The sequence below is a fragment of the Pseudomonas sp. Irchel s3a18 genome (genome assembly GCF_900187535.1).
Lineage (GTDB): Bacteria > Pseudomonadota > Gammaproteobacteria > Pseudomonadales > Pseudomonadaceae > Aquipseudomonas.
The window spans coordinates 173,015-392,629 of record NZ_FYDV01000004.1 but is presented as its reverse complement, the minus strand read 5'-3'; the positions used below and the strand labels follow the sequence as shown (position 1 = coordinate 392,629).

Genomic DNA, 219,615 nt, shown 5'->3' with positions numbered 1-219,615 from the left:
CTCAGCAATCGTTGGTTACATCTTTGATTTCTCGCGGAGTAACTTGTGATGCTGATAATCTTGTTGACTATCAGTCTGACTGCACAAGCACCCACACGAATTGCTTGATTCAGTTGTTAAAGAGCGGTTGGTTAAGATCTTTCATCTCAACCGAGCGGCGTATTCTACAGCAGCCTCTGTTGCTGTCAAGCGGTTATTTTCAGAAGTTCTCAAAGAATCCTTTGCAACTTCAACCACTTGCGCTTTCGATCTCTCGTCAGCGGGAGGCGGATTGTACAGCGTTACACACTGCTGTCAACACCTCTTTTTCAACTTCCTTTTGGCTTCGATGACCTGAAGTAACCCGCTGCCGAAAACTTCATAACTCATTGTTTACCAAGGAGCTTTCCGTTTCGACTGCGCCGGAAGTGGGGCGAATTATAGACAGATAAAATTCGCCGTCAACTGCTAATTTCATAAAACTGTCATATTGATCAAATACACCCGAAAACACGAAGGCCGGCCCTCCTCTTCCATAAGAGAGGGGCCGGCCTTCTACCCTTCTACTTACAAGCTAGGGAATGCGAACTGCGACGCTTCATGGCTGGCACGCTGTGGCCAGCGCTGGGTGATCGCCTTGCGACGGGTATAGAAGCGCACCCCATCCGGGCCATAGGCATGCAGGTCGCCAAACAGCGAACGCTTCCAGCCGCCAAAGCTGTGGTAGGCCACAGGCACCGGCAATGGAACGTTCACGCCCACCATGCCCACTTCGATCTCGTCACAGAACAACCGCGCTGCTTCACCGTCACGGGTGAAGATGCAGGTGCCGTTGCCGTATTCGTGATCGTTGATTAGCTGCATCGCCTCTTCCAGGCTATTGACCCGAACGACGCACAGTACCGGCCCAAAGATCTCTTCTTTATAGATACGCATCTCGGGAGTGACATTGTCGAACAGGCACCCACCCAGGAAGAAGCCTTCCTCATGGCCGGCAACGCTCAGGCCACGACCATCGACCACCAGGGTGGCACCGGCCACGACGCCGTCATCCACATACCCGCTGACTTTGTCGCGCGCCTGACCGGTCACCAACGGCCCCATGTCCAGGCCGCAAGAGGTGCCAGCACCGATTTTCAGTGCCTTGATCTGCGGCACCAGCTTGGCCACCAGGGCATCCGCCACCTGGTCACCGACGCACACGGCCACCGAGATCGCCATGCAGCGCTCGCCACAAGAACCGTAAGCGGCCCCCATCAGTGCGCTCACGGCATTGTCCAGGTCCGCATCCGGCATCAGCACCGCGTGGTTCTTCGCGCCGCCCAATGCCTGAACACGCTTGCCGCGCTTGGTGCCTTCGGCATAGATGTACTCGGCAATCGGCGTCGAACCGACGAAGCTCAAGGCTTTGACTTCCGGCGCTTCGATCAGCGCGTCCACCGCGGACTTGTCGCCATGCACCACGTTCATCACGCCTTTTGGCAAACCGGCTTCCAGCAACAGCTGTGCGATCAGCAGCGTCGAGCTTGGATCACGCTCGGACGGCTTGAGGATGAAGCAGTTACCGCAGACGATCGCCAGCGGGTACATCCACAGCGGCACCATGGCCGGGAAGTTGAACGGCGTGATACCGGCCACGACGCCCAGCGGCTGGAAGTCGGACCAGGCATCAATGTTCGGGCCGACGTTACGGCTGTATTCGCCCTTGAGGATTTCCGGAGCGGCACAGGCAAATTCGACGTTCTCGATCCCGCGCTTCAGTTCACCCGCTGCATCCTCCAGGGTCTTGCCATGCTCTTCGCTGATCAACTGCGAGATGCGCGCTTCGTTCTGCTCCAGCAATTGCTTGAAGCGGAACATCACCTGGGCCCGCTTGGCCGCCGGCGTGTTGCGCCAGGCCGGGAACGCTGCCTTGGCGGCATCGATGGCCTGTTGAATGGTTTCGCGACTGGCCAATGGCACTTTATGGATCGGCTGGCCGGTGGACGGGTTGAACACGTCAGCGCTGCGACCGTGGTCGGTCACCAGTTCACCATTGATCAAATGCGGGATGAGGCTCATGCGGGGCTCCTGAAAAATTGTCCACACGCGCCCGTCACCGGGCGCCTGCTGTTTGTACTTATATAGAAGGAGGAATCAGTCGATCTTGTTCAGCACTTCGCCGACCGCGTCGAACAGACGATCGAGGTCTTGCGGCTTGCTGTTGAAGGTTGGGCCGAATTGCAGAGTGTCGCCGCCAAAGCGCACATAGAAGCCGGCTTTCCACAGCGCCATGCCTGCCTCGAATGGGCGCACGATTGCATCGCCGTCGCGCCCGGCAATCTGGATTGCACCGGCCAGGCCGTAGTTACGGATGTCGATGACGTTCTTCGAACCCTTGAGGCCGTGCAGTGCATTCTCGAAATGCGGGGCCACCTCGGCCACGCTCTGCACCAGGTTTTCCTTTTGCAGCAGGTCGAGTGCCGCCAGACCAGCGGCGCAAGCCACCGGGTGCGCCGAGTAGGTGTAGCCGTGGGGGAATTCCACTGCGTATTCCGGCGTCGCCTGGTTCATGAAGGTCTGGTAGATCTCGGAGCTGGCAATGACCGCGCCCATCGGGATGGCACCGTTGGTCACTTGCTTGGCAATGCACATCAGGTCCGGGGTCACGCCAAAGCTGTCGGCACCGAACATCGCACCGGTACGGCCGAAACCGGTGATCACTTCGTCGAACACCAGCAGGATGTTGTGCTGATCGCAGATTTCGCGCAGGCGCTTGAGGTAGCCCTGAGGCGGCACCAGCACACCGGCGGAACCGGCCAGTGGCTCGACGAACACTGCCGCGATGTTCGACGCGTCATGCAGTTCGATCAACTTGAGCAGCTCGTCAGCCAGGGCAATACCGCCCTGCTCCGGCATGCCGCGGGAGTAGGCATTGCTGGCCAGCAACGTGTGCGGCAGATGATCGACGTCCATCATTGCCTGGCCAAACAGCTTGCGGTTGCCGTTGACGCCACCCAGGCTGGTGCCGGCGATGTTCACACCGTGGTAGCCACGGGCACGACCGATCATCTTGGTCTTGGTCGCCTGGCCTTTCAGACGCCAGTAGGCACGAACCATCTTCACCGCGGTATCGGCGCACTCGGAACCGGAGTCCGTGAAGAACACATGGTTCAGGTTGCCCGGCGTCAGCGCGGTAATTTTCTCAGCCAGCTGGAACGACAGCGGGTGACCGTACTGGAAGCCTGGCGAGTAATCGAGGGTGCCCAGTTGCTTGGCCACCGCCTCCTGGATTTCCTTGCGGGTATGCCCGGCGCCGCAGGTCCACAGACCGGACAGCGAGTCATAGACTTTGCGGCCCTTGTCGTCGATCAGCCAGCTGCCTTCAGCCCCCACGATCAGGCGCGGGTCACGCTGGAAGTTGCGGTTGGCGGTGTACGGCATCCAGTGAGCATCGAGCTTGAGCTGGCTGGCCAGGGATGTCGGGGCGTTTTCAGGCAAGTTCATGGGCAAAACCTCGCAAGGCAAAAAGCGGCGTAGGGATTAAAAAGCGCTGTTGCAGCTAAATTGCCACGGGGATAAAGTCTGTGAAATCCAACTTTTATAACCTTCAGTCAGCCACCCACTAAACTTTTGAGTAAGCCGCATGAGCAGCCGTCGACCCGATCCACTGGCGCAAGTCAGCGACTTTGATATCCGCCTGCTACGGATCTTTCGCAGCGTGGTCGAATGCGGTGGTTTCTCCGCGGCCGAAAGCGTGCTCGGCATCGGTCGCTCGGCCATCAGCCAGCAGATGAGCGATCTCGAACAACGCCTCGGCCTGCGCCTGTGCCAGCGTGGCCGCGCAGGATTCTCACTGACGGAGGAAGGCCGTGAGGTCTACCAATCGGCGTTGCAATTGTTAAGCGCCCTGGAAAGTTTTCGTACCGAGGTCAATGGACTGCACCAGCACTTGCGCGGCGAGTTGACCATCGGCCTGACCGACAACCTGGTGACCCTGCCCCACATGCGCATCACCCACGCCCTGGCGCAATTGAAGGAGCGCGGGCCGGATGTGCAGATCCAGATCCGCATGATCGCCCCCAATGAAGTCGAGCAAGGCGTGCTCGACGGCCGCCTGCATGTCGGCGTGGTGCCCCAGGCCAGTGCCTTGTCGGGTCTTGAGTACCAGCCGCTGTACAGCGAGCGCTCGCTACTCTATTGCGCCGTCGGCCACCCGCTGTTTTATGTCGACGACAAGCAACTGGACGATGAACGCCTCAACAGCCAGGACGCCATTGCCCCGACCTTCCGTTTACCAGCCGAGATCCAGGCCCATTACCAGGCGCTCAACTGCACCGCCAGCGCCTCGGACCGCGAGGGCATGGCGTTTCTCATTCTGACTGGACGCTACATCGGCTACCTGCCGGATCACTACGCCAGCCTGTGGGTCCAGCAGGGGCGCCTGCGCGCGCTCAAGCCCGACACCCGCTTCTATGACCTGAGCCTGGCATCGGTCACACGCAAGGGCCGACGCCCGCATCTGGTGTTGGAAAGTTTCCTGGAGAGCCTGGCGGCGACACGCTGACGGCCTGGAACTTGCGCGCCTGAGCGCTTTTGTCGCGACAAGGCTTGTCGGATTCCCGTGGGTGCGTTATCAACGCACAGGCGCCCCCACTGACCTGCCCGGAAACGTCCATGACCCTTGAAGTCCCTGCCCACGCCGGTAAACCCGCCAGCCGCATTCGCCAGAAAAACGAAGAAGCGATACTCAAGGCCGCCGAAGTCGAATTCGCGCGCCACGGCTTCAAAGGCACCAGCATGAACACCATCGCGCAGAATGCCGGGCTGCCCAAGGCCAACCTGCATTACTACTTCACCAACAAGCTCGGCCTGTACATCGCGGTGTTGAGCAACATCGTCCAGCTGTGGGACAGCACCTTCAACACCCTGACGGCCGAGGACGATCCGAGCGAAGCGCTGACCCGCTATATCCGCGCCAAGATGGAGTTCTCGCGCCGCCAGCCGCAGGCTTCGCGCGTGTTCGCCATGGAAGTCATCAGCGGCGGCGAATGCCTGACCGAGTATTTCGACCAGGACTACCGCGCCTGGTTCCTGGGCCGTGCACGCGTGTTCCAGGCCTGGATCGACGCCGGCAAAATGGACCCCGTCGACCCAGTGAACCTGATCTTCCTGTTGTGGGGCAGCACCCAGCACTATGCCGACTTCGCCACGCAAATCTGCCGCGTCACCGGTCGCAGCAAACTGACCAAACAGGACATGGAAGACGCCGGCAACAATCTGATCCGTATCATTCTCAAAGGCTGCGGCCTCACGCCTGCCATTTAAGACCCACGCCATGCCTTTTACCCTCGAAGGACTTTGCGAATACCGCGAAGAGATTCGCAAAAGCCGCTTCATTGCTCTCGCGGCGCCGATCACCACCGCCGCCGAGGCGCAGGCCTTTATCGAACAGCACAGTGACCTGAACGCTTCGCACAATTGCTGGGCCTGGAAACTCGCCGACCAATACCGCAGCAGCGATGACGGCGAGCCCGGTGGCACCGCCGGTCGGCCGATACTCGCCGCCATCGAGGCGCAGGACTGTGACCAGGTCGCGGTGCTGGTGATTCGCTGGTACGGCGGTATCCAACTGGGCACCGGTGGCCTCGCCAGGGCCTATGGCGGCAGCGCCAACAAGTGCCTGCAAGGTGCCGCGAAAATCGAGCTGATCAGCCGCGTGCCGCTCAGCTGTGCCTGTGGCTTCAGCGAGCTGGCATTGGTCAAGCTGCGCGTCGCCGAACTGGGTGGCCTGGTGGTGGACGAGACGTTCACCGCAAACGGCGTGGACCTGCAACTGGCCGTGGGCGAAACACAGATCCAGACCTTGCAGGAGCAATTGGCCGGCCTGAGTCGCGGGCGGATTGTGTTACAGCGCTGAACAACCGCCCGCCATGTTTTGGGGCAACGCGGGCATGCCAACTTCGCCAGCACTTGCCCACAGCCGCTGTGCACCCGACTGTGGATAACCTGAGCACACAGCGCTGTAACCCTTCTGACACGTGGCCTCGCGGAGATTGATCGTTTTTTGACCAGAATCATTTCAAACCTTTCAATTCCATCGAAAAACAATGGCTTGGAACGGTTTAGCACCTTTAGAACAAAGCCCTCCAGTGCTTATGCCCAGGCCTTTGGCTTGCGCACAATTACTGTGGAGCAACCTGTGGATAACCCGTTCATGCCTCGCGCAGTGGCATGGCCAGCATAGGCTGCAGCCGAATGATCATTTTTTAACCAAACATTACAGGATCCATCCTGCAGCCAATCTCGCACCTCGCCCCGAAGTGGTGCCACCTGCGGATGCAAAATGCCGCACGCGCTTGAACGAAACCGCGGCGCCGTGCGCACACGTTTGTATGCGCCGGGGCAGGCCGGGCATTCGAAACAAGCCTTGGGTGCCTGCGGTCAGTGTGCCCCTCCAGGCACGAGGCTTGTCCGTGATGCCTGCTTCACAGGCAATGCCTGGGCAACGCCCCACGCCAACTCGAAGACCAGAAAAACCGCCAGCAACAATGTTGCGCCATGGAGCAAGGCATAGACCTGCCAGGCCGAAAACAGAAACCGACCAACTGCGTCATAGCGACCATACAGCGGCTGTGGATCACGAATCCGCAGCACCGACCAGACGCAGACAATCGAGCCCAACAGATTCGCCATCAGCAAGTGCGTCGGTTCGAACGGAGGAAAACTTCCGGGCAGGCCGAGCGCCTGGTTCAGGGCCGACAACAGGCCGTGCAACGCGCTGAAACTCCAGGGCGTGACAAATGCTGCCATCACGATCAGGTCGTACCAGGCGCTGCCGCGTACCAGTCGGCGATACTGTTCAGTCGTCCACATTTCGCTCACTCCAATGATTCAAGGAGCACCAAGGCTAAAGCCTGGACTATGCTCGAAGGTCAACCCCCCTGGAGTCTCGACAATGCGTATCGGTGAACTAGCCCTGGCCAGCGCCGTCAGCCGCGATACCCTGCGCTTCTACGAGCAGCGCGGGCTGATCGCCGCCCAACGCAGCGCCAATGGCTACCGCGACTACCCCGAGGAAATGCTACAACTGGTGCTCTACATCAAGACTGCCCAACGCCTGGGCTTTACCCTTGGCGAGATCGGCAGCAGTGTCGCCGCGCTCTGGCACGCCAAGGATCCGGAAAACGCGGTGACGCAACTCCTCCAGGACAAACTGGCGCTCATCGAAACCCGCATCGCCGAACTCGGTGAGTTGCGTCTTGAACTGCAACAACGGCTGGGACAACCTTGTCCACTGAACCCATGACCCTCTTTTCTCAAGGAAGCCATTCATGTCCACGGCAAAAACCGCATTGATCATCGGCGCCTCCCGGGGCCTGGGCCTCGGGCTGGTGAAGACTCTGTTGGCCGACGGCTGGCAAGTCACCGCCACCGTGCGCGACCCGCACAACGCCGAGGCACTGCAGGCGCTGGGTGACGTACGCATCGAGAAGCTCGACATGGACGATCAACAAGCGGTGATCGCCCTCAGCCAACAACTCAAGGGCCAGGTGTTCGATCTGCTGTTCGTCAACGCCGGCGTCAAGGGCCCCGCCGTACAGACACCCGGTGGCGCGACACTGGCCGAAGTCGGTCAGTTGTTCTTCACCAACGCCGTGGCGCCGATCAACCTGGCCCAGCGTTTTGTCGGACAGATCCGCGAAGGCAGCGGCGTGCTAGCGTTCATGAGTTCGGTACTGGGCAGCGTGACCATGCCTGACGCCCCGGAACTGGCGCTGTACAAGGCCAGCAAGGCCGCGCTGAACTCGATGACCAACAGCTTCGTCAGCCAACTGGGCGAGCAGCAACTGACCGTGCTGTCGCTGCATCCGGGCTGGGTGAAGACCGATATGGGCGGTGAAGGGGCCGACCTGGATGTGGAAACCAGCACCCGTGGGCTGGTGGATCAGGTCAATGACTACGCCGGCAAGGGTGGGCATCACTTCATCAATTACAAGGGCGAGACCATTCCCTGGTAAACATCGCCATCCCCTGTGGGGGCACGTTTGCGCCCACAGGTACTCATCGTCCTGTCGGGCCAGGCTTGCCCGCAACGCACTTTTGATCGAAACTGCGCACCTCGTCCCCCGCGGCGACCCTGGATCAGCAGACAGGGCAACACTGAGCTGGCGAACCTGAACCCAACTTTCAGAGGAGCCGGCAAAATGCCCGCGACCCGTACCTGGTTAAAAAACCCTCTCGCCATCTTCACGGCCAACGACCTCGATGCCCGTGGCGGCCTGGTGCTGCAAGACGGCGTGATCGTCGAAGTACTCAAGCAAGGCCAGCAACCGGCCACTCCCTGCGCACAGGTCTTCGATGCCCGCGAGCACGTGATCCTGCCGGGGCTGATCAACACCCACCACCATTTCTATCAGACCCTGACCCGCGCCTGGGCACCGGTGGTCAACCAGCCGTTGTTCCCATGGCTGAAAACCCTCTACCCGGTCTGGGCCCGACTGACCCCGGAAAAACTCGCGCTGGCGACCAAGGTAGCCTTGGCCGAACTGCTGCTGTCGGGGTGTACCACGGCCGCCGACCACCATTACCTGTTTCCCGATGGCCTGGAAAACGCCATCGACGTGCAAGTCGACGCCGTACGCGAGCTGGGGATGCGCGCCATGCTGACCCGGGGGTCGATGAGCCTCGGTGAAAAGGACGGGGGCTTGCCGCCGCAGCAGACCGTGCAGGAAGGCGAAGTCATCCTCGCCGACAGCCAGCGCTTGATCGCCGAGTACCACGAGCGCGGTGAAGGCGCGCACATCCAGATCGCCCTGGCGCCTTGCTCGCCGTTCTCGGTCACCCCCGAAATCATGTCCGCCAGCGCCGAACTGGCGAACAGGCTCGACGTGCGCCTGCACACCCACCTGGCCGAAACCCTCGACGAAGAAGACTTCTGCCAGCAGCGCTTTGGCCTACGCACCGTGGACTACCTGGACAGCGTCGGCTGGCTCGGCCCCCGCACCTGGCTGGCCCATGGCATTCACTTCAACCCCGACGAAATCGCCCGCCTCGGCGCGGCAGGCACCGGCATCTGCCATTGCCCAAGCTCGAACATGCGCCTGGCCTCAGGCATCTGCCCAACTCTGGAGCTGACCGATGCCGGCGCTCCGGTGGGCCTGGGTGTGGATGGCTCGGCGTCCAACGATGCCTCGAACATGATCCTGGAAACCCGTCAGGCCTTGTACATTCAGCGCCTGCGCTATGGTGCCGAGAAAATCACTCCAGAGCGGGTATTGGGCTGGGCCACCCGTGGGTCAGCGAAACTGTTGGGCCGTACCGACATTGGCGAACTGGCCGTGGGTAAACAAGCGGACCTGGCCTTGTTCAAACTGGATGAGCTGCGTTTCTCCGGCAGCCACGACCCGGTCTCGGCGTTGTTGCTGTGTGGTGCCGATCGCGCGGACCGGGTAATGGTTGGCGGCAAATGGCGAGTGATCGACGGCCAGGTTGAAGGGCTGGACCTGAAGGGCTTGATTGCCAATCACAGCCAGGCCGCACGGCAACTGATCGCCGGCGTCTGACCGCACGCCATCGTTGCGCTGAACCTCGGCGACAGGATGGCGCGCTGAAGCAATGACCGGTACCTGTCCACGCCGTATCGGGTCATCAGCCCGCTGGGCGTGGATCGGTATTCAATGCTCTTCTTCGCCCAGCCCTACCCCGACACTTCGCGGCTTGCCGACACCTGCGCCTATCGGCGGAGACAGGACGCCGTGTGATAAACCTGTTGATCAGGTTTTACCAATTGTTGCGACGTGCCTCTGTAGAATGGCGCCATTGCACCTGATGAGATTCCAAGCATGTACGACTGGCTGAACGCCCTGCCCAAGGCAGAACTGCACTTGCACCTGGAGGGCTCGCTTGAGCCTGAACTGCTGTTCGCCCTGGCCGAGCGCAACAAGATCGCCCTGCCGTGGAGCGACGTCGACACCCTGCGCAAGGCCTACGCCTTCAACAATCTGCAGGAATTCCTGGACCTGTATTACCAGGGCGCCGACGTATTGCGCACCTCTCAGGATTTCTACGACCTGACGTGGGCCTACCTGTTGCGCTGCAAGGCGCAGAACGTGATTCACACCGAACCCTTCTTCGACCCGCAAACCCACACGGACCGTGGCGTGCCGTTCGAAGTGGTGCTCAATGGTATCGCCGCCGCACTCAAGGACGGCGAACAGCAACTGGGTATCACCAGCGGTCTGATCCTCAGCTTCCTGCGCCATCTGAGCGAAGAACAAGCACAGAAAACCCTCGACCAGGCGCTGCCGTTCCGTGATGCGTTTATCGCCGTGGGCCTGGACAGTTCCGAGATGGGACATCCGCCAAGCAAATTCCAGCGCGTGTTCGATCGTGCCCGTGGCGAAGGTTTCCTGACCGTTGCCCACGCAGGCGAAGAAGGCCCGCCAGAGTACATCTGGGAAGCCCTTGACCTGCTGAAAGTCCAGCGGATCGATCATGGAGTGCGCGCAATCGAAGACGAGCGCCTGATGCAGCGGATCATCGACGAACAGATCCCGCTGACCGTCTGCCCGCTGTCCAACACCAAGCTGTGCGTGTTCGATCACATGTCCCAGCACAACATTCTCGACATGCTCGAACGGGGCGTGAAGGTCACCGTGAACTCCGATGACCCGGCGTACTTCGGTGGTTATGTCACCGAGAACTTCCATGCCCTGCATACCCATCTGGGCATGACCCAGGACCAGGCCCGGCGTCTGGCGCAGAACAGCCTGGATGCACGGTTGGTGAAACCCTGAGGCGCACTGCAAGACGTCTGTACCCGTAGCACAGACGCCAGCCTCGGGTATCGCTAGAGCGCCAGTTCCAACTCGGTTTCTCTGGCGAACCGCTCGAGCTCACGCGCACCTGCCGCCGTCACCACCAAGGCTCGGGAGTCGTTGGGCAAACTCAACCAGCCAGACTGTATGAACAGCTGCAACAGTGCTGCACCCAGCGTGCCGCCCAGATGTGGCCGACGCTCGCTCCAGTCAGGGCAAGCGCAGGCCACGTGCGAGTGGCTACGCGCCAATGCCTGAATGAACACCCCTTGGGTCGCCAACTGCCTGGCGCCCTTTGGGGTCACCGTAACGCGCTTGTCCAGCTGTTCGATCCAGCCAGCATCGAGCAGGCGCTGGAACAGGTCTGCCGCCAGGGTTCCACCCAAATGTTCCTCACAGAGCCTGGCACGCAGCAACGAAGCGGGCGCCGCCTGGACACTGGCCAACGAACTGGCGCGCTTGAACACAGGTGCAATCTTGCCTGGCGAGCTGACCAGGGTGGCGCTGGCCAGTGCCTGGACCGCCGCGCCGATCTCGGGAGCGGCCAGCCGGAAGAGCCGCTTTCGCCCTCGCTCCTCGACTTTCAACAGTCCGCCGCTGAACAGACGTCCCAGGTGGGCGTTGGCCGATGACTGGGATAGGCCTGCCAGCAACGCCAGTTCCTCGGATTGCCGTGCAGTTCCATCCATCAAGGCCCACATCATCGCGCTACGCTTTGGGTCGGCCAGCAATGCGGCAATCTGGCTGATGCAAGGTGCATGTTCCATGTATTCACTCCCTGTTGAATCATTTGTCTACTGCTCGGAGGACATCTTGACCAGTAATGTGACGCCGGCCAAGGCGTGATATCCGCCAAAAATCGGGTTAAACAACCAACTAATGCGACAAACTGCTTCAAAAGCCTGAGATCGCGCCGCTAACGAACCGCGGAAGGATCCGGGGACTCGAGCACGGCCTGGTGTGTTCGCTGACAACAGTGCCGACTCTGGCGGGCGCCTAGTATAAGCGCGATGATCGGCGCTTCCTGCCCCCGGGAAACCGTTGAAGGAGATAGCGCCTGCGAGAAATTTCCCTATATGAAGCGGATTACCGTCACTCGACAAATCTTGTCGAAAAATGACCGGTTAATTGCGCGCAACGCCCCTTGAGCATTTCTCGTAACAGGTTCACCGGCTTACTCAATTGAGCGCGATGGGCGCACAGCAAATTCAGCGGCGCGCGTTCGCCCGACAACTCCGGCATCAGCACCTTCAGACGTCCGGCCAAGACATCACCGGCGACATCCAGCCAGGACTTATAGGCAATTCCGGCACCGGCGAGCGCCCATAACCGCACCACATCCGCATCATCACTGAAACGATCACCACTGACCGTCAGGCTCACTTCCCGCTTGCCGTCATGAAAGCTCCAGTGGTCATGAACCCGACTGCCGAGCATGTACAACAGGCAATTGTGCTGCGCCAGTTGCTCCAGTTGACACGGCTCGCCACACCGAGCGAGGTAGGTCGGGGCGGCGCACAGCACGCGGCGATTGTCCGGGGCGATGGGTAATGCCACCAGGCTTGAGTCTTCCGGTTCACCGTAACGCAGGGCAATGTCGACCGGCTGGCGGAACAGATCGGCAATCCGGTCAGCCAATAGCAGGCGCACCGTCAATTTCGGGTGCTCGCGCTGGAACTCGTCCAGCCACGGCAACAGCAGATTACGGCCAAAGTCAGAGGGGACCGACAACTGCAAGACACCGCTGACCTGATCCTGTCCACTGGCGAGCAAGCGCCGCCCCTCATCCAACTGGCTCAGCGCCGCGCGGGCATATTCCAGGAATCCCTCGCCCTCGGCCGTCAGGCGCAGGCTGCGGGTCGATCGCGCCAACAACCGCGCCCCCAGTTGCTGCTCGATACGTTTCAACGCCGCGCTGGCCACTGCCGCCGACATGTCCATGCCGCGCGCTGCCGCTGACAGGCTGCCCAGGTCGGCGGCCCGTACAAACACCTGCAAGTCATCGAAACGCAGCATCCACTCACCCGCATTATCAAAAATTCATTGAAAGAGACTACTCTTTTAGCGGCTTTTATCTTTAAGAGAAATAGCCAATGATCGGTGCCATCTCATGACAACCGAGCCTTCCACGCCATGAAAGCCATCGCCTACTACACCTGCCTGCCCATCAGCGACCCAGACGCCCTGCAAGACATCGAACTACCAGAACCCGTCGCCGGCCCACGGGACTTGCTGGTGGACGTCAAGGCCATCTCCGTCAACCCGGTGGACACCAAGGTTCGCCAGAACGTCTGCCCTGAAGGCGGCGCCGCCAAAGTGCTGGGTTGGGATGTGGCCGGCGTGGTCAGGACCGTTGGCAGCGAAGTGAGCCTGTTCAAGCCTGGAGACAAGGTCTACTACGCCGGCTCCATTGCCCGTGCCGGTGGCAGCAGTCAATTGCATGTGGTGGACGAGCGGATTGTCGGCCACATGCCCCGCTCACTGGGGTTTGCCGAAGCGGCGGCCCTGCCGTTGACCGCGATTACCGCCTGGGAGCTGCTGTTTGAACGCCTGCAGGTGCGTGAAGGCAAGACCGATGAGGGGCAAAGCCTGCTGATCGTTGGCGCCGCGGGTGGCGTGGGTTCGATCCTGACCCAACTGGCCAGCCAGCTCACCGCCTTGACCGTCATCGGCACCGCCTCCCGCCCGCAAACCCGCAATTGGGTAAGCGAACTGGGAGCCGACCTGGTCATTGATCACAGCCAGCCGCTGAGTGACGAACTCAAGCGTGCCGGTCACCCACAGGTGACTCACGTGGCCAGCCTGACCCAGACGGATCAGCATTTCGCCCAACTGGTCGAAGCCCTGGCCCCGCAAGGCAAACTCGCGCTGATCGATGACCCCAAGGCGCTGGACATCACCCAGCTCAAGCGCAAGAGCCTGTCGCTGCACTGGGAGTTCATGTACACCCGCTCGTTGTTCGAAACCGCCGATATGCTCGAGCAGCACAAGTTGCTGAACCGGGTGGCCGAGCTGATCGACGCCGGCATCTTGAAAACCACCGTCGGTGAACACTTCGGCACCATCAATGCGGCCAACCTGCGTCGGGCCCACGCACTGCTGGAAAGCGGCACGTCCAAGGGCAAGATCGTGCTCGAGGGCTTCTGAGAATCAGGCGATCGCCGCCTGCCAGGCGCGGTCGTTTGCCGTCAGTCAGAGAGTTGATCTACATCAGAACGGCGAATGGATTCAGGACTACAATCGTGACCTCTGCAGTGCAATCATTAAGCACGGAGGTCAGCAATGAAGATCCTGATTAAAGAACTGGCGAAATCCCAATGGCAAGTCCGTTTGGACGACCAGACAGTGAACTTCCGCTCTGAAGCAGAAGCCCGCGCCTTTACCTCGACCCTTGAGGCCCGATTGCACGCCCCCCATCGCCTCCCGGAACACCAACAACGCGCGGCTGGCTGACTCACGCCACGGTTTGTGCTACCTGGGCCAGTTGCAGTCGACGGGTGAGCATCGCAACGCTCACCACCAGAATCCCGCACAGGCTGATGACCATCGCCATGGGCACCGCCGTGCCGTCGTGCAGCACCACCACCAACGCTGACGCACCGGCGGCCACGCTGAACTGCAAACAGCCGAGCATCGCCGAGGCGCTGCCGGCGCGCGCGCCCTGCCCGCTCATGGCACAGGCCGACGCATTGGGAATGATGCAGCCCAGGCTGGAGATGCAGATGAACAGTGGAATCAGCACTGGCCATAACTGCTCGGTATGCAGTGAGCAGACCGCCAGCAAGGCCAGGCCCGCCGTCAGGTAGATCCAGACGGTACGCGACAGCAGAAAGGCCGGTCCACGCCGGGACAGCAACCGTGCGTTAAGTTGCGCCACCAGGATGAAGCCCGCCGCGTTGCTGCCGAACAGCCAGCCGAAATGCTCGGGGGGAACGCCGTACAATTTGATGAACACAAAGGGCGAGCCGGCGATGTAGGCAAACATCCCGGCGATGGCAATGCCACCGGTCAAGGCATGCCCCAGGAACACCTTGTCCGAAAGCAACCGACCGTACTGGCGCAACGCGCCTGACAACGGCTGACGCGGCTGGTTGGCCGGCAAGCTTTCCGGCAACCCCAGCGCCACCGCCAGGGCCGACAATGCGCTGAACAGGGTCAATGCGATAAAGATCGACTGCCAGCCATGCAGGTTGACCAGCAACCCGCCCAGCATCGGCGCCAGAATCGGTGCCAATCCCATCACCAGCATCAGCTGTGAAAAGACTTTCGCCGACCCCACCGCATCGCACTTGTCGCTGACCACCGCGCGGGAAATCACCATCCCGGCACAACCGCCCAGGGCCTGGACAAACCGTGCGCCGATCAACCACTCAAGGCTTGGCGCAAACGCACACACCAGCGACGCCAGGGTGAACAAGGCGACGCCCACCAGCAATGGAATGCGCCGACCAAAACGGTCAGCCACCGGACCGTATGCCAACTGACCGATCGACAGGCCGAGGAAGTAGGACGCCAACGTCAACTGGACGTGCTTCTCGTCCGTACCAAAAGCCGCCGCCATGGCCGGAAAAGCCGGCAGATAGAAATCGATGGCCAGCGGCCCGAAAGCGCTCAGGGCGCCAAGAATCAAAATGGTACGGATGTTCATCAGGCGTCCAGGTTACGTCAGTCGGCAGCCCGACAGTCTAGCCGCGCCTGAACGCCTTGAACATTCCGATAGCTCGCTAACTAACAAAAACCTTCAGGCCAGCTTGACCCCGTAGCCTTCTTCGCTGATCAGTTCGATCACTTGGTCGGCGGTCAACTGACTCTCGACCCCAACCTCTTTCGCCGCCAGGTCGACCCGCACGCTCGCCGCTGGATCCTTGGCCTGCAGCGCCTGGGTAATGGCCCGGACGCAGTGACCGCACGACATACCTTGAACGTTGAATACTTGCATGAGGCAGCTCCTTTGATGAGATTGAGGGCAGTCTCGAGCTTGCCACCGTGGCAAGGTCAAGTTCTGCGGTGAACTGCCGGGCTGGCAATCGGCAGCGCGCTCGGCCAAGCTGCGTCATCGATGAATTAACAGCAGGAGATTCAGCCATGCGCTGGTCCGTTTTCAGCCTACTTGGCATGCTCGGTCTTTTCGCCGCCCCCCCCTCGGCCAACGCTGAAGACTACGGCGTGCTGATCATTTCTCGCGAACGCCTGGAAGTCGCGACCTCGTGCGAGATTGGCGTGTACATCCAGGATCAATTGTCGGCGCGCCTGTTCCAGGAACAGAGCACCTCGTTCAACTTGCCGCCGGGCACCTTCTCCCTGCGCCTCAAACTGCTCCCGGGCCAAATGCCGGGCTGCAACCCGGGAATGCTACCCCCCGGTTCGCAAAACATCACCTTGCGCGCCGGCGACATCCAGAAATACCGCATCGCCATGAATGGGCAAGGCGTGTACCTGAAAAAGGCCGGGCTCGGTTATTGAACCCCCCTGTCGCCGCTGCCGGACGACAGTGGCGACAAGGATCGCACCCGTCAAAGATTGGCGCTTGACCTTGCCAGCATGGCAAGGTTGATCCTGTAGGTCATTTCTACAGGGAGTAAGACCGATGTCCGATTCCACCACCTTCGACCTGCCGATCGCCGGCATGACCTGCGCCAGTTGCGCCGGGCGTGTGGAGCGCGCGTTGAGCAAAGTGACCGGCGCCAGCGCAGTCAGCGTCAACCTAGCCACCGAGCAAGCCCGTGTCCAAGCGCCCCCGGACAGCTTGCCGGCGCTCATGGAAGCGGTGCAGCAAGCCGGTTACAGCGTGCCCGCGCAAAGCCTTGAGCTGAGCATTGGCGGCATGACCTGCGCCTCGTGCGCCGGTCGCGTCGAACGCGCCTTGAACAAGGTGGCCGGGGTCAAGAGCGTCAGCGTCAACCTGGCCAATGAGCGTGCCCACCTGGAGTTGCTCGGCCAGGTCGATCCGCAGCAGTTGATCAGCGCGGTCAGCAAGGCCGGCTACACCGCCAGCGTCTGGCAAGCCGAACAGTCTTCCAGCGACGATCAGCAACAGCGCCTGCACCGTGAGCGCTGGAGCGTACTGCTGGCCGTTGTCCTGGCATTGCCGCTGGTATTGCCGATGCTGGTGCAACCCTTTGGCCTGCATTGGATGCTCCCGGCCTGGGTGCAGTTTGCCCTGGCGACTCCGGTGCAGTTCACTTTCGGCGCACGCTTCTATGTCGCGGCCTGGAAGGCCGTGCGGGCTGGTGCGGGCAACATGGACTTGCTGGTGGCCCTGGGCACCAGCGCCGGTTACGGCTTGAGCATTTACCTGTGGGCCACGGCCAGTGCCGGCAGCATGCCCCATCTGTACTTCGAGGCCTCGGCGGTGGTGATCGCCCTGGTGTTGCTGGGCAAGTACCTGGAAAGTCGCGCCAAACGCCAGACAGCCAGCGCTATCCGCGCCCTGGAAGCCTTGCGCCCGGAGCGGGCGATTCAAGTGGTGGCCGGTCGTGAGCAGGACGTCGCCATCAGTGCCCTGCGCCTCGGTGATCTGGTGCTGGTCAAACCCGGCGAGCGCTTCCCGGTGGACGGCGAAGTGGTCGAAGGCCAGAGTCATGCCGACGAGGCCCTGATCAGCGGCGAAAGCCTTCCCGTGCCCAAGCAGCCCGGCGACAAAGTCACCGGTGGCGCCATCAACGGCGAAGGCCGGCTGCTGGTACGCACCCAGGCCTTGGGTGCTGAAACTGTGCTGGCGCGCATCATTCGCCTGGTGGAAGACGCCCAGGCCGGCAAGGCGCCGATTCAAAAACTGGTGGATAAAGTCAGCCAGGTGTTTGTACCGGTGGTCTTGCTCCTGGCCCTGGCCACACTGGTCGGCTGGTGGCTGTACGGTGCGCCCCTGGAAACGGCGGTGATCAACGCCGTTGCCGTGTTGGTGATCGCCTGCCCTTGCGCACTGGGCCTGGCCACGCCGACCGCGATCATGGCCGGTACGGGAGTGGCCGCACGCCACGGGATTCTGATCAAGGACGCCGAAGCCCTGGAGCGGGCCCATGAGGTCAGCGTGGTGGTCTTCGACAAGACAGGCACACTGACGTCCGGCACCCCGCGCATCGCTCATCTGAGCGCCATCGAGGGTAACGAAGCGACCCTGTTGCAACAGGCCGGGGCCCTGCAACGCGGCAGCGAACACCCGCTGGCCAAAGCGGTGCTGGACGCCTGCGCCGAGCGTGACTTGCCGGTGGCTGACGTCAGCGCCAGCCAGTCGCTGACCGGTCGTGGCATTGCCGGCACCCTGGACAGCCGTCGGTTGGCACTGGGCAATCGCCGTCTGCTGGAAGAAAGCGGCTTGAGTGCCGACCCGCTGGCTGACTCGGCCGCCGCCTGGGAAGCCGAGGGCCGGACCCTGTCGTGGCTGATCGAACAAAGCCCCGAGCCACGGGTGCTGGGCCTGTTCGCCTTTGGCGACACCCTCAAGCCCGGTGCTCTGCAGGCGATTGGCGAGTTGAAGGCGCAACACATCGGCAGTCACCTGCTGACGGGCGATAATCGTGGCAGCGCCAAGGTCGTCGCTTCAGCGCTAGGGATCACCAACGTCCACGCCGAAGTGTTGCCGGCCGAGAAAGCCTCGACCGTCACCGAGCTGAAAAAAACCGGCGTGGTGGCCATGGTCGGCGACGGTATCAACGACGCACCGGCGCTGGCTGCTGCGGACATCGGCATTGCCATGGGTGGCGGCACCGATGTGGCCATGCATGCGGCCGGCATCACCTTGATGCGCGGTGATCCACGGCTGGTACCGGCGGCGCTGGAAATCAGTCGCAAGACCTACGCGAAGATCCGCCAGAATCTGTTCTGGGCCTTCGTCTACAACCTGATCGGGATCCCTCTGGCCGCCTTTGGCCTGCTCAACCCGGTGCTGGCGGGTGCGGCGATGGCCCTGTCCAGCGTCAGCGTCGTGAGCAATGCGCTACTGCTCAAGACCTGGAAGCCCAAAGACCTGGAGGATATTGAATGAACATCGGCCAAGCCGCCAAGCACAGTGGCCTGAGCGCCAAGATGATTCGTTACTACGAGTCCATCGGCCTGCTCAAACCGGCCCATCGCACCGACAGCGGCTACCGCCTCTATGGCGATGACGACCTGCACAGCCTGGCATTCATCAAGCGTTCACGCGACCTGGGGTTTTCCCTGGAGGAAGTCGGCAAGCTGCTGACCTTATGGCAAGACCGCCAACGCGCCAGCGCCGACGTCAAGGCACTGGCCCGCCAGCACATCGATGAGCTGAACCAGAAAATCCGTGAGCTGGGCCAGTTGCGCGACACCCTGCAGGACCTGGTGGAACATTGCCAGGGCGATCACCGCCCCGACTGCCCGATCCTCAAGGAACTGGCCTCTGGCTGCTGCGCCGAACCCTCTCGCCCCTGAGTGCCATTCCCCTCAGCACCAGCAAGGTGCCGAGGGGAATCCCGTGAAACAGTGCCACCACCCCACCCGGTGACCACAGGTTATAGAAGGGCGCGGCAATCAACATGCCGACGCCGAACCCGGTCATCTGCAGCAAGGTCAGGAAGCTGAAAATCGGCAACCGCAGATGGTCCGGTTCACGCTGCAGACGCGACATCAGGCCAACCTCGGAAAAGCCGTCGCCCAATCCTGCCGGCAGGGCGAACAGCAGCAAGCCATAGAGGCTCTGTTGCTGGAACATCAGAATGAAGCCGCTGGACATCAACAGCACGCCGAAGAAGAACCGCCGCTCCAGATTGACGTTCTCCGAGCCTGGCAGGCGACTGGCGATGCGCGCACCGATCAACTTGCCGCAGGCCCATACCGCCAGCATCAGGCCCAACGTGGTGCTGGCCGACTCGGGCGTCAACAACCTGGAAATGATCGGAAAGCCGACGTTGTGCGCGGCACTGCCCAGGGTGTCGGCCATGGACAGCACCAGCATCGCGGCAACCACCGGCGTACTGCGTAAACCATCGCGCAAAACCGCCCACTCACCGCTGTTGCGCTCGGGCTGCACGCGGACCTCTGGCACAGGAAAGCGCAACGGCAACACGAACAGCGCCGCCAACAGGTAAGTGACAATGTTCAACGCGAACACCGCTTCAAAACCAACACCCGCCACCAACAAACCCGATACCAGACTGCCGGCAACCATCGCGCCCGAGGACGCCGACGTCAGCCAGGCATTGGTTTTGAGCAGTTGATCGGCACTGACCATGTTCGGCAGTTGGCTGTTCAGACCGATGGCAAACATCGAGTTGCCCAGCCCGAGGCCAAACGCGATCAGCGGCAACAGCTGCGCGTGTTGGGCTACCGGCAGCAGCACCAGCAACAGCAGCAACCCGGCGCGCAGCACATCGAAGGCCACCAGGGGCGAGCGCCCCATGAAGCGGCGGTAGAAGGTCGTACCGATCAGGCTGGCGAAGATCCCGCCGGCCACGCGGCTGGCCAGAAAAATTCCGACGCTCATGGCACTGTTGCTGAGCAGGTAGACGTAAGTGGCCAGCGCCACCATGTTGAGAAATGCACCAAAGTCCGAGACCAGGCGCGCAGCGATGATCAGGTGGGCATTGCGACTGGATTGCCGGGGCGTGGGCTGAGTGTTCACATTCATCCTTGAGTGTGGGTGTTTCGAATATCGTCAGTATGCAGAAGAGCGCCGGGCGCACAGTAAAAACCCGGCCGAGGCCGGGTTCTTGATTCAACCGATCACTGCAGCCACGGTGGAGGCGGCTCTTCGGTCTTGCTTGGCGGTGCATCGTCTGCGGCGCGAACCGCCTGGCGGCGCTCCTCGTCCAGCCGCGCGGCCTCGATCTCACGCATGATACCGCCGACGTCCGCCAGCTCCTCCGGTTCGTCGAACTCACCGGTCAGGACGCTGCCCGGGTGCAGGGTACCTGCTTCATACAGGGCCCACATTTCCTTGGCGTACTTGGTGCGCTTCAACTCTGGGGCAAAACGCCCGAAGTAAGAGGCCATGTTGCCCACATCCCGCTCCAGCATGCTGAAGGCGTGGTTATTACCGGCTGCATCCACCGCCTGCGGCAGGTCGATGATCACCGGGCCGTTTGGCGTCAGCAGCACGTTGAACTCGGACAGGTCACCGTGCACCAGACCGGTACACAGCATCAGCACGATCTGAGAAATCAGGAAAGCGTGATACTCGCGTGCCTGATCGGCGTCCAGCACCACGTCATTCAGACGCGGCGCGGCATCGCCGTACTCGTCGGCAACCAGTTCCATCAGCAGCACGCCTTCCAGGAAGTCGAACGGCTTGGGCACCCGCACTCCGGCGCTGGCCAGACGAAACAACGCCGCGACCTCGGCGTTCTGCCAGGCATCTTCGGTTTCTTTACGGCCAAACTTGGAGCCCTTGGCCATGGCGCGTGCCTGACGGCTGTTGCGCACCTTACGGCCTTCCTGATACTCGGCCGCCTGACGAAAACTTCGTTTGTTCGCCTCCTTGTAGACCTTGGCGCAACGCAACTCATTGCCGCAGCGCACCACATAAACAGCTGCTTCTTTACCACTCATGAGTGGGCGCAGCACCTCGTCAACCAGACCGTCCTCGATCAGGGGTTCAATGCGTTTTGGAGTCTTCATCAGCTTTTATTGTGGGTCCTTTATTACCAAACACGCGAATGTCACTCGTTATACGGCAATCCTCTCACGGCGGGGAGGGGTTGCCGACCTATGAACCGTGTGGATGCACTCAATGTGCCAGATTTATCAGATTAACCCTGTCGGCCGATGGAAATCATAGCCGAGACTCTGCAGCCTGTTGACCACCGTTTCAGAAGGTATTTGCGACAGAGTCGGAGATCCAGCAGCCAACCCTTCGTAGGGTTTTTCTCGAATGGGGTACCGTTTCACGCTCCCGGGCGTTGGGCTGAGCCTGCGGCCGAACATGACGCCAACCACAGCCGCCTGCCGACCGGGCAACCAAACGGCACGGGCCTTAGCGCTCGATAATCGCGGTCACACCCTGGCCGCCGGCAGCGCAGATCGAAATCAGGCCACGTCCCTGCCCTGCCGCCTCCAGCAGCTTGGCCAGGTTGGCGACAATGCGCCCGCCGGTCGCCGCGAACGGATGCCCGGCCGCCAGGGAGCTGCCTTTGACATTGAGCCGGCTGCGGTCGATGGCGCCCAGGGGCGCATCGAGGCCAAGCCGGCTCTTGCAGTAGTCCCCATCCTCCCAGGCCTTCAAGGTACAGAGCACTTGTGCGGCGAAGGCCTCATGGATTTCGTAGTAGTCGAAGTCCTGCAAGCTCAGGCCATTACGTGCCAGCAACCGTGGCACCGCGTAGACCGGCGCCATCAACAGCCCTTCGGCGCCGTTGACGAAATCCACCGCCGCCGCTTCACCGTCGCGCCAATACGCGAGGATCGGCAAGCCGCGCGCTTGCGCCCATTGTTCACTGGCCAACAGCACCACAGAGGCGCCGTCAGTCAGCGGTGTCGAATTGCCCGCGGTCAGGGTGCCCTTGGCGCTTTTTTCGAAAGCCGGATTCAATGCGGCCAGTTTTTCCAGGGTCACGTCCGGGCGCAGGTTGTTGTCGCGGGTCAGGCCCAGAAATGGCGTCAGCAAATCCTTGTGCCAGCCCTCAGCGTAGGCTGCAGCCAGTTTCTGATGACTCTCAAGGGCCAGTTGATCCTGCTCGGCGCGCGCAATGCCCCAGGTCTGTGCCATCAACTCGCAGTGCTGGCCCATGGACAAACCGGTGCGCGGCTCACCGTTGCGCGGAAACTCGGGGATCAAATGCCGGGGACGCAATTGCAGGAAGGCTTTCAGCTTGTCGCCCGTGGTTTTCCCGCGGTTGGCCTGCAGCAGAATCCTGCGCAGGCCTTCGCTGACGCTGATCGGTGCATCCGACGTGGTATCGACGCCGCCGGCAATGCCGCAGTCGATCTGTCCCAGGGCAATCTTGTTCGCCACCAGCAACGCCGCCTCCAAGCCTGTGCCGCAGGCTTGCTGGATGTCGTAGGCCGGCGTCATCGCTGACAGCCGTGAGCCAAGCACGCACTCGCGAGTCAGGTTCATGTCCCGCGACAACTTCAGCACCGCCCCCGCCACCACCTCCCCCAAGCGCAACCCGTGCAGGTTGTAACGCTCGATCAGGCCTTCGAGCGCGGCGGTCAGCATCGCCTGGTTGCTGGCGGTGGCGTAGGGGCCGTTGGAGCGGGCAAACGGAATGCGGTTACCACCAATGATTGCCACGCGGCGCAACTGAGTCATGAAAAGCTCCTATTCTGTGAAAGCCACACCCCACAAGCGTAGGCCTTATCTCGTGGATCGAACGACTGATCACCAGGCAGGGTCCACACGTTGAACCCCTGCTGCCGGAGCGTGTTCCATGTCAGACCGCTATATCGACTTCGCCAACTCGTCCCTCGGCCACCGTGTAGTCGGTGCCCTGGGCCTGCCGTCGCCGGTTCGACTGGAGCGATGGGAAGCCGGTCGTCTCAGGCCGGTCGAGGGTGCGTTGCTGATCGGCGGCGGCCCGCTGGCACAGAGGGTCGGCGCACTGGCCAGCAAACTCACCGAGCAAATCTACGGCTACGGAGCGGAACCGCTGGTAGCCCAGGCCTGGATTCCAGGCCACGGGCCCAGGCTCAAGGCCGTGGTGTTCGATGCCAGTGACCTGCTGCACACCGGGCAACTCAACGCACTGCGCGAATTCTTCCAGCCACTGATGAAAAATCTCGATCACTGCGCGCACCTGGTGATTCTCGGCCGGGCTCCCGAGACTCTGGTCGACCCGTTTGCCGCCAGCGCCCAACGTGCACTGGAAGGCTTCAGCCGCTCGCTGGCCAAGGAGCTGCGCAGCGGCGGCACCCTGCAGTTGCTGTATGTCGGCGACGGCGCTGAAGAACAACTCGAAGGCGCGCTGCGGTTTTTCCTCTCGCCCAAATCCGCCTATGTCTCAGGTCAGGTCGTGCGACTCGACCCCTGTGCGACACAGGTACAGGACTGGACCCGGCCGCTGGCGGGACGCAAGGCATTGGTGACCGGTGCCGCTCGCGGCATTGGCGCATCGATTGCCGAGACCCTGGCCCGCGACGGGGCCGATGTGGTGCTGCTGGACGTGCCCTCGGCCAGAGCCGACCTCGACGCCCTCGCCGCACGCCTGGGCGGCAACAGCATTGCCCTGGATATCTGCGCTGAAGACGCCGCCACCCGGTTGGTCGAGCAACTGCCCGAAGGCATCGACATCCTGGTACACAACGCCGGCATCACCCGCGACAAAACCCTGGCCAACCTGACGCCGGAGTTCTGGGACGCGGTGCTCGCGGTCAATCTCAATGCACCGCAAGTGCTGACCAAGGCGCTGCTCGACAGCGGCACCCTGCGCGATAACGCACGGGTGATCCTGCTGGCATCGATCAGCGGCATTGCCGGCAACCGCGGGCAAACCAACTATGCCGCAAGCAAGGCTGGGCTGATCGGGCTGGCACAGGCCTGGGCTCCGCTGCTGGGAGCGCGTGGGATCAGCATCAATGCCGTGGCGCCCGGCTTTATCGAAACCCAAATGACCGCGCACATTCCCTTCGCCCTGCGCGAAGCCGGACGACGCATGAGTTCACTGGGGCAAGGCGGACTGCCACAGGACGTCGCCGAAGCCGTGGCCTGGCTCGCCCAACCGGGCAGTGGCGCCGTCAGCGGGCAAGCGCTACGGGTGTGTGGGCAAAGCGTACTGGGGGCTTGATCATGGCGACGGACTGGCAATTATTGAACAGCGCCCCCCACTGGTCGGCGCTCTATTGGCGGGCAGCGACGCGCCGCAAAATCACCGGTACCGCGTTGCCTGATGTGGGCGTGCGCTGCTGGCTCAGCGTCGATGCCGGTCACTTGGCGGCCTACCGTAAAGTCTGCGGTTTTCCCGAAAGCGGCCTGCTGCCTCCAACCTACCCCCAAGTACTGGCGTTCGGCTTGCAACTGCAGTTACTCACTGACAAGGCGTTCCCGTTCCCGCTGCTGGGGCTGGTGCACCTGGCCAATCGTATCCGTGTGCTGCGGCCCTTGGGCGGTGTCAGCCGGGTGTGTGTCAGTGTCCGAGTACAAAACCTGCAACCCCACGCCAAGGGCGCAACGTTCGACTTGATCACTCGCGTGGATGACGCGCTGGGGCTGCTCTGGGAAGCCGAAAGCCAGATGCTTTGCAAAGGGGTGAAGTTGGCCAGCGAAGCCATCGAGCCAGCAGCGGATGCCACTGCGCCCATGAGCGAAGTGACCCGCTGGTGGGCTCCCGGCGAGATCGGCCGCCAGTACGCCAAGGTCTCGGGGGACTACAACCCGATACACCTGAGCACCGCCAGCGCCAGGCTGTTCGGATTCCCCCGTGCCATCGCCCACGGGTTGTGGATCAAGGCGCGCACACTGGCCGCACTGAGCGGCCACCTGCCTGGCTCGGCTTATGAGATCGCAGTACAGTTCAAAAAGCCCGTGCGACTACCCAGCGAGGTCGTCTTGCTGGCCAGCGCTGCGGATGCCCATGGCGAGCTGAAATTGATCGGTGCCGGGGAACTTGAGCACATGCTCGGCACTTGGCGGCCGATAGCCCTGCCTAGCCGCGCCGAATGAGAAAAACACCGACCAGAATCAACACCAGGCCGGCGATCTTGCCGGCGCTGACGGGGGCCTCGCGAAACCCCGCCCAACCGAAATGATCCAGCGCCAGGGCCATGCCCAGTTGCCCGGCCAATACCAGCGCCATGAACAGCATCGCACCGATCCGCGGTCCGGCGAAGGCCGCGGTGGTGATGAAAAAAGCCCCCAGCAAACCGCCGCTCCAGTGCCACCAGGTCAAGCTCTTGAGCGCCGCCAATGTCGGCGCTTCACGCTGGATCATCACCAGCAGCAACAGCGCCATAGTGCCGACAAAAAACGAAATCAACGCGGCGGCCAGCACACTGGAGACCTGTTTGGCCAGTTGCCCATTGATACCGGCTTGCAGCGGTAAAAACGCACCGGCAACAAACGGCAGACACAGTAACCACCAGACGGGAGCCGGCATGTTGTTCTCCAGGGAATCGATTGGGGATGCAGTATACGCACTCGACCCCCGACGTGTAGGCACCGTTTAGTCCGGCTCGGCCCTACATGGTTAATTGTATATATATCACTTAAGTTTTTACCCACCCCGCAAACCAGTAGAAACACGCCCCTCTTGATTTAAAGGAATTTTCCACAAGCCCCGATCAGAAACCACACCCTTGGTATTAGCCGTTAGGCAGGGTCTCCACCCTTGTATATAAGTTGTTAATACCAAGTTGAGAATGGCGTGAAACTCGTTGAATATATTGAAAACTTCAGTGCCGATCGGTGAGATAAACAACACCACCAACGTGGCGACCATGCAGCAACAATAGCGTACTCAATCGCTGATGCGCCTTCGGTCCGATCGAAAAGCTGACGGGTTTTGAGTACCAACAAGTGAAAGGTCATCAGGCTTCTCCTTGCGCCAAAGGCACGAATGAACGGAACTACGACATGATTCCTCTGTGCCACCGGAGCATTGTCAACAAAGCCCTCTCCAGCAACTGTAAGAACCAACTAATCACAAAGTAGTAACCCGGCCGTAGACGCCAAAATAACTTAGCTTTACAGGGACCTCATCTTTCGGGGGGGATTTTCAAGTTCAGTAATGGCATTTTGGATTAGCTGCGCTACCTGCAAATAGCCAAATCGTTGCCTGTTCATAGCTGCCTGATTGCGAAGTTATCTCGTCGAGTGTCACGAGCCGATGATGCAGCAGGAAAGGGAGAGCCGTCATGAACAGTCGTGTCACCATGGGGCTGGCTGGACTCTTGTTTGTCGCAGCCATCATTGTCGGATACTGGGGACTGGTCTTGAGCCGGCAACCGGCTCCGATTGCAGAATCGGTTGTTCCGCCTCTTGCGCCCCCCACCGTGATTGAAAAAACCATCGCGAATGCCGAAGACCAGACTCGCCAACCGGTGGTGGTGCGTGATGTGCCGCCATTCATCCCGTTGACGGCCGTCGATGTAGCCCTGGAAAAACTTCGTAGCACTCCTGCTGGCAGTTTGAAACGCGGCGATCAATCCAATCGCCCCACCCTGTCGGGCCGGACCGCAAAACCGCGAACGTGGAGACATCGAGCACTCCGTTGCCGGCACACGGCCAAGCGCTACCTCCAGTAGTGCTCGAAGTGTAGTCAAGGCTCGCAGCCGGCGCCGGCAACTTGCCAGCACCGATCACGGATAGCCGGCCTCACCTTGGGTCGGCCTTTGACCCCGGGCTTACTTCGGTGGGTAGTTGCTCAGGATCCGTCGGGCAGTCTCGCGAATCGCATTGCTGCGATCAGTGGGATTCGGCGAACTGCTGAGCATCTGCTCGTCACTGCCGCGCCAGACCAGCTTGCCGTCCTTGCCGTCGAGCAGGTCGATCTGCAGGGTGGCGACCTTGTAGGTCACATTGCGGGTTTCGTTGTACATCGGCGCGCCATAGTAGCCGTTCCAGGGATTGCCCCAGGCGCCGCCGTAGTTGGTGGTGACCTGTTGCTGACGCTCCTCGACGATCAGGTAAGTCTGCACATTGAGATCCCCCTTGCTGCCGCCGGCGGCAGGACGCAGGCCACGCTGGTCGAGCTGATCGGCCACGGACTGGCGAATGCGTTGCTCAGTGAGGTCACTTTTAATCCGCGGATCATCGGGACGGTATTGCAGGGCAGGCTCTTTCCAGGTCCAGCTGCGATAGGCGCTGAAGTCGCGGCTGGCGTCATAGTCGTGATTGATCTGGTTGGACTGGCAAGCACTGAGCAGCACGACACAGGCCAGTAAAGCGAGGCGGCGAAACATGATTTTTCTCCGGTTCGGACACGCAACCAAATGCGTATCATTAACCGGGAGGATACGCCGCTACCGCCTTTTCTACAGCCTCTCTCAATGATTTCGCGCGCTGGGTTTCGCTGTCGTCGAGGCCGGTCTCGGCGCTGGTGCTCCAGACCAGTTGCCCGGTTTGGGCGTCGTACAGGTTTACCCTGACCACCAGCATTTGCACATTGTAGGTCCGCACAATGGGGACGGTGTTGTACATGCCGTAACCGCTGCCATAGCCGCCACCGTAGCGGTTGTAGCCACCGTAGGCGCCATACCCGTAGTCATCCTGCACCTGTTGCAGCCGGGTTTCCTGTTGCAACTCGGCGCTGACCCACAGATCAGCCGCCCTGTTGTCATGCAACGGACGCAAGCCCCGTTGGTCCAGCGCATTGCTGACCAACTCGGCGATCTGCGCCGAGTCAGCCCAGGTCGAACCGCTGGGCAACTGGCCGTCGAGCCAGGCCCAGCTGCGGTAACGGGCATAATCTCGAGGCGCGGCCGGATAGGCGCTGCGGTCAAAGGTCTTGGCGGCTTGCGGCGGGGCCGGTGGTAACGGGTTGGAGCTGGCGACATACGGATTGCTGCCCTGGCAGGCGGCAAGCCCCAGGCACAGCAGGATCAATCCCGGATGGCGTTTCATGGTGCTCTCCACAGGTGCCGGCTTCAGGCCGGACGACAGATCCAGTGCAGGTAACGCCCGAGCCCGGCGAACGTCGGATGACGACGGTGGGCCAGTTCCATTTCCAGCAGGTCGATCAGTTCGGCGCGGGCCTGGAACTCCACCGGCATGTAGTCATGGAAAACCCGCACACCGCTCTGGGTTTCGACCGTCCACAAGCCTTGCAGTTGCGTCGCCAACTCCCGTGGATCCAGGGGCATTTGCGGGGTCAGGCTTTGCTTCTCCCCCGCCATGTCGTTCTTGCGCATCTTGCGGAAATGGCCCTTGAGCAAGTTGCGGTAAATCAAGGCATCGCGGTTGTAGAACGCCAGCGACAACCAGCCGTCCTGAGTGGTCAGCTGATGCAGCACGGGCAGAATCGCGTGAGGCTCAGCCAGCCACTCCAGTACCGCATGGCACAGCACCAGGTCATAAGGCTCTGTCAGTTGCCCCAACAGTTCCTGCCATGGCGCCTGGATGAAGGTTGCGGTTTGCCCGGCGTCGGCGAATCGCTGGCGCGCGCCACTCAGCATGGGTTCGGCAGGCTCGGCCAGGGTGACCTGATGGCCGCGTTCGGCCAGCCACAACGACATGTGGCCCAAGCCCGCTCCGATATCCAGCACCCGTAATGGACGATCCGGCAGGATCTCGGCCAGGTCAGCTTGCAGCACTGCCAGGCGGATCGCACCTTTGGCCCCACCGTAGATTTTTTCGGCGAAACGGGTCGCCAACTGATCGAAATGACGGTCGCTCATCAGCTGAACCTCCGTTCGCTGTCCGCCAGTTTGCTGCGCACGACCTGTTCCAGGTCCAACCCCAGTTCGCTGCACAACAGCAGTAGATAAAGAACGATATCACCGACTTCCTGACCGGCATGGGCGAGCTTTTCCGGCGGCAGTTGCCGCGACTGGTCCTCGCTCAGCCACTGGAAGATTTCCACCAGTTCGGCCATTTCCACACTGGCGGCCATGGCCAGGTTTTTCGGGCTGTGAAATTGCCGCCAGTCATTGCGGTCGCGGATGCTGTGCAGGCGTTCGGTCAGTTCAACAAGGTTCATCGGGCTCTCCTGAAGGTGTATAGCTTCGGGCGGATGGCCGATGAAGGCAAGCTCGGTCAATCGGCGGGTCAATCGACCACGCTGAACTCGACCCGCGCGGTCTGCCCACCCTCGTCCAGCACGCTCAATTCGACGCGCCCCAGCTGTTCAAAGGTGGCATTGATGCTGTCCTGATTGGCGCTGTCGCCCAATGGGGTACCGTTGACAAACCACCAACGCCGCCCAGTGCCACCCAGTGCCGATAACTTCAACCGCAGCCGCTCCCGGCTGGCCGCGGGCCGGCGCACCTGATCACCGTCGCGCACGCCGACAATCGACAGCGGTGAAGACGCCGCCAGTACCGGTCCCGGGCAATCCGGATCATTGGCCGGCACACGTGCTTCACGGCGTTCGATGCGTGGCAGCCAAGGCTCCAGCGGTGCCGGCCACAAGGCGATATCCCGCGCCACGGCGCCCGGGCATTTGCTGTCGACCCGCAGCCCTTTGCCATTGACCCAGATCTTTTCCACCAGGCCCACGCCCAAGGGCTGGTCCAGGGCCTGCAAGGTCGGTGGCGTGGTGCCGTCCAGCGTCCAGGCGAAGCGCTGGCGTCGGCAGTTCGGGTCACTGCGGCTCATCGGCTGGCCCAGCGGCCAACAGATCGCCGCGACCCCGACATTCGCGGGCACCGCCTGTACCGGTGCGCTGATACCGCGCTGGCTGTCACGGTTGATCAGTACGTCATGCACTTGCAACATCAATGGGGCCGCCGAGGCTAGGCCAAACTGCCCTGGTACCGGCGTGCCGTCCGGGCGCCCGATCCAGATGCCGATCAGGTAACGCGGGCCGACGCCGATGGCCCAGGCATCGCGAAAGCCGTAGCTGGTACCGGTTTTCCAGGCCAGCAGCGGACGCTGCACCAACTCGGCACGCGGGTCACGGTCGGGGCGGGCCTGGCCACTGAGAATCCGCCGCACAATCCACGCCGAGCCCGGCGACAGCAGCGGTCGTTCGCGCAGTTGCTCGTCAGGCTGCAATCGGACAGTGGCGCTCTTGCCGCCACGGGCGAATGCGCTGTAGCCACTGACCAGGTCCTCCAGGCGACTGCCGGCACCGCCAAGGATCAACGACAGGTTCGGCTCGGCCAGCGGCGGCAGGGCCAAGGGCATGCCGCCCATGCGCATTTCGGCGGCAAAGCGTTTCGGCCCATAAGCTTCCAGCAACTGCACCGCGGGCAGGTTCAGTGAAGTCGACAGCGCGCTGCTGGCCGGCACCGGACCACTGAACCCCATGGAGAAATTGCCTGGTCGATAGTCGCCATAACGTCGTGGCACGTCCTGCAACAAGGACTCGGAATGGATCAGCCCGGCGTCCAACGCCATCCCATAGAGGAAAGGCTTGAGGGTCGAGCCGGGAGAGCGCATGGCACTGATCATGTCGACATGGCCAAAGCGTCGGGTGTCGTTGATGTCCACCGATCCCAGGTAGGCACGCACGGCCATGGTTTCTGCCTCGACCACCAGAATCGCCGCCGAGGTGTGCTCCGGCAACCGCGCGCGCCAGCCCAGCAACAAGTCTTCAAGCCGCCGCTGCAGGTTGGCGTCGAGGGTGGTGCGAATCAGCGGCGGGCTGTCCGGGCGGTTCAACCGCCGCGCCAACAGCGGCGCCAGGCTCGGCTCCAGGCGTGGCGCCAGCAACAAGGGTTCTTCCAGGGCCTCATCGACCGCCGTCTGCGGCCACACCCGGTACGCCGCGAGCCTGCGCAACACCTTGTCGCGCGCGGCTTGCGCACGCGCCGGGTGACGGTCCGGGCGCAAGCGGCTCGGCGCCTGTGGTAACACTGCCAGTAGCGCGGCTTCGGCCTGGGTCAGGTGCAGCGGCGACTTGCCCAGATACGCCCAGCTCGCCGCCGCCACCCCTTGCAGCGTACCGCCGAATGGGGCGCGGTTGAGGTACAGGGTGAGAATCTGGTCCTTGGTCAAGTGCCACTCCAGCTGCCCGGTCCGCCACAGCTGACGCAACTTGCCCGCCAGCGTTCGCGAATGAGGATCCAGCAGACGCGCCACCTGCATCGACAAGGTGCTGCCACCGGACAACACCCGCCCGCCGAAAAGGTTTTGCCACGCGGCTCGGCCCAGCGCCAGGGGATTGACCCCCGGGTGTTGATAGAACCAGCGATCTTCATAGGTCAGCAGTGCGTCGAGGTAGTAGGGTGAAACCTGCGACGTGTCGACCGGATAGCGCCATACGCCATTGGCATCGGCGAAGCGCCACAACGGCGTGCCGTCTTCGGCCAGCACCACCCGCGCCAGATCGTCCCCGGGCAAGGGCAGCGGCCAGATCCGGTCGGCCAGCCAGAGCAGCGCAACCACCAGCAACGCCCCGCCCACAACCCAACGGCCAACCCGCAGAAGCCTGCTGGCCGGCGAACGCGCCCTGCCTGGTACACCCCGTCGCGCCCTTCGCTGGCAAGCCCGCGCCCACAGGGAACGCATGTGCTGCGTTATCATCCGCACATTCAACACCGCAAACCTCTAGGCCTCAAGGGAACTCCAGCCTGCACGCAACGGCCAAAGGTTCAGCGCTGGCAACGCCCTTACAGACTTTCATCAGGACGCACACATGCAGGTAGAAAGCTTTTTCGAGTGGCTCGGCCAGGCGCTGGGGTCGGTCATCCGGTTCATCGTCGAGGTGCTCAGTGGGTTGTTCAATACCTTGACTTCCGCCGGTGGCAATTTTGTCGAAGGTCTGTCGCAAGCACTGGGCATGGACACTTCGGTCATCAGCATCATCGCATTGCTCATCGGTTTGATGCTGCTGTACTCGGCCATTCGCGCCTTCATGCGCGCATCGGTTATCGTCGGGATTATCTGGCTGATGCTGGGGCTGTGGGTGCTGAGCTGGGTGATTCACTGATTCGGATCAGCGCCCCAACTTGATCGTTCCCACGCGCGCGCGGGAACGATCAATTCCCCGAGGGTATTCAGCGCCCCTTGATCACCATCTGCGGTACGGTTTCACCCACGGCCTGCCAGTTCGGCCGGTACATCGACTCCACTTGCGGTGGCGGTACGCGGTAGATGCCCGGGGTGACGGCCCGTGCCAGGTACAGCAAGTGCGAGGTATCGCGACCCTCCAGATTCATTGCCGCCACGTAACGGTCATCGCGGAACTCCTGGTGCTTGAGGCTGGCGTTCTGCATTGACTCGCGCCACTCCTTGACCTGGCTGCTGGCGTTTTCCAGGCTCGCGGCGCTTTGTGCCAGGTTCTGGTTTTCCAGCTCCAGGCCCGCCGGCAACAAGTCCACCACCAAGGCATCCGGCACGCGCTGTTTGGCGCTGACGGCAATGTGCACCAGCACCAGATCGCCGCTGGCCAGGTCACTAAGGTCCAACAGCTGGCCGTTCATGCCCAGGTATTCGCGGCGAATCCTCAGGTTCTCGCCACCCGGTACCGGCGCGTGTTGTGGATAACCGGAGATCGTCAGCTGCTGGTAGACCGGCTCGCTGCCTTCGTTGCGCAGGGACAGCGGCGAGGCCAGCAACGGCCCTTCCAGCTTGAGCCCCGGCTGGTTGTTGTTCAGTTCACGGGTTTCGTTGCCACTGCTCAATTGCGCGCTCCAGTTGGCTTCCGGCTTGCCCAGCAAACCACGGCCAGCGAGGAACAACGCATTACGCTCCTGTGTCGACAGATACGGGCTGGCCGCCAGTTGATCGGACAGCTCGAACAAACGCTCTTCGAGCGCCCCCTGGCCCAGGTCGTTCTCCTCCAGCAACGCCAGGATCAACGCCTGATCCCGCAGCGGGCTACCGTAGTCGGCCAGCCAGTCGTTCGGTTGACGTGACGCTGCAAGCCCGGCCAGCAACGCTTGTTTGGCACGGGGTTGATCGCCCATTTTCTGCAAGGCAATCGACAGTTGCACCAACGGCAGGCCGGAGCGGGCATCGCTACGGCGCTCGAACAGACTGCGCAGCGCCCCCAGAGGGGCCTGTTGGCTGCGAGCCAGCACCAGGCCTGCATACGCCTGTACGGCAAAGCGGGTGTGTTCGGCGTTTTCGCTGTAGTTCACTTCGATCAGGTTGCGCTCCTGCAGGTAGCGCAACAGTCGTTCACTGGCCTTTTTCAGGGCCTCGGGCGGTACGGCAAAACCCTGGTCACGCGCACGCAGCAGGAAGTCCGTGACATAAGCCGTCAACCAGTACTCCTCTTCGCCATCGGCGCCCCATAGGCCAAAGCTGCCGTTGTAGCGCTGCATGCCCAACAAGCGCTCGATACCCAACTCGATCTTGCGCTTGCGCTCGGCGTCCGGATCACCTTCCAGCCCCAGACGTTTCAGGCTGGCAGCATCGGCATACAGTGATGGGTAGAGCCCGCTGGCGGTTTGCTCCAGGCAACCGTAAGGGTAAGCCTTGAGCGCGCGAATCTGTTCGCCAAGGTTCAGCGGCGGCCGGCTCGACAGGCTGAGCAAGGCTTCACGCCCGGCCACTTCGAACTGCGACAACTGCCCTTCAGGCAAGCTCCACGGCTGGTCCTTGAGCACCGCGCGATAGTGCTTGAGCATCGCTGGATACGCCGGACGCACCCCCAGGGTCCACTCGCGGGTGAACGGCGGCAGGCTCTCGCCCGGCAGATCAAGACCGTTGACCAGGACCTTGACCTTGCCCTGACCGAAACCACCCAACGCGCGCACAGGAATGTGCAGCGTGGTGCGCTGGCCCTGGGTCAATGCCACGCTGTGCGCCGTCTCGCCCACCACGTCCAGTTGGCCATCGGTGCTCAGTTGCACCTCCAGCTTCTGTGCCTTGCCCGAGAGGTTCGACAGGTCCAACGCCAGGGTGGTCTGGTCGCCACCGGCGAGGAAGCGCGGTGCCGACAGTTCGGCGATCAAGGGCGCGGCGATCACGGTTTTGCCTTCAGCCATGCCGTAGCGTTCATCGGTCCAGGCCTGGGCCATCACGCGCAGTTCACCGTTGAAATCCGGGATGTCGACGCTGACCTCGCCTTCACCCTGCTCGTTCAGGGTGACCGGTGCGCTTTGCAGCGCAACGATGGTCACGCTGGTATCAGGGCGCTTGCCACCCTTGGCCAGTGCCGCGTCGCCCCCGAACGCCAGGCTGGCCAGCCGGCCCTGCCCGGCTTCGATCAATTGCCCGTAAACGTCCAGTTGGTCGGCACCATAGGCTTTGCGACCGAACAGGCTGGAGTAAGGATCCGGGGTCGGGTATTCGGTGATATTGAGGATGCCGACATCAACGGCAGCCAGCAGCACATGCACCTGTTTCGGCACACTGCCATCGGCGTTCTTCGCTTGAATCTTCACGCTCAGCGGTTGTTTCGGGCGCATTTTCTCCGGCACCGTCAGGCTCAGGCCGAGCTTGCGCTGAGTCCGGTCCAGCGGCAGATGCAACACGCCAACCGCGCGCTTGGGGGTGACGTTAGCCTTGCGCTCGCCGGGACGAATCACCAGTGCGCTGACATACAGGTCGTGGCGCGACCACTTCGGATCGAGTTTCACCGCAAAGCTTTTACCTTCGGCCGGCACATCGATGGCCTGCCACCACAACGGGCCATCCGCCGATTCCACCAGCAGATACCCTTTGCCGGCCGCCGGCGGCGTGACCGTGACGTTGGCCGTGTCGCCATCACCATAGGCGGGCTTGTCCAGGGCCAGCTTCACCTGGTCCGGACGTACCGCGCCGCCTTCGGCGTTGTCCTGGGCGCGGTAGCCGGCCCAGAAGCGCAGGCTGCTGACGACGCCGGTCTGCGGGTCTTCGACTTCGACGCGGTAAGGTCCCCATTCCACCGGGAAACTGACCTTGGCCGTGCCACCGGCCTTGATGCTGACGGACTCTTCGGCCAGGTTGAGGAACTTCTCGTTGAAGTGATAGCTCCAGCCATCGTTGTCCGAGTAGTTCCAGTAGTAGTCGCGGCGCTCCTGGATCAAGCGCACCTTGAGGTTGTCGGCCGCCAGTTTCTGGCCTTCAGGGTTGGCTACCAACAGTTCGAATTCGACCGGCCCGTCGCCGCCGGTTTCTGCACCATCGAACAAGGCACGCAGCCCCGGCATGCGGTCCGCCGGCCATACCGGTTGCACCACGCGCCGGGTAATCGGCCGGCCACCGGACTCTTGCAGGCTGGCCTGGACGATCAGTTGCAGCGGCGACTTGACCTCGGCCCACTTGCTGTCCAGGGAGATCAGGACTTCGCCGTCTTCATCCAGGGCGGTTTCTTCCAGCTCCAGGTCCTGGCTCAACTCCTCTTCGGTGACCGAGCCGAACTGATACCCGGGCAAGCTCTTGACCGCTTCACGCAACGGCCGCACGTACACCTGACCGCTCAAGCGATTGCCTGCGGCAGGTGCGCCGTACAGGTAACGACCACTGACCGCGACTTCGGCGGTGTCGGCGGGCTTGATCGGTACATCGCTGCCCTTGAGTTCCAGGGCCAGGCGCTCGGGCAGGAAGTCTTCCACCAGGAACTCGTAGAGCTGCGGTTTGCCGTCACCCAGGTCGAACACCAATTGCCAGCGCCCGGTCGGTGCTTCAGCGGCCAGTTGCAGTTGATACTGATAGAGGCCGGACGCATCGGCATCCCAGACAAACTTGCGGCTGACCTGCTCATCCGGGCGCCGCACTTCAACGCTGACCGGCTGCGGCTTGACCGCGTTGCCGTCCTTGTCTCGCAACAAGGCATTGAGCAGTACGGTTTCGCCGGGACGGTAGAGGTCACGCGGGCCAAACACGAAAAACTGCAACGGGTGGGCCTGCGGGCCGGCAATGTTGAACTCGGCCAGATCCAGTGCTGCACTGTTGAGTCGCAGCAGGCTGGTCTGTTCGCCCTGATGGGCCAGCAGCACTTCGGCCTTTTTCGGCAGCGGCAACTCGGCATGGCCGCCCTGCCCGGTCTTGCCTTGGGCAACCATCCGGCCATCGGCGTCGAGCAGCTCCAGGCTGATGCCGTCGAGGGCCTTGCCGCCATCCAGCGCCTGGGTGAACACGTCCAGGCGATTCTGGTAACGGTGCACCGAGAGGCCAATGTCACTGAGGGTGAACAGGGTAGCCGGTTGCGAGTAGTTGTACGTACCGGAGGCACGCATCACCGCCAGATAGACGCCTGGCTGCTGCAACGGCTTGAGGCCGGAAATCGGCAGCAATAGGGTTTCGCGAGTGTTGCGTGCCGGGTTCAGGTCGAAACGACCGCCATACACTAGCTCGCCCATGGGCAGCAGTTCGCGGGATTCGTAGCTTTGCAGGCTGTTGTTGCGGCCCCACTGGGCGAGGAACGCCGGCAGCGATTCGGATTTGATACGGAAGAACTCGACATCGATCTTGTCGACGTTCAAGGCAATCACAGGTAACCCTTCCGCCAGGCGGGTCGGCAACAAGGTGCCACGACTGGCAAAGCCCACGGTCGGTTGCAGGTCACGGGTTTCCAGGCGGCTGACAAATTCGGCGGCCAGCTTCGCGTCGTTGACCCCCACCAGCCCGGCATCGACGGTGAGTACCAGTTTGCGCTGCGGCTCAAGGTGACGCAGGCGCAGTTCCATCAGGTTGTCGGCAAGCTCCCACGCGCCATCGACCTTGCCGCTCTTGCTGTCCACCAGGTGCAATTTGTCCGCGAATTTCTGCTGCGGGTCCAGCGGCACCGAGAAACTCACCGACAAGGTGCTGGCGCCATCGAGCTGGATTTCCGAGACATCCACCACGCTCAGTTCACGCCCGACATAACGCTGTTTCAGCACGGCCATGTCCTGCACGGCCTTGGGTGCCGTGGCCGTTGCAGCTGGCGCGGCGGGGGCCGCTGTCTTGTCGGGGGTCGATGAATCGCAGGCGCTGAGCAGTGTCAGTACACAAGCCAGGAACAATCCTTTGTTAAGCATGGGGCACTCGCGGGCAGGAGTATCGAAGGGGGTAACTATAGCCCAAGCGCTTGCAGGGCTGATCAGATTGACCGACGGCGGGGGAGATGGGTTCTCAAGCACGACCTGCCCCTTTCCGACTTCCACCCCCTTTCAGGATCTACCGCTACAATACCCGCTCTCGCAAGGAGCCTGAATGTCTACCCTGATCACCGACTGGCGCGATCGTGCCACCCATCGTCGTGTCTGGGCGCTGGCCGCGCCGATGATTCTTTCGAACATTTCCGTGCCGCTGGTGGCGCTGGTCGACAGCACCGTGATCGGCCACCTGCCCCATGCCCATCAGTTGGGGGCGGTGGCGGTGGGTGCGAGCCTGTACACCTTCCTGGCCTGGGCCATGGGTTTTCTGCGCATGGGCTCCACCGGCTTCGCCGCGCAGGCCGCGGGACGGGGCGACGGCGCGGCGTTGCGGCAGATCCTGCTACAGGGCTTGTTGCTGGCGCTGGGCCTGGCCTTGCTACTCGGTGCGCTGGGCGTGCCGCTCAGTGGCGTGGCGCTGCACTTCATGCAACCGTCCGCCGAGCTTGACCAACTGACCCGGGACTTTTTCCATACCCGTCTGTTTGGCCTGCCCGCCGCCCTCGCCAGCTATGCGTTGGTCGGCTGGTTCCTCGGGACCCAGAACGCCCGTGCGCCGCTGGCGATACTGTTGACCACCAATCTGGTGAACATCGCCCTGAACCTGTGGTTCGTCATTGGCCTTGAGTGGGGCGTCGTCGGCTCGGCACGCGCCTCGGTGATCGCCGAATGGACCGGCGCCCTGCTGGGTCTGGCCATGACCCGCAGCGCCCTGCGTGCCTACCCCGGGCACATCGCCTGGGCTGCACTGGCGCTCTGGCAGAGCTGGCGCCCCCTGTTGGCGGTCAACCGCGACATCTTCATCCGCAGCCTGCTGCTGCAATCGGTGTTCTTCATGGTCACGGTTCAAGGCGCGCGCCTGGGCGACGCGACGGTCGCCGCCAATGCCCTGCTGCTCAACGGTTTGCTCCTGACCGCCCATGCCCTGGATGGCCTGGCCCATGCCGTGGAAGCACTCTGTGGCCACGCCATCGGTGCCCGTGACCGTGAGACCTTGCGCCGTTCACTGGTCGTGGCCTGCGGCTGGTCATTGATCGCCAGCCTGGGCTTTGCCCTGCTATTCCTGTGCGCCGGCCATCTGTTCATTGCCCTGCAGACAGACATACCGAGTGTGCGCGACACCGCCTTCGTCTACTTGCCGTACCTCGCGGTATTGCCGTTGATTGCGGTCTGGAGCTACTTGCTCGATGGCCTGTTCATCGGCGCTACCCGCGCGCGGGAAATGCGCAACGGCATGCTCTTGACGGTCATCCTGCTGCTGCCATTTGCCTGGGCGCTGCAAGGGTTGGGCAACCATGGACTCTGGCTGACCTTCCTGCTGTTCATGGTGCTGCGCAGCCTCACCCTGGCTGCCTTCGCCTGGCACTTGCGCAAGCACGACGGATGGTTTGCCGGCCACGCCCACTGAGCCGGCCACAAATACCCGCCAGGGTCCGAGTTTCAGGATGGGCCGTTCTGCCAACGGTTGCGCAAACTGTCGAGCCGCTCCTGCTGAGTGCGTCCCGGCAACGGCGCATCCAGTGCAACTGACGGGTACTGCAAGCGCAGTCGCAGCCAGCCATCCAGCACGGCTCTGTCGCTGAAGCCCTGCTCGAGCCCTTCCTGCACACAGGACCAGATCAAGCCGTAGTCATACCCTGTAGTCTGGCTCCAGCACCAGGCGTGCCGTTCCAGCATGCACGCCTGCAATTGGCCCTGCTGACGCAAGCTGAGGTTGTCTTCGATCGCCAGTTCGCTGACCGACAAGGGCGGACGGCTCAATTGCTGCCACCCCAGGCAGCCCAGCGCCCGGTCCGCCCAAGTGCCGCCGTACCAGTACAGCTTGTCGATCGGCCCCAGCCAGCGGCTCAAATCGCGGGCATCGCAGCCATCAAAGAAGTAGCTGGCAGTGTAGGGGTTGTAGTAACTAAGCAGGCCTTTGTAGTGAAGCCCGAACGTGACCGTGAGCATCCGTCGCAGGTGTCCGAGCAACGGCTGCGCCGAGGCCGATGTCTCCAGCAACAGGCCCGGCCAATCCAGCGGCGCCTCGTGAACGCATTGCGCCAGTGTCGGTTGGCTCGACAGTTCAACCAACTGCGGCCCCTGGTCACGCAAGTCATGCAGATCGGTGTTCTCGAACAACCCATGGCACGGCGCTTCGGCAAAGCACTGCTGCAGATTCCGCCCGGCGTCCGGCGCACCCGGGACATCCAGCAAAAACCATTGAGCCGCCTGGGGCGCACTCATGCCACACCACTTTGACCAAACCCGGTGGCCATGCGACAGACGCAGATCGTTAGCCGGCAATAGCGCAAGCTCCCCCCTCCCGGCAACAGGCAGAGCAGCACCAGCGGTTGACTGCACCGGACCTGTGCCAGCCAATCATGGTGCGCAGCCGGAGTTAGCGCCGCACTCTGCGCAGTCATTACCTTGACCGGTGCTGGCTTCGAAGCCTTGAGATGAATGTTCGGGCTGGACAAGCGAATGTCGGCACCGTCAAAACGCACCTCACTGCACCCTACCTTGAAGTGCCGCTGTGAGTGGGGATCAACAGTCAGCGCCTGACCACCGGAGAGCTGAACCTGCTGCTCGGTGCCCACAAACATCGCCGCGTTGATCTGGAGTTGCAGCAAGGCCTCGCTGCCTGAGGCCGGACGGGTTTCAGAAGGCAGCACTGCGTCCCCAGGTCGTATCGACGGCTGAAATATCCCCGTGATCAATGGCTGGTCAGGATCGCCATCGATGAAGCTCACACAGACCTCCACCCCAGCGGTGAGGCCTGCAACCGCCTCGTCCGACAACAGAGTGGAAACCGGTAGCCAGCAATGACTCGGGCTGGCGCCTTCGCCCTGATACAACCAGTCGAACTGCACCGCGACCCGCCTCGCCGAGTCGCTGTGCGCGCCCTCGACATCGACTATCCAGCCACGCTGGATGCTGCTCATTCGAGGTTTCGGGTGTGGCTCGCCAGGCTCGAACGGCCTGTCAGCAGGTATCGCCCACAGGCGGTTGCAGTAATGTGGCACCGGCATGGAGCGGCCGGTGTGCTCGACCCGGGTCAGCAACCACTGACCGTTCCACGCCGCACAGGGATGCTCCGACAACGCCAGAACCTGACCGCTGCGCAGCGTCGACAGGTCTGTTTCGGCTTCTGCGTGGATCGATGCAGGGTACTGCGGGTCACCCTCCCGTGTTTGCGCATGCACCTTGAAGTGCTTGACTGCAAGTGCGGCACCCTCGACATCAAAGGACTCGCTTGTAACAACGGGTTCGCGACTCAGGGTGTCGGTAAAGACCAGGCAATGACTACCCCTGCAATGCAGGAAGTAGTAATGAATCCGCGCCTGTTCGCACAGGCGCTGAACAAATGCCAGGTCGGACTCACGGTACTGCGTACAGAAATCCAGCGCCGGGTAATCGTCCTGAAGCACAAACCGACAGGCCTCCCCACCGATACCATGCTCCCTCAGGACCTGGGCAAGGATCTGCGGGACCGACTGCCGGCTGAAGATCCGTTGACTGAAACGTTGCCCCAGACAGGTCAGCTTCGGTCCAAGCGACACCCGCCAGAGTCCCGGATTCGCGCCGCTGTGAAGCTGCACCAGGTCATGAATCTGTCCGTGGATACCGACGCCCGCCTCCCCCAAGCACAGATAGGCCGGGCGATACATCAGGCTGGCAAGGTCCAGTTGCTTTTCATCGAGTTGCAATTCCAGCCTGAAAACAAAGGGCGTACTGATGGACTCGTAGCCGGTAAAGGCGACAACCGTAAAGGCTTGGGACTGGCCCGCTATCTCCAGGCGAAATGACGGCTCGTTGACTGGATCGGACATCGACGTATCTCTACAGGAGGGCGGCCGGGGATTCTCGCTGAGAGACATGGCCGAGTAGAGTGCCGAAATACAACTTGGGAAAAAGACTACGCGAAATGAAGAAGCGCCAACATTGATTGTGCGACGCAACTAAATATCTCTATAAAAATGAAGAACCGCCGCACCGGGCTATCTGAAACTTCCGTAGCGTACGGAAAACTTTCAGACAGCCTGGTCACAGCGGTGACTGACCTCAGGAAGACAGGTAAGACGAACGAGTCAGGCCCAGACGCAACGCGTCGAGGAACTGAGTGCGCTCGGAAGCACTGATTCGGGCGCTGGCTACCTTGTCGCGGTAGTGCGTCATCAGTTCTTCTGGCGACAAGTGCACATAACGCAGCATGTCTTCGATGGTGTCGTGGGTCTCGATACCGGCGTGGTAAACACTGCCATCGGCATTCTGGTAGATGTTCACCGAGTCGGTGTCACCGAACAGGTTATGCATATCGCCCAGGATTTCCTGGTAGGCGCCCACCAGGAAAATCCCCAGCAGGTAGTCTTCACCGTCGTTCAGTGCATGCACCGGCAAGCTGGTTTCAATGCTCTGCTCGTCGACGTACTGCTTGATCTTGCCATCGGAGTCGCAGGTCAGGTCTTGCAGCACGGCGCGGCGCAGCGGCTCTTCGTCGAGACGGTGCAGCGGCAGGATCGGCAGGACCTGGCCGATGGCCCAGGTGTCGGGCAGGCTCTGGAATACCGAGAAGTTGCAGATGTACTTGTCGGCCAGCTTGTCATTGAGTTCATCGAGCACCTGGCGGTGCGAGCGCTGACGTGCCTTCAACGAGTTGTGCAGGCGACGGCACACGGCGAAGTAGCATTGCTCGGCCAGGGCTTTTTCGGCCAGGGTCAGCTTGCCATCGGCGTACTGGGTCGCCACGTCGCTCATGTAGTGAGTCGCGCGCCAGTAGGTTTCGGTGACCATCTCGATGTCGGTCGGGCCCAGCAGGTCCACCAGCCACTGTACGGTTTCCGGCAGTTCCTCCTTGTTGGCGATCTTCGGCACGTCGTCGTTGTGCTTCTCGACGTCCGTCACTTGCACCACCAGCATGGCATGGTGAGCGGTCAGGGAGCGGCCACTCTCGGAGAAGATGTTCGGGTGCGGCAGGCTCTGCGCGTCGCAGAATTCCTTGAGCATACCGACCACGACACCGGCGTAATCGTCCATGTCGTAGTTGATCGAACTGGCGTTACGCGAGTGCGTGCCGTCGTAGTCCACGCCCAGCCCGCCACCGACGTCGATGTGATCGACCGGCAGGCCCAGATTGCGCAATTCACCGTAGTAACGGATCGCTTCCTTGAAACCGTGCTGGTAGTCCGCCAGGTTGGCGATCTGCGAGCCCATGTGGAAGTGCAGCAGGCGAATGCCCTGGTCCAGGCCCGCCGCGCGGAAGCGCTCGACCACCGACAGCAGCTGCGCCGCCGACAGACCGAACTTGGATTTCTCGCCACCGGTGTCGGCCCATTTGCTCGATGCCAGGGACGACAGGCGAACCCGCAGGCCGACCTGAGGCTTGACCTTCAGCGAGGCGGATTCCTCGATCACCAGGCCGACCTCGGATTCTTTCTCGATCACGATGAACACGTTGTGGCCCAGCTTCTGGCCCATCAGCGCCAGGCGGATGAACTCACGGTCCTTGTAACCGTTGCAGACGATGGTGCCGCCCTTCGGCGCCAGGGCCAGTACGGCCAGCAGCTCGGGCTTGGAGCCGGCCTCCAGGCCGATGGAAACGTTCTGGGTAGCGATGATGTTTTCGATCACCGCTTCCTGCTGGTTGACCTTGATCGGGTACAGCGCGGTGTACTTGCTCTGATATTCCAGGCGTTCGATGTTGGCATCGAAGGCACCGGTCAACTGGCGGACACGGTCTTGCAGGATGTCCGGGAAACGGACCAGCAATGGCAAGGACAGGCCGCTTTTACGCAGCTGGTCGACTTGCTCGAACAGGTCGATAGGCGAACTGGTCGGACCGTTCGGACGAACTTCGACGCGACCGGCGTCATTGATCGCGAAATACCCGGCCCCCCAATGGCGAATCCCGTAAACACTGCGGCTGTCCGCAACTGTCCATTGGCTGCCATCGTCTTTGCGTGTGCGTCGTACGGACATCGAAGTCCCCTATAAATAAAGTCAGAGAGCGCCTCCCGGGTTGAGGGCTGGCGCAGCTTAAAGAATGTAAATGACGATTAGCCTGCAACGAGGGAATAGACCCCGGATGCAGCGCTGAGTTTAGAAACCGGTCAGAACAGGCTCTGTGAAAACCCTGGAGACGACACCACACCTGAATCGGATCAGGCCTGCATCAAGTCGGAGTGGTCTTCACAGAGGCTGCTAGCCGCCGGATTTCTTCGCTTTGAAACCGTGCTTGATCAGCTCAGCCAAGAGTAGCTCGACATGATCACCCTGGATTTCGATGACCCCGTCCTTCAACGCGCCACCGGTACCACAGCGTTTTTTCAACGTGGTGGCCAACTCCTTGAGCGCGTCTTCAGCCAACGGCACACCGCTGATGGTGGTCACCGTCTTGCCGCCACGGCCCTTGCTTTCGCGACGCACGCGCGCGATGCCGTCGCCGGCCGGGATAACGGTTTGTTTGCAGATGCAGGCTGCCACCGGCTGGCTACAGTCCGGGCAATGTCGACCTGCGTCGGTGGAAAATACCAAGCCACCAAGGGCGGCGAAGGATGCGGCTTTTTTGGCCACCGGCAATCCTCTTGGGAGGACAAAGACTGGTCGCAGCAACGTAGGCACGTGCTATCGACCGCGAAGCCCCACTCAGGCAGGGGCAGCGCTACTGGACCGGTACAACCCTGCAGGAGCGAGCTTGCTCGCGATGGACGTCAACAATAACGCGTGCACTCAGACAGCACCCGTCATCCTTGCGTTCTTCGCGAGCAAGCTCGCTCCTACAAAAAGCAACCCGGTCCAGCTTGAAAAGGTCGCGCAGTGTAACGACAAAAAGCGTACTTGCTAAGAGCCAATCGGCGCCAATTTATACATCTTTTGCGACGTCGGCCCCGATCGAGCGCAGATAGCGTTTCAAGGCCGCCAAAGAGTCCGGGCAGTAAGGCTTTTGGTGGATTTCCTGCATGACCTGTTCGATCGGAATAAAGCGCGCCTGGAGCACTTCCTCCGGCTGCAGGATCAAAGGCCCGTCCCAGACCGCCGAAAATGCCGAACACCAGAGCCGGTTACCGGTGTCTTCGAAGAAAAAGTGGTCGTGGGCGGTCAATGGCACACCACTCACACCCAGTTCCTCCGCCAGTTCCCTGGCCGCCGATTCGGCGTAGGTTTCCGTCGCCAACACCATGCCGCCCGCCGCCACATCCCAGAACCCCGGGTAGATGGCCTTGCTGTAGGTGCGCTGGTGCACACACAGGTCGCCCGCGGAGTTGAACAGCATGATGTAAGTGCCGCGCCCGATCAGGCCGCGCGCGCGCAAATCCGCACGCACCAGGGAGCCGAGCAGATTGTCCTGCTCGTCGACCCAGGCAATCTGCTCGGCATCCGAGGCCGCGCGATGGGCGGCCTCCCGGGAGTTATCGACCATGACTCAGCCCTGGTTGAGCAGTTGGCGCAGGTCGATCACCGCCGCATTGGCCCGCGAAATGTAGTTGGCCATGACCAGCGAGTGGTTGGCCAATGGACCGAAGCCGCTGCCGTTGAGGATCATCGGGCTCCAGAGTGTCTCCTGGGATGCTTCCAGCTCACGAATGATCTGTCGCACGCTGACGGTCGCGTTCTTCTTCGCCAGTACGTCGGCAAAGTCGACTTCAATGGCGCGCAACAAATGCGACAGCGCCCAAGCCTGGCCGCGCGCCTCGTAGAATACGTTGTCGATCTGCATCCAAGGGGTTTCCACCACCTCTTCATCCAGTTGTGGCACCTGGCCCGGGGCCACGACTTCGGTTTTCAACGCTGTGTTGAGTTTGACCCGGCCGACACTGGCCGACAGGCGTTGCGACAGCGAGCCCAAACGGGTGCCCACATCGCCCAGCCAGTTGTTCAGGTTATCGGCACGGGCGTAGAACAGCGCGTTCTTTTGCGTTGGGTCCGACAGGCGTGCCTGGTAGCGGCTCAGGGAGTTGATGCCCTCCTGGTACTCCGACTCACTGGACGGCAGCACCCAGCTCTTGTTGTCGAAGTTGAAGCGCGGCTCGGCCTTGGCCAGGTCGGCGTCTTCCGCCGATTGCGACTGCGAGCGGGCGAAGTCTTTACGCATGGCACGGGTCAGGTCGCGCACCTGCACCAGCACGCCGTACTCCCAGCTCGGCATGTTGTCCATCCACAGGCCCGGCGGGAAACGGTCGTTGGAGATATAGCCACCCGGCTTGTCGAGCAAGGTACCGGCAACGGTCTTGAGGGTTTCCACCGTGGTGTACCCGACAACCATCTGTTTGCCTTCTTTCTCGGCGGCGATTTGTGCGTTCTGCTGAACCGCAAACAAGGCCGGCTCCTTGCTCCAGTACCAACCCAGGGCAATGGTCACCACCAGGTAAAGGCCGATCAACGTGGCCAATGCGCGGCTGAACAGCAAACCACCAAAATAGCTGCGGGTTGCCGACTTGGGTTCGGCGGCACGTTCAGGCGCACTGCCTGCGCGGTTCTTCCAGTCCAGCATGGCGATATCCTTTCAATCACTTGAGTTCATCGGTTCGACCGCAACCCTGCGCCTTCGTGCCTGATGGTGAGCGGATCAATCCTGCCCCGGCACGGCGCTGCATGCATCACAGTCGAGCCGCCACTATAAAGGAAGCGCGGCTCAGAGCCTACGCGACCAGTCGGTCATAAACTGAATAACGTCGCTTTGCAGATTATTGACTTACGACACTCATGCCATCGAAAAGAGGTGCTAGCATAGAGCCACCAGTCGACCTCAGCATGCACCCTCACTAGTAGTCAGGATATGACCGAGCCAGAAGACCCCAGCCGTGAGCGCCTCAAGCAGCACTTTGCCCAGCGGGTAATTCATCAGGCACGTCAGATTCTTGAGATATGGCAGCGCCTGCAACGCAGCGAATGGTCGGCGACCGATCTGTCGGAGCTCAGTGAGGCGAACCTGCGCCTGTTGCGCTTTGCCGAGCGCTTCGAACAGACCGAACACACCCAACTGGCCCACAGCATCACCCAGTCACTGCAAGCCGTCGACGCCAACCGCGGACGCCTGAGCAGTGGGCTGATCACTGACCTGAATCGGTTGATGCAACGCTTGTCACGCACCGGCCTGCGCCAGGGCGACCAGCTCGAACAAACCTTCCTGCCGCCATTGCGCAAGCCAATCTATGTCTTGCTGCAGGATCACGACCGGGCCGAACGCCTGGCCAAACAACTGGAATTCTTTGGCCTCAGTGCCCAGTCCCTGGACAGTGTGGCGGCCTTTCGCTCATCCATGGTCGAGCGACTGCCGGCGGCGATTGTCATGGATGTCGACTTCGCGGGCCCAGGCCTGGGCCTGCAACTGGCGGCCGAAGCCCAGGCCGGACTGGAGCATAAGCTGCCGCTGCTGTTTTTCAGCCTGCTGGAAACCGACACCCCGACACGCCTGGCGGCGGTACGTGCCGGTGGCCAGGAGTTCCTGACCGGCACCCTCGAAGCCTCGAGCCTGCTGGAAAAAATCGAGGTCCTGACCTGCGTCGCCCAGTACGAACCCTATAAAGTGCTGATCATCGATGACTCTCGCGCCCAGGCCCTGCACACCGAGCGCCTGCTCAACAGCGCCGGAATCGTCACCCGCACCCTGATCGAACCGATCCAGGCGATGGCCGAACTGGCCGACTTCCAGCCTGACCTGATCATCCTCGACATGTACATGCCGGCCTGCACCGGTACCGAACTGGCCAAGGTGATTCGCCACAACGACCGTTATGTCAGCGTGCCAATCATTTACCTGTCGGCCGAAGACGACCAGGACAAACAGCTCGATGCCATGAGCGAAGGCGGTGACGACTTCCTGACCAAGCCGATCAAGCCCCGCCACCTGATCACCACCGTGCGCAACCGCGCCGCCCGGGCACGCAATCTCAAGGCGCGGATGGTCCGTGACAGCCTGACCGGCCTGTACAACCACACCCATATCCTGCAACTGCTTGAGGACTGCTCATTCCGCGCACGCCGCGAACAGAAGCCACTGAGCTTCGCGATGCTCGATATCGATCACTTCAAGCGGGTCAACGACAGCCACGGTCACCCCATGGGCGACCGGGTGATCAAGAGCCTGGCGCTGTTTCTCAAGCAACGCCTGCGCAAGACCGATTTCATTGGCCGATACGGCGGCGAAGAGTTCGCCATCGTCATGCCGGACACCGATATCGAATCGGCCTGCAAAGTGCTCGATGAAATCCGCCAGCGCTTTGCCGAGATTCACTACCCGGCCCAGCCGCAGGACCTGTGGTGCACCTTCAGCGCCGGCGTGGTCGACCTGCTGGAAGACTCCGACAGCCTGATGATGGCCAGCCAGGCCGACGCGGCGCTGTACCGCGCCAAGGACGCCGGACGTAATCGGGTTCAGGCGGCACGCCGATCAAAGCAAAGTGCCATCTTTTCATCCGATTCCACTGAATCGGTCATAACGCTGTAACGCAAGCGCAATAACTTCAGGCGCCTCCCTTCTGTCGTTGGTTGCCCACGATGCGCCTGAAGTTGCTGACCAATCTCAATACCCTGCTGTTAGTCGCGGTGTGCATCGCACTCGGCGCCACATTGTGGTGGTCGCAAAAGGCCCTGGAACGCCCTTATCTGTTGATGGAGCGTTACCTGGGCCTGTCGCAGCTGTTCCATAATCATGTGGCGCGCAATGTCGAAGACTACCTGGCCAGCGGCGATGCCCTGCGCCTGAGCGGCGCCAGCCAGGCCCTCGACACCCTGCAAAAAGAGCTGAACGAGATGCCGGTGGACCTGGCACAAAGCCTGCGTCCAAGCCTTGCCGATCTCGATGAATTCAGCAGGACCGAGCTGCTGGCCGCGGGCAAGCTGGCCGGTGACCCGCAAGCCCTACTGCTACAAGCCGAACGCGAACTGGGCGCGAGCCTGGAACAACTCAGCCAATACGCCACCGGCGCCAACACACTCGAGACCGCGGCTTACCTGGTGCCACTGCTGGCCGCCGCGCAGCACCTGGGCAAGCTCTCGCTGGCCCGCGACAAACTGGTCAGCAGCGGTCGTAGCGAACTGGCCGGCGACGTGGAGCGTGAACTCGCCAACATCCGCGCCCAGGCCGCATTGATCGATGCCTTGCCGTTGCTCGGCATCGCCACCCGTCAAGCCTCCAACTCCGATGACTTCGCCGCGATGATGGGCCTGGAAAGCAGCGAAAAAACCGTCGTCGAAGATGCCGGCCCTGGCTTCAAGCGTGAACTGTCCAGCCTGCTTGCCCGCTACCCCGCTGAACTGGCCCGCACCCGCGAGCAGATCCAGAAACGAGCCGACCTCAGCGCCGCCGCCCACGTGAAGCTGGACGCCGTGCAGCAAGCCATTGCGGCGCTGGAGCCGGCCGTCCGCGCACAGCATGGACAAATCCAGAGTGAAGTGCGGCTGATCCAGGGCGTGATGATTGGCCTGATCCTGTTGATTGCGCTGCTGATCGATACCTTGCAACGACGCCTTGCCCGGGTGCTGACCAACCTGGCTCCGGCGCTCTCGACCTGGGCTGAAGGCGACTTCAGCCGGGACATCCAGTTGGGCTCGACCAACCGCGAACTGCACGACATACAGGAGTCGCTCAATCGCCTGCGCGTGTATCTGGTGGACCTGGTGGGGACCATCCGGCAAAACGCCGAGCAAGTGGCGGGCAGCAGTCGCGTGCTGGCCGAACTGAGCCGCGACCTGCACAGCGGCGCCGAGCATCAGGCCGGCGACACCGCGCTGATCCGTGATTCCCTTGGCGAATTGGAGGCGACTATCCAGCAAGTGGTCGGCGATGCCAGCCAGGCTGCCGAAGCCAGCCGTCATGCCGGCCTTGCGGTCGAGCATGGGCAGCAGGTGATCGGCTTGAGCCTGACCGGGCTTCACGCCTTGGTCGGCGAAGTCCAGGGCAATGCCCAAATGATCGAGCACCTGGCCGAGGAATCGGCAACCATCGGCAGTGTGCTGACGGTGATTCGCTCGATTGCCGACCAGACCAACCTCCTGGCCCTGAACGCGGCCATCGAAGCGGCCCGCGCCGGAGAGATGGGCCGCGGCTTCGCGGTGGTCGCCGAAGAGGTTCGCTCGCTGGCGCAACGCACTGCCGGTGCCACGGCCGAGATCCAGACCTTGATTGGCGCACTGCAACTGGCGGCAAGGCAATCGGTGGAGGGCATGCGCGCGCAGGTCGAACACGCCGAGGCCACTGCCAGTCAGGCACAAGCGGCAGACGGCGCGCTGGATAAAATTGTCGGCGCGATCCAGACCATCGCTGACACCGCCGCACGCATCGCCGATGTCACCGCGCAACAAAGCGGCGCGGTCAGCGAAATCCGCGACCACAGCGAACGCATTCACCAACTGGGCGGGGAGAATCTGGTGCGCATCGGAGAGGGCCGCAGCCAGGGCGAGAATCTGCTGGCGCTGGGCGGGCAATTGCATACTGCCGTGCAGGCCTTTCGTGTCTGACGCCTGTTTCGTGGCAAGGGGCTTGCCCCCGTTGGCTCGCGAAGCGCGGCCAAAACCGGCAACCGCATTTCACCTGACAGGCCGCGAGTCCTGAATTTACGGTCGCTGCGCAACCGAACGGGGGCAAGCCCCCTCGCCACAAAGCTCATCGGCACACCCTGGCGCCGTCCGCTATCATGCCCACACTATCGATACGCGAGATTGTCATGCGCCGCCTGCTCTGCCTGATGCTGTTGATCCTGGCCCTACCGGTAAACGCTACCGGCCTGCTGGACAGTCGTCCCAGTTCGACCCTGGGCGCGATCAACAACAGCGCCGATTTCCTGCCAGTGCGCGAAGCCTTCCAACTGAGCCTGGTGGAAGCCACGCCGCAGTCGATCAAGCTGCGCTTCGTCGCCACCGAGGGGTACTACCTCTACCGCCATCGCTTCCAGTTTCGCAGCGAGCCCGCCGATATCGACCTTGGTGCCGTTCAACTGCCCCCGGGCGAGAAGAAGCACGACGAGTACTTCGGCGATGTCGAGGTCTACCACGGCATTCTCGACGTGGAACTGCCTCGCAACAGCGCCGACCCGCAAGCCTTCACCCTGGTCGTTACCTATCAGGGCTGCGCCGACAAGGGTTTGTGCTACCCACCGGAAACCGAGCGCCTGCAGATCGATGGCGCAACCGGCAGCAACGCACCCGGCGCAACCTGGAGCTGGCGTGAGCTGGCGTTGTTCTTCCTCGCAGGCCTGGGCCTGACCTTCACCCCGTGCGTGCTGCCGATGCTGCCGATTCTCTCTGGCGTGGTGCTGCGCGGGCAGGTTGGCGGGCTGCGTGGTTTTAATCTGTCGCTGGCTTACATATTGCCGATGGCCGCCTGTTTCGCCCTGCTCGGTGCCTTGATGGGAATGTTTGGTGCCCAGTTGAACCTGCAGGCACGCCTGCAATCGGCCTGGGTGCTGGTGCCGTTCTCCCTGTTCTTCGCCGTCTTTGCCCTGGCAATGTTCGGGATGTTCGAATTGAAACTGCCCCACGCCATCAGCAGCCGCCTGGACCGCATTGCCGGGCGTACCGAAGGCGGGTCGCTGTGGGGCGCGGCGGTGCTTGGCGTAGTTTCGAGCCTGTTGGTCTCACCTTGCGTGTCGGCCCCCCTGGCCGGAGCGCTGCTGTACATCAGCGCCAGCGGTGACGCACTGGGGGGCGCATTGAAGCTGTTCGTGCTGGGGCTGGGCATGGGCGCACCCTTGTTGCTGGTGGCCACCGGTGGGGCCACCTGGCTGCCGAAGAGTGGGCCCTGGCTGGTCTATGTGAAGAACGCGATCGGCGTATTGTTGCTGGGCTTGGCGATCGGCTTGCTCAGCCGCGTACTGCCAGGACAAGTTACCTTGTTGCTGATCGGCTTGCTGGCGGCAGGAGTGGGGTTGTTCCTCGGGGCACTGGAGTTCGTCTACAAGCCACCACGCAAACGCCTCGGCCAATTGCTCGGAATGTTCCTGATATTTTATGGTCTGGCCTGCTGGTACGGCGCCTTCAGCGGCCAGACCGATCCCTTCAACCCGATTGGCCAGCCCCGGGTCATCAACGCCGCCGGTAGCCCTCAAGCACCAAGCCCCGGCCAGTGGCAGACCATCAACACCCCGGCGGAACTCGACCAGGCCCTCGCCGAGGCGAAAGCCGCCAACACCCCATTGCTGCTCGACTGGTACGCCGACTGGTGCATCAGTTGCAAAGTCATCGAACATGAGGTGCTCAACGATCCCATGGTCGTCGAACGCCTCAACGGCTACCGGCTGATTCGCTTCGACATGACGGCCAGCAACGCCGAACAACGCGCCCTGCTCGACCGCTACCGGCTGTTCGGGCCACCGGCCCTGATGTTTTTTGGCAAGGACGGCAACGAACGCACCGACGTGCGGGTGATTGGCGAGATCACGGCGCGGGAGTTCGCCGAACGTGTCGCCAGAGCGAATGACCAGATTTAATCAGTTGGTCATATAATTCGCGCAATCATCGGTCATTGTGCTGGCTATTGCAGAGAACTGGACAGTCACAAAGGCTTTGCGGCATAGTCGCCGGGTTCTGATAACTGCACATAGATAACAAGGAACAGCAGATGGCGACCCTTTTGGTGCTGCACGGACCCAACCTGAACCTGCTCGGCACCCGTGAACCGGGCGTCTACGGCGCAGTGACCCTGGCCCAGATCAATCAGGACCTGGAACAACGGGCCCGTAATGCCGGCCACCATTTGCTCTACCTGCAAAGCAACGCCGAGTATGAATTGATCGACCGCATCCACGCCGCCCGCGACGAAGGCGTGGACTTCATTCTGATCAATCCAGCAGCTTTTACGCATACAAGTGTCGCATTACGTGACGCGCTGCTGGCGGTGAGCATCCCATTCATCGAAGTGCATTTGTCTAACGTGCACAAACGCGAACCTTTCCGCCATCACTCTTACTTCTCCGACGTAGCGGTGGGAGTGATCTGCGGCCTTGGCGCCAGCGGTTATCGACTGGCCCTGGAGGCCGCACTAGAGCAGCTTGAAAGACCGGCAACGGCTTGAACAACAAGCGTTAAACGCCCCTGACCGACCCTTGGGAGTTGATGATTCATGGATATCCGTAAAGTTAAGAAACTGATCGAACTGCTGGAAGAGTCCGGCATCGACGAGCTCGAGATCAAGGAAGGCGAAGAGTCCGTACGCATCAGCCGCCACAGCAAGACCCCGGCCCAGCAGTACTACGCACCGGCTCCAATGGCAGCGCCTGTCGCCGCACCGGCCGCTGCTGCTCCAGCCGCTGCCGCTGCACCTGCCGCTCCAGCCGCGCCAGTGCTGAACGGCACCGTTGCCCGTTCGCCGATGGTAGGTACGTTCTATCGCAAATCTTCGCCTACCTCGCCGTCCTTCGTTGAAGTTGGCCAGAGCGTGAAGAAAGGCGACACCCTGTGCATCGTCGAAGCCATGAAGATGATGAACCACATCGAAGCTGAAACCAGCGGTGTGATCGAGTCCATCCTCGTCGAAGACGGCCAGCCGGTTGAGTACGACCAACCGCTGTTCACCATCGTTTGAACCGCGGAGAGCCTTTGATGACTGCGAAGTTGGAAAAAGTTCTGATCGCTAACCGCGGTGAGATCGCCCTGCGGATTCTGCGTGCCTGCAAAGAGATGGGCATCAAGACCGTCGCCGTTTACTCCAAGGCCGACAAAGAGCTGATGCACCTGGGCCTGGCAGACGAATCCGTCTGCATCGGTCCGGCATCGGCCGCCCACTCCTACCTGCACATCCCGGCGATCATCGCTGCTGCCGAAGTGACGGGCGCCACGGCCATTCACCCTGGCTACGGCTTCCTCGCGGAAAACGCCGACTTCGCCGAGCAGGTCGAGAACTCCGGCTTTGCCTTCATCGGCCCGAAAGCCGAGACCATTCGCCTGATGGGCGACAAGGTATCGGCCAAGCACGCGATGATCGCCGCTGGCGTTCCAACCGTTCCAGGCTCCGACGGCCCGCTGCCGGAAGACGAAGAAACGGCGCTGCGCATCGGCCGTGAAGTCGGCTACCCGGTGATCATCAAGGCCGCTGGCGGCGGCGGTGGTCGCGGCATGCGTGTGGTGCACAATGAAGAAGACCTGATTTCCTCGGCGCAACTGACTCGCTCCGAAGCAGGTGCGGCGTTCGGCAACCCGATGGTCTACCTGGAGAAATTCCTGACCAACCCACGTCACGTGGAAGTCCAGGTACTTTCCGACGGTCAAGGCCATGCCATCCACCTGGGTGACCGCGATTGCTCGCTGCAACGTCGCCACCAGAAAGTCCTCGAAGAAGCGCCGGCACCGGGCATCGACGAGCAGGCTCGCCAGGAAGTCTTCGCCCGCTGCGTCAAGGCGTGCATCGACATTGGCTACCGTGGCGCCGGCACGTTCGAGTTCCTGTACGAGAACGGCCGCTTCTACTTCATCGAGATGAACACTCGTGTCCAGGTAGAGCACCCGGTATCGGAAATGGTCACCGGCATCGACATCGTCAAGGAGATGCTCAGCATCGCCGCCGGCAACAAGCTGTCGTTCACCCAGGATGACGTGGTCATCCGCGGTCACGCACTGGAATGCCGGATCAACGCCGAAGACCCGAAAACCTTCATGCCGAGCCCGGGCACGGTCAAGCATTTCCACGCACCAGGCGGCAACGGCGTTCGCGTTGATTCGCACCTGTACAGTGGCTATGCCGTGCCGCCGAACTACGACTCGTTGATCGGCAAGCTGATCACTTACGGGACCACCCGTGACGAAGCCATGGCGCGCATGCGCAATGCGCTGGACGAAATCGTGGTCGACGGCATCAAGACCAACATCCCGCTGCACCGCGACCTGACCCGCGACGAAGGCTTCTGCAAAGGGGGCGTGAACATTCACTACCTCGAGCACAAGCTGGCTGGCGAAAAGCACTAAGCTTTAGTCGGTACACGACAAGGCCGCCTTCGGGCGGCTTTGTTGTTTCTGGAGACATCACCCCCTGTAGGCGCGAGCTTGCTCGCGATGGTGGTCAACGATAACGAGGGTAGCTGAAGCATAGCGGCGTCTTGTCGATCATCGCGAGCAAGCTCGCTCCTACAAAGTGCCGCGCCAACCGGAAGGCCGTACGGCGAGCACCGAAGTCAACCCACTCCCACAAAACCTCCACTCTCGCGTAAACTTGCGCGCTTCTCGCAGCCCGCTAGGCTGCAATCAATATTTTTCAAAGGTGCCCGCCATGCCTTGGCTGCAAGTCCGTCTCGCCATCAGCCCAGAACAAGCCGAAACCTATGAAGACGCTTTCCTTGAAGTGGGCGCCGTATCGGTGACCTTCATGGACGCCGAAGATCAGCCGATTTTCGAGCCTGAACTCAACACCACCCCGCTGTGGTCGCACACCCACCTGCTGGCCCTGTTCGAAGGCGGCACCGAAGCCGCCGCAGTACTGGCCCATCTGGAGTTGCTGACTGGCAGTCCACTGCCTGAGCATCAGAGCGAAGTCATCGAAGACCAGGATTGGGAACGCAGCTGGATGGACGGCTTCCAGCCGATGCGTTTCGGCCAGCGCCTGTGGATCGTGCCGAGCTGGCACGCGGCCCCGGAGCCTGATGCCGTCAACCTGCTGCTCGACCCGGGTCTGGCCTTCGGCACTGGCACCCACCCGACCACCGCCCTGTGCCTGGAATGGCTCGACAGCCAGGACCTGAAAGACTGCAACGTGCTGGACTTCGGTTGCGGCTCCGGGATCCTTGCGATCGCCGCGTTGCTGCTGGGCGCCAAACAGGCCGTCGGCACCGACATCGATGTGCAGGCGCTGGAAGCCTCCCGCGACAACGCCGGACGCAACAACATCGCCGAAGCGCTGTTCCCGCTGTACCTGCCAGAAGACCTGCCACAGGTTCCGGCCGACGTACTGGTGGCCAACATCCTTGCCGGCCCGCTGGTTTCCCTGGCGCCGCAACTGTCCAGCCTGGTCAAGGCCGGCGGTCGCCTGGCGCTGTCGGGCATCCTCGCCGAACAAGGCGAAGAAGTTGCAGCGGCTTACGCCAAGGACTTTGACCTGGATCCGATCGCCAATCGCGATGGCTGGGTGCGCATTACCGGTCGCCGGCGCTAAAATGAGCCTCTGCAGACTCCGGATGGCCGCATGACCGATAGCTTCGTCACCCAATGCCCGCATTGCAAGACCAGTTTCCGCGTCAGCCACTCTCAATTGAGCGTGGCCCGTGGCGTGGTGCGCTGCGGCTCGTGCCTGCAAGTGTTCAATGCTGCACGGCAGTTGCTCGAGCAGCGCATGGGCGAACAGGCAAGCGCGCTCAGCACGCCGCCATCGGTCGAACCGGCACCCGAGCAACGGGCCATTAGCCAGAAGCAGTGGACCGCCTCCGAGCTCGACCTGGACCACCTCGACCTCGACGAAGAACTCGCCAAGCTCGAACAGCGGGAAATCCAGCCCGCCAAGGAGTTTGGCCAGGAGCACAAGCCCCGGGAAGACTCGCTCAGCGCACACCGTGATTCCAGCGAAAGTGAAGCGCCGTGGCCCGACAGCTTGTTCAGCGAGCCCGCAGCCGAACGCGCCCTGTCCAGCGACACCTCCCTGACACCTGCGACAAGCGGGAGGCTGGACGAGGACGCGGGCGAATCGGCAAAACCTTCACGCACCGAACCTTCCCTGTCCCTGGAACTGGTCGACCTCGACGACGAACCCGAGACGCCGCCACTGCGCCTGGAGCCCCAGGAAGAGGACGAGGAACTGAGCGCCTCGCACGAACGCTTCAGCGCAACCGACGACGATCCCGAGCCCCCCCCGCAGACTGCCGAACCCGCACGCAAGCGACGCGCGCGGGGCGAACCGGCCAGGCACGACGACGTGCTGCAAGACCTGGTCGACGATCCACTGCAACTGGACTGGCAGCAACGCCGCTCTCCCTGGGGACGCCGGCTGTTCTGGAGCCTGATGGTGCTACTGGCCGCCGCCGCCCTTGCCAGCCAGTACATCGCCCATCACTTTGACGAACTAGCTCGCCAGGACCAGTACCGCCCCTGGTTCCAGCAACTGTGCCCGCAGATTGGCTGCAGCGTACCGTCCAAGGTCGACATCGCCAAAATCAAGAGCAGCAACCTGGTGGTGCGCAGCCACCCGGATTTCAGTGGTGCCCTGGTCGTAGACGCCATCATCTACAACCGCGCGCCCTTCTCCCAGCCGTTCCCCCTGCTGGAACTGCGCTTCGCCGACCTCAACGGCCACTTGATCGCCAGCCGTCGCTTCAAGCCGGGTGAGTACCTCAACGGTGACTTGGCCGACCTTGCGGAAATGCCCCCGCAAACCCCTATCCATATCGCCCTGGACATCCTCGATCCCGGCCCGAAAGCAGTGAATTACAGCCTCAGTTTTCATTCGCCGGAGTGAATCGGTTCAGTCACGCCAGATGGATGGCGACCTTCCGAGCGCCTGTGAGCTGAGTCAAACTGCTGGCAATAACGGATTAACTGTTCAGATTTTATCCAGTTCAGCCTTTATCCAGTCATCGAGAGCGGGTATCATGCCAACCCTTTTTCGAACTCTCATGATCCTACCCCACAACAGGGAAGACCTATGTCGGCGGTACGCATCGGCCCATATACATTGCACAACGGCTTGATTCTCGCCCCCATGGCGGGCGTCACCGACCAGCCCTTTCGTCAGCTGTGCAAGCGACTGGGTGCAGGGCTTGTAGTCTCGGAAATGGTCACCAGTGACATGAGCTTGTGGAACACCCGCAAATCACGTCTGCGCATGATCCACGAAGGTGATCCCGAGCCTCGCTCGGTACAGATCGCCGGCGGTGATGCGCAGATGCTGGCGGATGCGGCCCGGGCCAATGTCGAGCTGGGTGCACAGATTATTGATATCAACATGGGCTGTCCGGCAAAAAAAGTCTGCAACAAGGCCGCCGGTTCTGCTTTGCTCAAAGATGAAGACCTGGTGACCGAGATCCTGCAGGCCGTGGTGGCTGCGGTTGATGTGCCGGTCACCCTGAAGATTCGCACCGGCTGGGACCGGGCGAACAAGAACGGCCTGACGGTGGCGAAGATCGCCGAACAGGCGGGCATCACGGCGCTGGCGGTGCATGGCCGCACCCGCGCCGACCTGTATACCGGTGAAGCCGAGTACGAGACCATTGCCGCGATCAAGCAGGCGGTGTCGATTCCGGTCTTCGCCAATGGCGATATCGACTCGCCTGAAAAGGCCCGGCACGTGCTTGACGCGACCGGGGCCGATGGCCTGTTGATAGGTCGGGCCGCCCAGGGGCGGCCATGGATTTTTCGTGAGATCGAGCACTACCTGCGTACTGGTGAAAAACTGCCGGCGCCGGAATTGATCGAGGTGGAACGTATTCTGCTTGAGCATCTGGCCGCGCTGCATGCCTTCTATGGGGATGTCATGGGTGTACGCATTGCACGCAAGCATGTCGGCTGGTATCTCGCAACCCTGCCGGGCGCCAGGGAGTTTCGCGCCCACTTCAATCGTTTGGATGGTACGGAAGCACAATGCGCCAACGTTCGGGAGTTCTTCGCCGAACGTTACAAGAGCCTGACAGGGGACGGAGAAGGGGTGGCCGCATGACGATGATGACCGAGACTTTAGTGAGTGGAACAACACCCGTGAGCGACAACGTGAATTTGAAACAGCACCTCAATACGCCGAGCGAAGAAGGCCAGACCCTTCGCGGGAGTGTCGAGAAGGCGCTGCACAATTATTTCGCCCACCTTGAAGGCGCCGCCGTCACGGATGTGTACAACCTGGTGCTCTCCGAAGTCGAGGCGCCCCTGCTCGAAAGCGTGATGAGCTACGTCAAGGGCAACCAGACCAAGGCCAGCGAGATGCTCGGACTGAACCGTGGCACCTTGCGCAAGAAACTCAAGCAGTACGATTTGCTGTAAGCATTCAATCAAACCAGAAAGGCGCCCGCGTAAAACCGGTCGCCTTTTTTGCTGACTTCCTTTGCTTTTGATGGAAATTGAGATGACCGACCAGACTACCCGCCTGCCGATCCGCCGCGCCTTGATCAGCGTTTCCGACAAGACCGGGATCCTCGAATTCGCCAGGGAGCTCGAAGCGCTCGGCGTCGAGATCCTCTCCACCGGCGGGACGTTCAAGCTGCTGCAGGACAATGGTGTAGCCGCTGTGGAAGTCGCGGATTACACCGGTTTCGCCGAAATGATGGACGGCCGGGTGAAAACCCTCCACCCGAAAATCCACGGCGGGATCCTGGGTCGTCGCGGCATCGACGATGCCATCATGAACGAGCACGGCATCAAGCCGATCGACCTGGTCGCGGTCAACCTGTACCCGTTCGAAGCCACCATCAGCAAGCCTGGCTGTGACCTGCCGACCGCCATCGAGAACATCGACATCGGTGGCCCGACCATGGTTCGCTCGGCAGCCAAGAACCACAAGGACGTGGCCATCGTGGTCAATGCCGGCGACTACGCCAGCGTCCTGGAAAACCTCAAGGCCGGCGGCTTGACCTACGCCCAGCGCTTCGACCTGATGCTCAAGGCGTTCGAACACACGGCCGCCTACGACGGCATGATCGCCAACTACATGGGCACCGTGAACCAGGCCGCTGATACCCTCAGCACAGAAGGTCGCAGCGAATTCCCGCGCACCTTCAACAGCCAGTTCATCAAGGCCCAGGAAATGCGCTACGGCGAGAACCCGCACCAGAGCGCGGCGTTCTACGTGGAAGCCAAGCCTGCCGAAGTGGGCATCGCCACCGCGACCCAACTGCAAGGCAAGGAACTGTCGTACAACAACGTGGCCGACACCGACGCCGCGCTGGAATGCGTGAAGAGCTTCGTCAAGCCGGCCTGCGTAATCGTCAAGCATGCCAACCCGTGCGGCGTTGCGGTCAGCCCGGACGCCGAAGGCGGTATCCGCCAGGCCTACGAACTGGCTTATGCCACCGACACCGAATCGGCCTTCGGCGGCATCATCGCCTTCAACCGCGAACTGGATGCTGAAACCGCCAAAGCCATCGTCGAGCGTCAGTTCGTCGAAGTGATCATCGCCCCGAGCGTCAGCGAAGAAGCTCGCGCCATCGTGGCGGCAAAAGCCAATGTGCGCCTGCTGGCGTGCGGCGAGTGGTCGGCCGATCGCGCCGCAGCCTGGGACTACAAGCGCGTCAACGGCGGCTTGCTGGTGCAGAGCCGTGACATTGGCATGATCGGCAGTGAAGACCTGAAGGTCGTGACCCAGCGAGCACCGACCGAGCAAGAGATCAACGACCTGATCTTCGCCTGGAAAGTGGCCAAGTACGTCAAATCCAACGCCATCGTCTACGCCAAGAACCGTCAGACCATCGGTGTCGGCGCCGGCCAGATGAGCCGCGTGAACTCGGCACGTATTGCCGCGATCAAGGCTGAACACGCCGGCTTGCAGGTAGTCGGCTCGGTGATGGCTTCCGATGCGTTCTTCCCGTTCCGCGACGGCATCGACAACGCGGCCAAGGTCGGCATCACCGCAGTGATCCAGCCAGGCGGCTCAATGCGTGACAACGAAGTGATTACGGCGGCTGATGAAGCAGGCATCGCCATGGTGTTCACCGGCATGCGCCACTTCCGTCACTAACAGCACAGCTTTTTCACTGTAGGAGCGAGCTTGCTCGCGAAAAACGATAAGACGCCGCGTTGTTTCAGACAGCCAACGTCATCGTTAAACACCTTCGCGAGCAAGCTCGCTCCTACAGAAAAGCATCGCGTTTCCCAGAATTAGCGTCATCCGAGGTTTTTGAAATGAATGTTTTGATCATTGGCAGCGGTGGCCGTGAACACGCCCTGGCCTGGAAAGTGGCTCAGGATCCGCGCGTGCAGAAAGTTTTCGTTGCCCCGGGCAACGCCGGTACGGCCATTGAGGCCAAGTGCGAGAACGTCGCCATTGACGTCCTGGCGCTTGAGCAACTGGCCGACTTTGCCGAGAAGAATGTCTCCCTGACCATCGTCGGGCCGGAAGTCCCGCTGGTGGCTGGCGTGGTCGATCTGTTCCGCGCCCGTGGCCTGGACTGCTTCGGTCCAACCGCCGGCGCTGCCCAGTTGGAAGGCTCCAAGGCCTTCACCAAGGACTTCCTGGCTCGCCACAAGATCCCGACCGCCGATTACCAGAACTTCACCGAGATCGAGCCAGCCCTGGCTTACCTGCGTGAAAAAGGTGCACCGATCGTGATCAAGGCCGACGGCCTGGCCGCCGGTAAAGGCGTGATCGTTGCCATGACCTTGGCTGAAGCCGAAGATGCCGTACGCGACATGCTCGCCGGCAACGCCTTTGGTGACGCTGGTTCGCGCGTGGTGATCGAAGAGTTCCTCGACGGCGAAGAAGCCAGCTTCATTGTCATGGTCGACGGCAAGAACGTATTGCCGATGGCCACCAGCCAGGACCACAAACGTGTTGGCGACGCCGACACCGGCCCGAACACCGGCGGCATGGGTGCTTACTCCCCTGCCCCGGTCGTCACCAGCGACGTTCACCAGCGCGTCATGGACCTGGTGATCTGGCCAACCGTGCGTGGCATGGCCGAAGAAGGCAACGTCTACACCGGTTTCCTCTATGCCGGCCTGATGATCGACAAAGCGGGCAACCCGAAAGTCATCGAATTCAACTGCCGCTTTGGTGACCCGGAGACCCAACCGGTGATGCTGCGCCTGCAGTCGAGCCTGGTGTTGCTGGTCGAAGCGGCACTCGCCCAGGCGCTGGACAAGGTCGAAGCGCAATGGGATCCACGCCCAAGCGTCGGCATCGTACTGGCCGCCGGCGGTTATCCGGGCGACTACGCCAAGGGTGCCGCCATCGAAGGCCTGGATGCAGCCGCAGCACTGGAAGGCAAAGTGTTCCATGCAGGCACCGCCCTGAAGGACGGCAAGGTGGTGACGGCCGGTGGTCGGGTGCTGTGTGCTACCGCCATGGGCGCGAGCGTCGATGCGGCCCAGCAACAGGCTTACAAGCTGGCCGCGAAGATCGACTGGCAAGGCTGCTTCTATCGCAAGGACATTGGCTACCGCGCCATTGCCCGCGAGCGTGGCGAAAATCAGGAATAAGCCAGCCATTCGGCCAGGCAAGGGCCCAGGGCCCTTGCCTGATTATTCCAACGCCGCGCATAGTTATAATCTGGCATCAATCTACGAAGGGATTTCGCCTTGCGCTGGCTCAGGATCGCCATAGGACTCACCGTCACATTGTTGACCCTGCTCTGCATGCTCCCGGCCCAGGCCGTCGCGCAAGGCAGTGGCTGGGCGGTATTGCTCGACGAACAGGGCACCCTGCAACTGGGCGACATTCGCTCGGCGCGCTACACCAACCAATTCAGCCCGATTGAACCCGACCAGATCACCGCCGCCGATCCCGATGGCGCATTGTGGCTGCGCTTTCGGCTCAATCCTGGCAAACACGAACAACTGCTGCGTATCTTTGCCCCCGACCTGTTGCATCTGGATCTCTACGTTCTGGACGGTGACACACTGATCGACCAGACCACCAGCGGCAACGATCAACCACTGGCCGAACGTCCGCTGCCCAGCACCGACTTCATGGTGCCGCTGCCTCAGAGCAGCAAGCCCCTTGAGGTGTATCTGCGGCTGGTTTCCGAACACCAGTTACGACCCTACATCACCCTGCAATCAGCCGTACTGACCGCCGCCAATCAGACCCAGACACTGATCTACGGCTTGCTGTTCGGTTGTATTGCGATGCTGATCCTGCACAACCTCACGCGCTATGCCTATACCCGCTCGCGAAGCTGTCTGTGGCTGGCGGCCTGTGAAGGCTTGTTGTTGCTCGGGGTGCTGTTGCTCCTGAACCTGGCAGGGCCATGGTTACCCGACTGGAATGCCGTACAAGCCCCTGAAGCCTACCTGGCCCTGCTGCTGACGGCGCCTTGCGGCCTGATGTACACCTACTGCTTCTTCAGCCGGCTTGGGCCACACCCGCTCAACAAACTGCTGATGGGCGACATCCTGTTCATTGTCGCCTGCTGCCTGCTGCTATTGTTCGTCGACACCCTGCCGCTGAACATCATGACCTATGGGCTGGTCGCTCTGGCTGGGCTGAGCATGCTCTTCGTCGGCGCCTATCACTGGCATAAAGGCTATCGCCCGGCACGCCTGTTCGTGGCGGCCATGGTGGTGTTCAACGCCGGTACGCTGATCATCCTGCCCGCACTGCTGGGGCTGACTCTCGTCGCGCCACAAGGCCTGATCATGGCCTTGCTCGCGTTCATCTGCCTGAGCGGCCTGTTGATGGGCATCGCCTTGAGCGAACGCCAGCGCAGCATTATCGAGAGCCGCTTCAGCATCAGCCGTGACCTGGCGGCGAGTAATGCCGAGATCAACGCCAAGGCCGAGTTCCTGGCAAAAATCAGCCATGAAATCCGCACCCCCATGAACGGTGTACTGGGCATGACCGAACTGTTGCTGGGCACGCCGCTGTCGGTCAAGCAACGCGACTACGTGCAAACCATCCACAGCGCCGGCAACGAACTGCTCACGCTGATCAATGAAATCCTCGACATCTCAAGGCTCGAGTCAGGGCAGATCGAACTGGACGACGTGCAGTTTGACCTCAATGCACTGATCGAAGACTGTCTGAGCATCTTCCGCGCCAAGGCCGAACAACAGAACGTCGAACTCATCAGCTTCATCCAGCCCCAGGTTCCCCGGGTGATCAGCGGTGACCCGACGCGCCTGCGCCAGACGCTGTTGAGCCTGCTGGAAAACGCCATGAAGAAGACCGAGGAAGGCGAGATCCTGATCGTCGTGGCCCTGGATGACCTGAGCGATACAGCGCGCTTGCGCATTGCCGTGCAAGACAGCGGGCAACCCATGGAAGCCGAAGAACGTGAGGCCTTGCTGCACGCTGAACTCAATAGCAAGAACGTCCTCTCCGCCACTCGCCTGGGGGGCAACCTGGGGCTGGTGATCGCACGCCAGCTGATCCTGTTGATGCACGGTGAGTTTGGCATCAAGAGCGGCAGCAGCCAGGGCAGCACGCTGTGGCTGACCTTGCCACTGGACCCTGACCGCCTGGAACATCCAACCTGCGACCTGGACGGCCCACTGCAAGGTGCACGGGTACTGGTCGTGGACGACAACGACACCTGCCGCAAAGTCCTGGTCCAGCAATGCAGCGCCTGGGGCCTGAACGTCAGCGCGGTGGCATCCGGCAAGGAGGCCCTGGCCTTGCTGCGCACCAAGGCGCACCTGCGGGACTACTTCGACGTGGTCCTGCTCGATCAGAACATGCCCGGCATGACCGGCATGCAACTGGCGGCCAAGATCAAGGAAGACCCTAGCCTGAACCACGATATCCTGCTGATCATGCTCACGGGCATCAGCAATGCGCCGAGCAAGATCATCGCGCGCAATGCCGGTATCAAAAGGATCCTGGCCAAACCCGTGGCCGGCTATACCCTCAAGACCACCCTGGCGGACGAGTTGAACCAGCGCAGCAAAGGGCAGGCCACCGCAACGCACATGCCCTCCCCGGTCCCCGCCGCGATCAACGTCCCCTGCGACTTCCGTATTCTGGTGGCAGAAGACAACAGCATCTCGACCAAAGTCATTCGGGGCATGCTCGGCAAACTCAATCTGTCGCCCGACACCGCGAGCAATGGCGAAGAGGCCTTGAAGGCGATGAAGGCTCAACGTTATGACCTGGTGTTGATGGATTGCGAAATGCCGATCCTCGACGGTTTCTCGGCCACGCAGCAATTGCGGGCCTGGGAAGTCGGCAATCAACGCTCCCGCACGCCGGTAGTCGCACTGACCGCGCACATCCTTGCCGAACACAAGGAGCGCGCACGTCAGGCCGGCATGGATGGGCACATGGCCAAGCCGGTCGAACTGTCGCAGTTGCGCGAGCTGATCGAGCACTGGGTCGCCCAGCGCGACCAACTGGATCGGACCTCGGCCCAACCTTCCTGAGCCGACTGTCCTAACCCCTGATAGACTCCTGACGACTTCCATCGCCAGTGAGCTCGCATCATGCTCCACGTGTTGTTCAGTGTTTACCTGAAGATGCTGGTGCTCTACAGCCCGTTCTTCGTGCTGTCCTGCTTCATCAGCCTGACCCGTGGCTATTCCAACAAGGAACGCCGACGACTGGCCTGGAAGGTCGCTTTCGCGACGCTGATCTCCAGTGTCCTGCTGTACCTGTTCGGTCGAGTGATTTTCAGCGTGTTCGGCATCACCGTAGACGCCTTTCGCATCGGCGCCGGCAGCGTACTGTTCATCTCGGCGCTGGGCATGGCCCAGGGTAAATCGGCGGTGCAGACCGATAACGTGCAGCAGGACGTGACCATCGTTCCGCTGACCATCCCGCTAACCGTCGGCCCCGGCACCATTGGTGCCCTGTTGGTCATGGGCATCGGCCAGCCGCACTGGGATGACAAACTGACCGCCATCCTCAGTATCGCCCTGGCCAGCTTCACGGTCGGCGTGGTGTTGTACCTGTCCAACCGCATCGAGCAGATTCTCGGCGACCAGGGGCTGCAGATCGTCAGCCGGTTGATGGGGTTGTTCGTGTGTGCGCTGGCGGCGCAGATTATCTTTACCGGGGTCAGAGGGTATCTGGTGCCGTAATTCATTGCGCTTGCTCGCGAAAAAAACAAGGCCTTGTGTGTCACTCACAAGGCCTTGCCGTTTTGCTGCAAACCCCATCATTCAAAAAACCAAAGTTCATTCCAACCGTCACGACACCTTCAACGCACACACTTTGTTGTGCGCTGCGTAGCAAAACGTCTATTGCGCGACCTGATCATGCGGCCTCCAGAGGAGGCCGCAGTTATTCAGGAAGCCGGCTTGGTGCCGTACCAGCGCGGTGTATAGACCCAGTCACCGCCTTCGACGCGCGGAAACACGCAGGTCGTGGACGAGCCAATCAATACCATCGTGCGCATGTCCACCTGATCAGGTGTCAACGCACCGAGCGTGGTGACACGCAGTGTCTGTCCGGGACGGCCGATATCACGCCCCAACACCACCGGAGTTTCCGGCGTGCGGTGCTGGGCGACGATCTCCAGCGCACGGCCCAACTGCCAAGGCCGCGAACGGGAAATCGGATTGTAGAAGGCCAGCGCAAGGTCAGCCTGGGCGGCCAGGTCCAGACGTTTCTCGATGATCGACCAAGGCTTGAGGTTGTCCGATAGCGACATTACGCAGAAGTCATGCCCCAACGGCGCACCGGCCTGGGCGGCGGTCGCCAGCGAGGCCGAAACCCCCGGCAAGATCTCCAGATCGACGCGGTGCCACATCGGGTCGCTGGATTCGTGCAAGGCTTCGAGCACCGCGGCCGCCATGGCGAACACGCCCGGGTCGCCGGACGACACCACGATCACTGAACGTCCCTGGGCGGCCAATTCAAAGGCGTGGCGGGCGCGCTGCATTTCTTCGCGGTTGTCAGTGCAGTGCAGCACCTGATCGGGACGGAAAGGACCTGCCATGCGCACGTAGGTTTCATAACCGAGTACGTCGGTGGCCCGTGCCAGTTCGGCTTTCACCGCCGGCACCATCAGTTCGGCAGCGCCAGGACCGAGGCCGATCACCGCCAGACGCCCGCGAGGGCGGCCGATCTGCGCAACATCCAGTGGCTGATCGGCAACGGCGATGGCGATGTCGTGCGTCGTCGCACTGATCGTCGCATCAGGCACCGCGCTACGCGCCAATGCGCCGATGTCGCTCGCCGCCGCGACAAAGCGCAAAGGCACACCCAACTCAAGGGCTGCTTCACGCAAGGCCGGACAGGCCATCCCGGTGTCAGCCGCGACCAGACAGGCCAACGCCTGCACCGCCACTTTCGCTTGTTGCAGCGTCGCACGAATGGTGTCCGGCAAATCCGCCACCCCGGTACTCACCGCCACCGCGACGCTGCGTGGATAGATCTGCAATTCATTGGCGCTTGCCTCACGCTCGCCACTGCCGACATGGATCGAACGCTGCGCCTGCGGATTTTCCGGCAACTGCGCCTGATCCAGCCACGGCGCGACGCCGTCAATGCGCACGCTGTGCCCGGCCAGCAGATCGGACACAAAACGCTTGCCCAGTTCCAGATCACCGAGGGCGTAACCGCTGGGCGGGTTGAGCAGGCAAGTGCCGAAGCGCAGTTCGCCGCTGGTGGTGATGGCTGCTGCGACTTCAAGCGCCGCAGCGATCTCACGGGCCATGACATTCACCCCGCCGAGACCGCCGAGCAATGGCACCACGGCGCTGCCGTCTTCGGCCACGGCCAGCACCGGGGGTTCGGCGCCTTTTTCCAGCAGCAGCGGCGCCAGGGTGCGGATGACAATGCCTGCCGCGCACAAGGCAATGATCGGCGTGCCTTGCTGATAGAGCTGACGCAGGGTCGCGCCGAACTCATGGTAACGACGATCCACGTCCTCGACCCGCTCGGCCAGACCGTGGATCAGTGCATCGGGATAGCGCTGCTGGATCTTGCGCGCGGTTGCAAGGCTGCCATTACCGAGAATGACAATCGCCGGAACGGGACGTGTCATCAACCTTGCCACCTCTCACCGGGAACGATGATCAATGAGAAATATGGCGAAGACATCGGCTCGACCTGATCCAGGGGCACGATCTTCTGATTGGCCATGGTGGCGCGCTCGACGTACAACGCCCGCTGCGCCAGACCGAGTTCTTCCAGCACCTGCCGGACCTTCGCAAAGTTACGCCCCAGCTTCATCACCACCGCAGCATCGGCATCGGCCAGGCGTCGTTTGAGCTCTTCATGAGGCAGCACACCGGACAGCACCGACAGGCTCTGATTGCGATACACCAGCGGCGCGCCAAGCACCGACGCACCGCCAAGCATCGAGCACACACCCGGCACCACTTCGGCCTCATAACGCTCGGCCAGGCGATCATGCAGGTACATGTAGGAGCCGTAGAAGAACGGGTCGCCCTCACAGATCACCGCGACATCGCGACCGGCGTCCAGATGCGCGGCGAGTTCCTGGCCGGCGGCGTCGTAGAAGTCGCTGATCACTTGCTCGTAGGACAACGGTGGCGCCAGGGTCTCGGTGGTCACCGGGTACACCAGTGGCAGCAAGGTTTGTGCGTCCTGCAAATGCGCCTCGATGATGCCGAACGCATTGCCCTTTTTACCTTTGGCCACGAAGTACGCCACCACCGGCGACTCGCGCAGCAGGCGCAGGGCCTTGACGGTAATCAGCTCCGGGTCACCGGGGCCCACGCCAAGACCGATCAAACGTCCAGGTTGCTGCATCATTCAATCTCCGTGGCGAGGGCATTGATCGCTGCGGCGGCCATGGCGCTACCGCCCAACCGGCCTTGCATGATCACAAATGGCACGCCACGGCTGTCCGCCGCGAGCATGGCCTTGGATTCGGCGGCACCGACAAAGCCCACCGGGAAGCCGAGGATCAGCGCCGGCTTGGGCGCACCGGCATCCAGCATTTCCAGCAGGTAGAACAACGCGGTCGGCGCGTTGCCAATCACCACCACGCTGCCTTCCAGGTGCGGGCGCCACAGCTCCAGCGCCGCCGCCGAACGGGTGTTACCCAGTTCACGGGCGAGGTCCGGGACACTGTCGTCACGCAGGGTGCAGATCACCTCGTTATTGGCCGGCAAACGGGCGCGGGTCACGCCTTCGGAGACCATGCGCGCATCACACAAAATCGGCGCACCGGCCGCCAGTGCATCGCGCCCGGCCTTGCCCGCCCCTTCGGAAAACTGCAAACCATCGATGGCCTCGACCATGCCACAGGCATGGATCACGCGCACCGCGAGCTTTTCCAGATCGGCGGGAATCCGCTCAAGGTTGGCCTCGGCGCGAATGATCGCAAAGGAGTTGCGATAGATCTCCTGACCGTCGCGGATGTAATCAAGCATCAAGGGGGCTCCGTGGGTGGGCATCAAGCAATGCGCCGACCGCTTCAATAGTGAGGTTGCGTGCTTGCAGGGCGCCGAAACCCGGCTGCCCCGCATCGCGAAAATAGAGGTCGTAGTGACCGGGGGACACAGCCAGCAAGGTGGCCGGGGCAATGTGGGCCGCCGCGCAGGACCGCGGGCAACCGGACAGGTGAACCTGCAGTGGATCGCCCTTGCCTTGCCGTTGCCTGGCCAGGAGCCGCGCATCCGCCTTGGTATCCGCCAGGCCTTTGCCGCACCCGGCAGAGCCGGTGCAGGCAACCAACTGCGTCAACGCCTGGTCGGCACTCAGCAAAAAGCCCAGGTCTTGCAGGCGCAGGCTGAGCACGGGGGCATCCGCGGCCTGGATGTTCGGCAGCAGCAGGCTTTGCCAAGGGGTCAGCCGCAGGCTGGCGTCACCGAACGCTTCGGCCAGACGCGCCGCGCCTTTGAGCATGGAAGGGTCAAGACGCCCCAGAGGCGGGACAGCCCCCACATAGACCTGACCGTCCTGGCGCTGTGGATAAGTGCCGATAGGCGAACTGGAATACGACAAGGCACGCTGCCGGCCGCAGAACGGAGTCAGGGCCACACGCGTGGCCAAGGCCAGCAGGAACGACTCCTGCGAATGCTCGTCCAACAAATGACGCATGCGGGTTTGATCCGGGCGGGCGAGCTCAAGAAACAGCTCCAGCACCGCCACCACCAAGGCATGCCCATCGCTCAACAGCACAGCCCCGGCGGGCGGGTCTAGCGGGCATCCCGCCAGACCGAACGCCAACTGTTGCTCACCCTCGCCCTCGACAACGCTCAGCCATAGGTCATGGGGGTGCTCAAGCATGGCCAGGGCCTCGCCACCGTCCAGTTGTACCGCGAACTTGGCCGACAAGTCGTGAAAACGGGCGTTGCTCTCCAGCGTATTGAGGATCTGCGCAGCCAATGGGCGAGTGTCGATGCGCAGGTGGCGATCAATCCCCGCCGTCGGACTGAGCATCAGGTTGCGCACATCGTCACCCGCCGCCGAGCGCGGGCCCAATCCAGCCGCCAACAGGCTGTCGATCAGCGCCCCGTGTTGGTTGCCGACCCCGCGTATCTGCAGGTTGGCGCGATTGGTCGCCTCGATCACCCCGCCGGCGAAACGCTCGGCAGCATCGGCGACCGTCACGGCCTGGGCGGTGCTGATCGACCCACCATTCAACTTGATCCGGCAGATACCGCCGTCCAACGCCTGCACGATACGCAGCAACCCCGGGCAGGCCGAGGGGCGTAAGGCAGTATGCTGTTGACGTTTGTTCAAGGGGGCGACCGGTTCAAGAGGTAGAAGCGCTTCGCGGACGAAGGCGCGGTATTATGCCTGCTTTGTCTGACAGCATGAAAAGCCTGCCTGTCGGAACATTCATGTTTGAGGAATATAGATGGCTCCCTGGCTGACAGTAGTAGGCATCGGTGAAGACGGCTTCCAGGGTCTGGGCAAGCAGGCTCGGCGCGCGTTGCTGGGTGCCTCGCGAATTGTCGGGGGCCAACGGCAACTCGATCTGCTGCCGGTGTGCATTCGCGGCGAGCGTCAGTCCTGGCCCAGTCCTTTTTCCCTGGAACCCCTGCTGGCGCGGCGTGGCGACCCCGTCTGCGTGCTGGCCAGCGGCGACCCCATGCTGTTCGGCGTGGGCGCCAGCCTGGCGCGGCAAGTGGCGTGTGACGAGATGCGAGTCCTGCCGGCACCCTCTTCCTGCTCACTCGCGGCCGCGCGGATGGGCTGGCCGTTGCAGGATGTGGTGACGCTTTCGGTGGTCGCCCGCCCGGTCGCCGCCCTCAATGCCCAGCTGTTCAGTGGCGTTCGCCTGCTGGTGCTGAGCAACGACCGGCACAGCCCGGCGGCGATAGCCGCCCTGTTGCGCGAGCGCGGCTTCGGGCCGAGCAGGATCAGCGTGCTGGAACACTTGGGGGGCGAGGCGGAGCGGCGCCTCGAGGGTCTCGCCAGCGACTGGAACGAGCCGTCGGTGGCCGACCTGAATGTGGTGGCCATCGAATGCATCGCCCAGCGGGATACTCCGCGCTGGTCACGCCTGGCCGGCCTGCCGGACTCAGCCTTCAAGCACGACGGCCAGTTGACCAAACGTGACGTGCGCGCCATCACCCTGGCCCGTCTGGCCCCGGTGCCCGGCGAGTTGCTGTGGGACGTTGGCGCGGGCTCTGGCTCGATCGGCATCGAATGGATGCGCGCGCACCCGAGCTGCCGCACGCTGGCCATTGAAGCCGATGAAGGCCGTCAGCAACTGATCGAGCACAACCGCGACGCACTCGGCGTACCGGGCCTGCAATTGATCCGCGGCAGTGCACCGCAGGCGCTGGCCGGACTGGAACGACCCGACGCGATTTTCATCGGTGGCGGGGTCACCCGTGACGGCGTACTGGACAACTGCTGGGAACAGCTCAAGCCCGGTGGACGGCTGATTGCCAATGCGGTCACCCTGCAAAGCGAAATGACCCTGATGGCCTGGCGCGAAAAACACGGCGGCGAACTGACGCGGATTCACATTGCCCAGGCGCAGCCGCTGGGTGACTTCGACACCTGGCGCCAGGCGCTGCCCATCACCTTGCTGGACGTGGTCAAGCCCTTCGATGCGTGACGAAACCGCCGAACAACCCGCCCCCCTGCGCAGCGGCCTGACCACCGGCAGCTGCGCCACGGCCACCAGCCTCGCGGCGGCGCGCTTGCTGCTCGGCGGCGTGAGCAGCGATGCGGTAGAAATCGTCTTGCCCAAAGGCAAGCAAGTGCAGATGCGCCTGGAGTTTTGCCGGCTCACGACCGAAGGCGCCGAAGCCGGGACCTTCAAGGATGCCGGCGACGACCCCGACGTGACGCACGGCGCTCTGCTCTACAGCCAGGTCCGCCTCACCCCTGAGCCAGGCGTTCTCTTTAGCGCCGGCCAAGGCGTCGGCACCGTCACCCGTCCAGGGCTGGTGCTGGGCGTCGGGGAACCGGCGATCAATCCGGTGCCGCGCAAGATGATGACCGACCACCTGTCATCGTTGGCACTGGAGCTCGGCTACAGCGGCGGTTTTGCGGTGACGGTCAACGTCGAAAATGGCGAAGCCCTGGCGCTCAAGACCATGAACCCGCGCCTGGGCATTCTGGGCGGGCTGTCCATACTCGGTACCAGCGGTATCGTGCGCCCCTTTTCCTGCGCGGCGTACATCGCCTCGATCCACCAGGGCATCGACGTCGCCAGGACCAACGGCTACCTGCACATCGCCGCATGCACCGGCAATGCCAGCGAAGACACCATGCGCCGGGTCTATGACCTGCCGGAAATCGCCCTGATCGAAATGGGTGACTTCGTCGGTGCCGTGCTCAAGCACCTGCGCAAAGTGCCTGTGGATAAACTCAGCCTGTGCGGTGGCTTTGGCAAAATCAGCAAGCTCGCCGCCGGGCACATGGACCTGCACAGCCGTCATTCGAGCATCGACCTGCCACAACTGGCCGAATGGGCCGCTGCCATCGGGGCCGACGAGGCGTTGCAGCAGAACATTCGCGAGGCCAATACCAGCCAGCAGGCCCTGGCGATGGCCAGCGCCGCCGGTATCGCCCTGGGTGATGCGGTCTGCCAGCACGCGCTGGATTTCGCCCGCAGCGTGGTGCCCCGACAGGTACAGGTCGAGGTGTTTGCCATCGATCGTCAGGGCGGCATCGTCGGCCATGCGGGAGCATTGCAATGAAACGTCTGTTGCTGCTCGGTGGCGTCACCGAAGCCCTGGCGATTGCCCGCACCCTGGGCCCGAACCACCTCTACAGCCTGGCCGGTGTGGGTCGAGTGCCCACCGACCTGAACTGTCAGGTGCGGGTGGGTGGCTATGGCGGCGCTGAAGGCCTGGCGCGCTTCATCCAGGAGCAAGGCATCGACTTGCTGCTCGACGCCACTCACCCCTACGCCGCGCAGATCAGCCAGAACGCCGCGACTGCCGCGCAACACAGTGGCATCCCGTGCTGGGCCTTGCGCCGTCCTGCGTGGCAAGCGCAGGCCGGGGACGATTGGCGGGAAGTCAGCGACTGGGCCGAACTGGTCAAGGCGCTGGAACCCTTCAAGCGCCCGTTGTTCACCCTGGGTCGCGAGCCGCTGCAGCACCTGGATGAAATCCCGCCCGAACAGTTCTGGACCCTGCGCGCGCTGGAGGTTTACCCCGGCAATGAACGCTGCGAAGTGATCGGAGCCCGCGGGCCGTTCCACATTGAAGACGAACGCGCGCTGTTCGAACGTCGACAGATCGACGTGCTGATCAGCAAGAACAGCGGCAGCAGCGCCACCGAACCCAAGCTTGAAGTGGCGCGTGAGTGTGGCGTACCGGTGTTGATACTCAAGCGACCGGTGCTGCCGGAGGTTGAGCGGGAGTTTGATTGCGTAGCGCAGGTACTGGAAGCACTGTCGCTGTCAGACCGTTCCTGACATTACCTCACATGAAAGAACAATCAGGCAAAACACCCAGAAAGGGCTGTCTGGCCTGACTTAACACGCCTGTTCTACATTGCTGCACCCTCTCGAAACACCTCAGGCTCTCAAACAGCATGAACTCTCTGCGATGGGCAACCGTGATTGCCCAGAGAAAAGTGTCGCTTGCCAACCTGTATCCCAAGGAATACGATCCAGCATGATCGACTTCGAACAGTCACAAGCATTTTCCGACTGGCTTGACTCAATCAAGGACACCATCGGCAAGGCCCGTCTTCTTGCCAGGCTTCGAGCCGCCGAACACGGAAACTTCGGCGATTGTGAGGCAGTCGGCGAAGCTGTTCATGAAATGCGTGTTCATTACGGTCCCGGCTACAGGATGTACTTCACCCGTAAGAACAAGGTGATTTACCTGTTGCTGGCGGGAGGTGACAAGTCGACGCAAAAACGTGACATCAAGCGCGCACAACATATGGCGCGAAACATCGGTAGTGAGGAGTAAGCCATGGCCGAACAATTTACCCGCTTCGACGCCGCCGAATATCTCAAGACACCAGAGGACATGGCGGCCTACCTGGACGCTTGCTTCGAAGAGGATGCAGGCGACGGCGTGTTGATACGGGCCGCACTCAATGACATTGCGCGAGCAAAGGGCATGACACTGGTTGCCCGTGATGCCGGACTGGGCCGAGAAAGCCTGTACAAGGCATTGGGCAGCACTGGCAATCCGGAATTCGCGACTATCATGAAGGTCATGAAAGCCTTGGGCCTCAAGCTTCACGCTACAGCCATCTGAGTGAGCTGCGACACCACACCGCACAACGGATTTTTACTTATCAATCCCGATCAGGCTAAATACGCCACCTGATCTCCCACTCGACCGGATATGACCATGTCCCGACAACGGCTCGCATTTGCCTGGATCGCCTGCTTCGCAGTGCTGTTCAACATGCTTGCCATGCCGATGTCCGGTGCGATGAGCAAAGCGTCCGGCCAGTCGACGACCGAGCAGTTGTTGTGGGGCAGTTTCTGTTCGTCCAGCGGCACCAAGCTGGTGGCGATATCCCTCGGTGATCTCGAGCAAAAAGCCCCGCAAAACGACGACCACTCCAACATGCAGCATTGCTGGTGCTGCTCCGGCTCGGCGCCCTTGATGGCGCTGCCGGGCCATGCGCCACACCTGTACTTCGCGCACTTCGAGAGCAATCGAAGCCTGCCGCCGCCGACCCTCGACACTCCCACGCCTCGCCAGCAATGGCCCAGTCTCAACCCGCGCGCCTCTCCCCTGGTCTGATTCGATTCGCAATTGACCTGCGTTTTAAATCGTTCTGGAGAACTGCCATGTTGAAACTATCCCTGGTCAAGCAGTCGCTACTGCTGGCCGCGTTGCTGTTGCCTGCCTGCTTTGCCAATGCGCACGAATACACCGTCGGCGACCTGCAGATCGCCCACCCCTGGTCGCAAGAGTTGCCACCCAATGCACCGAACGTGGCGGCCTACTTCGTGATTCAGAACCACGGTAAAACCGCTGATCGCCTGCTCAGCGTCGCGTCGCCGATTGCCGGCAAGGCCGAGCTGCACGAGCACGTGATGCAAAACGACCTGATGAAAATGCAGCAGGTCCCGAGTGTCGAAATCCCGGCTGGCGGCACCGTCACCTTCGCGCCAATGGCGTACCACGTCATGTTGCTGGAGCTCAAGGACCGTAGCCTGCTCACCGACGGCAAGCGCTTCGCGCTGACCCTGCATTTCGAAAAATCCGGCGACGTGACCGTTGAGGTCGCGGTGCAGAAGCAACCGCCTGCCGGCAGCCAAGTGCACCAGCACGCCCAGTAGTCGCCGCCCGGGTTTCCCGTGAACGCATTGCGCTCACGCGGCCGCAGGCGATCCGTGCCACGCAAGACCTCGTTGACGGTCGCGCGCGGCAGCTGGATCAGCCTGTTCGCCATGCTGATGATCTTTATCGGTCCACTGATCTCTCAGTCGATGCCGATGGATCAACGCGCGCCGATGTCCATGAGCATGTCGATGGACATGAGCATGGACATGTCGCCCACCGCCCATGCCGGGCATGACGTACAACCGGCCGCCGAACACTGCCCGCCGCAATCCGACCATCACGCCATCTGGGAAAAGTGCGGCTATTGCAGCCTGCTCTTCAACTGCCCCGCCCTGCCCGGCAGCCTGTCGCTGGCGCTCTTCGACACACCACCCGACCCTCACTTCATCAGCCCTTCCCCACGCCTGGGCCATGCCCGGCAAACCGTCTTCCCCGGTGCCCGCACCCGCGCCCCGCCCATCGTCACGTAAACCCCTTCACCACAACCGACACGGCCGACTGTCCAGTTCGACAGCCTAAGGCGGCTGGCCGTGTGTTTACGACCGATTGATGGAACCTTTATGTCCAGGTTTTCTGCTGACACACGCTTGAGCGCTGCTCAAGCATCCTTCACCCCGAACCCATGCCGGGTTCGTATCAAACAGGCCGTCACCGTGCTCTGCGGTGCCCTGCTCGCGCCAATGGCCGGTGCCGCCGAGTCAGCGACCGATCACAGCCAGCACGCCGAAGAGCTGAGTCCGACGGTGATCACCGCCATCGCCCCCAGTTCGCCGCTGACCATCGTCACCAACCCCAAGGACCCGCGCCAACCGGTGCCGGCCAGTGACGGCGCTGACTACCTGAAAACCATTCCCGGCTTTGCCCTGGTGCGCAATGGCGGCACCAACGGCGATCCGGTGTTGCGCGGCATGTTCGGCTCGCGGCTGAACATCCTCACCAACGGCAGCACACTGCTGGGTGCCTGCCCAGGTCGAATGGACGCACCGACCTCGTACATCTCGCCAGAGACCTACGACAAGCTGACGGTCATCAAGGGCCCGCAAACCGTGCTCTGGGGCCCTGGCGCTTCGGCTGGCACCATCCTGTTTGACCGTGAGCCAGAAAGCTTCGGCGAGCTCGGCAGCCGGGTGAACGCCAGCGTGCTGGGCGGCTCCAACGGGCGCTTCGACAAAGTAGTGGATGCCGCCGCCGGTGGCCCGCAGGGCTATGTACGAGTGATCGGCAACACTGCCCACTCCGACGATTACCGCGACGGCAACAACGACACCGTGCCGTCGCGCTACGACAAGTGGAACGGCGATGTGGCCGTGGGCTGGACCCCGAGCGCCGACACACTGCTGGAGCTGACCGCTGGCAAGGGTGACGGTGAGGCGCGTTACGCTGGACGCGGTATGGATGGCTCGCAGTTCAAGCGCGAAAGCCTCGGCCTGCGTTTCGAGCAGTCGAACCTCAGCGACGTGCTGGAAAAACTCGAGGCACAGGTCTACTACAACTACGCCGACCACGTGATGGATAACTACACCCTGCGCTCACCGTCCGGTACCGGGATGATGGCGGGGCCCATGGCCTCGAACGTCGACCGTCGCACCCTCGGCGCGCGTATCAAGGCCACCTGGCGCTGGGCCGACCTGCAACTGATCAGCGGCCTCGACGCCCAGACCAACGAACATCGCCAGCGTAAGGCGATGGGCATCGACACCTACAAGGACGTGCCACGCAACAAGGATGCGGACTTTCACAACTATGGCGCGTTCGGCGAGCTGACCTGGTACGCCGCCGACCGTGATCGCCTGATCACCGGCGCACGACTGGACCGCGCTTCGGCCAAGGATTTTCGCCAGACCCTCGGCTCGGGAATGACCACCCGGCCCAACCCGACCGCTGACGACACCCGTGCCGACACCCTGCCCAGCGGCTTCGTGCGCTATGAACACGACCTGGCAGACAGCCCGACCACCCTGTACGCCGGGCTGGGTCATGTCGAGCGCTTCCCGGATTACTGGGAGCTGTTTTCGCCCAAGTCCGGCCCGGTCGGCTCGCTCAATGCCTTCGATTCGATCCAGCCGGAAAAAACCACTCAGCTCGACGTCGGCCTGCAATACAAGACCCAGGACCTCGAAGCCTGGGCGTCGGCCTACATCGGTGAAGTACACGACTACATCCTGTTCGACTACACCCCGACCCCGATGGGCACGACCTCACGGGCCGAGAACGTCAACGCCCGGATCATGGGCGGTGAACTCGGTGCGGCGTACAACCTGACCGCCAACTGGAAAGCCGACGCGACCCTGGCCTACGCCTGGGGCAAAGACACCACCCACGACACGGCATTGCCGCAGATGCCACCACTGGACGCACGCTTCGGCCTGACCTACAGCGAAGACAAGTGGAGCACCGGGGCCTTGTGGCGCGTGGTGGCGGCACAGAACCGCATCGACCTGAACAAGGGCAACGTGGTGGGCAAGGACTATGGCAAGAGCTCGGGCTTCGGGGTGTTCTCGCTCAATGGCAGCTACCGGGTCAATCAGCACTGGAAGGTCAGCAGCGGCGTCGACAACCTGTTCGGCAAAAACTACGCCGAGCACCTGAACCTGGCCGGCAATGCCGGGTTCGGCTATCCGGCCAATGACCCGCAAGCGATCAACGAACCGGGGCGCACGCTCTGGACCAAGGTGGACATGAGCTTCTGACGCATCGCGGACAAGCCCGCGCATGAACACTGCCCTTGTGGCGAGGGCGCCTGCTCCCTCGCCACAGGTGTGCAGTTCGAGAACAACGAAAAGATCCAAGCCCAGCGGAGCACATGTAATGAAGCAACCCACACCGAACTTCTACAACCTGGCCTGGCGCTGGCATTTTTATGCCGGACTGTTCGTCGCGCCGTTCATGGTGATGCTGGCCCTGACCGGCATCATTTACCTGTTCAAGCCGCAACTCGACCCACTGATGTACGGCAGCCTGATGAATGTGCCGGCCGGCCATCACAGCCTCAGCGCCGACACGCTGCTCAACCGTGTGCAATCGGCTTATCCACAAGGCCAGGTCACCCAGTACCTGCCGCCGATCAACGCCGAACGCAGCGCGCAATTCGTCGTGAAAAACGCTGGCAGCGAACTGAACGTGTTCGTCGACCCGTATCAGGGCGATGTCCTGGGCGAGCAGGACGCGAAGAACAACCTGCAAGCCATCGCCCGGGCCATTCATGGCGAGCTGATGATCGGCACCGTCGGCGATCGATTGATCGAGATGGCGGCGGGCTGGGGCATCGTGCTGGTAGTGTCCGGCGTCTTCCTGTGGTGGCCACGAGGCAAGGGTGGCGCCGGAATTCTGTGGCCACGGTTGAGCAGCAAAGGCCGCGTGCTCTGGCGTGACCTGCACGCGGTCACCGGATTCTGGGGCGCCGCACTGCTGCTGGTGATGCTGCTCAGCGGCATGACCTGGACCGGTTTCTGGGGCGCGAAATACGCTGAAGTCTGGAACCGCTTCCCTGCCGCGATGTGGGACAACGTGCCCAAGTCCGACGAACAAGCGCGCAGCCTCAACACCGCCACCCGCCAGACCGTACCCTGGGCCATGGAAAACACGCCGATGCCGATGTCCGGCGACCATGCCGAACACATGGCCCACGGCGGTGCCAGCACTGCACCGGCAGCACCAACCATCAGCCTGCAGGATGTGCAGGACATTGCCGGGCAACGCCAGGTCGAACCGGGTTACAGCATCACTTTCCCGAGCACCGCCAGCGGCGTGTTCACCATCGCAGTGTTTGCCGACGACCCGCGCAACGACGCCACCCTGCATGTCGACCAGTACAGCGGCGAAGTCCTCGCCGATGTGCGCTGGGAGCACTACGGCAACGTCGCACGCGCCACGGAACTGGGAGTGATGCTGCACGAGGGCAAAATGTTCGGCCTGTTCAACCAGATCGTCATCCTGCTGATCTGCCTGATGATCCTGCTCAGCGCCATCAGCGGTGTGGTGATCTGGTGGAAGCGTCGTCCCCTGGGCAAGTTCGGGGTGCCGCCGCTGCGCCATGACCTGCCGACCTGGAAAACCGGAGTGCTGATCATGCTGGCCCTGGCCGTGATGTTCCCGTTGGTGGGGGCATCGCTGGTGGTGGTGTGGCTTCTGGACCGTGTGCTGCTGATGCGCGCTGGTCACCAGACTGAATCGGCTTCATCTTCATCCTGAACACCGCGAGATGCGCGCGGCGGCCGGAGCTGTAGAATGCCCGGCTGCAGAGCGGTTGCTTGATCGTTCCCATGCTCCGCGTGGTAATGCAGCCCGGGACGCTCCGCGTCCCAAAGGCGGACGCAGAGCGTCCATAGAAGCGTTCCCACGCGCGAGCGTGGGAACGATCATAGGGAAATGGCATGACCTCGCTGAACCTCACCCGACTGGCCTGGACACCCCTGGGCCATGGCCACTGCCATCACCAGTTCCAGCTGCGAGAGGCCAGTCTGCACGTGGGTGCCGGGGAATTCGTCGGCCTGATCGGGCCCAACGGCAGCGGCAAGACCAGCCTGCTGCGTTGCGCCTACCGTTTCACGAAACCGGAGTCCGGTGAGGTTGAGCTGGCCCATCACAACGTATGGAAGCAGTCGTCACGCTGGTGTGCGCAACGCATCGCCGTAGTGCTGCAGGAATTTCCCGATACCTTTGGCCTGACGGTCGATGACGTGGTCGCCATGGGACGTACCCCGCATAAGGGTCTGTTCGATGGCGATACCCTTGAAGACCGGCGCATCGCCGAACAGGCATTGGCATCGGTGGGCCTCAAGGGCTTTGAAGACCACGCCTTCGCCACACTGTCCGGAGGTGAAAAACAGCGGGTGATTCTCGCCCGCGCCCTGGCCCAGCAACCGCAACTGCTGATCCTCGACGAGCCGACCAACCACCTTGATCCACGTTATCAGCTGGAGCTGCTGCAACGGGTCAAGCGCTTGCAGATCGGCGTCCTGGCCAGCATCCATGACCTGAACCTGGCCGCCGCATTCTGCGATCGGTTGTACGTGATGAACCACGGACGCATCGTCGCCAGCGGTACGCCCAAAGACGTGCTGACTGCCACCCTGCTGCGAGACGTGTTCGGGGTCGAGGCGCTGATCGATGAACATCCGCTGTCCGGCTACCCGCGAATCACCTGGATAACCCAACCATGACCCTGCCTACCCTGCTCCGCTCCAGCCTCTTCGTCGCCCTGCTGCTGGGCAGCGCCCAGGCGTTCGCCGAAGCGACGCACTATCCGTTGACCATTCAGAGCTGCAACCGCGAAGTGATCTTCGAGCAAGCCCCCAGGCACGCCCTGAGCCACGACATCAACATGACCCAGATGATGCTCGCCCTGGGCCTCAAGCCGCGCATGGTCGGCTACAGCGGTATCAGTGGCTGGAAAGCCGTCACGCCCCCGATGCAGAGCATCCTCGATGACCTGCCGGAGTTGGCGGCCAAGTACCCGTCCGTGGAAACCCTGCTCAACGCCAATGTCGACTTTCTCTTCGCCGGCTGGGATTACGGCATGCGCATCGGCGGCGACCTGACCCCACACACCCTCGGCCCGCTGGGCATCAACGTCTATGAGCTGACCGAGTCCTGTGCCTTTGTGATGAAGCGCCCGGCGGCCAGCCTCGACGACACCTACAACGACCTGCGCAACCTCGGCAAAATCTTCGACGTGCAGGACCGCGCCAACCAGTTGATCGCCGACATGCAGGCGCAAGTGGCTGCGGCGCGCAAACACCTGCCTGCCGAAAAGCCTCGGGTGTTCCTCTACGACAGCGGTGAAGACCGCGCCATGACGTCGGGCCGCCTGGGCATGCCACAAGCGCTGATCGACGCGGCCGGCGGGCAAAACATTCTCGACGACGTTGACGCGAGCTGGACCCGGGTCAATTGGGAAACCGTGGTGGAGCGCAATCCCCAGGTCATCGTGATCGTCGACTATGGCGAAGTCACCGCCGAACAAAAACAGCAGTTCCTGCTCAACAACAAAGCCCTGCAATCGGTGGACGCGATCAAGCACAAGCGCTTCATCGTCATTCCTTATGTGCAAGCCACGCCGGGGATCGACAACGTGCTGGCGGTGGAAACCCTGGCCAAGGGTTTCCTGGGCACATGATCAACCATCGTTATGCCTGGCTGCTCACCGCGCTGGGCGCGCTGTTGCTGGTCTCGTGCGTGGTGTCGCTGGGCTTTGGCTCGGCACGGGTGCCGGTGGACGTGGTCTGGGGGATCGTGCTGCACAAGGCGTTCGGTATCGGCGAGGTGGACTGGAGCGCCGGTCACGAACACATCGTCTGGCTGATCCGCGTACCGCGCATGCTGCTCGGCGCCTTGGTGGGCGGCGGCCTGGCGCTGATCGGCGCGGTGCTGCAGGCGGTCACGCGTAACCCGCTGGCCGACCCGCACTTGCTGGGCGTGACCTCCGGCGCCACTCTGGGTGCCGTGATCGTGATCCTCCATGTGGGTGAGATCGTCGGCCTGCTGACCTTGCCCATTGCTGCGTTCGCCGGCGCACTGCTGAGCATGCTGATGGTACTGGCCATCGCTAATCGCAACGGCCGGCTCGACAGTGACCGCTTACTGCTGTGCGGAGTGGCGGTGTCGTTCGTGATGATGGCCGTCGCCAACCTGCTACTGTTTCTCGGCGATCACCGCGCAAGCTCGGCCGTGATGTTCTGGATGCTCGGCGGCCTGGGCCTGGCACGCTGGGAACTGCTCCCCTTGCCCGCCGCCTGCGTAGCGCTCGGGCTGACACTGCTGGTGGGCATGGCCCGGCCACTGAACGCCTTGATGGCCGGCGAACAGACTGCCGTGACCCTGGGCCTGAACGCTCGCACGGTGCGTTTACAGGTGTTCTTGATTGCCTCGCTGATGACCGGGGTGCTGGTGTCCATCAGCGGTTCCATCGGTTTTGTCGGACTGATGGTGCCGCACATCGCCCGGCGCCTGGTCGGCGCCGAACACCGGCGTTTACTGCCGGTATGCGTATTACTGGGCAGTGTATTTCTGGTCTGGGTCGACGTCGCGTCGCGCACCTTGATCGCCCCCGAGGACTTGCCCATCGGCGTGGCCACGGCGGCGATTGGCGGACTGTTCTTCATCGGGTTGATGCGCAGGCGCTAACGCCACACATCACCACTGCCCGATTGCACGACCGGATGACAACTCATCCCGGCAAAAAAATGATCGATCCGAAGGGATACTCCTGGAGTGCCATCCACCATTTGTTGTGGCAAACAATCACCTCGCAACCACGAAAAATCTTGTGTTAAGTCAACACTAAACAATTAAAAAGTTAAAACTCATAATCCGACTATTTAAACGAATACTTAGTTACATCCACACACCAAAAAACAACTTCCTACAACTTAATAATCATATTCCCTACAAAAACAACGCGAGATCAACATGCTCAAGAAAATCATCGTATCCATCGCATTCCTTTCGGCACCCGCCTGGGCGGAACAGCCGCCCTTCACCGGCACTGATTACAGCGGTCGATATGAATGCACCGGCATGGACAGTCATGTCGGCGAATACAAAGGTGTTGTCGAGATGAAACTCGATCCGAGGCAAAGTACGGGTGAACACGGAGCGTATGGTTTTACTTTGACCCTGGTCGACAACTCCAGATACGACGGTTTTGCTATCGCCAACATGAACGCACTGGCGACCTACTTTGCATATACGGATCCGATACCAAAAGATTATGCAGTCGGTATCGCCAAGATCACTTCGACTCCTAACGGAAAAGTCTCCTTCACCAAACACTACTACGCCCCCGAGTACCAAGGCGGCGGTTACGGCGTGGAAACCTGCGTCAAAGGTTAATCACTTATAGCTCCCGCGCCAGTATGGAGTGCCATGAACAGCACCAATCTGGCGCACCTCGCTGCACCCGCACACTCGACACGTCCTCTCATGGTGCGCCCATTTAACGCATAGACGCTCTAACCCGACATTTACCTGCCTTTGCCCGACCGGGCACAGCCTTTGCTAAAGACCCTTCAGTCGTCCGCATCTGCCCACCAAGAAAACTCAAGAGTTCATGGAGATCGCACAATGAAGCGTCGTAGCTTGATCAAGGCTTTCACACTATCGGCAAGCATTGCCGCGATGGGTATGACCTGGAGCCTCCAGGCCGCCGAGACCATCAAGGTCGGGATCCTGCACTCGTTGTCAGGGACCATGGCGATCTCTGAAACGTCGCTCAAGGACATGGCGCTGATGACCATCGACGAGATCAACGCCAAGGGCGGGGTCAATGGCAAGCTGCTGGAAGCGGTGGTGGTGGATCCTGCATCGAACTGGCCGTTGTTCGCCGAAAAGGGCCGCCAGTTGCTGACCCAGGACAAGGTCGCGGTGGTGTTCGGCTGCTGGACATCGGTGTCGCGCAAGTCGGTGTTGCCGGTGTTCGAAGAGCTCAATGGTCTGCTGTTCTATCCGGTGCAGTACGAAGGTGAAGAGATGTCGCCAAACGTCTTCTACACCGGCGCCGCGCCAAACCAGCAAGCGATCCCGGCCGTTGAATACCTGATGAGCGAAGAAGGCGGCAGTGCCAAGCGCTACTTCCTGTTGGGTACCGACTACGTCTACCCGCGTACCACCAACAAAATCCTGCGCTCGTTCCTGCACGCCAAGGGTGTTGCCGACAAGGACATCGAAGAGGTCTACACCCCCTTCGGTCACAGCGACTACCAGACCATCGTCGCCAACATCAAGAAATTCTCGGCCGGCGGCAAGACGGCGGTTATCTCCACCGTCAACGGCGACTCCAACGTGCCGTTCTATAAAGAGCTGGCCAACCAGGGCCTGAAAGCCACCGACGTCCCGGTCGTGGCCTTCTCCGTCGGCGAAGAAGAACTGCGCGGCATCGACACCAAACCACTGGTGGGCAACCTCGCGGCGTGGAACTACTTCGAGTCGGTGGAGAATCCGGTGAACCAGAAGTTCGTCGCCGACTGGAAAGCCTACGCCCAGAAACACAACCTGCCGGGCGCCGACAAAGCGGTGACCAATGACCCGATGGAGGCCACCTACGTCGGCATCCACATGTGGGCGCAAGCGGCGCAGAAAGCCAAGTCCACCGATGTCGACAAAGTCCGCGAAGCCCTGGCTGGCCAGACCTTCGCCGCGCCGTCCGGCTACACCCTGACCATGGACAAGACCAATCATCACCTGCACAAGCCGGTGATGATTGGCGAGATCCAGGCCGACGGCCAGTTCAACGTGGTGTGGCAGACCGAAGGGCCGATCCGTGCCGAGCCGTGGAGCCCGTTCATTGTCGGTAACGACAAGAAGCCGGATTACGCGGTCAAGAGCAACTAAGCCACTGGATGTCGGGCCTGAACACCACGCCAGGACCCGACACAACCCCTGTGGGAGCGAGCTTGCTCGCGAAGTCGGCGGCACATCCAGCAACGATGTGACTGACACACAGCATTCGCGAGCAAGCCCGCTCCCACAAAGTCCGCGCAAGGCCACTGATATGCCCACCCCTCTTTACCGCTTGATCCTCGCTTGCCTGCTGTTGCTGTCTCTGGCGGTACAGGCTGGCGACGCTGAGGATTTCGCCGCGGCCAATCCCGCACAGCAGGCCAGGCTGCTGGAAGCCTGGGCCGCGCAACCCGATCCGGCACGTATCGAGTTGATCAACGCCCTGCAACAAGGGCAGTTGATGGTCGATGGCCAAGCCAAAACGTTGCGCCTGAACAACCGCCTGCGAGGTCTGATCGACACCGCGCTGGCCAGCCATCAATTGCTCTCCCTCGACGGCAGAGTCCGTCTGGCGGCCGCGCAACACCTGCAAAAAAGTGCCAAACCGGCGCAACTGAAATTCCTCGACCAGCGACTGGCGGGCGAACACGATGAATCGGTTAAAGCCGCGCTGAGCCTGGCCCTGGCCAACCTGCAACTGGTGGACAGCGACCCGACCGTGCGTCTGGCCGCCGTCCGACTGCTCGGTGAAACAGGCGATCCGCTGGCCCGCACCCGTCTTGAAGGCTTGCTCGAACCCGGCGTCGAAGCCGATGCCGCCGTGCTCACCGCCGTGCAAACCAGCCTGGGCCAGGTCAAGCGCAAGCTGTTGATGGGTGAACTGCTTGGCCAAGCCTTCAGCGGCCTGTCACTCGGCTCGATCCTGCTGCTGGCGGCCTTGGGACTGGCCATCACGTTCGGTCTTCTGGGGGTGATCAACATGGCCCACGGCGAGATGCTGATGCTGGGCGCCTACTCCACGTACATGGTGCAGATACTGCTCCAGCGCTTCGCCCCGAATGCCATCGAGTTCTACCCGCTGATCGCTCTGCCCGTGGCGTTTTTCGTCACCGCCGGGATCGGCATGGCGCTGGAGCGTACGGTGATTCGCCATCTCTACGGCCGCCCGCTGGAAACCCTGCTCGCCACCTGGGGCATCAGCCTGATGCTGATTCAGCTAGTGCGTCTGATGTTCGGTGCGCAGAACGTCGAAGTCGCCAACCCGGCGTGGCTCTCGGGGGGCGTTCAGGTTTTGCCCAACCTGGTGCTGCCGTACAACCGTATCGTGATCATTGCCTTTGCCCTGTTTGTCGTGGTGCTGACCTGGCTGCTGCTGAACAAGACCCGCCTGGGTCTGAACGTGCGTGCGGTCACCCAGAACCGCAACATGGCTGCTTGCTGCGGCGTGCCCACCGGACGCGTCGACATGCTCGCCTTCGGTCTCGGCTCGGGCATCGCCGGCCTGGGTGGCGTGGCGCTCAGCCAGATCGGCAACGTCGGTCCTGACCTCGGCCAGAGCTACATCATCGACTCATTCCTGGTGGTGGTGCTGGGTGGTGTCGGCCAGTTGGCCGGCAGCGTGTTCGCCGCCTTCGGCCTTGGCATCGCCAACAAGATTCTCGAGCCACAGATCGGCGCCGTACTCGGCAAGATCCTGATCCTCGCGCTGATCATTCTGTTCATCCAGAAACGTCCGCAAGGCCTCTTCGCACTCAAAGGACGGGTGATCGACTGATGAACCAGCCCCTGCTCGTTACCGCCACACAAAAAGCCGGTCCCGGCGTGACGATTGCCGTCGGCGCAGTGATTTTCGGACTGCTGCTCGCGCTGCCATTGCTCTCGCTGTTGCCCGCCGACAATACGCTGCACGTCTCGGCCTACACCCTGACCCTGGTGGGCAAAATCCTTTGCTACGCCATCGTCGCCCTCGCGCTGGACCTGGTCTGGGGCTACGCCGGCCTGCTATCGCTCGGGCACGGCCTGTTCTTCGCCCTCGGTGGTTACGCCATGGGCATGTACCTGATGCGCCAAGCGTCGGGCGATGGCCTGCCGGCATTCATGACCTTCCTGTCGTGGACCGAACTGCCCTGGTACTGGACCGGTACCAGCAGCTTTATCTGGGCCCTGTGCCTGGTGGTGCTGGCACCGGGTCTGCTGGCGTTGGTGTTCGGTTTCTTCGCCTTCCGCTCGCGGATCAAGGGTGTGTACTTCTCGATCATGACCCAAGCCCTGACCTTCGCCGGGATGCTGCTGTTTTTCCGCAACGAAACCGGCTTTGGCGGCAACAACGGCTTCACCAACTTCCGCACGATCCTGGGCTTCGGCATCACCGAACCCGGGACGCGCGCCGTGTTGTTTCTGGCCACGGTGCTGTTGCTGGTGGCCAGCCTGTACATCGGCTGGCGCCTGGCACGGAGCAAATTCGGCCGGGTGCTGACCGCCCTGCGCGATGCGGAGAACCGCCTGATGTTCTGCGGCTACGACCCGCGCGGTTTCAAGCTGTTCGTGTGGGTGTTGAGCGCGGTGTTGTGCGGTCTGGCCGGTGCACTGTATGTACCGCAAGTCGGGATCATCAACCCGAGCGAGATGTCGCCCACCAACTCCATCGAAGCGGCGGTCTGGGTGGCCCTTGGAGGGCGCGGCACACTGATCGGGCCGTTGCTCGGTGCCGGTGTGGTCAACGGCATGAAGAGCTGGTTCACCGTGGCGTTCCCCGAGTACTGGCTGTTCTTCCTCGGTGCGCTATTCATCATCGTGACCCTGTACCTGCCCAAAGGCGTGATCGGTCTGCTGAAGAAAAGAGGTGAGCAATGAGCGTGACAGCGAGCGCCGAATTCATGCTGGAACCGGCCTTCTTCCCGCCCCTGGAGCCGAACAAGGACGCCGGCAGCAGCCGTGACGCCATCGGCCTCGGCCAGCGTGTCGGCCCCGGCCTCAACACACGCCACGGCACAATCCTGACCCTGGAAGACATCAGCGTCAGCTTCGACGGCTTCAAGGCACTCAACGCACTGAACCTGTACATCGGCGTCGGTGAACTGCGCTGCATCATCGGCCCCAACGGCGCCGGCAAAACCACACTGATGGACGTGATTACCGGCAAGACCCGTCCCAGCCACGGCAAGGCCTGGTTCGGTGAAACCCTGGACCTGACACGAATGAACGAAGTGCAGATCGCCCAGGCCGGGATCGGCCGCAAGTTCCAGAAGCCGACGGTGTTCGAGGCCTTGAGCGTGTTCGAGAACCTGGAGCTGGCGCAGAACACCGACAAGTCGGTGTGGGCCAGCCTGCGGGCCAGGCTCACGGGCGAGCAGAAAGACCGCATCAGCGAAGTGCTGGACACCATTCGCCTGACGGCTTCAGTCAATCGCCCGGCCGGCTTGCTGTCCCACGGTCAGAAGCAGTTTCTGGAAATCGGCATGCTGCTGATGCAAGACCCGCAACTGCTGCTGCTCGATGAGCCGGTAGCCGGCATGACCGACGCCGAAACCGAATTCACCGCCGAACTGTTCAAACGCCTGGCCGGCAAGCATTCGCTAATGGTGGTGGAACACGACATGGGCTTCGTCGGCTCGATTGCCGACCACGTCACCGTGTTGCACCAGGGCAGCGTGCTGGCCGAGGGGTCGCTGGCGCAGGTGCAGGACAACGAGCGGGTGATCGAGGTGTACCTGGGCCGCTGATGGCTAACGGTAGGCGCGAGCGTGCCCGCGCCTACAGGGAATTGAGGAGAATTCGAACATGCTCCACGTCGAAAAACTGCACCAGTACTACGGCGGTAGCCACATCCTGCGGGGCCTGACGTTTGAGGCGAAGGTCGGTGAGGTCACCTGCCTGCTCGGACGCAACGGCGTGGGCAAGACCACCTTGCTCAAATGCCTGATGGGCCTGCTGCCGGCCTCGGACGGCTCCGTGAACTGGGAAGGCAAGACCATCACCGGGTTCAAGCCGCACCAGCGGGTACATGCCGGCATCGCCTACGTGCCGCAAGGCCGGGAGATCTTTGGTCGCCTGACCGTGGAAGAAAACCTGTTGATGGGGCTTTCTCGCTTCGGCGCCAAAGAGGCCCGGGAAGTACCGGCGTTCATCTACGAGTTGTTCCCAGTGCTGCTGCAAATGAAGCAACGCCGGGGGGGTGATCTCTCGGGTGGCCAGCAACAACAACTGGCTATCGGCAGGGCACTGGCCAGTCGGCCGCGCCTGTTGATCCTCGATGAGCCCACCGAAGGCATTCAGCCGTCGGTGATCAAGGAGATCGGCGCGGTGATCAAGCAGCTCGCGGCTCGCGGTGACATGGCGATCTTGCTGGTGGAGCAGTTCTACGATTTCGCCGCCGAACTGGCCGATCAGTACCTGGTGATGTCCCGGGGTGAAATCCTCCAGCAAGGTCGCGGAGCAAACATGGAAACCGAGGGTGTACGCGGGCTGGTAACGATCTAACCTGAAGCCTCCTGACGATAATGAGAAATGATGACTGCCGCTGCCCCTGACACCGTGTTCACCCCCAACTGGCACGCCGAGCTGGAGCTCGGCTACGCCCGACTCGGCGACAGCACGCGCCCGGTTCAACGCCGTCACAAAGGCCCGCTGCGGGTGCAAAAACACCTGTACGCCGAGGGCCCGCAAGTATGCCAGCACATCATCGTGCACCCGCCGGGCGGAATTGCCGGCGGTGATCGACTGGATGTCAGCGTCAACGTCGGTACCGACGCCTGGGCGCAACTGACCAGCCCCGGCGCCGCCAAGTGGTATCGCGCCGCTACCCCCGCCTATCAGCAGCTCGACGTGAAGGTGGCCGCTGGCGCCACACTGGAATGGCTGCCGCAGGAAACCATCGTCTTCAGCGCCGCCCAGGCCGAACTCGCCGCCCGGATCGATCTGCAAGGCGATGCCCGGTTGTTCTATTGGGATGTGGTCGCTCTGGGGCGTCCGGCCAGTGGCGAACGCTTCGCGTGCGGGCACTTTCAATCACGACTCGATATCCGCCGCGACGGCCAGTTGCTCTGGCATGAACGTCAGCGCATTGTCGGCGGGGATGGACTGCTCGATTCGCCGATCGGGCTGGACGGCTCACCGGTTTGGGCGACCTTGCTGGTGACCGGAGAGATTGACACTGAACTGCTCGAACAATGCCGCTCGCTGGCCAGCGACGTGCGCGGCGATCTGACCCAGCTGCCCGGGCTGTTGGTCGCCCGCTGCCTGGCCAGTGAGGCACTGCTGGCACGGAACTGGCTAATTGCATTATGGACGTTGCTTCGCCCGGCCCTGCTCGGCCGCGAAGCGGTGCCGCCAAGAATATGGAGCACCTGACTCATGCTGTTGCCTGCATTTGCAGACCACCATTTTTTATCTGCCCTGACGGATTGCCCATGGACCTGACCCCACGCGAAAAAGACAAGTTGCTGATCTTCACGGCCGGCCTGGTTGCCGAACGACGATTGGCCCGTGGCGTGAAACTCAACTACCCGGAAGCCATGGCCTACATCAGCGCGGCGCTGCTCGAAGGCGCACGTGACGGCCAGACAGTCGCCGAGCTGATGCATTACGGCACCACCCTGCTGACCCGCGAACAGGTGATGCAAGGCATCCCGGAAATGATCCCGGAGATCCAGGTCGAAGCCACCTTTCCCGACGGCACCAAACTGGTCACCGTCCACCAACCCATCGCCTGAGACCGCGCCATGACTTTTCACATCCGCGACGCCCTGCATGACGACCTGCCGGCGATCCGTGACATCTACAACGATGCGGTCCTGAACACCACGGCCATCTGGAACGAACAGGCCGTGGACCTGGACAATCGCCAGGCCTGGTTCGTCGCCCGCCAAGCCCAGGGCTACCCGGTCCTGGTGATCGTCGACGCCGACCACAACGTACTCGGCTATGCCTCATTCGGCGACTGGCGGCCCTTCGACGGATTCCGCCACACCGTCGAGCATTCGGTGTACGTACGCAGCGACCAACGCAGCAACGGTCTTGGCCCACGCCTGATGGAAGTGCTGATCGAGCGGGCCAGGGACTGCGGCAAACACGTGATGGTCGCCGCCATCGAAAGTGGCAACGCCGCTTCGATTCGCCTGCATGAGCGGGCAGGCTTCGTCATCACCGGGCAAATGCCCCAAGTGGGCACCAAGTTTGGTCGTTGGCTGGACCTGACCTTCATGCAATTGACCCTCGACCCCGGTGCCCAGCCACCGGTCTTTCACAAGGAGTGAAACACCATGAACGCCGCCCAACTGCGACACGTCAATGCCGAGAGTTTTGCCCACTACCGCCAGGGCCTGACCGAGCTGCTGTTCGATGCCGTCAATCACGGCGCCTCGATTGGCTTCATGGCCGACCTCGACGACAACCAGGCCCGCGCCTACATCAAGGCGCTGCAGGCTGACCTTGAGAGCGGCAGCCTGTTGCTGTGGGTGGTGGTGGATGAAGAGAAGGTCCTGGCCAGCGTGCAACTGGGGCTGTGCCAGAAAGCCAATGGTCGCAACCGCGCCGAGGTGCAAAAGCTGCAAGTGCTGTACGAGGCGCGGCGCCGTGGTCTTGGTCAACAGCTGATGAGCACCCTGGAGCTCGCTGCACGCCAGCACAAACGCGGCCTGCTGTACCTCGATACCGAAGCCGGTTCGCCGGCCGAGGCGTTTTATCAGTCTCTGGGGTACACCCGTGTCGGTGAACTGCCCAACTACTGCCAAAGCCCGGACGGTCGCTACACCCCGACCGCCATCTACTTCAAGACCCTGGGGCAACCTGAATGATTCCTGGCCAATATCAGATCGCACCCGGTGACATCGAGCTCAACGTCGCTCGTCGCACCCAGAGCCTGACCGTCGCCAACAGCGGCGACCGGCCGATTCAGGTGGGTTCGCACTTCCACTTTTTCGAAACCAACGACGCCCTGACCTTCGACCGCGCCGCCAGCCGCGGCATGCGCCTGAACATCCCCGCCGGCACTGCCGTGCGCTTTGAGCCGGGACAAAGTCGGGAAGTCGAACTGGTGGACCTGGCCGGTCATCGGCGGGTGTTCGGTTTTTCCGGGCAGATCATGGGTGACCTCGACTGACAGACCTCCCTCGCCACCATGGACGCGGACTGCCGCACCTCACTTTCAAGGCAAGCACATGAAAATCTCAAGACAAGCCTATGCCGACATGTTCGGCCCCACCGTAGGTGACAAGGTCCGCCTGGCCGATACCGAGCTGTGGATCGAGGTCGAAAAGGACTTCACCACCTACGGCGAAGAAGTGAAGTTCGGCGGCGGCAAGGTGATCCGCGACGGTCAAGGGCAAAGCCAGTTACTGGCTGCCGATGTCGTCGACACCCTGATCACCAATGCGCTGATCATCGACCACTGGGGCATCGTCAAGGCCGACGTCGGCCTCAAGGACGGACGCATCGCGGCAATTGGCAAGGCGGGCAACCCGGATATCCAGCCCGACGTCGACATCTCCATTGGCGCCAGCACCGAAGTGATCGCCGGCGAAGGCATGATCCTCACGGCGGGTGGCATCGACACCCACATCCACTTCATCTGCCCGCAACAAATCGAAGAAGCGCTGATGAGCGGCGTCACCACCATGATCGGCGGCGGCACGGGGCCGGCGACCGGCACCAACGCCACCACCTGCACCCCGGGCCCCTGGCACCTGGCGCGGATGCTTCAGGCGGCCGATGCCTTCCCGATGAACATCGGCCTCACCGGCAAGGGCAACGCCAGCCTGCCGGAGCCGCTGATCGAGCAGGTCAAGGCCGGCGCCATCGGTCTCAAGTTGCACGAAGACTGGGGCACCACCCCGGCCAGCATCGACAACTGCCTGAGCGTCGCCGACCGGTACGACGTGCAAGTGGCGATTCACACCGACACCCTCAACGAATCGGGCTTCGTCGAGACCACCCTCGCCGCCTTCAAGGGCCGGACCATCCACACCTACCACACTGAAGGTGCCGGTGGCGGCCACGCGCCGGACATCATCAAGGCCTGCGGTTTCACCAACGTGTTACCAAGCTCGACCAACCCGACCCGACCGTTCACCCGCAACACCATCGACGAACACCTCGACATGCTCATGGTCTGTCACCATCTGGACCCGAGCATTGCCGAAGACGTGGCCTTCGCCGAAAGCCGCATCCGCCGTGAAACCATCGCCGCCGAAGACATCCTCCACGACCTCGGCGCGTTCTCGATGATCAGCTCCGACAGCCAGGCCATGGGCCGGGTCGGCGAAGTCATCACCCGCACCTGGCAGACCGCCGACAAAATGAAAAAACAGCGCGGCCCGCTACCGGGAGATGGCGAGGGCAACGACAACTTCCGCGCCAAACGCTACATCGCCAAGTACACCATCAACCCGGCGATCACCCACGGCATCAGCCATGAAGTCGGCTCGATCGAAGTGGGCAAGTGGGCCGATCTGGTGCTGTGGCGACCGGCGTTTTTCGGGGTGAAGCCGACGCTGATCCTCAAGGGCGGCGCCATCGCCGCCAGCCTGATGGGCGACGCCAACGCCTCGATCCCGACGCCGCAACCGGTGCACTACCGCCCGATGTTTGCAAGCTTTGGTGGCTCGCTGCACGCCACCTGCCTGACCTTCATCAGCCAGGCAGCCCACGACGCCGGCCTCCCCGAAGCGCTGGGCTTGAAGAAGAAAATTGCCGTGGTCAAGGGATGTCGCGACGTGCAGAAAACCGACCTGATCCACAACGACTACCTGCCGAGCATCGAGGTCGATCCGCAGACTTATCAGGTCAAGGCTGACGGTGAGTTACTGTGGTGTGAGCCGGCAGAGACCTTGCCGATGGCGCAGCGGTATTTCCTGTTCTGAGGTGGTCTTCCTGCGCAGTGCCATCGGCGAACCATCCAGCGGGTTCTGGCGTTCCCGCTTATGTGGCGGAGAGGGCTTGGCCCTCCCCCTTGCTCAGGCGTCGCGATGGGCGGCTATTCGACGACCAACCGCCCCAACCGCTGCTTGAGCATCCGGTTCTCGGCACGCAACTGCTGCACTTCTTCAAGCAGGTCCAGCGCCAGGGCGACGCCTTCCCATTCCAGCTCCAGGTCGCGCCGCAATTTCGCGGCGCGTTTGGCCAGGGCCAGTTCGACGTCGTTGAAACGCCAGTCCCCGGGCTGTGCGCCCTGAGGTTCGAGGATGCCGTGCTCGACGATTTCGATCACGTAGACGTCGGGTAAACCGGTCGCCTCACAGAATTCTGCCATGTCCAGTTGAACGATCAGGGGACTGCTCATAGTCAATGACTCCATTGCTCAGGCGCTGGAATATGCGCCGATCAAAAGTGTTCTCGCGGATTGAACGCCGCCTTCTTCGCCAGTTCCTGCCACAAGGCCTTGACCTCGTCGTCACTGTGCTTGGGCATCACCGCCTTCAGCTGCACGAACAGGTAACCGCGTTCGCCCGCCTTGTTCAGCAGGCCATGGCCCTTGGCGCGCATGCGCTGGCCGTTCTGGCTACCGGCCGGGACCTTGAGGTTGATCTTGCCCGTCAGGGTCGGCACTGCCACCTCGGCACCCAGCGCCAGTTCCCATGGCGCCAACGGCAAGGTGATGATCAGGTTTTCGCCTTCCACATCAAATTTCGGGTGCGGTGCAAAGCGAATGGTCAGGTACAGGTCGCCATTGGCGCCACCACCGATACCCGGTGCGCCCTGGCCCTTGAGCCGGATGCGCTCGCCATCGGTGACACCGGCCGGGATCTTCACGTTCAGGCTCTTGCTGGTGTTGCTGACGTGCTGACCGGCAGCGTTGTACTGCGGCACCTGGAAGCTGATCTTCTTCGACTCGCTCGACAGGGTCTCTTCAAGAAAGACCGCCAATTCCATTTCCACGTCCTGCCCTCGCCGACCGGCGCTACGGCCAGGCTGTCCACCACCGAAGCCCGGGCCACGGTTACCGAAGATCGAACTGAAGAAGTCCGAGAAGTCACCTGCGTCCTGACCGCCGCCAAAACCACCACGGCTCTGCCAGCCCGGCGGCCCCTGGAACGGCTGGCCATGCTGGCCGTAACGGCGCAACTCATCGTATTCGGCGCGTTTGTCGGCGCTTTTCAGCGCCTCATACGCCTCCGAGGCGTCCTTGAACTTGGCTTCAGCGTCCTTTTCCTTGCTGACATCGGGGTGGTACTTGCGCGCCAGCTTGCGATAGGCGGCCTTGATCGCCTTGTCGTCAGCGGTCGGCTCCACACCGAGTATCTTGTAATAGTCTTTGAAGTCCATCGCTCGAATCACCATCCGTTATCGATACGCGCCGCCTGCCAGCTTGCACCGATGGGTCGCAGCAGGCTTGACCGATCTCAAGGTTGTGACCGGACAGCGCGTCAGAAGTTTATCGGCAGCCGGGCGAATCCGTTGATCGCGCCGTGGCTGCCAAGCCATGCCTGTAAGTTTGGGGAACAAGGATAGTCTTTCAAGGCGCGGAAAGCTGAGATTTAGCGGATAGTCGGCCTTCGGTTCTGTGCCGCACTGGCATACACTGCGCGGCCGTTTTTTAACCGGAACTCGAAAGACATGAAAAACGCATCTGCGGCCCGTGCCTGCGGTATCGACTTCGGCACGTCCAACTCCACTGTCGGCTGGCTGCGCCCCGGCATGGAAACGCTGATCGCGCTGGAGGACGACAAGATCACCCTGCCTTCGGTGGTCTTCTTCAACATCGAAGAACGCCGCCCGGTGTACGGCCGCCTGGCGTTGCACGAGTACCTGGAAGGCTATGAAGGCCGCCTGATGCGCTCGCTCAAGAGCCTGCTGGGTTCCAGGCTGATCAAGCACGACACCAGCGTGCTGGGCACGGCCATGCCGTTCAAGGACCTGCTGGGGCTGTTCATCGGCCAACTGAAGCAACGCGCCGAGGCCGCCGCCGGTCGGGAGTTCGAAGAAGTGGTGCTGGGTCGTCCGGTGTTCTTCGTCGACGACGACCCGGTCGCCGACAAGGAAGCCGAAGACACGTTGGTGGAAGTGGCGCGCAAGATCGGCTTCAAGGAAGTGTCGTTCCAGTACGAACCGATTGCCGCGGCATTCGACTACGAGTCGACCATCGAGAAAGAAGAGCTGGTACTGATTGTCGACATCGGCGGTGGTACCTCCGACTTCTCGCTGGTGCGCCTGTCGCCTGAGCGCCGTGGCCTGGACCAGCGCCAGGACGACATCCTCGCCACCGGCGGCGTACACGTCGGCGGGACCGACTTCGACAAACAGCTGAGCCTGCAAGGCGTGATGCCGATGTTCGGCTACGGCAGCCGGATGAAAAGCGGCGCCTACATGCCCACCAGTCACCACATGAACCTGGCGACCTGGCACACCATCAACTCGGTCTACTCGCAAAAATCCCAGATTGCCCTGGGCAGCATGCGTTACGACATCGAGGACACCGGTGGCATCGACCGTCTGTTCAAGCTGATTGAGCAACGCGCCGGGCACTGGCTGGCGATGGAAGTCGAAGAAACCAAGATCCAGCTGACCCACGCGGACAACCGTCATGTGCCGCTGGATCGCATCGAATCGGGTCTAAGCGTGGAGCTGAGCCGGGCACTGTTCGAATCGGCCATCGATGGCTTGCTCGAGCGCGTGCGCAATAGCGTCACCCAACTGCTGAACGACGCCAACGTGGGTGTCGAGCAAGTCGACACGGTGTTCTTCACCGGCGGTTCGAGCGGGATCCCGGCCTTGCGCAATAGCGTCTCGGCCATGCTGCCGAACGCGCGCCATGTGGAAGGGAACATCTTTGGCAGCATTGGCAGCGGTCTGGCGATTGACGCCATGAAGCGGTATGGCTGAGGGGCAGCTACAAGTTGCAAGCTTCAAGCGGCAAGCAAGAGCAAGTGCGGTGTTCGCAAGCTACTTGCAGCTTGAAGCTTAAATCTTGCAACTGCTCTTATACCAATCCCGCCTGCTTCAATTCGCTCTTCAGGTACGCGTAGTAAATCGGCCCTGCCACCACCCCCGGCAGGCCGAACGCGGCCTCGAACACCAGCATCGCCAGCAGTAACTCCCACGACTTGGCACTGATCTGCCCACCGACGATCCGCGCGTTGAGGAAGTACTCCAGCTTGTGGATAACAATCAGGTAACCCAGCGCCGCGACGGCCACCCAGATCGACAATGACAAACCGACGATGGTGATCAGTGTGTTGGAGATCAGGTTGCCGATCACCGGCAGCAGGCCCAACAGGAACGTCAGCACGATCAGGGTCTTGGTCAACGGCAGCTGGATCCCGAACATCGGCAGCACCACCGCCAGGAAGATCCCGGTGAAGACCGTGTTGAGCAGGGAGATCTTGATCTGGGCGAAGACGATATTGCGAAAGGCTTGCACCAGCAGATGCAGGCGATCGAACAGGGCGGCGGCTAAAGGTTTGCGCTTGGTGACATCCGGTATGCTCTGCAAGGCAATGATCGCCCCCAGCACCATGCCAATCAGCAACGTGACGAACATATGCGCAGCGTCCTTGCCCACCAGTTGCAGATCACTCAGGTGTTTGCTCAGCCATTCACCGATCGCCACGCGAAACTCCGCGGCACTGGCGGGCAGGTAGGCGTCGACGAACGGTGGTAGTTGCCCGCGCGCCTTGTCGACCACGCCCATGAATTTGTCCAGGGAGGCCCCGGGATTTTCCGCCTCATGCAACAAAAAGCTGAACGCACCGGCAAAGATCAACGCCAGCACACTGACCACCAGGGTGCCAAGCAACGCCACGGCGAGCCAGCGTGCTCGCCGCCCTTCTATCAGCCGTTGCAGCTGTGGCGTGAGCATGTTGACCAGCTCGAACACCAGTAATCCGGCCAGCAGGCTCGGCAGAAGTCGCAACGGCAATACCAGCAACAAACCACCAACAATGATTACCCAACTGACTGACAGCAACACGTGACGCTGAGAAAACGTTGGCATACAGCCTCAAAACAAACGGCGTGAAAGGATCGGCAGTCTGCCAGCGTTCGGATGTCAGCACTAGGTATTGTGTCGGCAGACTTTTGGGCCTTAGTGTAGATAAAGCCTGCAACAGGTTCATCAACTATCCAGGCTGGTACGGCGATAGTGCTCGGGGGTGCAACCGGCCTGGCGCTGAAACATCGCAATAAACGCCGAGGCTGTGCTGTAGCCCATGTCAAAGGCGATTTCCTGAATGCTGCGAGGACTGTCCAGCGCCTCGATCGAGGCCAGGAACCGCAGGCGCTGACGCCATTCGCCGAAGCTCATGCCCAGCTCACGCACACACTGGCGCGCCAGGGTTCGCTCACTGACGTGGATCTGCTCAGCCCATTGCGCCAATGGCCGGTTGTCCCCAGGGTCGGCCTGCAAGGCTTCCAGTATGCCCAGCAGTCCGGCGCTGCTGGCGTAAGGCAAGTAACACTCATGCACCGGCGCCAGGTGCAACTGGTCCACCAGCACCTGGGCCAGGCGAACGTCGGCTGGGTGCTGCGCGATCTTCACGTCACGGGCGGCAAAGTCCTTGAGGATCGCCTTGAGGATGTCGCTGATCGCCAGGGTGCAGGCCTGCTGCGGCAGATCACGGCAGATCTCCGGTGCCAGGCACACCGCGCGGTAGGTGATCGGTTGAGCACTGTAAAAGCTGTGCTCGGTGTGCGGAGGCACCCACACCGCGTATTGAGGGGGCGACATGAAGCGACTGCCGGCGATGTCCATGTGCATTACGCCGTGCGCCGAATACTCGAGGGTGCCCCAGGGGTGGCGATGGGCCAATGCGTGGCTGTGGGCGTCGAAGTCGGCGTAGCGGAAGTACACCGGCGCCGGTAAACCGCTGAAATCCAGCAGATCGATAGGCTTTCTGTTCATGCTGTCCGGATTCAAGGGCGGGTTGTCTGGATCGAAGTATAGGCATTGATCCAGACAGGGGATAATCGCGCTTCATCAACGTTCTGGTTTTTCCCATGCAATACGCTTATCCCCTGCTGGCCATTTTCATCTGGGCCGGTAACACCGTGATCACCAAAATGTCGGCCGGTGCGATTTTCCCCGCCGAGATCGGTTTCTATCGCTGGCTGCTCGCCGGGATACTGTTCACGCCCTTCATGCTCAAACCGGTGATCAACCATTGGCCAGTGATTCGCCCGAACCTGACGAGGATCTTCATCCTCGGCGTACTGGGCATGGCGATGTATCAAAGCCTGGCGTACTTCGCCGCCGCCCTGACCACCGCCACCAACATGGGCATCATCCTGTCACTGATGCCGTTGATGTCATTGGCCATGGCGATCGTCAGTCTTGGCCAACGGCTGACGGCCGGTGCGCTGGCGGGGGCGGTATTGTCCTTGGCCGGGGTGCTGGTGGTGATCTCGTCCGGCAGCCTCGGCGCGCTGCTGGAGCACGGGGTCAATCTCGGTGATGCGATGATGCTGATCGCGACCCTGGCCTACGCGATCTACAGCACCCTGCTGAAGAAATGGCAGCTGCGCCTGCCGCCCCTGGTGCTGCTCTACCTACAGGTGCTGGTGGCGGTGGTGGTGCTGTTTCCGCTGTTCGTGGCCTCGCCCAAGGTCGGCCCGACCTTGCAGAATATTCCGCTGGTGCTCTACGCCTGCCTGCTCGCCTCGATGGTCGCCCCCCTGGCATGGATGCAGGCCGTGGTGCGCCTGGGGCCGAGCCGGACCACGCTGTTTTTCAACTTGCTGCCATTGATCACCGCCCTGATTGCCGCCGTGGTCCTGCATGAGCAGTTGGCGCTATACCACCTGGTGGGCGGGCTGATGACATTGGGTGGGGTGCTGCTGTCCGAGCGCTGGACCACTGTGCTCGGTCGCGCATGATCTTCTGTGGCTATATACCCGCTGCTTTCAACCGCTGCGCATGCTCGACAAACAGGCGCACCGGATCGGCGCCTTTGCCCACCAGCCCCAGCGACTGGTTAACAATGTCGAAATGATCCAGCGGGTAGTCATCGCCGATCACCGTCCCCAGGTGCGAGCTGTAACGCCCGACCATGCCGTCGCACTGCCCCGCCTCGCGGACAAAGGTGTGAGCGAACAAGCGGCAGCTACGGTTGGTGCCGTCCAGCAGATTGCCGCCCCGATCGGTCTTGCCGGGTTGCAAGGTGCCGGACCAGGAGTAGTAGCGCACACCGTTGACCCACTCAGGCCCCTGTCCGCCCCACGCTTCAGGCAAGCCCTGTGGATAACGCTGGTTGAACAGGGCAACGCCTTCGCCCGTCAGGGAGTTGTGCGAGGCGTCTAAGTCCACCGGCCATTTGCGCACGTGATGACCGGTTTCCAGTACCCCCATCACCCACGCGACCATGCGCAGTAGCGCACTCAGTACACGGCCTTTCGCACTGTCGGGCGGGTAGTGCCGGTGCAGGTAATCCGCCAGTTCCGAGCCATGGTTGGGGCCGGCAACCGACGTCACCGAGGCCACCAGATCCGGACGCTTGGCCGCAGCGTATCGGGCGGTCAGCGCACCCTGGCTGTGGCCAATCAGATTGACCTTGCCGGCTCCGGTTTCACGCACGATGTCCTCGATTTGCATCAGCAGTTCTTCGCCGCGGACTTCATTGGAGTTCACCGGCGAAACCTGCACGGCGAACACCAAAGCCCCACCCCGGCGCAACGCCGGGATGATCCCGTACCAGTACGGGTACACCAGCAAACGAACAAAACCGAGCATGCCCGGGACCAATACCAAGGGGTAGCGCGTGGCGGTTTCCTGCGACATGGGCAAACATCCTTGTGATCGTTGGGAAGGTCCAGGCTGGGAAGCAAGACGTCGGCCACCCGCCTCGCCATCGAAGATGACACCTTTACCCTGCGTCTATGACATTCCCCGACGCCTATTTCAAGCCTGCCACCCCCGCCACGATCAAGGCAACCGACACCAGCTTGACCGGCGTCAGGCTTTCGCCCAACAAGGCGAAGCCCAGGAACACCGTGCCCAGCGATCCGATGGCCGTCCAGATCGGGTAGGCAATGCTCACCGGCAATTCGCGCATGGCCAGGGTCAGGAAGTAGATCCCGCCCACGGCCGCCGCCACGGTGATCAGCGACGGCCACAACCGGGTGAAGCCTTCGGCGTATTTCATGCCCATGGCGAACGTCACTTCGAACCCGGCAGCGACCAGCAGGAACAACCAGGCCACTTCAAAACACCCGGGCCAGCGCCCGCAGGCGTTGCTCGGCCTCGGCGACTGACACGGCAAAAGTGCGTTCGGCGGACTCTTCACCTTCGGCCGCAACCACCGTGACCTCGTCGAGGCCGATAAACCCCAGCGCCGTGCGCAGCAAGGGATCGGCGTGGTTCATGGCCTCGTTCTCGCCACCGGGGCCGAAACCGAAACCGCCACGGCTGGTGACAATCAGGGCTTTCTTGCCCTTCACCAGCGGTTCGTACTGGGCGATGCCGTTGTCCAGCGAGTGGTTGAAGGTCAGGCCCAGGCGCACGATCTGGTCGATCCAGGCCTTGAGACCGCTGGGCACGCTGAAGTTGTGCATGGGCGTGGAAATCACCAGCCCATCATGCTCGAGCAACTCGGCGACCAACTGATCGCTGAGCGCCAGATCGGCCTGCATCGACAGGGACCGGGCCTCGGGGTCAGGATGAAAGGCCGCAGCGATAAACGCTTCGTTTACCGGCGGAATCAACGCCCGCCCCACTTCTCGACGGGTCAACTGCGCGTAAGGATGTTGTGCCTGCCAAGCCGCTAAAAACACTTCGGCCAAGCGCCGGGAATGGGAGCGGTCGCCACGGGGGCTGGCGTGAACCACAAGAATTTTACTCATCTCAATCTCCCGAAGACTAAACTTGAATAGCTTTCGGCTTGCAGCTTGAAGCTCGCAGCCGGCCTTCTTCAAATGAGTAAAAATCAGTCCGGATGAATTGATCTCATCCATGGAGTCCCACGATGTTCGCTTCGCTCCCCTTGACCGCCCTGCGTGCGTTCGAATCAGCCTCGCGCCTGCTGAGTTTCAAGGCGGCCGCCGAGGAGCTGTCAGTGACGCCAACCGCGATTTCCCACCAGATTCGCGCACTGGAAACCTGGCTCGGCGTGCCCCTGTTCGAACGCCTGCCACGCCGCGTGCAACTGACCGACGGTGGTGAGCGCTTGTTTCGTAGCCTGCATGGGGCCTTGCTGGAAGTGGCGCAGAGCGTCGACACCCTGCGCCCCCAACGCAGCGGCACCACGCTGATGATTTCCACCACCGCGGCCTTCGCTACTCTATGGCTGGTGCCACGCCTGGGGCGGTTCTACGCCAGCCATCCGAACATCAAGCTGCGCCTGGACACCCATTGCGAAGTGATCGACCTGCATCAGGACGCCAGCGTCGACCTGGCCATCCGCTATAGCCTGGAGGACTACCCGAACCTCTACGGCCAATGCCTGTTCGACGAACAATTCGGCGTCTACGGCTCCCCCGGGCAAGTGGCGCTGGCCAGTCGTCGACCACCGACATTGATCAGCGTGAATTGGCACAACGCCAAACTCTATGCTCACGGCTGGGCAGCCTGGTGCGCCCAGGCCGGGGAAACCTGGCTGAGCAACCACCCGGTCACCCGCGAATACGATGAAGAGCATTACGCCCTGCAAGCCGCGATAGCCGGCCAAGGTCTGGTGCTGGCCAGCAACATTCTGGTATCGGAAAGTGTCGCCAGTGGCTTACTGGTGGGTTATCGCCCAGAGGTTCAGGTCAATGGTGCCGGTTACAGTGCACTGTGCGTGCCGGGGCGCGAGCGGCATCCGTCAGTTCGGGCGTTTTTTCAGTGGTTGGAAGAGGAAGCACGACTGTCAGACCCACTACAGTCGATGTAACGAACATTGGGTCGATCTTCGAACCTATTCTGTCTTGGGAAGAAAAACACGCAGTAGGCATGACCGGTTTTCTAAAAGACCTGAAACGCCAACCCAATCCAATTGAAATCAGGATCGATCAAGCTCGCACATAAAACATAAACCATTTCACACAACAAAAACCCAAACCCATTTGTTTCACATCAATCCGCCTGCCACCACCGAATGAGATCTGAATATCCGCAAGCATGCATCCTGCCTACACAGCACCAATGGAGTATCAAACCCCATTAGCGCTCAACACCGACAACGGTGTAGTTCTCAACCCTTCACCGTCTTCGGCGCCTTACCCAACTTCATCTGCTCCAGCAACGGCGCACACTGGTTCGGCGCGTCCTCGCTCGGCGCCACCAGTGCCAGCAAGCCCGCTGCGGGGCCCGCAAGCACCCCCAGCGCCACCATCCCCGCGCCGCGCAGCATCAACGGCACGCCCTTGACCCCGGCTTCCGGCTTTATGAACGTGCCGCGAACATACAGCGGCGAACGCAGGGAAATCAGGCGCCAGCCCTTGGACTCGGGGGATATGGTCAGGTCCAGCTGTTCAGTGGCCATGTTGGCCGTGCCGTCGATGTAGACGATCGCGTTCTCGGTGTCGAACACAAACAGACGCGACGTCGCCAGGCCACTCTTGATACCGAAGTCGGCGGCGGCGCAGTTGATCTTCACATCTTGGTCACCAAAGATTTTGCCAACCACATAGTTGCCGATGTTCAGCCCCGCCAGTTCCATCAACTCACGACTGATTGCGCCATCGTTGATCAGTAGTTTCAGGTCGCCGTTGGCGCTGCCCAGCAACGCCGCCACCGAGTTGCCATGCCCCGCGATGTCGGCGTCACCGTTAAGCTCGCCCAAACTGGTCTTCATCAGCTCGAAGGTCGGGAACAACTGCTTGAGTTTGAAACCACGGGCGCTCAGTTTTGCCCGCCCTTCCAGTGGCGTGGTTCGACCGTCGAGGCGGACCTGCGCATCCAGCTTGCCGCCCGCCACGCCAAAACGCAGCGGCTCCAGATTCAGCTGACCGTCGGTGAGCACCACATGGGCAAACAGGTCGTTGAACGGTAGTTTCTCGCTGTGCACGATGTGCTTGCCGGTGAACTCGACGTCGGCATCCATGTCACGCCAACGCTCGGTACGAAACGCCTCGACCGGCAGTACCTTGTCTGCTGGCTGCTTGCTGTCACCGCCGCGTGCCTTTTGCTTGGCATTGGAGTCGGCGCCGATCAACGGTGCAAGGTCCGCGAACAGCAGTTGATTGGAGACCAGCGCACCACTGAGTTTGGGTCGTGGCTGACGGGCCACGTAAACCAGGTTGCCATGAATGTCGCTGCCGCCGATGGTGCCATTGAAGTCCTCATAGCGGAACGTCGCACCCTCTCGCGCGCGCAGGTTGGCGATCAGGTGACCGTCCGTGGCATAGGGTGAGGAGTCCGGCAGGGTGACGCCGGTCAACGGATAGAGATTGCCCAGGCTGGTACCGGCCAGCTTCAACCGCAGGTCCAGTGCACCGAGGCTCAGTGGGTCGGTGAGAGTCCCCGCCAGCTCGACCCGGGTATCGGCAATCCGGGCCTGTACCTGTAGCGGGAACGGTCTGGCCGCGTCCTGCAATGCCAATAGCCCGCCAATCTTGCCCTCGCCTGAAAGCACCTGGCCGTGATACAGGCCTTTGACCTTGAGCGCAAATGCATAGTCCTGCGGCGCCGCCCCCTTCTCCCGAGCTTTTTTGGCGGTCTTGTCCCCGACGATATCGCTGAACGGGATCGGTTTGCCCAACGGATCGATCAGCAGGTCGAGCGAGGTTTTCAAGTGCTGATCGTCGAGGGTGACATGCCCCTTGTCGAAGCCGATTGCACCGATTTCCACCCCCCAGCGGGACGGTTCGGCATTCGGATCCTTGGGATCGAAGGTGAACGTCCAGTTGGCGCGACCGTCCTCCAGTCGTTGCAGGCGTGCAACGGGTTCGGTGAGATCGATGCGCGGAATCACCACTCGCTGCACCAACAGGGCCAACGGCGAGATGCGCAACTCGACCCGCTTGAGATTGACCATTTGCGGCTGCTTCGACCAATCCGGGTTGCCCAGGCTCAGGTCCTCGGCCACCACATGGGGCCAAGGCACCCAGGCGCGCCAGCCTCCCTCGTCGACATCACGCTGCCAGACCACCGACAGGTTGCCGTTGATCGCGAAGGAACGATGCAACTCTTCGGACACCTTGGCATTGAGGTCGGGTTTGATCCGGTTCCAGTCAAAGAACAGGATGATCACGACCAGCGAGGCCATCAGCAGCGCCAGACTGGTGAAGGCCCAGGTGAATATTTTACGGGTGCGCGTCATTGCACAGGACTCCTGATGACCACTCGGCGCCCGTACTGCGGCGCACGCAAGAAACGCCAGGCCATGAATCGCCCGGGCATAAACACTACGACTGGCAAATGGCCCGCAGGTTTAACGACAAAGTCGGGGGGCGCGCAAAAAGGCCCAGCTTTCTCCCCGACGCACCCTCCTGGCAGCGGTCCATCGCCCGCCATTTTCGGCCCGCCTGCGGGTCGCAAACAACTACCTCGGTGCCAGAGCACTCTGCGCAAACGCCCGGTCTAGAGGCGCTCAGCAGAACAATCAATTCTGTTGATTATTACCATTGTCCTTATGAACTTTTGTATCGACTTATCGAGCGTAGCATTGGCTCCGTACCCACTTTACCGCCCACCCACGGAGCACTCGATCATGAAACGCCAATTACTGCTTAGCCTTACCCTTTCGATCCTGGCCGCTAATGCGTTTGCCCTGCCAGCGGCCGAACAAGCCACTCCGCAAGTCAAAGGCAACCACTCGGCGTTCAGCCAGACCGTAGCTGAAGGTGGATCTGACCGCTTGCTGGAACGCAACAAAATCGCCGCCGATGGCTACGACCGTACCCCACAAGGCCAGACCGTTGCCGAAGGTGGTCGTGATCGCCTGGAAGAAAAAGGCCTGGTTGAGGATGGCTACAACCGCACCCCACAAGGCCAGACCGTTGCCGAAGGTGGTGGTGACCGCGTTATCGAACGCAACAGCGCTGTGAGCTAAGCCCATGGTGGCCCTGGAAAAAAGCCCGATCCCAGGATCGGGCTTTGACATTGTGTAATGTTGCTCCCGCTACGCCCCGCCTGATTACACCCCACTCAAGATCGACGCCGGCAAAGCTGATTTGCTAGAGTGCGCCGCTGTCCTTGATTAGAAGTCAGCCGCCTGATGCTGCCCCGCGCCGAACAGAAACAACAGACCCGCAACGCCCTGATGGACGCTGCCCGCCACCTGATGCAGTGCGGCCGAGGATTCGGCAGCCTGAGCCTGCGCGAAGTAGCGAAAACCGCAGGTATTGTCCCGACCGGTTTCTACCGGCATTTTGCCGATATGGATCAACTGGGCCTGGAGCTGGTCAGCGAAGTCGGCCAGACGTTCCGGGAAACCATCCGCCTGGTGCGCCACAACGAGTTCGTCATGGGCGGGATCATCGACGCCTCGGTGCGGATCTTTCTCGACGTCGTGGCCGCCAACCGCTCGCAGTTTCTGTTCCTGGCCCGCGAGCAATACGGCGGCTCACTGCCCGTACGCCTGGCCATCGGCAAGCTGCGCGAGAACATCAGCTCAGACCTGGCGGCCGACCTGTCATTGATGCCCAAGCTGCAACACCTGGACTTTGCCGGTTTGTCGGTGATGGCGGACCTCATCGTCAAGAGCGTATTCGCCACCCTCCCGGACATCATCGACCCACCCGCCGAGGCGCTCCCCGCTCACCTGACGCCCCAGGCAAAGATCACCCAGCAGCTGCGCTTTATCTTTATTGGTCTCAAGCATTGGCAGGGGTTGGGCAGCACGGAGTAACCCTCTGTGCTTGTTCGTCCGCGCCGTGATTTGGTGCGCCACGGAAGTTTTTTGCACCAAATCACACCATACCCCTCTCCGGTTTCCCGCACCACCTTCTAGCATTCCCTAGGCAATAGCTGAAATCTCCTACAGCTCGCGCTATTGGCAAGCCCCTTGCTCTAGCCATTGCATAGTCCTTTGCTGGAAGCCTTCCAATGCTGGTGATTCATCGCCGAATCGACCCTCAACCCGCCTGGGTCGCAGAGCTGCACTTGAACTTCGAGGCGCGCAGTAAAAGCCGTCTGCGCTGCTTCAGTGCCGAGGGTGAAGACGTCGGGTTGTTTCTAGAGCGCGGACAACCGCCGCTGCACGACGGGGAATGCCTGGAAGCCGAAGACGGCCGTATCGTGCGCGTCTGCGCCCGCCCCGAACAGCTGCTGCATGTCACCTGCGCCAACCCCTTCGAACTGACCCGCGCCGCCTACCACCTGGGTAATCGCCATGTGGCCCTGCAAGTCGGTGACGGCTGGCTGCGCCTGCTCGACGACTACGTACTCAAGGCCATGCTCGAACAACTGGGCGCCAGAGCAGACCCCATCGAAGCGCCGTTCCAGCCGGAACACGGTGCCTATGGCGGCGGCCATCATCACTCGCGACACGGTGACGAGGCGTTCAACTATGCGCCCAGGCTCCATCAGTTTGGCGTGCGCCTGTGAACCCGGCCTGGGCGCTGTTGCGACTGGCCAGCCCACAGCTGCCGATCGGTGGCTACAGCTATTCACAGGGCCTGGAAATGGCCGTGGAGAACGGCCGCGTGAGCGACCCGCTATCGGCCAAACGCTGGATCAGCGACCAGTTGCTGCTCAACCTCGCGCGCTTCGAAGCGCCGCTGTTGCTCGCCCATTGCCTCGCTGCTGCCGGGCAGGACTGGGCGCAGTTGTCGCAACGGTGCGAGGAGCATCGCACCAGCCGGGAAACCCGCGAGCTACATCAGGAAAGCCGGCAGATGGGTTATTCCCTGCAGCAACTGCTCAACGGTTTGCCGGAACTGGATGAGGCCGCGCGCCACTTCCTCGAACAACACCCCGAACCGCACCTGGCCCTGGGCTGGGCACTGGCCGCCCGCGCCTGGCAGATCAGCCCGCACGATGCCCTGGCCGCCTGGCTCTGGAGCTGGCTGGAGAATCAATTGGCAGTGCTGATGAAAACCCTGCCGCTGGGCCAGCAAGCGGCGCAACGGCTGACCAGCGAACTGCTACCGCTGCTGCAACAGGCTCAGCAGAGCGCTTCAAGCATTGAACCCAAACACTATGGCAGCGCCGCCTTCGGCCTGTCCCTGGCGTGCATGGCCCATGAGCGCCAGTACAGCCGTCTGTTCCGATCCTAGGAGAAACACATGAACGCACAACCTCTGCGCGTCGGCATTGGCGGCCCGGTCGGTTCCGGTAAAACCGCGCTGACCCTGGCCCTGTGCCTGGCGCTGCGCGAGCGCTACAACCTGGCGGTGGTCACCAACGACATCTATACCCGCGAAGACGCCGATTTCCTGGTGCGCAATCAAGCCCTGGCGCCCGAGCGGATCATCGGCGTGGAAACCGGCGGCTGCCCGCACACGGCGATTCGCGAAGACGCCTCGATCAACCTCGAGGCGGTGGATCAGTTGAACCGACGTTTTCCCGACCTGGACCTGATTCTGGTGGAGTCTGGCGGTGACAACCTGTCGGCCACCTTCAGCCCGGAACTGTCGGACCTGACCCTCTACGTCATTGATGTTTCCGCGGGCGACAAGCTGCCGCGCAAAGGCGGGCCGGGCATCTGCAAATCAGACCTGCTGGTGATCAACAAGATCGACCTGGCGCCGCTGGTAGGTGCCTCGCTGTCGATGATGGACAGCGACACCCGGCGCATGCGCAACGGCAAGCCGTTTGTCTTCAGCAATCAGAAGACCGGCCAGGGTCTTGAGGAAATCATTGCCTTCATCGAGCGCCAGGGGCTGCTGAGCGCGGCCTGAAGTTATCCACACGTCTTTTCAACAAGGAAGCTCAGTCATGACACTCCATCGCCTTTTTGCCACCGCAGCCCTGCTGCTCACACCGACCCTGGCCTTCGCCCACCCCGGTCATGGCGACAACGGCTTGCTGGCCGGCATCAGCCATCCGATCGGTGGCCTGGACCATTTGCTGGCAATGCTTGCCGTGGGGTTGTGGGCCGCGCAACAGCGAGGCGCCGCGCGCTGGGCACTGCCGGGTACCTTCGTCGGCACCCTGCTGATGGGCGGGCTGCTGGGTTTTGAAGGCCTGAGCCTGCCGGCACTGGAAAGCGGGATTGCCGCCTCGGTGCTGGCCCTGGGCCTGGCCGTGGCCTTGGCAGTGCGCCCGCCACTGAGCCTGGCAGTCGGCGCGACCGCCTTGTTTGCCCTGTTCCACGGCGTGGCCCATGGCCTGGAGCTGCCGGCCATGTCCAGCCCCTGGACCTACGCCATCGGCTTCGTCATTGCGACTGCCGCCTTGCATATCGCAGGTTACGCGGTGGTGCGGGTGTTGCCGCAAGCCGCCGCGCCGCTGGTTCGCATGGCCGGAGCGGCATCGGCGGCGACCGGGGCCTGGTTGCTCGCAGGCTAAGTCGCAAGCTGCAAGCTGACCGGCTCTTGCTTGCCGCTTGAAGCTTGCAGCTTGCCCCCCGCCCCTCTGCTACCATGTCGCGCAAACACTCCTGCCGTGACGACGCCAGCCAATGCCCCATGCTCCCCGCTCTGCCTCCCAGCCCGAACTGACCGCTCTGTTTGCCACCGTGCAACAGCATTTCCGGGACGTGATCGTGCCGCTCTGGCAAGGCCCCGGCTGGAACAGCGACATGGCGCTGCCCTATGAGGCCCTGGATGCCGAGCACCGGCCATTACCGCCGCAGCGCTACCGGGCCATGGCCTGTGCACGGCAGCTGTACCTGTTCGCCAGCCTGATCGGTGAGGTGCCGGCGGCCGAAGCGCGCGCAGCGGCCTTGTTCCGCTCGTTGCAACGGCACTTCCACGATGCCGAGCATGGCGGTTGGTTCTACAGCATTGACCCCCACGGCGCGCCGCTGGATCAACGCAAGGACCTCTACACCCACGCCTTCATCCTCTTTGCCTGCGCCCACTACTGGAGCAAGGTCCGCGAGCCCTTGGTGGAGTCGGTGCTCAATGCCGCCCTGGAAGTACTCGCTCAACGCTTTGCCACAGACGACGGCCTGTACGAAGCCAGCCTCGACCGTGACTGGTCTTCGCTCGGCTCCGGCCCCTTGCAGAACCCGCTGATGCACTTGGCCGAAGCGTTTCTGGCGACCCTGTCGGTACGCGATGATGCCCCGGTCCAGGCGGCACTCACGGCTCTGTGCGAGGCCATGCAGCAGCAGTTCATCGACCCGCAGCACGGGGTGATGATGGAGAAGCCGCTCAAGGCTGTGGATAACTGGTTTGAGCCGGGGCACCAGTTCGAATGGTTCTTCCTGCTCGACTCATCGCCAGTCCTGCGTGGCTCCACCCTGCATGCCTCCCTGAACCGCGCCTTCGCCGTCACCGAACAGTGGGGGGTCGATCCGCAGACAGGCGCCGTGGGCGCCATGCTTGACCTTGAACAGGGTGGCAGGCCTCGCGATGCCACACAGCGTATCTGGGCACAAGCGGAATACCTGCGCGCCCTGACCCTGCGCCCAGGCAGCGAAGCCTCGCTGCTGCGCCAACTGAACGCCTTGGCCGACCGCTTCCTGCATGCCGGAGGCTGGTACGAATGCCTGGATACCAGCGGCACGGTCAGTCGCCGGGACATGCCCTCGACCACGCCTTACCACCTGGCCACCTGCTACAGCGGGCTAGCCGAGTATTTTGGCTGAGCCTTGGGTGATGAGGAGGGCAAGCCTCCTCGCCACACTTACGCCTTGCTGCTGCGGTCGATCGCGAACCCGCCCCAGGTCTGGCTGACCGGCATCAGCTCCAGGCGGTTGATGTTGATGTGCGCCGGGGCGTTGAGCACCCAGAAGATGGTCTCGGCAATGTCCTGCGGTTGAATCGGCTCGGCGCCCGCATACGTTGCGTCATAACGCGCCTGGTCACCGGCAAAACGCACCAGCGAGAACTCGCTCTCGCACAGGCCCGGCTCGATGTTGCTCACACGCACGCCGGTACCCTGCAGGTCGCAACGCAGGTTCAACGAGAACTGTTGGACGAACGCCTTGCTCGCGCCATACACGTGGCTGCCCGGGTACGGGTAGTTGCCGGCGATGGAGCCGAGGTTGATGATCCCGGCGCCGCGGCCATGGGCGATCAGCCGTGGCAACAGCAGGCGAGTGCTGTACATCAGCCCCTTGATGTTGGTATCGACCATGGTGTCCCAGTCATCCAGGTCACACTTGGGCGCCGGGTCCACACCCAGGGCCAGGCCGGCGTTGTTGATCAGTCCGCGCAAGGTGGCAAACGACGGCGGCAGGTTGGCAATTGCCGCCTCCATCGCCTTGCGGTCACGCACGTCGAGCACCAGGCCATGGACCTCGGTCTGCTTCGACAGCTCGGCACACAGGGCATTCAAGCGCTCTTCACGGCGCCCCGTCAGCACCAGCTTCCAGCCAGCCTCGGCAAAACGGCGGGCGCAGGCTTCACCAAAACCGGAGGTCGCGCCGGTAATAAACAGGGTGTTGGACATCGTGCTCTCCTGACTTGGGCTGATACACAGCCATTGGAATGGGAAATCAGCCGGCAGCATGCCCGGCCACGTTCCTAGCAGCAACCTCGGGTTTACTGTACAAAAAACAGCCAACTCTTGCAGGGCCACGCCCGCCGCGGCTCACAGCCTGTTGCACGCACCTTATCCACAGCCCCTTCCACAGTCTTTGGGGGCAAGTACAAAACCCTGAACACCGCTATCCACAAGGCTTTGCGGGCAGATTGAAAAGTTTTTTGCTTGACCCGGCGGGCCTCACGTGTAGCCCTCCCCGCTTAACGCGACCGATCAGTCAGACAGGCGATGGCGCCAAGCCAGCAATTGCGCTGCTTTGCGCAGTCTTTCCAGAGTTTAACCACAGACTTATCCACAGGCTGTTCGAAGGCTTTCGGGGTGCAACTGCCTGCCAATAAAAAGGTTGACAAGACAGGCTCGGGGTCGCGTAAAAGCACCTGATCAAAAAACAACCAACAACCTGCAAGCCACGTAGATAAAGGCCTGCAACGAGTTGCACCCACGTTACCCACAGCCAGCTCCACAGCAAACGGGGACAAGTCAAAACTGTGGGAAAACAGCTGTTTGCAGCGGCTTTATGTCGCGCTTTGACAGGTTACGAAGATTGTTTTCCACATTTTCATGATTGAGGCCATGTATAGCGCCTACGCTGGAGCGGAAACGCAAAAAGCCCCGACGATTGCTCGTCGGGGCTTGTGCATGACCACGTTGACTCAGTGCCCGCCGAGATAGGCGTTGCGCACGTCCTCGTTCACCAACAACTCCTTGCCGGTGCCGCTGAGGCGGATCTCGCCATTGACCATCACATAGGCCCGGTCCGACAAGCGCAACGCATGGTTGGCGTTCTGCTCTACCAGGAAGATGGTCATGCCGGTCTTGGCCAGTTCGCGCAGGGTGGCGAAGATCTGCTTCACCACGATCGGCGCCAGCCCCAGGCTCGGTTCATCGAGCAACAGCAGCTTGGGTCGGCTCATCAAGGCACGGGCGATGGCCAGCATCTGCTGCTCACCACCGGACATGGTCATCGCCCGCTGGTTGCGGCGCTCCTTGAGCCGTGGAAACAGCTCGAACATGCGCTGCATATCCTCATCGACGTACTTGTCACCGATCGGGATGGTGCCCATCTGCAGGTTCTCCTCGACCGTCATGTCGGGAAACACCCGCCGCCCTTCCGGCGACTGCGCGATGCCGTTGGAGGCGATGTAATGGGACGACTTGTGGGTGATGTCTACGCCCTGATAGATGATCTGCCCGTCAGCCGCCCGGGGCTGGCCGAAGATCGACATCAGCAGCGTCGACTTGCCGGCACCGTTGGAGCCGATCAGGCTCACGGTTTCTCCTTCGTTAATGTGCAACGAGACTTTCTTCAGGGCCTGGATCGGCCCGTAGAACACGTCCAGCGCCTTGAGTTCGAGGATCGCACCCTTGGTCATACGAGCTCCTCTTCGTCAGCACCCAGGTAGGCGGCGATCACTTTCGGGTCGTTGCGGATTGCCTCGGGCCCACCCTCGGCGATCACGTTGCCGTGGTCCAGCACCACGATGTGGTCGGAAATACTCATTACCATGCCCATGTCGTGTTCGATCAGCACCACGGTCAGATCGTGCTCGTCGCGTAGCAGACGGATCATCGCGCTCAGCGCTTCGGTTTCCTGCGGGTTGAGGCCGGCGGCCGGTTCGTCGAGGCAGATGATCTGCGGCCGCGTGCACATGGCCCGGGCGATTTCCAGACGGCGTTGCTGGCCGTAGGACAGTTCACCGGCCAGGCGGTTGGCACAGTCCACCAGGTCGACCACCTCCAGCCAGTAGAACGCGCAGTCCAGTGCGTCGCTTTCGGCCTTGCGATAGCCCTTGGTGTTGAGGATGCCGGCCAGCATGTTGCGGTTGACCCACATGTGCTGGGCCACCAGCAGGTTCTCCAGCACCGACATTTCCCGGAACAGGCGAATATTCTGGAAAGTCCGTGCCAATCCGGCGCGGTTGATCAGGTGCGTACCACCGAACATCTTGTAGTAGAGCCGACTGGCGAAGCTTTTCGGCGAAACGAAATCGGTCGCCTTGAACGACTCCCCAAGCATTTTGATGACGTTGGTTTTCTCGCCACGGGTATTGAGTTCGATCTTGCCACCGGAGGCTTTGTAGAACCCGGTCAGGCAGTTGAACACCGTGGTCTTGCCCGCGCCGTTGGGGCCGATCAGGGCGAAGATCGAGTTGCGTTCGACCTTCAGGCTGACGTCACTCAGGGCCTTGATGCCGCCGAAGTGCATCATCAGTTTCTCTACCGAGAGTACGACTTCACTCATGACGTTTTCCTCTCATAGGCAATGGCACCTTTACGCGGCGTCACGCCGGTACGGCTGATGCGAATCAGGCCGCGTGGTCGCCAGATCATCATCAACACCATCAGGATGCCGAACAGCAGTACGCGATATTCGGCGAAGCCGCGCAGCAGTTCCGGGGCGACAGTCAGCACGAACGCCGCGATCACCACGCCAATGGTCGAGCCCATGCCGCCGAGCACCACGATGGCGAGGATCAGTGCCGATTCGAAGAAGGTGAACGAGGTCGGGTTGACGAAGCCTTGATAGGTGGCAAAGAACACCCCGGCCAGACCGGCAGTCGAGGCACCGATGGTGAACGCGGAGAGTTTCACCAGTACGTGGTTCAGGCCCATCGAACGGCAGGCGATTTCATCTTCGCGCAAGGCTTCCCAGGCACGACCGACCGGCATGCGAGTCAGGCGGTCCTTGATGTACAACACCGCCAGCACGACGAGGAACAGCACGGCGTAGATGAAGTAGTACTTCACGTCAGGGTTGTAGGCGATACCGAAGAACTCATGGAACGGCACACCGCCCTCCTTCGCCCTTTTGCCGAACTCAAGACCGAAGAACGTCGGCAAAGGCGCCGCCATACCGTTCGGGCCGCCCGTCAGCGACAGCCAGTTGTTGAGGATCAGGCGAATGATTTCACCAAAGCCCAGTGTCACGATGGCCAGGTAGTCGCCATGCAGACGCAGCACCGGGAAACCGAGGATGCAACCGGCCAGCCCGGCAGTGATGGCCGCCAGCGGCAACACCGTCCAGAACCCCAGCCCGAGGTATTGATAACCCAGCGCCAGGCCGTAGGCGCCGATGGCGTAGAACGCTACGTAACCCAGGTCCAGCAGCCCTGCCAGACCGACCACGATGTTCAGGCCCAGGCCGAGCAACACGTAGATCAACCCAAGGATCACCACCCCCAGCAGGTACGAGTTGGAGAAGAACGGGAAGACCACGGCGATCACGATCAGCAGCGGGATGATCCAGCGCAGCTGCGATTTGTAGTCCGGCGCCAGCACATGCACGCCAGAGCCGGTGCTCTCGAAGCCTTCGAGAATCTGCAGGCCCTTGGTGGTTTGCAGAAACAGGCTCAGAGCGAAGCGACCGGCCATTACCACGGCAACGATCCAGGCAACACGCGTGGGTTCCAGAATAAAGCTGTAACCATCCAGCACGACCCCGACAATCGGGCCGAACACAATCAGGGCAATGAGGCCGGCAAGAATCGCGTCGACCAGGCTTTGTTTGATATCGATCGATTTATTATGGGTTGAAGACATTGCTTACACCTTCGACACAAGAGGACGGCCGAGCAGGCCTTGAGGCCGAAAGACCAGAACAAGAACGAGCAACGAAAAGCTGAAAACGTCTTTGTAGTCCGAGTTGACCAGGCCGGAGAACAGCGACTCGGAGATCCCCAGAATGATCCCCCCGAGCATCGCGCCTGGCAGCGAGCCGATACCACCCAGAACCGCAGCGGTGAAGGCCTTGATACCGATGACGAAGCCTGCGTAGAAGTCGAAGGTGCCGTAGTTCATGGTGATCAGCACACCGGCCAGCGCGGCCATGGCGGCACCGATGATGAACACGTAGGAAATCACCCGGTCGGTGTTGATGCCCAGGATCGAGGCCATCTTGCGGTCTTGCTGGGTGGCACGGCACATGCGGCCGAGCTTGGTGTACTTGATGACGTAGGTCAGCAGCGCCATGCCGGCGAATGCCGCGACCAGAATGAAGATCTTGGTGTAGGTGAGCTGGACGAAGCCAGTGCCGATATCAACCCGCCATGCACCGGTGAGCAGCGTCGGGACCCCTTGCTGGCGGGCGCCCTGGCTGATCTGTGCATAGTTTTGCAGGATCAGGGAAATACCGATGGCGCTGATCAGCGGTGCCAGGCGAGTCGAGTTGCGCAGCGGTTTGTAAGCAATACGCTCGATGACCCAGCCATACACCCCGGTGACGATAATGGTGAAGACCAGTGTACCGAGCATCAACAGCGGGAAGGATTCAATACCGAAGTAAGCCAGCAGTGCCAGACTGATTGCCGCGAGGTAAGCGGAAATCATGTAAACCTCGCCGTGGGCGAAGTTGATCATGCCAATGATGCCATAGACCATTGTGTAGCCGATGGCGATCAGGCCATAGACCGACCCGAGGGTCAGGCCATTGACCAGTTGCTGCAGGAAAATACCATCCATAACGCAATCTCACGCATTTGAGAGACTGCACAAGCACCCGCTGCCACGGCCTGGGGTTCAGCCAACCGAAATACAGAGGCGTGTGCAGCTCTCCGAGAAAAGACAGGTACTGCACGGACACGTTGCAGCCGGCCGCTCCATCGGGGCGACCGGCTCAAACGCTCAGGTCACTTCTGTTTTTCGAGCTGGTGGTATTTGCCGTCCTTGTCCCACTGGTAAACCACATAGTCGGAGATTTTCAGGTCGCCCTTGCCATCCCAGGTCTTCTCGCCCATCACGGTTTTGACCGGGTTGGCTTTCAGCCATTTGGCAGCGTCTTCGCCCTTGTTGGACTTGGCACCGTTAAAACCGGCGGCCAGTGTCTGGACCGAAGCGTAGGCGTACAGGGTGTAGCCCTCAGGCTCGGTGCCGGCCTTGCGGAACGCATCCACCACGGCCTTGCTCTCTGGCAGCATGCGCGGGTCGGCGCCGAAGGTCATCAGCACGCCATCAACGTATTGCGCGCCGCCGGCAGTGGTGACCAGCTCGTCGGTGACAATGCCGTCATCGGACATGAACTTGACGTCCTTGAGGCCTTGTTCACGAATCTGGCGAACCAGCGGGCCGGCTTCCGGATGCAGGCCACCGAAATACACCACATCGGCACCCGCGCCACGGATCTTGGTGACCACAGCGCTGAAGTCTTTCTCGCCGCGGGTCAGGCCTTCATATAGGACAGGTTCCACACCGCGCTTGACCAGTTGAGCCTTGGTGGCGTCCGCCAGGCCCTGACCGTAGGTATCCTTGTCATGCAATACGACGACTTTCTTGCCCTTGAGCACATCGACGATGTAGTCGCCGGCAACGATGCCCTGCTGGTCGTCACGACCGCACATACGGAACATGGCGCTCAGACCGCGCTCGGTCACCTTGGGGTTGGTGGAGCCCGGAGTAATCGTAATGATCCCGGCCTCGTCGTAGATCTCGGACGCTGGAATGGTCGAAGACGAGCAGAAGTGACCGACGACACCGGCGACTTTCTGATTGGTGAGGTCCTTGGCGACCGTCACTGCCTGTTTTGGCTCGCAGGCGTCATCGCCTTTGACCAGAACGATTTTCTCCCCGTTGACACCGCCCGCTGCGTTCACCGCATCGGCCGCTGCCTGTGCACCCTTCATGTACTGCTCGCCAAATGCCGCGTTGGCGCCCGTCATTGGACCCGCTACGCCGATCTTGATGTCAGCCTGAGCAAACGCAGAAACACCCAATGCAGCTGCCACTGCGAGGGCCAGAAAACCTTTCTTGTAAAACGTCTGGGACATGAGGTGGTGCTCCAAGGTTTTTTTATAGTTGGCACTGCGACTTCACTGAATGCTCAGAGCAAGGGGCGTGCCATCGGTTTTTTATTCTTAGAAAAGTCGCTGCTTGATTGTTATTTAGACTGACTCGGACCCTTTTTCATTGGGCGTGCAACCGTCTAAACCGCAGAAGGTGAAACCAATATTTTTTAAAGGCGCAACCTCTACGTGCCAGTATTGCAACCATCAGCAGAAACGACGTGCAACCAGCCTGTAACAGCCCGCGTCACCGAACTGCACACTGCTGGTGCGCCACTGCTACAACGCGCACCACTACAGGCTAGTCGCTGCGCCGAAAAGCGCCGCGTCCGGGAGCAAATTCACCGGGTCAAATGACAATCCGCAGGCACTGCCCCGCGTGATAGAGGGAGAAACCCGCTTCGTACAAACAACTGCGCAAGCCCACCCCGGCCAATGGCTGCATGGGGGCGAAAGGAATCGGCAAGGCTTGAGGATTTCCGTTACACAGGTAATCGGCGAAGGCTTTGCCGACCACGGTGCCTGTGGTGACGCCACGACCGTTGTAACCGGTGACAGCTACCAAACCGGGTGCAGGCTCGAACAGTCGCATCAAATGATCGGGCGTGAACGCGATGCAGCCGGTCCAGGTGCACTCCCAATCCACCGGTTCAAGGTACGGGAAATAGTGCTGCTGAACCCGGTCGGCCCAGGCCTTGAGAAACCACGCCGGTTTCTGGCTGCCGTTGCCCAGACTGCCGAGCAACAGCCGGCCGTCTTGGTCACGACGAATGCTGCTGAGCACCTGACGGGTATCCCAGGACCCCTGCCCTCCGGGCAGAATCTGCTGTGCCGCCTCCTCGGTCAGCGGCGCGGAAGCCACCTGGTAGTAATAACCCGGGAAGAAGTTACGGCGCAGCTCGGTCCAGTCGCCTTCGGTGTAGGCGTTGGAGGCAATCACCACTTGCTCGGCCATGACCGAACCCTGGGCGGTTTGCACCGACCAGCGCTGGCCCTGGCGCTCCAGCCGGGTGACTGCCGAGTGGTCAAACAACTGGCCGCCCAGGTCCGCCGCGGCCTTGGCCAGACCACTGGTGTAGGCCATCGGGTTGAGAGTGCCGGCACGGCGATCGAGCAACGCGGCCGCGATCTTTTTAGTTCCGGTGGCCTGTTCGCAGGCAGCGCCAGTGAGCAGCTCGACGGGGGCGCCGCGGCGTTTCCATTGCTCCTCGCGACTGCGCAGATCAGCTTCGCCACGGGCGTTATGCGCCATGTGCAGGGTGCCTTCACGGCGTAGCTGGCAATCGATGTTGTACTTGTCGATCAGGCTGAACACCAAGGCAGGTGCCGCACCGAGCATCCGGTTGAGCTGGCTGCCCACCGCCTCGCCGAACCCGGCCTCGATCTCGTCCGGGGGGATCCACATGCCCGCGTTCACCAAGCCGACATTGCGCCCGGAACCACCCTGGCCGCAGCGTTGGGCCTCCAGTACGCAGACGCTTTTGCCCTGCTCCAGCAAATGCACCGCCGCCGACAAACCGGTGAAGCCGGCGCCGATGACGCAGACATCCGCCGTCACTTCGCCCTTGAGCGCCGCACGGTCAGGCCGTTGCGGCGTCAGTTTTTCCCATAAGCACTCTTCGCGTAACGGCATTGCCAGACTCCAACAGAAACCTAACCAACACACAGTTCACCTGTAGGAGCGAGCTTGCTCGCGATGGACGTTAACGATAACGCGTGCTTGCTGATTAAACGCGCTGCCTTTGAGTTCATCGCGAGCACGCTCGCTCCTACAAGGGGGTCACGGTTCGACTCGAGAACTAGTCGAACGTGATGCCCTGTGCCAACGGCAGCTCCAGCGAGTAGTTGACCGTATTGGTCTGCCGGCGCATGTAGCCACGCCAGGCATCGGAGCCCGATTCGCGACCGCCGCCGGTTTCTTTTTCGCCGCCAAACGCGCCGCCGATTTCTGCCCCGCTCGGGCCAATGTTGACGTTGGCAATGCCGCAGTCACTGCCCACCGCCGACATGAATTGTTCGGCTTCACGCACGTCAGTGGTGAAGATGCACGACGACAAGCCTTGCGGTACCGCGTTGTTCAGGCGCAGTGCTTCGGCAAAGTCGGAGTAGCCGACCACATACAGAATCGGAGCGAAGGTCTCGCTGCACACCACGTCGCTCTGCTCCGGCATTTCCACGATGGCCGGCGATACGTAGTACGCATTCGGGAACTGGCCTTCGAGCTGACGCTTGCCGCCAAACACCCGGCCGCCTTCACTCAAGGCCTGTTCCAGCGCGTCCTGCATACTCTCGAAACTCTGTTTGTCGATCAGCGGCCCCACCAGGTTGCCTTCCAGCGGGTGGCCGATACGCACCTTGGAGTAAGCCGCCTTGAGGCGGGTGACAATCTCTTCCTTGACCGACTCGTGGGCGATCAAGCGACGCAGGGTAGTGCAGCGCTGGCCGGCGGTACCGACCGCACTGAACAGGATGGCTCGCACCGCCATGTCCAGGTCAGCGCTTGGGCCGAGGATCATCGCGTTGTTGCCCCCCAGTTCCAGAATGCTGCGGGCGAATCGCGCAGCAATTTTCGGCGCCACTTCACGTCCCATGCGGGTGCTGCCGGTGGCGCTGATCAGGGCCACACGCGGGTCGTCCACCAACGCTTCGCCGGCATCACGGCCACCGATAATCACCTGGCTCAGGTACGGCGGGGCATCACTGAAGTTTTTCACTACGCGCTCGAACAGTGCCTGGCAGGCCAGCGCGGTGAGCGGGGTCTTCTCCGACGGCTTCCAGATCACCGAGTTGCCGCAGACCAGCGCCAGGGTGGTATTCCAGGCCCAGACCGCGACCGGGAAGTTGAAGGCGCTGATCACCCCCACCACACCCAGTGGATGCCAGGACTCGCGCATGTGGTGGCCCGGACGTTCGGAGGCGATGGTCAAGCCGTACAACTGGCGCGACAGGCCGACGGCGAAATCACAGATATCGATCATTTCCTGTACTTCACCCAGGCCTTCCTGAGTGATCTTACCGGCTTCCCAGGACACCAGTTCGCCCAGGTCGGCCTTGTATTCACGCAGTACTTCGCCGAACTGGCGCACCAGTTCACCGCGACGCGGTGCCGGGACCTTGCGCCACAGGTCGAACGCATGCTCGGCGCGACTGACCTGCTGCTCGACTTCGGCGGCACCTTCCCAGTTCACCGAGGCAATCTGGCTGCCGTCGATCGGTGAATGCACGGGCTGTTTGCCGTTCTGGTACAGGGCCGGGTTCACCCCCAAACGATCAAGCAATGCGGCAACCATGGGTTACTCCTTCAAGGTGAAAAGCAGAAAATTCACAGCCCGCTGACAAGGGGCTACAGGCCTTTAGTTGTAGCCGGCCCGAGACTTGCCAACAAACGACGATTAGGCGAGATATCATTCCGTTTATTCATGCAAAGCGTTGCAACAAGAACAAGGGACCTCCCATGCTGAATAAACGCCACCTGCCCTCGATCACCGCCCTGCAGTGCTTCGAGGCGGTCACCCGTCACCTGAGCTTCACCCGCGCCGCTGAAGAGCTGAACCTGACGCAGAGCGCCGTCAGCAAACAGGTCGCCCAACTGGAAGAGCTGCTGCAGCACCTGCTGTTCCGCCGGGTGCGCCGACGCCTGCAAATGACCCCCGCTGGGGATTTGTATCTGGTTGAAGTCCGAAAAATCCTCACGCAGGTCGAGATGTCGACGCATTACCTGCGCTCCTACGGCGGCGAGACGGAAGTCCTGCGGGTATCCACGCCTTCTACCTTCGGCGCGCGCTGGCTGGTGCCACGCCTCAAGGGCTGGCGCCTGCGTCATCCGCAGATTCACCTGGACCTGTGCAATGAGCAGGAGGCTGACGACCTGCTGCAAGGGCGCAGCGACCTGGCGTTCTACTTCGGCCAAGGCTCACGGCCCGGCACCGAGAGCCTGAAACTGTTCGGCGAAGAACTGGTGCCGGTGTGCGCACCCGGCAGCTTGCCGGATCAGCCGTTCACCGACCCGACCCAGCTCACCGACCTGGTGCTGCTGCAAAATGCCTCGCGGCCACAAGCCTGGCACGACTGGTTCGACAGCCAGGGTTACCAGACTGAGCACAGCTACCACGGCCCGCGCTTCGAAACCTTCTACATGTGCATCCGTGCGGCGCAAGTCGGCTGCGGTGTCGCCCTGTTGCCCCGGTTCCTGGTGGAGGAGGAACTGGCTGACGGCAAACTGGTCATTCCCTGGCAGCATGCAATGCCCAGCAGCGATGCCTATTACCTGGCTTACCCCGAACACTCGGCGGAAGTGCCCAAGGTGCGTGATTTCGTGAAGTGGATGCTGGAGCAGATCGATAGCCCGGAGTTGCTGCGCAACTAATGCATTGCGCAAGACCTGTGGCAAGGAAGCCATCGTCTAAAAAATCGCTGGCACTACCCACCGCGGATATGCGCCACTAGTCCCTTTCATTGATACCGCTGCAACGTCGCCGCCACAGGCTGCGGCCCGCCTGGAGATACCCGTTATGAGCGAGAGTGTGTTTGCCGATCGCATCGTGCAGAACCTGCTCGACACCGACTTCTACAAGCTGACCATGATGCAGGCGGTGCTGCACAACTACCCCAACGTGGAAGTCGAATGGGAATTTCGCTGCCGCAACAGCGAGGACCTGCGCCCCTATCTGGCGGAGATCCGTTTTCAGTTCGAACGCCTCGCCGAGTTGAGCCTGAGCGCCGACCAGCTGGGTTTCCTGGAGCGTATCAGCTTCCTCAAGCCGGACTTCCTACGCTTTCTCGGGCTCTTTCGCTTCAACCTGCGCTACATCCACACCGGCATCGAGAACGGCGAACTGTTTATCCGCCTGCGCGGGCCGTGGCTGCATGTGATTCTGTTCGAGGTGCCACTGCTGGCGATTGTCAGTGAGGTACGCAACCGCTATCGCTACCGTGAAATTGTCATGGAGCAGGTGCGCGAACAGCTGTATCGCAAATTCGACTGGTTAAGCGCCAATGCCAGCGCCGATGAACTCGCGCATCTGCAGGTCGCCGACTTCGGCACCCGTCGACGCTTCTCCTACCGCGTGCAGGAAGAAGTGGTGAACGTGCTCAAGCACGATTTCCCCGGGCGCTTCGTCGGCACCAGCAATGTGCATCTGTCCCGCGAGCTCGACATGAAGCCACTGGGCACCATGGCCCACGAATGGATCATGGCCCACCAGCAACTGGGCCCGCGCCTGATCGACAGCCAGATCGCCGCGCTGGATTGCTGGGTGCGCGAGTACCGTGGGTTACTGGGTATCGCCCTGACCGACTGCATCACCACCGATGCCTTCCTCAACGATTTCGACCTGTATTTCGCCAAGCTGTTCGACGGCTTACGCCACGATTCCGGCGACCCGATCATCTGGGCCGAAAAAGCCATCGCCCACTACCATAAGCTCGGTATCGAGCCGATGAGCAAGACACTGGTATTCTCCGACAGCCTGACACTGCCCAAGTCGCTGGAGATATTCCGGGCGCTGCGCGGTCGGATCAATGTCAGCTTCGGCATTGGCACCAACCTGACGTGCGACATTCCGGGTGTCGACCCGATGAGCATCGTGCTTAAAATGGCAGCCTGCAATGACCAGCCCGTCGCCAAGATCTCCGACGAACCTGGGAAGACACACTGCAAAGACCCGAATTTCGTCGCCTATTTGCGACATGTGTTTCAAGTACCTGCCGCCCTATCTGGCATTTCAAGCAAGGAGTGAATTCATGCAAGCCGTACAGCGTGAGATTGCTGAACAGCTCAAGGTCCAACCGCCATTCGCCGACCAGGCCGCCCTGGAAGCTGAAATCGCGCGGCGGATCCGCTTCATACAGGACTGCCTGCTCAATTCCGGGCTCAAGACTCTGGTGCTCGGTATCAGCGGCGGCGTCGATTCGCTGACCGCGGGCCTGCTGGCGCAGCGTGCCATGCGTGAGCTGCGTGATCGCACCGGTGATGCGAGCTACAAATTCATCGCCGTGCGCCTGCCGTACGAGACCCAGTTCGATGAGCACGAAGCCCAGGCCTCGCTGGACTGCATCGCCCCGGATGAGCGCCACACGGTCAACATCGGCCCGGCGGTCAAGTCCCTGGCCAATGAAGTCGCGGCCTTCGAAGGCAAGCAGGCGGTGTCCGTGGATTTCGTGCTGGGCAATACCAAGGCGCGGATGCGCATGGTTGCCCAGTACACCATTGCCGGTGCCGCCCATGGCCTGGTGATTGGCACCGACCACGCCGCCGAAGCGGTGATGGGGTTCTTCACCAAGTTCGGGGATGGCGCCTGCGATCTGGCCCCCTTGAGCGGCCTGGTGAAAAACCAGGTCCGGGCGATTGCCCGCAGCTTCGGCGCACCGGAGTCGCTGGTGGAAAAAATCCCGACCGCCGATCTCGAAGACCTGGCACCCGGCAAGCCGGATGAAGCGTCCCACGGTGTGACCTACGCCGAGATCGACGCCTTCCTGCATGGTGAGCCGGTACGCGAGGAAGCGTTCAAGATCATTTGTGACACGTACAGAAAGACCCACCACAAGCGTGTGATGCCGTTCGCGCCTTGATCGGTGGGGTGCCTGAGCCGACGCCATCGCGAGCTTGCTCGCGATGAACGATCAGGAGGTCAAACGCCAGGCACAAAAAAAGCGTCCCGAGTGGACAATGCCAATCAGTTAAGCGAACGCCGACCTGTGTAGGAGCGAGCGTGCTCGCGATGGACGTTAACGATTACGCGTATTTTCTGAGTAATCGCGTAGCTCTTGAGTTCATCGCGAGCACGCTCGCTCCTACACATTCGACCTCATCTCCTTAACTGATCGGCATTATCCCGAGTGGACGCTTTTTTATGAGCCGGAATCGATTACTTCAGGGTGATCGTGCCTTTCATCATCGAGATGTGGCCCGGGAACGAGCAGAAGAAACCGTATTTTTCGGCAGCGTTGAGTTTCGACACATCGAAGGTCACGGAGTCCTTCTCGCCAGCACCAATGATTTTGGTGTGGGCGATGATGCGTGCATCACCTTCTTTCAGGTAGTTCTTGTCGATGCCGGCGCTCAGGCCATCAGTGGCGATCGGTTGCATGTCCGCATCTTTGCTCACCACAATGTTATGGCCCATGACGTTCTTCGGCAGGCTGCCGGAGTGGCCCAGGTTGATGGTGAATTCCTTGCAGCTCTTGTCGATGGTGATGTCCTTGGTGTTGAAGGACATCTGATCAGTAGAATCGACGTCGATCGAGCACTTTTCAGCCGCCATCAATTGGCTGCTGGCCAGCGTCAACAGGGATACCGCAACAAGTTTGGCAAACATGGTGAATCTCCAAGGCAGGGTTATCAAAATCCGTATGGCGTAAAGACTGCCTGAATTTACTGAAAGTTCATATGTCTTGAGTCAACAATTGTATACATGTTTCAGGCTATGACACTCATCGAAACAATCTACCAGCCAGACAGCGCGCCCAGGCCTAAGATCGCCTCATTGTTCCTCCTGCGGAGTACCTGCCATGTCCATCGATAGCCTGTTGTACAGCCTGCTGGCCGCCTACGCCTGTGGTGCCAGCGGCACCTGTGAAGCTCCTCGTCGCGAGGATTAGCCCTTGGAGCGACACGCCCCAGCCATTACTCTGCGCTCGTCACTGACCATGGAGTAAGGCATGTCTTTAGCGTCTGTTTGTGTGTTCTGTGGTGCCAGCACCGGCACCAACCCCGCCTATCGGGAGGCGGCCATCGCGCTCGGCCAGGAGCTTGCCCGACGCAAGCTGACTCTGGTGTACGGTGGCGGCGCGGTCGGCCTGATGGGCATCGTCGCCGATGCTGCGCTGGCGGCGGGTGGCGAGGTGATCGGGATCATTCCCGAAAGCCTGAAGAGCAAGGAAATCGGGCACAAGGGCCTGACACGCCTGGAAGTGGTCGACGGCATGCACGCCCGCAAGGCGCGCATGGCCGAGCTGAGCGACGCCTTCATCGCTCTGCCTGGCGGCCTGGGGACGTTCGAGGAGCTGTTCGAAGTCTGGACCTGGGGCCAACTCGGCTATCACGGCAAACCGCTGGGTTTGTTGGAAGTGAACGGTTTCTACAGCAAACTGACCGCTTTTCTTGATCATGTCGTCGGCGAAGGCTTCGTTCGCGAGCAGCACCGTGACATGCTGCAAACGAGCGAATCGCCGGCGAATCTGCTGGACGCGCTGGATGCCTGGCAACCGGTAGTCGCGCCAAAATGGGCCGGGCAAAAACCCGGCTAACCCATGGCCCCGGTTTAAAGGCAGAATACGCGCCGCTCAACCTCACCTTCGACCCCAGAGGATCGCCCATGGCCAAACCCAATTATTCCTTCGCCAAACGTCAGAGAGACTTGGCCAAGGAGCAGAAGAAAGAGGAAAAGCTTCAGCGCAAGAAAGCAACCGCTGAAGACGCTGCACTGAACCCTGAGGGTGAAGTGACGGCAACAGACGATGTTGATGCACCGAAAGACCAGGCGCCCGACGCCTGAGCCCCTCAGGGCCTGATGATCTGATCAGGCCCACCAGGATCTGCGTCCGGGGTCGGCAGTGACGTTGCCGACCCTCGCAGCCCTCTCCCACTGCCTACCCACCTGTAAAGCATTCGGCAATGGCCGATCACGGACCTGTGACAAGGCCGGTGACTCGCGCTGTCACACGACACACTCCTGACACCGGCTTCCGCACTTTATCAGGCCCGGCGCGCTCATCGATTTTGCGCCCGCTGCATCCGAACGCCGGCCGGTCAACGGGAGCAAGCCCCCTCGCCACGACAAAAGCACGATCAGAACGCAAAACGCCAACCCGAAGGTTGGCGTCTTGCTTGGAGCACGCGCGGCTTAGCGCGGCACGACCGGCTTACGGGCGGGTTTGGGGCCCTTGCCTTTGGCTGCGTCCTTGCGCTCCTTGGCGGCCTGCTGGTTGCGGGCAAATGCCGCGGCCTTGGCCTGTTCACGCTTGTCCCACGGATTGCCACCATCGCTGGCACGCGGCGGCAGGCCGGTGTGCTGGGTGAGGATCTTGGTGGTTTGCTCTTTCGCCACTTTATGGCTACCGGCTGGCGTCGAGTTCTTGCGACGGGCGCTCTGGTAGCTGTCGGTGGCCGGCTGGTGCAGCGGGATCAACTGGTTCTTGCCCGGCCCGATCAGGTCGGCGCGACCCATGCGGATCAGCGCCTCACGCAGCATCGGCCAGCCTTTCGGATCGTGGTAACGCAAGAACGCCTTGTGCAGACGACGCTGCTCTTCGCTCTTGACGATGGTCACGCCGTCGCTCTTGTAGGTGACCTTGCGCAACGGGTTCTTGCCCGAGTGGTACATCGCGGTGGCGGTGGCCATCGGCGACGGGTAGAACGCCTGCACCTGGTCCGCGCGGAAACCGTTGCCCTTGAGCCACAGGGCCAGGTTCATCATGTCTTCGTCGGTGGTGCCCGGGTGGGCGGCGATGAAGTACGGAATCAGGTACTGCTCCTTGCCCGCTTCCTTGGTGTACTTCTCGAACATGCGCTTGAACTTGTCATAGCTGCCGATGCCCGGTTTCATCATCTGGTTGAGCGGACCTTCCTCGGTGTGTTCCGGGGCGATCTTCAGGTAACCACCGACGTGGTGGGTCACCAGCTCCTTGACGTACTCCGGCGACTCGACCGCCAGGTCATAGCGCAGGCCTGAAGCAATCAGGATCTTCTTCACACCCGGCAAGGCACGGGCGCTGCGGTACAGCTGAATCAGCGACGAGTGGTCGGTGTTCAGGTTCGGGCAGATACCGGGGAACACGCAGGATGGCTTGCGGCACGCGGATTCGATTTCCGGGCTCTTGCAGGCAATGCGGTACATGTTCGCGGTCGGGCCACCCAGATCGGAAATCACCCCGGTAAAACCTGGCACCTTGTCGCGGATCTCTTCGATTTCGCGAATGATCGACTCTTCGGAACGGTTCTGGATGATCCGGCCTTCGTGTTCGGTAATCGAGCAGAACGTACAGCCACCGAAGCAGCCACGCATGATGTTCACCGAGAAGCGGATCATGTCGTAGGCCGGGATCTTCTCCTTGCCATACGCCGGGTGCGGAACACGGGCGTAAGGCATGCCGAATACGTAGTCCATCTCTTCGGTGGTCATCGGAATCGGCGGCGGGTTGAACCAGACGTCGACTTCGCCATGCTTCTGTACCAATGCGCGAGCGTTGCCCGGGTTGGTTTCCAGGTGCAGCACGCGGTTGGCGTGAGCATAAAGCACCGCGTCGCCACGGACTTTTTCCACCGAAGGCAGGCGAATCACGGTCTTGTCGCGGGTCATGCGCGGGCTGGCCAGGATCTGCACGACCTTGGCTTCCTGCGGATCCTCGACCGGTCCCTTCTCCTGCTCGATGGCGCAAGCCTGGGTGTCCTGAGTGTTGACGTACGGGTTGATGATCTTGTCGATCTTGCCCGGACGGTCGATACGGGTGGAGTCCACTTCGTACCAGCCTTGCGGCGTGTCGCGACGAATGAACGCGGTGCCGCGCACATCGGTGATGTCTTCGATCTTGTGCCCGTAGGACAAGCGCTGGGCAACTTCGACAATGGCCCGCTCGGCGTTGCCGTACAGCAGGATGTCGGCGCAGGCGTCAATCAGGATCGAGTTGCGTACCCGGTCCTGCCAGTAATCGTAGTGGGCAATGCGGCGCAGGGACGCTTCGATGCCGCCGAGGACGATCGGCACATGCTTGTAGGCTTCCTTGCAGCGCTGGCTGTACACCAGGCTCGCGCGATCCGGACGTTTGCCCGCCATGCCACCGGGGGTGTAGGCGTCATCGGAACGGATTTTCTTGTCGGCGGTGTAGCGGTTGATCATCGAGTCCATGTTGCCGGCCGCGACACCGAAGAACAGGTTCGGCTCGCCGAGCTTCATGAAGTCGTCTTTGGACTGCCAGTTCGGCTGGGCAATGATCCCGACGCGGAAGCCCTGGGACTCCAGCAGCCGGCCAATGATTGCCATGCCGAACGACGGGTGGTCGACGTACGCATCACCGGTGACGATGATGATGTCGCAGGAATCCCAGCCAAGCTGATCCATCTCCTCCCTGCTCATTGGCAGGAATGGCGCTGGACCGAAGCATTCGGCCCAGTACTTGGGATAGTCAAATAACGGCTTGGCTGTTTGCATGACGGTGACCGGTGTTGAGATGAAAAATCGCGGGCGCGGAATATAGCACAAATTTTGACCAATTCCGACGGCTATGGTCGGAAATTGCGGTGACTGCTTGCAGTAGGGTCCCGAGCAAAAGGAATGCCCTCGCCACAAGGCCCCTGCACAACTTATTCGTCGTCGTCGAAGTTATAGCTGCCCGGCGCCAGGTTTTCGAATCGGGTGTATTTGCCGATGAAGGCCAGGCGGATGAAGCCGATCGGGCCGTTCCGCTGCTTGCCGATAATGATCTCGGCAATGCCTTTGTGCTCGGTTTCCGGGTGATACACCTCGTCGCGGTACACGAACATGATCACGTCGGCGTCCTGCTCGATCGCACCGGATTCGCGCAAGTCGGAGTTCACCGGACGCTTGTTCGGACGCTGCTCCAGGGAGCGGTTGAGCTGGGACAGCGCCACCACCGGGCAGTTGAATTCCTTGGCCAGGGCCTTCAAGGAACGGGAGATCTCGGAAATCTCGTTGGTCCGGTTGTCGCCGCTGGAGCCCGGGATCTGCATCAGCTGCAGGTAGTCGATCATGATCAGGCCGATGTCGCCGTGCTCACGTACCAGACGCCGGGTCCGCGCCCGCATTTCCGAAGGGCTGATACCCGCGGTGTCGTCGATGAACAGCTTGCGGTCATTGAGCAGGTTGACCGCCGAGGTCAGGCGTGGCCAATCGTCATCTTCCAGGCGGCCGGCACGGACCTTGGTCTGGTCGATCCGACCCAGGGAAGACAGCATACGCATGATCAGCGATTCACCTGGCATCTCCAGGGAGTAGACCAGGACGGCTTTCTCGCTGCGCAATACGGCGTTTTCCACCAGGTTCATCGCGAAGGTGGTTTTACCCATCGACGGACGGCCGGCGACAATGATCAAGTCCGACGGCTGCAGGCCGCTGGTCTTCTCGTCGAGGTCGGTGTAGCCGGTGGACAGGCCGGTGATGGCGTTATCGGTGTTGAACAAGGTGTCGATACGGTCGATGGCCTTGGTCAGCAGCTCGTTCACACCCACCGGGCCGCCAGTCTTCGGTCGCGCCTCGGCGATCTGGAAGATCTGCCGTTCGGCTTCGTCGAGGATCTCGGCCGCGGTACGACCTTCCGGGTTGAACGCCGAGTCGGCGATTTCAGTGCTGATACCGATCAGTTGGCGCAGGGTCGCCCGCTCGCGAACGATCTGGGCATAGGCCTTGATGTTGGCGACCGACGGCGTGTTTTTCGCCAATTCGCCCAGATAGCCGAGGCCGCCGACTTGCGAGGTCTGACCTTCCTTGTCCAATTGCTCGGCCAGGGTCACAACGTCGATCGGCGAGTTCTGATCGGCCAGCTTGGCGATCGCACGGAAGATCAGGCGGTGGTCATGACGATAGAAATCACCGTCCGAGACCTGATCGAGCACGCGTTCCCAGGCGTTGTTGTCCAGCATCAGACCACCGAGCACAGCCTGTTCGGCCTCGATGGAATGGGGCGGCACTTTCAGCGCGGCGGTTTGCAGATCGTATTGCTCAGGAGCGGAGATATCGTTCATGGCCACTTGGAATTAGTTGTAGAAAATCAGGAACCGCAGAAAGACAAAGGGCACGACCTGTAAACAGGATCGTGCCCGATGTTACCGGCAAGTACCCAAGGGTACCAGCCGATAAGTGCTGCTTAAGCTGCTACCACGACAACGCGTACGGTGGCTTCAACTTCAGCGTGCAGGTGCACGGCTACGTCGAATTCACCTACGTTGCGGATGGTGCCGTTCGGCAGACGAACTTCGCTTTTTGCAACTTCAACGCCAGAGGCGGTCAGTGCATCAGCGATGTCGTGAGTACCGATCGAACCGAACAGCTTGCCTTCGTCACCGGCGGTGGCAGTGATGGTCACTTCCAGCTCAGCCAGTTGGGCAGCGCGGCTTTCAGCCGAAGCTTTCTTGTCTGCTGCAGCTTTTTCCAGCTCAGCGCGACGCTCTTCGAACGCAGCCAGGTTGGCAGCGGTCGCAGCGGTAGCTTTGCCGTAAGGCAGCAGGTAGTTACGGCCGTAACCAGCCTTAACGTTCACTTTGTCGCCCAGGTTGCCCAGGTTGGCGACTTTTTCCAGAAGGATCAGTTGCATGTGAAAATCCTCTTAACTTTTAACCTTCACCGTTCGCGTTATCGGCGTCTTTCGGCGTCGAACGACCGCGAAAATCAATCAGGCTGTCGACAATGGCCAGGACCACCAGCAACGGATAGATCAGTTGCATAAACAGCAACAGCGTTACGTACAACCCCACCAGCCAAAACTTGGCCAGTCGCTTTTCAGCCACCAGCCCATGAATCAGGGCCAGCCCGGCGAACACCAGCGGTACGCTGCACAACGGCGTCAACATGGCCATCTGGGTACCGAAGTTCGGCCCCACAAGCATGCACGCCAGCAGCAACATCGCCGGCCCCAGCGGGATCCGGATGGCGCGAAATTCGCGACCAAAACCACCGGGGTTGTACAACAACGCCTGCCAGTAGCGCCCGACAATCAGGCTCAGCAAACTGACGATTTGCAGCAAGGCCGCTATCAGGCCGGTCAGGACTGGGGCAATCAGGGCGGCAAGACGCGCTCGCTCCTCTTCCGACAATTGTTGGTAGAGGTCACCAAGGGCCATCGGCAGGATCTTTACAAGCTCCTGCGACAGCAACTCGATGTGAGGGCGGAAAACCGCACCCAGCACCACTGAAAACACCACTCCTATCGCTACGCTGGCCAGCAGCGTGCGGTTCCAGGACTCACTTGCGCGCAAAACCAACGCAAGGCCCGAAGACCCCAGCAGCACCATGAGTGCGCGTGGATCATCGGAATACAGCCACCAGATCAAGGCCGGCAGTATCCCCAGAGCAAGAACGCCCAGGGCGTCCTTCAATCCGCGCCGCAGCAGCACAAGGCTCCCGGCGGCAGCACCCAACCAATACAACAACGGCAATGCCGCGCATCCAGCCACTACCAGAGTGGCCTGCATACGGCCGCGCATGATGAACTCTGCTATGGCGCGCATGCATTCAATCCTTTGCTACGTGTCGACTGCCCGGTCTCAGCGGCCGTGGCTGTCGGTGTAGGCCAGCAGGGCCAGGAAGCGGGCGCGCTTGATAGCGGTGGCCAGCTGACGCTGATAACGAGCTTTGGTACCGGTGATACGGCTTGGAACGATTTTGCCGGTCTCGGATACATAAGCTTTCAGAGTGTTGAGATCTTTGTAATCGATCTCTTTCACGTCTTCAGCGGTGAAGCGGCAGAATTTACGACGACGGAAGAAACGTGCCATGTAATTGGCTCCTCAAAAGGTCCGTGGATTACTCGTCAGCGTTATCGCTGGCGTCGCTGTCATCACCCTCAACGCCTTCGGCGTCGGAGTGCTCAGGACGGTCGCGACGCTCACGGCGCTCACTGCGGTTTTCTTCAGCCTTGAGCATCTCGGATTGGCCGGTAACGGCTTCTTCGCGACGGATGACCAGGTTACGGATCACTGCATCGTTGTAGCGGAAGTTGTCTTCCAGCTCGGCCAGGGCCTTGCCAGTGCACTCAACGTTCAGCATCACGTAGTGAGCCTTGTGAACATTGTTGATTGCGTAGGCCAGTTGACGACGGCCCCAATCTTCCAGACGGTGGATTTTGCCGCCGTCTTCTTCGATCAGCTTGGTGTAACGCTCAACCATGCCGCCGACTTGCTCGCTCTGGTCAGGGTGGACCAGAAAGATGATTTCGTAATGACGCATGAATGCTCCTTACGGGTTGTAGCCTGCCGCTCAAAAGCGGTCAGACAAGGAGTGAATGACACTTATGGACTTGCCGGCGATAGACACATGCGTGCCTGCCGTCACAGCAAGGGGCGCAATTGTAGAGAAGGGACAGGAGAGGCGCAAGACAATTGGCGATTATTTGAGCAACCACCGACACTACAAGGCACTGTAGGAGCGGGCTTGCTCCGGGCGGCGTTCCGACGAAGGTTGTCAACGAAAACACGGGGAAGCTGATGCCCCACGGTGATCTTGAGTTCTTCGCGAGCAAGCTCGCTCCTACAGTAGGTCGTGCGCTAATCAAGGCTTTTTGGTGGCAGCCTTGGCTTTGACACTGCGCTGGCGCTGCGCCTCGAACAGGCACACGCCAGTCGCCACGGACACGTTGAGGCTACTGACGCTACCGGCCATCGGCAGATTCACCAGATAGTCGCAATGCTCGCGAGTCAGGCGGCGCATGCCCTTGCCCTCGGCACCCATGATCAGGATGGTCGGGCCGGTCAGGTCCTGGTCATACAGGCTGACCTCAGCCTCCCCCGCCGTACCGACAACCCACAGACCACGCTGCTGGAGCTTCTCCAGGGTACGCGCCAGGTTGGTCACGGCGACCAACGGAATCACTTCCGCGGCACCGCATGCGACTTTTCGTACAACCGGGGTCAAGGTGGCGGACTTGTCCTTTGGCACGATCACTGCCAGTGCACCCGCCGCATCGGCAGAGCGAAGGCAGGCGCCGAGGTTGTGCGGGTCGGTCACGCCGTCCAGCACCAGCAACAGTGGTGCGCCTTCGGTGCGATCCAGCAGCTCATCGAGCATCGCCTCGCCCCAGACCTGGCTCGGACTCACCTCCGCCACCACGCCCTGGTGCACGCCCTCGACCCAGGCATCCATTTCGCGGCGCTCGGCCTGGCCGACCTGGACACGGTTTTCGTTGGCCAGTTCGATCAGGGTCTGCACCCGCGGATCACCGCGACCTTCGGCCAGCCAGATCTGCTTGACGCGCTTGGGGTGATGACGCAGCAACGCTTCTACAGCATGCACGCCGTAGATTTTTTCCAACTGACTCATGACTTGGCCTTAGGTTTACGCGCCCCGCCACTTTTGGCTGGGGCCGAGCCCGCTTTTGGCGGACCTTTACGGTGTTTACTCGGTTTGGCTGGCTTGCCGCCGGAGGCCTTTTCAGGCGCCGACCGTCCGGTCTTTCCCCCAGACGCCGCTTTACCGCCGCTTTTCGCTTCGGCCAGCAATGCTTGCTTCATTTCACGACTTTTGCGCACTTCGGCGTTTTTCGCCGCGGCATCGCTTGGGCGATAGGCTTCGACCGCCTTTTCCTTCGCAGGACGGCGACCGGCTTTTGCCGGAGCAGGTTCTGCAGCAGTCTTGGCCGCCGGCGCCGTGGTCTCTGTACCACGCTTCTTGCGACCAATCGGTGCGCTGATGGTTTTTTCAGCCATCTCGAAGTCGATCTTGCGCTCGTCCAGGTCAACCCGCATCACACGCACTTCGACGGTATCGCCGAGGCGGAAGCTGCGACCGGTGCGCTCACCGGCCAGGCGGTGATGGACAGGGTCGAAGTGGTAGTAGTCGCCCGGCAAGGCGGTCACGTGGACCAGGCCTTCGACGTAGATGTCGGTCAGCTCGACGAACAGGCCGAAACCGGTCACGGCGGTGATCACACCCGGGAACGACTCGCCCACGCGATCCTTCATGAACTCGCACTTGAGCCAGTTCACCACGTCGCGAGTGGCTTCGTCGGCACGGCGCTCGCTCATCGAGCACTGCTCGCCCAACTGCTCCAGCGTCGCTTCGTCGTATGGATAGATACGCGCTTTCGGGATGCTCATCGCACCGGCACGCTTGACGTGCGGGGTATCCATTTTGGAGTGGATAACGCTGCGAATCGCCCGGTGCGTGAGCAGGTCCGGGTAACGACGAATCGGCGAGGTGAAGTGGGTATAGGCTTCGTAATTCAGGCCGAAGTGACCCTGGTTATCCGCGCTGTACACCGCCTGGCTCAACGAGCGCAGCATGACGGTCTGGATCAGGTGGAAATCCGGACGATCCTTGATACCGGCCAGCAATGCCTGATAGTCCTTCGGCGACGGGCCGTCCTTGCCTTTGTGCAGGGACAGGCCGAGCTCACCCAGGAAGGCGCGCAGTTTTTCCAGACGCTCCGGCGGCGGACCATCGTGAACGCGATACAGCGCAGGAATTTCGTGCTTTTTCAGGAATTCAGCGGTGGCCACGTTGGCCGCCAGCATGCATTCCTCGATCAGCTTGTGCGCATCGTTGCGAACCGTCGGACGGATTTCGGCGATCTTGCGCTCGGTACCGAAGATGATCCGGGTTTCCTGGGTCTCGAAATCGATCGCGCCACGCACGTGACGGGCAGCCAGCAATACCTTGTACAGCGAGTAGAGCTGCTTGAGGTGCGGCACGACGTCGGTGTATTCGCCACGCAGCTGACGGGCCTCGGTGGATTTCGGCTGTTCCAGCATCGCGCTGACCTTGTTGTAGGTCAGGCGGGCGTGGGAGTGAATCACCGCTTCGTAGAAGCAGTAGTCGGTCATTTCGCCAGACTTGGAGATGGTCATCTCGCAAACCATGGCCAGACGATCGACATGCGGATTCAGCGAGCACAGGCCATTGGACAGTTGCTCAGGCAGCATCGGCACCACGCGCTCGGGGAAGTACACCGAGTTGCCACGGACCTGGGACTCGGCATCCAGCGCCGAGCCGATCTTCACGTAGCTGGAAACGTCGGCGATCGCCACGTACAACTTCCAGCCGCCGGAGAACAGGCGCAGCTTGCCCGGCTTGGCTTCGCAGTACACCGCGTCGTCGAAGTCGCGGGCATCTTCGCCGTCGATGGTGACGAACGGCAGATGGCGCAGGTCGATGCGCTTCTCTTTGTCTTTTTCTTCGACTTCCGGCTTGAGCTTGGCAGCTTCCTTGAGCACCGCGTCAGGCCAGACGTGAGGAATGTCGTAGGTGCGCAGGGCGACGTCAATCTCCATGCCCGGCGCCATGTAGTTACCTACGACTTCCACCACATCGCCCTGCGGCTGGAAGCGTGGCGTCGGCCAGTGAGTGATCTTCACTTCAACGAATTGGCCGATCTTGGCATTGGCGTTACGGCCCGGGGTGACCAGCACTTCCTGCTGGATCTTCGGATTGTCGGCAACGACGAAGCCGATACCGCCCTCTTCGAAGTAACGACCGACGATCGTCTCGTGGGCACGGGACACCACTTCGACGATCATGCCTTCGCGGCGACCACGACGGTCCAGGCCGGAAACCCGCGCCAGGGCACGGTCGCCATCGAACACCAGGCGCATCTGCGCCGGGCTCATGAACAGGTCGTCACTGCCGTCGTCCGGCACCAGGAAGCCGAAGCCGTCACGGTGGCCGCTGATGCGGCCCAGGATCAGGTCGAGCTTGTCCACCGGCGCGTAAGTGCCGCGACGGGTGTAGATCAGTTGAGCGTCGCGCTCCATGGCGCGCAGGCGGCGGCGCAGGGCTTCGATCTGGTCTTCTGTGGTCAGACCAAACTCTTCGACCAGTTGCTCGCGGTTAGCAGGCGAGCCTCGATCAGCAAGGTGCTGAAGGATCAGTTCGCGGCTAGGAATAGGGTTTTCATATTTTTCCGCTTCACGAGCGGCCTCGGGATCGAGGGACTGCCAATCGGCCATTAGAGAGTTTTCACCTTGTCTATATGCGGGTTAGTTTGGCATACGCGTATTGAAACGGGAAATTTCAGGCTCTAGAAGCCTCTAAAAGCCCCTTCCGGGCTCCGGAATAATACCGCCGAGCACCATTCGCGAAATTTTCCAGGTTTTTTTGAAATCAGGGGTTTACAGTTAAATGGACGCTCCGTATAGTGCGCGCCATCGACGACGCACAACGTTGCCGATACTGCCCAGATGGTGAAATTGGTAGACACGCCAGCTTCAGGTGCTGGTGACCGCAAGGTCGTGGAAGTTCGAGTCTTCTTCTGGGCACCAATTCAGAGCTTGAGATTAGTTCAATTTCAAGGCTCACACAAAAACCCGCGAAAGCGGGTTTTTGCATTCTAAGCGTTTGATTTAATTTTATTAAATCAGGGGTTTACAGATCAAACGGCGCTCCGTATAGTGCGCCACATCAACAGCGGCAACGTTGCTGATACTGCCCAGATGGTGAAATTGGTAGACACGCCAGCTTCAGGTGCTGGTGACCGCAAGGTCGTGGAAGTTCGAGTCTTCTTCTGGGCACCAATTCAAATTCAAGGTCACGATCTTGAATTTCACAGAAACCCGCGAAAGCGGGTTTTTGCGTTTCTGGCATCTGAAAACTCTAGGCACCTCCTCTCCACAGAGTTCAGCACAAGCCCATTAGCAAACCCTCACCCTCCCCCGCAAGACGCACTTGAGAAACAATATCGCTTATCATTGTTGCAAGATTTTGCAATGCGACAGTGAGGAACCCTGCGAATGATGCTTCGAAATACCCTGCGCCGCGGCCTGACCATCACCCTGCTGGGGCTGACCCTGACCTCCCCGCTCACCCAGGCCGCCGACCCGGTTTCCCTGACGCTGTACAACGGCCAGCACAAGGAAGTCGGTGACGCTGTCGCCAAAGCCTTCGAAGCCAAGACCGGCATTCACGTCAACGTACGCAAAGGCAGCAGCAACCAGCTCGCCAGCCAGATCGTCGAAGAAGGTGATCGCTCGCCGGCCGATGTGATCTACACCGAAGAATCCCCACCCCTGAACAAACTGGGCGAACAAGGCCTGCTGGCCAAGACCAACGACGCCACCCTTGCCGTTCTGCCCAAGGAATACGTTGCCAGAAATGGCACCTGGATCGGTGTCACGGCCCGGGTTCGGGTGGTTGCCTACAATCCGAAACTGATCGACGAAAAAGACCTGCCCAAATCGGTCATGGAATTCTCCGACCCGCAGTGGCAAGGCAAGCTCGGCTTCGTCCCCACCAGCGGTGCGTTCCAGGAACAAGCGGTCGCAATCATCAAGATGCACGGAATGGACGCCGCCGAAGAATGGCTGACCGGCCTGCGCGCGTTCGGCAAGACCTACAGCAACAACATGGTGGCCTTGAAGGCGGTGGAAAACGGTGAAGTCGCCACCGTACTGGTAAACAACTACTACTGGTTTGCCCTGCAACGGGAAAAAGGCCAGCTCGACTCAAAACTGCATTACTTCACCGGCGGCGATGTCGGTGGCCTGATAACCGTCTCCAGCGCAGCGGTACTCAAGTCCAGCAAACATCCGGAGCAAGCCCAGCAACTGCTGGCATTCATGGCCAGCGAAGAAGGCCAGCGCGTGATCACCCAGACCACCGCCGAGTACCCACTGCACACTGGCATGGAATCGAATCGCGGGCTCAAGCCGTTCAGCGAACTGCAAGCGCCAAAGGTCACCCCAGCCGACCTGGGTAACGCCGAAGAAGCCCTGGAGCTGGAACGTGAAGTTGGCTTGAACTGATGAGTCTGTCGCTGCCCGCCCCTGCTACCCGCGCAGGCTATGTGCCCCGGCGCAAACGACCATCGATCGGGTTGTTGCTGCCGGTTCTGCTGCTGGTCTGCCTGAGCCTGCTGCCCTTGCTGTATGTCGGCCTTAAGGCCTGGCAGGCCGGCTGGGCAGAGGCGGTGCATTTGTTATGGCGCCCCTACGTGTTTGGCCTGCTGCGCAACACGCTGCTGTTGATGATCGGCGTGACGATGGCCTGCGCCATCATCGGCCTGTCGCTGGCCTGGCTACTGGAGCGCAGCAACTTGCGCGGCCGGCGCTTGTGGGGGGTGATCCTGTGCCTGCCATTCGCGGTTCCGGCATTTGTCAGCAGCTTCACCTGGGTTTCCCTGAGCGCGAGCTTCGAAGGACTGGGCGGGGCGATCCTGGTGATGACCCTGTCCAAGTACCCGCTGGTGTTCCTGCCGGTGGCGGCCACGTTGCGCAATCTCGACCCGTCACTGGAAGAGTCGGCTCGCACCCTGGGACTGAACCGCTGGGGGGTATTTTTCAAGATCACCTTGCCGCTGCTTTGGCCATCCCTGCTGGCCGGCTCGCTGCTGATTGCCCTGCACATGCTGGTGGAGTTCGGCGCACTGTCGATCATCGGCCTGCAAACCTTCACCACGGCAATCTACCAACAGTTCGAACTGGAGTTCAGCAACGCCAACGCAGCGATGCTGTCAGCGGTACTGCTGGCGCTGTGCCTGATGTTGTTGTGGCTGGAGTTGCGGGTACGCGGCAAAGGCCGGCACGTGCGGATCGGCCAGGGCGCGGCCCGGCATGCCGAGCAAGTGCGACTGGGCGGCTGGGCTGTCGGCGGGCAGCTCTATTGCTTGTTACTGGCGGTTATCGGCAGCGGGGTCCCATTGGGCATGCTGGCGTACTGGCTGGCTGACGGCTCATCCGCAGCGTTCCCGGTGGCCGCGATCAGCGAAGCCTTGCTGTCGTCGCTGGCACTGTCCCTGGGTGGCGCAGCGCTGTGCCTGGTGCTGGCGGTGCCCTTGGGCCTGCTGGTGGTTCGCTACAAGGGTCGCCTGGCGCTGTGGGCCGAGCGCCTGCCGTATCTGCTGCATGCACTGCCTGGCCTGGTGATCGCGCTGACGCTGGTGTACTTCGCCTTGCACTATGTGCCGGCGCTGTATCAGACCTCGGGATTATTGCTGATTGCCTATGCGTTGCTGTTCCTGCCCCTGGCTCAGGCGCCGATACGCACGGCACTGAACAAGGCAGCCCCTCAGCTGGAGGAAGCGGCAAGAACCCTCGGCGCATCCTCATTGACCGCGTTCGTGCGGGTGACGCTGCCGATCATCTTTCCGGCGCTGGGCGCAGCCTTTGCCCTGGTGTTTCTGGATGCGATGAAGGAACTGACGGCGACCTTGCTGTTGAGCCCGACCGGACTCAACACCTTGGCCACAGAAGTATGGGCACACACCGCAAATGTCGAGTTTGCCGCCGCGGCGCCTTATGCGGCGTTGTTGATCCTGGTGTCAGGGCTCCCCGTATATCTACTGACGACGCGGATGTATTTGAGCCGCTAAGACCGCCATCGCGGGCAAGCGGAGCGCCGCCCGCGATGACGTCAGCCCTGACAACCCATTACGCCCTGAACTGCCCCAGGCTCGCTTTCAACTGGGCGGCCAGGCCGTCCAGCACCTTGCCGCTGACCGTGGTCTCTAGCACCGCCTGAGCCGCTTTCTCGGCCTGCGCATGAATGGTCTCGACCCGCCCCCGCACCGCTTGCGCCCCCTGGGCCTGATGAGCCGCTGCCTGAGTTGCCAGGCCGATGGCCGCATGGACCTGCTCGACGGACACTTGCACCGACTGCTGCAAACGCGCGCTGTCGCGCAATACCAGCAGCCCCTCGCTGGCCTGACGCCCCGCCTGCCCAATCGCCGCCACGGCCTCACGAGCGCCCTGCTGCAAGGCGCCAATGTGTGCCTGGATGTCGCCGGTCGAGCTTTGCGTCTTGCTGGCCAAGGCCCGCACCTCGTCCGCTACCACCGCGAATCCGCGCCCGGTTTCACCGGCACGCGCCGCTTCGATGGCGGCGTTCAGCGCCAACAGGTTGGTCTGCTCGGCAATCCCGTGGATCACCTCCAGCACCACCTCGATCTGCTCGCTCTGTTGCGCCAGCCGCTCGATGACCTTGGCCCCGGTGTCGACCTGCCCGGCCAACGCCTCGATCAGGCTGCCGACCTGCGCCGAGGTCCGGGTGTTTTCGTCCGTCGCCTGGCGGATGTCCACCACCTGCTGCAAGGCCGCCTGCATGGCCTGGCTTTCGGCCTGCGCCTCATCCGCCATTTGCGACAGTGCCCGCAGGCTCTCTGCCACTTCATCACGCTGGGAGGCCGCCGCCGCGTCCGCACCGGCATTGCGCTGCGTCATGGCGCCGATTTCAACGCCCGTGCGCTGAGCCACATCACCGGCCTCACGCACGATGGGCTGCAACTTATCCACAAAGCGGTTGACCGCCGATGCCATGTCGCCGATTTCGTCCTTGCTGCTGATCCTCACTCGCTTGGTCAGGTCCCCCTCTCCCGCCGCCAGGTCGTCCATGGCGGCAATCAACAGCTTCAAACGATTGACCACGCGCCGCCCGAGCACCACTGCCAGCAGCAGCAAGACACCACAACCGACCAGCGCCAGCGCCATGCCGATCCGCCAGCGCAAGGTCGCAGCGGCTTCTTGCACGGTACTGGTGGTATTGGCCTTCATCTCGCCGGCGGTGGCTTGCGCCGACTGCAGGCGCGAACGCATGGCCGTGGCACTGTCGGCCGCCGCCCCCTTGAGGCTGTCGCCAACCAACTGGTCGCTGCTGGCTATCAACGCCGAGAAGCGCTTGTCGAGGGCGGCCAGGTTACTTTCCACCGAAGCCGTGGAGACGCCCATCAGCACCTTGCCGATTTCCACGCCATTGGGATTGATCGAGGCTTCGACGTAGTAAACCGAAGGATCGTTTTTCGCCGCGTCCAGGACTTTGTCCAGCGCCCGCTCACCTTGGCCCTTTTCCAAAAGGGCCTTGTTGATCGGGTTTTCCCGGTTCAGATACCGCGTCAGGTGCTGGCCGGTGGCATCGTCGTAGACCACGAACAACACGCTAGGATTGCGCTGGGCACGCCGGGCAAACTCCGACAGGGTCGGAACGTCGCTGTCCCACATGGCGCGCGGCGCAACCGAGGCCAGGAGCTGAGCCATGTCATTGGCCGAATCCTTCAGGTCCTTTTCCAGGGTGGCGCGCAACTGCGCCTGCTCGTCCTCGAGCCGCGAGGACAAGCCGCTCGTCAGGCGCTGGCGAGTGCTGGTGGACAGGCTGTCGAGACTTGAGGTGACCTCACGTCCGGCCTGCTCGAGTTCGCCAGACAGCTTCTGACTATCCGCGCCCAGGCGAGCCCCCAGATCCGCCTCCAATGCCGTCACGGTGCTCCGGGTCAGCGCAACAGCCACCAGGACTTGCACCAAAAGAGCGATACCAAGGGTAACGAACACCGGCCGCAACAACCGGCTTTGTAACAGTGAGAGAACGGCCGACACTTAAAATCCCCCTGCTTGACGCCATTAATATGATGGCACGCTGAAAGCGGTGCGCTTAATGGACTTCACAGCAAAGGTCATGCCGTCCGGCAGGCAGAAACGACAAAGGGCCCTATCAAGGGCCCTTTGTTTTTTACATCAACGACTTATTAAGCGAACGGGTGACGCAAAACGATGGTTTCGTTGCGGTCCGGGCCCGTCGAAATAATGTCGATCGGTGCGCCGATCAGCTCTTCAACGCGCTTGATGTAAGCACGAGCGTTAGCTGGCAGCTCTTCCAGGGTTTTGGCACCCACGGTCGACTCGGTCCAGCCCGGCACTTCTTCGTACACAGGCTGCAGGCCCACGTAGCTGTCAGCGTCAGTCGGGGCAATGTCCTTACCTTCTGCATCTTTGTAGCCGACGCAGATGCTGATGGTTTCCAGACCGTCGAGTACGTCCAGCTTGGTCAGGCAGATGCCCGAGATGCTGTTCACATCGATAGCGCGACGCAGGATAACAGCGTCGAACCAGCCACAACGACGAGCACGGCCGGTAGTCGCGCCGAACTCGTGACCTTGTTTAGCCAGGTGCGCACCGACTTCGTCGAACAGCTCAGTCGGGAATGGACCCGAACCTACACGCGTGGTGTAAGCCTTGGTGATGCCCAGGATGTAGTCCAGGAACATAGGGCCAACACCCGAACCGGTAGCAACGCCGCCAGCGGTGGTGTTAGAGCTGGTCACGTACGGGTAGGTGCCGTGGTCGATGTCCAGCAACGAACCCTGGGCGCCTTCGAACATGATGTCTTTGCCGGCGCGACGCAGGTCGTGCAGCTCGGCAGTCACATCCAGCATCAGCGGCTTGAGCAGCTCAGCGTATTCCTTGCACTCGGCCAGGGTCTTGTCGAACTCGATGGCTGGCTCTTTGTAGTAACCCACCAGCATGAAGTTGTGGTAATCCACCAGTTCACGCAGTTTGTCTTCAAAGCGCGGCATGTTGAGCAGGTCGCCCACACGCAGGCCACGACGCGCAACCTTGTCTTCGTAGGCTGGGCCGATGCCGCGACCGGTAGTACCGATCTTCAGCTCGCCACGGGCCTTTTCACGGGCCTGGTCCAGCGCCACGTGGAAGGACAGGATCAGCGGGCAGGACGGGCTGATACGCAGGCGCTCGCGCACCGGTACGCCTTTCTCTTCCAGCTTGGTGATCTCGCGCAGCAGGGCGTCAGGTGCAACCACCACGCCGTTGCCGATCAGGCACTGCACGCCTTCGCGCAGCACGCCCGACGGGATCAGGTGCAAGACGGTTTTCTCACCGTCGATCACCAGCGTGTGGCCAGCGTTGTGGCCACCCTGGTAGCGCACTACGGCGGCAGCATGTTCGGTCAGCAGATCAACGATCTTGCCTTTGCCCTCATCACCCCATTGGGTGCCCAGGACTACGACATTCTTACCCATAACACTTGTCCTCATTCGCGCAAACTTGGTGCCGGCAACGCCGGCAGGAAAACTCAAGAGGCCAACGGCAATACTTGCCAAAGCCCGTTCTGCTGAATCAATTGCCGGTCGCAGTCCGCATCACGGGCGGCGGCCAATGGTTGCCCAGGCAAAGCCTGGACGACACGCTGACCCTCACTGCGCAACTGGCAAACCTGCTGCCAGAGTGCTGCATCCGTACTGTCAGGCATCCAGATACCGCCAGACGGTAGCTCGATTTCAGCACGCCCCAGGGTCACCAGGGTTTTCAAATCGGTAGAGAAGCCGGTTGCCGGACGGGCACGACCGAAGTCGGCGCCGATGTCGTCGTAACGACCGCCCTGGGCGATAGACTGCCCCACGCCCGGCACGAACACCGCGAACACTACACCGGTGTGGTAGTGATAACCGCGCAACTCGCCCAGGTCGAAGTACAGCGGCAGCTCCGGGAAACGCAGGGACAGACGCTCGGCAATCGCCAGCAAATCGTCCAGCGCCGCCAGCACTGGTGCCGGCGCATTGGCCAGGCGCTCGCGGGCAGCGTCCAGCACTTCGCGGCCACCACACAGGTCGACCAACGCCCGCAGCATGCCCGACAGTTCGGCAGGCAGGCCTTCGGTCAAGGTAATGACCTCATCGACGGCCTTGCGCTGCAAGGCATCGAACAACTGTTGCTCGACTTCACCGGACAAACCGGCCGCACGCGCCAGACCACGATAGATGCCAACATGACCGAGGTCCATGTGCACATCCGGTACGTCGGCCAGCTGCAGCATCGCCAGCATCAGGCTGATGACTTCAACGTCACTGCTCGGACTGGCATCGCCGTACAGCTCGGCGCCCAACTGGATCGGGCTGCGCGAGGACGACAAGGCACGCGGCTGCGCATGCAGCACGCTGCCGGCGTAGCACAGGCGGCTCGGGCCTTCATGACGCAAGGTGTGCGCATCGATGCGCGCCACTTGCGGCGTGATGTCGGCACGGAAGCCCATCTGGCGGCCCGACTGCGGGTCGATGACCTTGAAGGTGCGCAGATCCAGGTCCTGGCCCGCGCCGGTCAGCAGGGATTCCAGGTACTCGATATGGGGAGTCACGACAAACTCGTAACCCCAGCTCTGGAACAGATCCAACACCTGACGACGCGCCACTTCAATGCGCGCCGCTTCTGGTGGCAGTACTTCTTCGATGCCATCTGGCAGCAGCCAGCGGTCTACCGTTGCCATTACGCCATTCCCCTATGATCCGGGCGGCCAGCCCTCGGGCCGACCTTGAGTGAAGCAGAAAATGTCTGACCCATTCGCATAAGTCGCGCCCATGAACGACGCGGCGATCGGCCTGAATCCGGCCTCGCCAAACACTTTCCTCGAAAAACCTGTCGAGTTGTTCAACCCGATTGCACGCAATCAAACGTGCAGACGCAAAAAAGCCGGGAATTTCCCGGCTGCCGCATCATACACACGTTTTCCCAAAGGATCACCCCGCGAGAGGCTTTAGCCGCCCGGCGGGGTTCCTTCAGGATCAGTGTTGGATCAAGGTTTGGCTTTTTCCAGGTAACGGAAGAAGTCGCTGCTTGGGTCCAGAACCATGACGTCGGTTTTGTTCGCGAAGCTTTCACGGTAGGCACGCAGGCTACGGTAGAAACCGTAGAACTCCTGGTCCTGGCCGTAGGCCTTGGAGTAGATCGCAGCGGCCTGGGCATCACCATCACCGCGAACCTCTTCAGATTCACGATAGGCTTCAGCCAGCAGTACACGGCGCTGACGATCGGCATCGGCACGAATGCCTTCTGCCAGTTCGTTACCCTTGGCGCGGTGCTCGCGCGCTTCACGCTCACGCTCGGTGCTCATACGCTCGAACACGCTGCGGTTCACTTCCTTCGGCAGATCGATGGTTTTGACCCGAACATCGACCACTTCGATGCCCAGCTCTTTTTCCGCCATCTTGTTCAGCGAAGCCGTGATATCCGCCATCAGCGCATCACGCTCACCGGAAACCACCTCATGCAGGGTGCGTTTACCAAACTGGTCACGCAGGCCCGATTCCAGACGACGCGACAAGCGCTCGTCAGCAATCTGCTTGAGGCCGGAGGTCGCGGTGTAGAAGCGCTCGGCATCTTTCACGCGCCACTTGGCGTAGGCATCCACCATGACCGCTTTCTTTTCCAGCGTCAGGAAACGTTGTGTCGGCGCATCCAGCGTCATCAGGCGTGCGTCAAATTTACGCACCTGGTTAACGTAAGGCACTTTCACATGCAGGCCTGGCTGAACATCAGTCTGAACCACGCGACCGAACTGCAGCAGCACCGCACGCTCGGTCTGAGCCACGATGTAGAAGCAGTTCCAGGCAGCGATCGCCACGACGACGCCGACAATAAGGGCGATCAGCGATTTATTGCTCATCAGCGACTCTCCCTGGTACGTGCCGGTTGCTGCAGATCTGCTGCCGCACGCGTATTCGCTTCATTGCTGCTGGCTGCAGCACTGGTCGCCGGAGCGATAGTGGTGCGACCACTGTCGATCATCTTGTCCAGCGGCAAGTACAGCAGATTGCTCTGGCCGTCCTTGTTGCCGGTCACGAGAACCTTGCTGGTGTTGCTGAAGACTTCCTGCATGGTGTCCAGGTACAGACGCTGACGCGTGACTTCAGGAGCCTTGCGGTACTCGGCAACCAGTTTGGTAAAGCGATCAGCCTCACCCTTGGCGCGTGAGACCGTTTCGTCGCGGTAACCGTTGGCATCTTCAATGAGGCGCTGGGCCTGACCACGAGCTTCCGGTACAACACCGTTGGCGTAGGTTTCAGCCTGGTTGCGCGAACGCTGCTCATCTTCACGAGCGCGGATCACATCGTCGAAGGCTTCCTGGACTTCACGCGGTGCGGCTGCGCTCTGTACGTTGACCTGGGTCACGGTGATACCGGTGCGATAGGTATCCATGAAGCGTTGCAGACGCTCCTTGATCTCGCTGGCCATCAGTTCACGACCTTCGGTCAGCACCTGGTCCATCGCGGTGGAACCCACCACATGGCGCAAGGCACTTTCGGTCGCGTGCTGCAGGCTGATTTCCGGCTGATCGACGTTCAGCACGAAATCCTGCAGGTTGCTGATCTTGTACTGCACGGTCAGCGGCACTTCGACGATGTTTTCGTCTTCAGTCAGCATTTGACCCTGCTTGGTGTACGCACGCTCACGCGTGACGTTTTCCATGTACTTTTTATCGATCGGCGGGAAGTAAATGTTCAGGCCCGGGCCGACAGTCTCGTAGTACTTGCCGAAGCGCAGCACCACAGCCTGCTCCTGCTCGTCGACGACGTAGACCGCGCTGTACAGCCAGACGGCCGCCAGCACCACGAGGCCGATGCCGAGCAGGCCGTAACCGCCGCCCTTGCTCGAACCACCGCCGTCGTCACTGCGTTTTTTACCACTACCGAACAACCCGTTCAGGCTTTCCTGCAGCTTTCGGAAGGCCTCGTCGAGATCCGGTGGCCCCTTGCGGTCGCCATTATTGCGGCGCTTACCACCCCAAGGATCCTGATTATTCGAGTTGCCACCCGGCTCATTCCAAGCCATAGCGCTCTCCATCTGATAAAGCAAAGACGCACCCACGGCGCGCCGACCAATGCTACAGAATGCCTGCCACCGCGGCACAACCGCTTTTTCAGGCTTTTATTGCAAAGTGTGTTGCTCGATGAATTCCAGCGGCTGCAAACCTTCGCGACTCACCAGTCGATTGAGCTCGACCCGTGGCAAACGAACAGCCAGCAAACTGATGCCTTCTTCGTCGTGTTCTTCTTTCTGTACCGCGCCCAGTTCGAAGAACTGTGCACGCAGTCGAGCAAAACGCTGTGGCAAGCGCAAGGTGCCGACGAACAAATCATCGCCGAGCAGTTCCGCGATTGCCTGCTTGAGCAGGTCCAGACCCTGGCCATCGCGCGCCGACAACCAGACCCGTTGCGGCTTGCCATCGGCATCGCGCTGGATCTGCGGCTCTACGCCCTCGAGCAAATCGAGTTTGTTGTATACCTCCAGGATCGGCAAGTCTTGCGCACCGATCTCGCCCAGCACCACCATCACCTGTTCAACCTGCGCCATGCGCTCAGGTTCATGGGCGTCGATCACGTGCAGCAGCAAGTCCGAGTTGCTCGACTCTTCGAGCGTAGCCCGAAATGCCTCAACCAGCTTGTGCGGCAAGTGACGAATGAAACCCACGGTGTCGGCCAGCACAATCGGACCAAGGTCGTTGAGCTCAAGCCGGCGCAAAGTCGGGTCGAGGGTGGCGAACAGTTGGTCGGCGGCGAAAACGTCGGACTGGGTCACCGAGTTGAACAACGTCGATTTGCCGGCGTTGGTATAGCCAACCAGTGACACCGAGGGGATATCCGCACGCTTGCGGCCGCGACGAGCCTGCTCACGCTGGCTGCGAACCTTTTCCAGGCGGCCTTTGATCTGCCGCACGCGAACCCGCAGAAGACGCCGGTCGGTTTCCAACTGGGTTTCACCTGGGCCGCGCAGACCGATACCACCCTTCTGCCGTTCAAGGTGAGTCCAGCCGCGAACCAGCCGCGTACTCAAGTGATCAAGCTGGGCCAGTTCGACCTGGAGCTTGCCTTCATGGGTGCGGGCGCGTTGGGCGAAGATATCGAGGATCAGTCCCGTACGGTCAATCACGCGACACTCGAAAACACGTTCGAGGTTACGCTCCTGACTAGGCGTGAGGGTGTGATTGAAAATCACCAGATCGACCTGCTCGGCTTTGACTTGGTCGCGCAACTCCTCGACCTTGCCGCTGCCAATCAGGTATTTGGCGGATGGCCGATGACGCGGCACGTTAACAAACGCGACGGTCTCGGCGCCGGCCGAAATTGCCAACTCCTGAAACTCCTGCGGATCTTCGCGCGCCTCAGGGTCCTGACCATCCAAGTGAACGAGAATGGCCCGTTCACCACCACCGTGGCGCTCAAAGAACAAAGGAGACTCCTATCAGGCGTTACCTGGCTCAGCGTCACCCTGTTCGGATTCGGTTGCGCTTGGCAGACGAATTGGACGAACCGGTACCACTGTAGAGATAGCGTGCTTGTAAACCATCTGGCTGACGGTGTTTTTCAGCAGGATGACGAACTGGTCGAAGGACTCGATCGTGCCTTGCAGTTTGATCCCGTTGACCAGATAGATGGAAACCCCCACCTTCTCTTTACGCAAAGTATTCAAGTAAGGGTCTTGTAGCGAATGCCCTTTTGACATGTGCCGCACTCCTTTAAGGATTCAATAATAAAAAATAGGTAAACAGATGGCTTGAGCCGTCACACCCCCAAGGATAGACGGCAATTGCAAGGACTCAGCTCAATATGGAGGCCGTTCCCAGGTATTTCAAGGCGCGTGGCAGATTGTCGCAATCCAGGCTATCCAGCCAGTGCAGGTCAGCCCAACTGCGCAACCAGGTGAACTGGCGCTTCGCCAATTGGCGCGTGGCAATGATCCCACGCTCCTGCATCTCGGCTGACGTCAGCTTGCCATCCAGGTAATCCCAGACTTGTCGGTAGCCCACAGCGCGTATAGACGGCAACCCCGAGTGCAGGTCACTTCTTTTACGCAGGGCTACGACCTCGTCAATGAATCCCTGTTCCAACATTTGTGTGAATCTTTGTTTAATACGCTCGTGCAGTACCTGACGATTTGCCGGGGCAATCGCCAAGTTTGCAACAGTATAGGGCAATTGTGGGCGACCCGAAGCGCCTGCTTCAGTACTTTGCGCAGATTGTCGCGCACGAAGCTCGGTCATGCTCTGGCCGCTGACCCGATAAACTTCCAGCGCCCGACTGAGCCGCTGGGGATCATTGGGGTGAATGCGCGCCGCCGACACCGGGTCGATCACCGCCAATTGATCATGCAGGGCTTGCCAGCCAAGGCGTGTCGCTTCTTCTTCGATCTCTGCGCGGACCTGCGGATCAGCCGCCGGCATATCCGCCAACCCTTCGACCAGCGCCTTGTAATAGAGCATGGTGCCGCCGACCAGCAGCGGGATCTTGCCGCGCGCGGTGATTTCCGCCATGGCCTCCAGGGCATCTCGACGAAAATCAGCCGCCGAATAGGCCTCCACCGGATCCAAAATATCGATCAGGCGATGGGGAAATTCGGCCAACAGTTCTTTCGAAGGCTTGGCAGTGCCGATGTCCATGCCGCGATACACCAGCGCCGAATCGACACTGATCAGCTCGCACGGCAGGACCTTGGTCAGCTCGATGGCCAGATCGGTCTTGCCCGCAGCGGTCGGGCCCATCAGGAAAATCGCTGGAGGAAGCTGGTTCATCAACGACCGCGCAAGAACAGTTTGTCCAGATCGTCCAGGCCCAATTGGGTCCAGGTCGGTCGGCCATGGTTGCATTGACCGCTGCGCTCGGTGTTTTCCATGTCCCGCAGCAGGCCGTTCATTTCCGGCAAAGCCAGGCGCCGATTGGCGCGAATGGCGCCATGGCAGGCCATGGTGCCCAACAATTCGTTCAGATGAGCCTGAATCCGATCGCTGGTGCCATATTCCATCAGGTCCGCCAGTACATCCTGAACCAGGCGATTGGCCTCGGCCTGCTTGAGCAAGGCCGGAATCTGGCGAATCGCCAGGGTTTCCGGGCCCAGGCGCTGCAACTCGAAGCCCAGGCGCTGGAACCAGCTGCCATGCTCTTCGGCGCAGTCGGCCTCACGCTGACTGACGGCAAGCGATTCCGGCACCAGCAACGGCTGACCGCTCAGACCTTCGCTGGCCATCGCCACCTTCAGGCGTTCGTACATGATGCGCTCATGGGCGGCATGCATGTCCACCAGCACCAGCCCTTGGGCGTTCTCCGACAGAATGTAGATACCCTTGAGCTGCGCCAGGGCATAGCCCAACGGTGGGACATCACCCTGACCGTCCGGCAGCGCCGTCGCATTGGCTTCGGGCAAGGGTGCAAAGAATTCGCGATAGGCGGCCTGGGCTTCAGCCACCGGCACACCCGGTGATTGCGCACGTGGCGAGTACTGGTACTGATAACCGGCACCCGCGCCCGATCCTGGCGCATTGAACGTCGGCGCGCCCTGCGGCTGCTCTAGCAGCGCATTGGCGGCCAGGCGCATTTCGCCTTGCGGGCCGAACTCCCCCGCCTCGATACCGGTCGGGCGGACCATGGTGGTCACTGCCGCCGGCGCGGCCAACTGGTCTTCCGGGCGCACATCACCCAAGGCGCGGTGCAAGGTCCCGTAGAGGAAATCGTGAACCATACGCCCGTCGCGAAAGCGCACTTCGTGCTTGGTCGGGTGCACGTTCACGTCGACCGCAGCCGGGTCAACTTCAAAAAACAGCGCAAAAGTCGGGTGACGCCCGTTGAACAGCACGTCGCGATAAGCCTGGCGCACCGCGTGGGCCACCAGTTTGTCGCGCACGGCACGACCGTTAACGAAGAAGTACTGGAGATCTGCCTGGCTGCGGTTGAACGTCGGCAGCCCGACCCAGCCCCACAGATGCAGGCCATTACGCTCGATTTCGATTGGCAACGCCTGCTCAAGGAAACCTGAGCCGCAGATCGCTGCCACACGTCGTGCACGCGCTGCGTCATCATGGGCTTCGTGCAGGCTGAGAATGGTCTTGCCGTTGTGGCGCAGGTGAAAGGCCACATCAAAACGCGCCAACGCCAGGCGCTTGATCACTTCTTGCAGGTGATCGAATTCGGTTTTTTCGGTCTTGAGAAACTTGCGGCGCGCCGGGGTATTGAAAAACAGGTCGCGCACTTCCACCGACGTACCCACCGGGTGCGCCGCCGGCTGTACCCGGGGCGCCATGTCGCGGCCTTCGGTTTCAACCTGCCAGGCCTGATCGGCGTCACGGGTGCGGGAAGTCAGGGTCAGGCGCGCCACGGAACTGATGGAAGCCAGGGCCTCACCACGAAACCCCAGGCTCATGACCTGCTCGAGGTCTTCCAGGTTGCGGATCTTGCTGGTGGCGTGACGGGCCAGGGCCAGGGGCAAGTCATCGGCCGGGATGCCACTGCCATCGTCGCGAACCCGGAGCAACTTGACGCCGCCCTGCTCGACATCGACGTCGATGCGCCGGGCGCCGGAGTCGAGGCTGTTTTCCAGCAACTCCTTGATCACCGACGCCGGGCGCTCAACCACTTCACCGGCGGCAATCTGGTTCGCCAGGCGCGGGCTGAGCAGCTCGATACGCGCCGAGTTGTTCACGATGTCGTTCATTCCTTGGCCGCCAGGTCGGTACCCGGAATATTCAGGTGCTGGCCGATTTTCAGCTCATCGGTCTTCAGCCCGTTGGCACTGCGCAGCGACGCTGCCGATACCTGGTAGCGCACCGAAATCATGGCCAGGGTTTCACCCGGGCGCACGGTATGATCGCGAGGCCCTTGGGCGATCTTGCCGGAATCACGCAGCCAGGCAATGTAGGTGCCCGGTGGCGGGTTTTGCTGGAAGAACTGCCGCACGCCGCTGCTGATGGAGCGCGCCAGCGCTTGCTGGTGGCTCGCCGCAGCCAGTTTCGAGGCCTCGTTGGCGTTGGAGATGAACCCGGTTTCCACCAGGATCGATGGAATGTCCGGCGATTTCAGCACCATGAACCCGGCTTGCTCGACGCGCTGCTTGTGCAACGGCGTGACCCGGCCAATATTGCTCAGGACCTTTTGCCCGACGTTCAGGCTGGAGGTCAGCGAAGCGGTCATCGACAGATCGAGCAATACACCGGCGAGCATGCGGTCCTTGTCATCGAGGCTGACGTTGCCGGCACCACCGATCAGATCGGAACGGTTTTCGCTGTCGGCCAGCCACCGCGCGGTCTCGGAGGTAGCGCCACGATCGGACAGTGCAAACACCGAGGCACCAAAGGCCGCCTTCGAAGGCGCGGCATCGGCGTGAATGGAGACAAACAAGTCGGCGCCCTTCTTGCGGGCGATCTCAGTCCGGCCGCGCAGCGGGATGAAGTAGTCACCGGTCCGGGTCAGTTCGGCACGGAAGCCTTTCATGCCGTTGACCTGGCGCTGCAACTCGCGCGCGATCGCCAGCACCACGTCTTTCTCGCGCTGGCCACGGGACCCGGAGGCCCCCGGGTCTTCGCCGCCGTGACCGGCATCGATGACCACGATAATGTCGCGTTTGCCCGCCGGGGCCGGCGGCAGCTTGATCGCCGGCTCAGTCGGAGTCACCGGCACCGCAGGGGCAGTGGCAACGCGCGGGGCAGGCGTCGACACTGGCGCAGGCGCGGCATCGGACGGGTTATCGAAGAGATCGACCACCAGTCGGTTGCCGTACTGCGCGTTCGGCGGGAGCACGAAGCTCTTCGGGGTCACGGCCTTTTTCAGGTCGATGACCACCCGCAGGTCGGTCGGCGTGCGCTGCGCCGAACGCATGGCGGTGATCGGCGTATTGGCGGTGGCGACGTTCAGCGGCGCACCCAGCGTTGCGCCATTGATGTCGATCACCAGGCGATCAGGGGCCGTCAGGGTAAAGACGCTGTGCTGAACCGTGCCAGACAGGTCGAACACCAGTCGCGTGTTGTCCGGCGCCCGCCACAGGCGAACGCTGTTCACCTTTGTCGCAGCCACGGCGTCGACGGCCAGTGCCGTAAGCAGCATTCCTACGACAGCAACCAACGCGCGAAAGCGCATACCTAACCCCATCATCTATTTGAATTCCAATGCCAAAGCGGCACACCACGACTCGCCACGCGCGCCTTGGGGCAATAATCTCAGCGAACGTCCGCTGCCATGCGGGCTAATGGTAATGGTCAGGTCAGGCTTTGGCAAAAAGCCTGCACCCTTGCAGGGCCATTCGATCAGGCACAGCGCATCGTCTTCGAGGTAGTCGCGGATGCCCAGGTACTCCAGCTCTTCAGGGTCGACCAATCGATACAGGTCGAAGTGGAAGGCGCGAACATCGCCAATCTCATAAGGCTCAACCAGGGTGAACGTCGGGCTTTTCACCGAGCCAGCATGCCCCAACCCCCGGATAATGCCCCGCGACAAGGTGGTTTTACCTGCCCCCAGGTCCCCCTCCAGAAAAAGGATGCCGTGCCCTCGGGTCACTTCAGCGAGACGGGTGCCCAGCGCGACCATCGCGTCTTCATTGGCCAGGTACAGGGTTACTTCAGACACGGTGCTTGCTCCTCCAGCAACTGACGAATGGTGGGAATTAAATCACTGGCCGCCAGCCCCCGGCCCATTTTGCCTTGTTCCTCACCCGCGACGGCATGCAGCCAGACGGCCAGCGCGGCCGCTTCGAAGGCGTCCATTCCCTGGGCCAGCAATGCACCCACCACGCCAGCCAATACATCACCCAAGCCGGCACTGGCCATGGCCGGATGCCCGCGATCACAGCGAAACACTCGACCATCGGGACTGGCGATCAGACTGCCCACGCCTTTCAAAACCACGACTGCCTTGAATTGCGTGCTCAGCGCGCGCGCCACGGTAAGGCGATCCGCCTGAACCTCAGCTGTCGAAATCCCCAAAAGACGCGCAGCTTCCCCTGGATGCGGAGTGATCACGCAATCCTTGGGCAGGCTCACGCCCCCCAGCGCCAACAGGTTCAGTGCGTCGGCATCCCAGACTTGGGGCAACGGCGAATTGGCCGCCGCCGACAGCAAACTGCGACCCCAGGCGTTCTGCCCCAGCCCCGGACCAACCACCAGCACCGAAGCCTGGCCCAACAGCCCCATCAACTGGTTGGCCGATGAAGCCCCCACGGCCATGACCTCGGGCAAGCGAGCCAACGCCGCCGGCACATGTTCGCTGCGGGTGGCGACCGAGACCAGCCCGGCACCGCTGCGCAAGGCGCTTTGGGCGCTGAGCAGGATCGCACCGCCCAACCCCCGGTCACCGCCAATCAATAGCACGTGACCGAACCGGCCTTTATGGGCGCTCGGCGAACGTGCCAAGAGCGTCGTTAAACAGGCTGGATCCAGTGACTGAACGTCGGGTAAATCGTGTTTTGTCTGCGGCATGCGTCTTCGGGCTCCGATGTCTGGCAGAATTATACGCACCTCAGCTCCGGTTTCTCTTGTCTCATGCCTGCAATTACCACAGACCTGCCCGCTCTCGCCCAATCGATCAAGGACTGGGGCCGCGAGCTGGGCTTTCAACAAGTCGGCATTAGCGGCCTGGACCTGGCTGAGCATGAGCAGCACCTGGCGCGCTGGCTCGAAGCGGGCTACCACGGTGAAATGGACTACATGGGCGCCCACGGCAGCAAGCGCTCACACCCCGACGAACTGGTGCCCGGCACCTTGCGCGTGGTGTCGCTGCGCATGGACTACCTGCCGGGTGACACCCGGATGGCCCAGATGCTGGCCCAACCGGAAAAAGCCTACATCTCGCGCTACGCCCTGGGCCGCGACTACCACAAGCTGATCCGCAAGCGCGTGCAGCAACTGGCGGAGAAGATTCAGCAAGTCATCGGTCCGTTCGGCTACCGTGCGTTCGTCGACAGCGCCCCGGTCCTGGAAAAAGCCATCGCCGAGCAGGCAGGCCTTGGCTGGATCGGCAAAAATACCCTGGTGCTGAACCGCAAGGCCGGCAGTTACTTTTTTCTGAGCGAACTGTTCGTCGACCTGCCCTTGCCCGTGGACCCGCCCCACAGCACCGAACATTGCGGGCGCTGCACGGCGTGCCTGGACATCTGCCCTACCAACGCGTTCGTCGGCCCCTATGTACTGGATGCCCGGCGCTGCATTTCCTACCTGACCATCGAATTCAAAGGTTCCATCCCCGAGGACCTGCGACCGTTGATCGGCAATCGGGTGTTCGGCTGTGATGATTGCCAGATCGTCTGCCCGTGGAACCGCTTCGCTCGCCCCTCCGGCGAGAGCGACTTCAAACCCCGCCACAACCTGGACAATGCCGAACTGGCCGAACTGTTCATGTGGGACGAAGACAAGTTCCTGAGCAGCACCGAAGGCTCCCCCCTGCGTCGCGCCGGTTATGAACGCTGGCTGCGCAACCTGGCGGTGGGCCTGGGCAACGCGCCATCGAGCATTGTGGTGCTGGAAGCCTTGAAAGCGCGGGCCGAGCATCCGTCAGAGCTGGTTCGCGAACACGTGGCCTGGGCACTCAGGCAACATGCCAGTCGTTAATGCTCGTCGTTATAGACGAACTTGGGCATTTCCCAATGAAAGCGGATCGCCAACAGTCGCAGCAGGACACCGCCGAACAAGGTGATCAGGATCGCCTGCTCCCCAGGTAATTGCAGGTACAGGCAAAACATGTAGCACCAGGCGGCCGCGAACGAGACGCTGGCGTAGAGCTCGCGGCGGAAGATCAGCGGAATGTCGTTGCAGAAGATATCGCGCAGGATGCCGCCGAACACCCCGGTGATAACGCCGCTGACGGACGCCACCAACATACCGTGGCCCATTTCCAGCGCTGTCATGCAACCGATCAGGGTAAAGGCCACCAGCCCCACCGCATCGAGCACCAGGAACATTGAACGCAGATGACGCATCCAGCGTGCCGCGAACACTGTGAACATCGCCGCGACTGACGTCAGCACCAGATATTCCGGGTGCTTGACCCATGTCAGCGGGTAATGCCCGAGCAGCACATCACGCACCGACCCGCCACCCAGCGCCGTGACACAGGCGATCAACACCACACCAAACCAGTCCATGCCACGACGACCGGCAGACAACGCGCCGGTCATGGCTTCAGCAGTAATGGCAATCAGGTAGAGCATCAGCAACATGGCGGCGGTCCTTGCAAGAAGGCGCGCAGTCTACTCAGATCGTCGAGGTACCAAAAGAGGGCGAAGGGCGAATGCAAAACTGTGGCGATGGCGCAAGCTCGCGCTGGAGTGCGAAGCGCACCCAACCCCGATTGCCTGATAGACCATAGCAGCCGGGTTTACGGCTGCTACGCCCGAACGCGGACCGGCCGGCGGGAGCAAGCTCCCTCGCCACAAAAAGCTCCTCCGCCCACAGATACCCCTTTACGCCGCATCAAGCCTTGATGAAGTGCTGGCGGTAATGCTGCAACTCGGCGATCGACTCGCGGATGTCGTCCAGCGCCAGGTGGGTGCTACCCTTCTTGAAGCTGTCACGTACCTCTGGCGCCCAGCGTGCGGCCAGCTCCTTGAGGGTCGAGACGTCCAGGTTGCGGTAGTGGAAGTAGCTTTCCAGGGACTTCATGTGGGTATAGAGGAAGCGACGGTCCTGGCAAATGCTGTTGCCGCAGATCGGCGACTTGCCCTTGGGTACCCATAGCTCCAGGAACGCCAGGGTCTGGGCTTCGGCTTCGGCCATACTGATACGGCTGTCGCGCACCCGCTGGGTCAGGCCGGAACCGCCGTGTTGACGGGTGTTCCACTCGTCCATGCCGGCCAGGATCTCGTCGCTGTGGTGAATGGCAATCACCGGGCCTTCGGCCAGGGTATTGAGATTGCTGTCAGTGACAATGGTGGCCATTTCAATGATGACGTCGGTGTCCGGGTTCAGACCGGTCATTTCCAGGTCGATCCAGATCAGATTCTGTGGGTTTTGCATGTGTCGGCTCCTAAGCAGTGTTGCGCAGTTTAGCCTAGGCACGTACGCGGGCGTGCTAAACTCGCGGCCGTTTTACCTAATCGCTGCATTATCAACACGGAACACCCATGGCCAAACGCCAACTCAATCGTCGTCAAAACTGGCGCATCGAAAAGATTCAAGGCGAGCGCGCTGCCCGCGCCGCCAAACGCGAATCCTCCGCCGTACAAGCGCTGGAAGGTGGTGACCTGGGCCCTGAGCAGACGGGCCTGGTAATCGCCCACTTCGGCGTACAGGTCGAGGTCGAGGCCTGCGAGGGCGAACTGGCCGGCCAGGTGTTCCGCTGCCACTTGCGCGCCAACCTGCCTGCGCTGGTGACCGGCGACCAGGTGGTCTGGCGTGCCGGCAACCAGGGCATTGGGGTGATCGTCGCGCAACTGCCGCGCAACACCGAACTGTGTCGCCCGGACAGCCGTGGCCAACTGAAGCCGGTAGCGGCCAACGTCGACATGATCGTGATCGTCTTCGCGCCACTGCCCGAGCCGCACGCAAACCTGATTGACCGCTACCTGGTGGCCGCCGAACACGCCGGCATTCGCCCATTGCTGTTGCTCAACAAGTTCGACCTGATCGACGAGCAGAACGCCCCGGCGCTCAATGCGCTGCTGGCGGTCTATCGCACACTGGGCTACCCCGTGCTGGAAGTCTCGGCGCACCATGGCAATGGTATGGAAACCCTGCAGAAGCAGCTGGACGGGCGCATCAGCGTTTTCGTCGGCCAGTCTGGTGTCGGCAAGTCGTCGCTGGTCAACAGCCTGCTGCCGGAAGTCGATACCCGTGTCGGCCCGCTGTCCGAACTGTCCGGCCAGGGCACTCACACCACCACCACCGCACGGTTGTTCCACTTCCCCGGTGGCGGTGAGCTGATCGACTCCCCGGGCATCCGTGAGTTTGGCTTGGGCCACGTCAGCCGTGCCGACGTCGAAGCCGGTTTCATCGAGTTCAACGACTTGATCGGCACCTGCCGCTTCCGCGACTGCAAGCACGACCGTGAACCGGGTTGCGCCCTGCTCAAGGCACTGGAAGACGGCCGCGTGCAGCAGCAGCGCATGAACAGCTACCGCTCGATCATCGCCAGCCTGCCCGAAACCAGCTATTAAACAGACCGTCCACGCCCCTGCCACCCGGCAAGGGCGCGGACTGCTCTGCCCGCCTTGCACCCAGAGCCAGGCGTATTAACTCAACACCCCCCTTACAAGAAAACCAACGCGAACTGCTGTCTTACCGAACGCAGGTCCGGATCCGGCGCGGTTTTTAAGGCAAACGCCGCCCATGAAAAAGCCGACATCGCTGTCGGCTTTTTCATTGATCACTGCTTGGGGGCTTCAGTTGGCTTCGGCAGCGGGTCGTCAAACAGGTTCAAACGCTCCCGCAACTCATGGGCCGGCAGCGGTTGCTTGTCCGCCGGCAACGCGTTTGGGTCGACCGGCGTGGCAGGTACTTCCCCTGGTGCGCCCTGTCCAGAAGTCGGCGCCGGCTCGGCGCCTTGCTCACCTTCGATGGCGCGCTGGGCCTTCTTGGTCAGCACCACGATGTCGATACGCCGGTTGACCGGGTTGAACGGGTTCTTGCGGTCAAACAGAGCCGAGGAGGCATACCCCACCACTCGCGCCACTTGCTGCTCGGGATAGCTACCGGCCACCAAGGCACGGCGTGCAGCGTTGGCACGGTTGGCCGACAGCTCCCAGTTGCCGAAATCACCGGCGCCCGCATATGGCTTGGCATCGGTATGGCCACTGATGCTGATCTTGTTCGGCACCGCTTTGATGGTGTCAGCCATGGCCAGCAGAATGTCTTCGAAGTACGGCTTCAGGCGCGCACTGCCGGAGTCGAACATCGGCCGGTTTTCCGAATCGATGATCTGGATCCGCAAACCGTCCGGGGTGATTTCAAACAGGATCTGGTCCTTGAACTTCTGCAGTTGCGGGTTCTCTTCGACCTTGTTCTGCAACTCTTGCAGCAACAACTCGAGCCGCTCGTGCTCGACCTGCTCGGCCATGCCTTCAACCTGCTCGGTATCGATGGTCACCTTGTCCGGCTGCGGCTGGGACTTGACCTCCGGGCTGAGGGTCTTGTCCGGTGCCAGCTCCGGCGAGCCCCCCAGATCGATAATGTAAGGCGTGCCGCTTTCCGAGAAGCCGATCGGGTCCTTGAAGTAACCGGCAATGGCGATCTTCTGCTCGGGCGTGGCCGTGGATAACAGCCACAGCACCAGGAAGAACGCCATCATCGCCGTCGCGAAGTCAGCGAAGGCGATTTTCCAGGCGCCCCCGTGATGCCCGCCAGCAATGCGCTTGACGCGCTTGATGATTATCGGCTGATTATTTTCCATAACTTAGCGACCGCGAACCGCTTGTTCCAGCTCGGCGAAGCTCGGACGGTGCGACGGGTACAGCACCTTGCGCCCAAACTCCACCGCCAGCGATGGCGGCATGCCGGAAGCCGAAGCCACCAGCGAGGCCTTGATGGCTTCGTAGACGTTCAGTTCTTCCTTGGCATCATGGGCCAGGGAATGGGCCAGCGGGCCGAAGAAACCGTAGGCCGCGAGAATACCGAAGAAGGTCCCCACCAGCGCCGCACCCACGTGCAGACCGATGGACTTCTGGTCGCCCTCGCCCAGGGAAGCCATGGTCACCACAATCCCCAGGACCGCCGCGACAATACCGAAGCCGGGCATGGCGTCAGCGATACCGTTGACCGCATGGGAAGGATGTTCCAGGCTTTCCTTGAGGTTGTACAACTCCATGTCGAACAGGCCTTCAAGCTCATGGGGAGCCATGTTGCCGGAGGACATGATGCGCAAGTAATCGCAGATGAACGCGGTCATGCGCTCATCTTTGAGCACCGTCGGGTACTTGGCAAAAATCGGACTGGCCGCGGCATCTTCGATATCGCCCTCAATCGCCATCATGCCTTCACGGCGGCTCTTGTTGAGGATCTCGTAAATCAGGCCCAGCACCTCCAGGTAGAAGGCGTGCGTAAAGCGCGTGCTGAACATGCTCAAGGACTTCTTGAACACGTGCATGGTCATGTAGCCGGGGTTGGCCTGCAGGAATGCCCCCAAGGCCGCACCACCGATGATCATCACCTCGAAGGGCTGGATCAGGGCGGCAATCTTGCCGTGGGAAAGCACGTATCCGCCGAGCACGCTCGCGAATACGACGATGATGCCGATAATTTTAGCCATAGATAGAAGGTACTTACTTAAGTCGGGTTCAAGGTCATATTCGGAAGGTAAAAAATCTCTTCTTCTACTTATCGGCAAAACTGCGCCAGACTGTAGCCCGTTATGGCGAAAAGCCAATTTGGCCCATTCCGGGCGTGTTTGAAGTCAATGATGATCGCGCCCAACCATGGCTAACGAAACGAACGTTCCAACTGCGAAACCGACCACACTCCAAGGCTGGGTCAAGCTGCTCGATAGCGTGACCTTGCCCGTGCCGCAAGCCAGTCACGATCGCGTTTGCACCGCCATCGGCAACAACCGCAGCTCGTTGCGCGACATCGCCGAGCTGATGCAAGACAGCCCGGCCCTGGCTTTGAGCGTCATTCGCGAGGCCAACCGCCACACCCACGGCAGCCTGACCGAGCCCTGCGAAAACCTTGAGGTGGCGATCACTCGCCTGGGCCTCAAACGCACGGAAGAACTGCTCGCCCGCCTGCCTGCAGTGCCCGGCAACCAAATCCCGCCAGCCCTGCGGCAGCTGCAACTGATCAGCCAGCACGCCACCCAGCAGGCCAACGGTTTTTTTGCCAGTCGCCTGGCACGGCTGTGGCAGGACATTCACTGGGGCAGTTTATTGTTCCTGTCCCCTTTGTGGCCTTTGGCGCTCAGTTATCCACAACTGCTGGAAGACTGGGAGCTGAGGGTTATCCACAAGGGGGAGCCAGCCCATAAGGTCGAGAAAGAACTGTTCGGGGTACGCCTGCTCGAACTCTGCCAGGCACTGGTAGATGTCTGGCGCCTGCCTGTCTGGGTTGCGCAAGGCTATCGCCTGTTGCTGAGCGAACAACGGGAACTGGCGAAGGTGCTGCACATCGCCCGTGACGCGGACCATCCGTTGCGCCAGCAGAATCGCCTGGACGACGATCCGACCCTGCGCCGCTGGCTCAACCAACCTGCCAATACAGTGCTACTGGCCAACGGCCTGGCGCTGTCGGCCCAACATACCTGGGACGGTCCCCACAGCTTGCGCTGGCAGTTCCTGACCAGCCTCTACCTGCAGATGCCGATGGATGAGTTGCAACAGCAACTGCACCAACAGGCCGCGCAAAGTGCCCGTCACCATGCCATGCCAGATCTCTGGCACCCCGCCGAGGCCCTGCTCTGGCCCTGGGGCGATCGCCGCCTGCACCGCGGGCTGCGTGCAGCTGACGCGCCGTCTGCCGAAGACCTGGTGAAATGGCGCCGGCAATGTGCCGAACTGCTCCATGAACCCAGCCGTTTCACCAACGCCTTGCACCTGACCACCTGCGCCCGCGATGCACTGGCGGCCTGTGGCATGCGTCGGGTCGTGCTATTGATGGTGGATCGCAGCCAGACCAGTCTGCGCGTCCACCAGATGGTTGGCCTGCCCAAGGAAACCGCGACCCTGACCCTGCAAGTCAGCCAGAGCAGTGTCCTGCAAAAACTGCTGGCCCAGCCGGCACAATTGCGCCTGACACCCGCCAACCATGCCCAGTTCTCGGCCCTGCTGCCGGGCAGCCTGCGCACGTTGTTCGGCGGCGAACACCTGCTGCTGCGCTCGCTGGCCAACCATGGCCGGGTCATCATGCTGGTGGTCGCGGATCAGGGCGGAGGGCCCTTTTCGGACATCAGCCTGCAAGCGTTCGGCAAAACCGTGCAGTGCATCGAAAAGGCCCTGCACAGCTTTAGCAACCGCGGCCAATAGCCGTTGCGCTACAATCCTCCCCTTTTGTGCTCTGGAGACCTCACATGTCTGACTTCTCTGGCTTGCCGCTGGTGATCGAGCCGAGCGACTTGCTCCCTCGCCTCGACGCCCGCGAACTGATTCTGGTGGACTTGACCAGTCCCGCCCGCTACGCCGAAGGGCACATTCCCGGCGCGCGCTTTGTCGATCCGAAACGCACGCAACTCGGCCAGGCCCCCGCCCCGGGGCTGATGCCCCCGCAGGCAGCACTCGAAACGCTGTTTGGTGAGCTGGGACACAACCCCGATGCGGTCTACGTGGTGTATGACGATGAAGGCGGCGGTTGGGCCGGACGCTTCATCTGGCTGCTGGATGTCATCGGCCACGGCAAGTACCACTATGTCGACGGCGGCCTGACGGCCTGGCTGGCGGAAGGTCTGCCCATGTCGATCCAGATCCCGCCACCTGTGGGTGGCCCGGTTCCACTGACCTTGCATGACGAGCCCACGGCGACCCGTGAGTACCTGCAAAGCCGTCTCGGCGCCGCCGACTTGGCCATCTGGGATGCCCGTGGCCCCCTGGAGTACTCTGGCGAGAAAGTGCTGGCGGCCAAGGGCGGGCACATTCCCGGCGCGATCAACTTCGAATGGACTGCCGGCATGGATCAGGCGCGCAACCTGCGCATTCGTACCGACATGCCGCAAATCCTCGAACAGCTCGGGATCAGCAAAGACAAAGAAGTGATCACCCACTGCCAGACCCACCACCGCTCTGGCTTTACCTATCTGGTGGCCAAGGCGCTCGGTTATCCGCGGGTCAAGGGCTACGCCGGTTCATGGGGTGAATGGGGCAACCACCCCGACACGCCTGTTGAGATTCAAGGTTCTTAAGGACAGTCAATGAAAAAGCGTTTGTTTATCCTCAGTCAGTACCTGCTGCCCCATCACCTGCTGTCGCGCCTGGCCGGCTGCATTGCCGAGTGCCGCGTGCGCTGGTTCAAGAATGCCTTCACCGCGTGGTTCGCCAAGCGCTACCAGGTGGACATGTCGCAGGCACTGGTCGAAGACCTGACCGCCTACGAACACTTCAACGCGTTCTTCACCCGCGCCTTGAAAGACGGCGCGCGTCCCCTGGACCAGACCCCGGGCGCGATCCTCAGCCCGGCAGACGGCGCGGTCAGCCAGCTTGGCCCGATCGAGCACGGTCGGGTGTTCCAGGCCAAGGGCCACAGCTTCAGCGTACTGGAACTGCTCGGCGGTGATGCCGCCAATGCCGCGCCCTTCATGGGTGGCGATTTCGCGACCATCTACCTGTCGCCCAAGGACTACCACCGCGTGCACATGCCGCTGGCCGGCACCCTGCGGGAAATGGTCTACATCCCGGGCCGGATCTTCTCGGTCAACCAGACCACCGCTGAAAACGTTCCAGAGCTGTTCGCCCGCAATGAGCGTGTTGCCTGCATTTTCGACACCGAACGCGGCCCAATGGCCGTGGTATTGGTGGGTGCGATGATCGTCGCCTCCATCGAGACCGTCTGGGCCGGCCTGGTGACGCCACCCAAGCGCGAGCTGAAAACTTTCCGCTACGACGAAGCCGCCCGTGCGCCGATCCACCTGGAAAAAGGGGCCGAACTGGGTCGCTTCAAGCTGGGTTCGACAGCTGTCGTCTTGTTTGGTCCAGACCAGATCCAGTGGGCTGAAGACCTGGCGGCCGGCTCGCCGGTGACAATGGGCCAGGGTCTCGGCTCACCGAAAGCCTGATCTCTGTGCATAAAAAAGCGCCGCTGATAGCGGCGTTTTTTTTGCATTCGATTCGCCTCAGAGTTGACCGTCGCGATCGCGCAAGCCCAGCAGATACAGCACCCCATCCAGCCCCAGGGTCGAAATGGCCTGCTTGGCCGACTGCTTGACCAGCGGCTTGGCGCGGAAGGCGACGCCCAGGCCCGCAATCGCCAGCATGGGCAAGTCGTTGGCACCGTCACCGACCGCGATGGTCTGCTCCAGGCGCAAACCTTCCTTGTGGGCCAGTTCACGCAGCAGATCGGCCTTGCGCTGGGCATCGACAATCGGTTCGACCGCCACGCCCGTCACTTTACCGTCGACCACTTCCAGTTCGTTGGCGAACACGTAGTCGATGCCCAGTTTGGCTTGCAGTTGCTTGGCGAAGTAGGTGAAACCGCCCGACAGAATCGCGGTTTTGTAACCCAGGCGCTTGAGTTCGGCGAACAGGGTTTCTGCGCCCTCGGTCAGGCGCAGGGAGGCACCGATCGAGTCCAGCACGCTGACATCCAGGCCTTGCAGCAACGCCAGGCGTTCTTTGAAGCTGGCACGGAAATCCAGCTCGCCCGCCATGGCCCGCTCGGTGATTTCCGAGACCTGGTCACCCACACCGGCCGCCTTGGCCAGTTCGTCGATGACTTCGGCTTCGATCAGCGTCGAGTCCATGTCGAACACCGCCAGACGACGGTTGCGGCGAAACAGCGAATCTTCCTGGAAGGCGATGTCGACGCTCAACTCCTGAGCCACGCTGAGGAATTCGGCACGCAGGGCTTGCGGATCCGCGGCCTCACCACGCACGGAGAACTCGATGCAGCCCTTGCCCTTGTCGGCCGGGGTGTCCAGAGGCATGCGCCCGGACAAACGATCGATATGGTCGATGTTCAATCCGTACTTGGCAGTGATCGAGCTCACGCGCTGCAATTGCTCGGCGGTCACTTTGCGTGTCAGCAAGGTCACGATATGGCGCTTTTTGCCCTGCGCGCCGACCCATTGCTGGTAATCCTCTTCGGAAACCGGCGTGAAACGCACCTGCTGATCCAGCTCGTATGCCTTGAACAGGATGTCCTTGAGCACCGAAGAACCCTGTTTGGTATCAGGAATATCGACCAGGATGCCAAACGACAAGGTGTCGTGGATCACCGCCTGGCCGATGTCGAGAATGTTCACACCACCCTGGGCCAGTACACCGGTAATGGCCGTAGTCAGACCCGGACGGTCGACTCCCGTGATGTTTATCAGGACGATTTCGCGCAAGGCGCACCCCCGCAAGTGGAAAAAAACCGCATTCTACCCACATTCAGTGACCATCGGGCACAGCCAGCGCTTTGCCGGTCTGGGGGCTATCGCTATACTGCGCCTCAACTTCACGGACAAAAGAGCCGAGCTCAGTGAACCGGCCAACGCCAGTCAAAACCGACAACTTCTTTCTGCTGATCTTCCGGGCACTGCGCCACCGCCGTGTACCGATTGCATTGCGCATTGCCAGCCATAACGTGATCCTGGTCGCATTGGCCCTGGTGATCTACGCCTGCGTGATGGGTCTGCAGTTCAAACAGGCCATGCACGAGCAGGCCGATGCCCTGGGCCAGAGCCTGACCACGCAGACGGCGACGTCAGCCACCGAGCTGTTGGTGTCCAACGACATCCTCAGCCTCAATGTGCTGCTGAACAACCTGACCAAGAACCCATTGGTGGCCCACGCGGCTATTTATAGCGTGGACAACCGGATTCTCGCCGAGGCCGGGCAACGTCCCAAGCATGGCTTGCTGGGCGAAGCCCAAGGCATGTACGAGAGCAAGATCACCTTCCAGGACGTGACCGCCGGCCAATTGCGCATCAGCCTGGACATGGATCAGTTCGAACAGCCGATGACCATCAGCCTGCAAAGCATGGGCATTCTCAGCGCCATCCTGCTGGCCTTGTCCCTGGCGTTGAGCCTGCGTCTGGGCCGGCACATCTCCACGCCACTGCTGCAACTGCGCGTGTGGCTGCGTGATATCGACGAACACACCCCGGCCACTCAGCGCCAGGATGAAATCGGCGACCTGGCCCGCCAGCTGCACAGCAGCTTCGCGCCAGAGCCGGTGGAGCCAGAACCGGCGCCCGAGCCTGACGTCGACGATGAAGACGACACCGACGAAGCCGAACCCGGTTTTGAAGTACGCAACCTGCGCGACCCGAGCTTCGACGAGAGCGCACCCGTGACAGGCGTGAAAGCCGCACCACGGCATCGGGTAAAAGCCGAAGAAGACGAATCGGACGAAGAAGACCCGTTCGCCGACCTTCGCGACAGCGATGCGACCGTTGCACCCGCCAAGCCGCAGCCCAAGCCTGCTGCTCCAGCCGCGCCACAGCACAGTGCCGTACTGGCCGTGCAACTGGGCGCTCAGGATCAACTGCGCCGGTTGCCGCGCACTCGCCTGACCGAACTGCTGGATCGCTACCGCGACTGCCTGGATCAGGCTGCCTCGCTGTATGAAAGCGAGCTGCACACCCTGAACGACGGCAGCACGCTGATGTTGTTCCACACTCAGGACAGCGGCGACGACTACCTGACCAATGCCATCTGCTGCGGTGAGTTGCTGCGTGCCCTGGGCCACCAACTGCAGATCGAGGTCGCTGACAGCGGCATCACCCTGCAATTGCAGCTGGGCCTGACCCTGGGTGACGAGCTGTTCGGCCTCAGCCAGATCGACCTGTTGCTGACCGAAACCGCCCAGGACGCCCTTGCCCTGTCCCAGCACAGCCGCAACCTGCTGCTGGTGGAGCGCAAGATCAGCGACGACGTGCTGATCCGCCAACGCGCACGGATCCGCCCGATCGCCAGCCCGGAAGGTGCCTGCTGCGTCGAGCGCTTGATGGAGCCGTATCCCTCGATGCTCGAGCGCCAGCTGGCCCGCATGCACGAGACCAGCACCAAAAGCTGAGCCTGACCGGTAACAACAAAAGCCCGCCGATGAGTGATCATCCGCGGGCTTTTTGCTGCCTGCCCCCGATACCTTCGCCGGTAAGCGGCGCGCCGCCCAACCAGCTTGCATGCCTAAACGTTAAGGGGACGAGAGCAGCAAACACATGTCTGTGGCGAGGGAGCTTGCTCCCGCTGGTCGGTCCGCGTTCGGGCGCAGCAGCCCCCGATAAGCCCACCAAGGACTTTCTGAAAGACCACCATCGCCTTGTCAGGACCGCTTCGATCCTCAACGGCTGCTTGCTCCCTCGCCACAGAGCCTGATCGCTCAGGCTTGATGGCACGAAAAAGCCCGCACTCGGCGGGCTTTGTCTGCAGCATCGAGCTTAGAAGCGGAACACTTCCATGTCGGTGCGGATCGGCGAAGCCATCGGGATCTTCGGCTGCTTCTCCGGCTCAGCCGGTGCGGTCGGTTTTTCCCGCGCAGGTTTGCTGCGCGGCGCATCGGCAATCGGCGGCTGGTTGGCCAACGGCTTGAGAGCCACCGACAACTGCTCGGCCAGGCGTTGCAACAACACGCCCTGAGCCTGCACCTGAGCCGCAGTACCACCGGCATGCTGCTCTTGCAGGTGAACGATACGGTTATCGCGCACCTGGCCGCGACGATCGATCAGTCGCCACTGAGCGTCGAGAATCGCCGGTTGCGACTCACCCGAGTCCAGGCGCGTAATCGACAGCAGCACCTGCACGTCGGGGGCAAAGCCCTGCGTTGCCGGTGCCAGGACTACGCGCTGGCTGTCCAGGCGACCGGCCACTTGCCGCAGCAGCAACTGATTGATATCAGAAGACAGGCTGCCCGCCCAACGACCATCGGTGGACGCTTGCAGGCTGCCGTCGGCTTGACGCTGCAACAGGGTTTCACGTTGCAGGTAATCAGCAATCAGAACCGGACCCAGCAACACCGCCATGCCGGCGCTTTGCGCAGGCTGAGCAGGGCTGCCGCTGTCCAGTTGATACAGCGACACCGGCTGGTGAACGCTGCAACCCGCCAGGCCAAGAACGCCAGCGAGCAACAAAAAAAGAGGAAGGCGCAGAACAGTCATCATCCCATCCAGGTGGCGGCCACACGGCCGCTCACAGTGAAAAATACTCTAACAATATGACGAACGCTCGACCACGCCGGCGCTTGAAAGGCCATATCATCCGTGAATATGCCGTTCGACTCCAGCGCGAAAGTACCGATCTACGCGTTAAATCATAGATTGAGCGCCCTAAGGCACTTAATCCAGAGCTTCTACCAACAACGCATCCACCCGCTGGAAGCCCCGTGGCAGCTTATTGCCTCGACGTCCACGTTCACCCTTGTAGTGCTCCAGGTCATCGGCCTTCAGCGACAGCGTGCGTTTACCGGCCTGCAACACCAGCGTCGCACCTTCCGGCAACACCGCGATATCGGTGACGTACTCCTCGCGACTGGCTACACGTTCGCCGGAGATACCAATGATTTTGTTGCCTTTGCCCTTGCCCAACTGTGGCAGGTCGCTGATTTTGAAAATCAGCAGGCGGCCTTCGGTGGTCACCGAGGCCAGCCAGTTCTGCTCACGATCAGCGACCGGGCGCGGCAGGATCACCTTGGCGTTGTTCGGCAGGCTCAACAGCGCCTTGCCGGCCTTGTTCTTGGCTTGCAGGTCTTCACCCTTGACCACGAACCCGTAACCGGCGTCGGAGGCAATGACGTAGAGGCCATCGTCCTCAGGCATCAGCACGCATTCGAAGGTTGCCCCGGGCGGCGGTGTCAGGCGACCGGTCAGCGGCTCACCCTGGCCACGGGCCGAAGGCAAGGTGTGGGCCGGCACCGAGTAGCTACGGCCGGTGGAGTCGATAAACACCGCGAACTGGTTGGAACGACCGGCAGCCGCCGTCTTGAAACCATCCCCAGCCTTGTAGGAAAGGCCCGTGGCGTCGATGTCGTGCCCCTTGGCCGAACGCACCCAGCCTTTTTCCGACAGAACGACTGTCACTTTTTCGTTCGGCAGCAGATCGTGCTCGGTCAACGCCTTGGCTTCGGCGCGCTCGACAATCGGCGAGCGACGGTCGTCGCCATAGGTTTCGGCATCCTTGATCAGCTCACTGCGCACCAGCTTCTTGAGCTTGGCCTCACTGCCCAGCAGCGCCTGCAGCTTGGCTTGCTCCTTGAGCAACTCGTCCTGCTCGTCGCGCAGCTTCATCTCTTCCAGGCGTGCCAACTGACGCAAGCGGGTATCGAGGATGTAGTCGGCCTGGATCTCGCTCAGGGCAAAACGCTCGATCAGCTTGGCTTTCGGGTGTTCCTCGGTACGGATGATGTGGATCACTTCATCCAGGTTGAGGTAGGCGATCAACAAACCGTCCAACAGGTGCAGGCGACGCTCGACCTTGTCCAGGCGGAACTGCAGGCGACGACGGACCGTCTGAACCCGGAACTCCAGCCACTCGACCAACAGCGCGCGCAGGTTTTTCAGCTGCGGCTTGCCGTCCAGGCCGATGATGTTGATGTTCACCCGGTAGGTGGACTCAAGCTCGGTGCTGGCGAACAAATGCTGCATCAACGCTTCGTGATCGACCCGGCTGTTGACCGGGATGATCACGATCCGGCATGGGTTTTCGTGATCGGACTCGTCGCGCAAGTCGGCGATTTGCGGGGCCTTGGACGGCTTGGCCTGCATCATGGCGGCAATCTGCTCGAGCACCTTGGCGCCGGAGACCTGATGAGGCAGCGCAGTGACGATGATGTCGCCGTCTTCGACGTGGTAAACGGCGCGCATGCGCACCGAACCACGACCGGTTTCGTAGATTTTCAGCAGGTCTGCGCGCGGCGTGATGATTTCCGCTTCGGTCGGATAGTCCGGGCCCTGGATGTGCTCACAGAGTTGTTCGACCGTGGCTTTTGGCTCATCGAGCAAACGCACGCAGGCGGTCGCGACTTCCCGCAGGTTGTGCGGCGGAACGTCGGTGGCCATGCCCACGGCAATGCCGGTGGTGCCGTTGAGCAGGATATTCGGCAAACGTGCCGGCAGTACCAGCGGCTCGTCGAGCGTACCGTCGAAATTCGGCCCCCAGTCCGCGGTGCCCTGGCCCAGCTCGCTGAGCAGCACTTCGGAATAACGCGACAGGCGCGCCTCGGTGTAACGCATGGCGGCGAAGGATTTCGGATCGTCCGGCGCACCCCAGTTACCCTGACCGTCCACCAGTGTGTAGCGGTAGCTGAATGGCTGGGCCATCAACACCATGGCTTCGTAGCAGGCCGAGTCGCCGTGGGGGTGAAACTTGCCGAGCACGTCACCGACGGTACGCGCGGATTTCTTGTGCTTGGAATCGGCGTCCAGCCCCAACTCGCTCATCGCATAGATGATGCGCCGCTGTACCGGTTTCAGGCCGTCGCCGATGTGCGGCAAGGCCCGGTCCATGATCACGTACATGGAGTAGTTGAGGTAGGCATTTTCGGTGAAGTCAGCCAGCGATCGGCGTTCTACGCCATCTAAGCTGTCTGCAAGGATATCGCTCATGCGGGCCTCATCAATTCGTTGTCTGGCGCAGCAGCATGGTGCCGCCGCGCTGGGTAAATTCAAGTTGTTTCAGGGCGCTCATGCCCAGCAGCACTTGCTCGCCGCCCAGGCCTGGCGCCACCAGGGCACGTACATCGTGCAGGACGATGTCGCCCAGTTTCAGTTGTTCAAGGCGGGTCCGGTAACCCTGGCTGCGACCGTTGGCCGTGCTCAGGGTGACCGGCGCCCCTTTTTCCAGCTTCAGGCGCTCGGCCAGCCTGGACGGGATCGACACATCGGTCGCCCCGGTATCGAGCATGAAATTCACCGGTTGGCCGTTGATCTGGCCATCGGCAACGAAATGCCCCTGGCCATTGCTGACCAGTTTCACTTCGATAAAACCGTCACCCTGTTGCGAGCTGACCTGGGTGTTGGGGTTTTCCAGGCGCTGCTCCCAGGCCCCGAAGAACCGCGTTGCCAGAAACAGCCCGGCGCACCAGGCCAGCACCAGCAGTACTCGACCGGCGCGCTTGCCCGGAGCCTGCTGAGTCATGGCCGGGCGCTCCAGCCGCCTTGCGGCGCGGCAAAGCGCCAGACAATCGGCCTGAATTCACCATCGGCGCGAGCTCCGTTGTTGTTGTCGATGCCGACCCAGGCACCGTCGGCGTCGACCACCAGGGCCTCGGCAAGGCCATAGGCCTGTGGATAACGGCGATGAGCCTGCAAGGCTTGCTCGGCAAACGACCAACATTGCTCGACCTTGGCACTCACTGCATCGCGACGACAAATTTCGAAGGCGTTGCGCTCCAGCGTGAATAGCTTACCGTCGAACCACGACAGGTCGGCAAAGTCCCGGGGAACCGGCTTTGCATTGGGGAACTGCTCCGGTTGCATTTGCATACCCGCCTCACTCAGCAGCACGCACCCTCCGTCGCAATCCCAGACCGATTGCTGGCGCTTGATCCGTAGCAGCCCGCGCCGTTCCCGCTCGGCCGCCAGCCATAACTGACTGCCTTCAGGGTCGACGGCAATGCCTTCGAACAACGCATTGAAGCGCAGTAACATCCCGCTGGCCCGCGCTTCGCGGATCATGCTCGGGGAGATTTTCAGCCACTGGGCAGGCCCCGTCACAGGGACTTGCAACACCGCTGCATGAGACTCGCTGACGATGTAGCGATTGCCCGCCTGATCGCAGGTGATCCCTTCAAAATCCAGATCACCACCACGAATGAACGACGCCGCCCAGGCCCGCGAACTCAGCCCCCAGGGCAAGCCGCTTTCAGGTACCGGCGGCACATCGATGGGCACGGCTTCAGCCTGCCAGACGTTCTGGCGGGTATCGAGGCGGTAGATCTGCTCGTCGTCGCGATCAGACACCGTCCACAGGTCGCCACCACATTGTGCCAGTCCCGACAGGTTACCGCCGCGCATGCCTTGCACGGCATGCTCGGACAACAGTGTCAGTTCAGGCGCCGGCTGCGCGAACACCGCGCTGGCCAGGAACAGTAACGCAAGGGCGAAACCGCTCCGCATCAAGCCAGAACCTCGGCCAGGTTGCCCTTGGATTCCAGCCAGGACTTGCGATCGCCGGCGCGTTTTTTCGCCAGCAGCATGTCCATCATTTCCGACGTGGCCTCGAAATCATCCAGTGTCAGCTGGACCAGACGACGCGTATTCGGGTCCATGGTGGTTTCGCGCAACTGCGGCGGGTTCATCTCGCCCAGGCCCTTGAATCGGGTGACCTGCGGCTTGCCGCGCTTCTTCTCGGCCACCAGGCGGTCAAGAATACCGTCGCGTTCGGCTTCATCGAGGGCGTAGTAAATCTCTTTGCCCAGGTCGATACGGTACAGCGGCGGCATCGCCACGTAGACGTGACCGGCATCCACCAACGGGCGGAAGTGCTGGACGAACAAGGCGCAGAGCAGGGTTGCAATGTGCAGACCGTCGGAGTCGGCGTCGGCGAGGATGCAGATCTTGCCGTAGCGCAGCTGGCTCATATCCGCCGCGCCCGGATCGACACCGATGGCCACGGCGATGTTGTGCACTTCCTGGCTGGCCAGCACTTCGCTGCCGTCAACTTCCCAGGTGTTGAGGATCTTGCCGCGCAACGGCAGGATCGCCTGGAACTCCTTGTCCCGCGCCTGCTTGGCCGAACCACCGGCGGAATCACCCTCCACCAGGAACAGCTCGGAGCGCATCGGGTCCTGCCCGGCACAATCGGCAAGCTTGCCCGGCAACGCCGGCCCCTGGGTAATGCGCTTGCGCTCGACCTTCTTGCTCGCCTTCAGACGACGACCGGCGTTGTTGATCGCCAGCTCCGCCAGCAACATGCCAGTCTCGGGGTGAGCGTTGAGCCACAGGCTGAAGGCGTCCTTGACCACACCCGAGACAAACGCCGCCGCTTCACGGGACGACAGGCGCTCCTTGGTCTGGCCGGAGAATTGCGGTTCCTGCATCTTCATCGACAGCACGAAAGCAATGCGCTCCCAGACGTCTTCCGGCGCCAGCTTCACACCACGGGGCAGAAGGCTGCGGAACTCACAGAATTCGCGCATGGCATCGAGCAAGCCCTGGCGCAGGCCGTTGACGTGGGTACCGCCCTGGGCTGTCGGGATCAGGTTGACGTAGCTTTCCTGCACACTGTCGCCGCCTTCCGGCAACCACAACAGTGCCCAGTCGACGGCTTCCTTGTTACCGGCCAGGCTGCCGCAGAACGGCTCATCCGGCAGGCGCTCGAACTCGCTGACCGCATCGACCAGGTAGGAGCGCAGGCCGTCTTCGTAATGCCACTCGACCTTTTCGCCGGTGCCTTTGTCTTCAAAGCTGACCAGCAACCCCGGGCACAACACGGCCTTGGCCTTGAGCACATGCTTGAGGCGGCTGATGGAGAATTTCGGCGAGTCGAAGTATTTCGGGTCCGGCGCGAAAAACACGCTGGTGCCGGTGTTGCGCTTGCCAACGGTGCCGATCACTTCCAGCTCGGTGGCTTTGTAGCCATCGGCGAAGGTCATCTGGTACTCGTTGCCGTCACGCTTGACGCGCACACGCACCTGGGTCGACAACGCGTTGACCACCGAAATACCCACCCCGTGCAAACCGCCGGAGAACTGGTAGTTCTTGTTGGAGAACTTGCCGCCCGCATGGAGCTTGGTGAGGATCAGCTCGACGCCCGAAACGCCTTCTTCCGGGTGGATGTCCACCGGCATGCCGCGGCCGTCATCGCTGACTTCCAGGGAGTGGTCGGCGTGAAGGATGACCTGCACCGATTTGGCGTGCCCGGCCAAGGCTTCGTCGACACTGTTATCGATGACTTCCTGGGCGAGGTGGTTCGGCCGACTGGTGTCGGTGTACATGCCGGGGCGTTTACGCACCGGGTCGAGGCCCGAGAGGACTTCGATGGCGTCTGCGTTATAAGAGCTAGCGCTGGGAGTGGCCATGGGGTCTCGTCGTCTGTCGTTCATGAAAATAGGGGCAAGGATTCACAGTGCCGTGAAATCAATCGCCTGGTACACATCTGCGCCAATGCCGGCAAAACTCAACAGCGCCGGCAATCGCCCGGCAAAACCCTGGAAACCATGGTCGCCGCCGGCCTGGATGCGCAAGGCACAGGCTCGGTAATACTGCTGGGCGAGGCGGTAGTCCAGCGTTTCGTCGCCAGTCTGCAACCACACCTGATACCGCTGCGGATCCTGGAGGCACGGCACATCAAGCTCGGCCAGGGCCGTCACATGATCGTGGGTCAACTCCCAAGTCTCTTCGGTATACAGGTTTTTCTGTGTCCCCAGGTACCCGTCGAACATCCGGTGCGGGCTGACCGCCGGGTTGATCAACAAGGCCTTGAGGCCGTGGCGCTCAGCCAGGTGAGTGGCATAGTAGCCGCCGAGTGAGCTGCCGACCAGCAGTGGCCGCCCCAGCTCGGCAATCGCCCGCTCCAGCTGACCGATGGCCTCGCGCGGGTGGTGATGCAAAGCCGGAACCCGCAACCGATCCCCCAGCCCGAGCCGCTCTATCACACCCACCAGCTGACAGGCCTTTTTCGACGAAGGAGCGCTATTGAAACCGTGGATATAAAGGATCGAACCCGACATGCAAGCACCCTGTACGGTGAGGTGAAGTGCCGCAGTTTACAGGGAGTCGAGCGGGGTTGGGGGTCTGGCATGGATCAAAATGAAAGCGCCCCCCCGCCGAACACGACATCACCAGGAGAAAACAACCGCCAGTCGGAGCGTCAGCACCGGCAAGCCAGCACACCACAAAACCACCCCGCTCTCTCCGCTCTCTCCTCTCTCCTCTCTCCCACCTGCCACCAGCCACCAGCCAACTCCCACCACTCAACAGGCCGAGCGTTAGCTCGCCTGCCGCCCTTGATCTTGCTTTGGCTTTGGCTTTTGATCCACCCGCCCCTTCGGGAGGCTGAGCGCAGGTATTCATCCGGGGATTGGCGCGCAGCGCCGTTCGACGCAGTCGAACTCATTGCATGGAGGTCGTCGCGCAGCAGACCGGAGGGCAATGCCCCCGGATGGATGCCGGAGCGAAGGAACCCCGAGCCTAGGCGAGGGGCCGGACGCTCGGGGCGAAGCGTTTTTTTGCTTACTTTTTTTAGGCGCCTGTAAAAAAAGTGAGTCGCCGTCGGGCGAAACCATAAGTCGCCATGACCGCAGCAACGGATATGTACACCGCACCTGCAAGAGAATGGCCGGCCACCAGACAGCCTTCGCGGGTAAGCCCGCTCCCACAGGCGTACACCAGCAAGAGACAAATCGACTATCAGACCCGAGGAAGCACTCAGTAACCGTTAGACCCGTAATCCACCTGAAACTCAAACCCGCTCACCCGCTCCACCCCGGTCTCAAGCCCCCCATCCGGCAACAACCGCAACCACCGATAACCCGGCGCCAGGGTATCGACCTTGAAATCCTCACTGCGCGGCTCGAACTGGATACAGGTCGACGGCGATGCAATCAAACGCACCCCGTTGCGTAACTGATCGATTTCCTGATGCACATGCCCCCACAACACCGCACGCACCTGCGTAAAACGATCAAGCACGGCAAACAACGCCTCCGGATTACGCAAACCGATCGGCTCCATCCAGGCACACCCAATGGACACCGGATGATGGTGAAAACACACCAGATGATGACGCTGCGGCGCCTCGCTCAAGGCCCGGGCCAGCAACTGCAACTGCTCGTCCTGCAAGTAACCGGGCACCGACCCCGGTACAGCGGAATCCAGCAAGGTAATCCGCCAGTTGCCAATGTCCACCACCGGCTCCAGAAAAGCACTCTGCACCGCCGCCTGGGCCATGATGTGCGGCTCGTCGTGATTACCCGGAATCCAGCGCGCCGGGGCATCGATTTGCCCGCTCATCTGGCGAAACTGCTGGTACGACTCCAGGGTGCCGTCCTGGGACAGGTCACCGCTGGCAATCACCAGGTCAATCCGTGATTGCTGCGCCAACGCCAGCTCGATGACCTGCTGCAGGCTGTCGCGCGTATTCATGCCCAACAGCGTTCCGTCAGCTTCGGCAAACAGGTGGCTGTCAGAAAGCTGCACCAACAGCACGGGGTCACTGGCATTCAGAGTGGATACGCTCGGCAAGGCGTTCTCCCGGGGCGTGGACAGGGATTGGGATGGAGGGGGCAATTATGCTGGGGCAATCGTGAAAGAGGAAACCTGTGAACCGGACACAGTTCACATCTGCTGCTTAACGCACCACTTCGTATTCGTGCCCGCACGCCAGGCAATGGCTCAGCCATTCGCCAAGGAAGACGTTGAGCTGGGCCTTTTCGTCCGGTTGGTGCATCAACGCATTGGGGTAAGGATAGATGCCCCGAAAGCGCCGCGCATGCTCGGCGCTGATGACCTCGGCCATGCGCGCATCGTGATAGACCTGGACTTCCAGCTGCGGCACCGGCAACCACGGCAGGCTGTGCTCCTGACGCACGCGCAAGGTCGTGGTGTACGGACAAGCCCGCAACACCTCCAGCGTCAGCACACCCAGCATCTGGTCGCCCTGGGTCATGGCAATGCGCCGGGCCCCTGGCTGGTTGCGCATGTCCGGCAGCAAGCGCAGCAACCGGGCATAGTTGGCCTCGCAGGCGCTTTGCAGCCCCACAAGGTCGACCCGATATCGGTCGCGCTGTTTGATTACGACCATAGCCCCCTCACTTCAACGCGGTTCAAAGCCAGCCATTGCAAGGCAATAATGCTCGCCGCGTTGGAAATCCGCCCATCACGCACGGCCTGCAGGGAATCTTCAAAGTCCCAGGCCGTGACGCGAATATCTTCTGCCTCCTCTACCAGCCCGTGCAGGCCACCCGCCTCGCTACTGTCACAACGCCCCAGATACAAATGCACGTATTCGGTACTGCCGCCCGGCGATGGAAAGTAGTTGAGCATCGGCCACAGCGCAGTGAACTCAAGCCCAGCTTCCTCCTGCGCTTCGCGGTGAGCAACTTCTTCTGGTAGTTCGTCCTTGTCGATCAGACCGGCGACCAGTTCGATCAACCAGGGATTGTCAGTCTTGCCCAGCGCCCCCACGCGAAACTGCTCGATCAGCACCACCTCATCACGCTGCGGATCGTAAGGCAGCACGCACACGGCATCATGACGAACGAACAGCTCGCGATTGATTTCACGGCTCATGCCGCCAGCGAACAGCTCATGACGCAGGTGCACACGATCGAGCTGGTAGAAGCCCTTATGGCAGCTCTCAGTGCGCACAACGTCTACGGAGGTCGGGGTGGCCTTGGCAAAATCAGTCATAACAATCCTCGTCTACTGCAAAATCCGTCCGAGGCTGCCCCCAGTCTTCGCGCCATCCTAACGCGCCCGTCACGTTTGATGCAGCCCCTTTGAGGTCGCCGGGATAGACGGCAGGGGGGCAAACCAACTCTAATTGACACTATTGAGCTTAGTGGCGAACTGACTGCGCCGCTGACAGTCGAAGCCGGTAACTTTTGCCTACCCCTGATTCATGAAGGACGCCCATGTCACTTTTGAAAATCGCCTCCGTGGCCTGTATCGCCCTGACCCTGGGCGCCTGTCAAAGCCTGTTCCAGCCAAGCTACAAGGCACCGCTGGAAACCCTGCGCGACACCGCCGAAACCATCAAGCCAGGTTGCACGGCCGCCGACTGCCCGCTGGTGAACATCGATACCGTGCGCTTTCCGGGTGAGCCGCAACTGGATGGCATCATCGAAAAACGCTTGCTGCAAATGACCCGCACCTCACCCGACGCCCCGTTGCCAGCCTCGCTCAACACCTATCGCGACCAGTTTTTGCGTGACGCCGGCCCACGCCACAGCAGCTACCTGCAAGCCAAGGTACGGGAGCAGCATGACGGCTTGGTGATCATTGAGTTGTCCAGCTACCTGGACACCGGGACCGCCCACGGCACGCCGGGTCGCGGCTTCATCAATTATTCGCGCCAGGAGCACAAGGTCCTGAATCTGTCTGACATGCTGCGGCCCGGACAGGAAGAGGCATTCTGGAAAGCTGCCCAGGTGGCGCATAACAGCTGGCTGATCAGCACCCGGCTCGATCAGGAGCCGGAATTCATGAAAGCCTGGCCGTTCAAGAAAACCCAGAATGTGGCCTTGACCACCGCCGGGGTGATGCTCAAGTACGACGTGACCACGATTGCGCCTTACGCGCTGGGCCACGTCGAACTGAAGATCCCTTACTCGCGCCTGGGTGGGATCCTCAAGCCTGAGCTGGTTCCCGCCCGTCCGTAACGACACGCCCCAGCAGCAGCTGGAGCAGCCCTGCCAGTATCAACGCCGGCAGGGTTGCGCCGATTTCAGGGTAGAGATTGGCCAGCAGATGATACGTGCTCACACCGCCCAGCCAGGCCAGCAGGCTCGTCCCGCGCAAGGCCGATGACGCCACTTGGGCACTGCGCTTGCGCAGAATGAAGTGATCCACCAGTACGACGCCAAACAGCGGCGCGAACACCGAACCGATCAACAGCAGGAAGTTCTGGTACTGGGCCAGCGGTGCCAGCAGGGCGATCAAGGTGCAGATCACCCCGATGGCCAGGGCCAGGTGTTCGACTTTCAGGCGCAACAGAATCCCACTGGAAACCGCTGCCGAGTGAATGTCGGCAAAGGCGTTTTCGGACTCGTCGAGCAGGATCAACAACAGCGGAATCCCCAGGCCCGCACCGGCCAGCGCCAGCAGCAAGGCGTTGACTTCGCCGCTCGGCGCAAAGGCCAGGGTGTAGGCCACGCCCAGGCTCATCAGCCAGAAGTTACCGATAAAGAAGCCAAGCGCGGTGCCGCCGAAGACGTTTTTTGCCCGCTTGCCGAAGCGCGAGTAGTCGGCGATCAGCGGCAACCACGACAACGGCATGGCGATGGCGATGTCAAAACCCACGGCGAACGGCATCGAACCGTCACCGGCCTGTGCCCATAGCGCAGCCAGGTCGGCTTTGGCGAACAGGTTCCAGGTCAGCCAGATACACGCGGCCAGCAGCAGCCAGATCCCCCACTTGCGCAGCACTTTGCGCACGAAGGTCAACGGACCACTGACTGCCAGCAACGTGGCCAGTGCGCCGAAGAACAGCGTCCACAACAGCGGGTTCGACCACAGGCTGCCTTCGCTGAACGCCCGGGCTCCCAACAGGCTCGCCGCGTCGCGCATGACGATGATTTCGAACGAACCCCAGCCGATCAGCTGCAACAGGTTCAACAGCGCCGGCAGGCTCGCACCGCGAGTACCGAGGCTGAGTTTGAGCGCGGCCATCGACGACAGGCCGGTGTCGCTGCCAATTACGCCAACCGCCGCCAGCAGCAACACGCCAACCAGCGTGCCAAGGAAAATCGCCAGCAATGAACCGGACAGGCCCAGGCCGGGCGCGAGCAAGGCACCGGTCTGCAGCACCATCAGGCCGATACCAAGGGAAAACCACAGGGAGAACAGATCGCGACCGCCGAAGACTCGTTTGTCAGTGGGCACCGCGATGTCGGGTGAATACGTGCTGGGTTGAATGCTCAAGGGTGTTATCTCGAAATGGGGCAGCGACAAGCTTTAAGCGGCAAGCTACAAGTTGAAGCATCGATGGATGCCTGCTTCTTCTTGTAGCTTGCCGCTTTCGGCTTAGATTTTTTTATACAGCTGACTGCCTTCCTTCTTGAACCGCTCGGCCTGCTCCGCCAGGCCTTGGGCGACGTCCACGTCGACGGTATCGATCCGCTGGTTGGCCGCGTATTCGCGAACTTCCTGAGTGATCTTCATCGAGCAGAATTTCGGCCCGCACATGGAGCAGAAATGCGCGACCTTAGCCGAGTCCTTCGGCAGGGTTTCGTCGTGATACGAACGCGCGGTGTCAGGGTCCAGGCCCAGGTTGAACTGGTCTTCCCAACGGAACTCGAATCGCGCCTTGCTCAAGGCGTTGTCGCGGATCTGCGCCCCCGGATGCCCCTTGGCCAAGTCGGCGGCGTGCGCGGCAATCTTGTAGGTGATGATCCCGGTCTTCACGTCATCCTTGTTCGGCAGGCCCAAGTGCTCCTTGGGCGTGACGTAGCAGAGCATGGCGCAACCGAACCAGCCGATCATCGCCGCACCGATACCGGAGGTGATGTGATCGTAACCCGGAGCGATGTCGGTGGTCAGCGGGCCGAGGGTATAGAACGGCGCCTCGTCGCAGCACTCCAGCTGCTTGTCCATGTTCTCTTTGATCAACTGCATCGGCACGTGGCCAGGGCCTTCGATCATGCACTGTACGTCGTGCTTCCAGGCGATCTTGGTCAGCTCGCCGAGGGTTTCCAGCTCACCGAACTGCGCTTCGTCGTTGGCGTCGGCAATCGACCCCGGACGCAGGCCATCGCCCAGCGAGAAGCTGACGTCGTAGGCCTTCATGATTTCGCAGATTTCATCGAAATGGGTGTAGAGGAAGTTTTCTTTGTGGTGCGCCAGGCACCACTTGGCCATGATCGAACCACCGCGGGAAACGATGCCAGTCACGCGCTTGGCGGTCATCGGCACATAACGCAGCAACACGCCGGCGTGGATGGTGAAGTAGTCGACGCCTTGCTCGGCCTGTTCGATCAGCGTGTCGCGGAACAGCTCCCAGGTCAGGTCTTCGGCCACGCCGTTGACCTTCTCCAGCGCCTGGTAGATCGGCACGGTACCGATTGGCACCGGCGAGTTGCGGATGATCCACTCGCGGGTTTCGTGAATGTGCTTGCCGGTGGACAGGTCCATGACCGTGTCCGACCCCCAGCGGATGCCCCAGGTCAGTTTCGCCACTTCTTCTTCGATGGACGAACCCAGTGCGCTGTTGCCGATGTTGCCGTTGATCTTCACCAGGAAGTTACGGCCGATGATCATCGGTTCCAGTTCGACGTGGTTGATGTTGGCCGGGATGATCGCGCGGCCACGAGCGATTTCCTCGCGAACGAATTCGGCGGTGATCTCTTTCGGAATGCTGGCGCCAAAGCTGTGGCCGGCGTGTTGCTGCTTCAGCAGACCCGCGGCACGGGCCTCTTGCAGCTTCATGTTCTCGCGGATGGCGACGTATTCCATCTCGGCGGTGATGATGCCTTTGCGCGCGTAGTGCATCTGGCTGACGTTGGCACCGGCCTTGGCCCGACGCGGGTTGTTCACATGGGCGAAGCGCAGCTTGGTCAGCTCGGCATCCGCCAGGCGCTCTTGACCAAAGTTCGAGCTCAGGCCGGGCAGTCGCTCTGTGTCGCCACGGTCGTCGATCCACGCCGAACGCACATCGCCCAGGCCTTTGCGCACGTCGATCACCACATTGGGATCGGTGTACGGGCCGGACGTGTCGTACACGGTAACCGGTGCGTTGATCTCGCCGCCGAAGTCGGTGGGGGTCACGTCCAGGGTGATTTCGCGCATGGGCACGCGAATGTCCGGGCGCGAACCCTGGACATAGATCTTTTGCGAGCGGGTAAAGGGCTGAACCGACTGCTCATCGACCTTGGCCGAGTCACTGAGGTTGGTCGCATTTTTTGGTTTTATCGTCATCACGGGCTCTCCAGACAGCATCCAGGCAGTGGATTGTCGGAGCAGAACCTGAGAGGCACGGACGCACCAGAAATGGTGCTGTGCTTCGTCACGCACAGGAACGTTCGATTGTCGAACAATATCCCGGACGAAGCACAAGAGGACTCGCCGGGTGACGAGAAATCTTGTTCCCTACGCAGGCGCTAACCTGATCAGGTTCAACGGGATCCGAAATTATTCGATCTCAGCCTCATAGCAAGGCACCCCGACAAGAACCCGGCCAGTCTAGACACAACCGGCAAAGAACGCCAACCCCTGTGTAAACAGCGTGATGAATGGCGCAATTGCCGCATTTGTAACAAGAACATGCACTACTGCACTCACAACCCCGCACGTTACCTTGACGCTGTAATGCTAGCGCCGTAAGTTTGGGCGCCTGAATTCTCGTCGTAATATCACTGCTAGGGATCGCCTCATGCTGCGAAAACTCTCACTGGCGCTCGCCGTGTCATGTGCGTCCAATGGAATGGTCTGGGCAGCGCAAGCATCCCTGGCGACCAACACCGACCTGGTGAGCGTCTATCAAGAGGCGGTCAACAACAACGCCGACCTGGCCGCGGCCCGCGCTCAATACGGCGCGCAAAAGGAAGTCGTGCCCCAGGCCCGCGCTGGCCTGCTGCCGAACCTGTCGGGTGGCGCAGAAATCGCCAACGTGCGCACCGACATCGACGCACCGTCGGCCATCGCCAACCGTAGTGCTCACGTCTACCAGGCCACACTGGCCCAGCCATTGTTCCGCGCCGACCGCTGGTTCCAATTCCAGGCGGCCAAGGACGTCAATGAACAGGCGGCGCTGCAACTGTCGGCCACCGAGCAGAACCTGATCCTGCAAACCGCCGAGAACTACTTCAACGTACTGCGCACCCAGGACAACCTGGCGTCGACCAAAGCGGAAGAAGCCGCGTTCAAACGCCAACTGGACCAGTCCAACGAGCGTTTCGATGTGGGCCTGTCGGACAAGACCGACGTGCTGCAATCGCAAGCCAGTTATGACACCGCCCGCGCCAACCGAATCCTGGCCCAGCTCCAGGTGGATGACGCGTTCGAAGCGCTGGTCACCCTGACCAACCGTGAGTACAACTCGATTCAGGGCATCGTCCACACCTTGCCGATCCTGCCGCCGGCGCCTAACGACGCCAAAGCCTGGGTCGACACCGCCGCGCAACAGAACCTTAACCTGCTGGCCAGCAACTACGCGGTGAACGCGGCCGAAGAAACCCTCAAGCAGCGCAAGGCCGGCCATGCGCCGACAGTCGACGCGGTGGCGCAGTACAAGAAAGGCGACAACGACGCATTGGGCTTCAGCAACCCGAGCGCCTTTGGCCAGCCGTACAGTGGCGACGTCTCGCAGACCTCGGTCGGCCTGCAGTTGAACATTCCGATCTACAGCGGCGGGCTGACCAGCTCCCAGGTGCGCCAATCCTATTCACAGCTGGAACAGAGCGAACAGCAACGCGAATCCCTGCGTCGACAAGTGGTGGAAAACACCCGCGACCTGCATCGCGCCGTCAATAGCGACGTCGAGCAGGTGCAGGCGCGCCGCCAGTCGATCATCTCCAACCAGAGTGCGGTGGAAGCCACGGAAATCGGTTATCAGGTGGGTACACGCAATATCGTTGACGTGCTCGACGCCCAGCGTCAGCTGTACACCTCGGTGCGCAACTATAACAACAGCCGCTACGACTATATCCTCGACAACCTGCGCCTGAAACAGGCCGCAGGCACCTTAAGCCCCGGCGATCTGCAAGACCTCAAGCGCTACCTCAAGGCCGACTACAACCCGGACAAGGACTTCCTGCCACCGGACCTGGCCAAGGCCGCGGCGGAACAGCTGAAAGCCCGCCCTTGAGGCACTTCGTGGCGAGGGAGCAACTCCCTCGCCACAGGCGCATGCCTCAGGCTTTGTCGATCAACCGCCCCAACCCATCGAGCAACCGCTGCAAGGCGCCCTGGTTGGCGCGCATCACGTTCAACCCTGCCTCTGCCATGCGCTGAGCATCAGTTGGCAGTTCGAACAACCGCTGCACGGCGACCGCCAACCCTTGGGCATCCTCTACTTCCTGCAAGGCATCGGCACTGCGCATCAACGCCGCGATCTCCAGGAAGTTGAACAGATGGGGACCGCTGAGCACCGGTTTCGCCAAGGCCGCGGGCTCCAAGAGGTTATGCCCGCCATTCGGCACCAGGCTGCCACCGACAAACGCACTGTCCGCCAGCGCATAGAGAAACAGCAGTTCACCCATGGTGTCGCCGAGCAGCACCGACGTATCATCGTTGACCGCCATGCTGGTCGAGCGGCGGACCGTATTGAAACCCTGTTGCTGACAAAGCTCGAACACCGAATTGAAACGCTCGGGGTGGCGCGGTACCAGAATCAGCAGCGCATCCGGGTGGCTGCCGAGCAATTGCCGGTGGGCGGCCAGCACCACCTCGTCTTCGCCTTCATGGGTACTCGCGGCGATCCACACCGGCCGTTCGACCGCCTGCCATTGCTCGCGCAACCGGGCGGCGCGCTGCAGTAATTGTGGGTCGATACTCAGGTCAAACTTGATCGAGCCGGTGACCTGCACCGTCTCTGGCCGTGCACCAAGCTGCCGGAAACGCTCGGCTTCGGCTTCGGTTTGCACGGCAAACAGGCTCATTTCAGCCAGCATCGGCTGAGTCAGGCGACTGAAACGGCCGTAGCCTCTGGCCGAGCGCTCTGAAAGCCGGGCATTGGCCAGCGCGACCGGAATCCCGCGCTTGGCACACTGATGAATATGGTTGGGCCACAACTCAGTTTCCATGATCACCGCCAGCCTGGGCTGGACCCTGTCGAGGAACCTGGCGGCCGCACAGGGCAAGTCGTAAGGCAGGTAGCAGTGCTGGATGCGTGGTTCATTGGCGAACATCGCGTGGATCCGCTCCGAACCGGTCGGGGTCATGCAGGTCACGGTGATCGGAAGCTGTGGATAACGCTCCAGCAGTGCACGGATCATCGGCGCCGCGGCAATGCTCTCGCCCACCGATACCGCATGCACCCAAAGGCCACCCGGCTGCATCACCGGCAAGCCGATGGAGAAACGCTCACCGATGCGTTTGGCGTATGCCGGGGCCTTGCGCGAACGCAGCCACAGCCGAATCGCTACCAGTGGCAGCCCGAGGTAAAACAGCGCGGTATAGAGGGTTCTGTTCATGGCGCCGGAGTTTATCGGCTTTTTCAGTCGATCGCCTGCAAGTGCACGGCAAATCGTTCCGCCAGCCAGCGCGCGGCCGGCCCGAGTGTTTCATCACGCCGCCAGACCAACTCCACCACCAACGCCGGCGGGGTCCACTCGCTGACCAGTTCGACCATCTGCCCTTGATAGGCGGGGTACTGCACCACATGCCGGGGTAGCCACCCCCAGCCCAGCCCCCGCATCACCCATTCGGCCAACACGTAGAAGCTGTCGGCGCGCCAGACTTGCGGGCTGGCCTGCTCGCTGCCCGGGTAGACACTCGAATGGGTGGCCATCAGCAATTGCCGATGCTGGGCCATTTGCTGGCAATTGACCTGCCCGCCTACGGCCAGCGGGTGGCCGACGCCGCACACCGTGACCATCTCGACGCTGCCCAGTACCCGACGTTCCAGGGCTTCGGGGATCTGTTCGTGATAGAACAACAGACCCAGATCCGCCTGACGCTGCTCCAGTTTTCGCGCCACATCGCCCTGCGCGGCACTGGCCAGTTGCACTTCCAGGCTGGGAAATTGATCGGCCAGGGCTTCGAGGCTGTCGAGTACCGGCTGATACGGCATCGCCTCGTCCTGAGCCAGGCGCAAGCGCGCCTCCTGCCCGCGCATCAACGCCTGCGCCCGGCCATTGAGGCGCTCGCACTGGCGCAACACCTCCCGCGCCTCCTCCAGCAATGCGCTACCGGCCTCGGTCAGCCGTGGCTGGCGACCGCTGCTACGATCAAACAAGCTGACGCCAAGGTCTGCTTCAAGCAAGGCAATCGAACTGCTGACCGCCGACTGTGCCTTGCGCTGATCCCGGGCCACGGCGGAAAACGAACGCTGCTCGGCGACGCTGACGAACAAGCGCATCTGCTCCAGATTCCATTGAATACTCATGGCTCAACCCATCTTCAAATCAGATAGGTAATGACTTTACCCCATCTGAAGAAACACTAAAATGCCGACCTCAGAAAGCAACGTTTCACACGAGGATTGACCCATGACCGCCTACTACTACCTGGCCATCGCCATCTGCGCCGAAGTGATCGCCACTGTTTCGATGAAAGCGGTCAAAGGCTTCAGCACTCCCCTGCCCCTGCTGCTGGTGATCTGCGGCTATGGCATCGCCTTCTGGATGTTGACGCTGGTGGTGCGCAGCGTCCCCGTGGGCGTGGCTTATGCCGTCTGGGCCGGCATGGGCATTGTGATGGTCAGCGTCGCCGCACTGTTTATCTACGACCAGAAGCTGGATGTACCGGCGATGCTTGGCATGGCGCTGATCGTGCTGGGCGTGGTGGTGATCCAGTTGTTCTCGAAAACGGCTGGGCATTAAAAACAGCCGCAAGCTGCAAGCCTTAAGCTGCAAGAGGGATATTCTCAGGCTCTTGCTTGCAGCTTGAAGCTTGAAGCTTGAAACTTGCAGCTTCGTTTAGAACACTGAGGTCTGCGCATGCCATCCGTTATTTCCACCGACGTGCTGATTGTCGGCGCTGGTGTTGCCGGCCTCTGGCTGAATGCACGCCTGCGTCGCCAGGGTTATTCGACCGTGCTGGTGGAAAGTGCCAGCCTCGGCGGCGGGCAAAGCGTCAAGTCCCAGGGGATCATCCACGGTGGCGCCAAGTACGCCCTGCACGGCGCACTGACCGGTGCCTCGGAAGCCATTGCCGACATGCCACGGCGCTGGCGTGACGCCCTGGCCGGTGACGGCGAGCTGGACCTGGCCGGGGTGAGACTGCTCTCCGAGGCCCACTACCTCTGGTCGCCCGGTACCCTGGCTGGCAACCTCACCAGCTTCTTCGCCAGCAAGGCCGTGCGCGGCCGGGTCGATCAGGTCAAGGGCGAACAATTACCCCCCGCCCTGCAAGACAAGCGCTTCAAGGGCAAGGTCTATCGCCTGGCCGAACTGGTCATCGATGTACCGAGCCTGATCGCACGCCTGGCCGAACTGGCCGGCGACGGACTGCTGGCCGGGCAAAAGGTCGAACCCTTGCTGGAAAACGGCGAACTGGTCGGCCTGCGGGTCGACGAGCGGGACATCCGTGCGCAGCGCATCGTCCTCAGTGCCGGCGCCGGCAATGCCGAATTGCTCGCGACCCTCGGCCTGAGCCAGCCGGCCATGCAAATTCGACCGCTGCACATGGTTCTGGTCAAGGGCCCGAGCCTCAAACCCCTGTACGCCCATTGCCTGGGCGGCGGGCCGAAGCCGCGCATCACTGTCACCACTCATCCGGCAGCCGACGGCCAATGGGTCTGGTACCTGGGGGGCGATATCGCCGAAGCCGAGGGTGTGGCGCGGGAGCCGGCGGCGCAGATTGCCGCCGCACAGAAGGAACTCGGCAACCTGTTGCCCTGGGTCGACCTCAGCCAGGCCCAGTGGGCGACCTTGCGGGTCGATCGGGCCGAGCCGTTGCAATCGGGCCTGACCCGCCCGGACAATGCCTTTCTCGCCGAACAGGATTGCCTGCTGGTGGGCTGGCCGACCAAACTCGCACTGGCGCCCGACTTCGCTGACCGGGTGATCGCCGCGCTGCAACGCGACGCCATCCTGCCGAGCCACCCGGCACCCTTGCCTGAACTGCCAAAACCGCCCATGGGTGTACCGGCCTGGGAGCAACTGCTGCCATGAGCCATGCCACTTTGCACGACCTGCACCGCCCGCTGGGCAGCACGGGGCTGATGGTTTCGCCGCTGGGCCTGGGGACGGTGAAACTTGGCCGCGATCAGGGGGTGAAATACCCCAACGGCTTCCAGATCCCGGACGATGACGAGGCGCGCAGCCTGCTCAAGCTGACCCGTGACCTGGGCATCAACCTGATCGACACTGCCCCGGCCTATGGCCGCAGTGAAGAGCGCCTCGGCCCGCTGTTGCGTGGCCAGCGTCATGACTGGGTGATTGTCAGCAAGGTCGGTGAAGAGTTTGTCGACGGTCAGTCCCGTCATGATTTCAGTGCCGCTCATACGCGGTTTTCTGTCGAACGCAGTCTGCAACGCCTGGAAACGGACGTTATCGACCTGGTGCTGGTGCATTCGGACGGTAATGACCTGGCCATTCTCAACGAAAGCGAGGTCTATCAGACCCTCGCCGAGCTCAAGCGCGAAGGCAAGATTCGTGGCTTCGGCTTTTCCGGCAAGACTGTCGACGGCGGCCTGAAGGCGCTGGAGCAGGGTGATTGCGCCATGGTCACCTACAACCTCAACGAGCAGGCCGAACGGCCGGTCATCGACTACGCTGCTGCCCACGGCAAAGCCATCCTGGTCAAGAAGGCCCTGGCCAGCGGTCACGTTTGCCTGAGCCCGGGCGTGGACCCGGTGCGCGCCAGCTTCGAGTTGTTGTTTGCACAACCCGGTGTTGCCAGTGCTATTGTCGGGACCATCAATCCGCTGCACCTGGCCCACAATGTGGCGACCGTAGCTCAAGTCCTGACCCGCCGTTGACTAGCCGCCAAGGCGGCCGACCCCGACGCAAGGAGGAGCCGACATGCCGCGAACACTGATCAGAAAGAACCCCAGTAACTTCAAGACACTGCCGCTGTATGTCGAAGCGACACCCGACGGCCTGAGTTACCAGAGTGTCGGGAGGCCGCTCAACTTCTCCCAGACCCTGCAGCGCCGACGTCCGGTGACGGTGGCCAATGCCGAGCACTTTGCCCTGGAACTGGCCAACCTCGGTGTGTCGGTAAGACTGACCCTGCGCTGGCAGAATCGCGATTACTGGGTGCTGGTGCGCCAGCGCCGCCAGGATCGGGGCGACGTGGTGCTGAAACTGATTTCCGGTTATGTGCCCGCTCACGAACTCAATCTGCCGCTGCACACAGCCATTCAGGAGATTGCCGAGGAGTGCCTGCTGGAAACCCCGGAAGGCTGGCTCGGCGGGCGCTTCAATGACACCTGGCTACCGGCCCCCTATGCCACTGCGCTGCACTACCGGGAAGCCATGCCGTTTCGCCTGATGCCAGAATCCGGTGCCGCCCGCCCCGTACGCTGCGCCAACCTGCAATTGATCGAGCGCCCGCGCGCCTATGTGCACCTGCCTACCGCATCGCTGCAACTGATTTACGATTTGCGCCTGGAGGTGCCCAAGGAAGCCAAGTCCTTGAGTCTGTTTCACGTCGATGAGCGCCTGGAAGGTGATCAACTGGTCGCACGGCTGGACCGCAAGCGCCCGGACCTGTACCTGATGCCGCTTCAGGATGGCCAGCCCGTGCCTGAGCTCTACACCCTGAAAAAAGACCAGCTATACCCCGCAAGCACACGCGGCCTGTACCTGGCGGAAAGTTTTGCCCGTCAGGAAGGCTGGCTGGTCAGGGATGAGCGGATTCGCTGGAAAGACTGGCTCAAGCAACAGGGCTTGAGTCAGCCGGATAAGCCTTCGGGCTTGAGCCGCCTGACCGGCAAGGCCAAACAGCTGCTGAAGAAGATCGTGCCGCATAAGGCGGCACGCTAACCCCCAGTGACGAGGGAGCTTGCTCCCCTTGGCCGGTCCGCGTTCGGGGCGTAGCTGTCGTAGGCCGTGCCTGAAGAGTACCTGGATCGATACGGTGGAGGCTTCGGGGTTGCTTCGCAACCCAGCGGGAGCAAGCTCCCTCGCCACGACAAGCCCCTCACCATCGCGTCAGTTCTTGCGGATTTTCTCGACAATGGCGGTGGTCGAGCTGTTTTCCACCAACCCCAACACCTTCACCGTGCCGCCGTAAGCGCTGACGATATCGGCGCCGACGACCTGGTCTATGCCGTAATCGCCACCCTTGACCAGTACGTCCGGCTTGACCTGCGACAGCAGGTTTTCCGGTGTACCTTCAGGGAAGCTGATCACCCAGTCCACCGCCCCCAGCCCCGCCAACACGGCCATGCGTCGGTCAACACTGTTGATCGGCCGCCCCGGGCCTTTCAAGCGGCTGACCGAGGCATCGTCGTTGACCGCCACGATCAACCGGTCGCCCTGCGCGCGCGCCTGCTCGAGGTAGGTCACGTGGCCAGCATGCAGGATGTCGAAGCATCCGTTGGTGAAAACGATCGACTCGTTATGCGCGCGCGCATCGTCAATCGCCAACAGCAACTGGTCGAGGCTCAGCACACCTCGCTCGGAACCCTCTTCACGCTGAATCGCACGACGCAGTTCCGGGGCACTGATGGCCGCCGTACCCAGTTTACCGACCACGATGCCCGCAGCCAGGTTGGCCAGGGCCACCGCATGGGGCAATTCCTCACCGGCCGCGATCGCCGCTGCCAGGGTGGAAATCACTGTATCGCCGGCACCAGTGACGTCGAACACTTCACGGGCACGGGCCGGCAAGTGCAATGCCGGGTGATCGGGACGCAGCAAGGTCATGCCGTGCTCGCCACGGGTCACCAGCAACGCGCCGAGGTCCAGGTCGTGCATCAACTTCGCGCCCTTGTTCACCAGGTCGTGCTCGTCGACACAGCCACCGACGATGGTTTCGAACTCGCTGAGGTTCGGCGTGATCAGGCTGGCACCACGGTAGATCGAAAAATCCTTGCCCTTCGGGTCGGCCAGTACCGGAATGCCACGGGCACGGGCGGCCTGAATCAGCACCTGATGGTTCCTCAGGGCGCCTTTGCCGTAGTCGGACAACACCAGCACCTTGATGCCTTCCAGCAGGCTGTCGACTTGCTCACCGAGCGCCAGCGCGTCGGTGGCGAAGGGTTCTTCGAAGTCGATACGCAGCAATTGCTGGTGACGACTCATGACCCGCAGCTTGACGATGGTCGGCTGGTGGGCAATGCGCTGGAACAACGCACGGACACCGGCGCCCTTAAGGCTGTTGGTCAGGCTGTCGGCGGCCTCGTCATCACCGGTCACACCGACCAGGGATGCCGGCGCACCGAGCGCGGCAATGTTCAAGGCAACGTTGGCGGCACCGCCCGGGCGGTCTTCGATTTGCTCGACCTTGACCACTGGCACCGGCGCCTCAGGAGAAATCCGTGAGGTACCACCATGCCAGTAACGGTCGAGCATGACATCGCCGACCACCAAGACAGGGGCTTGATCGAATCGCGGCATGGACAACTTCATGGTGCAACCCACATACAAAATGAACAGGGGCGCGATATTAGCACAGGGTGAACGCTGCCTAGTTCGACAGCTTCATCCACTGTGAATCTGAGCGTTACATTGGTTGTTTTTTAAGCAGAATATGCAAATAGAGGGAGACTTTCAGGATGAATCAGGGCACCCGAATGCAAGGCAACGGGCGCATTGCACGCCCGCACGCCTGAGGGTGAACAACGTCCACCCCGCGGGTTTACATCAGGTGATATCCACCGGAGTGGGCTCGTCCAGGCCCATGGCATGCAGACGGGAGTAGTACCCGCCTTGCGCCAGCAGCTCGGTATGAGTGCCCCGCTCGACAATTTCACCGTGATCCATCACCAGGATCAGGTCCGCCTTTTCAATGGTCGACAGTCGGTGTGCAATCACCAGCGTGGTACGGCCCTTCATGACTTTATCCAGGGCGGCCTGGATATGCCGCTCGGACTCGGTGTCCAGTGCCGAGGTCGCCTCGTCGAGGATCAGCAACGGCGCGTTTTTCAACAACGCACGAGCGATCGCCAGGCGCTGACGCTGACCGCCGGAGAGCAATACGCCGTTCTCGCCGACCTCCGTATCCAGGCCTTGTGGCAGCTGGGAGATGAAGTCCATCGCGTAAGCGTCTTCAGCGGCCCTCTCGATGTCTGCACGGGGCGCGCCCGCCAGATCGCCATAGGCGATGTTGTTGGCGACCGTGTCGTTGAACAGGGTGACGTGCTGTGTGACCTGGGCCACGTGCTTACGCAGATTACGCAGGCGATAGTCTTCGATCTCCACGTCATCGAGCAGTATTTTCCCGCTCTCGTGATGGTAGAAACGCGGGATCAGGCTGGCCAGCGTCGACTTGCCGCTGCCCGAACGACCGACCAATGCAATCATCTGCCCCGGCGCGGCCGTGAAGCTGATGTCCTTGAGCACTTCGCGATCGGTGCCCGGGTAAGTGAAGCTCAGCTTTTGCACATCCAGACGGCCGCTGATGCGTTCGCGCTCGATCGTTCCGTTATCGACTTCCGGCTCGACATCCAGTTGTTCGAAAATGCTCTCAGCGCCGGCCACGCCCTTTTGAATGGTCGAGCTGACTTCCGACAGCTGACGAATCGGCTTGGGCAGCAAGCCGGCCGCGGTAATGTAGGCCACCAGATCACCGGCCGTCGCGTCCCCCCGCAGAAACAGCACCAGGAACATCAACGACGCCATGGCGGTGTAGATCACCAGTTGCAGCGCAGGCGTATAGATTGCGCTGGTTCGGGTCATGCGCAGCTGCTTGTTGGTGTTGCTCTGGCTGGCACGGGCAAAGCGCTGCTCTTCGTAGCTTTCGCCACCAAAGCTGCGCACCACCCGATAGCCCTGAATGGTCTCGGACGCCACGTGCGTGACGTCCCCCATCGCTACCTGGATCTTCTTGCTTTGCTTGCGGAATTTCTTGCTGGTATTACCAACCATGAAGGAAATAACCGGCAGAATCGCCAACATCACCAGGGTCAGCTTCCAGTTCATCCACAGCAGGTAGGCAAACAGGAAGATGACCGTCAGGCCTTCACGAATCACCACCTTGATGGCATCGGTTGCCGCGCCTGTGACCATGGTCACGTTGAAGGTAATGCGCGAAATCAGATGCCCGGAGTTGTGGGTATCGAAATAACGATTAGGCAGCACCAGCAGCTTGTTGAACAGTTCCACCCGCAGGTCATGGACCAGCCCCAGGGAAACCTTGGCCAGGTAGTAGTTGCTCAGAAACGAGCCAAGCCCCTGCCACGCCGCGATCAGAATGATCAGCAGGGGCACGGCGACCAGCAGCTGCAAATCCTGCAGATAAGGCACATTGGGGAAGAGCACCGCTTCAGGGTTGCTCAAGCCGTCGACGAAATATTTGAGTATCCCGGCCAGCATCGGCTGAGTGGAAGCAAATATGACGAAGCCCACAATACTCAACAGGAAAATGCCGATGTAGGGTTTTACGTACCCCAGCAGTCGAAAATAGATTTTCAGGCTTGAATCCTGTTCCGCTTTGGGCGGTGCTGCACTCATCGTAGAGCTCACTTCTTAGGTAGAACGCGGAATTTTATCACAGGCTTTGTACTTGGCCTGTGTCCATACCAAAACGGTGGCCAGGCCAACCGGTAGCCAACTGATGAACCATTCGGCCCGCGGCGTACCACTGATACTGGCCGCATCGAATTGCATCGCCAGAAACGAGAACATCCAGATACCGATGATACCCCGACCATAGAGCGTTTCGCGGGCTCGCCAGGCCTCACGCAATACCGCAAACCAGACCCCGCACCACAGCAATAGACCGGGCACCCCCAACTCGATGGCGATATGGGTGAACAGGTTGTGGGAGTGGTCAAACTGCAAGCCTGCAGCCGACACCGAGTAGGCAGACCCCATGCCCAGGCCGCGCAACGGATGCTGCGCAATCATGTCCAGGCTGGCCATGAATATTTGTGGCCGGAACGACGCACCGCGAGCCATCACCAATGGTTCGAGCAACCAGAATGCCACCATCGTCAACGCCAGGGCGGTCGCCGCGACAATGCGGCTCTGTCGGTCACGGCACCAGATCGGCATGGCGATGATCGTCAACAGCAAGGCCAACGCAGCGCCGCGACTCTGGGAGAGCAGGACAAAACCTGCAAGAAACGCCAGCGCCACCGCCCAGCCCGCCTGCACCCAGCGGTTGCGCGGCACCCAATGGGATAACCAGACAGCCGCCAGCCCCAGCACATAACCACCCAGGATCGGATGGGCCAGCTCTCCCAGCCCCACAAGGCGCGCCGTCAGGACGTTACCATCGATCACGTAGAACTTGATGGCCGCTAGCAACGCGGTCAATGCCAGCCCCAGACCACCCCATTGCATGATGCGAATCACCCGTTCGGGACGGGCATTGGCCAACAGTGGAAAAAACAACAGAAACACGATGATGTATAACGAACGCTTGGCACCCCGTGACGGGTCCTCGTCATGGGTCCAGGTCAGCGAAAGCAATGCCCAGAGCCCTAGCCCGAGAACGCTCAGGCAGAGCAGACGCTGCTCTTGCCAGAGCTCCCGCAACCGGGCACGCATCGACCAGCCAAAAAACAGTGTCGGTAACCAGAGAAACGCGACCAGCCCCTGTTGATAAATCTTGTTGGTCGGTGCAAATGCTATAGCGAGCAAAAACCATAACAAACCTGTCGCCATCCAAACCTGCGCCCAGCGTGTTTCCCGCATCTACCTGCTCCCGCCAAATAATCCGACTGCCAACATGGCATGGTGAAAACAACAACTTTTCGGCATCATTGCTCGTCAATACGCCCCATTTTTCTACAAGGCTTACTTCATGCAATGCTCCCGGCTTCCCAATGCCGCTTTAAATCAAATGGTTGACGGCGCCAGAGTACTAGAAGCCGACAGCTTCGGCCCGAAAGTCTTCCTTTTGCCGGACGGGAATATTCTTAAAATGTTTCGCCGCAAGCGACTGCTCTCCTCGGCACTGCTTCGCCCTTACTCCAAACGCTTTATCGACAATGCCGTGCAGCTGGAGAAGATAGGGATTCCAACCCTGCAGGCACTCCAGCTCCATCAACTGGAAACACCTGGCATGACCGCCGTACTCTACCGCCCCCTGCCAGGGGAAACGCTGCGCCAGATCGCGGAGAAAGACGGCTTCGACTGGCACCAGGCGCTACCTGCACTGACCGTGTTCATTCGTCAGCTGCACAGCGCCGGGGTCTACTTCCGCTCCCTGCACCTGGGCAACATCGTGGTGACACCCGACAACCAGTATGGCCTGATCGATGTCGCCGACATGCGCTTCCTCCGTGGGCCGTTGCCACACCATCTAGTCAAGCGCAACCTGCAGCACTTCGCGCGATATATTGACCGAGAGAAGCTGAACAAGAGCTTTCCAATGCAGTCACTCGAACAGTCCCTACTGTCGGTTTGACAACAGGGTCCGGGCAGCCTGACAGAACTCTTGCCAGGCGCCGCCTGGAGAAAGTACAGCGGATTGAGCCTCTGCGATCTGCCCGGGAACGACTTCGAAGGCCTGGATCAGCGCCTCGCTCCAGGCATTCGGATCTTCTGTCGTGGCGTACCAGCCCGCCTGCGCCAACTGCTCGCGAAACACCGCCAGCTCGCTGGTCAGGACCGGAACACCCGCCAGCACCGCCTCTTGCAGAATCAGGCCAAGGCCTTCTTCGAGCGAGGGGATAGCCACCCAGTCGAAAGCCCGATACAGCGTTGCGGCATCATCCAGATGCCCCGGCAACGAAACCCTGTCGCGCAAGCCGAGCCGATCGATCTGCTCTTGCAACGCGGTACGCGCCTGACCTTCACCGACGATCACCAGGCGCATCTGTGGACGCTGCACCAGAGCCTTGGCAAAGGCATCAATCAAACAGCCAAATCCCTTGTTACCGACCAGGCGGCCCACAGCCCCAACAACGTGCGTGTTATCGACAGGCAACTGCAGCCGGGCACGGGCCTGTTCGCGAGACAGCAGCCGGGCACGGAAGTCCATCGGGTCAAGCGCACTGCGCAGCGTGACGACCGGGACCTGCAGATCCCTCTCAAGAGAGCTGGCCAAGGTTTGGGAGACCGCCGCGACGGTCAGCTGCGGGGGGGGGAGTTGGCGCAGCAAGGTACGATCTGCCGCCTTGATCCGGGTTTCCCCGTGAAAAAGCACCACTGCCCGCAATTGCGGCAGTTTTTTCAGAACCGGCAACAACGCTCGGGCCGTACCCAAGCCATCAAGCAACACTACCTGTACATCAGTGCCCTTGAGGGCCTTGTAGAAACGCCGCTGCATCCATGGCTTGAGCAGCGTCCAGACATGTTTGCCCTTGAGCTGAGCGGAGGAGAAGTGCCATTCACGGGTCCGGCCGATATCGGCGGAACAACCCCGTACATCCCCCTTCAACAGCCAGGTATTGACCGGAGTGCCGGGATCCACCTGAACCAGTATCTGCCGATGAACCTTGTGGACCGAAGCAAAGGCAGAGCCGCCGGACCACATGACATTGAGGATACTCATCGAGCGGGGAGCCCTTTTTCACATCGGCTTGCGACACTGTTTAGCCTCAACAATGCCCTATGCCTGGCCGTTTTGATTACACGTGCTTTCAATCGCTGATAACGCCCTGTCAAATGCCCAGCTTCTGGCGCCATTGTTCGAGCAGGCTCAAGGGTGCTCGGGGCCTCAGCGCCGGCTGGAGCTCTTCTACGATACGCTGGCCGACCCGCGCAAAACTGAACTGGCTGACCGCCAGATCACGTCCGTTACGGGCAATGTTCGCCGCCAGCTCGGGATCGCTACGCAACCGGGCGAGCTTTTCCTGCAACTGCGCAATGTCACGATAGAACACGATGTTGTGCATATCCTGCAGCCCCAGGGCGCGGCTTTCCGCCTCTCCCTGATCGTAGGCCAAAAGCACGCAACCGCAGGCCATCGCTTCAAAATTCTTGATCATGAATTCGCCCATGCCCACGTCGGCACTGACGAAAAACCGGATACGGTTGAGCGTGTCGCGATACTCGTCACCGGACTTGGTACGGGTCACCACCAAGGGCTCGACACTCGCCAACTCGTCGAGCAGTGCTTTACGACCGCTGTAGGCGACGCTGTTGGTACTGCCGACGAACGCCAGTTCGATATCCCGCTCCCCCCCTTGATCCTGCAACAAGCTCTGATCATAGCCCTTGGGCACGAACACCGCGTCGAAGCCCTCCTCGCGCAAACGCTCGGCGACCACAAAGCCGGAACTGATCACTCGCGCCCAAGGCAGCCGGCGGTAATGCGCACTGAACTTGCCGGTGTACTTGCAAGGAATGTAGTTCTGGTAGGCATCGTGTTCGAGAATCACCAGGTTGGGGAGGGTGCGAATAAAGCTCACCTGGCGAATTTCCTGCTTGAAGCGCAGGAAGAACACGATGCGGTCATAACGCGACACATCCACTTCACGACGGAAGTAGCGGCGCAGGTTGCGCTGCTCGTCGCTGCTCAGCCAGCGCAGGTCGCACTCGCAATGAGCAGCCACACCCTCATACAAGCGGTCCAGGATGGCCCGCTGTTCTTTCTGCACCAGAAACAGAACTTTCATCGTCATCCTTACAGCGCACAGCGGCCGAAAAGAGCGCAGGGAGTCACCTGCTGTGTCAGTAGAAATATTTCACGCACTATCAACCTACAAGCGCCAGAACAGCTCGTGGCGGCGTACAGCCTTGCGAAAGAACTCGTTTTCGCCATAGGGCGAACCCGAACGCCCCGCCAATACCCTCTGTAGCCCGCGACGCAAACGGCGCTTGAAGGGTGCGGGGGGCTGCAAGTCATGCATCATCCCCAGCGCCATCGCCTTGTCACGCTGCTGCTCGATCGACAGTGACAAACAATAAGGCTGCAATACCTGAGCCGGATCAAACACCGGTGGCAAGGCTATCCCGGCCCCCGAATCGCCCATGGGCCAGCGGTCATTGTCATGCAGGTGGTTAGCGTAGCCGAGCAAGGTCGCAGGCTGCCATTCAAGACCGTTCAGGGCCTCCAGTACGGCTTGCTGTGCACAGATGTGATCGGGATGGGGATCGAGGGAGGTATGGGGCAGCACAATCACCTCAGGGCGCGCCTTGAGCAATAGCGCGCGCAGATCCGCCAACAGGTTGTTCCAGGTCGGTTGGCCATCGAGGTCCGCCGGCAACGCAAACGCATTGAGCTGACGAAACGGGCGAACATCGACCAGATCCGCTTCACGAGACCCGACGGGCTGACTCGGTGCAGCCTGCATGGCCGGCAACTGCAGGCAGAAATAGCCCAACTGCACGCACTGTGCTTCAGGCACTCCGGCCCAGCGCGGCACGGCAATACTGTCCCAGACCCGCAGACGGCCCTTGAGCCGCGAGGCCTCGACGGCATTCAGCCCCATCTGTTGATAGTGCCCGGCTTCGATTTCACCGGCCGTCAGGGTGACAATCCAGGTGTCAGCGGCCTGGCTGTACAAGCCGAAGGCCGCCAGTTCGGCATCGTCGGCATGGGGCGCAATCACCATCACCCGTTGCTGGCGATAGTCCGGCTGCTCGAATGACCAGAGCACCGGCTCACCCAGTACGCGACAGAAACGCCCGCGTACCCGCAATTGCCCCTGGGAAAGCACCTGCGCCTGACCACTGAGATTGAGATAACGCAGGCCGTTTACCCCACGCTCGAAGGTTTGCCGATCCGGGTGGTCACCGCCGATCAGCGTCACCAGCGGATCGATAAACCGCCCCAGCCAGGTGCTCTTGACCCGCAACGCCAGAATCAGCGTGGTGTCATCGGCCAGCATGACGCCGTCGTCCAGCAGCAGGCGATCACCGTCCAGGCGTATCTTGGGTTGCGCCGTGTACGGCGGGAAGCTGTACTGGTAGTCGTCCTTGGGAGAGTAAAAGAGATGGTCGGCAAACCATGCCTCATGGGCTATCCAGGCCACGACCGCCAGTACCAGTGGCAGCCACCAGGCGACCAGTACACCGACAGCCATCAGCAGCACCAAGGCTATCAACAGGCCAAGGCGCTTGTTGCGGCGATGACGCTTGAGCAGTTGCTGTTTGCGGCTCATGGGCTGACTCATACGGTGAAGACCGGCACCGGGTTGCACCAACGGTCCTTGTACTCGCGGTCGGCGCGGCCAAATGAGAAACGCAGTGGCTTGTCGATAGCCCTTGCCTGCTCCCAGGCGCTTTGGGTATTGAGGAAGCTCAACACGCTGCCGGGGCTGAACTCACGGGTTTCGGGGTCGACGCCGCCATTGATGTACTCGATGCTGACCCACTGCGGCGCCTCCACCCGGTACACCAATTGAATCGCAATGGGTGCATCGTTGAGGAAGATCACCGAGCCAATCAACAACTCGCGCAGCAACTCGAGCACCTCGCCCATTCGCGCCGCGCCAGTGGCCGGGAAGCCCCAGCGGCGCTGGAACAGATCGCAGTAAATCGCCGCCAGTTCCTGGCTGGAGAAGTCGCTGACCGGCCGCACAACGCCACCCGCCTCTTCCAGCAAGCGCAATTCACGGCGCTGGTTGTAGCGGAATTTTTTCGACAGCTCTTCGGGTGTGCGTGCCATGGCCAACTGCTCGGCCTGCGGCTTGAGGCCGGCAAAACGACCTTCATTGAGCGCCGACAGATAACGTGCGCGATGACGCAGCATAGCCTGGGTATCGGGTGCCGCCGGCAGGATCAACTCGGCATTGCCCAGATCGAACAAGCCCTTCTTGCCGTGACGCTTGAGCACATCCTTGGACAGTGCCAGATCACGCCCCCAGGTCGGGATCGACGCTTTCAGCTCGCCGCCCTGCTCCCAGGCCAGGTAACGCACCGGGATACCGGCCAGATGAGCCAGACGCTCGACCACCAGCGGATGAGTCGCGACACTGCCACCAAAGCGCTGCCAGGCATCGCTGTAGGTCGACGCGTCGACAACGGACCAGCCACGTTCGCGCCAGCCTTGAAATCGGTTGAGCATCAAGCCCTCGCCGTCAGTTCAATGACATGCGGCAGGCGCCAGAACGCATCGCGTACCGCAAGATCCGAAAAGCGCTCACGCAAGCGGTCAAGCATCATCTCGGCACACATCCGGCGCTCGCGCTGATCCATCACGGCCAGGTGTTGCAGCCCTTGCGCCAGGTGTTCGGCATCCCCCAGCGGGAACAGAATACCGACACCTTCGACCACTTCCTTCGCCCCACCGCATGCGGTGGCCAGCAACGGCACGCCCGCCGCCATGGCTTCGAGCAGCACCATGCCGAACGGTTCGTGGTCGGAACTCAGGGCAAACACATCAAAGGCGCGGAAATAGCGTCGCGCGTCCGGCACCTGGCCGAGAAACAGCACGCGATCACCAATGCCAAGCTCACGGGCCAGTTCCTTGAGGTCCTGTTCCAGGCGCCCACTGCCCAGAATCGCCAGTTGACTGTCGAGCGGCAGGCGCGGCAATGCCTGGGCAAAGCCATGGAGCAAGGTCGTCTGGTCCTTGTCGGGGTGCAGGCGGCCAACGTTGCCGACTACCCATGCGTCTGGCGACAGGCCCAGGGCGTCACGCGCCTCATCGAACGACACCTGGCTGGCTTGCAAGGCGTCGACATCGATGCGGTTGTAGAGTGTTTGAATCCGCGCGGCAGGCCATTTAGGCAAGCAACGACGCATATCGTCGCGCACGGCATCGGAAACCCCGAGCAGGCTCAGGCGCTTGCGAAAAACATGGGCGAACAGCTGACGCGTGCGCCGCTGGTAATCCCCAAAGGCGTGATGCACGCCGATCACCGGCAAGGATGTACCAAGCAAGGCGATATAGATCGGCTTGAACCGGTGGGCGATACAGAAACTGAAATTGCGCGACTGGGCGATCTTGCGCAGATCGGCAATCGCCGACAGCTTCAGGCCACGAATGGCCTTGGAGCTGTACTCCATGAACAGCACTTCATCAGACGCACAGCCTGCGGCAATGTCGGCATCGGCAACCCCGGTGAGAAACACCGTGGTCACGCGATAACCAGACCCTGCGAACAGGCTGGCGTACTGACGGGCACAGTCCAGGAACGGCCCGTCATAGCCGTGGCAGAACTGCAGCACATGGCGCTCAGCCGAGCGTGTCATAAGCGTCCGCGCCGTCTTTGACCACCAGGATGTCTTCCATGATCAGATACTGTAGATCGGAACCGAAGAACATGTTCAGGGCGTCCGTCGGCGAGCAGATCATCGGCTCGCCACGGCGGTTCAGCGAGGTGTTCAGCGACACGCCGTTGCCGGTCAGCACTTCCAGCGCTTTCATCATGTCGTAGTAGCGCGGGTTGTATTCGCGCTTGAGCACCTGGGCACGGGAGGTGCCGTCCTCATGGACGACTTCCGGCACACGGGTCTTCCACTCTTCAGCCACTTCGAAGGTGAAGGTCATGAAGGGGGCCGGGTGATCGATCTTGATCATCTGCGGCGCCACGGTGTCGAGCATCGACGGGCAGAAAGGCCTCCAGCGCTCGCGGAACTTGATCTGGTGGTTGATCCGGTCAGCCACGCCCGCAATGCTCGGGCAACCGATGATCGAACGACCGCCCAAGGCGCGCGGACCAAACTCCATGCGACCCTGGAACCAGGCCACCGGGTTGCCGTCGACCATGATTTTGGCGATCTGCTCCGGCATGTTGTCGAGCTTGCGCCATTTCGGCTTGTCGGCATGGCGGGCGCAGGCCGCGATCACGTCTTCGTTGCTGTACGACGGGCCGAGGTAGACGTGTTCCATCTTCTCGACCGGTACGCCACGGGCGTGGGACACATAGGCTGCCGCGCCGACTGCTGTGCCGGCATCGCCGGATGCAGGCTGTACGAACAGCTCTTTGACGTCGTCGCGGGCGATGATTTTCTGGTTCAGCTTGACGTTCAACGCACAGCCACCGGCATAGGCCAGTTTGCCGGTTTCCTTGAGTACGTCGCCCAGGTAGTAGTCGATCATCTGCAGCGAAATTTTTTCGAACAGCGCTTGAATGCTGGCGGCGTAGTGGATGTAAGGCTCGTCGGCGATGTCGCCTTCGCGCTTTGGGCCCAGCCACTCGATCAGCTTCGGCGAGAAGTAGTAACCCTTGCCCTTCTCTTTGTAGCGACGCAGGCCGATGACGTTGGCGTAGTCGGTGTTGATTACCAGCTCACCGTTTTCGAACGAAGCCAGGCGCGAGAAATCGTATTTGCTGGCGTCGCCGTACGGCGCCATGCCCATGACCTTGAACTCACCGTCAAGCATATCGAAACCGAGGAACTCGGTGATCGCGCCGTACAGGCCGCCGAGGGAGTCCGGATCGAAGAATTCCTTGATCTTGTGGATCTTGCCGTTTTCGCCATAACCGAAGAAGGTCGTGGCGTACTCGCCCTTGCCGTCGATGCCCAGGATCGCGGTTTTCTCTTTGAAACCGGAGCAGTGATAAGCGCTGGAGGCGTGGGCCAGGTGGTGTTCGACCGGCTCGATCTTGATTTTCTTCGGATCAAAACCCAGTTGTTCCAGGCACCAGACGATCTTGTTGCGATAGCGCTTGTAGCGACGGTTGCCCATCAGGATCGCGTCGAGTGCACGGTCCGGGGCGTACCAGTAACGCTTGGCGTACTGCCAGCGAGCCTTGCCGAACAGGCTGATCGGAGCGAACGGAATCGCTACCACGTCAACGTCGGAAGGCTTGATGCCCGCCTGCTCCAGGCAGAACTTCGCCGATTCGTAAGGCATGCGGTTCTTTGCATGTTTATCGCGTACGAAGCGCTCTTCTTCAGCAGCCGCGACCAGCTTGCCGTCGATGTACAGGGCTGCGGAAGGATCATGGCTAAGGGCGCCGGACAGGCCAAGAATCGTCAATGCCACAGGGGTCTAGCCTCTTTAGTCTGCATGCAGGCGACAAGCGCCTGGAAATAATGTGCTCCTGCATAAAGGCAAGAAGCAGCTAAAGGGCGGGATTATAGCGTAAAGATGGTGGAAGTGACCCAGAGGTTGTTTGACGCGGGGGGGATAGATCAAAGGATCGCGGCGCTACGATGGCGACATCACCGGTAAATAGTGATGTTGCCATCGATAACCTGACGATAAACCGTGTAAGGCAGGAACACCGTATCCATGACACCCGACAGCAGCAGATCCACCAGCATCAGAGACATCAGGAACTCCGCGGGTTCTGGCGGTGCATTCAATATACAGAAATCGTATGCCACACCACTGTAGATGTGCGGAATGGTCTGGCAGTAGGTTTTCTGCTTCCTGAGATCGTGGGCGGCTTGATCATCACCCTGCAGCACCGTATTCACCGTCCCGCAACCGCCTAGTACGAGCACAAGAACCCCCAACGAAATACCCTTTTTAATCATCACGCATCCGCCTTCCGAGAACGTCAGGCAAAGCTAGCACCGAGCGAACAAGCCCTATAGCTCACAACCTGCACAGGTCACGTAGGTCGATTCAGAACAATCTGTCAGGCCATGCACACAAAAGCCCGCACAAGGCGGGTTCCGGCACTCCAGCCACGGCGTTCGCATCACGCAACCCGCCGGTACGCTCAAGCAGTAATATCCTTGGGCAACCGCTGATCAATCACCTGATACAACGCCGTGCTCTCGGGCCAGTTACGCATGAACCGCGCCCGGTCCCGCGCATACGCCGGGGCGAAACTGCTGAGCGAGCGGTGCTGGCACATCGAGTCCAGGTCGATCAGCGACCAGCGATCCTTGTCCCAGAACAGGTTATGCCCCTTGAAGTCACCATGACTGATCCGCTCGGCAATCAACTCGGCGAACAGCTTGTCCAGTGCCAGCAGTTCGGTTTCAGGCGCCTTACCACTCTCGACGTAGGGCGCAAAGCGCTCGATGATGTCCGGCCCAGGCAGGTGCTCGGTGATCAGATAGGCCCGACTGCGCAGCCAGAAAAAGCGCGTTTCCAGCAGCGCCAGTGGCTTGGGTGTCGCAATGCCGAGGAAGGCCAGGCGATTGCCTTCGCGCCACGAATGCCAGGCCCGGCTCGGGCGCCAGAAACGCTTGAGCCAGTGGGCAAAGCCCTTGATGTTGTAGCGCTTGACCACCAGCGTGCGACCCGCCACCTCGACTTTGCCAACGCTCGCCGCACCGCCGGTCTTGTACAAGTGCCCCTGATCCAGCAAGGCATCAGCCTGCTCCAGCACCGGCAGCATGGCGACTTCTTCTTCGCGGCGAATCGCGCGCAAGCCAAACGCCCCGCGCTGCACACTGAACAGCGAGCAGTCACGGCCAACCTTGATCAGAAAGTCCTTCAGCCGCCAGCCTTGAACCTTGCGCACCTGCTTTTGCAATGCCTCCAAAGGCAACGCGTGCTCGCTATTGCTTAACAAGTAATGCACGAGCAATTCTTCGGTGAACGGCTCAAGGGACTTAGGCAACTGAGCGAAAAACACCCCTAGATTTCCCAGCACTTTTTCCCGGGACAACGGCTTCCCAGCCTGTTCCACGCGGATCCCGGCACCGTCGATCAAGTACAGTTTGCCGTCGTGACGCAGCAGATTGTCCAGGTGCAGATCTGCCTGCCACAGGCCCTTGCTGTGCATCTGGCCGATGGCGGCCAGTGCTTCGGCCAGGACCACTGCTTGCTCGTCCGCTAGCACGGGCCTTGCTTCAACCTGCTGCCAGGCATCACCGAGGCTTTCGGCGCCCTCAAGAAACTCGAACAGCAGCCAACCGCCCTCACCGTCTTTCAGGCCATCAGCCAGCAGCAATGGCGTCGTCAGACCTTGAGCGGCGAGCAAACGCACGCCCTCGAGCTCACGCTGAAAATGTCGCGCGGCCTTGCTGCCCACCAGCAACTTGGCCAGCACCGGACGCCCGCGCCATACAGCGGCGCCCACATAACGCTGCCCTGGCAATACCCGCAACAGACTGAGCAGCTGTAGCTGCGCCGGGCCCGCGGCATCCGCCAACTCGACGCTCAACGGCAGGCTTGGCGTACGCCCGGCGCTTTTCAGTTCTGACAACTGCATCAACGCACTCCCTTGTGACTGCGTCGAGCGGACAAACGCCCGAGCCAGGCATCCACCAGAGCACTGTCGACGGGTTGATCCAGATAGGCCGCCAGCAACAGCCGAACATCCCCAGTGCTCCAGACCGGCGCCCGCCGCAGCAACGGCTCCAGGTCCTTGACCCGATCACGCTGACCGAACAGCAGGGGCCGGGTTTTCTCCAGGTCGATCAGTTGCGCCCGATAGCCGTCGCCAGCCGCCTGCAAAAAGATGTGCTTGGGATAAAAACACCCATGGGCCTGACGCGCGCCGTGTAATTGCCTCGCCAGCACCCCGCAGGCACACAGGATGCCCTGTTGCTGCGGATCACTGAGCTGCGGCCACTGTTGCAGCAGCGAATCCAGATCTTTCCAGCCATCCAGCGCACGCGTCAGCAAAATCGCCCTGACCTCGCCGTCGACTTTGCGCTCGCCAAAAAACACCGCCTCCAGCGCCGGGATACCCAGCTGCCGGTAACGGCTGATGTTGCGAAACTCGCGAGCGAAACTGGGCTCACCAAACGGGCGGTGCAAGGTTCGCATCAGGTAATTGCTCTGACGCTTGAGGTAATAACCCTGACCCTCCAGGTCCAACCGGAACACACTGCTCCAGCCACCACCCGAGGTGTTGGGCTCATCCACCGCCTCAAGCTCCCGGGCCCACAAGGCGTCGAACGTGGCCAAGCCGTGACGTTCAAACAGTTCACGGTCTTCAGCGGCCAAAAAGTCAGTCATTGGCTTCTCTCGAAAAATGTCACCACCTGCGTGTTGCGGCTCGAAACCCGCATCAGAGCGCATCGCCATAGCGCTGCTTGCGCTCGTACAGCTTGTTGGCCTTGCCGTCGAGCCAGGCCAGCAACGAGGCTTCTTCGCGCAGGATCTGGCGCAATGGCTGCAGGAAATAGCCCTTGAGGAAACGCAGCTTGTCGCGGCGCGTCAGGCCAATGTCCAGCGCCGAGAAGTACAGCGCAGCCAGGTCCTTGTTGCGCCAACGCCTGGTGATCGCCGGGCGGGTCTGGGCACGGTGCAGGTCGATGACCGAAAGCTTGAAGTCATCGGCCGTGACCGGCTTGTCGGTGTGCAGCAGGAAGTGGCAGATGTAGCAGTCGCGGTGGTTGACCCCAGCGCGGTGCATCATGCCGGTCATGCGCGCCACTTCAGCAATCAGCGCACGCTTGAGCCGGGGTGCAGGTGGCTGCTTGAGCCAATCGAGGCTGAAGTCTTCCAGGCTGACCGTCGGTGCCAGTTCTTCGGTGACGATGAACGAGTGCTGGTCGGCCGGATTGCTACCCCGCTCGCCATAAGCGACGGCGGTCATGGTGGGCACGCCGGCTTCCTGCAAGCGCTGGATCGCCCGCCACTCCTGGCCCGCTCCCAGAACCGGCAACTTGGCGGTGAGCAGGTTCTTGAAGATTTCACCCCAGCCAATACCACGGTGAATTTTCACGAAAAACCCGTTCCCGCCCACTTCAGTGCGCAGGGTACGGCGAGCTTCGAGCTCACGGTAAACCTCGCCCTTCAGGCCTTCGACTTCGGTGAACGCATCGCGTCCGGCCCAAAGGCTCTTGAACGGTTCGGCAAGAATCAACTTCATCGGTGTTGCTCCGCCAGAATCACATCCGCCGCATGTTGCGGCATGCTGTAGAGGTCGGCCGTGTCGGCGAACGCCAGGCCATTGCGGCTCCAGGCCGCACGCGCTGCGTTGTCGCTCAACATGGTCGTCAGGTACTGCGTGAGCTGCGCCTGCTCGAACGGTTCATCCAGCACCAGGCCGCTATCGGCCTCGGCGATGTAATGCGCATACCCGCACACCGCGCTCACCAGCACCGGCAAGCCGGCCACCAGCGCTTCAAGCAGCACCGTACCGGTGTTTTCGTTGTACGCCGGATGGATCAACAAGTCGGCGCCCAGCAGGAAGCGCGGGATATCGCTGCGCCCCTTGAGAAATTGCACGTTGTCGCCAAGGCCCAGCGCAGCACTCTGCAACTGGAATACCTTGGGGTCGTCCTGGCCGATGACAAACAACCGGGTGCGCTTACGCAGTTCCGCCGGCAGTGCAGCCAGTGCCTTTAGGCTGCGATCGACGCCTTTGGTCTTGAACCCGGAGCCGATTTGCACCAGCAGCAATTCGTCGTCGCCCAAGGCGAATTCACGGCGGAAATCCGCACGAATTTCGGCGGCGTTGGGCGGTGCCCGACGGTCCTGGGCAATGCCCGGCGGCAGCAGGTGGAAGCGCTCGATGGGCGTGTCGTAATGCTTGATGAACAGCGGCTGCTGTACTTCGGAGATCATCAACACTTCGGTTTTTGCATCTTTGGCAAACACCGCGCGCTCGTATTCGGCGAAGTGCCGGTAACGACCCCAGCGCCGGTACAACGAGTTGCGCAGGTTCTGGGCCTTGTCCTCGAAGCAGCCGTCGGCGGCGTAGTAGACGTCCAGGCCCGGCATCTTGTTGAAACCGATCAGCCGATCCACCGGACGCTTGGCCAGGTCGGCCGCCATCCAGGCACTGAGTTTCTCGTTGCGCCGATGGTTGAAGATCGCCTTGACCGGCGCCACCAGCACTTCGAAACCCGGAGGCACGTCCCCCTCCCAGATCAGCGTGTAAACGCGGATTTGATGCCCTCGCTGCTGGCATTCCAGCGCAATGCGCATGAAATCACGCTGCAGGCCGCCAAACGGGAAATATTTATAAAGGACAAAAGCCAATTGCATCAGCGCAGCTCCTCAGCCATTAACATCGTGCTCAGTCGGCTCGCGACACGCTCGGGATTCAGGCGAGTGAAGCACAACGGCCACTCGCGCTTGAGATCGAACCGACGCTGATCTTCAGCTGTCGGTTGATAAGTACATTTCTTTTGCAGGCAGGGTGCGCACGGGAAGTCGCTCGCCATGTGCACCTGGCTCTTGCCATAGGCGCCCGTCAGGCCCGGATTGGTCGGGCCAAACAGCGACACCGTCGGCACGTCCAGCGCGGCAGCCAGATGGCCAAGGCCGGTATCCACCGCCACGCAAGCCTGCGCGCCGGCCAGCACCTTGGCGACACCGGCCAGGTTCAGCTTGGGCAGCACTTCGGCGTTGCGCAGGCCATGGGCGATACGCTCGGCGCGCGCCTTCTCCGTCGGGTTGCCCCACGGCAGCTTCACCGCCATGCCCATGTGCCCCATGCGCTCGGCCAGTTCACGCCAGTAGGCTTCCGGCCAGTGCTTGGTGTCCCACGTGGTGCCGTGCAGGAACAGCACATAAGGGTTCTTGCGCGGCAGTTCGACCAGGCGCTCGACATTCAGGCCATAGTCGCCCAGGCCTTGCGGCAGGTCGTAACCCAGCGCCACCGCGAACAGCTGGCGCAAGCGCTCGACCGCATGCTGACCACGCGCCACCGCCAGTCGGCGCGAGTAAAAGCGCGCGGCCAGGGGCTCACGGGCCGAATGCTGGTCCAGCCCGGCCACCGGGGCTTTGACATAACGTGTCAGCCAGGCGCTCTTGAGCAGGCCCTGGGCATCGATCACCAGGTCGTATTTTGTCGCGCGCACGCGTTGCTTGAAGCGCTTCCACTCACCGCTCTTGAGGGTTTGCCAGACGTTCTTGCGCCAGCGACGGATCGCCACCGGAATCACCTTGTCCACCGCCGGGTGCCAGGTCGGGATTTCGGCGAAGCCTTCTTCCACCACCCAGTCGAACTTGATCCCCGGGATGGCCCGCGCCGCATCGGTCAGCGCTGGCAACGCATGGATCACGTCACCCAGCGAAGAGGTCTTGATCAACAGTACCCGCAACTTAATGGACCTCGACCACGGAGCCCTGCAGTCGCTGCAAGGCATCGTTCACCGGATCCGGCGTCAGTTGACGCAGGCAGTTGTAATGGCCAAAACGGCAGGTGCGATCAAAGCAAGGGCTGCACTCGATACCCAGGCGCACGATCTCGACATGCTCGGCCAGTGGCGGGGTAAAGCCCGGCGAAGTCGAACCGTAGATCGCCACCAGCGGGCGGTTCAGCGCGGCGGCCACATGCATCAGGCCCGAGTCGTTGGACACCACCGAGTCAGCGCAGGACATCAGGTCGATGGCCTCGGCCAGCGAGGTGCCGCCACTGAGGTTCGTCGCCTCTTCACGCAGGCCCGGAATCAAGCGCGCGCGGATGTCTTCGCCGACGGCGTGATCGTTTTTCGAGCCGAACAGCCAGACTTGCCAGCCGTCGCGAATCTTCGTCTCGGCGACCTTGGCGTAGTGCTCGGATGGCCAGCGCTTGGCTTCGCCAAACTCGGCACCTGGACACAGCGCCAGCACCGGACGGTCAAGGGTCAAGCCGAACTTGGCCAGCGCGGCGTCGCGGCTGGTCGAATCGATTTGCAGGCTTGGACGTGGGTACGGCGTGGGCAACTCGGTACCCGGCTCATACGCCAGCGCCATGAAGCGCTCGATCATCAGCGGGTAACGGTCTTTATCCAGGGTGCGCACATCGTTGAGCAGGCCGTAGCGGAACTCGCCACGCCAACCGGTGCGTTTGGCGATACCGGCAAAAAAAGGCACCAGCGCCGACTTCAGCGAGTTGGGCAGCAAAATTGCCTGATCGTACTGGCCGACCAGGGATTTGCCGATCCGCCGCCGCGTCGCCAGCTCCAGCGCACCATGACCGAGCGGAAAGCTCAAGGCCTGGCGAACTTCGGGCATGCGCTCGAGGATCGGCCGACTCCACTCGGGGGCCAGCACGTCGATCTCGCACTGTGGGTGACGCTGCTTCAGACACTGGAAGAGTGTCTGAGCCATCACCATGTCACCGACCCAACTGGGCCCAACGATCAGAATTCTCATAGTTATCCACAAACGAGCGGGGAGGCATGACCAGTCTTCCTGGTGGCCTCCCCGTCTTATTTATCCAGGCTTTATGTGAGTAGTGTACGCCACTCGGCAATCCTGCATTTTGCTTGCCCCGCCTGACGGCGCCTCCTCAGCTCAAACCCAGCCACGCCCAGATCCGCAGGATCTCACGCCGCTCGGCGGCAAACTGATCCCCCGGCACCACCCCGGCTTCATTCTGCAAAGCCTGGCGGTGCGCCGCGGAGCGATAGGCTTTATAGACCTCTCGCAGCAGGCTGGCATCTTCGGCGGGCATCAACCCGACCTCCTCAAGCCCCTCCAGAATGCGGATGTTATCCGTATAACGCAGCAGCGAAGGGTGGGCGTCGGACCACGCCAGAGCAGCGTATTGCACCATAAATTCAATATCGACGATACCACCGGCATCCTGCTTGAGATCAAACGGCGCCGTGGCTTCGAAGGCATTGGCAGCCGTGCCGGCAGCGGTGCTCTTGGTCCCCAGGTTGTCGCGCATCTTGGCGCGCATCTCACTGACTTCCTGCCGCAGCTTGAGCAAGTCCCGGGCACGTCCCAGCACTTTGGCGCGAACCTTCTCGAAGGATTGCCCAACGTCCTGACTGCCCACCAACACCCGCGCCCGCACCAGCGCCTGATGTTCCCAGGTCCAGGCTTCGCTCTCCTGATAGCGCTCGAACGCGCCGAGCGAGCTGACCAGCAGCCCCGAGGCCCCCGAGGGGCGCAAGCGCATGTCGACTTCATACAGCTGGCCGGAGTTGGTCTGAGTGGTCAGCAAATGAATGATCCGCTGGCCCAACCGGGTGAAGAACTGCGCGCCATCGATGGGTTTGGGCCCATCGGTTTCGGCCACAGGGTCTGCGTCGTGGATAAACACTAGATCCAGGTCCGAACCATGCCCGAGCTCCAGCCCGCCGACCTTGCCGTAACCGACAATCACAAAGCCCGGGTCACACAGGGTGCCGTCGGGGCGTTGTGGCGCGCCATACTTGGCTGCCGTCTGCCGCCAGGCCAGCGCCAGCACCTGCTCCAGAATCGCTTCGGCGAGCCAGGTCAGGTAATCGCTGACCTTCATCAACGGCAGGCTGCCGGCAATTTCCGAGGCCGCCACGCGCAAGCGGTGCGCCAGCTTGAAATGGCGCAAGGCTTCCATTTGCTGCTCAAGGTCATCCTCGGGGATGCGCGTCAGGCGCTCACGCAGTTCGGCGGCCAGTTCCGGCGCCATCGGTGGCTTAAACAGCCGGCCTTCATTGAGCAACTCGTCGAGCAGCAGCGGGAAGCGAGTGATCTGCTCGGCAATCCACGGACTGGCCGCACACAAGGTCAGCAATCGACGCAGCGCGCCAGGGTTTTCCGTGAGCAGCACCAGATACGCCGAGCGCCGCGCCACCGCTTCAACCAGAGGCAACACCCGCTCCAGCACCAGGTCCGGATTGGCGTGTTCCACGGCCTGGGCCAGCAAACGGGGGATAAAGGCATCGAGACGCTCGCGCCCCAGGCGCTGCATCGCTCGCAACTGCGGACTGCCACGCAGGCCGGCAAGCGCCTTGAGCGCCTTGGGGGCATCGGCAAAGCCGCCCTCTTCCAGCTGACGGCAAGCGGCCTCCTCGTCCTGGGCTTCTTCCCAGAGTGGCAACCACTCACCGCCGACTACCACTTCGCTTTCCTCGCCGTCCTCTTCATCCGGGTCAGCGATCACTTGACGAAAGTGCCAGTCGACCCGGCCGCGCCAATACATCAGTTGCTCATGGAACGCCGTCCAATTGGCGAACCCCAGCATAAAGGCAATACGCGCCTGGTCCTGCTCGCTGTCGGGGAGCATTTGCGTCTGCCGGTCGGCAATCGCCTGAATCGCATGCTCGGTGTAACGCAGGAACTCATAGCCCTCGCGCAGTTCGCTGATGACCGCCGGCGGCAAATAACCCTGCCCCTCCAGCGTGCCAAGGACTTTTAACAGAGGACGCTGCTGCAGGCTCAGGTCGCGGCCGCCGTGAATCAGCTGGAAGGCCTGGGCAATAAACTCGACCTCCCGGATCCCGCCGGCCCCCAGCTTGATATTGTCGGCCATGCCCTTGCGCCGCACTTCCTGCTGGATCAGCTGTTTCATGGTGCGCAGCGCTTCAATCGCCGAGAAATCCAGGTAACGCCGATAGACGAAGGGACGCAGCAGGTCGAGCAACTGCGCGCCCGCCTGCTGATCACCGGCCACCACCCGCGCCTTGATCATCGCGTAGCGTTCCCAGTCGCGGCCCTGGTCCTGGTAATACTGTTCCAATGCATTGAAGCTGAGCACCAGTGCACCGGACGAACCGTAGGGGCGCAGGCGCATGTCGACGCGGAAGACAAAACCATCGACGGTGATCGGGTCCAGCGCCTTGATCAAGCGTTGGCCCAGGCGAATGAAAAACTCCTGGTTGTCCAGCGCCCGCTTCACCCCAACCGTTTCGCCACCCTCGGGGTAGGCGAAGATCAGGTCGATGTCGGAGGACAGGTTAAGCTCCACCGCACCGAGCTTGCCCATGCCGAGAATCACCATCTGCTGCGGCTCGCCGCTGCGCCAGCCCATGGGCGTACCAAATTGCTGGCAGTGGCGCTGGTACAACCATTGATAGGCCTGATCGATACAGGCATCGGCCATGTCGGACAGGTCGCGGCACGTCTGGACCAGATCGGCCTGGCGGGTCAGGTCACGCCAGATAATCCGCACCTGCTGCCGGTTGCGCTGACGACGCAGGACCCGGCCCAACTCATCATCCGTGGCTGCACTTTGCGTGGCCGTCGCGATTTGCCCGCACAACTCGCCAGGGGCGAAGGCGCGATCCAGCTCCCCGGACTGCACAAGCGTGAGCAGCATCAAGGGATCACGCACGCACTGTTCAATGACAAAGTCGCTGGCGGCCGTTACCCGGGCGAAGTCCGCCCAGCGTTCAGGCGCCCAGGAAGACAAGCCATGGTCGTCATCCAGCGCGGCGACGGCGGCGCGAAAGGATTGCTCGGCGCGGCTGACAAACGGCAGGAGAATGGCGGGCAGCGGGGCAAGCGAAGGGAGGCTCATGGTCTATCCTTGATCGGCGTAGAAGGGGCGGTCTGTAGTGATCGCATCAAATGCACTACGCAAAGGACTGTCGAACAAAAGTTAGAAATAGCTGAAATTTCTGTTTTTTTGGTAGCCAGCATCAAGCTTTTACCTTTTCTGGTTGGCTAAAGACCAAGAGTAACGATTATTCTCACAACGAAACAGGAGGCCACAAGCCGTACTTCTGTAGTTTTACTACTCGTATATACATTCGAAAGGCTGAAATGGCCGACGATTTGTAGTAAAACTACACGCCGCCGAGTCAACCTACCGGCAATCCAAGAATTCATAACGTCTGCCCACAAGGCCAGTCGCTAACTCAGGCAACCGATTCTGGTAGCCTTTCCGCCCTGGAGCAAGCCATGCAAGACCTCGATCCCGTCGAAACCCAGGAATGGCTGGACGCCCTGGAATCGGTTCTCGACAAAGAAGGCGAAGACCGTGCTCACTATCTGATGACCCGTATGGGCGAACTTGCGACCCGCAGCGGCTCGCAGCTCCCTTACGCCATCACCACGCCGTACCGCAACACCATCCCCGTGACCCACGAAGCACGCATGCCTGGCGACCTGTTCATGGAACGCCGCATTCGCTCGTTGGTACGCTGGAACGCGATGGCCATGGTGATGCGTACGAACCTGAAAGATTCTGACCTGGGCGGTCACATCTCCAGCTTCGCCTCCAGCGCAACCCTGTATGACATCGGCTTCAACTACTTCTTCCAGGCCCCGACCGACGAACACGGCGGCGACCTGATCTACTTCCAGGGCCACACCTCGCCAGGCGTTTACGCCCGTGCGTTCATGGAAGGCCGCATTACCGAAGACCAGATGAACAACTTCCGCCAGGAAGTCGACGGCCAGGGCTTGTCGTCCTATCCGCACCCTTGGCTGATGCCTGACTTCTGGCAGTTCCCGACCGTATCCATGGGTCTGGGCCCGATCCAGGCGATCTACCAGGCACGTTTCATGAAGTACCTGGAACACCGTGGCTTCATCCAGCCAGGCAAACAGAAAGTCTGGTGCTTCCTGGGCGACGGCGAGTGCGACGAGCCGGAATCCCTGGGCGCGATCTCCCTGGCCGGCCGCGAGAAGCTGGACAACCTGATCTTCGTCATCAACTGCAACCTGCAGCGCCTCGACGGCCCGGTTCGCGGCAACGGCAAGATCATCCAGGAACTCGAAGGCGTATTCCGCGGTGCACAGTGGAACGTGACCAAAGTCATCTGGGGCCGTTTCTGGGACCCTCTGCTGGCCAAGGACGTCGACGGCATCCTGCAACGTCGCATGGACGAAGTCATCGACGGCGAGTACCAGAACTACAAAGCCAAAGACGGCGCGTTCGTACGTGAGCACTTCTTCAACACGCCGGAACTCAAGGCGATGGTTGAAGACCTGTCCGACGACGAGATCTGGAAACTCAACCGTGGCGGCCACGACCCGTACAAGGTCTACGCGGCCTACCACGAAGCGGTCAACCACAAAGAACAACCGACCGTCATCCTGGCCAAGACCATCAAGGGTTATGGCACCGGTGCAGGCGAAGCGAAGAACACCGCGCACAACACCAAGAAGGTCGATGTCGACAGCCTGAAGTTGTTCCGCGATCGTTTCGACATCCCGGTCAAAGACGACGAACTCGAAAACCTGCCGTTCTTCAAACCGGAAGAAGGCAGCGCCGAAGCCCGCTACCTGAGCGAGCGCCGTACCGCACTGGGCGGCTTCGTGCCTCAGCGTCGCGCCAAGAGCTTCAGCATCCCGACCCCGCCACTGGACACCCTCAAGGCAATCCTGGACGGCTCGGGCGACCGTGAAATCTCCACCACCATGGCCTTCGTGCGAATCCTCGCGCAACTGGTCAAGGACAAGGAAATCGGCCCGCGCATCGTTCCGATCATCCCGGACGAAGCCCGTACCTTCGGTATGGAAGGCATGTTCCGTCAGTTGGGCATCTACTCGTCCGTTGGCCAGCTCTACGAGCCAGTCGATAAAGACCAGGTGATGTTCTACAAGGAAGACCAGAAGGGCCAGATCCTCGAAGAAGGCATCAACGAAGCGGGCGCCATGAGCTCCTTCATCGCGGCCGGTACTTCGTACTCCAGCCACAACCAGCCGATGCTACCGTTCTACATCTTCTACTCGATGTTCGGCTTCCAGCGTATCGGCGACCTGGCCTGGGCCGCTGGCGACAGCCGTACCCGTGGCTTCCTGATCGGCGGCACCGCCGGCCGTACCACCCTGAACGGTGAAGGCCTGCAACACGAAGACGGTCACAGCCACCTGCTGGCTTCCACCATCCCGAACTGCCGCACCTACGATCCGACCTACGGCTACGAGCTGGCGGTGATCATTCAGGACGGCATGCAGAAGATGACCGAAGAGCAACAGGACGTCTTCTACTACATCACCGTGATGAACGAGTCGTACCAGCAGCCAGCCATGCCGGCCGGTGCCGAGGAAGGCATCAAGAAAGGCATGTACCTGCTCGAAGAAGACACCCGCGAAGCGGCGCACCACGTTCAGCTGATGGGCTCCGGCACCATCCTGCGTGAAGTCCGTGAAGCGGCGAAGATTCTGCGTGAAGAGTTCAACGTCGGCGCTGACGTCTGGAGCGTTACCAGCTTCAACGAACTGCGTCGCGACGGCCTGGCCGTTGAGCGCACCAACCGTCTGCACCCGGGCCAGAAGCCTAAGTTGAGCTACGTTGAAGAGTGCCTGAACGGCCGTAAAGGCCCGGTCATTGCCTCTACCGACTACATGAAACTGTTCGCCGAGCAGATCCGTCAGTGGGTACCGTCCAAGGAATTCAAAGTCCTGGGCACCGACGGTTTCGGCCGCAGCGACAGCCGCAAGAAACTGCGTCATTTCTTCGAAGTCGACCGTCATTTCGTGGTGTTGGCAGCCCTTGAAGCACTGGCTGACCGTGGTGACATCGAACCTAAGGTCGTGGCTGAAGCCATCGCCAAGTTCGGTATCAACCCGGAAAAACGCAACCCACTGGACTGCTGAGGAGAGACTCTGTGAGCGAACTCATTCGCGTACCTGACATCGGCAGCGGTGAAGGTGAAGTAATTGAACTGATGGTCAAGGTCGGTGATCGCATCGAAGCTGACCAGAGCCTGCTGACACTTGAGTCGGACAAGGCGAGCATGGAGATTCCGGCCCCCAAGGCCGGCGTCATCAAGAGCCTGAAAGTGAAGCTGGGCGATCGCCTGAAAGAAGGCGACGAACTGATGGAACTGGAAGTCGAGGGTGCCGCTGCGGCACCCGCGGCGCCAGCCGCTGCTCCTGCTCCGGCCGCCGCGGCTCCTGCTGCTGCGCCAGCACCGGCTGCTGCCCCAGCGCCAGCTGCGGCACCTGCTGCTGCCACCATTCAGGACATCCACGTCCCGGATATCGGCTCGTCGGGCAAGGCCAAGATCATCGAGCTGCTGGTCAAGGTCGGCGACACCGTCGAGGCTGATCAATCGCTGATCACCCTGGAATCCGACAAGGCCAGCATGGAAATCCCTTCGCCGGCTGCCGGCGTGGTGGAAAGCATCGCGGTCAAACTCGAAGACGAAGTCGGCACTGGCGACTTTATCCTCAAGTTGAAAGTGGCGGGCGCTGCGGCACCGGCTGCGCCAGCACAAGCGGCGGCTCCCGCGCCAGCGGCGGCACCGGCTGCTGCACCAGCCCCGGCTGTCAAAGCCGAGGCTGCGCCAGCCCCGGTTGCAGCACCTGCGCCAAGCGGCGCCAAGGTGCATGCAGGCCCGGCAGTACGCCAGCTGGCCCGCGAGTTCGGCGTCGAGCTGAATGCAGTGAGCCCAAGCGGCCCACACGGCCGTGTGCTCAAGGAAGACGTACAGGTTTACGTCAAAGCCATGATGCAAAAGGCCAAAGAAGCTCCGGCTGCAGGCGCAACCGGCGGTGCCGGTATTCCACCGATTCCGGTCGTGGATTTCAGCCGCTTCGGTGAAACCGAAGAAGTGCCGATGACCCGCCTGATGCAGATCGGCGCGTCGAGCCTGCATCGCAGCTGGTTGAACATCCCGCACGTGACTCAGTTCGACTCGGCTGATATCACCGAGCTGGAAGCGTTCCGCATCGCTCAGAAAGCCGTTGCAGAGAAGGCTGGCGTCAAGCTGACCATCCTGCCGCTGCTGCTCAAGTCGTGCGCGCACCTGCTCAAGGAACTGCCGGACTTCAACAGTTCGCTGGCGCCAAGCGGCAAGGCGATCATCCGCAAGAAGTACGTGAACATCGGCTTCGCGGTCGACACCCCGGATGGCCTGCTGGTACCGGTCATCAAGAACGTCGACCAGAAGAGCCTGTTGCAACTGGCAGCCGAAGCCGCCGCGCTGGCAGCCAAAGCCCGCGACAAAAAGCTCACCGCTGACGACATGCAAGGCGCCTGCTTCACGATCTCCAGCCTCGGCCACATTGGCGGCACCGGCTTCACGCCGATCGTCAACGCGCCGGAAGTGGCGATCCTCGGTGTTTCCAAGGCAACCATCCAGCCTGTCTGGGACGGTAAAGCCTTCCAGCCGAAACTGATGCTGCCGCTATCACTGTCCTACGACCACCGTGTGATCAACGGCGCCGCTGCGGCCCGTTTCACCAAGCGTCTGAGCGACCTGCTGGGCGACATCCGCACTATCCTGCTGTAAGACCGGGCGGCCCTCCCTCAACGGAGGGCCACTCGCGTTCCACGTTTTCCGAGCGCCACGCTCGTACCTCAACCCCGCCAATTTGGCGGGGCTTTTTTTGCCCGCAAAACAGCCCGCCACCTAGCACTGTCTTCAACACTCGTTGAAAGCATGCCCCCTGCCTACAAACAAAAAATAATCGGTACCACATCGACAGTTTACTCAGCCCACACCTGCAGTCTGCTTATCCATCAATATTTATCGCCTTGCGAGCAATAGGATAAGTTCGACAAAACACACTAAGTGCTTTGCCAAAACATACTGACTTTCACAGTTACATTGCGAACGGACTCGAAAATGTTCAAACTTAGCGTCGGCCCGATTATTGGCCATACAACAACTAATCACACACGTATATTCCTCCGTGGGAACCTGAAAAAGAATAACCCGGCATTTGCTGGAATACGTTATCGCCGCGCGGGTGATACCGATTGGTCCAACTCATTGTTTACTGCCTTGACACCCCTTCGCGACATGTCGAATGTCATCGCACTCAACAACCTGTCCAGCGATACTCAGTATGAATATCAGGCCGGCTGGTTCACTACCGGCAGTGCGACACACTCCCAGGAAACCCTGAAGGAGCTGCCACTGCAATGGCCCACAGAGATCTACCGCTTTCGTACCACTTCCAGTCAAGCCACCACACCTCGAAGCTACATGGTTGGCTCTTGTCGCTATTTACGCATGACGCTAGGCATCCCGTCATTGCCATCAAAGGGCGATAAGATCTACTCGGCCGTCTACCGCCTGGCACAAAAGTCCTCGCCACCTGCCAGCGCCTTTATCATGACAGGCGATCAGGTTTATGTAGACGACATGAACATTGTTGCGCCAGACCGTGAATACAAAGACATACTTAGCAAGTATCGAGCAGCCTTTTCTCAGCCGCACATCCAGGAATTAATGGCCTCACTCCCGACATACATGATTCTGGACGACCACGAAATAGAAGATAACTGGCCAGCCAAGGCCAACAACGATACAACGCTTTATCGTAATGCAATAACCGCGTATGAAATCTATCAAGCCAGCCATAGTCCCGTTCATGAACTGACGCCCGACGGACAACCAGACCGAACGCTGAAGCACTATTGGTATCAATTCTCGCAGGGAGACCTCGAGTGGTTCGTGACCGACAGCCGAACCCGTCGCAATCTCTCAGCCGACGATCGTCGCATCCTCGACACGGAACAGGAACACTCCCTGCTCGAGTGGCTGATCAACAGCCCGGCGCGCGTCAAATTCGTGGTGACCAGCGTCATGCTCTACCCCGACAGCAAAAGCCAGGACAACGACGCCTGGAAAGGCTTCCCCGAGCAACGCCTGCGCATCCTGGAAACCATCCGCCACAACAAGATCAAGAACGTGGTGTTCATAACCGGTGACGTTCACGGCTCACTCACCTGCCGCCTGCGTCACAGCCAGGACCCCGACTTCGAAGTACACACCCTCGTGTCCTCCCCGCTGTGCAACAGCGCATGGCTGCCCTACGCCAAAGCGTCGACATTCATCCTGGACCGCCCCCTGATGCAAACTCCTACGGGTGACTATCACCTCCAGTTAACGAGTGCAGTGGTCAGCCAGGACAACTTTGCCCACATGATTGTCGGCACAGAACAGATCCAAGTGGACTACTACGACCCGAACGGCAAGGTCTTGCAATCAGCACACATCCCACTGCACAACAACCTGTCGTAGCGACCGGAGAGACATTGCGTGCGTCGTTGAAGAGACCCATCCGGCACGATGACCAACAGGATGCCTGTCGCTGGCACGCCTGCCACAAAAGCAAACACCCTCACAGGCGGCAAGGGTTTCAGTTGTTTACTGCAGAAACCCTTCTTCCTGCCGATACGCTCTCATAGCACTTAGCCTTGATCCTCACTTGTCAGTCACTGCGCCATGATGCAACCTTGCCGCAGGCAGCAGTTAAGAGGGCGTGAGCCCGGCGCGTTCAGCACTTTCGAAGCGAGTTTCTTTCATGAAAAGCCATCCCGATGCCGCCAGCCGTATGGTGGCCGAGGTAGTGACGCAGTTGCCAGTGCCCTCGCGGCTCGGCATGCTGCGTTTCGAACGGCTGAATGAAGCAAGCTGGGCCCTGCTGTTTCTCGACCCCAACTGCGAACGCCAGTTCGGCTTGCCCGCTGTCGAGCTCTGCGCTCTGGTTGGCTCGCCCTACGCGAGCCTGATGGAGCCCGAAGCCCGCTATCAATTGCACGACACCATCCAGCAGCAACTGACACAAAGCCCCCATTACCTGATCCGGTACACCCTCCACACCGCCCAGGGCTCCCTGAGCCTGCTTGAACTGGGTGAAGCCTACAAACAGCACAATCGTCACCTGCTACGCGGCTATCTGCTGGTGGTCGACGGCCTGTTCGAAAACGATACGCTACTGTCGGCACTCGACCTGGAAACCCAGAACTCGCGCCTGCAAATCGCCCTGGAACTGAACCAGCGCGCCCAGCAGGAGCAACTGCTGCACCTGGAGCGCGTACGCGCCCAGCAGGACTTGATCCTGCTGCTCACACGCCAGCGCTACAGCAGCGGCAATTCGCTGCAGGAAGCGGCCCAACTGATCACCCGCAGTGCCTGCGACATCTACCAGATCGACAGCGCAAGCCTGTGGAACCTTGAAGGCCAGCACTTGGTAGCGGTTTCCGCCTACCACCGCGCCTCCCAGGAGTACCGGCTACCCGAGGCGATCGACGTCAGCGACTGCCCTGATTATCTGGAAGCCCTGCACACCTGCCGCGCCATTGACGCTCATAATGCGATGCACGACCCACGCACCCGGGAAATGGCCGAGAGCCTGCGCCCGCGCGACGTCAACGCCATGCTCGACGCCAGCATCCGCGTCGACGGCCACGTGGTGGGCGTGCTCTGCCTGGAACAGACCGGCGTGACCCGCGCCTGGCAATCGGACGAGATTGCCTTCGCCGGGGAGTTGGCCGACCAGTTCGCCCAAGTCATCAACAACCACAATCGCCGCAAGGCCACCAGCGCCTTGCACCTGTTCCAGCGTGCGGTGGAGCAGAGCGCCAACGCCTTTTTGCTGGTCAACCGCGACGGCGTGGTCGAGTACGTCAACCCAAGCTTCACGGCCATCACCCAGTACAGCACCGAAGAAGTCCACGGCCATCGTCTGTCGGAACTGCCGGCGCTGGAAAACCTCAGCGAACTGCTGTTCGACGCGCCCTCGAGCCTGGCCAAGAGCAACAGCTGGCAAGGCGAGTTCAGAAGCCGGCGCAAGAACCTGGAACCCTATTGGGGCCAGCTGTCGATCTCCAAGGTGTACGGTGACAACCGCGAGCTGACCCACTACATCGGCATCTACGAAGACATCACCCAGACCAAGCTCGCTCAACAACGCATCGAGCGCCTGGCCTACACTGACAACCTGACCAACCTGGGCAATCGCCCGGCGTTCATTCGCAACCTCGACGAGCGTTTTGCCCGCGACAGCGACAGCCCGATCTGCCTGTTGCTGGTGGACATCGACAACTTCAAGCGGATCAACGACAGCCTCGGCCACCAGACCGGCGACAAGTTGCTGATCAGCCTGGCCCGACGCTTGCGCAACAGCCTGAGCCCGAGTGGCAGCCTGGCGCGTTTCGCCAGCAATGAGTTTGCGGTACTACTGGACGACACCCACCTGAATGCCGGCCAACAAATTGCCAGCCAACTGCTGATGACGCTGGATAAACCGATGTTCGTCGACAACCAGTTGATCAGCGTTACCGGCTCCGTGGGCGTGGCCTGCGCGCCTTTGCACGGCCGCGACCCACAGACCCTGATGCGCAATGCCGGGCTGGCCCTGCACAAGGCCAAGGCCAATGGCAAGCATCAGGTCCAGGTCTTCACCGAAGCGCTGAACGCCGAGGCCAGTTACAAGCTGTTCGTGGAAAACAACCTGCGCCGCGCCCTGACGCAAAATGAACTGGACGTGTTCTACCAGCCCAAGCTGTGCCTGCGCACTGGCCGCTTGCTGGGGATGGAGGCGCTGTTGCGGTGGGACCATCCAGAAAAGGGCATGATTCGTCCGGATCAGTTCATCAGCGTCGCCGAAGAGACCGGACTGATCATCCCCATCGGCAAATGGATCGCCCGACAAGCCTGCCGCATGAGCAAAGCCCTGACCGCTGCCGGCCTGGGCAACCTGCAGGTGGCGATCAACCTGTCACCCAAGCAATTCTCCGACCCGGACCTGGTGTCGTCGATCGCCGGCATTCTCAAGGACGAACAACTGCCCGCCCAACTGCTGGAGCTGGAACTGACGGAAGGCCTGCTGCTGGAGGCCACCGAAGACACGCACTTGCAACTCGACCAACTCAAGCGCCTGGGCCTTACCCTGGCCATGGACGACTTCGGCACCGGCTACTCGTCGCTCAGCTACCTGAAGAAATTCCCGATCGACATCATCAAGATCGATCGCAGCTTCATTCATGAAATCCCGGACAACCAGGACGACATGGAAATCACCTCGGCCGTGATCGCCATGGCCCATAACCTGAAGCTCAAAGTGGTTGCCGAAGGCATCGAGACCGCCGAACAGCTGGCGTTCCTGCGTCGCCACCGCTGCGACGTCGGCCAGGGCTACCTATTCGACCGACCGATCCCGGGCTTTGATCTGATCGAGAAGCTCAAACGCTATCCACGCGGCCCAAACGCCTGACAGCGCTGTAACACTCGGGCACACTGACACTCTACTTAATCGACATCCCCAACCTGACTGGAGGACCGATCATGGTCTTGCGTTCGGAAATTCTGGTGAACAAAAACGTGCTCCCTACTAAAGAACAAGCTCTGCCTGGCCGCGAATCCCCGATGACCGTGCCGGAGAAACACTTCGTCAATAAGGACCAGTACATGCTCGGTCCATTCATTGGCAATGTGGAGTTCGCGATCTTCGGCCTGGGCTGTTTCTGGGGTGCGGAACGTAAGTTCTGGCAACGCGAAGGCGTCGTGAGCACGGCGGTGGGTTATGCCGGTGGCTTTACACCAAACCCGACCTACGAAGAAGTCTGCTCGGGCCTGACCGGCCACACGGAAGTGGTATTGGTGGTGTATGACCAGGACAAGATCAGCTACAAGGAACTGCTGGCCATGTTCTGGGAGCTGCACAACCCGACGCAGGGCATGCGCCAGGGCAACGACATCGGCACCCAGTACCGCTCGGTGATCTATGCCGTCAAACCTGAGCAACTGGAAGAGGCGAAAGCCAGTGAGGCGGTGTTCCAGGCGGAACTGACCAAGGCCGGCCTGGGCAGCATCACCACCGAGATCGAAGAAGCCCCGACCTTCTACTACGCCGAGGCCTACCACCAGCAGTACCTGGCGAAGAACCCCGAGGGGTATTGCGGGATTGGCGGTAC

General features: G+C 61.4%; 188 protein-coding genes, 2 tRNA genes, 3 pseudogenes and 1 riboswitch (1 of these 194 running past the window's edge). Of the genes and pseudogenes, 94 read left to right on the top strand and 99 right to left on the bottom strand.

The features are described 5' to 3' along the window. Window positions 1-546 precede the first annotated feature (546 nt). Together CKW29_RS08960 and CKW29_RS08955 are read right to left on the bottom strand one after the other, a co-directional pair. Complete coding sequence (locus tag CKW29_RS08960; RefSeq protein WP_095144858.1) at window positions 547-2,040, bottom strand: CoA-acylating methylmalonate-semialdehyde dehydrogenase; 1,494 nt, start codon at window positions 2,038-2,040, stop codon at window positions 547-549. A gap of 75 nt (window positions 2,041-2,115) precedes the next feature. Next, window positions 2,116-3,465, bottom strand: a complete 1,350-nt coding sequence (locus CKW29_RS08955) for an aspartate aminotransferase family protein (protein ID WP_095144857.1) — start codon at window positions 3,463-3,465, stop codon at window positions 2,116-2,118. Between the two features lie 139 nt (window positions 3,466-3,604). Here CKW29_RS08955 and CKW29_RS08950 point away from each other — a divergent pair, with 139 nt between their 5' ends. From CKW29_RS08950 to CKW29_RS08940, 3 genes are all read left to right on the top strand, one after another. Beyond that, window positions 3,605-4,525: a LysR family transcriptional regulator gene (locus CKW29_RS08950; RefSeq protein ID WP_054594143.1), complete on the top strand. Its 921-nt coding sequence runs from the start codon at window positions 3,605-3,607 to the stop codon at window positions 4,523-4,525. A 110-nt stretch (window positions 4,526-4,635) separates the two neighbouring features. Beyond that, window positions 4,636-5,286 (top strand): TetR/AcrR family transcriptional regulator, encoded by a 651-nt coding sequence (locus CKW29_RS08945; protein WP_095144856.1) that lies wholly within the window; start codon window positions 4,636-4,638, stop codon window positions 5,284-5,286. A 10-nt stretch (window positions 5,287-5,296) separates the two neighbouring features. Then, a complete protein-coding gene (locus CKW29_RS08940; RefSeq protein ID WP_095144855.1) occupies window positions 5,297-5,878 on the top strand; it encodes a YigZ family protein in 582 nt (193 codons plus the stop codon). A gap of 524 nt (window positions 5,879-6,402) precedes the next feature. On the opposite strand, the gene CKW29_RS08935 is transcribed toward CKW29_RS08940, so the two are convergent. Then, on the bottom strand, window positions 6,403-6,834 hold the full coding sequence (locus CKW29_RS08935) for a hypothetical protein (protein WP_095144854.1): 432 nt from the start codon (window positions 6,832-6,834) through the stop codon (window positions 6,403-6,405). Between the two features lie 82 nt (window positions 6,835-6,916). Here CKW29_RS08935 and CKW29_RS08930 point away from each other — a divergent pair, with 82 nt between their 5' ends. The 5 genes and pseudogenes from CKW29_RS08930 (at window position 6,917) to CKW29_RS08910 (ending at window position 10,757) form a co-directional block, all read left to right on the top strand. After that, window positions 6,917-7,267, top strand: a complete 351-nt coding sequence (locus tag CKW29_RS08930; protein WP_095144853.1) for a MerR family transcriptional regulator — start codon at window positions 6,917-6,919, stop codon at window positions 7,265-7,267. Window positions 7,268-7,292: 25 nt separating this feature from the next. Next, window positions 7,293-7,979, top strand: coding sequence for an SDR family oxidoreductase (locus CKW29_RS08925; protein WP_095144852.1), 687 nt, complete (start codon window positions 7,293-7,295; stop codon window positions 7,977-7,979). Between the two features lie 186 nt (window positions 7,980-8,165). Then, a complete protein-coding gene (locus CKW29_RS08920) occupies window positions 8,166-9,524 on the top strand; it encodes an 8-oxoguanine deaminase (RefSeq protein WP_095148292.1) in 1,359 nt (452 codons plus the stop codon). Window positions 9,525-9,542: 18 nt separating this feature from the next. Further along, window positions 9,543-9,722: pseudogene (locus tag CKW29_RS08915) on the top strand (2OG-Fe(II) oxygenase); the annotation flags it as partial. A gap of 81 nt (window positions 9,723-9,803) precedes the next feature. Continuing rightward, a complete protein-coding gene (locus tag CKW29_RS08910; RefSeq protein WP_095144850.1) occupies window positions 9,804-10,757 on the top strand; it encodes an adenosine deaminase in 954 nt (317 codons plus the stop codon). A 53-nt stretch (window positions 10,758-10,810) separates the two neighbouring features. On the opposite strand, the gene CKW29_RS08905 is transcribed toward CKW29_RS08910, so the two are convergent. Both CKW29_RS08905 and CKW29_RS08900 read right to left on the bottom strand, forming a co-directional pair. Beyond that, entirely contained in the window at window positions 10,811-11,545 is a 735-nt protein-coding gene (locus CKW29_RS08905) for a helix-turn-helix transcriptional regulator (protein ID WP_095144849.1), read from the bottom strand. 325 nt (window positions 11,546-11,870) lie between these two features. Then, entirely contained in the window at window positions 11,871-12,794 is a 924-nt protein-coding gene (locus tag CKW29_RS08900; protein WP_095148291.1) for a LysR family transcriptional regulator, read from the bottom strand. 117 nt (window positions 12,795-12,911) lie between these two features. On the opposite strand from CKW29_RS08900, the gene CKW29_RS08895 reads away from it, so the two are divergent. Continuing rightward, complete coding sequence (locus tag CKW29_RS08895) at window positions 12,912-13,925, top strand: zinc-binding alcohol dehydrogenase family protein (protein WP_095148290.1); 1,014 nt, start codon at window positions 12,912-12,914, stop codon at window positions 13,923-13,925. A 135-nt stretch (window positions 13,926-14,060) separates the two neighbouring features. Further along, complete coding sequence (locus CKW29_RS25775; protein ID WP_172736416.1) at window positions 14,061-14,231, top strand: hypothetical protein; 171 nt, start codon at window positions 14,061-14,063, stop codon at window positions 14,229-14,231. 1 nt (window position 14,232) lies between these two features. Here CKW29_RS25775 and CKW29_RS08890 read toward each other — a convergent pair whose 3' ends face one another. Together CKW29_RS08890 and CKW29_RS08885 are read right to left on the bottom strand one after the other, a co-directional pair. After that, window positions 14,233-15,426 carry a multidrug effflux MFS transporter gene (locus CKW29_RS08890; RefSeq protein WP_095148289.1) on the bottom strand — a complete coding sequence of 398 codons (1,194 nt, stop codon included), beginning with the start codon at window positions 15,424-15,426 and terminating at the stop codon, window positions 14,233-14,235. A 93-nt stretch (window positions 15,427-15,519) separates the two neighbouring features. Then, window positions 15,520-15,717, bottom strand: coding sequence for a heavy-metal-associated domain-containing protein (locus tag CKW29_RS08885; protein ID WP_095078263.1), 198 nt, complete (start codon window positions 15,715-15,717; stop codon window positions 15,520-15,522). Between the two features lie 146 nt (window positions 15,718-15,863). On the opposite strand from CKW29_RS08885, the gene CKW29_RS08880 reads away from it, so the two are divergent. From CKW29_RS08880 to cueR, 3 genes are all read left to right on the top strand, one after another. Then, window positions 15,864-16,241, top strand: coding sequence for a hypothetical protein (locus CKW29_RS08880; protein WP_095144845.1), 378 nt, complete (start codon window positions 15,864-15,866; stop codon window positions 16,239-16,241). A gap of 124 nt (window positions 16,242-16,365) precedes the next feature. Then, window positions 16,366-18,762 (top strand): heavy metal translocating P-type ATPase, encoded by a 2,397-nt coding sequence (locus CKW29_RS08875; protein ID WP_095148288.1) that lies wholly within the window; start codon window positions 16,366-16,368, stop codon window positions 18,760-18,762. Continuing rightward, window positions 18,759-19,172: a Cu(I)-responsive transcriptional regulator gene (cueR, locus tag CKW29_RS08870; protein ID WP_095144843.1), complete on the top strand. Its 414-nt coding sequence runs from the start codon at window positions 18,759-18,761 to the stop codon at window positions 19,170-19,172. The genes CKW29_RS08875 and cueR overlap by 4 nt, the downstream gene beginning before the upstream one ends. On the opposite strand, the gene CKW29_RS08865 is transcribed toward cueR, so the two are convergent. The 3 genes from CKW29_RS08865 to CKW29_RS08855 all read right to left on the bottom strand — a co-directional run bounded on the left by CKW29_RS08865 (window position 19,126) and on the right by CKW29_RS08855 (window position 22,989). Then, the gene (locus CKW29_RS08865; protein WP_256577037.1) at window positions 19,126-20,361 is read right to left on the bottom strand and encodes an MFS transporter; all 1,236 of its coding nucleotides are present in this window, start codon (window positions 20,359-20,361) and stop codon (window positions 19,126-19,128) included. The genes cueR and CKW29_RS08865 overlap by 47 nt on opposite strands. Before the next feature lie 101 nt (window positions 20,362-20,462). Then, window positions 20,463-21,356 carry a PA4780 family RIO1-like protein kinase gene (locus tag CKW29_RS08860; RefSeq protein ID WP_095144841.1) on the bottom strand — a complete coding sequence of 298 codons (894 nt, stop codon included), beginning with the start codon at window positions 21,354-21,356 and terminating at the stop codon, window positions 20,463-20,465. Between the two features lie 355 nt (window positions 21,357-21,711). Beyond that, the gene (locus tag CKW29_RS08855; protein ID WP_095144840.1) at window positions 21,712-22,989 is read right to left on the bottom strand and encodes an acetyl-CoA C-acetyltransferase; all 1,278 of its coding nucleotides are present in this window, start codon (window positions 22,987-22,989) and stop codon (window positions 21,712-21,714) included. A gap of 118 nt (window positions 22,990-23,107) precedes the next feature. Between CKW29_RS08855 and CKW29_RS08850 the strand changes: the two genes are divergently transcribed. Together CKW29_RS08850 and CKW29_RS08845 are read left to right on the top strand one after the other, a co-directional pair. Further along, a complete protein-coding gene (locus tag CKW29_RS08850) occupies window positions 23,108-24,460 on the top strand; it encodes a 3-oxoacyl-ACP reductase (RefSeq protein WP_095144839.1) in 1,353 nt (450 codons plus the stop codon). A gap of 2 nt (window positions 24,461-24,462) precedes the next feature. Then, a complete protein-coding gene (locus CKW29_RS08845) occupies window positions 24,463-25,335 on the top strand; it encodes a MaoC/PaaZ C-terminal domain-containing protein (protein ID WP_095144838.1) in 873 nt (290 codons plus the stop codon). Here the strand turns inward: CKW29_RS08845 and CKW29_RS08840 are convergent. Beyond that, complete coding sequence (locus tag CKW29_RS08840; protein ID WP_095144837.1) at window positions 25,319-25,768, bottom strand: DMT family transporter; 450 nt, start codon at window positions 25,766-25,768, stop codon at window positions 25,319-25,321. The two genes, CKW29_RS08845 and CKW29_RS08840, sit on opposite strands and share 17 nt — an antisense overlap. A 757-nt stretch (window positions 25,769-26,525) precedes the next feature. On the opposite strand from CKW29_RS08840, the pseudogene CKW29_RS08830 reads away from it, so the two are divergent. Beyond that, window positions 26,526-26,819 (top strand): annotated as a pseudogene (locus CKW29_RS08830) (Flp pilus assembly protein CpaB); the annotation flags it as partial. Between the two features lie 195 nt (window positions 26,820-27,014). On the opposite strand, the gene CKW29_RS08825 reads toward CKW29_RS08830, so the two are convergent. From CKW29_RS08825 to pbpC, 5 genes are all read right to left on the bottom strand, one after another. Then, window positions 27,015-27,572 carry a DUF4136 domain-containing protein gene (locus tag CKW29_RS08825; RefSeq protein ID WP_095144836.1) on the bottom strand — a complete coding sequence of 186 codons (558 nt, stop codon included), beginning with the start codon at window positions 27,570-27,572 and terminating at the stop codon, window positions 27,015-27,017. Window positions 27,573-27,612: 40 nt separating this feature from the next. After that, complete coding sequence (locus tag CKW29_RS08820; RefSeq protein WP_095144835.1) at window positions 27,613-28,233, bottom strand: DUF4136 domain-containing protein; 621 nt, start codon at window positions 28,231-28,233, stop codon at window positions 27,613-27,615. 23 nt (window positions 28,234-28,256) lie between these two features. Further along, complete coding sequence (locus CKW29_RS08815; RefSeq protein WP_095144834.1) at window positions 28,257-29,006, bottom strand: methyltransferase; 750 nt, start codon at window positions 29,004-29,006, stop codon at window positions 28,257-28,259. After that, a complete protein-coding gene (locus CKW29_RS08810; protein ID WP_095144833.1) occupies window positions 29,006-29,308 on the bottom strand; it encodes a MazG-like family protein in 303 nt (100 codons plus the stop codon). Before CKW29_RS08810 ends, CKW29_RS08815 begins: the two co-directional genes overlap by 1 nt. A gap of 68 nt (window positions 29,309-29,376) precedes the next feature. Next, window positions 29,377-31,782: a peptidoglycan glycosyltransferase PbpC gene (gene pbpC / locus CKW29_RS08805; protein WP_256584848.1), complete on the bottom strand. Its 2,406-nt coding sequence runs from the start codon at window positions 31,780-31,782 to the stop codon at window positions 29,377-29,379. Window positions 31,783-31,909: 127 nt separating this feature from the next. Between pbpC and CKW29_RS08800 the strand changes: the two genes are divergently transcribed. Next, complete coding sequence (locus CKW29_RS08800) at window positions 31,910-32,203, top strand: hypothetical protein (protein WP_095144831.1); 294 nt, start codon at window positions 31,910-31,912, stop codon at window positions 32,201-32,203. A gap of 67 nt (window positions 32,204-32,270) precedes the next feature. Here CKW29_RS08800 and CKW29_RS08795 read toward each other — a convergent pair whose 3' ends face one another. After that, a complete protein-coding gene (locus tag CKW29_RS08795) occupies window positions 32,271-37,166 on the bottom strand; it encodes an alpha-2-macroglobulin (protein ID WP_095148286.1) in 4,896 nt (1,631 codons plus the stop codon). A 175-nt stretch (window positions 37,167-37,341) separates the two neighbouring features. On the opposite strand from CKW29_RS08795, the gene CKW29_RS08790 reads away from it, so the two are divergent. Further along, window positions 37,342-38,691, top strand: coding sequence for an MATE family efflux transporter (locus CKW29_RS08790; protein WP_095144829.1), 1,350 nt, complete (start codon window positions 37,342-37,344; stop codon window positions 38,689-38,691). 32 nt (window positions 38,692-38,723) lie between these two features. Here the strand turns inward: CKW29_RS08790 and CKW29_RS08785 are convergent, their stop codons facing one another. The 6 genes from CKW29_RS08785 to CKW29_RS08760 all read right to left on the bottom strand — a co-directional run bounded on the left by CKW29_RS08785 (window position 38,724) and on the right by CKW29_RS08760 (window position 45,753). Beyond that, the gene (locus CKW29_RS08785) at window positions 38,724-39,509 is read right to left on the bottom strand and encodes a DUF4123 domain-containing protein (RefSeq protein ID WP_095144828.1); all 786 of its coding nucleotides are present in this window, start codon (window positions 39,507-39,509) and stop codon (window positions 38,724-38,726) included. Beyond that, window positions 39,506-41,095, bottom strand: coding sequence for a type VI secretion system Vgr family protein (locus tag CKW29_RS08780; RefSeq protein ID WP_095144827.1), 1,590 nt, complete (start codon window positions 41,093-41,095; stop codon window positions 39,506-39,508). The genes CKW29_RS08785 and CKW29_RS08780 overlap by 4 nt, the downstream gene beginning before the upstream one ends. A 232-nt stretch (window positions 41,096-41,327) precedes the next feature. Next, window positions 41,328-43,241 carry an arginine decarboxylase gene (gene speA / locus CKW29_RS08775; RefSeq protein ID WP_095144826.1) on the bottom strand — a complete coding sequence of 638 codons (1,914 nt, stop codon included), beginning with the start codon at window positions 43,239-43,241 and terminating at the stop codon, window positions 41,328-41,330. A 222-nt stretch (window positions 43,242-43,463) separates the two neighbouring features. Beyond that, on the bottom strand, window positions 43,464-43,835 hold the full coding sequence (locus tag CKW29_RS08770) for a translation initiation factor Sui1 (RefSeq protein WP_095144825.1): 372 nt from the start codon (window positions 43,833-43,835) through the stop codon (window positions 43,464-43,466). A gap of 289 nt (window positions 43,836-44,124) precedes the next feature. Continuing rightward, window positions 44,125-44,682 (bottom strand): NUDIX hydrolase, encoded by a 558-nt coding sequence (locus CKW29_RS08765; protein ID WP_095144824.1) that lies wholly within the window; start codon window positions 44,680-44,682, stop codon window positions 44,125-44,127. 3 nt (window positions 44,683-44,685) lie between these two features. After that, window positions 44,686-45,753: a DUF2333 family protein gene (locus tag CKW29_RS08760; RefSeq protein ID WP_095144823.1), complete on the bottom strand. Its 1,068-nt coding sequence runs from the start codon at window positions 45,751-45,753 to the stop codon at window positions 44,686-44,688. Between the two features lie 285 nt (window positions 45,754-46,038). Here CKW29_RS08760 and CKW29_RS08755 point away from each other — a divergent pair, with 285 nt between their 5' ends. The 14 genes and pseudogenes from CKW29_RS08755 (at window position 46,039) to CKW29_RS08690 (ending at window position 64,832) form a co-directional block, all read left to right on the top strand. Further along, entirely contained in the window at window positions 46,039-47,709 is a 1,671-nt protein-coding gene (locus tag CKW29_RS08755) for a PleD family two-component system response regulator (RefSeq protein ID WP_095148285.1), read from the top strand. A 1,505-nt stretch (window positions 47,710-49,214) separates the two neighbouring features. After that, window positions 49,215-49,721, top strand: a pseudogene (locus tag CKW29_RS26305) (methyl-accepting chemotaxis protein); the annotation flags it as partial. Between the two features lie 206 nt (window positions 49,722-49,927). Then, window positions 49,928-51,688 (top strand): protein-disulfide reductase DsbD, encoded by a 1,761-nt coding sequence (locus CKW29_RS08745; protein ID WP_095148283.1) that lies wholly within the window; start codon window positions 49,928-49,930, stop codon window positions 51,686-51,688. A gap of 131 nt (window positions 51,689-51,819) precedes the next feature. Further along, on the top strand, window positions 51,820-52,272 hold the full coding sequence (gene aroQ / locus CKW29_RS08740; protein ID WP_095078237.1) for a type II 3-dehydroquinate dehydratase: 453 nt from the start codon (window positions 51,820-51,822) through the stop codon (window positions 52,270-52,272). A gap of 48 nt (window positions 52,273-52,320) precedes the next feature. After that, a complete protein-coding gene (gene accB, locus CKW29_RS08735; RefSeq protein ID WP_095144819.1) occupies window positions 52,321-52,782 on the top strand; it encodes an acetyl-CoA carboxylase biotin carboxyl carrier protein in 462 nt (153 codons plus the stop codon). A gap of 17 nt (window positions 52,783-52,799) precedes the next feature. Beyond that, window positions 52,800-54,158 (top strand): acetyl-CoA carboxylase biotin carboxylase subunit, encoded by a 1,359-nt coding sequence (gene accC / locus CKW29_RS08730; RefSeq protein ID WP_095148282.1) that lies wholly within the window; start codon window positions 52,800-52,802, stop codon window positions 54,156-54,158. A gap of 301 nt (window positions 54,159-54,459) precedes the next feature. Then, a complete protein-coding gene (gene prmA / locus CKW29_RS08725; protein ID WP_095144817.1) occupies window positions 54,460-55,338 on the top strand; it encodes a 50S ribosomal protein L11 methyltransferase in 879 nt (292 codons plus the stop codon). A 30-nt stretch (window positions 55,339-55,368) separates the two neighbouring features. Continuing rightward, window positions 55,369-56,631, top strand: coding sequence for a DUF3426 domain-containing protein (locus CKW29_RS08720; RefSeq protein WP_095148281.1), 1,263 nt, complete (start codon window positions 55,369-55,371; stop codon window positions 56,629-56,631). Between the two features lie 186 nt (window positions 56,632-56,817). Beyond that, a complete protein-coding gene (gene dusB / locus CKW29_RS08715) occupies window positions 56,818-57,828 on the top strand; it encodes a tRNA dihydrouridine synthase DusB (RefSeq protein WP_095148280.1) in 1,011 nt (336 codons plus the stop codon). Beyond that, a complete protein-coding gene (fis, locus tag CKW29_RS08710; RefSeq protein ID WP_095078231.1) occupies window positions 57,825-58,145 on the top strand; it encodes a DNA-binding transcriptional regulator Fis in 321 nt (106 codons plus the stop codon). Before dusB ends, fis begins: the two co-directional genes overlap by 4 nt. 82 nt (window positions 58,146-58,227) lie before the next feature. Continuing rightward, the gene (gene purH / locus CKW29_RS08705) at window positions 58,228-59,835 is read left to right on the top strand and encodes a bifunctional phosphoribosylaminoimidazolecarboxamide formyltransferase/IMP cyclohydrolase (RefSeq protein ID WP_095148279.1); all 1,608 of its coding nucleotides are present in this window, start codon (window positions 58,228-58,230) and stop codon (window positions 59,833-59,835) included. Window positions 59,836-59,999: 164 nt separating this feature from the next. Next, on the top strand, window positions 60,000-61,295 hold the full coding sequence (gene purD, locus CKW29_RS08700; protein ID WP_095144813.1) for a phosphoribosylamine--glycine ligase: 1,296 nt from the start codon (window positions 60,000-60,002) through the stop codon (window positions 61,293-61,295). Window positions 61,296-61,394: 99 nt separating this feature from the next. Further along, window positions 61,395-64,175, top strand: coding sequence for a hybrid sensor histidine kinase/response regulator (locus CKW29_RS08695; RefSeq protein ID WP_095148278.1), 2,781 nt, complete (start codon window positions 61,395-61,397; stop codon window positions 64,173-64,175). A 60-nt stretch (window positions 64,176-64,235) separates the two neighbouring features. Next, complete coding sequence (locus CKW29_RS08690; protein ID WP_095078224.1) at window positions 64,236-64,832, top strand: MarC family protein; 597 nt, start codon at window positions 64,236-64,238, stop codon at window positions 64,830-64,832. A gap of 206 nt (window positions 64,833-65,038) precedes the next feature. Here the strand turns inward: CKW29_RS08690 and cobJ are convergent, their stop codons facing one another. Genes cobJ through cobG form a run of 4 tightly spaced genes read right to left on the bottom strand, consistent with a single transcriptional unit; the run spans window position 65,039 to window position 69,414 of the window. Next, the gene (gene cobJ, locus CKW29_RS08685; protein WP_095144811.1) at window positions 65,039-66,742 is read right to left on the bottom strand and encodes a precorrin-3B C(17)-methyltransferase; all 1,704 of its coding nucleotides are present in this window, start codon (window positions 66,740-66,742) and stop codon (window positions 65,039-65,041) included. Then, complete coding sequence (locus CKW29_RS08680; RefSeq protein WP_095144810.1) at window positions 66,742-67,473, bottom strand: precorrin-2 C(20)-methyltransferase; 732 nt, start codon at window positions 67,471-67,473, stop codon at window positions 66,742-66,744. The genes cobJ and CKW29_RS08680 overlap by 1 nt, the downstream gene beginning before the upstream one ends. Continuing rightward, the gene (locus CKW29_RS08675) at window positions 67,473-68,099 is read right to left on the bottom strand and encodes a precorrin-8X methylmutase (protein WP_095144809.1); all 627 of its coding nucleotides are present in this window, start codon (window positions 68,097-68,099) and stop codon (window positions 67,473-67,475) included. The genes CKW29_RS08680 and CKW29_RS08675 overlap by 1 nt, the downstream gene beginning before the upstream one ends. Continuing rightward, window positions 68,092-69,414: a precorrin-3B synthase gene (gene cobG / locus CKW29_RS08670; protein ID WP_095144808.1), complete on the bottom strand. Its 1,323-nt coding sequence runs from the start codon at window positions 69,412-69,414 to the stop codon at window positions 68,092-68,094. Before cobG ends, CKW29_RS08675 begins: the two co-directional genes overlap by 8 nt. 118 nt (window positions 69,415-69,532) lie before the next feature. Between cobG and cbiE the strand changes: the two genes are divergently transcribed. From cbiE to ureC, 25 genes are all read left to right on the top strand, one after another. Next, window positions 69,533-70,744 carry a precorrin-6y C5,15-methyltransferase (decarboxylating) subunit CbiE gene (cbiE, locus tag CKW29_RS08665; RefSeq protein WP_095144807.1) on the top strand — a complete coding sequence of 404 codons (1,212 nt, stop codon included), beginning with the start codon at window positions 69,533-69,535 and terminating at the stop codon, window positions 70,742-70,744. Then, window positions 70,737-71,834, top strand: a complete 1,098-nt coding sequence (locus CKW29_RS08660) for a cobalt-precorrin-5B (C(1))-methyltransferase (RefSeq protein ID WP_095148277.1) — start codon at window positions 70,737-70,739, stop codon at window positions 71,832-71,834. Before cbiE ends, CKW29_RS08660 begins: the two co-directional genes overlap by 8 nt. Then, window positions 71,831-72,559, top strand: a complete 729-nt coding sequence (locus CKW29_RS08655; protein WP_095148276.1) for a cobalt-precorrin-6A reductase — start codon at window positions 71,831-71,833, stop codon at window positions 72,557-72,559. Before CKW29_RS08660 ends, CKW29_RS08655 begins: the two co-directional genes overlap by 4 nt. A gap of 202 nt (window positions 72,560-72,761) precedes the next feature. Next, the gene (locus CKW29_RS08650; RefSeq protein ID WP_095144804.1) at window positions 72,762-73,064 is read left to right on the top strand and encodes a type II toxin-antitoxin system RelE/ParE family toxin; all 303 of its coding nucleotides are present in this window, start codon (window positions 72,762-72,764) and stop codon (window positions 73,062-73,064) included. A gap of 3 nt (window positions 73,065-73,067) precedes the next feature. After that, window positions 73,068-73,358, top strand: coding sequence for an addiction module antidote protein (locus CKW29_RS08645; protein WP_095144803.1), 291 nt, complete (start codon window positions 73,068-73,070; stop codon window positions 73,356-73,358). A 96-nt stretch (window positions 73,359-73,454) separates the two neighbouring features. Then, the gene (locus CKW29_RS08640; RefSeq protein WP_095144802.1) at window positions 73,455-73,856 is read left to right on the top strand and encodes a DUF2946 domain-containing protein; all 402 of its coding nucleotides are present in this window, start codon (window positions 73,455-73,457) and stop codon (window positions 73,854-73,856) included. A 62-nt stretch (window positions 73,857-73,918) separates the two neighbouring features. Then, window positions 73,919-74,398: a copper chaperone PCu(A)C gene (locus tag CKW29_RS08635; protein WP_176465305.1), complete on the top strand. Its 480-nt coding sequence runs from the start codon at window positions 73,919-73,921 to the stop codon at window positions 74,396-74,398. Window positions 74,399-74,425: 27 nt separating this feature from the next. Continuing rightward, window positions 74,426-74,872 (top strand): DUF2946 domain-containing protein, encoded by a 447-nt coding sequence (locus CKW29_RS08630; RefSeq protein WP_371850652.1) that lies wholly within the window; start codon window positions 74,426-74,428, stop codon window positions 74,870-74,872. 90 nt (window positions 74,873-74,962) lie between these two features. Then, on the top strand, window positions 74,963-77,092 hold the full coding sequence (locus CKW29_RS08625; protein ID WP_095144799.1) for a TonB-dependent copper receptor: 2,130 nt from the start codon (window positions 74,963-74,965) through the stop codon (window positions 77,090-77,092). A gap of 118 nt (window positions 77,093-77,210) precedes the next feature. Continuing rightward, the gene (locus CKW29_RS08620) at window positions 77,211-78,593 is read left to right on the top strand and encodes a PepSY domain-containing protein (RefSeq protein ID WP_095144798.1); all 1,383 of its coding nucleotides are present in this window, start codon (window positions 77,211-77,213) and stop codon (window positions 78,591-78,593) included. A 182-nt stretch (window positions 78,594-78,775) separates the two neighbouring features. Further along, complete coding sequence (locus tag CKW29_RS08615) at window positions 78,776-79,564, top strand: ABC transporter ATP-binding protein (RefSeq protein WP_095144797.1); 789 nt, start codon at window positions 78,776-78,778, stop codon at window positions 79,562-79,564. Then, window positions 79,561-80,520: an ABC transporter substrate-binding protein gene (locus CKW29_RS08610; protein ID WP_095144796.1), complete on the top strand. Its 960-nt coding sequence runs from the start codon at window positions 79,561-79,563 to the stop codon at window positions 80,518-80,520. Before CKW29_RS08615 ends, CKW29_RS08610 begins: the two co-directional genes overlap by 4 nt. Further along, on the top strand, window positions 80,517-81,527 hold the full coding sequence (locus tag CKW29_RS08605; protein ID WP_095144795.1) for an iron ABC transporter permease: 1,011 nt from the start codon (window positions 80,517-80,519) through the stop codon (window positions 81,525-81,527). The genes CKW29_RS08610 and CKW29_RS08605 overlap by 4 nt, the downstream gene beginning before the upstream one ends. Before the next feature lie 285 nt (window positions 81,528-81,812). Beyond that, a complete protein-coding gene (locus CKW29_RS08600) occupies window positions 81,813-82,235 on the top strand; it encodes a hypothetical protein (RefSeq protein ID WP_095144794.1) in 423 nt (140 codons plus the stop codon). Window positions 82,236-82,466: 231 nt separating this feature from the next. Continuing rightward, window positions 82,467-83,732, top strand: coding sequence for an urea ABC transporter substrate-binding protein (urtA, locus tag CKW29_RS08595; protein WP_095144793.1), 1,266 nt, complete (start codon window positions 82,467-82,469; stop codon window positions 83,730-83,732). Between the two features lie 160 nt (window positions 83,733-83,892). Further along, window positions 83,893-85,395 (top strand): urea ABC transporter permease subunit UrtB, encoded by a 1,503-nt coding sequence (gene urtB, locus CKW29_RS08590; protein ID WP_095144792.1) that lies wholly within the window; start codon window positions 83,893-83,895, stop codon window positions 85,393-85,395. After that, entirely contained in the window at window positions 85,395-86,474 is a 1,080-nt protein-coding gene (urtC, locus tag CKW29_RS08585; protein WP_095144791.1) for an urea ABC transporter permease subunit UrtC, read from the top strand. The genes urtB and urtC overlap by 1 nt, the downstream gene beginning before the upstream one ends. Next, complete coding sequence (gene urtD, locus CKW29_RS08580) at window positions 86,471-87,343, top strand: urea ABC transporter ATP-binding protein UrtD (protein ID WP_095148275.1); 873 nt, start codon at window positions 86,471-86,473, stop codon at window positions 87,341-87,343. Before urtC ends, urtD begins: the two co-directional genes overlap by 4 nt. Before the next feature lie 58 nt (window positions 87,344-87,401). After that, entirely contained in the window at window positions 87,402-88,100 is a 699-nt protein-coding gene (urtE, locus tag CKW29_RS08575) for an urea ABC transporter ATP-binding subunit UrtE (RefSeq protein WP_095144789.1), read from the top strand. Between the two features lie 30 nt (window positions 88,101-88,130). Beyond that, window positions 88,131-88,970: an urease accessory protein UreD gene (locus CKW29_RS08570; RefSeq protein ID WP_095144788.1), complete on the top strand. Its 840-nt coding sequence runs from the start codon at window positions 88,131-88,133 to the stop codon at window positions 88,968-88,970. 59 nt (window positions 88,971-89,029) lie between these two features. After that, complete coding sequence (gene ureA, locus CKW29_RS08565) at window positions 89,030-89,332, top strand: urease subunit gamma (protein WP_095144787.1); 303 nt, start codon at window positions 89,030-89,032, stop codon at window positions 89,330-89,332. Between the two features lie 9 nt (window positions 89,333-89,341). Continuing rightward, entirely contained in the window at window positions 89,342-89,875 is a 534-nt protein-coding gene (locus CKW29_RS08560) for a GNAT family N-acetyltransferase (RefSeq protein ID WP_095144786.1), read from the top strand. Between the two features lie 6 nt (window positions 89,876-89,881). Beyond that, entirely contained in the window at window positions 89,882-90,415 is a 534-nt protein-coding gene (locus CKW29_RS08555; protein ID WP_095144785.1) for an N-acetyltransferase, read from the top strand. Then, window positions 90,412-90,720, top strand: a complete 309-nt coding sequence (locus CKW29_RS08550) for an urease subunit beta (RefSeq protein ID WP_095144784.1) — start codon at window positions 90,412-90,414, stop codon at window positions 90,718-90,720. The genes CKW29_RS08555 and CKW29_RS08550 overlap by 4 nt, the downstream gene beginning before the upstream one ends. A 58-nt stretch (window positions 90,721-90,778) precedes the next feature. Further along, on the top strand, window positions 90,779-92,479 hold the full coding sequence (gene ureC, locus CKW29_RS08545) for an urease subunit alpha (RefSeq protein WP_095144783.1): 1,701 nt from the start codon (window positions 90,779-90,781) through the stop codon (window positions 92,477-92,479). A gap of 113 nt (window positions 92,480-92,592) precedes the next feature. Here the strand turns inward: ureC and CKW29_RS08540 are convergent, their stop codons facing one another. Next, a complete protein-coding gene (locus tag CKW29_RS08540; protein ID WP_095144782.1) occupies window positions 92,593-92,898 on the bottom strand; it encodes a chaperone modulator CbpM in 306 nt (101 codons plus the stop codon). Window positions 92,899-92,939: 41 nt separating this feature from the next. Then, window positions 92,940-93,881 (bottom strand): DnaJ C-terminal domain-containing protein, encoded by a 942-nt coding sequence (locus CKW29_RS08535; RefSeq protein ID WP_095144866.1) that lies wholly within the window; start codon window positions 93,879-93,881, stop codon window positions 92,940-92,942. 291 nt (window positions 93,882-94,172) lie between these two features. Between CKW29_RS08535 and CKW29_RS08530 the strand changes: the two genes are divergently transcribed. Next, window positions 94,173-95,438 (top strand): Hsp70 family protein, encoded by a 1,266-nt coding sequence (locus tag CKW29_RS08530; protein ID WP_095144781.1) that lies wholly within the window; start codon window positions 94,173-94,175, stop codon window positions 95,436-95,438. Between the two features lie 97 nt (window positions 95,439-95,535). Here CKW29_RS08530 and CKW29_RS08525 read toward each other — a convergent pair whose 3' ends face one another. Continuing rightward, complete coding sequence (locus CKW29_RS08525) at window positions 95,536-96,549, bottom strand: AI-2E family transporter (protein ID WP_095148274.1); 1,014 nt, start codon at window positions 96,547-96,549, stop codon at window positions 95,536-95,538. Between the two features lie 120 nt (window positions 96,550-96,669). Continuing rightward, the gene (locus CKW29_RS08520) at window positions 96,670-97,455 is read right to left on the bottom strand and encodes a helix-turn-helix transcriptional regulator (RefSeq protein WP_095144779.1); all 786 of its coding nucleotides are present in this window, start codon (window positions 97,453-97,455) and stop codon (window positions 96,670-96,672) included. Between the two features lie 95 nt (window positions 97,456-97,550). On the opposite strand from CKW29_RS08520, the gene CKW29_RS08515 reads away from it, so the two are divergent. Then, window positions 97,551-98,426, top strand: a complete 876-nt coding sequence (locus CKW29_RS08515; protein WP_095144778.1) for a DMT family transporter — start codon at window positions 97,551-97,553, stop codon at window positions 98,424-98,426. Window positions 98,427-98,436: 10 nt separating this feature from the next. On the opposite strand, the gene CKW29_RS08510 is transcribed toward CKW29_RS08515, so the two are convergent. The 3 genes from CKW29_RS08510 to CKW29_RS08500 all read right to left on the bottom strand — a co-directional run bounded on the left by CKW29_RS08510 (window position 98,437) and on the right by CKW29_RS08500 (window position 100,388). After that, the gene (locus CKW29_RS08510; protein ID WP_095144777.1) at window positions 98,437-99,327 is read right to left on the bottom strand and encodes a triacylglycerol lipase; all 891 of its coding nucleotides are present in this window, start codon (window positions 99,325-99,327) and stop codon (window positions 98,437-98,439) included. A gap of 115 nt (window positions 99,328-99,442) precedes the next feature. Further along, on the bottom strand, window positions 99,443-99,748 hold the full coding sequence (locus CKW29_RS08505) for a multidrug efflux SMR transporter (RefSeq protein ID WP_095144776.1): 306 nt from the start codon (window positions 99,746-99,748) through the stop codon (window positions 99,443-99,445). A gap of 1 nt (window position 99,749) precedes the next feature. Further along, the gene (locus tag CKW29_RS08500) at window positions 99,750-100,388 is read right to left on the bottom strand and encodes an FMN-dependent NADH-azoreductase (protein WP_095144775.1); all 639 of its coding nucleotides are present in this window, start codon (window positions 100,386-100,388) and stop codon (window positions 99,750-99,752) included. A gap of 122 nt (window positions 100,389-100,510) precedes the next feature. Between CKW29_RS08500 and CKW29_RS08495 the strand changes: the two genes are divergently transcribed. Further along, a complete protein-coding gene (locus CKW29_RS08495; RefSeq protein ID WP_095144774.1) occupies window positions 100,511-101,416 on the top strand; it encodes a LysR substrate-binding domain-containing protein in 906 nt (301 codons plus the stop codon). Between the two features lie 300 nt (window positions 101,417-101,716). On the opposite strand, the gene CKW29_RS08490 is transcribed toward CKW29_RS08495, so the two are convergent. Further along, on the bottom strand, window positions 101,717-103,786 hold the full coding sequence (locus CKW29_RS08490) for an AsmA family protein (protein ID WP_095144773.1): 2,070 nt from the start codon (window positions 103,784-103,786) through the stop codon (window positions 101,717-101,719). Between the two features lie 390 nt (window positions 103,787-104,176). On the opposite strand from CKW29_RS08490, the gene CKW29_RS08485 reads away from it, so the two are divergent. The 7 genes from CKW29_RS08485 to CKW29_RS08455 all read left to right on the top strand — a co-directional run bounded on the left by CKW29_RS08485 (window position 104,177) and on the right by CKW29_RS08455 (window position 109,165). Beyond that, a complete protein-coding gene (locus CKW29_RS08485; RefSeq protein WP_095144772.1) occupies window positions 104,177-104,518 on the top strand; it encodes a hypothetical protein in 342 nt (113 codons plus the stop codon). A 165-nt stretch (window positions 104,519-104,683) separates the two neighbouring features. Beyond that, window positions 104,684-105,316: a TetR family transcriptional regulator gene (locus tag CKW29_RS08480; protein ID WP_095078180.1), complete on the top strand. Its 633-nt coding sequence runs from the start codon at window positions 104,684-104,686 to the stop codon at window positions 105,314-105,316. A 197-nt stretch (window positions 105,317-105,513) separates the two neighbouring features. After that, window positions 105,514-106,014 (top strand): urease accessory protein UreE, encoded by a 501-nt coding sequence (gene ureE / locus CKW29_RS08475; RefSeq protein WP_095144771.1) that lies wholly within the window; start codon window positions 105,514-105,516, stop codon window positions 106,012-106,014. Further along, the gene (locus CKW29_RS08470) at window positions 106,011-106,685 is read left to right on the top strand and encodes an urease accessory protein UreF (protein WP_095144770.1); all 675 of its coding nucleotides are present in this window, start codon (window positions 106,011-106,013) and stop codon (window positions 106,683-106,685) included. The genes ureE and CKW29_RS08470 overlap by 4 nt, the downstream gene beginning before the upstream one ends. A 9-nt stretch (window positions 106,686-106,694) precedes the next feature. Then, window positions 106,695-107,309, top strand: a complete 615-nt coding sequence (gene ureG / locus CKW29_RS08465; protein ID WP_095144769.1) for an urease accessory protein UreG — start codon at window positions 106,695-106,697, stop codon at window positions 107,307-107,309. 37 nt (window positions 107,310-107,346) lie between these two features. Further along, window positions 107,347-107,919 (top strand): HupE/UreJ family protein, encoded by a 573-nt coding sequence (locus CKW29_RS08460; RefSeq protein ID WP_095144768.1) that lies wholly within the window; start codon window positions 107,347-107,349, stop codon window positions 107,917-107,919. Between the two features lie 112 nt (window positions 107,920-108,031). Beyond that, window positions 108,032-109,165, top strand: coding sequence for an AGE family epimerase/isomerase (locus tag CKW29_RS08455; RefSeq protein ID WP_095148273.1), 1,134 nt, complete (start codon window positions 108,032-108,034; stop codon window positions 109,163-109,165). Window positions 109,166-109,203: 38 nt separating this feature from the next. Here the strand turns inward: CKW29_RS08455 and CKW29_RS08450 are convergent, their stop codons facing one another. From CKW29_RS08450 to CKW29_RS08410, 8 genes are all read right to left on the bottom strand, one after another. After that, window positions 109,204-109,971, bottom strand: coding sequence for an SDR family oxidoreductase (locus CKW29_RS08450; protein ID WP_095144766.1), 768 nt, complete (start codon window positions 109,969-109,971; stop codon window positions 109,204-109,206). Window positions 109,972-110,717: 746 nt separating this feature from the next. Then, entirely contained in the window at window positions 110,718-111,437 is a 720-nt protein-coding gene (locus CKW29_RS08440) for an ABC transporter ATP-binding protein (protein ID WP_095144764.1), read from the bottom strand. Next, the gene (locus tag CKW29_RS08435) at window positions 111,434-112,306 is read right to left on the bottom strand and encodes an ABC transporter ATP-binding protein (protein WP_095144763.1); all 873 of its coding nucleotides are present in this window, start codon (window positions 112,304-112,306) and stop codon (window positions 111,434-111,436) included. Before CKW29_RS08435 ends, CKW29_RS08440 begins: the two co-directional genes overlap by 4 nt. Then, a complete protein-coding gene (gene livM / locus CKW29_RS08430) occupies window positions 112,303-113,604 on the bottom strand; it encodes a high-affinity branched-chain amino acid ABC transporter permease LivM (RefSeq protein WP_095144762.1) in 1,302 nt (433 codons plus the stop codon). The genes CKW29_RS08435 and livM overlap by 4 nt, the downstream gene beginning before the upstream one ends. Before the next feature lie 3 nt (window positions 113,605-113,607). Next, window positions 113,608-114,522, bottom strand: a complete 915-nt coding sequence (locus CKW29_RS08425; RefSeq protein WP_095144761.1) for a branched-chain amino acid ABC transporter permease LivH — start codon at window positions 114,520-114,522, stop codon at window positions 113,608-113,610. A gap of 167 nt (window positions 114,523-114,689) precedes the next feature. Beyond that, on the bottom strand, window positions 114,690-115,823 hold the full coding sequence (locus CKW29_RS08420) for a branched-chain amino acid ABC transporter substrate-binding protein (protein WP_095144760.1): 1,134 nt from the start codon (window positions 115,821-115,823) through the stop codon (window positions 114,690-114,692). 364 nt (window positions 115,824-116,187) lie between these two features. After that, the gene (locus CKW29_RS08415; protein ID WP_095144759.1) at window positions 116,188-117,471 is read right to left on the bottom strand and encodes an FAD-binding oxidoreductase; all 1,284 of its coding nucleotides are present in this window, start codon (window positions 117,469-117,471) and stop codon (window positions 116,188-116,190) included. A 166-nt stretch (window positions 117,472-117,637) separates the two neighbouring features. Further along, complete coding sequence (locus CKW29_RS08410; protein WP_095144758.1) at window positions 117,638-119,128, bottom strand: aldehyde dehydrogenase family protein; 1,491 nt, start codon at window positions 119,126-119,128, stop codon at window positions 117,638-117,640. 164 nt (window positions 119,129-119,292) lie between these two features. Between CKW29_RS08410 and CKW29_RS08405 the strand changes: the two genes are divergently transcribed. The 3 genes from CKW29_RS08405 (at window position 119,293) to nadE (ending at window position 122,408) form a co-directional block, all read left to right on the top strand. Continuing rightward, entirely contained in the window at window positions 119,293-120,204 is a 912-nt protein-coding gene (locus tag CKW29_RS08405; RefSeq protein WP_095144757.1) for a LysR family transcriptional regulator, read from the top strand. Window positions 120,205-120,349: 145 nt separating this feature from the next. Continuing rightward, window positions 120,350-121,576 carry a nicotinate phosphoribosyltransferase gene (gene pncB / locus CKW29_RS08400; RefSeq protein ID WP_095144756.1) on the top strand — a complete coding sequence of 409 codons (1,227 nt, stop codon included), beginning with the start codon at window positions 120,350-120,352 and terminating at the stop codon, window positions 121,574-121,576. Window positions 121,577-121,580: 4 nt separating this feature from the next. Next, window positions 121,581-122,408 carry an ammonia-dependent NAD(+) synthetase gene (gene nadE, locus CKW29_RS08395; RefSeq protein WP_095144755.1) on the top strand — a complete coding sequence of 276 codons (828 nt, stop codon included), beginning with the start codon at window positions 121,581-121,583 and terminating at the stop codon, window positions 122,406-122,408. Between the two features lie 296 nt (window positions 122,409-122,704). Here nadE and azu read toward each other — a convergent pair whose 3' ends face one another. Continuing rightward, window positions 122,705-123,154 carry an azurin gene (gene azu, locus CKW29_RS08390; protein WP_095078162.1) on the bottom strand — a complete coding sequence of 150 codons (450 nt, stop codon included), beginning with the start codon at window positions 123,152-123,154 and terminating at the stop codon, window positions 122,705-122,707. A 343-nt stretch (window positions 123,155-123,497) separates the two neighbouring features. Between azu and CKW29_RS08385 the strand changes: the two genes are divergently transcribed. Continuing rightward, complete coding sequence (locus CKW29_RS08385) at window positions 123,498-124,085, top strand: TIGR00730 family Rossman fold protein (protein WP_095144754.1); 588 nt, start codon at window positions 123,498-123,500, stop codon at window positions 124,083-124,085. A 68-nt stretch (window positions 124,086-124,153) separates the two neighbouring features. Continuing rightward, the gene (locus CKW29_RS08380; protein ID WP_095144753.1) at window positions 124,154-124,333 is read left to right on the top strand and encodes a hypothetical protein; all 180 of its coding nucleotides are present in this window, start codon (window positions 124,154-124,156) and stop codon (window positions 124,331-124,333) included. A gap of 348 nt (window positions 124,334-124,681) precedes the next feature. On the opposite strand, the gene CKW29_RS08375 is transcribed toward CKW29_RS08380, so the two are convergent. From CKW29_RS08375 to rnr, 8 genes are all read right to left on the bottom strand, one after another. Continuing rightward, window positions 124,682-126,985, bottom strand: a complete 2,304-nt coding sequence (locus tag CKW29_RS08375; RefSeq protein ID WP_095144752.1) for a YgiQ family radical SAM protein — start codon at window positions 126,983-126,985, stop codon at window positions 124,682-124,684. A gap of 152 nt (window positions 126,986-127,137) precedes the next feature. Then, the gene (dnaB, locus tag CKW29_RS08370; RefSeq protein WP_095144751.1) at window positions 127,138-128,535 is read right to left on the bottom strand and encodes a replicative DNA helicase; all 1,398 of its coding nucleotides are present in this window, start codon (window positions 128,533-128,535) and stop codon (window positions 127,138-127,140) included. Between the two features lie 122 nt (window positions 128,536-128,657). Next, complete coding sequence (gene rplI / locus CKW29_RS08365) at window positions 128,658-129,104, bottom strand: 50S ribosomal protein L9 (protein WP_027617542.1); 447 nt, start codon at window positions 129,102-129,104, stop codon at window positions 128,658-128,660. Window positions 129,105-129,123: 19 nt separating this feature from the next. Further along, window positions 129,124-130,017 carry a hypothetical protein gene (locus CKW29_RS08360; protein ID WP_095144750.1) on the bottom strand — a complete coding sequence of 298 codons (894 nt, stop codon included), beginning with the start codon at window positions 130,015-130,017 and terminating at the stop codon, window positions 129,124-129,126. A gap of 36 nt (window positions 130,018-130,053) precedes the next feature. Next, on the bottom strand, window positions 130,054-130,284 hold the full coding sequence (gene rpsR, locus CKW29_RS08355) for a 30S ribosomal protein S18 (protein ID WP_002551829.1): 231 nt from the start codon (window positions 130,282-130,284) through the stop codon (window positions 130,054-130,056). Between the two features lie 28 nt (window positions 130,285-130,312). After that, window positions 130,313-130,735 carry a 30S ribosomal protein S6 gene (gene rpsF, locus CKW29_RS08350; RefSeq protein ID WP_095078155.1) on the bottom strand — a complete coding sequence of 141 codons (423 nt, stop codon included), beginning with the start codon at window positions 130,733-130,735 and terminating at the stop codon, window positions 130,313-130,315. A gap of 321 nt (window positions 130,736-131,056) precedes the next feature. Then, the gene (gene rlmB / locus CKW29_RS08345; protein WP_095144749.1) at window positions 131,057-131,824 is read right to left on the bottom strand and encodes a 23S rRNA (guanosine(2251)-2'-O)-methyltransferase RlmB; all 768 of its coding nucleotides are present in this window, start codon (window positions 131,822-131,824) and stop codon (window positions 131,057-131,059) included. Then, window positions 131,821-134,448 carry a ribonuclease R gene (rnr, locus tag CKW29_RS08340; protein ID WP_095144748.1) on the bottom strand — a complete coding sequence of 876 codons (2,628 nt, stop codon included), beginning with the start codon at window positions 134,446-134,448 and terminating at the stop codon, window positions 131,821-131,823. The genes rlmB and rnr overlap by 4 nt, the downstream gene beginning before the upstream one ends. A gap of 225 nt (window positions 134,449-134,673) precedes the next feature. On the opposite strand from rnr, the gene CKW29_RS08335 reads away from it, so the two are divergent. The 4 genes from CKW29_RS08335 (at window position 134,674) to CKW29_RS08320 (ending at window position 137,804) form a co-directional block, all read left to right on the top strand. Continuing rightward, a tRNA-Leu gene (locus tag CKW29_RS08335) sits at window positions 134,674-134,760 on the top strand. A gap of 165 nt (window positions 134,761-134,925) precedes the next feature. Continuing rightward, window positions 134,926-135,012: transfer RNA gene (locus tag CKW29_RS08330), tRNA-Leu, on the top strand. Window positions 135,013-135,228: 216 nt separating this feature from the next. After that, window positions 135,229-136,239 (top strand): extracellular solute-binding protein, encoded by a 1,011-nt coding sequence (locus CKW29_RS08325; protein ID WP_095144747.1) that lies wholly within the window; start codon window positions 135,229-135,231, stop codon window positions 136,237-136,239. Beyond that, window positions 136,239-137,804 (top strand): iron ABC transporter permease, encoded by a 1,566-nt coding sequence (locus tag CKW29_RS08320; protein WP_095144746.1) that lies wholly within the window; start codon window positions 136,239-136,241, stop codon window positions 137,802-137,804. The genes CKW29_RS08325 and CKW29_RS08320 overlap by 1 nt, the downstream gene beginning before the upstream one ends. Before the next feature lie 58 nt (window positions 137,805-137,862). Here the strand turns inward: CKW29_RS08320 and CKW29_RS08315 are convergent, their stop codons facing one another. The 12 genes from CKW29_RS08315 to CKW29_RS08260 all read right to left on the bottom strand — a co-directional run bounded on the left by CKW29_RS08315 (window position 137,863) and on the right by CKW29_RS08260 (window position 152,221). Beyond that, on the bottom strand, window positions 137,863-139,797 hold the full coding sequence (locus tag CKW29_RS08315) for a methyl-accepting chemotaxis protein (protein WP_095148272.1): 1,935 nt from the start codon (window positions 139,795-139,797) through the stop codon (window positions 137,863-137,865). Between the two features lie 149 nt (window positions 139,798-139,946). Continuing rightward, window positions 139,947-141,236, bottom strand: a complete 1,290-nt coding sequence (locus CKW29_RS08310; RefSeq protein ID WP_095144744.1) for an adenylosuccinate synthase — start codon at window positions 141,234-141,236, stop codon at window positions 139,947-139,949. 53 nt (window positions 141,237-141,289) lie between these two features. Beyond that, window positions 141,290-142,477 carry an ATP phosphoribosyltransferase regulatory subunit gene (locus tag CKW29_RS08305; protein WP_095144743.1) on the bottom strand — a complete coding sequence of 396 codons (1,188 nt, stop codon included), beginning with the start codon at window positions 142,475-142,477 and terminating at the stop codon, window positions 141,290-141,292. 306 nt (window positions 142,478-142,783) lie between these two features. Continuing rightward, window positions 142,784-143,653 (bottom strand): protease modulator HflC, encoded by an 870-nt coding sequence (hflC, locus tag CKW29_RS08300; RefSeq protein ID WP_095144742.1) that lies wholly within the window; start codon window positions 143,651-143,653, stop codon window positions 142,784-142,786. Further along, on the bottom strand, window positions 143,653-144,819 hold the full coding sequence (gene hflK, locus CKW29_RS08295) for an FtsH protease activity modulator HflK (protein ID WP_095144741.1): 1,167 nt from the start codon (window positions 144,817-144,819) through the stop codon (window positions 143,653-143,655). The genes hflC and hflK overlap by 1 nt, the downstream gene beginning before the upstream one ends. Window positions 144,820-144,915: 96 nt before the next feature. Continuing rightward, window positions 144,916-146,217: a ribosome rescue GTPase HflX gene (gene hflX / locus CKW29_RS08290; RefSeq protein WP_095144740.1), complete on the bottom strand. Its 1,302-nt coding sequence runs from the start codon at window positions 146,215-146,217 to the stop codon at window positions 144,916-144,918. A 12-nt stretch (window positions 146,218-146,229) separates the two neighbouring features. Then, a complete protein-coding gene (hfq, locus tag CKW29_RS08285) occupies window positions 146,230-146,490 on the bottom strand; it encodes an RNA chaperone Hfq (RefSeq protein ID WP_010221594.1) in 261 nt (86 codons plus the stop codon). A 94-nt stretch (window positions 146,491-146,584) separates the two neighbouring features. Continuing rightward, complete coding sequence (gene miaA / locus CKW29_RS08280; protein ID WP_095144739.1) at window positions 146,585-147,556, bottom strand: tRNA (adenosine(37)-N6)-dimethylallyltransferase MiaA; 972 nt, start codon at window positions 147,554-147,556, stop codon at window positions 146,585-146,587. After that, on the bottom strand, window positions 147,556-149,469 hold the full coding sequence (mutL, locus tag CKW29_RS08275) for a DNA mismatch repair endonuclease MutL (RefSeq protein ID WP_095144738.1): 1,914 nt from the start codon (window positions 149,467-149,469) through the stop codon (window positions 147,556-147,558). The genes miaA and mutL overlap by 1 nt, the downstream gene beginning before the upstream one ends. Then, on the bottom strand, window positions 149,466-150,899 hold the full coding sequence (locus CKW29_RS08270; protein WP_218192032.1) for an N-acetylmuramoyl-L-alanine amidase: 1,434 nt from the start codon (window positions 150,897-150,899) through the stop codon (window positions 149,466-149,468). Before CKW29_RS08270 ends, mutL begins: the two co-directional genes overlap by 4 nt. A 3-nt stretch (window positions 150,900-150,902) precedes the next feature. Next, window positions 150,903-151,373 carry a tRNA (adenosine(37)-N6)-threonylcarbamoyltransferase complex ATPase subunit type 1 TsaE gene (gene tsaE / locus CKW29_RS08265; protein WP_095078141.1) on the bottom strand — a complete coding sequence of 157 codons (471 nt, stop codon included), beginning with the start codon at window positions 151,371-151,373 and terminating at the stop codon, window positions 150,903-150,905. Then, window positions 151,361-152,221 carry an NAD(P)H-hydrate dehydratase gene (locus tag CKW29_RS08260; protein WP_095144736.1) on the bottom strand — a complete coding sequence of 287 codons (861 nt, stop codon included), beginning with the start codon at window positions 152,219-152,221 and terminating at the stop codon, window positions 151,361-151,363. The genes tsaE and CKW29_RS08260 overlap by 13 nt, the downstream gene beginning before the upstream one ends. A 63-nt stretch (window positions 152,222-152,284) precedes the next feature. On the opposite strand from CKW29_RS08260, the gene queG reads away from it, so the two are divergent. Continuing rightward, window positions 152,285-153,349: a tRNA epoxyqueuosine(34) reductase QueG gene (queG, locus tag CKW29_RS08255; protein ID WP_095144735.1), complete on the top strand. Its 1,065-nt coding sequence runs from the start codon at window positions 152,285-152,287 to the stop codon at window positions 153,347-153,349. On the opposite strand, the gene CKW29_RS08250 is transcribed toward queG, so the two are convergent. Continuing rightward, on the bottom strand, window positions 153,346-153,957 hold the full coding sequence (locus CKW29_RS08250) for a trimeric intracellular cation channel family protein (RefSeq protein WP_095144734.1): 612 nt from the start codon (window positions 153,955-153,957) through the stop codon (window positions 153,346-153,348). The two genes, queG and CKW29_RS08250, sit on opposite strands and share 4 nt — an antisense overlap. A gap of 253 nt (window positions 153,958-154,210) precedes the next feature. Then, window positions 154,211-154,753 (bottom strand): oligoribonuclease, encoded by a 543-nt coding sequence (orn, locus tag CKW29_RS08245; protein ID WP_095144733.1) that lies wholly within the window; start codon window positions 154,751-154,753, stop codon window positions 154,211-154,213. A gap of 107 nt (window positions 154,754-154,860) precedes the next feature. Here orn and rsgA point away from each other — a divergent pair, with 107 nt between their 5' ends. Further along, on the top strand, window positions 154,861-155,892 hold the full coding sequence (rsgA, locus tag CKW29_RS08240; protein ID WP_095144732.1) for a small ribosomal subunit biogenesis GTPase RsgA: 1,032 nt from the start codon (window positions 154,861-154,863) through the stop codon (window positions 155,890-155,892). Between the two features lie 209 nt (window positions 155,893-156,101). Here rsgA and motB read toward each other — a convergent pair whose 3' ends face one another. Both motB and motA read right to left on the bottom strand, forming a co-directional pair. Continuing rightward, window positions 156,102-157,124, bottom strand: a complete 1,023-nt coding sequence (gene motB / locus CKW29_RS08235) for a flagellar motor protein MotB (RefSeq protein ID WP_095144731.1) — start codon at window positions 157,122-157,124, stop codon at window positions 156,102-156,104. Window positions 157,125-157,127: 3 nt separating this feature from the next. Further along, entirely contained in the window at window positions 157,128-157,979 is an 852-nt protein-coding gene (motA, locus tag CKW29_RS08230) for a flagellar motor stator protein MotA (RefSeq protein ID WP_095078132.1), read from the bottom strand. Window positions 157,980-158,145: 166 nt separating this feature from the next. On the opposite strand from motA, the gene CKW29_RS08225 reads away from it, so the two are divergent. The 3 genes from CKW29_RS08225 to asd are packed head-to-tail and all read left to right on the top strand — an operon-like array spanning window position 158,146 to window position 161,423. Further along, window positions 158,146-159,684 carry an HDOD domain-containing protein gene (locus tag CKW29_RS08225; RefSeq protein WP_095144730.1) on the top strand — a complete coding sequence of 513 codons (1,539 nt, stop codon included), beginning with the start codon at window positions 158,146-158,148 and terminating at the stop codon, window positions 159,682-159,684. A 44-nt stretch (window positions 159,685-159,728) separates the two neighbouring features. Then, window positions 159,729-160,553, top strand: a complete 825-nt coding sequence (gene rhdA, locus CKW29_RS08220) for a thiosulfate sulfurtransferase (protein WP_095144729.1) — start codon at window positions 159,729-159,731, stop codon at window positions 160,551-160,553. A gap of 9 nt (window positions 160,554-160,562) precedes the next feature. After that, window positions 160,563-161,423 carry an archaetidylserine decarboxylase gene (gene asd / locus CKW29_RS08215; protein WP_095144728.1) on the top strand — a complete coding sequence of 287 codons (861 nt, stop codon included), beginning with the start codon at window positions 160,563-160,565 and terminating at the stop codon, window positions 161,421-161,423. A gap of 57 nt (window positions 161,424-161,480) precedes the next feature. On the opposite strand, the gene serB is transcribed toward asd, so the two are convergent. Next, on the bottom strand, window positions 161,481-162,695 hold the full coding sequence (gene serB, locus CKW29_RS08210; RefSeq protein WP_095144727.1) for a phosphoserine phosphatase SerB: 1,215 nt from the start codon (window positions 162,693-162,695) through the stop codon (window positions 161,481-161,483). Between the two features lie 134 nt (window positions 162,696-162,829). On the opposite strand from serB, the gene CKW29_RS08205 reads away from it, so the two are divergent. Then, complete coding sequence (locus CKW29_RS08205; RefSeq protein ID WP_095144726.1) at window positions 162,830-164,368, top strand: AhpA/YtjB family protein; 1,539 nt, start codon at window positions 162,830-162,832, stop codon at window positions 164,366-164,368. 364 nt (window positions 164,369-164,732) lie between these two features. On the opposite strand, the gene CKW29_RS08200 is transcribed toward CKW29_RS08205, so the two are convergent. The 9 genes from CKW29_RS08200 to CKW29_RS08155 all read right to left on the bottom strand — a co-directional run bounded on the left by CKW29_RS08200 (window position 164,733) and on the right by CKW29_RS08155 (window position 174,638). Further along, the gene (locus tag CKW29_RS08200; protein WP_095148271.1) at window positions 164,733-165,449 is read right to left on the bottom strand and encodes a membrane integrity-associated transporter subunit PqiC; all 717 of its coding nucleotides are present in this window, start codon (window positions 165,447-165,449) and stop codon (window positions 164,733-164,735) included. 177 nt (window positions 165,450-165,626) lie between these two features. Continuing rightward, on the bottom strand, window positions 165,627-167,891 hold the full coding sequence (gene parC, locus CKW29_RS08195; RefSeq protein WP_095148270.1) for a DNA topoisomerase IV subunit A: 2,265 nt from the start codon (window positions 167,889-167,891) through the stop codon (window positions 165,627-165,629). 10 nt (window positions 167,892-167,901) lie between these two features. Further along, a complete protein-coding gene (locus tag CKW29_RS08190) occupies window positions 167,902-168,423 on the bottom strand; it encodes a TIGR02281 family clan AA aspartic protease (RefSeq protein WP_095144723.1) in 522 nt (173 codons plus the stop codon). Next, window positions 168,420-169,403: an esterase-like activity of phytase family protein gene (locus CKW29_RS08185; RefSeq protein ID WP_095148269.1), complete on the bottom strand. Its 984-nt coding sequence runs from the start codon at window positions 169,401-169,403 to the stop codon at window positions 168,420-168,422. Before CKW29_RS08185 ends, CKW29_RS08190 begins: the two co-directional genes overlap by 4 nt. After that, on the bottom strand, window positions 169,403-171,307 hold the full coding sequence (gene parE / locus CKW29_RS08180; protein WP_095148268.1) for a DNA topoisomerase IV subunit B: 1,905 nt from the start codon (window positions 171,305-171,307) through the stop codon (window positions 169,403-169,405). Before parE ends, CKW29_RS08185 begins: the two co-directional genes overlap by 1 nt. Window positions 171,308-171,349: 42 nt before the next feature. Then, window positions 171,350-171,958 carry a YqiA/YcfP family alpha/beta fold hydrolase gene (locus CKW29_RS08175; RefSeq protein ID WP_095148267.1) on the bottom strand — a complete coding sequence of 203 codons (609 nt, stop codon included), beginning with the start codon at window positions 171,956-171,958 and terminating at the stop codon, window positions 171,350-171,352. Between the two features lie 697 nt (window positions 171,959-172,655). Beyond that, entirely contained in the window at window positions 172,656-173,471 is an 816-nt protein-coding gene (cpdA, locus tag CKW29_RS08165) for a 3',5'-cyclic-AMP phosphodiesterase (protein ID WP_095144719.1), read from the bottom strand. 106 nt (window positions 173,472-173,577) lie between these two features. Then, the gene (locus CKW29_RS08160) at window positions 173,578-174,030 is read right to left on the bottom strand and encodes a DUF1249 domain-containing protein (RefSeq protein WP_095078119.1); all 453 of its coding nucleotides are present in this window, start codon (window positions 174,028-174,030) and stop codon (window positions 173,578-173,580) included. Beyond that, window positions 174,021-174,638: an NUDIX domain-containing protein gene (locus tag CKW29_RS08155; protein ID WP_095144718.1), complete on the bottom strand. Its 618-nt coding sequence runs from the start codon at window positions 174,636-174,638 to the stop codon at window positions 174,021-174,023. The genes CKW29_RS08160 and CKW29_RS08155 overlap by 10 nt, the downstream gene beginning before the upstream one ends. 224 nt (window positions 174,639-174,862) lie before the next feature. Here CKW29_RS08155 and CKW29_RS08150 point away from each other — a divergent pair, with 224 nt between their 5' ends. Then, complete coding sequence (locus CKW29_RS08150) at window positions 174,863-175,609, top strand: RsiV family protein (protein ID WP_095144717.1); 747 nt, start codon at window positions 174,863-174,865, stop codon at window positions 175,607-175,609. Here the strand turns inward: CKW29_RS08150 and cytX are convergent. Next, complete coding sequence (gene cytX, locus CKW29_RS08145; protein ID WP_095148266.1) at window positions 175,578-176,870, bottom strand: putative hydroxymethylpyrimidine transporter CytX; 1,293 nt, start codon at window positions 176,868-176,870, stop codon at window positions 175,578-175,580. The two genes, CKW29_RS08150 and cytX, sit on opposite strands and share 32 nt — an antisense overlap. Window positions 176,871-176,972: 102 nt before the next feature. Next, the gene (gene thiC / locus CKW29_RS08140; protein ID WP_095144715.1) at window positions 176,973-178,862 is read right to left on the bottom strand and encodes a phosphomethylpyrimidine synthase ThiC; all 1,890 of its coding nucleotides are present in this window, start codon (window positions 178,860-178,862) and stop codon (window positions 176,973-176,975) included. Window positions 178,863-179,013: 151 nt separating this feature from the next. Further along, window positions 179,014-179,119, bottom strand: a riboswitch (TPP riboswitch). Between the two features lie 197 nt (window positions 179,120-179,316). Between thiC and CKW29_RS08135 the strand changes: the two genes are divergently transcribed. Continuing rightward, entirely contained in the window at window positions 179,317-180,750 is a 1,434-nt protein-coding gene (locus tag CKW29_RS08135; RefSeq protein WP_095144714.1) for a TolC family outer membrane protein, read from the top strand. Between the two features lie 46 nt (window positions 180,751-180,796). Here the strand turns inward: CKW29_RS08135 and waaA are convergent, their stop codons facing one another. Both waaA and CKW29_RS08125 read right to left on the bottom strand, forming a co-directional pair. Next, on the bottom strand, window positions 180,797-182,077 hold the full coding sequence (waaA, locus tag CKW29_RS08130; RefSeq protein ID WP_095144713.1) for a lipid IV(A) 3-deoxy-D-manno-octulosonic acid transferase: 1,281 nt from the start codon (window positions 182,075-182,077) through the stop codon (window positions 180,797-180,799). Window positions 182,078-182,100: 23 nt separating this feature from the next. Beyond that, on the bottom strand, window positions 182,101-182,991 hold the full coding sequence (locus tag CKW29_RS08125) for a LysR family transcriptional regulator (RefSeq protein ID WP_095144712.1): 891 nt from the start codon (window positions 182,989-182,991) through the stop codon (window positions 182,101-182,103). Window positions 182,992-183,094: 103 nt separating this feature from the next. Between CKW29_RS08125 and CKW29_RS08120 the strand changes: the two genes are divergently transcribed. The 4 genes from CKW29_RS08120 (at window position 183,095) to CKW29_RS08105 (ending at window position 186,538) form a co-directional block, all read left to right on the top strand. Next, entirely contained in the window at window positions 183,095-183,427 is a 333-nt protein-coding gene (locus CKW29_RS08120) for a multidrug efflux SMR transporter (protein WP_095144711.1), read from the top strand. Between the two features lie 117 nt (window positions 183,428-183,544). Then, entirely contained in the window at window positions 183,545-184,720 is a 1,176-nt protein-coding gene (locus CKW29_RS08115; protein WP_095144710.1) for an FAD-binding oxidoreductase, read from the top strand. Then, window positions 184,717-185,529, top strand: coding sequence for an aldo/keto reductase (locus tag CKW29_RS08110; protein ID WP_095144709.1), 813 nt, complete (start codon window positions 184,717-184,719; stop codon window positions 185,527-185,529). Before CKW29_RS08115 ends, CKW29_RS08110 begins: the two co-directional genes overlap by 4 nt. A 43-nt stretch (window positions 185,530-185,572) precedes the next feature. Beyond that, window positions 185,573-186,538: a metal ABC transporter ATPase gene (locus tag CKW29_RS08105; RefSeq protein ID WP_095078108.1), complete on the top strand. Its 966-nt coding sequence runs from the start codon at window positions 185,573-185,575 to the stop codon at window positions 186,536-186,538. A gap of 168 nt (window positions 186,539-186,706) precedes the next feature. On the opposite strand, the gene hldE is transcribed toward CKW29_RS08105, so the two are convergent. From hldE to CKW29_RS08090, 3 genes are all read right to left on the bottom strand, one after another. Next, window positions 186,707-188,128, bottom strand: coding sequence for a bifunctional D-glycero-beta-D-manno-heptose-7-phosphate kinase/D-glycero-beta-D-manno-heptose 1-phosphate adenylyltransferase HldE (hldE, locus tag CKW29_RS08100; RefSeq protein WP_095078107.1), 1,422 nt, complete (start codon window positions 188,126-188,128; stop codon window positions 186,707-186,709). Window positions 188,129-188,362: 234 nt separating this feature from the next. Then, window positions 188,363-190,171 carry a lipid A export permease/ATP-binding protein MsbA gene (gene msbA / locus CKW29_RS08095; protein ID WP_095148265.1) on the bottom strand — a complete coding sequence of 603 codons (1,809 nt, stop codon included), beginning with the start codon at window positions 190,169-190,171 and terminating at the stop codon, window positions 188,363-188,365. 15 nt (window positions 190,172-190,186) lie between these two features. Next, complete coding sequence (locus CKW29_RS08090) at window positions 190,187-191,359, bottom strand: O-antigen ligase (protein ID WP_095148264.1); 1,173 nt, start codon at window positions 191,357-191,359, stop codon at window positions 190,187-190,189. Window positions 191,360-191,468: 109 nt separating this feature from the next. Here CKW29_RS08090 and CKW29_RS08085 point away from each other — a divergent pair, with 109 nt between their 5' ends. Next, window positions 191,469-192,074: a toluene tolerance protein gene (locus tag CKW29_RS08085; RefSeq protein ID WP_095144705.1), complete on the top strand. Its 606-nt coding sequence runs from the start codon at window positions 191,469-191,471 to the stop codon at window positions 192,072-192,074. Here the strand turns inward: CKW29_RS08085 and CKW29_RS08080 are convergent. From CKW29_RS08080 to glnE, 14 genes are all read right to left on the bottom strand, one after another. Beyond that, on the bottom strand, window positions 192,060-193,163 hold the full coding sequence (locus CKW29_RS08080) for a glycosyltransferase (protein WP_095148263.1): 1,104 nt from the start codon (window positions 193,161-193,163) through the stop codon (window positions 192,060-192,062). The two genes, CKW29_RS08085 and CKW29_RS08080, sit on opposite strands and share 15 nt — an antisense overlap. A 109-nt stretch (window positions 193,164-193,272) precedes the next feature. Then, window positions 193,273-194,229 (bottom strand): glycosyltransferase, encoded by a 957-nt coding sequence (locus tag CKW29_RS08075; protein ID WP_095144703.1) that lies wholly within the window; start codon window positions 194,227-194,229, stop codon window positions 193,273-193,275. An 84-nt stretch (window positions 194,230-194,313) separates the two neighbouring features. After that, window positions 194,314-195,717, bottom strand: coding sequence for a PIG-L deacetylase family protein (locus CKW29_RS08070; RefSeq protein ID WP_095148262.1), 1,404 nt, complete (start codon window positions 195,715-195,717; stop codon window positions 194,314-194,316). 8 nt (window positions 195,718-195,725) lie between these two features. Next, a complete protein-coding gene (locus CKW29_RS08065; RefSeq protein WP_095144701.1) occupies window positions 195,726-196,622 on the bottom strand; it encodes an antimicrobial resistance protein Mig-14 in 897 nt (298 codons plus the stop codon). Continuing rightward, on the bottom strand, window positions 196,622-197,752 hold the full coding sequence (locus tag CKW29_RS08060) for a glycosyltransferase (RefSeq protein WP_095144700.1): 1,131 nt from the start codon (window positions 197,750-197,752) through the stop codon (window positions 196,622-196,624). The genes CKW29_RS08065 and CKW29_RS08060 overlap by 1 nt, the downstream gene beginning before the upstream one ends. Then, window positions 197,736-199,493, bottom strand: a complete 1,758-nt coding sequence (locus CKW29_RS08055; protein ID WP_095144699.1) for a carbamoyltransferase — start codon at window positions 199,491-199,493, stop codon at window positions 197,736-197,738. The genes CKW29_RS08060 and CKW29_RS08055 overlap by 17 nt, the downstream gene beginning before the upstream one ends. Before the next feature lie 179 nt (window positions 199,494-199,672). Then, a complete protein-coding gene (locus CKW29_RS08050) occupies window positions 199,673-199,990 on the bottom strand; it encodes a YceK/YidQ family lipoprotein (protein ID WP_095144698.1) in 318 nt (105 codons plus the stop codon). Window positions 199,991-200,178: 188 nt separating this feature from the next. Further along, window positions 200,179-201,624 carry a lipopolysaccharide kinase InaA family protein gene (locus CKW29_RS08045; RefSeq protein ID WP_095144697.1) on the bottom strand — a complete coding sequence of 482 codons (1,446 nt, stop codon included), beginning with the start codon at window positions 201,622-201,624 and terminating at the stop codon, window positions 200,179-200,181. Next, window positions 201,624-202,376 carry a lipopolysaccharide kinase InaA family protein gene (locus tag CKW29_RS08040; protein WP_095144696.1) on the bottom strand — a complete coding sequence of 251 codons (753 nt, stop codon included), beginning with the start codon at window positions 202,374-202,376 and terminating at the stop codon, window positions 201,624-201,626. The genes CKW29_RS08045 and CKW29_RS08040 overlap by 1 nt, the downstream gene beginning before the upstream one ends. Before the next feature lie 52 nt (window positions 202,377-202,428). After that, window positions 202,429-203,235 carry a lipopolysaccharide core heptose(I) kinase RfaP gene (gene rfaP, locus CKW29_RS08035; RefSeq protein WP_095144695.1) on the bottom strand — a complete coding sequence of 269 codons (807 nt, stop codon included), beginning with the start codon at window positions 203,233-203,235 and terminating at the stop codon, window positions 202,429-202,431. After that, window positions 203,232-204,356, bottom strand: coding sequence for a glycosyltransferase family 4 protein (locus tag CKW29_RS08030; RefSeq protein ID WP_095144694.1), 1,125 nt, complete (start codon window positions 204,354-204,356; stop codon window positions 203,232-203,234). Before CKW29_RS08030 ends, rfaP begins: the two co-directional genes overlap by 4 nt. Then, the gene (gene rfaC / locus CKW29_RS08025; RefSeq protein WP_095148261.1) at window positions 204,356-205,417 is read right to left on the bottom strand and encodes a lipopolysaccharide heptosyltransferase RfaC; all 1,062 of its coding nucleotides are present in this window, start codon (window positions 205,415-205,417) and stop codon (window positions 204,356-204,358) included. The genes CKW29_RS08030 and rfaC overlap by 1 nt, the downstream gene beginning before the upstream one ends. Before the next feature lies 1 nt (window position 205,418). Then, window positions 205,419-206,453, bottom strand: a complete 1,035-nt coding sequence (waaF, locus tag CKW29_RS08020) for a lipopolysaccharide heptosyltransferase II (RefSeq protein WP_095148260.1) — start codon at window positions 206,451-206,453, stop codon at window positions 205,419-205,421. Between the two features lie 136 nt (window positions 206,454-206,589). After that, on the bottom strand, window positions 206,590-209,529 hold the full coding sequence (glnE, locus tag CKW29_RS08015) for a bifunctional [glutamate--ammonia ligase]-adenylyl-L-tyrosine phosphorylase/[glutamate--ammonia-ligase] adenylyltransferase (protein WP_095148259.1): 2,940 nt from the start codon (window positions 209,527-209,529) through the stop codon (window positions 206,590-206,592). 383 nt (window positions 209,530-209,912) lie between these two features. Between glnE and aceE the strand changes: the two genes are divergently transcribed. The 5 genes from aceE to msrA all read left to right on the top strand — a co-directional run. After that, the gene (gene aceE, locus CKW29_RS08010) at window positions 209,913-212,558 is read left to right on the top strand and encodes a pyruvate dehydrogenase (acetyl-transferring), homodimeric type (protein WP_095144690.1); all 2,646 of its coding nucleotides are present in this window, start codon (window positions 209,913-209,915) and stop codon (window positions 212,556-212,558) included. An 11-nt stretch (window positions 212,559-212,569) separates the two neighbouring features. After that, complete coding sequence (aceF, locus tag CKW29_RS08005) at window positions 212,570-214,198, top strand: dihydrolipoyllysine-residue acetyltransferase (protein ID WP_095144689.1); 1,629 nt, start codon at window positions 212,570-212,572, stop codon at window positions 214,196-214,198. Window positions 214,199-214,534: 336 nt separating this feature from the next. Beyond that, complete coding sequence (locus CKW29_RS08000; protein WP_095148258.1) at window positions 214,535-215,938, top strand: alkaline phosphatase; 1,404 nt, start codon at window positions 214,535-214,537, stop codon at window positions 215,936-215,938. Window positions 215,939-216,221: 283 nt separating this feature from the next. After that, window positions 216,222-218,915 (top strand): bifunctional diguanylate cyclase/phosphodiesterase, encoded by a 2,694-nt coding sequence (locus CKW29_RS07995; protein WP_095144687.1) that lies wholly within the window; start codon window positions 216,222-216,224, stop codon window positions 218,913-218,915. Window positions 218,916-218,986: 71 nt separating this feature from the next. Beyond that, window positions 218,987-219,615, top strand: partial view of a peptide-methionine (S)-S-oxide reductase MsrA gene (gene msrA, locus CKW29_RS07990; RefSeq protein ID WP_095148257.1) — the 5' portion only. It continues 22 nt past the right edge of the window; 629 of the gene's 651 nt are visible here — the first part of the coding sequence; it begins with the start codon at window positions 218,987-218,989; its stop codon lies off the right edge, out of view.

What these genes read in the sequence shown, in the direction of transcription:
- CKW29_RS08650 (WP_095144804.1), top strand. Translation starts at nt 72,762, where the DNA reads ATGATCGACTTCGAACAGTCACAAGCATTTTCCGACTGGCTTGACTCA.
- motA (WP_095078132.1), bottom strand. Translation starts at nt 157,979, where the DNA reads ATGGCTAAAATTATCGGCATCATCGTCGTATTCGCGAGCGTGCTCGGC.
- rplI (WP_027617542.1), bottom strand. Translation starts at nt 129,104, where the DNA reads ATGCAACTGATCCTTCTGGAAAAAGTCGCCAACCTGGGCAACCTGGGC.
- CKW29_RS08605 (WP_095144795.1), top strand. Translation starts at nt 80,517, where the DNA reads ATGATCAACCATCGTTATGCCTGGCTGCTCACCGCGCTGGGCGCGCTG.
- CKW29_RS08780 (WP_095144827.1), bottom strand. Translation starts at nt 41,095, where the DNA reads ATGTCCGATCCAGTCAACGAGCCGTCATTTCGCCTGGAGATAGCGGGC.
- CKW29_RS08135 (WP_095144714.1), top strand. Translation starts at nt 179,317, where the DNA reads ATGCTGCGAAAACTCTCACTGGCGCTCGCCGTGTCATGTGCGTCCAAT.
- CKW29_RS08610 (WP_095144796.1), top strand. Translation starts at nt 79,561, where the DNA reads ATGACCCTGCCTACCCTGCTCCGCTCCAGCCTCTTCGTCGCCCTGCTG.
- accC (WP_095148282.1), top strand. Translation starts at nt 52,800, where the DNA reads ATGACTGCGAAGTTGGAAAAAGTTCTGATCGCTAACCGCGGTGAGATC.
- CKW29_RS08920 (WP_095148292.1), top strand. Translation starts at nt 8,166, where the DNA reads ATGCCCGCGACCCGTACCTGGTTAAAAAACCCTCTCGCCATCTTCACG.
- CKW29_RS08085 (WP_095144705.1), top strand. Translation starts at nt 191,469, where the DNA reads ATGCAATGCTCCCGGCTTCCCAATGCCGCTTTAAATCAAATGGTTGAC.
- CKW29_RS08410 (WP_095144758.1), bottom strand. Translation starts at nt 119,128, where the DNA reads ATGGTTGCCGCATTGCTTGATCGTTTGGGGGTGAACCCGGCCCTGTAC.
- CKW29_RS08490 (WP_095144773.1), bottom strand. Translation starts at nt 103,786, where the DNA reads ATGACGCGCACCCGTAAAATATTCACCTGGGCCTTCACCAGTCTGGCG.
- CKW29_RS08495 (WP_095144774.1), top strand. Translation starts at nt 100,511, where the DNA reads ATGTTCGCTTCGCTCCCCTTGACCGCCCTGCGTGCGTTCGAATCAGCC.
- CKW29_RS08620 (WP_095144798.1), top strand. Translation starts at nt 77,211, where the DNA reads ATGAAGCAACCCACACCGAACTTCTACAACCTGGCCTGGCGCTGGCAT.
- CKW29_RS08360 (WP_095144750.1), bottom strand. Translation starts at nt 130,017, where the DNA reads ATGCGCGCCATAGCAGAGTTCATCATGCGCGGCCGTATGCAGGCCACT.
- msbA (WP_095148265.1), bottom strand. Translation starts at nt 190,171, where the DNA reads ATGAGTGCAGCACCGCCCAAAGCGGAACAGGATTCAAGCCTGAAAATC.
- CKW29_RS08950 (WP_054594143.1), top strand. Translation starts at nt 3,605, where the DNA reads ATGAGCAGCCGTCGACCCGATCCACTGGCGCAAGTCAGCGACTTTGAT.
- dusB (WP_095148280.1), top strand. Translation starts at nt 56,818, where the DNA reads ATGTCGGCGGTACGCATCGGCCCATATACATTGCACAACGGCTTGATT.
- CKW29_RS08960 (WP_095144858.1), bottom strand. Translation starts at nt 2,040, where the DNA reads ATGAGCCTCATCCCGCATTTGATCAATGGTGAACTGGTGACCGACCAC.
- CKW29_RS08910 (WP_095144850.1), top strand. Translation starts at nt 9,804, where the DNA reads ATGTACGACTGGCTGAACGCCCTGCCCAAGGCAGAACTGCACTTGCAC.
- CKW29_RS08515 (WP_095144778.1), top strand. Translation starts at nt 97,551, where the DNA reads ATGCAATACGCTTATCCCCTGCTGGCCATTTTCATCTGGGCCGGTAAC.
- CKW29_RS08070 (WP_095148262.1), bottom strand. Translation starts at nt 195,717, where the DNA reads ATGAGCCGCAAACAGCAACTGCTCAAGCGTCATCGCCGCAACAAGCGC.
- CKW29_RS08765 (WP_095144824.1), bottom strand. Translation starts at nt 44,682, where the DNA reads ATGGTCGATAACTCCCGGGAGGCCGCCCATCGCGCGGCCTCGGATGCC.
- CKW29_RS08500 (WP_095144775.1), bottom strand. Translation starts at nt 100,388, where the DNA reads ATGAGTAAAATTCTTGTGGTTCACGCCAGCCCCCGTGGCGACCGCTCC.
- purH (WP_095148279.1), top strand. Translation starts at nt 58,228, where the DNA reads ATGACCGACCAGACTACCCGCCTGCCGATCCGCCGCGCCTTGATCAGC.
- CKW29_RS08440 (WP_095144764.1), bottom strand. Translation starts at nt 111,437, where the DNA reads ATGACCAAGGGTGCGATCCTCGAACTCAAGGCGCTGGACGTGTTCTAC.
- cueR (WP_095144843.1), top strand. Translation starts at nt 18,759, where the DNA reads ATGAACATCGGCCAAGCCGCCAAGCACAGTGGCCTGAGCGCCAAGATG.
- CKW29_RS08080 (WP_095148263.1), bottom strand. Translation starts at nt 193,163, where the DNA reads ATGAGTATCCTCAATGTCATGTGGTCCGGCGGCTCTGCCTTTGCTTCG.
- speA (WP_095144826.1), bottom strand. Translation starts at nt 43,241, where the DNA reads ATGTCCGTACGACGCACACGCAAAGACGATGGCAGCCAATGGACAGTT.
- CKW29_RS08450 (WP_095144766.1), bottom strand. Translation starts at nt 109,971, where the DNA reads ATGTCCAACACCCTGTTTATTACCGGCGCGACCTCCGGTTTTGGTGAA.
- miaA (WP_095144739.1), bottom strand. Translation starts at nt 147,556, where the DNA reads ATGAACCAGCTTCCTCCAGCGATTTTCCTGATGGGCCCGACCGCTGCG.
- CKW29_RS08190 (WP_095144723.1), bottom strand. Translation starts at nt 168,423, where the DNA reads ATGACTCAGCAGGCTCCGGGCAAGCGCGCCGGTCGAGTACTGCTGGTG.
- CKW29_RS08455 (WP_095148273.1), top strand. Translation starts at nt 108,032, where the DNA reads ATGCCCCATGCTCCCCGCTCTGCCTCCCAGCCCGAACTGACCGCTCTG.
- orn (WP_095144733.1), bottom strand. Translation starts at nt 154,753, where the DNA reads ATGCAAAACCCACAGAATCTGATCTGGATCGACCTGGAAATGACCGGT.
- fis (WP_095078231.1), top strand. Translation starts at nt 57,825, where the DNA reads ATGACGATGATGACCGAGACTTTAGTGAGTGGAACAACACCCGTGAGC.
- CKW29_RS08270 (WP_218192032.1), bottom strand. Translation starts at nt 150,899, where the DNA reads ATGGGGTTAGGTATGCGCTTTCGCGCGTTGGTTGCTGTCGTAGGAATG.
- CKW29_RS08380 (WP_095144753.1), top strand. Translation starts at nt 124,154, where the DNA reads ATGGCCAAACCCAATTATTCCTTCGCCAAACGTCAGAGAGACTTGGCC.
- rnr (WP_095144748.1), bottom strand. Translation starts at nt 134,448, where the DNA reads ATGGCCGATTGGCAGTCCCTCGATCCCGAGGCCGCTCGTGAAGCGGAA.
- CKW29_RS08030 (WP_095144694.1), bottom strand. Translation starts at nt 204,356, where the DNA reads ATGCAATTGGCTTTTGTCCTTTATAAATATTTCCCGTTTGGCGGCCTG.
- glnE (WP_095148259.1), bottom strand. Translation starts at nt 209,529, where the DNA reads ATGAGCCTCCCTTCGCTTGCCCCGCTGCCCGCCATTCTCCTGCCGTTT.
- CKW29_RS08785 (WP_095144828.1), bottom strand. Translation starts at nt 39,509, where the DNA reads ATGAGTGCGCCCCAGGCGGCTCAATGGTTTTTGCTGGATGTCCCGGGT.
- aceE (WP_095144690.1), top strand. Translation starts at nt 209,913, where the DNA reads ATGCAAGACCTCGATCCCGTCGAAACCCAGGAATGGCTGGACGCCCTG.
- CKW29_RS08150 (WP_095144717.1), top strand. Translation starts at nt 174,863, where the DNA reads ATGTCACTTTTGAAAATCGCCTCCGTGGCCTGTATCGCCCTGACCCTG.
- CKW29_RS08935 (WP_095144854.1), bottom strand. Translation starts at nt 6,834, where the DNA reads ATGTGGACGACTGAACAGTATCGCCGACTGGTACGCGGCAGCGCCTGG.
- CKW29_RS08310 (WP_095144744.1), bottom strand. Translation starts at nt 141,236, where the DNA reads ATGGGTAAGAATGTCGTAGTCCTGGGCACCCAATGGGGTGATGAGGGC.
- CKW29_RS08485 (WP_095144772.1), top strand. Translation starts at nt 104,177, where the DNA reads ATGAAACGCCAATTACTGCTTAGCCTTACCCTTTCGATCCTGGCCGCT.
- waaF (WP_095148260.1), bottom strand. Translation starts at nt 206,453, where the DNA reads ATGAGAATTCTGATCGTTGGGCCCAGTTGGGTCGGTGACATGGTGATG.
- CKW29_RS08845 (WP_095144838.1), top strand. Translation starts at nt 24,463, where the DNA reads ATGGCGACGGACTGGCAATTATTGAACAGCGCCCCCCACTGGTCGGCG.
- CKW29_RS08415 (WP_095144759.1), bottom strand. Translation starts at nt 117,471, where the DNA reads ATGCCGTTACGCGAAGAGTGCTTATGGGAAAAACTGACGCCGCAACGG.
- CKW29_RS08795 (WP_095148286.1), bottom strand. Translation starts at nt 37,166, where the DNA reads ATGCTTAACAAAGGATTGTTCCTGGCTTGTGTACTGACACTGCTCAGC.
- urtE (WP_095144789.1), top strand. Translation starts at nt 87,402, where the DNA reads ATGCTCCACGTCGAAAAACTGCACCAGTACTACGGCGGTAGCCACATC.
- CKW29_RS08420 (WP_095144760.1), bottom strand. Translation starts at nt 115,823, where the DNA reads ATGTCCCAGACGTTTTACAAGAAAGGTTTTCTGGCCCTCGCAGTGGCA.
- CKW29_RS08090 (WP_095148264.1), bottom strand. Translation starts at nt 191,359, where the DNA reads ATGCGGGAAACACGCTGGGCGCAGGTTTGGATGGCGACAGGTTTGTTA.
- CKW29_RS08050 (WP_095144698.1), bottom strand. Translation starts at nt 199,990, where the DNA reads ATGATTAAAAAGGGTATTTCGTTGGGGGTTCTTGTGCTCGTACTAGGC.
- CKW29_RS08855 (WP_095144840.1), bottom strand. Translation starts at nt 22,989, where the DNA reads ATGACTCAGTTGCGCCGCGTGGCAATCATTGGTGGTAACCGCATTCCG.
- CKW29_RS25775 (WP_172736416.1), top strand. Translation starts at nt 14,061, where the DNA reads ATGAAGATCCTGATTAAAGAACTGGCGAAATCCCAATGGCAAGTCCGT.
- CKW29_RS08840 (WP_095144837.1), bottom strand. Translation starts at nt 25,768, where the DNA reads ATGCCGGCTCCCGTCTGGTGGTTACTGTGTCTGCCGTTTGTTGCCGGT.
- CKW29_RS08325 (WP_095144747.1), top strand. Translation starts at nt 135,229, where the DNA reads ATGATGCTTCGAAATACCCTGCGCCGCGGCCTGACCATCACCCTGCTG.
- rlmB (WP_095144749.1), bottom strand. Translation starts at nt 131,824, where the DNA reads ATGAGTCAGTTGGAAAAAATCTACGGCGTGCATGCTGTAGAAGCGTTG.
- CKW29_RS08000 (WP_095148258.1), top strand. Translation starts at nt 214,535, where the DNA reads ATGTTCAAACTTAGCGTCGGCCCGATTATTGGCCATACAACAACTAAT.
- CKW29_RS08425 (WP_095144761.1), bottom strand. Translation starts at nt 114,522, where the DNA reads ATGGATGGTATTTTCCTGCAGCAACTGGTCAATGGCCTGACCCTCGGG.
- ureE (WP_095144771.1), top strand. Translation starts at nt 105,514, where the DNA reads ATGCTGGTGATTCATCGCCGAATCGACCCTCAACCCGCCTGGGTCGCA.
- CKW29_RS08955 (WP_095144857.1), bottom strand. Translation starts at nt 3,465, where the DNA reads ATGAACTTGCCTGAAAACGCCCCGACATCCCTGGCCAGCCAGCTCAAG.
- CKW29_RS08480 (WP_095078180.1), top strand. Translation starts at nt 104,684, where the DNA reads ATGCTGCCCCGCGCCGAACAGAAACAACAGACCCGCAACGCCCTGATG.
- mutL (WP_095144738.1), bottom strand. Translation starts at nt 149,469, where the DNA reads ATGAACGACATCGTGAACAACTCGGCGCGTATCGAGCTGCTCAGCCCG.
- CKW29_RS08600 (WP_095144794.1), top strand. Translation starts at nt 81,813, where the DNA reads ATGCTCAAGAAAATCATCGTATCCATCGCATTCCTTTCGGCACCCGCC.
- waaA (WP_095144713.1), bottom strand. Translation starts at nt 182,077, where the DNA reads ATGAACAGAACCCTCTATACCGCGCTGTTTTACCTCGGGCTGCCACTG.
- CKW29_RS08200 (WP_095148271.1), bottom strand. Translation starts at nt 165,449, where the DNA reads ATGACTGTTCTGCGCCTTCCTCTTTTTTTGTTGCTCGCTGGCGTTCTT.
- pbpC (WP_256584848.1), bottom strand. Translation starts at nt 31,782, where the DNA reads ATGCGTTCCCTGTGGGCGCGGGCTTGCCAGCGAAGGGCGCGACGGGGT.
- CKW29_RS08690 (WP_095078224.1), top strand. Translation starts at nt 64,236, where the DNA reads ATGCTCCACGTGTTGTTCAGTGTTTACCTGAAGATGCTGGTGCTCTAC.
- ureG (WP_095144769.1), top strand. Translation starts at nt 106,695, where the DNA reads ATGAACGCACAACCTCTGCGCGTCGGCATTGGCGGCCCGGTCGGTTCC.
- CKW29_RS08930 (WP_095144853.1), top strand. Translation starts at nt 6,917, where the DNA reads ATGCGTATCGGTGAACTAGCCCTGGCCAGCGCCGTCAGCCGCGATACC.
- CKW29_RS08525 (WP_095148274.1), bottom strand. Translation starts at nt 96,549, where the DNA reads ATGCCAACGTTTTCTCAGCGTCACGTGTTGCTGTCAGTCAGTTGGGTA.
- CKW29_RS08535 (WP_095144866.1), bottom strand. Translation starts at nt 93,881, where the DNA reads ATGGACTTCAAAGACTATTACAAGATACTCGGTGTGGAGCCGACCGCT.
- CKW29_RS08880 (WP_095144845.1), top strand. Translation starts at nt 15,864, where the DNA reads ATGCGCTGGTCCGTTTTCAGCCTACTTGGCATGCTCGGTCTTTTCGCC.
- urtD (WP_095148275.1), top strand. Translation starts at nt 86,471, where the DNA reads ATGAGCGTGACAGCGAGCGCCGAATTCATGCTGGAACCGGCCTTCTTC.
- CKW29_RS08875 (WP_095148288.1), top strand. Translation starts at nt 16,366, where the DNA reads ATGTCCGATTCCACCACCTTCGACCTGCCGATCGCCGGCATGACCTGC.
- CKW29_RS08645 (WP_095144803.1), top strand. Translation starts at nt 73,068, where the DNA reads ATGGCCGAACAATTTACCCGCTTCGACGCCGCCGAATATCTCAAGACA.
- CKW29_RS08405 (WP_095144757.1), top strand. Translation starts at nt 119,293, where the DNA reads ATGCTGAATAAACGCCACCTGCCCTCGATCACCGCCCTGCAGTGCTTC.
- parC (WP_095148270.1), bottom strand. Translation starts at nt 167,891, where the DNA reads ATGAGCGATATCCTTGCAGACAGCTTAGATGGCGTAGAACGCCGATCG.
- CKW29_RS08550 (WP_095144784.1), top strand. Translation starts at nt 90,412, where the DNA reads ATGATTCCTGGCCAATATCAGATCGCACCCGGTGACATCGAGCTCAAC.
- thiC (WP_095144715.1), bottom strand. Translation starts at nt 178,862, where the DNA reads ATGACGATAAAACCAAAAAATGCGACCAACCTCAGTGACTCGGCCAAG.
- CKW29_RS08460 (WP_095144768.1), top strand. Translation starts at nt 107,347, where the DNA reads ATGACACTCCATCGCCTTTTTGCCACCGCAGCCCTGCTGCTCACACCG.
- cobJ (WP_095144811.1), bottom strand. Translation starts at nt 66,742, where the DNA reads ATGACACGTCCCGTTCCGGCGATTGTCATTCTCGGTAATGGCAGCCTT.
- CKW29_RS08825 (WP_095144836.1), bottom strand. Translation starts at nt 27,572, where the DNA reads ATGTTTCGCCGCCTCGCTTTACTGGCCTGTGTCGTGCTGCTCAGTGCT.
- queG (WP_095144735.1), top strand. Translation starts at nt 152,285, where the DNA reads ATGCCTGCAATTACCACAGACCTGCCCGCTCTCGCCCAATCGATCAAG.
- CKW29_RS08375 (WP_095144752.1), bottom strand. Translation starts at nt 126,985, where the DNA reads ATGCAAACAGCCAAGCCGTTATTTGACTATCCCAAGTACTGGGCCGAA.
- CKW29_RS08105 (WP_095078108.1), top strand. Translation starts at nt 185,573, where the DNA reads ATGCCGCGAACACTGATCAGAAAGAACCCCAGTAACTTCAAGACACTG.
- CKW29_RS08120 (WP_095144711.1), top strand. Translation starts at nt 183,095, where the DNA reads ATGACCGCCTACTACTACCTGGCCATCGCCATCTGCGCCGAAGTGATC.
- livM (WP_095144762.1), bottom strand. Translation starts at nt 113,604, where the DNA reads ATGTCTTCAACCCATAATAAATCGATCGATATCAAACAAAGCCTGGTC.
- rpsF (WP_095078155.1), bottom strand. Translation starts at nt 130,735, where the DNA reads ATGCGTCATTACGAAATCATCTTTCTGGTCCACCCTGACCAGAGCGAG.
- CKW29_RS08615 (WP_095144797.1), top strand. Translation starts at nt 78,776, where the DNA reads ATGACCTCGCTGAACCTCACCCGACTGGCCTGGACACCCCTGGGCCAT.
- CKW29_RS08655 (WP_095148276.1), top strand. Translation starts at nt 71,831, where the DNA reads ATGAAACGTCTGTTGCTGCTCGGTGGCGTCACCGAAGCCCTGGCGATT.
- CKW29_RS07995 (WP_095144687.1), top strand. Translation starts at nt 216,222, where the DNA reads ATGAAAAGCCATCCCGATGCCGCCAGCCGTATGGTGGCCGAGGTAGTG.
- ureC (WP_095144783.1), top strand. Translation starts at nt 90,779, where the DNA reads ATGAAAATCTCAAGACAAGCCTATGCCGACATGTTCGGCCCCACCGTA.
- CKW29_RS08225 (WP_095144730.1), top strand. Translation starts at nt 158,146, where the DNA reads ATGGCTAACGAAACGAACGTTCCAACTGCGAAACCGACCACACTCCAA.
- parE (WP_095148268.1), bottom strand. Translation starts at nt 171,307, where the DNA reads ATGGCCACTCCCAGCGCTAGCTCTTATAACGCAGACGCCATCGAAGTC.
- aroQ (WP_095078237.1), top strand. Translation starts at nt 51,820, where the DNA reads ATGGCGACCCTTTTGGTGCTGCACGGACCCAACCTGAACCTGCTCGGC.
- CKW29_RS08160 (WP_095078119.1), bottom strand. Translation starts at nt 174,030, where the DNA reads ATGGTCGTAATCAAACAGCGCGACCGATATCGGGTCGACCTTGTGGGG.
- urtA (WP_095144793.1), top strand. Translation starts at nt 82,467, where the DNA reads ATGAAGCGTCGTAGCTTGATCAAGGCTTTCACACTATCGGCAAGCATT.
- CKW29_RS08060 (WP_095144700.1), bottom strand. Translation starts at nt 197,752, where the DNA reads ATGACACGCTCGGCTGAGCGCCATGTGCTGCAGTTCTGCCACGGCTAT.
- CKW29_RS08560 (WP_095144786.1), top strand. Translation starts at nt 89,342, where the DNA reads ATGACTTTTCACATCCGCGACGCCCTGCATGACGACCTGCCGGCGATC.
- CKW29_RS08890 (WP_095148289.1), bottom strand. Translation starts at nt 15,426, where the DNA reads ATGAACATCCGTACCATTTTGATTCTTGGCGCCCTGAGCGCTTTCGGG.
- urtC (WP_095144791.1), top strand. Translation starts at nt 85,395, where the DNA reads ATGAACCAGCCCCTGCTCGTTACCGCCACACAAAAAGCCGGTCCCGGC.
- CKW29_RS08815 (WP_095144834.1), bottom strand. Translation starts at nt 29,006, where the DNA reads ATGAGCGACCGTCATTTCGATCAGTTGGCGACCCGTTTCGCCGAAAAA.
- motB (WP_095144731.1), bottom strand. Translation starts at nt 157,124, where the DNA reads ATGGAAAATAATCAGCCGATAATCATCAAGCGCGTCAAGCGCATTGCT.
- nadE (WP_095144755.1), top strand. Translation starts at nt 121,581, where the DNA reads ATGCAAGCCGTACAGCGTGAGATTGCTGAACAGCTCAAGGTCCAACCG.
- CKW29_RS08905 (WP_095144849.1), bottom strand. Translation starts at nt 11,545, where the DNA reads ATGGAACATGCACCTTGCATCAGCCAGATTGCCGCATTGCTGGCCGAC.
- CKW29_RS08820 (WP_095144835.1), bottom strand. Translation starts at nt 28,233, where the DNA reads ATGAAACGCCATCCGGGATTGATCCTGCTGTGCCTGGGGCTTGCCGCC.
- hldE (WP_095078107.1), bottom strand. Translation starts at nt 188,128, where the DNA reads ATGAAGTTGTCCATGCCGCGATTCGATCAAGCCCCTGTCTTGGTGGTC.
- CKW29_RS08680 (WP_095144810.1), bottom strand. Translation starts at nt 67,473, where the DNA reads ATGCAGCAACCTGGACGTTTGATCGGTCTTGGCGTGGGCCCCGGTGAC.
- CKW29_RS08155 (WP_095144718.1), bottom strand. Translation starts at nt 174,638, where the DNA reads ATGACTGATTTTGCCAAGGCCACCCCGACCTCCGTAGACGTTGTGCGC.
- CKW29_RS08175 (WP_095148267.1), bottom strand. Translation starts at nt 171,958, where the DNA reads ATGTCGGGTTCGATCCTTTATATCCACGGTTTCAATAGCGCTCCTTCG.
- pncB (WP_095144756.1), top strand. Translation starts at nt 120,350, where the DNA reads ATGAGCGAGAGTGTGTTTGCCGATCGCATCGTGCAGAACCTGCTCGAC.
- CKW29_RS08555 (WP_095144785.1), top strand. Translation starts at nt 89,882, where the DNA reads ATGAACGCCGCCCAACTGCGACACGTCAATGCCGAGAGTTTTGCCCAC.
- cbiE (WP_095144807.1), top strand. Translation starts at nt 69,533, where the DNA reads ATGGCTCCCTGGCTGACAGTAGTAGGCATCGGTGAAGACGGCTTCCAG.
- CKW29_RS08065 (WP_095144701.1), bottom strand. Translation starts at nt 196,622, where the DNA reads ATGCTCAACCGATTTCAAGGCTGGCGCGAACGTGGCTGGTCCGTTGTC.
- CKW29_RS08540 (WP_095144782.1), bottom strand. Translation starts at nt 92,898, where the DNA reads ATGAGCAGTCCCCTGATCGTTCAACTGGACATGGCAGAATTCTGTGAG.
- CKW29_RS08760 (WP_095144823.1), bottom strand. Translation starts at nt 45,753, where the DNA reads ATGCTGGACTGGAAGAACCGCGCAGGCAGTGCGCCTGAACGTGCCGCC.
- ureA (WP_095144787.1), top strand. Translation starts at nt 89,030, where the DNA reads ATGGACCTGACCCCACGCGAAAAAGACAAGTTGCTGATCTTCACGGCC.
- CKW29_RS08790 (WP_095144829.1), top strand. Translation starts at nt 37,342, where the DNA reads ATGTCTACCCTGATCACCGACTGGCGCGATCGTGCCACCCATCGTCGT.
- CKW29_RS08755 (WP_095148285.1), top strand. Translation starts at nt 46,039, where the DNA reads ATGACCGAGCCAGAAGACCCCAGCCGTGAGCGCCTCAAGCAGCACTTT.
- CKW29_RS08640 (WP_095144802.1), top strand. Translation starts at nt 73,455, where the DNA reads ATGTCCCGACAACGGCTCGCATTTGCCTGGATCGCCTGCTTCGCAGTG.
- CKW29_RS08385 (WP_095144754.1), top strand. Translation starts at nt 123,498, where the DNA reads ATGTCTTTAGCGTCTGTTTGTGTGTTCTGTGGTGCCAGCACCGGCACC.
- accB (WP_095144819.1), top strand. Translation starts at nt 52,321, where the DNA reads ATGGATATCCGTAAAGTTAAGAAACTGATCGAACTGCTGGAAGAGTCC.
- CKW29_RS08520 (WP_095144779.1), bottom strand. Translation starts at nt 97,455, where the DNA reads ATGAACAGAAAGCCTATCGATCTGCTGGATTTCAGCGGTTTACCGGCG.
- CKW29_RS08885 (WP_095078263.1), bottom strand. Translation starts at nt 15,717, where the DNA reads ATGCAAGTATTCAACGTTCAAGGTATGTCGTGCGGTCACTGCGTCCGG.
- CKW29_RS08720 (WP_095148281.1), top strand. Translation starts at nt 55,369, where the DNA reads ATGACCGATAGCTTCGTCACCCAATGCCCGCATTGCAAGACCAGTTTC.
- CKW29_RS08250 (WP_095144734.1), bottom strand. Translation starts at nt 153,957, where the DNA reads ATGTTGCTGATGCTCTACCTGATTGCCATTACTGCTGAAGCCATGACC.
- hflC (WP_095144742.1), bottom strand. Translation starts at nt 143,653, where the DNA reads ATGAGCAATAAATCGCTGATCGCCCTTATTGTCGGCGTCGTCGTGGCG.
- azu (WP_095078162.1), bottom strand. Translation starts at nt 123,154, where the DNA reads ATGTTTGCCAAACTTGTTGCGGTATCCCTGTTGACGCTGGCCAGCAGC.
- hfq (WP_010221594.1), bottom strand. Translation starts at nt 146,490, where the DNA reads ATGTCAAAAGGGCATTCGCTACAAGACCCTTACTTGAATACTTTGCGT.
- CKW29_RS08945 (WP_095144856.1), top strand. Translation starts at nt 4,636, where the DNA reads ATGACCCTTGAAGTCCCTGCCCACGCCGGTAAACCCGCCAGCCGCATT.
- CKW29_RS08320 (WP_095144746.1), top strand. Translation starts at nt 136,239, where the DNA reads ATGAGTCTGTCGCTGCCCGCCCCTGCTACCCGCGCAGGCTATGTGCCC.
- rsgA (WP_095144732.1), top strand. Translation starts at nt 154,861, where the DNA reads ATGGCCAAACGCCAACTCAATCGTCGTCAAAACTGGCGCATCGAAAAG.
- CKW29_RS08075 (WP_095144703.1), bottom strand. Translation starts at nt 194,229, where the DNA reads ATGAAAGTTCTGTTTCTGGTGCAGAAAGAACAGCGGGCCATCCTGGAC.
- CKW29_RS08115 (WP_095144710.1), top strand. Translation starts at nt 183,545, where the DNA reads ATGCCATCCGTTATTTCCACCGACGTGCTGATTGTCGGCGCTGGTGTT.
- CKW29_RS08860 (WP_095144841.1), bottom strand. Translation starts at nt 21,356, where the DNA reads ATGAAGACTCCAAAACGCATTGAACCCCTGATCGAGGACGGTCTGGTT.
- asd (WP_095144728.1), top strand. Translation starts at nt 160,563, where the DNA reads ATGAAAAAGCGTTTGTTTATCCTCAGTCAGTACCTGCTGCCCCATCAC.
- rfaP (WP_095144695.1), bottom strand. Translation starts at nt 203,235, where the DNA reads ATGAAGTTGATTCTTGCCGAACCGTTCAAGAGCCTTTGGGCCGGACGC.
- CKW29_RS08570 (WP_095144788.1), top strand. Translation starts at nt 88,131, where the DNA reads ATGACTGCCGCTGCCCCTGACACCGTGTTCACCCCCAACTGGCACGCC.
- CKW29_RS08510 (WP_095144777.1), bottom strand. Translation starts at nt 99,327, where the DNA reads ATGTCGCAGGAAACCGCCACGCGCTACCCCTTGGTATTGGTCCCGGGC.
- CKW29_RS08185 (WP_095148269.1), bottom strand. Translation starts at nt 169,403, where the DNA reads ATGCGGAGCGGTTTCGCCCTTGCGTTACTGTTCCTGGCCAGCGCGGTG.
- CKW29_RS08045 (WP_095144697.1), bottom strand. Translation starts at nt 201,624, where the DNA reads ATGCAGTTGTCAGAACTGAAAAGCGCCGGGCGTACGCCAAGCCTGCCG.
- CKW29_RS08040 (WP_095144696.1), bottom strand. Translation starts at nt 202,376, where the DNA reads ATGACTGACTTTTTGGCCGCTGAAGACCGTGAACTGTTTGAACGTCAC.
- rpsR (WP_002551829.1), bottom strand. Translation starts at nt 130,284, where the DNA reads ATGGCACGTTTCTTCCGTCGTCGTAAATTCTGCCGCTTCACCGCTGAA.
- CKW29_RS08850 (WP_095144839.1), top strand. Translation starts at nt 23,108, where the DNA reads ATGTCAGACCGCTATATCGACTTCGCCAACTCGTCCCTCGGCCACCGT.
- CKW29_RS08435 (WP_095144763.1), bottom strand. Translation starts at nt 112,306, where the DNA reads ATGAGTGAAGTCGTACTCTCGGTAGAGAAACTGATGATGCACTTCGGC.
- purD (WP_095144813.1), top strand. Translation starts at nt 60,000, where the DNA reads ATGAATGTTTTGATCATTGGCAGCGGTGGCCGTGAACACGCCCTGGCC.
- CKW29_RS08660 (WP_095148277.1), top strand. Translation starts at nt 70,737, where the DNA reads ATGCGTGACGAAACCGCCGAACAACCCGCCCCCCTGCGCAGCGGCCTG.
- CKW29_RS08940 (WP_095144855.1), top strand. Translation starts at nt 5,297, where the DNA reads ATGCCTTTTACCCTCGAAGGACTTTGCGAATACCGCGAAGAGATTCGC.
- rhdA (WP_095144729.1), top strand. Translation starts at nt 159,729, where the DNA reads ATGTCTGACTTCTCTGGCTTGCCGCTGGTGATCGAGCCGAGCGACTTG.
- CKW29_RS08900 (WP_095148291.1), bottom strand. Translation starts at nt 12,794, where the DNA reads ATGCTGCGTTTCGATGACTTGCAGGTGTTTGTACGGGCCGCCGACCTG.
- CKW29_RS08530 (WP_095144781.1), top strand. Translation starts at nt 94,173, where the DNA reads ATGAAAAACGCATCTGCGGCCCGTGCCTGCGGTATCGACTTCGGCACG.
- CKW29_RS08125 (WP_095144712.1), bottom strand. Translation starts at nt 182,991, where the DNA reads ATGAGTATTCAATGGAATCTGGAGCAGATGCGCTTGTTCGTCAGCGTC.
- dnaB (WP_095144751.1), bottom strand. Translation starts at nt 128,535, where the DNA reads ATGAACGATATCTCCGCTCCTGAGCAATACGATCTGCAAACCGCCGCG.
- CKW29_RS08895 (WP_095148290.1), top strand. Translation starts at nt 12,912, where the DNA reads ATGAAAGCCATCGCCTACTACACCTGCCTGCCCATCAGCGACCCAGAC.
- CKW29_RS08305 (WP_095144743.1), bottom strand. Translation starts at nt 142,477, where the DNA reads ATGGCAACGGTAGACCGCTGGCTGCTGCCAGATGGCATCGAAGAAGTA.
- CKW29_RS08745 (WP_095148283.1), top strand. Translation starts at nt 49,928, where the DNA reads ATGCGCCGCCTGCTCTGCCTGATGCTGTTGATCCTGGCCCTACCGGTA.
- CKW29_RS08925 (WP_095144852.1), top strand. Translation starts at nt 7,293, where the DNA reads ATGTCCACGGCAAAAACCGCATTGATCATCGGCGCCTCCCGGGGCCTG.
- prmA (WP_095144817.1), top strand. Translation starts at nt 54,460, where the DNA reads ATGCCTTGGCTGCAAGTCCGTCTCGCCATCAGCCCAGAACAAGCCGAA.
- CKW29_RS08810 (WP_095144833.1), bottom strand. Translation starts at nt 29,308, where the DNA reads ATGAACCTTGTTGAACTGACCGAACGCCTGCACAGCATCCGCGACCGC.
- CKW29_RS08675 (WP_095144809.1), bottom strand. Translation starts at nt 68,099, where the DNA reads ATGCTTGATTACATCCGCGACGGTCAGGAGATCTATCGCAACTCCTTT.
- urtB (WP_095144792.1), top strand. Translation starts at nt 83,893, where the DNA reads ATGCCCACCCCTCTTTACCGCTTGATCCTCGCTTGCCTGCTGTTGCTG.
- CKW29_RS08110 (WP_095144709.1), top strand. Translation starts at nt 184,717, where the DNA reads ATGAGCCATGCCACTTTGCACGACCTGCACCGCCCGCTGGGCAGCACG.
- CKW29_RS08625 (WP_095144799.1), top strand. Translation starts at nt 74,963, where the DNA reads ATGTCCAGGTTTTCTGCTGACACACGCTTGAGCGCTGCTCAAGCATCC.
- CKW29_RS08800 (WP_095144831.1), top strand. Translation starts at nt 31,910, where the DNA reads ATGCAGGTAGAAAGCTTTTTCGAGTGGCTCGGCCAGGCGCTGGGGTCG.
- hflK (WP_095144741.1), bottom strand. Translation starts at nt 144,819, where the DNA reads ATGGCTTGGAATGAGCCGGGTGGCAACTCGAATAATCAGGATCCTTGG.
- CKW29_RS08260 (WP_095144736.1), bottom strand. Translation starts at nt 152,221, where the DNA reads ATGCCGCAGACAAAACACGATTTACCCGACGTTCAGTCACTGGATCCA.